The 230,686-nt window shown below is 59.0% G+C and carries 179 protein-coding genes, 2 tRNA genes, 3 rRNA genes and 3 pseudogenes (2 of these 187 running past the window's edge); 103 read left to right on the forward strand and 84 right to left on the reverse strand.

Annotation, left to right across the window (positions count from 1 at the left end; translation table 11 throughout):
* The 3 genes from AB4N44_RS17995 to rrf (AB4N44_RS18005) form a co-directional block, all read left to right on the forward strand.
* Positions 1–1,714: ribosomal RNA gene (locus AB4N44_RS17995) — 23S ribosomal RNA — on the forward strand; it begins 1,180 nt to the left of the window's first position.
* 153 nt (positions 1,715–1,867) lie between these two features.
* Positions 1,868–1,983 (forward strand): 5S ribosomal RNA (gene rrf, locus AB4N44_RS18000).
* Positions 1,984–2,090: 107 nt separating this feature from the next.
* Positions 2,091–2,206 (forward strand): 5S ribosomal RNA (rrf, locus tag AB4N44_RS18005).
* 72 nt (positions 2,207–2,278) lie between these two features.
* Here rrf (AB4N44_RS18005) and AB4N44_RS18010 read toward each other — a convergent pair.
* The 4 genes and pseudogenes from AB4N44_RS18010 to AB4N44_RS18025 form a co-directional block, all read right to left on the reverse strand.
* Complete coding sequence (locus AB4N44_RS18010) at positions 2,279–3,457, reverse strand: PepSY-associated TM helix domain-containing protein (RefSeq protein ID WP_127925352.1); 1,179 nt, start codon at positions 3,455–3,457, stop codon at positions 2,279–2,281.
* A gap of 77 nt (positions 3,458–3,534) precedes the next feature.
* The gene (locus AB4N44_RS18015; protein WP_460108187.1) at positions 3,535–6,039 is read right to left on the reverse strand and encodes a TonB-dependent siderophore receptor; all 2,505 of its coding nucleotides are present in this window, start codon (positions 6,037–6,039) and stop codon (positions 3,535–3,537) included.
* A gap of 88 nt (positions 6,040–6,127) precedes the next feature.
* Positions 6,128–7,130: pseudogene (locus AB4N44_RS18020) on the reverse strand (FecR domain-containing protein).
* Positions 7,130–7,630, reverse strand: a complete 501-nt coding sequence (locus tag AB4N44_RS18025; protein ID WP_316917405.1) for a sigma-70 family RNA polymerase sigma factor — start codon at positions 7,628–7,630, stop codon at positions 7,130–7,132. The pseudogene AB4N44_RS18020 and the gene AB4N44_RS18025 overlap by 1 nt, the downstream one beginning before the upstream one ends.
* 304 nt (positions 7,631–7,934) lie before the next feature.
* Between AB4N44_RS18025 and AB4N44_RS18030 the strand changes: the two genes are divergently transcribed.
* Complete coding sequence (locus AB4N44_RS18030) at positions 7,935–9,815, forward strand: methyl-accepting chemotaxis protein (RefSeq protein ID WP_122597676.1); 1,881 nt, start codon at positions 7,935–7,937, stop codon at positions 9,813–9,815.
* Between the two features lie 123 nt (positions 9,816–9,938).
* Here the strand turns inward: AB4N44_RS18030 and AB4N44_RS18035 are convergent, their stop codons facing one another.
* The 5 genes from AB4N44_RS18035 to AB4N44_RS18055 all read right to left on the reverse strand — a co-directional run bounded on the left by AB4N44_RS18035 (position 9,939) and on the right by AB4N44_RS18055 (position 16,995).
* Positions 9,939–10,406, reverse strand: coding sequence for an SRPBCC family protein (locus AB4N44_RS18035; protein ID WP_127925356.1), 468 nt, complete (start codon positions 10,404–10,406; stop codon positions 9,939–9,941).
* A gap of 22 nt (positions 10,407–10,428) precedes the next feature.
* A complete protein-coding gene (locus AB4N44_RS18040) occupies positions 10,429–13,821 on the reverse strand; it encodes a non-ribosomal peptide synthetase (protein WP_460158118.1) in 3,393 nt (1,130 codons plus the stop codon).
* Between the two features lie 13 nt (positions 13,822–13,834).
* Positions 13,835–14,764: a diiron oxygenase gene (locus tag AB4N44_RS18045; RefSeq protein ID WP_460108184.1), complete on the reverse strand. Its 930-nt coding sequence runs from the start codon at positions 14,762–14,764 to the stop codon at positions 13,835–13,837.
* Entirely contained in the window at positions 14,761–15,537 is a 777-nt protein-coding gene (locus tag AB4N44_RS18050; RefSeq protein WP_460108183.1) for a DUF3050 domain-containing protein, read from the reverse strand. The genes AB4N44_RS18045 and AB4N44_RS18050 overlap by 4 nt, the downstream gene beginning before the upstream one ends.
* A 747-nt stretch (positions 15,538–16,284) precedes the next feature.
* A complete protein-coding gene (locus AB4N44_RS18055; RefSeq protein WP_150776562.1) occupies positions 16,285–16,995 on the reverse strand; it encodes a GntR family transcriptional regulator in 711 nt (236 codons plus the stop codon).
* Positions 16,996–17,192: 197 nt separating this feature from the next.
* On the opposite strand from AB4N44_RS18055, the gene lapG reads away from it, so the two are divergent.
* Both lapG and lapD read left to right on the forward strand, forming a co-directional pair.
* Positions 17,193–17,885, forward strand: coding sequence for a cysteine protease LapG (gene lapG, locus AB4N44_RS18060; protein WP_095122342.1), 693 nt, complete (start codon positions 17,193–17,195; stop codon positions 17,883–17,885).
* Between the two features lie 14 nt (positions 17,886–17,899).
* Complete coding sequence (lapD, locus tag AB4N44_RS18065) at positions 17,900–19,846, forward strand: cyclic di-GMP receptor LapD (RefSeq protein ID WP_095122340.1); 1,947 nt, start codon at positions 17,900–17,902, stop codon at positions 19,844–19,846.
* Between the two features lie 341 nt (positions 19,847–20,187).
* On the opposite strand, the gene AB4N44_RS18070 is transcribed toward lapD, so the two are convergent.
* Complete coding sequence (locus AB4N44_RS18070) at positions 20,188–20,526, reverse strand: hypothetical protein (RefSeq protein WP_007918987.1); 339 nt, start codon at positions 20,524–20,526, stop codon at positions 20,188–20,190.
* 149 nt (positions 20,527–20,675) lie between these two features.
* A complete protein-coding gene (locus AB4N44_RS18075) occupies positions 20,676–39,314 on the reverse strand; it encodes a LapA family giant adhesin (protein ID WP_460108180.1) in 18,639 nt (6,212 codons plus the stop codon).
* Positions 39,315–39,672: 358 nt separating this feature from the next.
* Between AB4N44_RS18075 and AB4N44_RS18080 the strand changes: the two genes are divergently transcribed.
* From AB4N44_RS18080 to AB4N44_RS18130, 11 genes are all read left to right on the forward strand, one after another.
* Positions 39,673–41,022, forward strand: a complete 1,350-nt coding sequence (locus AB4N44_RS18080; protein ID WP_460108177.1) for a TolC family outer membrane protein — start codon at positions 39,673–39,675, stop codon at positions 41,020–41,022.
* Positions 41,023–41,056: 34 nt separating this feature from the next.
* Positions 41,057–43,213: a type I secretion system permease/ATPase gene (locus tag AB4N44_RS18085; RefSeq protein ID WP_127925365.1), complete on the forward strand. Its 2,157-nt coding sequence runs from the start codon at positions 41,057–41,059 to the stop codon at positions 43,211–43,213.
* Entirely contained in the window at positions 43,203–44,570 is a 1,368-nt protein-coding gene (locus tag AB4N44_RS18090; RefSeq protein ID WP_007918311.1) for an HlyD family type I secretion periplasmic adaptor subunit, read from the forward strand. Before AB4N44_RS18085 ends, AB4N44_RS18090 begins: the two co-directional genes overlap by 11 nt.
* A 374-nt stretch (positions 44,571–44,944) precedes the next feature.
* The gene (locus AB4N44_RS18095) at positions 44,945–45,841 is read left to right on the forward strand and encodes a TauD/TfdA dioxygenase family protein (RefSeq protein ID WP_137219079.1); all 897 of its coding nucleotides are present in this window, start codon (positions 44,945–44,947) and stop codon (positions 45,839–45,841) included.
* 22 nt (positions 45,842–45,863) lie between these two features.
* On the forward strand, positions 45,864–46,724 hold the full coding sequence (locus AB4N44_RS18100; protein ID WP_127925367.1) for an ABC transporter ATP-binding protein: 861 nt from the start codon (positions 45,864–45,866) through the stop codon (positions 46,722–46,724).
* A gap of 20 nt (positions 46,725–46,744) precedes the next feature.
* The gene (locus AB4N44_RS18105; protein WP_122844384.1) at positions 46,745–47,611 is read left to right on the forward strand and encodes an ABC transporter permease; all 867 of its coding nucleotides are present in this window, start codon (positions 46,745–46,747) and stop codon (positions 47,609–47,611) included.
* 201 nt (positions 47,612–47,812) lie between these two features.
* A complete protein-coding gene (locus tag AB4N44_RS18110) occupies positions 47,813–48,730 on the forward strand; it encodes a LysR family transcriptional regulator (RefSeq protein WP_025113444.1) in 918 nt (305 codons plus the stop codon).
* A 225-nt stretch (positions 48,731–48,955) separates the two neighbouring features.
* Positions 48,956–50,494, forward strand: coding sequence for an MFS transporter (locus AB4N44_RS18115; RefSeq protein ID WP_150750269.1), 1,539 nt, complete (start codon positions 48,956–48,958; stop codon positions 50,492–50,494).
* A 27-nt stretch (positions 50,495–50,521) separates the two neighbouring features.
* Positions 50,522–51,592 carry an HlyD family secretion protein gene (locus AB4N44_RS18120; RefSeq protein WP_460108172.1) on the forward strand — a complete coding sequence of 357 codons (1,071 nt, stop codon included), beginning with the start codon at positions 50,522–50,524 and terminating at the stop codon, positions 51,590–51,592.
* On the forward strand, positions 51,589–53,196 hold the full coding sequence (locus AB4N44_RS18125; RefSeq protein WP_460108169.1) for an efflux transporter outer membrane subunit: 1,608 nt from the start codon (positions 51,589–51,591) through the stop codon (positions 53,194–53,196). The genes AB4N44_RS18120 and AB4N44_RS18125 overlap by 4 nt, the downstream gene beginning before the upstream one ends.
* 55 nt (positions 53,197–53,251) lie before the next feature.
* Positions 53,252–54,832 carry a glycosyltransferase family 39 protein gene (locus AB4N44_RS18130; protein ID WP_460108166.1) on the forward strand — a complete coding sequence of 527 codons (1,581 nt, stop codon included), beginning with the start codon at positions 53,252–53,254 and terminating at the stop codon, positions 54,830–54,832.
* A gap of 5 nt (positions 54,833–54,837) precedes the next feature.
* Here the strand turns inward: AB4N44_RS18130 and AB4N44_RS18135 are convergent, their stop codons facing one another.
* Together AB4N44_RS18135 and AB4N44_RS18140 are read right to left on the reverse strand one after the other, a co-directional pair.
* A complete protein-coding gene (locus AB4N44_RS18135; protein ID WP_077570069.1) occupies positions 54,838–55,596 on the reverse strand; it encodes a slipin family protein in 759 nt (252 codons plus the stop codon).
* A gap of 2 nt (positions 55,597–55,598) precedes the next feature.
* Positions 55,599–56,129, reverse strand: a complete 531-nt coding sequence (locus AB4N44_RS18140) for an NfeD family protein (protein WP_174245034.1) — start codon at positions 56,127–56,129, stop codon at positions 55,599–55,601.
* 173 nt (positions 56,130–56,302) lie between these two features.
* Between AB4N44_RS18140 and AB4N44_RS18145 the strand changes: the two genes are divergently transcribed.
* The 14 genes from AB4N44_RS18145 to pgaD all read left to right on the forward strand — a co-directional run bounded on the left by AB4N44_RS18145 (position 56,303) and on the right by pgaD (position 73,011).
* The gene (locus AB4N44_RS18145; RefSeq protein ID WP_127925372.1) at positions 56,303–56,764 is read left to right on the forward strand and encodes an aminoacyl-tRNA deacylase; all 462 of its coding nucleotides are present in this window, start codon (positions 56,303–56,305) and stop codon (positions 56,762–56,764) included.
* 128 nt (positions 56,765–56,892) lie between these two features.
* The gene (locus AB4N44_RS18150) at positions 56,893–57,138 is read left to right on the forward strand and encodes a DUF2789 domain-containing protein (protein ID WP_127925373.1); all 246 of its coding nucleotides are present in this window, start codon (positions 56,893–56,895) and stop codon (positions 57,136–57,138) included.
* A 101-nt stretch (positions 57,139–57,239) separates the two neighbouring features.
* Positions 57,240–58,715 (forward strand): Fic family protein, encoded by a 1,476-nt coding sequence (locus AB4N44_RS18155; protein WP_460158119.1) that lies wholly within the window; start codon positions 57,240–57,242, stop codon positions 58,713–58,715.
* A 117-nt stretch (positions 58,716–58,832) separates the two neighbouring features.
* Positions 58,833–59,261: a MarR family winged helix-turn-helix transcriptional regulator gene (locus AB4N44_RS18160; protein WP_038367319.1), complete on the forward strand. Its 429-nt coding sequence runs from the start codon at positions 58,833–58,835 to the stop codon at positions 59,259–59,261.
* A complete protein-coding gene (locus AB4N44_RS18165) occupies positions 59,258–61,321 on the forward strand; it encodes an FUSC family protein (RefSeq protein WP_460108162.1) in 2,064 nt (687 codons plus the stop codon). The genes AB4N44_RS18160 and AB4N44_RS18165 overlap by 4 nt, the downstream gene beginning before the upstream one ends.
* Positions 61,318–61,527, forward strand: coding sequence for a DUF1656 domain-containing protein (locus AB4N44_RS18170; RefSeq protein WP_007917703.1), 210 nt, complete (start codon positions 61,318–61,320; stop codon positions 61,525–61,527). The genes AB4N44_RS18165 and AB4N44_RS18170 overlap by 4 nt, the downstream gene beginning before the upstream one ends.
* Positions 61,524–62,426, forward strand: coding sequence for an efflux RND transporter periplasmic adaptor subunit (locus AB4N44_RS18175; protein ID WP_127925377.1), 903 nt, complete (start codon positions 61,524–61,526; stop codon positions 62,424–62,426). Before AB4N44_RS18170 ends, AB4N44_RS18175 begins: the two co-directional genes overlap by 4 nt.
* A complete protein-coding gene (locus AB4N44_RS18180) occupies positions 62,423–63,865 on the forward strand; it encodes an efflux transporter outer membrane subunit (protein WP_460108158.1) in 1,443 nt (480 codons plus the stop codon). The genes AB4N44_RS18175 and AB4N44_RS18180 overlap by 4 nt, the downstream gene beginning before the upstream one ends.
* Before the next feature lie 93 nt (positions 63,866–63,958).
* Positions 63,959–64,594 (forward strand): NADH:ubiquinone oxidoreductase subunit N, encoded by a 636-nt coding sequence (locus tag AB4N44_RS18185; RefSeq protein ID WP_095113887.1) that lies wholly within the window; start codon positions 63,959–63,961, stop codon positions 64,592–64,594.
* Between the two features lie 289 nt (positions 64,595–64,883).
* A complete protein-coding gene (locus AB4N44_RS18190) occupies positions 64,884–66,389 on the forward strand; it encodes a YdgA family protein (RefSeq protein ID WP_460108156.1) in 1,506 nt (501 codons plus the stop codon).
* A 250-nt stretch (positions 66,390–66,639) separates the two neighbouring features.
* Positions 66,640–69,120, forward strand: a complete 2,481-nt coding sequence (pgaA, locus tag AB4N44_RS18195) for a poly-beta-1,6 N-acetyl-D-glucosamine export porin PgaA (protein WP_460108153.1) — start codon at positions 66,640–66,642, stop codon at positions 69,118–69,120.
* Positions 69,121–69,132: 12 nt separating this feature from the next.
* Complete coding sequence (gene pgaB, locus AB4N44_RS18200; RefSeq protein WP_460108150.1) at positions 69,133–71,130, forward strand: poly-beta-1,6-N-acetyl-D-glucosamine N-deacetylase PgaB; 1,998 nt, start codon at positions 69,133–69,135, stop codon at positions 71,128–71,130.
* A gap of 1 nt (position 71,131) precedes the next feature.
* On the forward strand, positions 71,132–72,487 hold the full coding sequence (gene pgaC, locus AB4N44_RS18205; protein WP_150750259.1) for a poly-beta-1,6-N-acetyl-D-glucosamine synthase: 1,356 nt from the start codon (positions 71,132–71,134) through the stop codon (positions 72,485–72,487).
* Positions 72,484–73,011: a poly-beta-1,6-N-acetyl-D-glucosamine biosynthesis protein PgaD gene (gene pgaD / locus AB4N44_RS18210; protein WP_150750258.1), complete on the forward strand. Its 528-nt coding sequence runs from the start codon at positions 72,484–72,486 to the stop codon at positions 73,009–73,011. Before pgaC ends, pgaD begins: the two co-directional genes overlap by 4 nt.
* A 114-nt stretch (positions 73,012–73,125) precedes the next feature.
* Here the strand turns inward: pgaD and AB4N44_RS18215 are convergent, their stop codons facing one another.
* Complete coding sequence (locus AB4N44_RS18215; RefSeq protein ID WP_460108146.1) at positions 73,126–74,649, reverse strand: FAD-dependent oxidoreductase; 1,524 nt, start codon at positions 74,647–74,649, stop codon at positions 73,126–73,128.
* A 139-nt stretch (positions 74,650–74,788) separates the two neighbouring features.
* Between AB4N44_RS18215 and AB4N44_RS18220 the strand changes: the two genes are divergently transcribed.
* The 5 genes from AB4N44_RS18220 (at position 74,789) to AB4N44_RS18240 (ending at position 78,610) form a co-directional block, all read left to right on the forward strand.
* Positions 74,789–75,349 carry a YbhB/YbcL family Raf kinase inhibitor-like protein gene (locus AB4N44_RS18220; protein WP_127925385.1) on the forward strand — a complete coding sequence of 187 codons (561 nt, stop codon included), beginning with the start codon at positions 74,789–74,791 and terminating at the stop codon, positions 75,347–75,349.
* An 86-nt stretch (positions 75,350–75,435) separates the two neighbouring features.
* Entirely contained in the window at positions 75,436–77,115 is a 1,680-nt protein-coding gene (locus tag AB4N44_RS18225; RefSeq protein ID WP_460108144.1) for a vWA domain-containing protein, read from the forward strand.
* 30 nt (positions 77,116–77,145) lie between these two features.
* The gene (locus tag AB4N44_RS18230) at positions 77,146–77,727 is read left to right on the forward strand and encodes an RNA polymerase sigma factor (protein WP_455806427.1); all 582 of its coding nucleotides are present in this window, start codon (positions 77,146–77,148) and stop codon (positions 77,725–77,727) included.
* Positions 77,724–78,320, forward strand: a complete 597-nt coding sequence (locus AB4N44_RS18235) for a hypothetical protein (protein WP_460108142.1) — start codon at positions 77,724–77,726, stop codon at positions 78,318–78,320. The genes AB4N44_RS18230 and AB4N44_RS18235 overlap by 4 nt, the downstream gene beginning before the upstream one ends.
* A 20-nt stretch (positions 78,321–78,340) precedes the next feature.
* Positions 78,341–78,610: a hypothetical protein gene (locus AB4N44_RS18240; RefSeq protein ID WP_316917419.1), complete on the forward strand. Its 270-nt coding sequence runs from the start codon at positions 78,341–78,343 to the stop codon at positions 78,608–78,610.
* A gap of 120 nt (positions 78,611–78,730) precedes the next feature.
* Here AB4N44_RS18240 and AB4N44_RS18245 read toward each other — a convergent pair.
* Positions 78,731–78,807 (reverse strand) — tRNA-Arg (locus AB4N44_RS18245).
* A gap of 441 nt (positions 78,808–79,248) precedes the next feature.
* Here AB4N44_RS18245 and gabD point away from each other — a divergent pair.
* The 3 genes from gabD to AB4N44_RS18260 all read left to right on the forward strand — a co-directional run bounded on the left by gabD (position 79,249) and on the right by AB4N44_RS18260 (position 83,501).
* Positions 79,249–80,691, forward strand: a complete 1,443-nt coding sequence (gabD, locus tag AB4N44_RS18250; RefSeq protein ID WP_007917688.1) for an NADP-dependent succinate-semialdehyde dehydrogenase — start codon at positions 79,249–79,251, stop codon at positions 80,689–80,691.
* Positions 80,692–80,876: 185 nt separating this feature from the next.
* Positions 80,877–82,154: a 4-aminobutyrate--2-oxoglutarate transaminase gene (gene gabT / locus AB4N44_RS18255; protein WP_007917687.1), complete on the forward strand. Its 1,278-nt coding sequence runs from the start codon at positions 80,877–80,879 to the stop codon at positions 82,152–82,154.
* A gap of 135 nt (positions 82,155–82,289) precedes the next feature.
* Positions 82,290–83,501, forward strand: a complete 1,212-nt coding sequence (locus AB4N44_RS18260; protein WP_460108139.1) for an HDOD domain-containing protein — start codon at positions 82,290–82,292, stop codon at positions 83,499–83,501.
* 142 nt (positions 83,502–83,643) lie between these two features.
* Here AB4N44_RS18260 and AB4N44_RS18265 read toward each other — a convergent pair whose 3' ends face one another.
* Together AB4N44_RS18265 and desA are read right to left on the reverse strand one after the other, a co-directional pair.
* Positions 83,644–84,633, reverse strand: coding sequence for a GGDEF domain-containing protein (locus tag AB4N44_RS18265; protein ID WP_460108138.1), 990 nt, complete (start codon positions 84,631–84,633; stop codon positions 83,644–83,646).
* 142 nt (positions 84,634–84,775) lie between these two features.
* Positions 84,776–85,960 (reverse strand): delta-9 fatty acid desaturase DesA, encoded by a 1,185-nt coding sequence (desA, locus tag AB4N44_RS18270; RefSeq protein WP_460158120.1) that lies wholly within the window; start codon positions 85,958–85,960, stop codon positions 84,776–84,778.
* Between the two features lie 146 nt (positions 85,961–86,106).
* Here desA and dibA point away from each other — a divergent pair, with 146 nt between their 5' ends.
* From dibA to AB4N44_RS18300, 6 genes are all read left to right on the forward strand, one after another.
* Positions 86,107–88,026 (forward strand): phosphodiesterase DibA, encoded by a 1,920-nt coding sequence (gene dibA, locus AB4N44_RS18275; RefSeq protein WP_460108135.1) that lies wholly within the window; start codon positions 86,107–86,109, stop codon positions 88,024–88,026.
* 238 nt (positions 88,027–88,264) lie between these two features.
* Positions 88,265–88,447 (forward strand): sulfur starvation response protein OscA, encoded by a 183-nt coding sequence (gene oscA / locus AB4N44_RS18280; RefSeq protein WP_007917682.1) that lies wholly within the window; start codon positions 88,265–88,267, stop codon positions 88,445–88,447.
* 135 nt (positions 88,448–88,582) lie between these two features.
* Positions 88,583–89,596 (forward strand): sulfate ABC transporter substrate-binding protein, encoded by a 1,014-nt coding sequence (locus AB4N44_RS18285; RefSeq protein WP_460108133.1) that lies wholly within the window; start codon positions 88,583–88,585, stop codon positions 89,594–89,596.
* Between the two features lie 173 nt (positions 89,597–89,769).
* Positions 89,770–90,588 (forward strand): sulfate ABC transporter permease subunit CysT, encoded by an 819-nt coding sequence (cysT, locus tag AB4N44_RS18290; protein WP_007917680.1) that lies wholly within the window; start codon positions 89,770–89,772, stop codon positions 90,586–90,588.
* A 13-nt stretch (positions 90,589–90,601) separates the two neighbouring features.
* Positions 90,602–91,474: a sulfate ABC transporter permease subunit CysW gene (gene cysW, locus AB4N44_RS18295; protein WP_038367233.1), complete on the forward strand. Its 873-nt coding sequence runs from the start codon at positions 90,602–90,604 to the stop codon at positions 91,472–91,474.
* A gap of 3 nt (positions 91,475–91,477) precedes the next feature.
* Positions 91,478–92,467 carry a sulfate/molybdate ABC transporter ATP-binding protein gene (locus tag AB4N44_RS18300; RefSeq protein WP_095113898.1) on the forward strand — a complete coding sequence of 330 codons (990 nt, stop codon included), beginning with the start codon at positions 91,478–91,480 and terminating at the stop codon, positions 92,465–92,467.
* 117 nt (positions 92,468–92,584) lie between these two features.
* On the opposite strand, the gene AB4N44_RS18305 is transcribed toward AB4N44_RS18300, so the two are convergent.
* Positions 92,585–93,109: an Mpo1 family 2-hydroxy fatty acid dioxygenase gene (locus tag AB4N44_RS18305; RefSeq protein ID WP_150750248.1), complete on the reverse strand. Its 525-nt coding sequence runs from the start codon at positions 93,107–93,109 to the stop codon at positions 92,585–92,587.
* 84 nt (positions 93,110–93,193) lie between these two features.
* Between AB4N44_RS18305 and AB4N44_RS18310 the strand changes: the two genes are divergently transcribed.
* Positions 93,194–93,871 (forward strand): Crp/Fnr family transcriptional regulator, encoded by a 678-nt coding sequence (locus AB4N44_RS18310; RefSeq protein WP_150775434.1) that lies wholly within the window; start codon positions 93,194–93,196, stop codon positions 93,869–93,871.
* 126 nt (positions 93,872–93,997) lie between these two features.
* On the opposite strand, the gene uraH is transcribed toward AB4N44_RS18310, so the two are convergent.
* Positions 93,998–94,408 (reverse strand): hydroxyisourate hydrolase, encoded by a 411-nt coding sequence (gene uraH / locus AB4N44_RS18315; protein WP_460108128.1) that lies wholly within the window; start codon positions 94,406–94,408, stop codon positions 93,998–94,000.
* A 12-nt stretch (positions 94,409–94,420) separates the two neighbouring features.
* Entirely contained in the window at positions 94,421–94,906 is a 486-nt protein-coding gene (locus tag AB4N44_RS18320) for a GlcG/HbpS family heme-binding protein (protein ID WP_460108126.1), read from the reverse strand.
* Positions 94,907–95,042: 136 nt separating this feature from the next.
* On the opposite strand from AB4N44_RS18320, the gene AB4N44_RS18325 reads away from it, so the two are divergent.
* Together AB4N44_RS18325 and AB4N44_RS18330 are read left to right on the forward strand one after the other, a co-directional pair.
* A complete protein-coding gene (locus tag AB4N44_RS18325) occupies positions 95,043–95,723 on the forward strand; it encodes a heavy metal response regulator transcription factor (protein ID WP_460108123.1) in 681 nt (226 codons plus the stop codon).
* The gene (locus AB4N44_RS18330; protein ID WP_460108121.1) at positions 95,713–97,098 is read left to right on the forward strand and encodes a heavy metal sensor histidine kinase; all 1,386 of its coding nucleotides are present in this window, start codon (positions 95,713–95,715) and stop codon (positions 97,096–97,098) included. Before AB4N44_RS18325 ends, AB4N44_RS18330 begins: the two co-directional genes overlap by 11 nt.
* 108 nt (positions 97,099–97,206) lie before the next feature.
* Here AB4N44_RS18330 and AB4N44_RS18335 read toward each other — a convergent pair whose 3' ends face one another.
* Positions 97,207–98,211, reverse strand: coding sequence for an AraC family transcriptional regulator (locus AB4N44_RS18335; protein WP_316917428.1), 1,005 nt, complete (start codon positions 98,209–98,211; stop codon positions 97,207–97,209).
* Positions 98,212–98,311: 100 nt separating this feature from the next.
* On the opposite strand from AB4N44_RS18335, the gene AB4N44_RS18340 reads away from it, so the two are divergent.
* Positions 98,312–99,382, forward strand: a complete 1,071-nt coding sequence (locus AB4N44_RS18340; RefSeq protein ID WP_460108118.1) for a fatty acid desaturase — start codon at positions 98,312–98,314, stop codon at positions 99,380–99,382.
* A 215-nt stretch (positions 99,383–99,597) separates the two neighbouring features.
* On the opposite strand, the gene AB4N44_RS18345 is transcribed toward AB4N44_RS18340, so the two are convergent.
* Genes AB4N44_RS18345 through AB4N44_RS18355 form a run of 3 tightly spaced genes read right to left on the reverse strand, consistent with a single transcriptional unit; the run spans position 99,598 to position 103,633 of the window.
* On the reverse strand, positions 99,598–101,208 hold the full coding sequence (locus AB4N44_RS18345; protein WP_460108115.1) for an arylsulfatase: 1,611 nt from the start codon (positions 101,206–101,208) through the stop codon (positions 99,598–99,600).
* Positions 101,209–101,222: 14 nt separating this feature from the next.
* A complete protein-coding gene (locus AB4N44_RS18350; RefSeq protein WP_150750241.1) occupies positions 101,223–102,038 on the reverse strand; it encodes an ABC transporter ATP-binding protein in 816 nt (271 codons plus the stop codon).
* Entirely contained in the window at positions 102,035–103,633 is a 1,599-nt protein-coding gene (locus tag AB4N44_RS18355) for an ABC transporter permease (protein ID WP_460108112.1), read from the reverse strand. Before AB4N44_RS18355 ends, AB4N44_RS18350 begins: the two co-directional genes overlap by 4 nt.
* 308 nt (positions 103,634–103,941) lie before the next feature.
* Between AB4N44_RS18355 and AB4N44_RS18360 the strand changes: the two genes are divergently transcribed.
* Complete coding sequence (locus tag AB4N44_RS18360) at positions 103,942–104,955, forward strand: ABC transporter substrate-binding protein (protein WP_150750239.1); 1,014 nt, start codon at positions 103,942–103,944, stop codon at positions 104,953–104,955.
* Positions 104,956–105,050: 95 nt separating this feature from the next.
* Here the strand turns inward: AB4N44_RS18360 and AB4N44_RS18365 are convergent, their stop codons facing one another.
* Positions 105,051–105,971, reverse strand: coding sequence for a LysR family transcriptional regulator (locus AB4N44_RS18365; RefSeq protein WP_007917649.1), 921 nt, complete (start codon positions 105,969–105,971; stop codon positions 105,051–105,053).
* A 182-nt stretch (positions 105,972–106,153) separates the two neighbouring features.
* Here AB4N44_RS18365 and AB4N44_RS18370 point away from each other — a divergent pair, with 182 nt between their 5' ends.
* Entirely contained in the window at positions 106,154–107,062 is a 909-nt protein-coding gene (locus AB4N44_RS18370) for a TauD/TfdA dioxygenase family protein (RefSeq protein WP_127925406.1), read from the forward strand.
* A 168-nt stretch (positions 107,063–107,230) separates the two neighbouring features.
* On the opposite strand, the gene AB4N44_RS18375 is transcribed toward AB4N44_RS18370, so the two are convergent.
* Together AB4N44_RS18375 and AB4N44_RS18380 are read right to left on the reverse strand one after the other, a co-directional pair.
* Positions 107,231–108,847, reverse strand: a complete 1,617-nt coding sequence (locus AB4N44_RS18375) for an alkaline phosphatase family protein (RefSeq protein WP_460108110.1) — start codon at positions 108,845–108,847, stop codon at positions 107,231–107,233.
* 190 nt (positions 108,848–109,037) lie between these two features.
* Positions 109,038–109,982 carry a LysR family transcriptional regulator gene (locus AB4N44_RS18380; RefSeq protein ID WP_127925408.1) on the reverse strand — a complete coding sequence of 315 codons (945 nt, stop codon included), beginning with the start codon at positions 109,980–109,982 and terminating at the stop codon, positions 109,038–109,040.
* Between the two features lie 165 nt (positions 109,983–110,147).
* Between AB4N44_RS18380 and AB4N44_RS18385 the strand changes: the two genes are divergently transcribed.
* From AB4N44_RS18385 to AB4N44_RS18445, 13 genes are all read left to right on the forward strand, one after another.
* Positions 110,148–112,508: a TonB-dependent receptor gene (locus tag AB4N44_RS18385; RefSeq protein ID WP_316917432.1), complete on the forward strand. Its 2,361-nt coding sequence runs from the start codon at positions 110,148–110,150 to the stop codon at positions 112,506–112,508.
* 23 nt (positions 112,509–112,531) lie between these two features.
* A complete protein-coding gene (locus AB4N44_RS18390; RefSeq protein ID WP_460108106.1) occupies positions 112,532–113,875 on the forward strand; it encodes an aryl-sulfate sulfotransferase in 1,344 nt (447 codons plus the stop codon).
* 190 nt (positions 113,876–114,065) lie between these two features.
* Positions 114,066–114,392: a hypothetical protein gene (locus AB4N44_RS18395; protein ID WP_150776598.1), complete on the forward strand. Its 327-nt coding sequence runs from the start codon at positions 114,066–114,068 to the stop codon at positions 114,390–114,392.
* A 383-nt stretch (positions 114,393–114,775) separates the two neighbouring features.
* Positions 114,776–115,585: an energy transducer TonB gene (locus tag AB4N44_RS18400; RefSeq protein WP_007919146.1), complete on the forward strand. Its 810-nt coding sequence runs from the start codon at positions 114,776–114,778 to the stop codon at positions 115,583–115,585.
* Positions 115,586–115,630: 45 nt separating this feature from the next.
* Positions 115,631–116,356, forward strand: a complete 726-nt coding sequence (locus tag AB4N44_RS18405) for a MotA/TolQ/ExbB proton channel family protein (RefSeq protein ID WP_150750232.1) — start codon at positions 115,631–115,633, stop codon at positions 116,354–116,356.
* Between the two features lies 1 nt (position 116,357).
* Positions 116,358–116,759 carry an ExbD/TolR family protein gene (locus AB4N44_RS18410; protein ID WP_003220570.1) on the forward strand — a complete coding sequence of 134 codons (402 nt, stop codon included), beginning with the start codon at positions 116,358–116,360 and terminating at the stop codon, positions 116,757–116,759.
* A gap of 370 nt (positions 116,760–117,129) precedes the next feature.
* Positions 117,130–117,711, forward strand: a complete 582-nt coding sequence (locus AB4N44_RS18415; RefSeq protein WP_077570156.1) for an alpha/beta hydrolase — start codon at positions 117,130–117,132, stop codon at positions 117,709–117,711.
* A gap of 53 nt (positions 117,712–117,764) precedes the next feature.
* Positions 117,765–118,697, forward strand: coding sequence for a sigma 54-interacting transcriptional regulator (locus AB4N44_RS18420; protein ID WP_127925414.1), 933 nt, complete (start codon positions 117,765–117,767; stop codon positions 118,695–118,697).
* A gap of 166 nt (positions 118,698–118,863) precedes the next feature.
* Complete coding sequence (locus tag AB4N44_RS18425) at positions 118,864–119,661, forward strand: MetQ/NlpA family ABC transporter substrate-binding protein (protein ID WP_127925415.1); 798 nt, start codon at positions 118,864–118,866, stop codon at positions 119,659–119,661.
* A gap of 923 nt (positions 119,662–120,584) precedes the next feature.
* On the forward strand, positions 120,585–121,250 hold the full coding sequence (locus AB4N44_RS18430) for an amino acid ABC transporter permease (protein ID WP_127925416.1): 666 nt from the start codon (positions 120,585–120,587) through the stop codon (positions 121,248–121,250).
* Complete coding sequence (locus AB4N44_RS18435; RefSeq protein WP_007918714.1) at positions 121,231–121,890, forward strand: amino acid ABC transporter permease; 660 nt, start codon at positions 121,231–121,233, stop codon at positions 121,888–121,890. The genes AB4N44_RS18430 and AB4N44_RS18435 overlap by 20 nt, the downstream gene beginning before the upstream one ends.
* A complete protein-coding gene (locus AB4N44_RS18440; protein ID WP_460108098.1) occupies positions 121,887–122,669 on the forward strand; it encodes an amino acid ABC transporter ATP-binding protein in 783 nt (260 codons plus the stop codon). The genes AB4N44_RS18435 and AB4N44_RS18440 overlap by 4 nt, the downstream gene beginning before the upstream one ends.
* Positions 122,666–123,538, forward strand: coding sequence for a transporter substrate-binding domain-containing protein (locus AB4N44_RS18445; protein WP_150649908.1), 873 nt, complete (start codon positions 122,666–122,668; stop codon positions 123,536–123,538). Before AB4N44_RS18440 ends, AB4N44_RS18445 begins: the two co-directional genes overlap by 4 nt.
* Before the next feature lie 221 nt (positions 123,539–123,759).
* Here the strand turns inward: AB4N44_RS18445 and AB4N44_RS18450 are convergent, their stop codons facing one another.
* Positions 123,760–124,956, reverse strand: coding sequence for an AAA family ATPase (locus AB4N44_RS18450; RefSeq protein ID WP_127925419.1), 1,197 nt, complete (start codon positions 124,954–124,956; stop codon positions 123,760–123,762).
* 201 nt (positions 124,957–125,157) lie between these two features.
* On the opposite strand from AB4N44_RS18450, the gene AB4N44_RS18455 reads away from it, so the two are divergent.
* The 3 genes from AB4N44_RS18455 to AB4N44_RS18465 are packed head-to-tail and all read left to right on the forward strand — an operon-like array spanning position 125,158 to position 130,372.
* Positions 125,158–126,261, forward strand: a complete 1,104-nt coding sequence (locus AB4N44_RS18455) for an efflux RND transporter periplasmic adaptor subunit (protein ID WP_007918719.1) — start codon at positions 125,158–125,160, stop codon at positions 126,259–126,261.
* Positions 126,258–127,322, forward strand: coding sequence for an efflux RND transporter periplasmic adaptor subunit (locus AB4N44_RS18460; RefSeq protein ID WP_127925420.1), 1,065 nt, complete (start codon positions 126,258–126,260; stop codon positions 127,320–127,322). The genes AB4N44_RS18455 and AB4N44_RS18460 overlap by 4 nt, the downstream gene beginning before the upstream one ends.
* Positions 127,319–130,372 carry an efflux RND transporter permease subunit gene (locus tag AB4N44_RS18465; protein WP_460108095.1) on the forward strand — a complete coding sequence of 1,018 codons (3,054 nt, stop codon included), beginning with the start codon at positions 127,319–127,321 and terminating at the stop codon, positions 130,370–130,372. Before AB4N44_RS18460 ends, AB4N44_RS18465 begins: the two co-directional genes overlap by 4 nt.
* A 117-nt stretch (positions 130,373–130,489) precedes the next feature.
* Here AB4N44_RS18465 and AB4N44_RS18470 read toward each other — a convergent pair whose 3' ends face one another.
* The 12 genes from AB4N44_RS18470 to AB4N44_RS18525 form a co-directional block, all read right to left on the reverse strand.
* Positions 130,490–131,119, reverse strand: coding sequence for a class I SAM-dependent methyltransferase (locus AB4N44_RS18470; RefSeq protein ID WP_460108092.1), 630 nt, complete (start codon positions 131,117–131,119; stop codon positions 130,490–130,492).
* 170 nt (positions 131,120–131,289) lie between these two features.
* Positions 131,290–131,934 carry a methionine ABC transporter permease gene (locus AB4N44_RS18475; protein ID WP_034151854.1) on the reverse strand — a complete coding sequence of 215 codons (645 nt, stop codon included), beginning with the start codon at positions 131,932–131,934 and terminating at the stop codon, positions 131,290–131,292.
* Positions 131,924–133,045: a methionine ABC transporter ATP-binding protein gene (locus tag AB4N44_RS18480; RefSeq protein WP_460158121.1), complete on the reverse strand. Its 1,122-nt coding sequence runs from the start codon at positions 133,043–133,045 to the stop codon at positions 131,924–131,926. Before AB4N44_RS18480 ends, AB4N44_RS18475 begins: the two co-directional genes overlap by 11 nt.
* Positions 133,046–133,047: 2 nt before the next feature.
* Positions 133,048–133,857 carry a MetQ/NlpA family ABC transporter substrate-binding protein gene (locus AB4N44_RS18485; RefSeq protein WP_007918730.1) on the reverse strand — a complete coding sequence of 270 codons (810 nt, stop codon included), beginning with the start codon at positions 133,855–133,857 and terminating at the stop codon, positions 133,048–133,050.
* Positions 133,858–133,976: 119 nt separating this feature from the next.
* Positions 133,977–135,335 carry an LLM class flavin-dependent oxidoreductase gene (locus tag AB4N44_RS18490; protein ID WP_150775765.1) on the reverse strand — a complete coding sequence of 453 codons (1,359 nt, stop codon included), beginning with the start codon at positions 135,333–135,335 and terminating at the stop codon, positions 133,977–133,979.
* Positions 135,335–136,528: an SfnB family sulfur acquisition oxidoreductase gene (locus tag AB4N44_RS18495; RefSeq protein ID WP_460108089.1), complete on the reverse strand. Its 1,194-nt coding sequence runs from the start codon at positions 136,526–136,528 to the stop codon at positions 135,335–135,337. Before AB4N44_RS18495 ends, AB4N44_RS18490 begins: the two co-directional genes overlap by 1 nt.
* A 25-nt stretch (positions 136,529–136,553) precedes the next feature.
* Positions 136,554–137,795: an SfnB family sulfur acquisition oxidoreductase gene (locus AB4N44_RS18500; protein ID WP_160037816.1), complete on the reverse strand. Its 1,242-nt coding sequence runs from the start codon at positions 137,793–137,795 to the stop codon at positions 136,554–136,556.
* 268 nt (positions 137,796–138,063) lie between these two features.
* The gene (locus tag AB4N44_RS18505; RefSeq protein WP_160037818.1) at positions 138,064–138,828 is read right to left on the reverse strand and encodes a hypothetical protein; all 765 of its coding nucleotides are present in this window, start codon (positions 138,826–138,828) and stop codon (positions 138,064–138,066) included.
* A gap of 467 nt (positions 138,829–139,295) precedes the next feature.
* Positions 139,296–140,045, reverse strand: a complete 750-nt coding sequence (gene tcyN / locus AB4N44_RS18510; protein ID WP_150750219.1) for an L-cystine ABC transporter ATP-binding protein TcyN — start codon at positions 140,043–140,045, stop codon at positions 139,296–139,298.
* 2 nt (positions 140,046–140,047) lie between these two features.
* Positions 140,048–140,764 carry a cystine ABC transporter permease gene (gene tcyL, locus AB4N44_RS18515; RefSeq protein WP_224790092.1) on the reverse strand — a complete coding sequence of 239 codons (717 nt, stop codon included), beginning with the start codon at positions 140,762–140,764 and terminating at the stop codon, positions 140,048–140,050.
* The gene (gene tcyJ / locus AB4N44_RS18520) at positions 140,764–141,564 is read right to left on the reverse strand and encodes a cystine ABC transporter substrate-binding protein (RefSeq protein ID WP_127925431.1); all 801 of its coding nucleotides are present in this window, start codon (positions 141,562–141,564) and stop codon (positions 140,764–140,766) included. The genes tcyL and tcyJ overlap by 1 nt, the downstream gene beginning before the upstream one ends.
* A 310-nt stretch (positions 141,565–141,874) precedes the next feature.
* Positions 141,875–142,867: a D-cysteine desulfhydrase gene (locus AB4N44_RS18525; RefSeq protein WP_127925432.1), complete on the reverse strand. Its 993-nt coding sequence runs from the start codon at positions 142,865–142,867 to the stop codon at positions 141,875–141,877.
* Positions 142,868–143,057: 190 nt separating this feature from the next.
* On the opposite strand from AB4N44_RS18525, the gene epsC reads away from it, so the two are divergent.
* Positions 143,058–143,984, forward strand: coding sequence for a serine O-acetyltransferase EpsC (epsC, locus tag AB4N44_RS18530; protein ID WP_016983653.1), 927 nt, complete (start codon positions 143,058–143,060; stop codon positions 143,982–143,984).
* Between the two features lie 440 nt (positions 143,985–144,424).
* On the forward strand, positions 144,425–146,386 hold the full coding sequence (betT, locus tag AB4N44_RS18535; protein ID WP_174245095.1) for a choline transporter BetT: 1,962 nt from the start codon (positions 144,425–144,427) through the stop codon (positions 146,384–146,386).
* A 23-nt stretch (positions 146,387–146,409) separates the two neighbouring features.
* Here the strand turns inward: betT and AB4N44_RS18540 are convergent, their stop codons facing one another.
* Positions 146,410–146,670 (reverse strand): hypothetical protein, encoded by a 261-nt coding sequence (locus AB4N44_RS18540; protein WP_127925434.1) that lies wholly within the window; start codon positions 146,668–146,670, stop codon positions 146,410–146,412.
* A gap of 388 nt (positions 146,671–147,058) precedes the next feature.
* Between AB4N44_RS18540 and AB4N44_RS18545 the strand changes: the two genes are divergently transcribed.
* On the forward strand, positions 147,059–147,241 hold the full coding sequence (locus tag AB4N44_RS18545) for a type II toxin-antitoxin system HicA family toxin (RefSeq protein WP_026000492.1): 183 nt from the start codon (positions 147,059–147,061) through the stop codon (positions 147,239–147,241).
* Positions 147,238–147,702: a type II toxin-antitoxin system HicB family antitoxin gene (locus AB4N44_RS18550; RefSeq protein WP_401042953.1), complete on the forward strand. Its 465-nt coding sequence runs from the start codon at positions 147,238–147,240 to the stop codon at positions 147,700–147,702. Before AB4N44_RS18545 ends, AB4N44_RS18550 begins: the two co-directional genes overlap by 4 nt.
* A 5-nt stretch (positions 147,703–147,707) precedes the next feature.
* Here AB4N44_RS18550 and AB4N44_RS18555 read toward each other — a convergent pair whose 3' ends face one another.
* Positions 147,708–148,745 carry a LacI family DNA-binding transcriptional regulator gene (locus AB4N44_RS18555; RefSeq protein WP_460108084.1) on the reverse strand — a complete coding sequence of 346 codons (1,038 nt, stop codon included), beginning with the start codon at positions 148,743–148,745 and terminating at the stop codon, positions 147,708–147,710.
* Positions 148,746–148,950: 205 nt separating this feature from the next.
* Here AB4N44_RS18555 and AB4N44_RS18560 point away from each other — a divergent pair, with 205 nt between their 5' ends.
* From AB4N44_RS18560 to mgrA, 3 genes are all read left to right on the forward strand, one after another.
* Positions 148,951–151,176 (forward strand): TonB-dependent receptor, encoded by a 2,226-nt coding sequence (locus AB4N44_RS18560; protein ID WP_460108082.1) that lies wholly within the window; start codon positions 148,951–148,953, stop codon positions 151,174–151,176.
* Between the two features lie 2 nt (positions 151,177–151,178).
* A complete protein-coding gene (locus AB4N44_RS18565; protein ID WP_460108081.1) occupies positions 151,179–152,498 on the forward strand; it encodes an LLM class flavin-dependent oxidoreductase in 1,320 nt (439 codons plus the stop codon).
* 110 nt (positions 152,499–152,608) lie between these two features.
* Positions 152,609–153,646, forward strand: a complete 1,038-nt coding sequence (gene mgrA, locus AB4N44_RS18570; RefSeq protein WP_460108079.1) for an L-glyceraldehyde 3-phosphate reductase — start codon at positions 152,609–152,611, stop codon at positions 153,644–153,646.
* Positions 153,647–153,872: 226 nt separating this feature from the next.
* On the opposite strand, the gene tauD is transcribed toward mgrA, so the two are convergent.
* From tauD to AB4N44_RS18605, 7 genes are all read right to left on the reverse strand, one after another.
* Positions 153,873–154,715, reverse strand: coding sequence for a taurine dioxygenase (tauD, locus tag AB4N44_RS18575; RefSeq protein WP_038359808.1), 843 nt, complete (start codon positions 154,713–154,715; stop codon positions 153,873–153,875).
* Between the two features lie 144 nt (positions 154,716–154,859).
* The gene (gene tauC / locus AB4N44_RS18580; protein ID WP_316917449.1) at positions 154,860–155,699 is read right to left on the reverse strand and encodes a taurine ABC transporter permease TauC; all 840 of its coding nucleotides are present in this window, start codon (positions 155,697–155,699) and stop codon (positions 154,860–154,862) included.
* A complete protein-coding gene (tauB, locus tag AB4N44_RS18585) occupies positions 155,696–156,490 on the reverse strand; it encodes a taurine ABC transporter ATP-binding subunit (protein WP_316917450.1) in 795 nt (264 codons plus the stop codon). Before tauB ends, tauC begins: the two co-directional genes overlap by 4 nt.
* Before the next feature lie 15 nt (positions 156,491–156,505).
* Positions 156,506–157,483, reverse strand: a complete 978-nt coding sequence (gene tauA / locus AB4N44_RS18590; RefSeq protein ID WP_460108075.1) for a taurine ABC transporter substrate-binding protein — start codon at positions 157,481–157,483, stop codon at positions 156,506–156,508.
* A gap of 444 nt (positions 157,484–157,927) precedes the next feature.
* Positions 157,928–159,511: a glutamate--cysteine ligase gene (gene gshA / locus AB4N44_RS18595; protein WP_150775777.1), complete on the reverse strand. Its 1,584-nt coding sequence runs from the start codon at positions 159,509–159,511 to the stop codon at positions 157,928–157,930.
* A gap of 208 nt (positions 159,512–159,719) precedes the next feature.
* Positions 159,720–160,103, reverse strand: a complete 384-nt coding sequence (locus AB4N44_RS18600) for a PaaI family thioesterase (protein ID WP_053116527.1) — start codon at positions 160,101–160,103, stop codon at positions 159,720–159,722.
* A complete protein-coding gene (locus AB4N44_RS18605; protein WP_150750210.1) occupies positions 160,103–162,427 on the reverse strand; it encodes a Tex family protein in 2,325 nt (774 codons plus the stop codon). Before AB4N44_RS18605 ends, AB4N44_RS18600 begins: the two co-directional genes overlap by 1 nt.
* A 358-nt stretch (positions 162,428–162,785) precedes the next feature.
* On the opposite strand from AB4N44_RS18605, the gene ompR reads away from it, so the two are divergent.
* Positions 162,786–163,526: an osmolarity response regulator transcription factor OmpR gene (gene ompR, locus AB4N44_RS18610; protein WP_064388985.1), complete on the forward strand. Its 741-nt coding sequence runs from the start codon at positions 162,786–162,788 to the stop codon at positions 163,524–163,526.
* 111 nt (positions 163,527–163,637) lie between these two features.
* A complete protein-coding gene (locus AB4N44_RS18615) occupies positions 163,638–164,951 on the forward strand; it encodes an ATP-binding protein (protein ID WP_007917930.1) in 1,314 nt (437 codons plus the stop codon).
* Positions 164,952–165,149: 198 nt separating this feature from the next.
* Here AB4N44_RS18615 and rimK read toward each other — a convergent pair whose 3' ends face one another.
* From rimK to rimA, 3 genes are read right to left on the reverse strand one after another with little or no spacing between them, the layout of a single operon-like run.
* Complete coding sequence (rimK, locus tag AB4N44_RS18620; RefSeq protein ID WP_007949201.1) at positions 165,150–166,055, reverse strand: 30S ribosomal protein S6--L-glutamate ligase; 906 nt, start codon at positions 166,053–166,055, stop codon at positions 165,150–165,152.
* Positions 166,052–166,531 (reverse strand): retropepsin-like aspartic endopeptidase RimB, encoded by a 480-nt coding sequence (gene rimB, locus AB4N44_RS18625; RefSeq protein ID WP_007917936.1) that lies wholly within the window; start codon positions 166,529–166,531, stop codon positions 166,052–166,054. Before rimB ends, rimK begins: the two co-directional genes overlap by 4 nt.
* A 16-nt stretch (positions 166,532–166,547) precedes the next feature.
* The gene (gene rimA / locus AB4N44_RS18630) at positions 166,548–167,327 is read right to left on the reverse strand and encodes a S6 modification regulatory phosphodiesterase RimA (RefSeq protein ID WP_127930339.1); all 780 of its coding nucleotides are present in this window, start codon (positions 167,325–167,327) and stop codon (positions 166,548–166,550) included.
* A 116-nt stretch (positions 167,328–167,443) separates the two neighbouring features.
* Between rimA and AB4N44_RS18635 the strand changes: the two genes are divergently transcribed.
* Positions 167,444–167,851 carry an RNA-binding S4 domain-containing protein gene (locus tag AB4N44_RS18635; RefSeq protein ID WP_150750209.1) on the forward strand — a complete coding sequence of 136 codons (408 nt, stop codon included), beginning with the start codon at positions 167,444–167,446 and terminating at the stop codon, positions 167,849–167,851.
* 121 nt (positions 167,852–167,972) lie between these two features.
* On the opposite strand, the gene AB4N44_RS18640 is transcribed toward AB4N44_RS18635, so the two are convergent.
* A complete protein-coding gene (locus tag AB4N44_RS18640; protein WP_316917453.1) occupies positions 167,973–168,773 on the reverse strand; it encodes a phosphatase PAP2 family protein in 801 nt (266 codons plus the stop codon).
* A gap of 105 nt (positions 168,774–168,878) precedes the next feature.
* Between AB4N44_RS18640 and hslO the strand changes: the two genes are divergently transcribed.
* Positions 168,879–169,781 (forward strand): Hsp33 family molecular chaperone HslO, encoded by a 903-nt coding sequence (gene hslO, locus AB4N44_RS18645; protein ID WP_127925447.1) that lies wholly within the window; start codon positions 168,879–168,881, stop codon positions 169,779–169,781.
* A gap of 181 nt (positions 169,782–169,962) precedes the next feature.
* A complete protein-coding gene (locus AB4N44_RS18650; RefSeq protein WP_007917942.1) occupies positions 169,963–171,504 on the forward strand; it encodes a phosphoenolpyruvate carboxykinase in 1,542 nt (513 codons plus the stop codon).
* Between the two features lie 62 nt (positions 171,505–171,566).
* Here the strand turns inward: AB4N44_RS18650 and AB4N44_RS18655 are convergent, their stop codons facing one another.
* The 7 genes from AB4N44_RS18655 to AB4N44_RS18685 all read right to left on the reverse strand — a co-directional run bounded on the left by AB4N44_RS18655 (position 171,567) and on the right by AB4N44_RS18685 (position 177,880).
* A complete protein-coding gene (locus tag AB4N44_RS18655; protein ID WP_460108069.1) occupies positions 171,567–173,186 on the reverse strand; it encodes a TIGR04141 family sporadically distributed protein in 1,620 nt (539 codons plus the stop codon).
* Between the two features lie 244 nt (positions 173,187–173,430).
* On the reverse strand, positions 173,431–174,702 hold the full coding sequence (locus AB4N44_RS18660) for a type II toxin-antitoxin system HipA family toxin (RefSeq protein WP_460108066.1): 1,272 nt from the start codon (positions 174,700–174,702) through the stop codon (positions 173,431–173,433).
* Positions 174,699–175,193, reverse strand: a complete 495-nt coding sequence (locus AB4N44_RS18665) for a helix-turn-helix domain-containing protein (RefSeq protein ID WP_460108063.1) — start codon at positions 175,191–175,193, stop codon at positions 174,699–174,701. The genes AB4N44_RS18660 and AB4N44_RS18665 overlap by 4 nt, the downstream gene beginning before the upstream one ends.
* A gap of 168 nt (positions 175,194–175,361) precedes the next feature.
* A complete protein-coding gene (locus AB4N44_RS18670) occupies positions 175,362–175,526 on the reverse strand; it encodes a YhfG family protein (protein WP_460111697.1) in 165 nt (54 codons plus the stop codon).
* Positions 175,527–175,702: 176 nt separating this feature from the next.
* Positions 175,703–176,002: a hypothetical protein gene (locus tag AB4N44_RS18675; RefSeq protein ID WP_108224270.1), complete on the reverse strand. Its 300-nt coding sequence runs from the start codon at positions 176,000–176,002 to the stop codon at positions 175,703–175,705.
* A 365-nt stretch (positions 176,003–176,367) separates the two neighbouring features.
* Entirely contained in the window at positions 176,368–177,510 is a 1,143-nt protein-coding gene (locus AB4N44_RS18680; protein WP_460108059.1) for a hypothetical protein, read from the reverse strand.
* A gap of 94 nt (positions 177,511–177,604) precedes the next feature.
* Positions 177,605–177,880 carry a hypothetical protein gene (locus AB4N44_RS18685; protein ID WP_460108057.1) on the reverse strand — a complete coding sequence of 92 codons (276 nt, stop codon included), beginning with the start codon at positions 177,878–177,880 and terminating at the stop codon, positions 177,605–177,607.
* Between the two features lie 303 nt (positions 177,881–178,183).
* On the opposite strand from AB4N44_RS18685, the gene AB4N44_RS18690 reads away from it, so the two are divergent.
* The 4 genes from AB4N44_RS18690 to AB4N44_RS18705 all read left to right on the forward strand — a co-directional run bounded on the left by AB4N44_RS18690 (position 178,184) and on the right by AB4N44_RS18705 (position 182,736).
* Entirely contained in the window at positions 178,184–178,687 is a 504-nt protein-coding gene (locus tag AB4N44_RS18690; protein WP_460108054.1) for a polysaccharide deacetylase, read from the forward strand.
* Between the two features lie 180 nt (positions 178,688–178,867).
* Positions 178,868–180,802, forward strand: coding sequence for a RecQ family ATP-dependent DNA helicase (locus tag AB4N44_RS18695; protein WP_460108052.1), 1,935 nt, complete (start codon positions 178,868–178,870; stop codon positions 180,800–180,802).
* Positions 180,803–180,934: 132 nt separating this feature from the next.
* Positions 180,935–182,161 carry a 3-hydroxyacyl-CoA dehydrogenase gene (locus AB4N44_RS18700; protein ID WP_316917457.1) on the forward strand — a complete coding sequence of 409 codons (1,227 nt, stop codon included), beginning with the start codon at positions 180,935–180,937 and terminating at the stop codon, positions 182,159–182,161.
* Between the two features lie 143 nt (positions 182,162–182,304).
* Positions 182,305–182,736, forward strand: coding sequence for an acyl-CoA thioesterase (locus AB4N44_RS18705; protein WP_316917458.1), 432 nt, complete (start codon positions 182,305–182,307; stop codon positions 182,734–182,736).
* A gap of 67 nt (positions 182,737–182,803) precedes the next feature.
* Here AB4N44_RS18705 and AB4N44_RS18710 read toward each other — a convergent pair whose 3' ends face one another.
* The 4 genes from AB4N44_RS18710 to AB4N44_RS18725 all read right to left on the reverse strand — a co-directional run bounded on the left by AB4N44_RS18710 (position 182,804) and on the right by AB4N44_RS18725 (position 187,779).
* On the reverse strand, positions 182,804–183,286 hold the full coding sequence (locus AB4N44_RS18710) for a glycine zipper domain-containing protein (RefSeq protein WP_095120808.1): 483 nt from the start codon (positions 183,284–183,286) through the stop codon (positions 182,804–182,806).
* 328 nt (positions 183,287–183,614) lie between these two features.
* The gene (locus tag AB4N44_RS18715; RefSeq protein WP_034151893.1) at positions 183,615–185,963 is read right to left on the reverse strand and encodes an FdhF/YdeP family oxidoreductase; all 2,349 of its coding nucleotides are present in this window, start codon (positions 185,961–185,963) and stop codon (positions 183,615–183,617) included.
* Positions 185,960–186,799 carry a formate dehydrogenase accessory sulfurtransferase FdhD gene (gene fdhD / locus AB4N44_RS18720; RefSeq protein ID WP_460108049.1) on the reverse strand — a complete coding sequence of 280 codons (840 nt, stop codon included), beginning with the start codon at positions 186,797–186,799 and terminating at the stop codon, positions 185,960–185,962. Before fdhD ends, AB4N44_RS18715 begins: the two co-directional genes overlap by 4 nt.
* A gap of 92 nt (positions 186,800–186,891) precedes the next feature.
* Positions 186,892–187,779 (reverse strand): LysR family transcriptional regulator, encoded by an 888-nt coding sequence (locus AB4N44_RS18725; protein ID WP_150750198.1) that lies wholly within the window; start codon positions 187,777–187,779, stop codon positions 186,892–186,894.
* Between the two features lie 138 nt (positions 187,780–187,917).
* On the opposite strand from AB4N44_RS18725, the gene lysM reads away from it, so the two are divergent.
* Positions 187,918–188,358: a peptidoglycan-binding protein LysM gene (lysM, locus tag AB4N44_RS18730; protein WP_064388966.1), complete on the forward strand. Its 441-nt coding sequence runs from the start codon at positions 187,918–187,920 to the stop codon at positions 188,356–188,358.
* Positions 188,359–188,458: 100 nt separating this feature from the next.
* Here lysM and yrfG read toward each other — a convergent pair whose 3' ends face one another.
* On the reverse strand, positions 188,459–189,121 hold the full coding sequence (gene yrfG, locus AB4N44_RS18735; protein ID WP_127925457.1) for a GMP/IMP nucleotidase: 663 nt from the start codon (positions 189,119–189,121) through the stop codon (positions 188,459–188,461).
* 88 nt (positions 189,122–189,209) lie between these two features.
* On the opposite strand from yrfG, the gene nudE reads away from it, so the two are divergent.
* Both nudE and cysQ read left to right on the forward strand, forming a co-directional pair.
* A complete protein-coding gene (gene nudE / locus AB4N44_RS18740; RefSeq protein ID WP_150775478.1) occupies positions 189,210–189,776 on the forward strand; it encodes an ADP compounds hydrolase NudE in 567 nt (188 codons plus the stop codon).
* A gap of 11 nt (positions 189,777–189,787) precedes the next feature.
* The gene (gene cysQ, locus AB4N44_RS18745; protein WP_191630224.1) at positions 189,788–190,615 is read left to right on the forward strand and encodes a 3'(2'),5'-bisphosphate nucleotidase CysQ; all 828 of its coding nucleotides are present in this window, start codon (positions 189,788–189,790) and stop codon (positions 190,613–190,615) included.
* 205 nt (positions 190,616–190,820) lie between these two features.
* Here the strand turns inward: cysQ and AB4N44_RS18750 are convergent, their stop codons facing one another.
* From AB4N44_RS18750 to rfbC, 4 genes are read right to left on the reverse strand one after another with little or no spacing between them, the layout of a single operon-like run.
* Positions 190,821–191,276: a YiiD C-terminal domain-containing protein gene (locus tag AB4N44_RS18750; RefSeq protein WP_127925459.1), complete on the reverse strand. Its 456-nt coding sequence runs from the start codon at positions 191,274–191,276 to the stop codon at positions 190,821–190,823.
* Entirely contained in the window at positions 191,273–192,658 is a 1,386-nt protein-coding gene (locus AB4N44_RS18755; protein WP_127925460.1) for a sigma-54-dependent transcriptional regulator, read from the reverse strand. The genes AB4N44_RS18750 and AB4N44_RS18755 overlap by 4 nt, the downstream gene beginning before the upstream one ends.
* The gene (locus tag AB4N44_RS18760; RefSeq protein WP_127925461.1) at positions 192,655–194,463 is read right to left on the reverse strand and encodes a sensor histidine kinase; all 1,809 of its coding nucleotides are present in this window, start codon (positions 194,461–194,463) and stop codon (positions 192,655–192,657) included. Before AB4N44_RS18760 ends, AB4N44_RS18755 begins: the two co-directional genes overlap by 4 nt.
* Positions 194,464–194,505: 42 nt before the next feature.
* A complete protein-coding gene (gene rfbC / locus AB4N44_RS18765) occupies positions 194,506–195,051 on the reverse strand; it encodes a dTDP-4-dehydrorhamnose 3,5-epimerase (protein WP_127925462.1) in 546 nt (181 codons plus the stop codon).
* A gap of 166 nt (positions 195,052–195,217) precedes the next feature.
* Here rfbC and AB4N44_RS18770 point away from each other — a divergent pair, with 166 nt between their 5' ends.
* The 4 genes from AB4N44_RS18770 to AB4N44_RS18785 all read left to right on the forward strand — a co-directional run bounded on the left by AB4N44_RS18770 (position 195,218) and on the right by AB4N44_RS18785 (position 200,888).
* On the forward strand, positions 195,218–198,130 hold the full coding sequence (locus tag AB4N44_RS18770) for an aminotransferase (RefSeq protein ID WP_460108044.1): 2,913 nt from the start codon (positions 195,218–195,220) through the stop codon (positions 198,128–198,130).
* A gap of 309 nt (positions 198,131–198,439) precedes the next feature.
* Positions 198,440–199,318 carry an N-carbamoylputrescine amidase gene (gene aguB, locus AB4N44_RS18775; RefSeq protein ID WP_460108042.1) on the forward strand — a complete coding sequence of 293 codons (879 nt, stop codon included), beginning with the start codon at positions 198,440–198,442 and terminating at the stop codon, positions 199,316–199,318.
* A gap of 5 nt (positions 199,319–199,323) precedes the next feature.
* Entirely contained in the window at positions 199,324–200,430 is a 1,107-nt protein-coding gene (gene aguA, locus AB4N44_RS18780; protein WP_460108039.1) for an agmatine deiminase, read from the forward strand.
* A 245-nt stretch (positions 200,431–200,675) separates the two neighbouring features.
* Entirely contained in the window at positions 200,676–200,888 is a 213-nt protein-coding gene (locus AB4N44_RS18785; RefSeq protein ID WP_127925466.1) for a hypothetical protein, read from the forward strand.
* 187 nt (positions 200,889–201,075) lie between these two features.
* On the opposite strand, the gene AB4N44_RS18790 is transcribed toward AB4N44_RS18785, so the two are convergent.
* Positions 201,076–203,169 (reverse strand): TonB-dependent receptor, encoded by a 2,094-nt coding sequence (locus AB4N44_RS18790; protein WP_460108036.1) that lies wholly within the window; start codon positions 203,167–203,169, stop codon positions 201,076–201,078.
* 255 nt (positions 203,170–203,424) lie between these two features.
* Here AB4N44_RS18790 and AB4N44_RS18795 point away from each other — a divergent pair, with 255 nt between their 5' ends.
* From AB4N44_RS18795 to AB4N44_RS18820, 6 genes are all read left to right on the forward strand, one after another.
* Positions 203,425–204,093, forward strand: coding sequence for a DsbA family protein (locus tag AB4N44_RS18795; RefSeq protein ID WP_460108034.1), 669 nt, complete (start codon positions 203,425–203,427; stop codon positions 204,091–204,093).
* A 295-nt stretch (positions 204,094–204,388) separates the two neighbouring features.
* Positions 204,389–205,708, forward strand: coding sequence for an OprD family porin (locus tag AB4N44_RS18800; RefSeq protein WP_038359882.1), 1,320 nt, complete (start codon positions 204,389–204,391; stop codon positions 205,706–205,708).
* 232 nt (positions 205,709–205,940) lie between these two features.
* Positions 205,941–206,687, forward strand: coding sequence for a 2OG-Fe dioxygenase family protein (locus AB4N44_RS18805; RefSeq protein WP_116029292.1), 747 nt, complete (start codon positions 205,941–205,943; stop codon positions 206,685–206,687).
* A 79-nt stretch (positions 206,688–206,766) separates the two neighbouring features.
* Positions 206,767–207,144 carry a GNAT family N-acetyltransferase gene (locus AB4N44_RS18810; protein WP_008080517.1) on the forward strand — a complete coding sequence of 126 codons (378 nt, stop codon included), beginning with the start codon at positions 206,767–206,769 and terminating at the stop codon, positions 207,142–207,144.
* Positions 207,141–207,857 carry an AzlC family ABC transporter permease gene (locus tag AB4N44_RS18815; RefSeq protein ID WP_316917464.1) on the forward strand — a complete coding sequence of 239 codons (717 nt, stop codon included), beginning with the start codon at positions 207,141–207,143 and terminating at the stop codon, positions 207,855–207,857. Before AB4N44_RS18810 ends, AB4N44_RS18815 begins: the two co-directional genes overlap by 4 nt.
* Entirely contained in the window at positions 207,836–208,153 is a 318-nt protein-coding gene (locus tag AB4N44_RS18820; RefSeq protein WP_007952614.1) for an AzlD domain-containing protein, read from the forward strand. The genes AB4N44_RS18815 and AB4N44_RS18820 overlap by 22 nt, the downstream gene beginning before the upstream one ends.
* Here the strand turns inward: AB4N44_RS18820 and AB4N44_RS18825 are convergent.
* Positions 208,070–208,996, reverse strand: a complete 927-nt coding sequence (locus AB4N44_RS18825) for a LysR family transcriptional regulator (protein WP_008080520.1) — start codon at positions 208,994–208,996, stop codon at positions 208,070–208,072. The genes AB4N44_RS18820 and AB4N44_RS18825 overlap by 84 nt on opposite strands.
* A gap of 333 nt (positions 208,997–209,329) precedes the next feature.
* Between AB4N44_RS18825 and AB4N44_RS18830 the strand changes: the two genes are divergently transcribed.
* A complete protein-coding gene (locus tag AB4N44_RS18830; protein WP_460108030.1) occupies positions 209,330–209,737 on the forward strand; it encodes an MbcA/ParS/Xre antitoxin family protein in 408 nt (135 codons plus the stop codon).
* Positions 209,738–209,748: 11 nt separating this feature from the next.
* Complete coding sequence (locus AB4N44_RS18835; RefSeq protein ID WP_460111696.1) at positions 209,749–210,414, forward strand: RES family NAD+ phosphorylase; 666 nt, start codon at positions 209,749–209,751, stop codon at positions 210,412–210,414.
* A 42-nt stretch (positions 210,415–210,456) separates the two neighbouring features.
* Here AB4N44_RS18835 and AB4N44_RS18840 read toward each other — a convergent pair whose 3' ends face one another.
* The gene (locus AB4N44_RS18840; protein ID WP_460108029.1) at positions 210,457–210,738 is read right to left on the reverse strand and encodes a DUF3077 domain-containing protein; all 282 of its coding nucleotides are present in this window, start codon (positions 210,736–210,738) and stop codon (positions 210,457–210,459) included.
* A 490-nt stretch (positions 210,739–211,228) separates the two neighbouring features.
* On the opposite strand from AB4N44_RS18840, the pseudogene AB4N44_RS18845 reads away from it, so the two are divergent.
* Positions 211,229–211,339: pseudogene (locus tag AB4N44_RS18845) on the forward strand (helix-turn-helix domain-containing protein); the annotation flags it as partial.
* Positions 211,340–211,888: 549 nt separating this feature from the next.
* On the opposite strand, the gene AB4N44_RS18850 reads toward AB4N44_RS18845, so the two are convergent.
* The 3 genes and pseudogenes from AB4N44_RS18850 to AB4N44_RS18860 all read right to left on the reverse strand — a co-directional run.
* Complete coding sequence (locus tag AB4N44_RS18850; protein WP_460108027.1) at positions 211,889–214,261, reverse strand: TOTE conflict system archaeo-eukaryotic primase domain-containing protein; 2,373 nt, start codon at positions 214,259–214,261, stop codon at positions 211,889–211,891.
* A gap of 196 nt (positions 214,262–214,457) precedes the next feature.
* Positions 214,458–214,730, reverse strand: a complete 273-nt coding sequence (locus AB4N44_RS18855; RefSeq protein ID WP_322270236.1) for a hypothetical protein — start codon at positions 214,728–214,730, stop codon at positions 214,458–214,460.
* Positions 214,727–215,407 (reverse strand): annotated as a pseudogene (locus AB4N44_RS18860) (integrase domain-containing protein); the annotation flags it as partial. The pseudogene AB4N44_RS18860 and the gene AB4N44_RS18855, both read right to left, overlap by 4 nt.
* On the opposite strand from AB4N44_RS18860, the gene AB4N44_RS18865 reads away from it, so the two are divergent.
* Positions 215,407–215,625, forward strand: coding sequence for a DUF6429 family protein (locus tag AB4N44_RS18865; protein ID WP_460108025.1), 219 nt, complete (start codon positions 215,407–215,409; stop codon positions 215,623–215,625). The pseudogene AB4N44_RS18860 and the gene AB4N44_RS18865 sit on opposite strands and share 1 nt — an antisense overlap.
* A gap of 445 nt (positions 215,626–216,070) precedes the next feature.
* On the opposite strand, the gene AB4N44_RS18870 is transcribed toward AB4N44_RS18865, so the two are convergent.
* Both AB4N44_RS18870 and AB4N44_RS18875 read right to left on the reverse strand, forming a co-directional pair.
* Positions 216,071–216,478: a hypothetical protein gene (locus AB4N44_RS18870; RefSeq protein WP_460108024.1), complete on the reverse strand. Its 408-nt coding sequence runs from the start codon at positions 216,476–216,478 to the stop codon at positions 216,071–216,073.
* Between the two features lie 22 nt (positions 216,479–216,500).
* Complete coding sequence (locus AB4N44_RS18875) at positions 216,501–216,713, reverse strand: ribbon-helix-helix protein, CopG family (protein WP_460108022.1); 213 nt, start codon at positions 216,711–216,713, stop codon at positions 216,501–216,503.
* A gap of 1,095 nt (positions 216,714–217,808) precedes the next feature.
* Between AB4N44_RS18875 and AB4N44_RS18880 the strand changes: the two genes are divergently transcribed.
* From AB4N44_RS18880 to AB4N44_RS18890, 3 genes are all read left to right on the forward strand, one after another.
* Positions 217,809–217,997: a hypothetical protein gene (locus AB4N44_RS18880; protein ID WP_460108020.1), complete on the forward strand. Its 189-nt coding sequence runs from the start codon at positions 217,809–217,811 to the stop codon at positions 217,995–217,997.
* A gap of 409 nt (positions 217,998–218,406) precedes the next feature.
* Positions 218,407–218,898 carry a helix-turn-helix domain-containing protein gene (locus tag AB4N44_RS18885; protein WP_095155734.1) on the forward strand — a complete coding sequence of 164 codons (492 nt, stop codon included), beginning with the start codon at positions 218,407–218,409 and terminating at the stop codon, positions 218,896–218,898.
* 49 nt (positions 218,899–218,947) lie between these two features.
* Positions 218,948–219,463 carry a hypothetical protein gene (locus AB4N44_RS18890; protein ID WP_460108017.1) on the forward strand — a complete coding sequence of 172 codons (516 nt, stop codon included), beginning with the start codon at positions 218,948–218,950 and terminating at the stop codon, positions 219,461–219,463.
* 323 nt (positions 219,464–219,786) lie between these two features.
* Here AB4N44_RS18890 and AB4N44_RS18895 read toward each other — a convergent pair whose 3' ends face one another.
* The 7 genes from AB4N44_RS18895 to AB4N44_RS18925 form a co-directional block, all read right to left on the reverse strand.
* The gene (locus AB4N44_RS18895) at positions 219,787–220,062 is read right to left on the reverse strand and encodes a hypothetical protein (RefSeq protein WP_460108015.1); all 276 of its coding nucleotides are present in this window, start codon (positions 220,060–220,062) and stop codon (positions 219,787–219,789) included.
* Entirely contained in the window at positions 220,059–221,039 is a 981-nt protein-coding gene (locus AB4N44_RS18900; protein WP_460108013.1) for an integrase domain-containing protein, read from the reverse strand. The genes AB4N44_RS18895 and AB4N44_RS18900 overlap by 4 nt, the downstream gene beginning before the upstream one ends.
* Before the next feature lie 909 nt (positions 221,040–221,948).
* A complete protein-coding gene (locus tag AB4N44_RS18905) occupies positions 221,949–226,589 on the reverse strand; it encodes an NACHT domain-containing protein (protein ID WP_460158122.1) in 4,641 nt (1,546 codons plus the stop codon).
* Positions 226,590–226,946: 357 nt separating this feature from the next.
* Positions 226,947–228,269, reverse strand: a complete 1,323-nt coding sequence (locus AB4N44_RS18910; RefSeq protein ID WP_460108006.1) for a tyrosine-type recombinase/integrase — start codon at positions 228,267–228,269, stop codon at positions 226,947–226,949.
* 171 nt (positions 228,270–228,440) lie between these two features.
* Positions 228,441–228,516 (reverse strand) — tRNA-Thr (locus AB4N44_RS18915).
* Positions 228,517–228,592: 76 nt separating this feature from the next.
* Complete coding sequence (locus tag AB4N44_RS18920; protein WP_460108004.1) at positions 228,593–229,429, reverse strand: FkbM family methyltransferase; 837 nt, start codon at positions 229,427–229,429, stop codon at positions 228,593–228,595.
* 342 nt (positions 229,430–229,771) lie between these two features.
* A protein-coding gene (locus AB4N44_RS18925; protein WP_460108002.1) for a methyltransferase crosses the window boundary here: on the reverse strand, positions 229,772–230,686 show its 3' portion. Its footprint extends 321 nt past the window's final position; the window shows 915 of its 1,236 coding nt (coding positions 322–1,236); its start codon lies beyond the right edge, outside the window; it ends in the stop codon at positions 229,772–229,774.

Genomic DNA, 230,686 nt, shown 5'->3' on the forward strand with positions numbered 1-230,686 from the left:
AGGAGCGTTCTGTAAGCCTGTGAAGGTGAGTTGAGAAGCTTGCTGGAGGTATCAGAAGTGCGAATGCTGACATGAGTAACGACAATGGGTGTGAAAAACACCCACGCCGAAAGACCAAGGTTTCCTGCGCAACGTTAATCGACGCAGGGTTAGTCGGTCCCTAAGGCGAGGCTGAAAAGCGTAGTCGATGGAAAACAGGTTAATATTCCTGTACTTCTGGTTATTGCGATGGAGGGACGGAGAAGGCTAGGCCAGCTTGGCGTTGGTTGTCCAAGTTTAAGGTGGTAGGCTGGAATCTTAGGTAAATCCGGGATTCTAAGGCCGAGAGCTGATGACGAGTGTTCTTTTAGAACACGAAGTGGTTGATGCCATGCTTCCAAGAAAAGCTTCTAAGCTTCAGGTAACCAGGAACCGTACCCCAAACCGACACAGGTGGTTGGGTAGAGAATACCAAGGCGCTTGAGAGAACTCGGGTGAAGGAACTAGGCAAAATGGCACCGTAACTTCGGGAGAAGGTGCGCCGGTGAGGGTGAAGGACTTGCTCCGTAAGCTCATGCCGGTCGAAGATACCAGGCCGCTGCGACTGTTTATTAAAAACACAGCACTCTGCAAACACGAAAGTGGACGTATAGGGTGTGACGCCTGCCCGGTGCCGGAAGGTTAATTGATGGGGTTAGCTAACGCGAAGCTCTTGATCGAAGCCCCGGTAAACGGCGGCCGTAACTATAACGGTCCTAAGGTAGCGAAATTCCTTGTCGGGTAAGTTCCGACCTGCACGAATGGCGTAACGATGGCGGCGCTGTCTCCACCCGAGACTCAGTGAAATTGAAATCGCTGTGAAGATGCAGTGTATCCGCGGCTAGACGGAAAGACCCCGTGAACCTTTACTATAGCTTTGCACTGGACTTTGAATTTGCTTGTGTAGGATAGGTGGGAGGCTTTGAAGCGTGAACGCCAGTTCGCGTGGAGCCATCCTTGAAATACCACCCTGGCAACTTTGAGGTTCTAACTCAGGTCCGTTATCCGGATCGAGGACAGTGTATGGTGGGTAGTTTGACTGGGGCGGTCTCCTCCTAAAGAGTAACGGAGGAGTACGAAGGTGCGCTCAGACCGGTCGGAAATCGGTCGTAGAGTATAAAGGCAAAAGCGCGCTTGACTGCGAGACAGACACGTCGAGCAGGTACGAAAGTAGGTCTTAGTGATCCGGTGGTTCTGTATGGAAGGGCCATCGCTCAACGGATAAAAGGTACTCCGGGGATAACAGGCTGATACCGCCCAAGAGTTCATATCGACGGCGGTGTTTGGCACCTCGATGTCGGCTCATCACATCCTGGGGCTGAAGCCGGTCCCAAGGGTATGGCTGTTCGCCATTTAAAGTGGTACGCGAGCTGGGTTTAGAACGTCGTGAGACAGTTCGGTCCCTATCTGCCGTGGACGTTTGAGATTTGAGAGGGGCTGCTCCTAGTACGAGAGGACCGGAGTGGACGAACCTCTGGTGTTCCGGTTGTCACGCCAGTGGCATTGCCGGGTAGCTATGTTCGGGAAAGATAACCGCTGAAAGCATCTAAGCGGGAAACTTGCCTCAAGATGAGATCTCACTGGAACCTTGAGTTCCCTGAAGGGCCGTCGAAGACTACGACGTTGATAGGTTGGGTGTGTAAGCGCTGTGAGGCGTTGAGCTAACCAATACTAATTGCCCGTGAGGCTTGACCATATAACACCCAAGCAATTTGTGTCGAAAGGCCAAGTTGCGGTGTGTGAAGACGAAACGAACCGAAAGTTCGAATCTCACAAAAAACACCGAAAGCTGTCACATACCCAATTTGCTGAAGCGAGGCCACAAGGCCACGACTCAGTACCCGAATTTCTTGACGACCATAGAGCGTTGGAACCACCTGATCCCATCCCGAACTCAGCAGTGAAACGATGCATCGCCGATGGTAGTGTGGGGTTTCCCCATGTGAGAGTAGGTCATCGTCAAGATTAAATTCCAAAACCCCTGTCTGCTAACGCAGTCAGGGGTTTTGTTTTAGTAGAAACATCCGTTTTTGCTGGCTTGTTACCGTGTTGACGGGCCAGATACAGAATTTCTTGACGACCATAGAGCGTTGGAACCACCTGATCCCATCCCGAACTCAGCAGTGAAACGATGCATCGCCGATGGTAGTGTGGGGTTTCCCCATGTGAGAGTAGGTCATCGTCAAGATTGAATTCCGAAACCCCTGTCTGCTTACGCAGACAGGGGTTTTGTCATTTCAGGGCCAGGCAACATCAGCGATCAAACCGCTTTGCGTGCCTTGCTGATACGTCGAGCCTGCCATTTACGCCACCAGATGTAGACGCCAGTCCCTGACAACCCTGCAATCAACAGACCTAACACCGCGATCATGACTTGCCCTGTAACGCCAATGATCCGCCCACCATGTATCGGCAATTGCAGCCGATAAAACTGCTCTCCCAACGTTCCCTGCCCTGCAATCTCCTGGCCTAACAAGCGCCCGTCCGTACCATGAAAGAACAACCAGGATTTGCCATGAGCTTCTGTGTCGTGTTGTCCAAATCCTGCGCCGTAAAAGTTGTATTCAAAGCTGTAATACAACTCTCCGATCGCCGCTGTCAGCCCTAGCCTTTTCCCCTCCTGTAATGCCCTCTCGTATGCCTGTTGATAACTCAATCGCGTCACCCCCAAGTCTGCGGGAGGCATTCGTCCTCGTGCCTCATAGACGCTCGGTTCAATCGGCGAAAACAACGAAACCGCTGGTTTGAATACCTGACTCGGCAAGTTCATGGCGACGCTGCTGACCGCGATCGGCAGCAGCAACAACCATAGCCATAAACCCCCGGCGCGATGCAGGTCGAAATTCAGCCGATAGGCATGGCCGCCCTTCACTTTCCAGGCAGTTGACCACTTCTTCCAGAACGGCTTTCCACGCGGCAATGTCAGCCAAAGCGCAATGAAACAATCGATCACCCAGGCAATCGCAACCAAGCCCATCAACAACAATCCCCAGTTCCCCGGCAGCGTCAGGTTGTAATGAAACTCCAAAATGAACGGGACAAAACTCTCCCGCTGAAAACAGCACTCACCCCAGTAGCGCTGGCCCTTTTGCTCAGCATTTACCGGATCCAGATAGAACACCTGATTACGCTCAGCAAATGGTTTGCCGGTCGCCGGATCATTACGCGCGACCGCAGCGAGCAACGCCGTATGCCCCGACTCATCCGGATACTCCATGTACCAGACCTGCAACTGCGGATGCGCAGCCTGCACGGCATCAACCAAATCACCGGGTGGCAGCCGCTCGCCTACGGCAGACGCCGCATAAAATTCCGGGTTCAACCATTCATCCAATTCATGATTGAACGCCAGAATGCTCCCGGTAATACCTGCCAGCAGCAAAAACACTGCCGTGGCCAAGCCGATATAACGGTGCAACAACACCAAAAACGCACGCATGAGAATTTCCCCACAGAAACGACAAAGCCAGCCCCTGAAACATCAGGGGCTGGCTTTTTTATGCACAGGACAAAGGCCTAGAACTGGTAGCTGACCGTCGCCGCCACGTTGCGCTCTTCGCCCATGTAGCAGAAGTTCAGACTGGCGCAGGAGGCGACGTAGGATTCGTTGGTCAGATTGTTCGCATTCAGACGCACGTCGACGCCCTTCAGACCGACCTTGCCCAAGTCATAACCAATCGAGGCATCAAACAACGTGTAGGAGGGCACCTTCATGGTGTTCTCCGCATCCGCCCAGCTATAGCCGACATACCGCACACCGCCGCCCAGGCGCAGGCCATCGAGTGCGGCACTGTCGAATTTGTAGTCCGCCCATAACGACGCCATATGCCGCGGCGCCTGCGTTGGTGAGTTGCCTTTGTTTTCGATCACGTCGGTTGGCGTGCTCAACGTACTGACCATCGACTTCGAGTATTCGATATCGGTGAAGGTGTAGCTGCCGAGGACTTTGAGGTTGTCGGTCAACTGCATGTGCGCTTCCAGTTCCAGACCTTGGGAGCGCACAGCACCGACCGCGCGATAGAAGTTTTCCTGCGGCAGTTTGGTCGCCAGGTTCTCCTGATCGATGCGGAACAGCGACGCGGTGAACAAGTTGTCAGTACCCGGCGGCTGATACTTCAAACCGACTTCCCACTGCGTGCCATCGGTAGGTGCCAACGGATTACCGGCGCTGTCGGCATAGGAGTTCGGGTTAAACGATTCGGAGTAGCTGATGTACGGCGCCAAGCCGTTATCGAACAGGTACAACGCACCGGCCCGGCCAGTGAGTTTGGTGCGTCGGTCATTGATTTCCGTGCCGACCGGACGTCCGGCTTCAGCGATACGGTTTTCATCCGACGTCTCGACCCAGTCCTGGCGCAGACCCAGCGAGAAACGCCACTTGTCCATCTCGATCAGGTCTTGCAGGTAAACCCCGGTCTGCTCCAGGCGCCGCAGGTAGCTGGTCTCGCCATACATGTTGATCGCCGAGTTGCCATACACCGGATTGAACGCGTTGATCGGCGCGAGTCCGCCACTGGTCCAGTCGACCACGGTTTTACGCCGCTGATAATCCGCGCCCATCAGCACCGTGTGTTTGGTCGCACCAGTAAAAAATTCGGCCTGGAGCATGTTGTCGACGATGAACGCATGCAGGCGCTCATCACCGCCAGTGTAGTAGCGGTTCAACTCGTTGCTGGTCGGCGAGGTCCAGCCATAGGCGTAGACCTGATCCATGTTTACTTTGGAATCGAGGTAACGGAAATTCTGCCTTGCGGTGAAGACATCGTTGAAGCGATGTTCAAACTGATAACCGAACGATTGCTGATCACGCGAATAGCCATCGACGCCCGGCTCGCCTTCGAAGAAGTGCGGCGAGATGCGGTTGCCGTTGCGCTGATCAATTGTGCCGTCCGCCGGTACGCCACCGTGGTAACCGCCATCCGGATCGTGTTGCAGATAAGCCTGCAGCGTCAGTGAAGTGTCTTCACTGAAATCGATACTGAGGGTCGGTGCGAGGGCGAAGCGCTTTTCCTTGTTGTGGTCGAACTGCGTGTCGGACTGATCCGTTAAGCCGATCAGACGATAGGCAATACGCTTGTCGTCATCGACCGGGCCGCTGAAGTCAAAACCGACCCCGCGCTGGCCCTGAGTGCCGACCGTCGCTTGAACCTGATGGTAAGCCTCGTACAACGGTTTCTTGCTGGTCAGCGCCACCAGTCCGCCTGGCGAACTGCGGCCGTACAGCACCGACGACGGGCCCTTGAGAATGTCCACGCGCTCAAGGAAATACGGATCGACCTGCATGGTGCTGTAAGTGCCGCTGTCGCCCATCGACTTGAGGCCGTCGAGGTAGATGTTGTCCACCGAGCCGTCGTTGAAACCGCGCATCGCCACATAGTCATAGCGGTGAGTCGCGCCGTACGGGTTGGTCAGCACGCTTGGGGTGTAGCGCATTGTCTGCGAGACAGTCTGCGAGCCCTGGTCATCCATTTGCTCGCGAGTGACCACGGACACACTTTGCGAGGTTTCCAGTAGCGCAGTACTGGTCTTGGTGGCGATCTGGCTGTGAGTGGCGTTGTAGCCGTCCATACTGCCCAATGCGTTACCGAGGGCGAAACCTTTGATATCGGTGGTTGGCAGGGCCAGTGCTTCGGATTCAGCGAGCGGACGCAGGATGTAACTGCTGCCGTCCTGGCTGACCGCTTCCAGGCCGGAGCCGCCGAGCAAATGGCTCAGCGCCTGATCGGTCGAATAATCGCCCTGAACGCCTGGCGATTGCCGGCCTTGAGTTTGCTGCGGAGTCATCGACAACGTGATGCCGGCCTGACGGGCAAACTGATTCAGCGACTCTCCCAGCGGACCCGCGGCAATGTTGTAGCGATGGCTGACTTCACTGGCCGCCGGATTATCCGCCATGCTCAAACCGGGCATCACACTAACGCCCAGCGCCGTGGAAAAAAGCGCTGCCCGAACGGCGTGGCGCAGCAGGCCCGATTCGGCATTTAAATTCAGAGTGTTCTTACAGGTGGCGCGGACAGTCATTGTAGGTTTCCGTAGGAAGTCGCAAACGCTTGAATTGAAGTGCTTACTGACTAAGCCGGACCTGCAGCAAAAACCCGCCAAAATAATTTCAGGCGACGCGCTCCAGCGTCACCCACCAGCGCGTGCGATAGCGCAATTGCACTGGCAACGTCTGCGGCAGGATGGCCAACAGCTTGTCGGTGTCTTCCAGGCGGAATACCCCGGACAAGCGCAGATCTCGCCACCTCCGCCGCGCAGTTCAGAAAGCCCTGACGATAACGCCCGACTTCAGCGATAAAGTCGCCCAGACGCATGTTGCGCGTGACGATCAAGCCGTCGACCCAGGCGCCGGCATCCATAGCCAGCGGCGGCGCCGGGCGAACCCGATGGTGATCGATCAGATAACTTTGACCCGCCAGTGCTTGTACCGAAGTGCTGCCGGAACGGATCGCAACCTGACCATGGGTGACGCTGAGCCGAGTGCAATCCTGTTCCTGACGCAGGATGAATCGGGCGTCGAAAGGTTCGTAAGTGCCGTGACGGTTTTGTATCCGCAACGGCCGATCAGACGACGCCCCCTGATCAGCGCCGCCACAGGTGACGATGATCTCGCCGCGCGTCAGTTTGATCAGCCGCCGCTGCGCGGTGTAATCCAGATCCACTGCACTCGCGGTGTTGAGTTCGATCCGCGTGCCATCCGGCAACTGGAAGCCGCGCCGCTCGCCCGTCGCCGTAGCGTAATCGGCGCTCCACTGTTGCCATGCCGCAGTGTCCTTGGCCAGCCATGCAGCGGAGCCCGTCAGCAAAGCGCCGGACAGCAATTTCAAGGCCTGTCGCCGGCCCAAACCCTGAGCACTGTTTTCCAGAGTGTTGAACGCCACTTGCGCACCAGGCACCGCACGCAGGTTATTGCTCAATTCGGCTTGCAGCGACTGCACCCGTTGCCAGGCCAGTTCATGCTCATGATGTTCGGCGCGCCACTGTTCACACTGGCGGTTCAGGCGCGGATTGCCATGATTGTTGCGCAGGCGCAACAGCCAGTGAATGGCCTGTTTGACCACCTGCTGCTGCGGCTCGGTGCGACGGCCAAGAGAAAGATTATCCACAGGCATCAGTTTTCGTACCGCAGCACGTAGCAGTGATACAGCGCGTCGGCGATGTAACGTTCGACCGAGCGCAACGACAGGCCCATCTGTTCGGCGATCTGCTTGTGGGTCAAACCTTCGCACTGCGCCAGCAGAAACGCCTGACGCACTTTCGGCTTCAGTCCTTCAAGCATCCGCGCGATGCTTTCCAGCAATTCGATCACCAGTGCGCGGGCTTCGGCGCTTGGCGTTTCGGCTTCGGGTAGATGCGCGATGGTTTCCAGATAGGCGCGTTCGATTTCCTCGCGACGCCAATGATCAATCACCAGACCACGCGCGATGGTGCGCAGAAAGGCGCGAGGTGCTTTGAGTTCGAGGCGTTCGGTGCGTTGCAACAGGCGTACGAAAGTATCCTGGGCCAGATCCGCCGCATCCGCCGCGTTGCCCAAACGGGCGCGCAACCACGCGTTAAGCCAGCCGTGATGACTACTGTAAAGCGTCTGTACTGCAAACTCGGGTGAGGACATGAACGCGAACGTCACAAATGATAATTACTCGCATTGTCATCAAGGGTTACGAAATTTGCAACTGTCACCCGAACATCAGCACTGAAAAACATCGGGCAGAACGCTCTGGCGCGCCGTTCGGCGGGAATCCGGCAGAAATGCCATCCATTTCCCACTCAGCCCTAAGATTTCTCCGACACGTGCCGACAGACTGGTGAGACATGCGTGCACCAAAGTAGAGCGGCCAGAAGAACGCTGCCTGCGCTGTACATGGAATGTTGCATCCGGAACGCATCCCCACTTTTGGCATAAGAAGTCCCATGAAATGAATCTCAAGTTCAGCCATAAAATCCTGTTGGCCGCCTCGGGCGTCGTGGTCCTGGCGTTCGCGCTGTTCACCCTCTACAACGACTATCTGCAGCGAAACACCATTCGTCAGAACCTTCAGTCCTCCGTGCAGCAGGCCGGTGATCTGACCGCCAGCAGCGTGCAGAACTGGATGAGCGGGCGGATTCTGGTGCTGGAAAACCTCGCGCAGAACGTTGCCCATCAGGGCAAGGACGCCGACTTCCCGGGTCTGGTCGATCAACCGGCCTTCACCTCGAATTTCCAGTTCACCTACGTCGGTCAGGCCAACGGTGTGTTCACCCAGCGCCCTGACGCGAAGATGCCGGACGGCTACGACCCGCGTCAGCGCCCTTGGTACAAGCAAGCCGTTGTGGCTGACAAAACCATGCTGACGCCGCCCTACATGGCCGCTGTCGGTGGCCTGGTAGTGACCATCGCCATGCCGGTGAAAAAGAACGGCGAGCTGCTCGGCGTGGTCGGTGGTGACCTGAGCCTGGAAACCCTGGTGAAGATCATCAACTCGGTGGACTTCGGTGGCCTCGGCCACGCGTTCCTGGTCAGCGCCGACGGTCAGGTGATCGTCAGCCCGGACAAAGATCAGGTCATGAAAAACCTGAAAGACATCTACCCGAACACCAGCGTGCGCATCGAGAAGGGCAACCAGAACGTGGTGCTCAACGGCCAGGAACGCATTCTGTCGTTCACCCCGGTCAGCGATCTGCCGAATGCGCAGTGGTACATCGGTCTGTCGATTGATCGTGATAAAGCCTACGCCGCACTCAGCCAATTCCGTACTTCGGCACTGATCGCAATGTTCGTTGCGGTGGCCGCCATTGCGCTGCTGCTGAGCCTGTTGATTAACGTGTTGATGCGTCCGCTGACCACCATGGGCCGCGCGATGCAGGACATTGCTCAGGGTGAAGGCGACCTGACTCGCCGTCTGGTTGTGGAAAGCAAAGACGAGTTCGGTGAATTGGGCAGCGCGTTCAACCAGTTCGTTGAGCGGATTCACGCCTCGATTTCCGAAGTCTCCTCGGCGACTCGCCATGTGCATGACCTGTCGCAACGGGTGATGGCTTCGTCCAATGCCTCGATCGTCGGCTCTGACGAGCAAAGTGCACGCACCAACAGCGTCGCCGCGGCGATCAACGAGCTGGGTGCCGCTACGCAGGAAATTGCGCGCAACGCCGCCGATGCTTCGCAGCATGCCAGTGGTGCCAGCGAGCAGGCCGATGACGGTCGTCAGGTGGTCGAGCAGACGATTCTGGCGATGACTGAACTGTCGCAGAAGATCAGCCTGTCGTGCACCCAGATCGAAACCCTGAACGCCAGCACGGACAACATCGGCCACATCCTCGATGTGATCAAAGGCATTTCGCAGCAGACCAACCTGTTGGCGCTCAACGCCGCGATCGAAGCAGCGCGTGCCGGTGAAGCCGGACGTGGTTTTGCCGTGGTGGCGGATGAGGTGCGTAACCTCGCCCATCGCACCCAGGAATCGGCGGAAGAGATCCACAAGATGATCACTTCCCTGCAGGTCGGTTCGCGTGAAGCGGTGACCACGATGAATGCCAGTCAGGCCTCCAGCGAGCAGAGCGTGGAAGTGGCCAACCAGGCCGGTTTGCGTCTGGTCAGCGTGACCCAGCGCATCGGCGAAATCGACGGTATGAACCAGTCGGTGGCAGCGGCCACTGAAGAGCAGACCGCCGTGGTGGAAACTCTCAACGTCGACGTTAACCAGATCAACCTGCTGAACCAGCAGAGCGTGGCCAACCTCAATGAAACATTGAAGGATTGTGATGCGTTGTCGCAGCAGGCCAACCGCCTGAAGCAATTGGTCGACAGCTTCAAGATCTGACCTCAAGTCAGACCGCGTTATCGTTCTTCGCGAGCAGGCTCGCTCCCACATTTGGAATGCATTTCCCTGTGGGAGCGAGCCTGCTCGCGAAAGCGGTGGTGCATTCACCGCAAAGCCGAAGCCTTAAACAAACAGCCTCAGCACATTCCCCATCGCATCATCCGCAAACCCCTGCACAAAATCCTTGAACCCCGGCAGTGCCTCTTCGCCGCCCGAGGCCGGCTCGGCAATGATCGTCCACGTCGCGCGGGACTTGCCTGCGCCCAGCGCTTCCACATTCATCGCCGCCCACAGATTCGCCACCCCCAAGGTGTTGTAAATCGTTGTCCAGGTCATGCTCCGCGCGTGCTCATCGCGGGAGTTGAGTTGCTCGACCACCACGTTGCCATCCTTGAAGCATTTCTTGCGCAGTGAGGACACGCCCTCACCGGTCAATTCGATGTGCGACAGCGCCGGAATGAAACGGTCGAAACCGCCGAAGTTGCCGACCAGCGCCCAGACTTGCGCGGCGTCCGCCGGCACTTCTACCGAAGAGACAACGTGGCAGCCGTGCGGGTTTTTGATCAGGGTATCGGGTTGCAGATTGCTCATGGTGTTGCTCCTTTTTATTGCTTCAGATGAAGTTGATTTGTTTCAGGTAGTCGCAGCCGCGACGTAGCAGCGCTGGGGATTTCTGCGGGTAGTGCGCGCCCATCTGCTGCACGCCGGCTTCAGCGTTGGCGTGGCCGATCAACGAGATGTCGCCGATGTCTTCTTCAAAGCCGTTGAGGTAGAAACCGAGCACGCCGAACAGCGCGTTATCGGCGTCGACCCGAGCCAATTGCTGTTGCCAGTCGGCGACGCTGACCAGCGCGAATTCGCTGCCGGTTTCACGGAACGAAGCGACGTAGGCGTCCCAGCTCAGCGGCTCGGGGTTGTGCAGGTTGAACACCGCCCGCTCGGGTGAATAACGGCTGGCGTGGAAGGCGATGAAACGGGCGAGAAAGTCCACCGGCATCAGGTCGAAGTTCAGCGCGAAGGCCGGCACCTGACCGAGCTGGATCGAGCCCTTGAGCATCAGCATCAAACGGTTTTTGTGCGGCTGACAAACACCGCTCAGGCTGTTGAAACTGATATTGCCGGGGCGATACAGATTGACCCGTACGCCGCGTTCCCGCGCCCGTTCGAGGATGCGCTCGCCGACCCATTTCGACAGGTTGTAGCCGTTGCGAATGTAGATCGGTGGCGTCAGCGCGGCGGGCAGTTCCAGCACCCGTCCCGCATCATCGACCGTGCTTGAAGCCGACAGCGTCGAGACAAAATTGAAGACCTTTTTGCGCTGCCCTTCGCACAGGCGCAGCAGGGCGAAAACCGGCTCGACGTTGTCCGCTGCCAGTGACTCGTAATCGAGTACGTGATTAACGTTGGCAGCGTTGTGCACCAGCGCACCGAACTCGCGATCGAGGCGCTGATAATCTTCGTCGTTCAGGCCCAGTTGCGGGCGCGAAATATCTGCCGCGTAAACCCGCACACGACTCAGATCCAGATGTTCCAGACGGTTTTCCCGCAGCGAATCGGCAAAGCGCTGCGCCGCTGTTTTCCCGTCGCCATCACGCACCAGACACGCCACCTCGCTGGCGCCCCAACCGAGCAGTGCCTCGACGATGTGCACGCCGACAAAGCTGTTGGCGCCGGTGACGATGACCTTGTGCACATTGCCCATGCGGCTGATCGGCAGCGGTTCGATGTCCAGCGCACGTTCGGCGTCGGCCATGGCCTGGGCGCTGAGCACCGCGTTGTCATCGGTGCCGCGCACCAGCGTTGCCAGTTTGATGATGGTCGGCAGTTCGATGAAGCGATTGATCGAAATGCTGCGACCGAATTCCTCACGCAAACGCAGCAACATCCGCGACAGCAAAATCGAGTGACCACCCAGATTGAAGAAACTTTCATCGGTGGAAATATCGCTGTTCGGCAGCTCCAGCAACTCCGCCCAGATCTCCAGCAGCAGTGCTTCATCAGCATTCGCCGGCAGGCATTTCGGCCCGCTGCCCTGCACGCTCACCGGCAGGTCCAGCAGCGCTTTGCGGTCGACCTTGCCGTTGCTGGCGAATGGCATGCTCGACAGCTCAGTCCACGCCACGGGTTGCATGTAGTCGGGCAGAAACTGGCGCGCGTGGGCCTTCAGTGCTTCGCGCGCGGTGTCCGATTGCGGCTGGGCGAGGAACGCCAGAATCCGTCGCTGAGTGTCGATTACTACTGCGATTTGCCGGTACAACTGGCTCTCGCGCAGGCAGCGTTCGATCTCTTCCGGCTCGACCCGAAAACCACGGATCTTCACTTGATTGTCGCGCCGTCCGCACAGCTCGATTCCGTGCTCGCCCCATTTGGCCATGTCGCCGCTGCGGTAGGCGCGCAGCGTCTGCCCGTCCGGCAGATTCAAGGTCAGATAACGCTCGGCGGTCTGCTGTGGATTGTTCAGATAACCGAGGCAGACGCCGGGGCCGACGATGAACAATTCGCCGACGGTGTTCTGTGGTACCGGTTGCAAATCATCATCGAGAATCAGCACCTGGCTGTTGGCGATCGGCGCACCGAGGCTGCGGTTGCTGTCGCCGGGTTTGAGCAGGCGTGCGGTGATCAGCACCGTGGCTTCGGTCGGTCCGTAAAGGTTGTGCAGCGTGCCCTGACGGGTCAGTTGCTCGATGACGAATGGCTCGCAGACATCGCCGCCGGTCATCACTTGCACACCCTCCAACTGCTCCAGCGGCAGGATGCTCAACAGCGCTGGCGGCAGGAATGCGTGGGTCAGTTGCCGTCGGCGGATCAGCGCGACCAGTTGCAGCGGATCGCGCCGTTGCGTGTCGTCGGGCACCACCAGTTCGGCGCCTTCGAGCAGGGTCGGGAAGATGTCGATCAGCGACGAATCGAAGCTCAGCGACGAGAACTGCAAGACTCGACTTTCTGCCTGCAACTGCACGTAATCGGCATACCACACGGTGAAGTGCGCAAGATTGGCCTGACTGAGCAAAACACCCTTCGGATGCCCGGTGGTGCCCGAGGTGTAGAGCGCCATGCACGGTGCGTCGAGTTCAGGGCGGCGGCGCATCAGCGGGTGGCTGAGATCTGCCTCGGCGCTGTCGATACAACTGACATCCAGCCCCGCCATTGTTGCGCTCAGTGGATGCACGCCATCATGCAGCAACAGCACTGCACCGGCGTTTTGCAAAATGTATTGCTGGCGCTGCAATGGATGGCTCGGTTCCAGCGGCAGATACACCGCGCCGCTGCCGAGGATTGCCAGAATCGAGGCGAACAGCGCCGGGCTTTTCGGCAGGCAGATGCCCACCACCCACGGTTGCGGATGTTGCTCGATCAATGGCAGCAAGCGCTGTTGGATCGCGCGGCTGTGGGCGTGCAGTTGGCGATAGCTGATCGACTGTTCGGCGAGGTGCAGCGCCGGTCGTTCGGCATGCCGGATCAGGCTCTGTTGCAGGCGCTCGATCACTGGGAGCTGCGCCTGCTTCAGCAGCGCCGGATTGGCCGTGTCATTGAGGCGATGGACGTACGCCAGGCTGTCGAGAAACAGCAGGTTTTCCATCCGCTCGAAATCCGGCGCAGGCACAGATACGGCCCGCTGAAGATATTCCGCATCGCGCGAGACGCGGCTGACCAGCAACGCCACTTCGTCCACCACCTGCGTCAGCACCCTTTGCCGCAGGGCCTGACCGTTGCCGGACGGCTCATCGGCAATCGGCACGCGGCTGATCAGTGACGAGCCGAGGAAGCACAGCAAATCGAGCGATGGCAAACCGGCAAGGCTCGGCGCGCCAACCCCCAGACGCAGATGCAGGTGCGGGATCGCGCAGAAGTCACCAGCGCCAATGAAGCCATCGTCGATGATCAGATCCACCGTCGATGCCGCAACGCCGCTGCGCTGTAATGAGTGACCGTGTTGTTCAAGTTCCAGCGCCAGGTCGGTCATGGCCTGGCTGGCGCCAATCAGCAAAATGTCGAGACGTTTCATGTCGGCCTCCTTGTCAAACCAGGTAATCGCGCAGGGCGTGCTGCACGCACGGTGTGTCGAGCAGCGAACTGTTGTGGAAGAACTTGACGATGTTGCCCACCAAGGGATGGTGGCGATTGATCGGGAACGCGAGCCCGGCCATTTCATCCCTGAGCGAACGGCGCGTTGTCGCGCTGACCGGCAGCGCATCGATCAGGCGCAGGTCGAAGGATTTCTGGATGTCGTTGGTCAGGTAATGGCCGATGAACACCGGCAGAATCTGCGCGATGGTTTCGCGATCCGCCGCGCTGGCGGTGTGCCAATAGATGCGCACCATTCGCGCCCAGAAACTCGAATGGCGACCCTCATCGAGCAAGTGATCGGCCATCAGGCCTTTGATCGACGGCTTGACCGTGTCGTCGCGGGCGAACGCCGCGACATCGCCGGTCACGGTGTTTTCGGCGATGGCCACGCAAATCAATTCCATCGCGCTGCGCAGGTGTTCCGGTGCCAGCGCGACGGCGGCGGGAATAGCCCGGCTCAGTTCGATTTCATCGGGCAACTGAATCGGTTCGATGCCGGTCATCGCGACCGTTTGCTGCATGAAGTCCATCGCCACCAAGGCGTGGTAATCCTCGTCGACCACCACGGTCATCGCGTCGTAACGGCAGGCAAACGGGAAGGTTACAGCGAAGCGGTTCTTGGCGATGCTGCGCGCAGTCTTGTCGACGATCTCGGTCTCGAAAATCACCACGTCGTTGATGAATTTGTACAGCGTCTGCACCAAGGCGAAATCTCGCTGCTGCGGGCACTCGCGCAGGAAGGTTTCGCTGAGCACCAGTGGCTGGCGGCTGAGCGGATAGATCAGCCGCTCGTCGTCTTCGAGCACGCGCCGCGGGCGGGTGCGGATGGTCGCGCGGTTCTCCCAGGCGTCGGCAAAGGATTGATAGTCGGTGGCGTTCATTGGGCCACCTCCGCCAACGGTTCGCGCATGCTCAGGCGCAGGCCGTCCCACAGGGCGATACGGCTCTCCAAGGCGGCGATGGCGCTGGCGTAGACCTCGGCCTCGCGCTGCGGATCGCCGTCGACCAGACGCTCGAGCAGGTGTTCTGCTGCCGGGCCGTGATCTTCGGAGTCGACCTCGATGTGCCGTTCCAGGTAATAGCGGAAGGTCGGCGCCTGCTCGATACCGATGCCCCAGTCGTCGAGGATGCGCTGGAACATGGTCGGGATCACGCTCTCACGGCCATGCAGAAACGCCGCCGCCACGCTGTGCCCCGGGGCATGCAGGGCGGTGCGCAAGGTGTCGCGGACAAACTGCGCGGCGGCCGGATCAACCTCGATGCTTTGCAGCGCGACGTCATAGCTCACGCCTTCCTGTTGCAGGGCGATAAAGCGCTCCACGGCGGTGGTACTCGCGCCGATTTCGCGCATGGCATCCAGGTACAACTCGAAATGGCTGTAATGCCCTTCGGTCAGACAATCATCCGATTCCTCACCCAGAACGATCTCGTTGATCAACCGGGCGGCGTGAGGATCACGCGGCGGCAACCACGGCAAGCGGGTGCAAGTCAGCTCCTGCTGCAGGCGCTTGGTCAGCGACATGAAATCCCACACGGCAAATACGTGGGTTTCCATGAAACGTCGCAATACCGATAGCGAAGTGATCTCGGAAAAGATCGGGTGAATGCTAAGTTCGGCTTTCTTTAGGGCGAGTTGGTTCTTGGTGGGCATCATGATGTCCTTTATCGTTGATATGTAATGGAACTGCTCGGGTAACTGCGCAATCTGTGAAACTACGACTTACTTGTTTTCTGTCGGCGGACGACAGCCTTCCTTCCTGATAGGTAAGTGCGGACCGGATATATCTGTGACATGGCTTCATGTCTGCCCATAAGGCGCTGCTTTGTACCGCAGGCATTGGGTGGGTGCCGAGGTGAAGGGTGAAGTTCAAACTTGGCGAGGAAAAACTAATACACCGACAAAGTATTTAACAAGTACATTTTTTAATTATTTTAAGTTGGCTGTTTTTTGAAGTTGAGTAGTTCCGATAAAACTTTTGGCTGAAGTTTTATTTGGGCGTAGTTGCTCCTTTCGGCGAATAACTGCCAAAATTGATCGATAAGAGTGAATGCCTCACTCGAAGCAACTTTCCAGTAATAAGAGTTGAATGATTTAAAAGGGGCGGAAGTTGGCCGTGACCCCGCGCCATGACTTCCTTTTTCCCGTGGCAAGGCTCCTTCCGTAGGTTCCTGGTGCGGGGACTGCGCCGTCGGTGCGACGCGTCGCCCGTTCTTTATGGGGTTGGCCGTTCAAGAGTGCGGGTAAATGATCGCCACGGCTATTCCCGTTTCGTCACCGGCAAGGTGCAAATTCCGGACTCAACGGCGCAGGGAGGTCAGAGCGGGCACGCGGATCCGCCCACCCGAGGGGTGGCAGATCGCTTGGGGATTTGTAAGAGAGTGATTCGCGGAGGGTGCGAGCTCAGCGCGCGGCTTTGCGGCTTTGCGCGGCGGGGGTAGCCAGATAGCGGGTAATCACCTCGACGCCCCGATTAAGGTGCTGCTCGAGGAGTTCGATCGACCGTTCAGTGTCGCGATCCTGCACGGCTTGCAGCATCGCCCGGTGATCGTCCTGGGACAATTTGCCCAGGCCCATGGCCTCAAGGTTGAAACGCAGAAAACGTTCTTCTTCGTTGAGTCCGTCTTCGACCAGTCGCAGCAAGCGTTTGTTGGGCGCCTTGCTGTAAAGGGCCATGTGGAACAAACGGTTGAGCCGGCCGATTTCCGTGTAGTCGTGTTGCGCCTCCAGCTCTTCGATGTAAGCCGCTGCCCGTGCGTGATCGGCAGCGGTCAACAGCGGAACCGACTGGCGCATGGCTTCGGATTCGAGGAGGATGCGCAGCTCGTAGGTTTCAGTGGCATCGCCCTGAATCAACGGCGCAACCACTGCGCCTTTATGCGCAGTAACGCTGAGCAGTTCCTGGGCTTCGAGTTGGCGCAAGGCTTCGCGCACCGGCATGCGGCTGACGCCGAACAAATCGGCCAGATCCTGCTGACGCAGCGCCGTGCCGCAGGGCAGACGCCCATCAAGAATTGCCGAGCGCAGGGTTTCTTCGATCACCGAACGGGCCAGATGCGCAGGAATCGGTCCGTCGACTTTAATGCTGTGCAGCGGTTTGGGCTTCTGTGTCACGACTACGCACCCTGTATGTCGGCCTGATTTGGATCCAAATGACACTAGTGATTGCTCTACAGGTTGTCAAACCTTGTAAAACATCGTGGTGCCCAATGAAGTTTAGCGCGCCGAGGATGATCTCATGGTGCCATTGTTTTTTCGCCGGCTAAGCTTCACCATCAAACGCTTTCCTTCCTGCCCCCCGGAATCCTGCTGTGGCGGTATGTTTCGCGATCCCCCGGACACTGCGCTGGCTAGGCTGCGCACTGCTGCTGGCCGGCGTCATGCTGGGCGGTCTGCATGCCGATTGGGATTTTTCCACGATCAGCCGCAAAGCCACGGCACTTTACGGACCGCTGGGTGCCGGGCAGCAGCGCATCGATGCCTGGCAAAATCTGTTGGCCACGCAGAAGCAAGTCAACGAGATGGAAAAGCTCAAAGTAGTGAACCTGTTCTTCAACAAACAGGTGCGCTACGTCGAGGACATCGATCTGTGGCACGAAGTCGATTACTGGGAAACGCCCATCGAGGCGCTGTGGAAAGGCGCCGGCGACTGTGAAGACTACGCGATCGCCAAGTATTTCAGCCTGCGCCACCTCGGGGTTTCCAGTGACAAGCTGCGCATCACCTATGTCAAAGCGTTGCGCCAGAACCGCGCGCACATGGTCCTGACTTACTATGCCACCCCCGATGCCATGCCGCTGGTGCTCGACAGCCTGATCGATCCGATCCAGCCGGCGTCGCAGCGAACCGATTTGCTGCCGGTCTACTCTTTCAATGCGGAAGGGTTGTACCTGCCGGGCGCCAAGGGCAACAAAAAAGTCGGTGACACCAAACGCCTGTCGCGCTGGCAGGATGTGTTGAAGAAAATGCAGGCCGAAGGTTTCCCGGTCGAGACGACTAACTAGGAGCACGCGCTCAGATGTCTTTGTTCAAACAGCTGTTGATCGCAATCTGTCTGTTCCTGGTGGTCGCCTTCACCGGCAGCTTCATGGTCAGCCTGGAAAGCTCGCGCACCCAGTACGTCAACCAGTTGCGTTCCCACGCCCAGGACGCCGCGACGGCGCTGGCTTTGTCACTGACGCCGAATATCGACGACCCGGCGATGGTCGAGTTGCTGGTCAGCTCGATTTTCGACAGCGGTTATTACGCGAGCATCCGCGTGGTCGATCTGAAAACCGATCAGACGATCGTCGAGCGCAACGGCATTCCGGCCGTCACTAACGTGCCGGACTGGTTCGTCAAACTGATTGGCCTGGAACCTGCCGGTGGCGACGCGCTGGTCAGTCGTGGCTGGGAACAGGCGGCTCGGGTCGAGGTGGTCAGTCACCCGATGTTCGCCGTGGCCAAACTCTGGCAGAGCGCGTTGGGCAGCCTCGGCTGGCTGCTGATCTGCGGTGCGATCAGTGCCGTCCTCGGTGCGCTGCTGCTGCGCCGGCAGTTGAAGCCACTGGATTACATGGTCAAGCAATCCCACGCCATCGCCCGGCGCGAATTCCTCAGCCTGCCGGATCTGCCGCGCACGCCTGAATTACGCCGCGTGGTGCAGGCGATGAACCAGATGGTCGAGAAGCTCAAGGCACTGTTTCAGGAGCAGGCCGAGCGCAGTGAAAAACTGCGGGCCGAGTCTTATCAGGACAACCTGACGGGGTTGGCCAACCGGCGTTATTTCGAGATGCAGTTGAACAATCGCGTGAGCAACCCGGAGCAGGCCAGCTCCGGTTATCTGCTGCTGTTGCGGGTCAAGGATCTGGCCGGGCTCAACCAGCGTCTCGGTGGCCAGCGCACCGATGAACTGCTGAAAGCAGTTGGCGAACAATTGTCCCGCGAATGCGCCAAGTACCCGGAAACCCAGAATCTCGTCACCCGTATTCGCGGCGGCGAATTTGCCGTGCTGGCGCCGGGGCTGGTTCGTGAAGAAGCGCTGCAACTGGCGCAGAACCTCGACAATGCCTTGAGCAGTCTGCATGCCACCGGCGCGACCGACGTCGCGGCTGTGGCGTCGATCGGCCTGGCGCCATTCACTCACGGCGATTCGCCGCAACAGGTGCTGACACTTGGCGATCAGGCGCTGGCGCAAGCCGAAGGGCAGGGCGAGCAGAACTGGGCCTGCATCGATCAGAGCCTGACGGCGGATGTCGGCGACGATCACCATGCCTGGCATCGCTTGCTCGATCAGGCCTTGAGTCAGCAGCGTTTCGAGCTGTATTTCCAGCCGGTGGTGGCTGCCGCCGACACGCAACTGGTGCTGCATTACAAAGTGCTCTCGCGCTTGCTCGATGATCAGGGCCAGACCATCCCGGCCGGGCGCTTCCTGCCATGGCTGGAGCGCTTCGGCTGGACCGCGCGGCTGGATCGCCTGATGCTTGAGCGCGTGCTGGAGCAGATGAAAGAACATGAAGATTCGCTGGCGCTGAACCTGTCTTCGGCGACCCTGGCGGATCCGCAGGCGTTGAACAAAGTCTTCGAGATTTTGCGCGCGCATTCCAACCTGGGCGAGCGCCTGACCCTGGAAATCGGCGAGGAGCAATTGCCGGAGCAAGCGGTGCTGGAGCAGTTGACCCGGCGCCTGCGTGAACTCGGCTTCTCCCTGAGCCTGCAGCGCTTTGGTGGGCGCTTCAGCATGATCGGCAACCTGGCGCGGCTGGGGCTGGCGTACTTGAAGATCGATGGCAGTTACATTCGTGCGATCGATCAGGAGAGTGACAAGCGTCTGTTCATCGAAGCGATCCAGCGCGCGGCGCACAGCATCGATCTGCCGCTGATTGCCGAGCGGGTCGAGACGGAGGGGGAGTTGGCGGTGATTCGCGAGATGGGTTTGTATGGGGTTCAAGGGCAGTTGTTGGGTGAGCCGAAGCCTTGGCGGTGAGTCATTGCAAAAGCAACCCTCACCCTAGCCCTCTCCCAGAGGGAGAGGGGACTGACCGTGGGATATTGATGTAATACGCCGACGTGAAAGAGCTCCGCTGAATCCATAATCGACTCGATTTCTCAGGTCGATGTACAGCGCCAGACACCTCGGTCGGCCCCGTCCCTCCGAGAGAGCGGACTGATTGGGGATATTCGGGAAATACGCCGACATCAGCGATTTGCGCTGAATCCATAATCGACCCGGTTTTTCAGGTCGATGTACGGCGCCAGACACCTCGGTCGGCCCCCTCTCCCTCGGGGAGAGGGCTGGGGTGAGGGTAGGCCTTTGATCTGAAGAAATCAGATCAACCCGCCCTCATCCTCATCGATCAACTGACTCAACCCGCCCAACGCTTCCCGCGCCTGTGTCCGGTCCATCAACTTGGCCTGAGCCGCCGGTGGCAGGTCGGTGACGCGGATCACGCCTTTCTGGGTCAGCACCTGAATCAGGTCGTCGAGGACCCGAATCATTTCGAAGTCGCTCTGCTTGAGCTGTTTGAGGCTGGTTTCCACCACTTCGTTGGCGAACCAGGCCTGGATTTCATGGCTGTCGGCCGGCAGGGTTTCCGTGGCCTCGGCGTAGGCCGCGGCTTCCACGCGAATCAACAGACCTTGCGCATCGCGTTGCACGTAAAACATTGAGCATCCCTCGGAAATGAACCAGCGTCATGCTGTCAGCAGCATAGCCAACTGCGCGCGAGTATGCGGTGCGGCGACGTAATCGTCACCGTCGCGGTAAGCGCAAACGTGACGGCCGCCCCAGAAGGGCGGCCGTTTTTGTTCACGTATCAGCTGTTGTTGTGGTCGACTTTGATCGTCGGGTCGCTGCCGGCAATCAGGTTGTGAATGTTGGCGCTCGACCAGTTATTGCCTTCCAGTTTGATCGTCACGTCCGGGGTTGCCGCCGCAGCGTCGCCGGAGTTGAACTTGCCCGCCGAGCTGACTTGCAGCGACGACGTGCCATCGACCGTGGTGATCTTCAGGAAGTTATCGATGGTGCTGCCGGTCTCGCCCTGCAACAGATCGCGCAGATCGATACGGTCACCTTCACTGGCCTTGAAGTCCTTGATCACGTCGTTACCGGTATCGCCCGCCTTCCAGACGAAGGTGTCGGCACCCGAACCACCGATCAGGATGTCGTTGCCCTGACCGCCGATCAGCGTGTCGTTGCCAGTGCCGCCGAGGAGGATGTCATTGCCTTTGCCGCCATCGAGCCAGTCGTTGCCGCCCGAACCGAAGAGGATGTCATTGCCCGCGCCACCCAACAGCGTGTCGTTACCGTCATGCGCGCCGGACACATCGAACGCCTGATAGTGCTCGGTGATGTACTGGTGCACGTTGCTGGTGGTGACTTTGCTGACGTCAACCCCGGTTTCCTTGGCCACGAACGCCTGCATCGCCTGATAACCCTCACCGGCAATGCCGTTGAAGCTGACCAGATCGCCGAACAGGATGTCGTTGCCGTCGCCACCGCTGACGGTGTCGTTGCCCGGCATCGTCGCTTCGGTGTGGCCGATGATCGAGTTGGCCAGGTCCTTCGGATCGATGTTGGTCTGCGGCGTTTTGTCCGAGTCGTAAGGCTTCAGATCGTTGAGGCTGACATCGTTGTTCAGACCGATAGCCTCGACGTTCGACAGACCGCTGAGCAAGGCAAAGCCACTGGTCGAGTTACTGGTCGTTGACGAGTTGGTGCTGTTACCGGTCCCCGCCAGACTCGACAACTCATAGGTGCCGTCGCCCTGCGCGTGGATGGTGCCCAGATTAGAGCTGCTCCAGCCCCACCACGAATTGTAGGTTTGCAGGGTCACGGTGCCGGCGCTGTTGATCGTCAACGCGTGGGTATTGTCGATGTAGGTGCTGAAGGTGTCGCCCGGCTTGTAATTGCTGGTTTTCACCACATCGTCGAGCTTCACGTTGCCGTACAGCGTCGGGTTGGTCTGCTCGCCGCTCTGGTAGTAGGTCGGCTGGCCATCGGTGATGAAGTACGTGAGGTTCTTCGCCCCGGTGTTGGCCACCGCGTCAGCGCTCTGGAACCAGTTGGCCGTGGTCTTGAACACATCCTCGTAGTTGGTGCCGCCACCGGACGCCATCGAATCCAGTACCGCTTTGAGCTGGGTCAGCGCGTTCGGGTCGTTGAGGTTCACCGACACCGACTTGTTGACCTGGGTATCGAAGTCGACGAGGAAAATGTTCACCGTGCCCGAGTTGCTGCCGCCCAGGCTCTGCTTGAGGCTGTTGAACACCGAGGTCAGTGAGTCTTTGGCCGCGTTGAGCGACGAACTGCTCATGCTGCCGGAGCTGTCGACCATGAACGCGATGTTGTAGTTGGTGCCCGGCACCACGGTCAGGCCACCGATGTCGGCGACGATGATGTCGTTGCCATCGGTGCCGGTGACAGTGTCGTCGCCCGAGGTTGCCACGACCGCGTTGTAGACCGCCGGCACCACGGTGACCGGAATGGTCGCGGTGCTGCTGGCCGAGCCGCCGACCATCTCGGTGGAGGTCGAGGTCACGGTCAGGTTGAACTGGCCGTTGTAGTACGGCGGTGGCGTTACGGTCAGGCTGCCGAGGTTCCAGCCGGTGACGTTGGCGTCGCCGCTGCTGGCGGTGACGGTGAAGGTATGACCCGCGCCATCGCTGAGCACCGAGCCGACCGGTGCGCCGCTGATCTTCACGCTCAGGGTTTCCGAGCCGTCGGTGTCGGTCAGGGCGGTGGTGATCGCCGAGAGTTTCACCGTGGTGCCTTCGGCGCCGGTGTTGAGTTTGTAGCCGTCGTAATAGCCTTCGCCGTTGCTGCCGTGCAGATCGGAGACGGTCACGCCCGAATTGATCAGATCCTGCACGCCGGTGTAGATCGGCACGCCGGCGCTGCTCAGGTCGATTGGCGTGCTGCCGTTGACCGACAGGTTGACGTCGTAGCTGCCCGGGCCGCTCTGGTTGTGGTGGTAGATGTCCAGGGTGTAGTAGCCGCTGGTGGTCGGGGTGAACGAGCCATTGATGGCGCCGCCCGCGCCCCAGGTCCCCGAAGCCACACTCTTGCCGCCGATCGTGATCAGCAAACTGTCATCGGCAATACCGCTGAAGGTGTAGGTCTTGCCGGCTTCCAGATAAATCAGGCCTGACGTCTTCGATGCCGTGCCCGCCGCAACGCTACCGTCGGACTGCACATTGGTGACCGAGCCACTGGAGTTCGGTTTCCCGGCGCCGTCGATGACGTTTTTCAACGTGGTCGAATCCGCGCCATTGCCGTTGGTGCCCAGACCCGAGAGACCAGTCCAGACTTCCTTGATCAGGCCGGTGGACTTCACGCTGTTGTCGGCCACGCTCACGGTCGGCGCATCCGCCACTGGCGTGATGTCGATTTTCACGGTGCCGGTGTTGCCCAGCAACTGGCCGTCGGTTGGCTGGAACTTGATCTGCGCGTAGTCCGCTTGGTTGTTGCCCAGACCGCTGCCACCGTAACCATTGACGCCAGACTCGTTGGCATCCGGCAGGAAGCGCAGCTTGCCCGCGTCGATGTCAGCCTTGCTGAAGGTCTGGTTGTTGGCGACATCTTTCCAGGTCGAACCGTCCAGATACTGCAGTTTGCCTTCGCCCGGCAGTTGGGTGATTTTGATGCCGAGACTGCTGGCCGGGCTGTCGACGTCAGTTACACCGAAAGTCGACCAGCCGAGCACCAGCGGGGTGTCTTCGGTGCCGGTGACATTGCTCGGTGCAGCGACCGGTGCGTCGTTGACCGCCACCACGTTGACCGTGGTGGTCGCGGTGTTGGAGTAGTTGCCGCCATCGGTCACGGTCACGGTGATGATCCGTGGCACGGTGCTCGGGTTTTCACTGCCGTTGGTGAAGCTGATGTTCTTGATGGCCTGCATGTAGTCGGCCAGTGTCGCGTTGCCCGACAGCGTCAGGGTCACGGTGCCGTTGGTGCTGTTGGCATTGATGGTGATGCCGTTGACGCTGTTGCCGAGGTTCAGCGCATCGCCGTCCTGACGGTTGGTCAGGACCACGGTGGCACCGGTCAGCAGGGTGCTGTCCGGGTCGGTGATGCTGATGTCGGTGTCGGCAATCGACACGCCGGCGCCCGGGGTGTTTTCGGTGAAGGTCACCTTGTAGTCGGCACCGGTGGCGCCGCTGGAGTTGTTGGCATCCAGATCGAGCACCGGCGGCGCATCGTTGTCGATGATCGAGGTGCTGACGCTGCCGTTGGTGCTGCTGACCGCGAGGTTTTCGAAGTTGCCGCCGGTGGCGGAATCGATCTTGACCACGAAGTTCTCGGTGCCTTCGGTGATCTTGTCATCGATGGTGGCGACGTTGAACTGCGCGCTGCTCGCACCTGCCGGAATCTTCACGGTGTACACGCCGGTGAAATCAGAACCGTCGGCGGCGGTACCGCTGTAGACGATTTTCAGGGTCACTTCGGTTTGCGCCGGGTGGTTCAGGCTGACGGTGTAGCTGGCCGTCTGGCCTTCGGTCACCGAGCTGCTGCCAGTGATGCTGACGGTGGTGGTATCGACCGTGTCGGTGACGTTGGTCACGGCTGGCGTGTTGTTGGTCACCAGATTTTCGAAGCCGCCGCCGCTGGTGCCAGTGATGGTTGCCTGCACGGTGCCGGCGTCTTTGTAGACGTCGTCAGCCGGAGCCGGGACGGTCACGGTGCCGGTGGTTTTGCCAGCGTCGATGGTGATTACCGAGCCGTTGCTCAGGGTTACGGTGACTGGCGAGCCAGCGGCGTTGGTCAGGGTCGCGGTGTAAGTGATCTGGCCACCTTCGGCCACGGTGCCGGTCGCGGACAGCGACAGGTTGGTGGTGTCGACGGTGTCGGTGACGGTAGTCGAAACCGGGGTCTTGTCGGCCACCAGATTCTCGAAGTTGCCGCCCGTGACGTTGGTAATCGAATTGGTCAGCGGCGCGTGACCGGTCAATGCATCGTTCGGCGCAGTGGTGGTCGCGGTGCCCGTGGTCTGGCCGATGCCGATGGTGATGGTCTGACCGTTGGCCAGGGTCACGACGACTGGCGATCCGGTTACCGGTGCGCCAACCGTGGCGGTGTAGACGACGTTGCCGCCTTCAGCCGCTGTACCGGTGGCGGTCAGTTTCACGGTGGTGGTGTCGATGGTGTCGGTGACGCTGGTCACGGCTGGCGTGGTGCTGGTCACCAGGTTCTCGAAGCTGCCCCCAGTGGCGGTTTTGATCGTTGCCTGAACGTTGCCGGCGTCTTTGTAGACGTCATCGGCTGGCGCTGGAACGGTTACGGTGCCAGTGGTTTTACCGGCGTCTATGGTGATCACCGAGCCGTTGCTCAGGGTTACGGTGACTGGCGAGCCAGCGGCGTTGGTCAGGGTCGCGGTGTAAGTGATCTGGCCACCTTCGGCCACTGTGCCGGTCGCGGACAGCGACAGGTTGGTGGTGTCGACGGTGTCGGTGACGGTAGTCGAAACCGGGGTCTTGTCGGCCACCAGATTCTCGTAGTTGCCACCGGTCACGTTGGTGATCGAGTTGGTCAGTGGTGCATGACCAGTCAATGCATCGTTTGGCGCTGCGGTGGTTGCGGTGCCAGTGGTCTGGCCAACACCGATGGTGATGGTCTGACCGTTGGCCAGCGTCACGACAACTGGCGAACCGGTGACCGGCGCACCAACGGTAGCGGTGTAGACGACGTTGCCACCTTCGGCTGCGGTAGCGGTTGCCGTCAGTTTCACGGTGGTGGTGTCGATGGTGTCGGTGACGCTGGTGATGGCCGGCGTCGTACTCGGTACCAGGTTTTCGAAGTTGCCACCGGTGGCGGTGCTGATCGTCGCCTGCACGGTGCCGGCGTCTTTGTAAACGTCATCGGCTGGCGCTGGAACGGTTACGGTGCCAGTGGTTTTACCGGCGTCGATGGTGATCACCGAGCCGTTGCTCAGAGTTACGGTCACTGGCGAGCCAGCGGCGTTGGTCAAGGTTGCGGTGTAGACGATCGAACCGCCCTCGGCTACGGAGCCGGTCGCACTGAGCGACAGGTTGGTGGTGTCGACAGTGTCGGTCACGTTAGTGCTGACTGGGGTTTTGTCGGCCACGAGGTTCTCGTAGTTGCCGCCCGTCACGTTGGTGATCGAGTTGGTCAGCGGCGCATGACCGGTCAACGCATCGTTCGGTGCGGTGGTGGTCGCGGTGCCGGTGGTCTGGCCGACGCCAATAGTGATGGTCTGACCGTTGGCCAGGGTCACGACAACCGGCGAACCGGTGACTGGCGCGCCGACAGTCGCGGTGTAGACAACGTTGCCGCCCTCGGCTGCAGTTGTGGTTGCAGTGAGTTTTACGGTGGTGGTGTCGATCGTGTCGGTGACGCTGGTCACGGCCGGAGTCGTGCTCGGCACGAGGTTTTCGAAGTTGCCACCGGTGGCGGTGCTGATGGTCGCCTGCACGGTACCCGCGTCTTTGTAGACGTCATCGGCTGGCGCTGGAACGGTTACGGTGCCAGTGGTTTTACCGGCGTCGATGGTGATCACCGAGCCGTTGCTCAGAGTTACGGTCACTGGCGAGCCAGCGGCGTTGGTCAAGGTTGCGGTGTAGACGATCGAACCGCCCTCGGCTACGGAGCCGGTCGCACTGAGCGACAGGTTGGTGGTGTCGACAGTGTCGGTCACGTTAGTGCTGACTGGGGTTTTGTCGGCCACGAGGTTCTCGTAGTTGCCGCCCGTCACGTTGGTGATCGAGTTGGTCAGCGGCGCATGACCGGTCAACGCATCGTTCGGTGCGGTGGTGGTCGCGGTGCCGGTGGTCTGGCCGACGCCAATAGTGATGGTCTGACCGTTGGCCAGGGTCACGACAACCGGCGAACCGGTGACTGGCGCGCCGACAGTCGCGGTGTAGACAACGTTGCCGCCCTCGGCTGCAGTTGTGGTTGCAGTGAGTTTTACGGTGGTGGTGTCGATCGTGTCGGTGACGCTGGTCACGGCCGGAGTCGTGCTCGGCACGAGGTTTTCGAAGTTGCCACCGGTGGCGGTGCTGATGGTCGCCTGCACGGTACCCGCGTCTTTGTAGACGTCATCGGCTGGCGCTGGAACGGTTACGGTGCCAGTGGTTTTACCAGCGTCGATGGTGATCACGGCGCCGTTTGACAAGGTGACGGTCACTGGCGAGCCAGCGGCGTTGGTCAACGTCGCGGTGTAAACGATCGAGCCGCCTTCAGCCACAGAACCGGTCGCACTGAGCGACAGGTTGGTGGTGTCGACAGTGTCGGTCACGGTAGTGCTGACCGGCGTTTTGTCAGCCACGAGGTTTTCGAAGTTACCTCCGGTCACGTTGGTGATCGCGTTTGTCAGCGGTGCATGACCGGTCAATACGTCGTTAGGCGCGGTAGTGGTCGCGGTGCCGGTGGTCTGGCCAACACCAATGGTGATGGTCTGACCGTTCGACAGGGTGACCACGACTGGCGAGCCAGTCACTGGCGCGCCGACAGTTGCGGTGTAGACGACGTTACCGCCTTCAGCGGCAGTGGCGGTCGCGGTCAGTTTCACCGTGGTGGTGTCGATGGTGTCGGTGACGCTGGTAATAGCCGGAGCCGTGCTCGGCACCAGATTTTCGAAGTTGCCACCGGTGGCGGTGTTGATCGTCGCCTGCACGGTGCCGGCGTCTTTGTAGACGTCGTCTGCAGGTGCTGGAACGGTCACGGTGCCGGTGATTTTGCCGGCGTCGATGGTGATTACCGCGCCGTTTGACAAGGTTACGGTCACTGGCGAACCAGCGGCGTTGGTCAGCGTGGCGGTGTAAACAATCGAACCGCCTTCAGCCACAGAACCGGTCGCACTGAGCGACAGGTTGGTGGTGTCGACAGTGTCGGTCACGTTGGTGCTGACCGGGGTCTTGTCGGCCACGAGATTTTCGTAGTTGCCGCCGGTCACGTTGGTGATCGCGTTGGTCAGTGGTGCATGACCAGTCAATGCATCATTTGGCGCTGCGGTGGTTGCGGTGCCCGTGGTCTGGCCTACACCGATGGTGATGGTTTGACCATTGGCCAAAGTCACGACAACTGGCGAGCCGGTAACCGGCGCGCCTACGGTAGCGGTGTAGACAACGTTGCCACCCTCAGCCGCCGACTCGGTGGCCGTCAGTTTCACGGTGGTGGTGTCGATGGTGTCGGTAACGCTGGTGACGGCGGGAACAGTGCTCGGCACCAGGTTTTCGAAGTTGCCACCGGAGGCGGTGCTGATGGTCGCTTGCACGGTGCTGGCGTCTTTGTAGACGTCGTCAGCCGGGGCGGGAACGCTTACGGTGCCGCTGGTTTTACCGGCGTCGATGGTGATCACCGCGCCGTTCGACAGGGTGACGGTCACTGGCGAGCCAGCGGCGTTGGTCAGGGTCGCGGTGTAGACGATCGAGCCACCTTCAGCGACCGAATTGGTAGCGCTGAGTGACAGATTGGTCGTGTCGACGGCGTCGGTGACATTGGTCGATACCGGGGTCTTGTCAGCCACCAGGTTCTCGAAGTTGCCACCTGTTACGTCAGTGATCGCGTTGGTCAGCGGAACGTGGCCAGTCAATGCGTCGTTTGGTGCCGTGGTGGTCGCGGTACCGGTGGTCTGGCCGACGCCGATGGTGATCGTCTGACCGTTGGCCAAGGTTACGACAACCGGCGAGCCGGTGACTGGCGCGCCGACAGTCGCGGTGTAGGTGACGTTGCCACCCTCAGCTGTCGACTCGGTGGCGGTGAGTTTTACGGTGGTGGTGTCGATGGTGTCGGTGACATTGGTTACGGCCGGCACGGTGCTTGGCACCAGGTTCTCGAAGTTGCCACCGGTCGCGGTCGAAATGGTTGCTTCGACTTTGCCTGCATCTTTGTAAACGTCATCCGCCGGCGCAGCGACGGTGACGGTGCCAGTGGTTTTACCCGCCTCAATGGTGATCACGGCGCCGTTCGACAGGGTCACGGTGACTGGCGAGCCAGCCGCGTTGGTCAGCGTTGCGGTGTAGATGATCGAACCACCTTCAGCAACCGAACCCGTCGCGCTCAGCGACAGGTTAGTGGTGTCGACGGTATCGGTGACCGTGGTTGAAACCGGGGTCTTGTCGGCCACCAGATTTTCGTAGTTGCCGCCGGTTACACCGGTGATCGAGTTGGTCAGTGGCGCCTGACCGGTCAGCGCATCGTTCGGTGCGGTGGTGGTCACGGTGCCGGTGGTTTTGCCAACTTCGATGGTGATGTTCTGGCCGTTGGCCAAGGTCACGACAACCGGCGAACCGGTTACTGGCGCGCCGACAGTGGCGGTGTAAGTGACGGTGCCGCCTTCAGCGACCGACGTATCAGCCGTGAGTTTGACGGTCGAGGTGTCGATGGTATCGGTGACCTCGGTCACGGCCGGAACAGCGCTCGGCACCAGGTTTTCGAAGTTGCCACCGGTAGCGGTGGAGATCGTCGCTTCAACCTTGCCGGCGTCTTTGTAGACGTCATCGGCCGGGGCTGGAACGGTCACGGTGCCAGTGGTTTTGCCGGCGTCGATGGTGATCACCGCGCCGTTGGACAGGGTCACGGTGACTGGCGAGCCGGCAGCGTTGGTCAATGTCGCGGTGTAGACGATCGAACCACCTTCAGCGACCGATCCCGTCGCACTGAGCGACAGATTGGTGGTGTCGACAGTGTCAGTGACGTTGGTCGAAACCGGGGTCTTGTCGGCCACCAGATTCTCGTAATTACCGCCGGTAACACCGGTAATCGCGTTGGTCAGCGGTGCGTGGCCGGTCAGCGCATCGTTCGGCGCGGTGAAGGTCACGGTGCCAGTGGTTTTACCGACTTCGATGGTGATGTTCTGACCATTGGCCAGCGTCACCACGACAGGCGAGCCGGTCACTGGAGCGCCGACAGTGGCGGTGTAAGTGACGGTGCCGCCTTCAGCCACGGAGGTATCGGCCGTCAGTTTGACGGTCGAGGTGTCGATGGTGTCGGTGATTTCGGTCACGGCCGGAACGGTGCTCGGCACCAGGTTTTCGAAGTTGCCACCGGTAGCGGTGGAGATCGTCGCTTCAACCTTGCCCGCGTCTTTGTAGACGTCATCAGCTGGCGCTGGAACGGACACGGTGCCAGTGGTTTTGCCGGCTTCGATGGTAATCACCGCACCGTTCGACAGGGTCACGGTGACTGGCGAGCCAGCTGCGTTGGTCAATGTCGCGGTGTAGATGATCGAGCCACCCTCAGCCACAGTACCGGTCGCGCTGAGCGACAGGTTGGTGGTGTCGACGGTGTCAGTCACGGTGGTGCTGACCGGTGTCTTGTCGGCCACGAGATTTTCGTAGTTGCCGCCAGTGACACCCGTGATCGCGTTGGTGATCGGCGCGTGCCCGGTCAGCGCATCGTTCGGTGCAGTGAAGGTCACGGTGCCAGTGGTTTTACCGACTTCAATGGTGATGTTCTGGCCGTTGGCCAAGGTCACGGTGACCGGCGAACCGGTGACTGGAGCGCCGACAGTGGCGGTGTAGGTGACGGTGCCACCTTCAGCGGCAGTCTCGGTCGCCGTCAGTTTCACGGTCGAGGTGTCGATGGTGTCAGTCACTTCGGTGACCGCTGGAACAGTGCTCGGCACCAGGTTCTCGAAGTTGCCACCGGTGGCGGTGGAGATCGTCGCTTCAACCTTGCCGGCGTCTTTGTAGACGTCATCTGCCGGAGCTGGAACGGTTACGGTGCCAGTGGTTTTACCGGCTTCGATGGTGATTACCGCACCATTCGACAGGGTCACGGTGACTGGCGAGCCAGCCGCGTTGGTCAGGGTCGCGGTGTAGATGATCGAACCACCTTCCGCAACGGTGCCGGTCGCAGTCAGCGACAGGTCAGTGGTGTCAACAGTGTCGGTGACATTGGTTGAAACCGGCGTCTTGTCCGCCACCAGATTTTCGAAGTTGCCGCCGCTTACCTCGGTGATCGCATTGGTGATCGGCGCGTGGCCGGTCAATGCATCGTTCGGCGCGGTGGTGGTCGCGGTGCCGGTGGTCTGGCCAACACCAATGGTGATGGTCTGACCGTTAGCCAGGGTTACGACCACAGGCGAACCGGTCACTGGCGCGCCGACGGTTGCGGTGTAAGTGACGCTGCCGCCTTCAGCCGCCGACTCGGTCGCGGTGAGTTTGACGGTGGTGGTGTCGAGGGTGTCGGTGACGTTGGTCACGGCCGGCACGGTGCTCGGCACCAGATTCTCGAAGTTGCCGCCGGTTGCATCCTTGATGGTCACTTCGACTTTGCCGGCGTCTTTGTAGACGTCATCGGCAGGCGCTGGAACCGTCACGGTGCCGGTAGTTTTGCCGGCCTCGATGGTGATCACCGAACCGTTGCTCAGGGTCACGGTTACCGGCGTGCCAGCCGGGTTGGTCAGCGTCGCGGTGTAAACAATCGAACCGCCTTCAGCCACCGAATCGGTCGCGGTCAGGTTCAGGTTGGTGGTGTCGTTGGTGTCCGACACTGCGGTGTCGGCGGACTTGCCGTCGACCGCGAGTTTTTCGTAGTTGCCACCGGTAGCGCCGTCGATAGTCACGCTCAGCGAGCTGCCGCCGGCCAACGGGCTATTCGGCGCGACGAAGTTCACCGTGCCGCTGGTTTCACCGACGGCGATGGTGATGGTCTGGCCGTTCGACAGGTTCACGACAACCGGCGAGCCGGTCACAGGCGCGGTCACGGTCGCGGTGTAGACCACGGTTTCGCCTTCGGCGACGTTCGCCGTGGCAGTCAGCGACACGGTGGAGGTGTCGATGGTGTCGTTGACGGTGGTGACGGCTGGAGCCGTGTTGGTGACCAGGTTTTCGAAGTCGCCACCGGTTGCGCCTTTGATGGTCGCTTCAACGGTGCCGGCGTCTTTGTAGACGTCATCTTTCGGTGCGTCGACAGTCACGGTGCCGGTGGTTTTGCCGGCGTCGATGGTGATCACCGAGCCGTTGCTCAGGGTCACGGTGACTGGCGAGCCAGCCGCGTTGGTCAGGGTTGCGGTGTAGGTGATCTGGCCGCCTTCGTTCACCGAACCGGTGGCGCTCAGCGACAGGTTGGTGGTGTCGACGGTATCAGTCACGTTGGTGCTGACCGGAGTTTTGTCGGCTACGAGGTTTTCGTAGTTGCCGCCGGTTACGCCAGTGATCGAGTTGGTCAGCGGCGCATGGCCGGTCAACGCATCGTTTGGTGCGGTGGTGGTCACGGTGCCGGTGGTTTTACCCACTTCGATGGTGATGTTCTGACCGTTGGCCAGGGTCACGACAACTGGCGAACCGGTCACAGGTGCACCGACAGTGGCGGTGTAGGTGACGGTGCCACCTTCAGCCGCTGACTCGGTGGCGGTCAGTTTGACCGTCGAAGTGTCGATGGTATCAGTAACGTCGGTAACGGCTGGCGTGGTGCTCGGAACGAGGTTCTCGAAATCGCCGCCGGTGGCGTCCTTGATGGTCACTTCGACTTTGCCGGCGTCTTTGTAGACGTCATCGGCAGGCGCCGCAACGGTCACGGTGCCAGTGGTTTTGCCCGCTTCGATGGTGATCACCGAACCGTTCGACAGGGTCACAGTGACCGGGGTACCGGCCGGGTTGGTCAGGGTCGCGGTGTAAACAATCGAACCGCCTTCAGCCACGGTGCCAGTCGCGGTCAGCGTCAGATCGGTGGTGTCGACGGTGTCGGTTACGGTGGTGCTGACCGGAGTTTTATCGGCCACGAGGTTTTCGTAATTACCGCCGGAAACGCCAGTGATCGCATTGGTCAGCGGGGTGTGGCCGTTCAACGCGTCGTTCGGCGCGGTGGTGGTCACGGTGCCGGTGGTTTTGCCGATTTCGATGGTGATGTTCTGACCGTTCGCCAAGGTCACGACGACCGGCGAACCGGTGACTGGCGCGCCGACGGTGGCGGTGTAAGTGACGGTGCCACCTTCACCCGCAGACTCGGTGGCGGTCAGTTTGACGGTGCTGGTGTCGATGGTGTCGGTGACTTCGGTGACGGCCGGAACAGTGCTCGGCACCAGATTCTCGAAATTGCCGCCGGTAGCATCCTTGATGGTTACTTCGACCTTGCCGGCGTCTTTGTAGACGTCATCGGCTGGCGCAGCAACGGTCACGGTGCCGGTGGTTTTGCCCGCGTCGATGGTGATCACCGAGCCGTTGCTCAGGGTCACGGTCACCGGCGTACCGGCCGGGTTGGTCAGGGTCGCCGTGTAGATGATCGAACCGCCCTCGGCGACCGAATTGGTGGCACTGAGCGACAGGTCAGTGGTGTCGACGGTGTCGGTGACGGTGGTGGAAACCGGGGTCTTGTCGGCCACCAGGTTTTCGTAGTTGCCGCCGCTGACACCAGTGATCGAATTACCCAGCGACGCCTGACCGGTCAGCGCATCGTTCGGCGCGGTGAACGTCACGGTGCCAGTGGTTTTGCCGACTTCGATGGTGATGCTCTGGCCGTTGGCCAAGGTCACGACGACTGGCGAACCGGTGACCGGCGCGCCAACCGTGGCGGTGTAAGTGACGGTGCCACCTTCAGCCACAGTGGTGTCGGCCGTCAGTTTGACGGTCGAGGCGTCGATGGTATCGGTGACTTCGGTCACGGCTGGCGTGGTGCTCGGAACGAGGTTCTCGAAGTTGCCGCCCGTTGCATCCTTGATGGTGACTTCGACTTTGCCGGCGTCCTTGTAGACGTCATCGGCAGGCGCTGCGACGGTCACGGTACCGGTAGTTTTACCAGCGTCGATGGTGATCACCGAGCCGTTGCTCAATGTCACGGTCACCGGCGTGCCAGCCGGGTTGGTCAGCGTTGCGGTGTAAACAATCGAACCACCTTCCGCCACCGTGCCGGTCGCGCTCAGCGACAGGTTGGTGGTGTCGACGGTGTCAGTCACCGAGGTCACGGCCGGAGTTTTGTCGGCCACAAGGTTTTCGTAATTGCCGCCGCTGGTGCCGTCGATTTTCACACTCAGCGTGTTGCCGCCGGCCAGTGCATCGTTCGGTGCGGTGAAGTTGACGCTACCGCTGCTGGCGCCGACCGGAATGGTGATGGTCTGGCCGTTGGACAGGGTCACGACAACCGGCGCGCCCGTCACTGGCGCGGTGACGGAAGCGGTGTACACCACCACGCCGCCTTCAGTGGTGCTGGCGGTGGCGGTCAGCGACACGGTGCTGTTGTCGATGGTGTCGGTCACGTCGGTGACCGCCGGGGTCTTGTCGACCACCAGGTTCTCGAAGTTGCCGCCGGTGGTCTTGGTGATGCTCGCATCGACCTTGCCAGCGTCCTTGTACACGTCATCGGCCGGTGCTGCGACGGTCGCGGTGCCGGTGGTCGCGCCTTTGGCGATGTTGATCACCGCACCGTTGCTCAGGGTCACGGTCATCGCCGTGCCTGCCGGGTTGGTCAGGCTCGCGGTGTAGACGATCGAGCCGCCCTCGGCAACCGAAGCGGTGGCGCTCAGGCTGATATTGGTGGTGTCGACGGTGTCGGTGACGGTGGTAACCACCGCCGAACGGTCGGCATCGACCTGCTCGAAGTTGCCGCCGCTGTGGCTGGCAATCGCGGTCTGTACCTTGCCGCCGTCGATGTACGGGGTATTGGCAGGCGCAGCGAAGTTCACCGAACCGCTGGTGGCGCCGGCAGCGATGTTGATCACCGCACCGTTGGCCAGGGTCACGGTCATGGCGGTGCCGGCCGGATTGCTCAGGGTCGCGGTGTAGGTGATCTGGCCACCTTCACTGACGGTGTCGCTGGCGCTGAGGGTCAGCGTGGTTTTGTCGACGGTGTCATTGACGGTGGTGCTGACCGGGGTCTTGCTGACGTCGAGTTTCTCGAAGTTGCCGCCAGTGGCATCGGTCATGGTCACGGTGAGCTTGCTGACGTCTTTGTAGACGTCGTCGCTCGGCGCGGCGATGGTCACCGAACCGCTGGTTTTGCCAGCCTCGATGGTGATGGTCTGGCCATTGCTCAGGTTGACGGTGACCGGCGTTTGCGCGGCGTTGGTCAGGGTCGCGGTGTAGGTGATCGACGTGCCTTCAAGCACATAGCTTTCGGCGCTGAGGGTCAGGTGCGTGGTGTTGATCGTGTCGGCAACGTTGGTCACCGCTGGCGTCGGATTGGCCACCAGGTTTTCGAAATTGCCGCCCGAGGTTTCCTTGATGGTCACTTCGAGTTTGCCGGCGTCTTTGTAGACGTCATCGGCTGGCGCCGGAACGGTCACGGTGCCGGTGGTCTTGCCGGCGTCGATGGTGATGGTCGAACCGTTGCTCAGGGTCACGGTTACCGGCGTGCCGGCCGGATTGGTCAGCGTCGCGGTGTAGACGATCGAACCGCCTTCGTTGACGTTGCCGGTGGCGGTCAGCGAAACGGTGGTGGTGTCGACGGTGTCGGTCACGGTGGTGCTGACCGGGGTTTTGTCGGCGACCAGGTTTTCGTAGTTGCCGCCGGAAACGTTAGTGATCGAGTTGGTCAGCGGAGCGTGGCCGGCCAGCACATCGTTCGGTGCCGTGGTGGTGACGGTGCCGGTGGTTTTACCCACTTCGATGGTGATGTTCTGGCCGTTGGCCAACGTCACGACGACAGGCGAACCGGTGACTGGCGCGCCGACTGTCGCGGTGTAGGTGACGGTGCCACCCTCAGCGGCGGTTTCGGTCGCGGTCAGTTTTACCGTCGAGGTGTCGATGGTGTCAGTGACGTCGGTGACGGCGGGAACGGTGCTTGGAACGAGGTTCTCGAAGTTGCCGCCCGTGGCGTCCTTGATAGTGACTTCGACTTTGCCGGCGTCCTTGTAGACGTCATCGGCAGGTGCAGCGACGGTCACGGTGCCAGTGGTCTTGCCCGCTTCGATGGTGATTACCGAACCGTTCGACAGGGTCACGGTTACCGGGGTGCCAGCCGGGTTGGTCAGGGTTGCGGTGTAAACGATCGAGCCGCCTTCAGCCACGGTGCCAGTGGCGCTGAGCGTCAGGCTGGTGGTGTCGGTAGTGTCAGTCACGGTGGTGCTGACCGGGGTTTTGTCGGCGACGAGATTCTCGTAATTGCCGCCGGTCACATTGGTGATCGAGTTGGTCAGCGGCGCGTGGCCGTTCAGCGCGTCGTTTGGCGCGGTGGTGGTCACGGTGCCGGTGGTTTTGCCGACTTCGATGGTGATGTTCTGGCCGTTGGCCAAGGTCACGACCACTGGCGAACCGGTGACCGGCGCACCCACGGTAGCGGTGTAGGTGACGGTACCACCTTCAGCGGCAGTCTCGGTGGCGGTCAGTTTGACCGTCGAGGTGTCGATGGTGTCAGTGACGTCGGTGACGGCGGGAACGGTGCTTGGAACGAGGTTCTCGAAGTTGCCGCCCGTGGCGTCCTTGATGGTGACTTCGACTTTGGCGGCGTCTTTATAGACGTCATCGGCGGGTGCAGCGACGGTCACGGTGCCGGTGGTTTTACCGGCTTCAATGGTGATCACCGAACCGTTCGACAGGGTCACGGTAACAGGCGAGCCTGCGGCGTTGGTCAGGGTCGCGGTGTAAGTGATCTGACCGCCTTCAGCCACGGTGCCTGTTGCGCTGAGCGTCAGGCTGGTGGTGTCGGTGGTGTCAGTCACGGTGGTGCTGACCGGGGTTTTGTCGGCGACGAGGTCTTCGTAATTGCCGCCGCTCACGCCCGTGATCGCGTTGGTGATCGGCGCTTGGCCGGTCAACGCGTCATTCGGTGCAGTGGTGGTCACGGTGCCGGTGGTTTTGCCGACTTCGATGGTGATGTTCTGACCATTGGCCAGGGTCACGACAACAGGCGAACCGGTCACCGGCGCGCCAACAGTGGCGGTATACGTGACAGTGCCACCTTCAGCCGCCGACTCGGTGGCGGTCAGCTTGACCGTGGTGGTGTCGACAGTATCGGTCACGTCGGTGACGGCTGGAACGGTGCTCGGAACGAGGTTCTCGAAATTGCCGCCGGTAGCGTCCTGGATGGTCACTTCGACCTTACCGGCGTCTTTGTAGACGTCATCGGCAGGCGCCGCAACGGTCACGGTGCCAGTGGTTTTGCCGGCTTCGATGGTGATCACCGAACCGTTCGACAGGGTTACGGTAACAGGCGAACCTGCGGCGTTGGTCAGGGTCGCGGTGTAAGTGATCTGGCCGCCTTCAGCCACAGAACCGGTTGCGCTCAGCGACAGGTTGGTGGTGTCGGCGACATCGGTAACGCTGGTCGAAACCGGGGTCTTGTCGGCCACCAGATCTTCGTAATTGCCACCCGAAACGCCAGTGATTGAATTGGTCAGCGGCGCATTGCCGGTCAACGCATCGTTAGGGGCGGTAGTGGTCACGGTGCCGGTGGTTTTACCGACTTCAATGGTGATGCTCTGACCGTTGGCCAGGGTTACCACGACAGGCGAGCCTGTCACCGGCGCACCGACGGTGGCGGTGTAAGTGACGGTGCCACCTTCAGCAACCGAGGTATCAGCCGTCAGTTTCACGGTCGAGGTGTCGATGGTGTCGGTCACTTCGGTCACGGCCGGGACAGTGCTCGGCAGCAGATTCTCGAAGTTGTCGCCCGTCGCATCCTTGATCGTGACTTCGACTTTGCCGGAGTCTTTATAGACATCATCCGCAGGCGCCGGAACGGTCACGGTGCCAGTGGTTTTGCCCGCCTCGATGGTGATCACCGAGCCGTTGCTCAGGGTCACGGTGACTGGTGTGCCGGCAGGATTGGTCAGGGTCGCGGTGTAAACGATCGAGCCGCCTTCAGCAACGCTGCCGGTCGCTGACAACGACAGATTGGTGGTGTCGATCGAATCGGTAATTGTGGTGGTCGCTGGCGTGGTGTTTGGCACCAGGTTTTCGAAGTTGCCACCGGTTGCGCCGGTAATCGTGGTGCTGACCGTGCTGCCATTGTTGTAAACGTCGTTGGCCGCGGTTGGCACGTTGACGGAGCCGGTGGTCTTGCCGGCTTCAATGGTGATGGTCGAGCCGTTCGACAGGGTGATCGTCACCGGGGTTTGCGCGGCGTTGGTCAGCGTCGCGGTGTAAGTGATCTGGCCACCTTCGACGACTGTACCGGTCGCGGTGAGGCTGACGCTGGTGGTGTCGATCGAATCGGTAACGGTGGTGGTCGCGGGTGTGGTGTTTGGCACCAGGCTTTCAAAGTTGCCGCCGGAAGCGCCGGTAATGGTGGTGCTGACGGTGCCGCCATTGTTGTAGACGTCATTGGCCGCCGTCGGCACGTTGACGGTGCCGGTGGTTTGGCCGGCTTCAATGGTAATGGTCGAGCCGTTCGACAGAGTGACGGTCACCGGGGTTTGCGCCGGGTTGGTCAGGGTCGCGGTGTAGGTGATCTGGCCACCTTCAACCACTGTGCCGGTGGCAGTCAGGGTCAGGTTAGTGGTGTCGATCGAATCGGTGATGGTGGTCACCGCTGGCGTGGGGTTTGGCACCAGATTTTCGAAGTTGCCACCGCTGGCACCAGTGATGGTGGTGGTGACGGTACTGCCGTTGTTATAGACGTCGTTGGCCGGGGTCGGCACGTTGACAGTGCCGGTGGTCTGGCCGGCGCCGATGGTGATGGTCGAGCCGTTCGACAGGGTGACGGTCACCGGGGTTTGTGCCGGATTGGTCAGGGTCGCGGTGTAGGTGATCTGCCCGCCTTCGGTGACACTCGGCCCGGCCGTCAGGGTGACGGTGGTGGTGTCGATGGTGTCAGTGACCTGGGTCGTGGCCGGGTTGGTCGGCGTCGTCACAGTGATGCCGTTGCCGCCGGTGGTGCCGGTGACGGTCACGTCGATCTGCGTCGGGTCGTTATAGACGGTGTCGTTCGGCGCCAGCGGCACGTTGACCGTGCCGGTGGTTGCACCTGCCGGAATCACAATCACCGCGCCGTTGGACAGGGTGATGGTCAGGTCGGTCAGCGGCGCCTGGGTCAGGGTCGCGGTGTACACCAGCACGCCGCCGGCTTCGGTGATGCTCGGCGTGGCGCTAAGGCTCAGGGTCGACTCACGCAGAGCATTGGTGGTGGTGTCGGTGGTCTGGCCGCCGGTGATGTTCTGCGCAGCTTGACCGGCAGCGTTGATCCCTGCGGTCGGGAAACCAATGGTTGGGTCAACACGGCCAGCGGTGGCGTCGAGCATGACGAAGCTGTGGCCGCCACCAGCAGCACCGCCCGTACCTGCGGCGCTCGGGCCGGCAGCGGTGGCGTCAAGCGCGGTGGTCGGGTCGACACCGGCGGCAATGGCTTGCTGCAGTTCGGCTACTGACGGCGCAGCCTGCGCGGTGGCTTCTGCCAGGTCAGTGCTGGAGTCGGGGGCGGTGGCGCTCCACTGAGTTTCACGGCCCAGATCGAGGGTGCGACCATCTGCCAATTCAAGCGACACGGCGCCGGAGAGGCCGGTGTCGATCTGGTCGCCGACAAACAGGCGATCGCCTTCAACGAGTACGCGGCGCACGCCCTCTGGGGACACCACGAATACCTGACCGACAATGCTTTTGACGATGGCAACAACACTGCTCATTGAAGACTCTCCGGGGTGTCACGTTCAGTTGACTTCCATGGACCTGAGGGCATGGGCGCCGATTCAGTCTGGACGTACTTTAAAAATTTGCGAAACAAGTTTGACGCATGTTTTCGTCAATATTTTGGCTAGATTCTTTCGCTATTAACTTTATGCCAAACTATTGACCTTCTGGGTGCCATCCTAAACAATCGTCCCACTAATGTCACATTGATATTTCCGCGGCGACCTGTCCTTCAGCGTGTGATCCAGTTCTTGTTTTGAACTTTCCGACATACGGTCAATCTGGTTGCCATCATCCGACGCAGCGCCACGTTTTGCTGTGATTCAAGACAAGAAGTTCTGGGAAATTCCTACCATGCGTTCGCCCCTGTTTCTGGCTGTACCCTTCGCTCTCGCCGCCTCTTTTGTACAAGCACAATCCTTACCAGAAGCCATGCAGCAGGCATTGGATGTCCATCCGGAAATCCAGGCAGGGGTAAATAGTCGTTTGGCCGCGGATTATCAATTAAGAGCGGCGAAAGGTGGATACCTGCCCAAGGTCGATCTGCTCGGCGGTTATGGCCGTGAAGGCACCGACAGCGTCACCACCCGCGCCAATTCCGGTAACCACTACGAAACCCTGAATCGTAGCGAGTCAAGTTTACGTCTCTCGCAAATGGTCTTTGACGGTTTTGCGACGTCCAGCGAAGTCGGGCGTCAACAAGCCACCGTCAACTCCCGCGCTTACTCGCTGCTCGGTACTTCCGAGCGCACCGCGCTGACCGTCTCCCAGGTTTACCTGGACGTGCTGACCCGCCGCGAATTCGTGCGTCTGGCCGAAGAAAACCTCAAGAGCCACCAGCGCATCTACGACCAGATCCAGCTGCGCACCCAGCGTGGCGTCGGCAGCGGTGCCGACCTCGATCAGGCCGAAGCGCGGATGGCCCAGGCCCGCAACAACCTGATCACCGAGCAGACCAATCTGGCCGACTCGGAAACCAACTTCCTCAGCGCCGTCGGCCAGATGCCCGATCAACTCGAGCGTCCGGCGCCGTTCATGGCGATGATGCCGGCCAACCTCAATGAAGCGCGCCAGCAGATGCTGGAAAACAGCCCGATCCTGCGTTCGGCCGAATCCGACATCGCCGCTGCCGAGAAGCAGTACGAAACCGCCAAGTCGACCTTCTACCCACGTTTCGACGCCGAACTGGGCCGCACTGCCGACAACGATCTCGACGGCCAGAACGGTCACAACAACGAGTGGCAGGCGATGCTGCGCATGCGCTTCAACCTCTATTCCGGTGGCAGCAACAAGGCCGATCTGGAATCCAAGTCGTACCTGTCGAACCAGGCGCTGGACATCCGCAACAACGCTTTGCGTCAGTTGAACGAAGAACTCGGTCTGGCCTGGAACGCCTTGAACAACGCCAACGCGCAGGTGCCGATCGCGCAGCAATACGTCGACCACAGCACCTCGGTGCGCACCGCTTACCAACGTCAGTTCAGCCTTGGCGAACGTACCTTGCTGGATTTGCTCGACAGCGAAAACGAGTTGTTCACCGCTTCGCGGCGTCTGGCTGAAATCAAAAACATTCAGTTATTTACTCAGTACCGAATCAAGGCGACCATGGGCGAGTTGCTCAGAAGCCAGGGAGTGGTCGCACCGTTGGCATCCGTTGTGCAAAACGACGTCAAGCCCAAGGTCCAGCTGCCTGGGATGAATTGAGTTATCCCTTTTCAACTGTCAAAGAGTGTCGAGCGTGGAATCAGAAGTCAGTCGAGTTCAACTCAGTCATGATCCACGCGCGTTGCACGACGATCCGTTACTGGACGGCCTGCTCGCCCTTTGCATGCTCCATCAGAAACCCGCCAGCGCGGCGATGCTGACCACCGGCCTGCCGCTGCCCAAACAACGCCTGAGTGTCGAGTTGCTGCCCCGCGCCGCGGCTCGCGCCGGCCTGCAAGGGCGCGTGCTACAGCGCAAGCTGGAAGAGATTCCGGCGATCGCCATGCCGGCCTTGCTGCTGCTCAAGGATGGCCGCAGCGCTGTCCTGCTCGGCTGGCAGGGCGACAATGAAGCACGGGTGCTGCTCAGCGAAACCGACGGCGGCGAGTCCATCGTCAGTCGCGAACTGCTCGCCGACGATTACACCGGCAAAGTTTTCTTCGCTCAGCCGCAACACAAATTCGACGTCAATCACGGCACGCTGATTCCGCGTGCGCGCTCGTGGTTCCGCGACACCCTCAAGCGTTCGCGCTGGCTGTATGCCGATGCGATCGCCGCGAGTTTCCTGATCAACATCATTGCCATGGCTGCGCCGCTGTTCGTGATGAACGTCTACGACCGCGTGGTGCCGAACCAGGCCGAAGCGACCCTGTGGGTGTTGGCGCTGGGCATCACCGGCGCCTACCTCTTTGACCTGATCCTCAAGAGCCTGCGCAGTCTGTGCCTGGATCTGGCCGGGAAGAAAACCGACCTGATCATCTCGGCGACGCTGTTCGAACGCATCGTCGGCATGTCGATGAAATACCGCCCGGCGCGGGTCGGCAGCTTTGCGCAGAACATCCACGAGTTTCAGAGCCTGCGCGACTTCCTTGCCTCGCTGACCCTGACCAGCCTGATCGACCTGCCGTTCACCATCCTCATCTTCATCGTCATCGCCATTCTAGGCGGGCATCTGGTGTGGATTCCGGTGCTGGCGTTCCCGATTGCGTTGCTGATCGGCTACGCCTTGCAGAAGCCGCTGGTGGCCACCATGGAACGCACCATGGCCCTCGGTGCCGAGCGCCAGTCGAGCCTGATCGAAACCCTCGCCGGCCTCGACGCGGTTAAGGTCAACAATGCCGAAAGCGAACGTCAGTACCAGTGGGAGCAGACCATCGGCACCCTCAGCCGTCTCGAACTGCGGGTGAAAATGCTCTCCGGCCTGGCGATGAACATCACCCTGCTGATCCAGCAACTGGCCGGGGTGATCATGATCGTCTTCGGCGTCTACCAGATCATTGCCGGCAACCTGAGCATGGGCGGTCTGATTGCCTGCTACATGCTTAGCGGCCGCGCCCTCAGTCCGCTGGCCTCGCTGTCCGGTCTGTTGACCCGTTATCAGCAGGCACGGGTAACCATGACTTCGGTCGACCAGATGATGGAGCTGCCGCAAGAGCGCAACTTCGAAGAGCGCCCGTTGAGCCGCAAGGTTTTGCAGGGCGCGATCGAATGCCGCCAGCTCAACTTCACCTACCCGGAACAACAGAACCCGGCGCTGAAAAACATCAACCTGGTGATCCGTCCCGGCGAGAAGATTGGCATCATCGGCCGCAGCGGCTCGGGCAAAAGCTCCCTCGCCAAACTGCTGGTCGGCCTGTATCAGCCGGACGATGGTGCGCTGCTGGTCGACGGTGTGGATATCCGCCAGATCGACGTCAGCGAGTTGCGCTACAACATCGGCTACGTGCCGCAGGACATTCAGCTGCTGGCCGGCACCCTGCGTGACAATCTCGTCTCTGGCGCACGCTATGTAGAAGACGAGCTTGTCCTGCAGGCGGCCGAACTGGCCGGCGTCCACGAATTCGCTCGTCTGCATCCGCAAGGCTATGAGCTGCAAGTTGGCGAACGCGGGCAGAACCTCTCCGGTGGCCAACGGCAGAACGTCGCGCTGGCCCGGGCGTTGTTGCTCAATCCACCGATCCTGCTGATGGACGAGCCGACCAGTGCGATGGACAACACCGGTGAAGAACGCCTCAAGCAACGCCTCGCCGCCGTGATTGAAAACAAGACCGTGGTGCTGGTCACGCACCGGGCTTCACTGTTGTCGCTGGTCGATCGTCTGCTGGTGATCGATCGTGGACAAATTCTCGCCGATGGCCCGAAAGCCGCCGTGATGGAAGCGTTGAAGAAGGGGCAGATCAGTGTTGCTTAAGTCGGGTTTCAAGGATTCGATCCGTCGCTACTTCAAGGGCTCTGCCTCACTGCAGGGCCAGCCGCTGCCGGAGGTCAACAAAGCGCTGATCGAAGACGCCCCGCGCGTCGTGCGCCTGACCATCTGGGCGATCATCGGCTTCTTTATCTTTCTGCTGCTGTGGGCCAACTTCGCCGTGATCGACGAAGTGACCAAGGGCGACGGCAAAGCGATTCCGTCGTCGAAGATTCAGAAAATCCAGAACCTTGAGGGCGGGATCATCTCCGAACTGTTCGTCAAGGAAGGCCAGATCGTCGAAGCCGGCGCACCGTTGATTCGTCTCGACGACACGCGATTCGCCTCCAACGTCGGCGAAACCGAGGCCGATCGTCTGTCGATGCTGCTGCGCGTTGAGCGTCTCAGCGCAGAGGTCGACGACCGTCCGCTGAATTTCCCCGAGGACGTGCTCAAGGCTGTTCCGGGTCAGGCGAAAAGCGAAGAGTCGCTGTACATCAGCCGCCGTCAGCAGTTGCACGACGAGATCGGTGGTTTGCAGGAGCAGTTGATTCAGCGTCAGCAAGAGCTGCGCGAATTCGCCTCCAAGCAAGCGCAGTATCGTCAGCAGCTCGGCTTGCAGCGTCAGGAAATCAACATGTCCGAGCCGCTGGTGGCCCAGGGCGCGGTGTCCCCGGTGGAAGTCTTGCGTCTGAAGCGTGCCGAGGTGGAAACCCGTGGTCAGCTGGATGCGACGACGCTGGCCATCCCGCGTGCCGAATCGGCGATCAAGGAAGTGCAGCGCAAGATTGATGAAACCCGTGGCAAATTCCGCAGTGAAGCGCTGACCCAACTCAACGAAGCACGCACCGACCTGAACAAGGCCAGCGCCACCGGCAAAGCGCTGGAAGACCGCGTCAGCCGCACGCTGGTGACATCGCCGGTGCGCGGCATCGTCAACAAGCTGCTGGTCAACACCATCGGCGGCGTGATCCAGCCGGGCAGCGACATGGTCGAAATCGTACCGCTGGACGACACCTTGCTCGTCGAAGCGAAGATCCGTCCGCAGGACATCGCCTTCCTGCACCCGGGGCAGGAAGCGATCGTGAAATTCACTGCCTACGACTACACCATCTACGGCGGGCTCAAAGCCAAGCTTGAGCAGATCGGTGCCGACACCATCACCGACGAAGACAAGAAAACCACGTACTACATCATCAAGGTGCGCACTGAGCGTAGCCACTTGGGTACCGATGAAAAGCCGTTGCTGATCATCCCGGGGATGGTTGCGTCGGTGGATATCATTACCGGCAAGAAGTCGGTGTTGAGCTACCTGCTCAAGCCGATCATCCGCGCGCGAGCCGAGGCGTTGCACGAGCGCTAGATCTTCGTCGCTGCTGACGGCCTCTTCGCGAGCAGGCTCGCTCCCACATTTGGATTTCTTTTGAACACAGAATTTGTGTCCACTGAAAATCGACTGTGGGAGCGAGCCTGCTCGCGAAGGCGTCAGCAAAATCACCACCTTACTGTCAGTAAGTGACAAAAACCGTCACTCACCACTCAGTCCATTCCTCACCAATCGCCATATCGTTATTCAATAACGGTATTTAATCTCCAGTTCTTATAGCTATAAAGTCATCCCCCTGCGTACCTGCCGACCAATCGGCGCGCCGCACGACCTGAACCAACACGCAATCCAGCGTGAGTGTCTGATCGACGAGCGCGCCCGTGAGCGCGCCGTGCGTGGGAGATGGAAAGATGTCCGCAGCTACTGCTTCCCCAAGCGCCGCGACCGCCGCGCCGCAATCCTTTGAAATCCGCCCGTTCAGCGGTGCCGTCGGCGCCGAAATCATCGGCCTCGACCTCACCCGGCCGATCAATGATCAAGACTTCGCGCGCATCCATCGCGCGCACCTGGATCACCACGTCGTGGTGTTCCGCGACCAGCAAATCACCCCGCAGCAACAGATCGACTTCAGCCGCCGCTTCGGCGTGTTGCAGATCCATGTGCTCAAGCAATTCCTGTTGGCCAACCACCCGGAAATCCTCATCGTTTCCAACATCGTCGAAAACGGCCAGAACATCGGCCTCGGCGATGCCGGCAAGTTCTGGCACTCCGACCTCTCCTATAAAGAGCTGCCAAGCCTTGGCTCGATGCTCCACGCGCAAGAACTGCCGTCCGAGGGCGGCGACACGCTGTTCGCCGATATGCACAAAGCCTGGGACAACTTGCCCGAAGCGTTGCGCAAAGCGGTCGAAGGCCGCAGTGCTGCGCACTCCTACACGGCGCGTTACAGCGAAACCAAATTCGAAGGCAACTGGCGCCCGACCTTGACCCCGGAGCAACTGGCTCAGGTCGCCGAAGTGGTGCATCCGGTGGTGCGTACGCACCCGGAGAACGGACGCAAGGCGCTGTTCGTCAGCGAAGGTTTTACCACGCGCATCGTCGGCCTGCCGGAAGACGAGAGCCAGCAACTGCTGAGCGAGCTCTATGCCCACAGCGTGCTGCCGCAAAACATCTACCGCCATGAGTGGCAGCCCCACGACCTGGTGTTCTGGGACAACCGCTCGCTGATCCATCTCGCCGCCGGCTGCCCGGCGCACCTGCGCCGCAAGCTGTATCGCACGACCATTCAGGGCGACGCGCCTTTCTGATTCGCCGGAGATTGATCAAAAAATGAACGCTCCCTTGCCAGGCCACGCGGCCAGCAACCCGATCGCCCGCAGCGACGCGTTGCTGGCGGTCGATCATGTCAGCCTCGAATATCGCACGCCGCAACGCGTAGTGCGCGCCACCCACCAAGTCAGTTTTGAAATCGACCCGGCCGATCGCTACGTGCTGCTCGGCCCGTCCGGTTGCGGCAAATCCACCTTGCTCAAAGCGGTCGCCGGGTTCATTCAGCCGTGCGAAGGTGAAATCCGCCTGCAAGGCCAGCGCGTCGACGCACCGGGGCCAGACCGGATTGTGGTGTTTCAGGAATTCGATCAGCTGCCACCGTGGAAAACCGTCAAACAGAACGTGATGTTTCCGCTGCTCGCGTCGCGAACGCTGAAGAAAAAAGCAGCTGAAGAGCGCGCGCTGCACTATCTGGAAAAAGTCGGGCTGGCGGCGTTCGCCGATGCTTATCCGCACACTTTGTCCGGCGGCATGAAGGCGCGCGTGGCGATTGCCCGGGCGTTAGCGATGCAGCCGAAAATCCTCTTGATGGACGAACCGTTCGCCGCGCTCGATGCACTGACCCGACGCAAGATGCAGGAAGAGTTGCTGCTGCTCTGGGAAGAGGTGCGCTTCACCCTGTTGTTCGTTACCCACTCGATTGAAGAGGCGTTGGTGGTCGGTAATCGCATCCTGCTGCTGTCGCCGCATCCCGGCCGAGTGCGCGCCGAAGTGCACAGCCATCAATACGACTTGCACAGCTTGGGTGGCGTGGCGTTTCAGGAGTCGGCGCGGCGCATTCATCGTCTGCTGTTCGACGAAGGTCAGTCGCCGGAAACCGAGCGTGACCACGACTTCAACGACATTCGCATCGCCTATTGAGCGGCCAGGAGGATTACCCGATGAGCCATTCATCATCTGTGCGTGAAGAATTCGAAGTTGTGCTGGAGCCGCTGACTGAAGTGCCGGTCGAGCGTGAACTGTCGCTCGGCACGCGGCTGTGGCAACAGGGCTGGCTGCGTAAAGGCCTGATCCTGATTGTGCTGGCGGTGCTGTGGGAAGTGGTCGCGCGGATTCAGAACAATGACCTGATGCTGCCGAGTTTCCTGCAGACCAGCCATGCGCTGTTCGAGGGTCTGCTCAGTGGTGAGTTGCTGGCCAAGGTGTGGATATCGCTGGTGGTGCTGATCAAGGGCTACCTCATCGGCATCGTTCTGGCGTTTGCCCTGACCACGCTGGCGGTGTCGACGCAATTGGGCCGCGATCTGCTGAGTACGATGACCTCGATGTTCAACCCGCTGCCGGCGATTGCTCTGTTGCCGCTGGCGTTGCTGTGGTTTGGCCTGGGGCAAAACAGCCTGATTTTCGTGCTGGTGCATTCGGTGTTGTGGGCGTTGGCGCTGAACACCTATGCAGGGTTTCTCGGGGTTTCGGACACCCTGCGCATGGCTGGGCGCAATTATGGTCTGAAGGGGTTGCGACTGGTGCTGTTCATCCTGATTCCGGCGGCGCTGCCGTCGATTCTCGCCGGGTTGAAGATCGGTTGGGCGTTTGCCTGGCGCACGTTAATCGCCGCTGAGCTGGTGTTTGGCGCGACCAGTGGCAAGGGTGGGCTGGGTTGGTACATCTTTCAGAATCGCAATGAGCTGTACACCGACAAGGTGTTTGCCGGGTTGGCGGTGGTGATTCTGATTGGCTTGCTGGTGGAGAATCTGGTGTTCGATACGCTGGAGCGGGTGACCGTCAAGCGTTGGGGGATGCAGCGGTAATTTTTGGCGTGACGGCTGGCTCCTTCGCGAGCAGGCTCGCTCCCACATTTGATCTCCTGTGGGCACAGGTTTTATGAACGACTGAAGTCCATTGTGGGACCGAGCCTGCTCGCGAAGGCGTCTTTGAAGGCGCCGCCAAAGCTGAAGGATGTTTGCTAGCATTGCGCCCAGATCAATCCTGATCAGCCAAGAGTGCTCAGTATGCAACTCCCGGACATGAACCTTCTGGTCGCCCTCGACGCCTTGCTCGACGAGGGCAGTGTGGTCGGCGCCGCACGGCGGATGAACCTCAGTCCGGCGGCGATGAGCCGTACCCTGACGCGAATCCGCGAAGCTATCGGCGATCCGATTCTGGTGCGAGCCGGTCGGGGTCTGGTGCCAACGCCCAAAGCCCTGGAATTACGCGAGCAGGTGCGCGATGTGGTCGAGCAGGCCGCGCTGTTGTTCCGCTCCGCCGACACCGTGGAGCTGGGCACACTGCGCCGCCGTTTCAGCATCCGCGCCAATGATTTTTTCATTGGCGTTTACGGCGGCAAGCTGTTCGACACCCTCGATCAACTGGCGCCGCACTGCGAGTTGCGCTTTGTCCCGGAAGGCGATGGCGATGATGAAGCCCTGCGAGAAGGGCGCATCGATCTGAGCGTCAGCAACACCCGGCCCGTCACCCCTGAAGTCAAAGTGCAGAACCTGTTTTCTACACACTTCGTTGGCTTGGTGCGTGAAGACCATCCCTTGCTCGACGGCGAAATCACTGCCGAGCGCTATGCCGGGTTTTCCCACATCAGCATGTCGCGCCGCGGCATCGCTCGCGGCCCGATTGATACCGCGCTGAATGCGCTGGGTCTGGAGCGGCGCGTCGCGGTGATCGCGCCGAGTTTCCATGCGGCGATGTTTGCGTTGCCTGATTCCGACCTGATCCTGCCGGTGCCCAAGGAAGCGCTGCTGAGTGTGCGCCGGCTGGGTTTGAAACTGCGTTCGTTCGACCTGCCAATCCCTTTGCCGACGCTGATGCTGACTCAAGCCTGGCATCCCCGATTCGACAAGGATCCCGCGCACCGCTGGCTGCGCGAAACCCTCAAGGCCTGTTGCGACGAAACCTGGCTGGCGGCCCAGCCTTAATCCCCGAGAAAACACAAAACCCTGTGGGAGCGAGCCTGCTCGCGAAAGCGCTGGATCAGTCACCCATGATATTGACTGACCCGACGCCTTCGCGAGCAGGCTCGCTCCCACAAGGGATGTTCATTGTTGTGTCTGGCGCACTTATAACCTGCCAATAAGTCAATTTTCGTCATTGCCAAGCCCGACTAAGATGCTCCGGTATTTTTCCCTCCGGAGTGTGAATTCATGACATCCCTGACGGCAGCAGCGCCCATCGCTGCGGCCAGCCCGGCGACGGCGGCCACGCCACCGGTGTTCGGGGCGCGGATCATCATTGGCCTGGTCGGCGTGCTGCTGGCGGTGCTGGTGTCGGGCCTCAACGAGATGGTCACCAAAGTGGCCCTGGCCGACATCCGTGGCGCGCTGAGCATCGGTTACGACGAAGGCACCTGGCTGGTTGCCAGTTACACCGCCACCTCGGTCGCGGCCATGGCCTTCGCGCCTTGGTGTTCGGTGACCTTCTCGCTGCGCCGCTTCACCCTCTGCGCGATCGGTCTGTTCACTCTGCTCGGCGTGCTGTGCCCGTTCGCACCCAATTACGAAAGCCTGTTGCTGATGCGCATCCTGCAAGGCCTCGCCGGCGGTGCGTTGCCGCCGATGTTGATGACCGTGGCCCTGCGGTTTCTGCCCGCCAACATCAAGCTTTATGGTCTGGCTGGTTATGCGCTAACGGCGACATTCGGCCCGGGTCTGGGCACGCCGCTGGCCGGTTTATGGACCGAATACGTCGGTTGGCAATGGACGTTCTGGCAGATCATCGTGCCGTGCCTGATCGCCATGGCGGCTGTGGCGTATGGCTTGCCGCAGGATCCGCTGCGCCTGGAACGCCTCAAGTCATTCAACTGGAAAGGCCTGCTGCTCGGCTTTCCGGCGATCTGCATGCTGGTGATCGGTTTGCTGCAAGGCAATCGACTGGACTGGTTCGAGTCGAGCCTGATCTGTGGATTGCTCGGCGCCGGCTCGTTGCTGCTGGTGGCGTTTTTGATCAACGAGTGGTCGCAGCCGATTCCGTTTTTCAAATTGCAAATGCTCGGTATCCGTAACCTGTCGTTCGCGCTGATGACCCTGGCCGGTGTGCTGATAGTTCTGCAGGCGGTGGTGTTGATTCCGTCGAGTTATCTGGCGCAGGTGCAGGGTTATCGCCCGGCGCAGACCGCACCGATCATGCTGATCGCCGCATTGCCGCAACTGATTGCGCTGCCGTTGGTGGCAGCGTTGTGCAACCTGCGCTGGGTCGATTGCCGCTGGGTGCTTGGCATGGGTTTGAGCATGTTGACGCTGTCCTGCCTGGGCGGATCGCTGCTGACTTCAGAATGGATTCGCGACAATTTCTACGTCCTGCAATGGCTGCAGATCTTCGGTCAGCCGATGTCGGTGTTGCCGCTGTTGATGTTGTCCACCGGCAGTATCCAGCCGCAGGACGGGCCGTTCGCCTCCGCGTGGTTCAACACGGTGAAAGGCTTGGCGGCCGTGGTCGCTACCGGGGTGATCGAAGCGCTGACCACCGCGCGTCTGCATTTCCATTCGACCATGTTGGTCGACAGCCTCGGCAATTCACCGCTGGCCGATCGCAGCGATCCGGGCCTCGCCCATCGCCTGCACGAACAGGCCGTGGTTCTGACTTCTTCCGATCTCTACGTGTGCATGGCTGGCGTCGCAGTGGCGTTGATCCTGCTGATTTTCTGGCTGCCGACGCGGATTTATCCGCCGCGCGCACCGACCTGATTGCTGCACTGAACAATGAAGGTTTTTATGACGACTCAAGCAAAGCAAAAACTTGCGGTGGCCGTAGCGGCCGCGCTGGCTGTCGGCGTGTTGGTGTACCTGGCGCTGCCCGGTATGTTTGGCAAACGCACCCAGCAAAATACCAACGACGCATTCGTCTCCGCCGACTACACCCTGGTGGTGCCGCGTGTGGCCGGTTTCATCAAGGAAGTGCTGGTGGAAGACAACCAGCAGGTCAAAGCCGGGCAGTTGCTGGCGCTGATCGATGATCGCGATTTGCGTGCGTCGGCTGAAGCGGCGGATGCGCAAACTCTGGTGGCGCGGGCGCAGTTGCAGAACGCCAAGGCGACGCTGGAGCGCCAGACTTCGGTGATCGCTCAGGCGCAAGCCTCGGTAGTCTCGGCCAAGGCGGAAATGGCGTTCGCCCAGCAGGAATTGAATCGCTATAACCACTTGGCGGGCGTTGGAGCCGGCACCGTGCAAAACGCGCAACAGGCGCGCACGCGCATCGATCAGGCCACGGCTCATCTCGACACCGCCACGGCGAAACTGGCGGCAGAGCGCAAGCAGGTCGACATTCTCACGGCTCAGCGGGATGCCGCCGAAGGCAGTCTGAAACACGCGCAAGCGGCGTTGGAAATCGCCAGTTTCGAACTGTCTTACACACGCATCACCGCGCCGCAGAACGGCATGGTCGGCGAAAGGGCCGTGCGCGTCGGCGCCTATGTGACGCCGGGCAGCAAGCTGCTGGCCGTTGTGCCGCTGAAACAGGCTTACGTGGTGGCCAATTTTCAGGAAACACAACTGACTGACGTGCAGCCGGGGCAAGAGGTGCAAGTACGTGTCGACAGCCTAGGTGGTGAAGCGCTGACCGGTCGCGTCGAGAGTATCGCCCCGGCGACGGGCGTGACCTTTGCGGCGGTGAAACCGGATAACGCCACGGGTAATTTCACCAAGGTGGTGCAGCGGATTCCGGTGAAGATCATGCTCGAACCGGGTCAGCCGTTGGCCGAGCGCTTGCGCGTGGGGATGTCGGTGGAAGCGAGTATTGATACCACCAGTTCGGCGATGTCGGTGCGTGAGGTGACTCAGCGATGAGCATTATTGACCGAACCGACGCCTTCGCGAGCAGGCTCGCTCCCACAGGGAAAACGCAATCCAAAATGTGGGAGCGAGCCTGCTCGCGAAGAGGTCAGTGGCAGCAAATCAGTTTGAGTGCCTTGCTAACAGTAAGCCTCACCGCCTGCACCGTAGGACCAGACTTCCAGAAGCCCGAAGCCCCACAAATCGCCGACTGGGCCAAACCCGCCAAGTCCGCCCCCAGTCAAGCCGTCAGCGAACCCCTCAACGAACGCTGGTGGGAAGTCTTCCACGACCCGCAACTCTCCGCGCTCACCCAACGTGCGGTGCAGAGCAACCTCGACCTGCAACTGGCCAGCAGCCGTCTGCAACAAAGCCGCGCCGCGCGCCAGGTGATCACCGCTGACCGTTATCCGAGCACCGCCGCCGCGGGCAGTTACGCGCGCAAACGCAACAGCGGCGAGGGTCTGAACGATCCGTCCGGACACAACGGCGATTCAGCTTTCAATCTGTGGGACGCCGGCTTCTCCGCCTCATGGGAACTGGATTTCTGGGGCCGCGTGCGCCGCGAAACCGAAGCCGCCGACGCCAACCTCGAAGTCGCCGAAAACGACCGCCGTGGCGTGTTGCTTACTGTGCTTGCTGATACCGCACAAAACTACATTCAGTTGCGCGGCGTGCAGAACACTCGCGCGGTCACCGAGCAGAACCTCGATGTCGCCCGGCACAGCCTCAAGCTCTCGCAATTGCGTCTGGCCGACGGCGTGGCGACGGACCTCGACGTCGCCGAAGCCGCCGCACAAGTCGCAGCTATCGAGTCGCGGCTGCCCGCGCTGGAACAGCGTCAATCGCAGTTGATCAACGCCATCAGCCTGCTGATGGGCGAACCGCCACAGGCCCTCGCAAAAGAGTTATCCACCGACGCCGCCGTGCCGCAGTCGCCGCTGCAAGTCGCCATCGGCCTGCCGTCGCAACTGGCCGAACGCCGCCCGGACATCCGCCAGGCCGAAGCGCGACTGCACGCGGCCACCGCCAAGATCGGCGTGGCCAAAGGCGACTTCTATCCACGCATCACCCTGTCCGGCAACCTCGGCTCGCAAGCCATGCAACTCAGCGATTTCGGCTCCTGGGGTTCGCGTGCCTTTGGCATCGGCCCGCAATTCAGCCTGCCGCTGTTCGACGGCGGACGCCTGCGCGGCGTGCTGCAATTGCGTGAAGCGCAGCAGCAGGAAGCGGCCATCGCCTACCAGCAGACCGTGTTGCGCGCCTGGCATGAAATCGACGATCAGTTGACCGCTTACAACGCCAGCCAGCGCCGCCGCGACAGCCTTGCAGAAGCCGTACGTCAGAACCAGATCGCCTTGCGCACCGCGCAACAGCAATACGTCGAAGGCGTGGTCGATTTCGTCAACGTTCTCACCGTGCAAGGCGCACTGCTGGCAACGCAGGAGCAATGGGTGGAGAGCTCCACCGGCGTGTCGCTGGCGATGGTCGGGCTGTACAAGGCCTTGGGCGGCGGTTGGCAATCGGTGTATCCAGAGGCGAAAATCGCCGCCGGGTTGCCGGGTGTCGTGAAAGCGCCAACCGGCATCGACGGTTCCGCCGTGGCTGACCTAAAGTGATGGGCAGGTTGGCGCGTCATACTCTCGTGGCGCTGCGGCGCGGCAAGAGGAAGCGATGGCGGTCAACAGAGTCACGCCAATGGGCGACACGCAAGATCCGTTTGCCGCGCCCGGTTCCTGGTTCGGCAGCCTGCGTTGGGTGCGCTGGGTAAAAAATCACTGGCTGTGGCCAATTCTGGCGCTGGCCGCGTTCGTGCGTTTTTATGACCTGACGGCGGCGGCGATCTGGGGCGATGAAGGCTCCAGCCTGCTGCTGGCGCGCTACTCGCTGAGTGAAATCTGGCAACACGCTGCGTTCGATGTGCATCCGCCGCTGTACTTCATGCTCTTGCATGGCTGGATCGGGTTGTTCGGGGACGGCATCTTTGCGCTCCGCTGTCTCAGTGCGCTGGCCGGCATTACGGCGGTCGGACTGGGCATTTGGCTGGTGGACCGTCTGGCCACTCGACGCGCCGCGTTTATCGCCGGATTGTTGCTCGCACTGCTACCGACCGCGGTGCGTTACAGCCAGGAAGTGCGCATGTACGCGCTGCTCGGTGCGCTGCTGCTCGCCGCGAGCCTGGCGCTGGTCTACTGGATCCGGCGCCCGCAACGCCGTGACTATCTCGTGGTTTACGTGGTGTTGATGAGTGCGGCGTTCTACACCCATTATTTCGCCGTGCTGGCCGCACTGTGTCACTGGGTTTATCTGCTCGGCATTCGCGTGCAGCGCGGTTATCGCTTCCGGCATATCCAGCGCGCGGACTGGTGGTTGGCGAATCTGGCAATAGGCGTGCTGTATCTGCCCTGGTTGCCAAAACTGCTCGACTTGATGCAGCACATGCAACAACTCGAAGTCGGCGGCGATGTCGGTTGGGAGCCAGCGGTGACGCTGGGTTCGCTGCCGTCGATGATCTGGTCATGGCTGATTCAGGACGATGGCGAGAGTCTGCCGCTGCTGGTCTTTGGCGCGCTGCCGTTGGCACTGCTGGTGCTGGCAGTTGTCGCCGTCATGCGCGATCGCAGTGTTTCGCGCGGCAGCATTCTGCTGGCGCTGTACACCGGTCTGCCGCTGTTGCTGGTGTATCTGGTGTCGTTCATTACGCCAGTGTTCATCGAGCGTTATCTGACGGCGTACGCCCTCGGCCTGCCGATGCTGACGGCGTTGGCGATCGACCGTTTGTACAACCGCGTGCGGATGTTGGCATTGGCGGTGCTGCTGTCGTTGATCGCTGTGGAACTGGTCGGCGTGAACAACAACGCCACGGTCGACAGTCATGATCAACTCGACACGGTAGTGACGTACGTCAACCAGCATTTCCTGCCCGGTGACCGCATCGTCACCAGCGACATGCTCTGGTATCTGAGCTACGTCTACTACGATCGCACCGGGGCGCAGGTGCGCCTCTTCACGCCACCGAAAGCCGATGGCCGATCGACGCGGCCAAATGAGTACGGGTTCGGCACGCTGGTGACGAGTGATGTCTATTTGAACAGCCTGACGGAGCTGCCAGCCGGAGGCCGGGTCTGGCTGGTCGGAACCGTCGACGAGCCACAAGAGTTCTCACCGCTACCCGCAACCTGGCAGCCCAGCGCTGAAGTCCATGCGGGCGGGATGCAAGCACGCTTGTTCGTGCCCAAACCTGCGGGTGAATAGGCGGGTCAGGATTTCCCCGACAAATCCGCCATACCCTTGAGCAATTCAATCGGCAACGGAAAGACAATCGTCGAACTCTTGTCGCCGGCAATCGAACTCAAGGTCTGCATATAGCGCAACTGCATCGCCCCGGGCTGACGGCCGAGCATTTCCGCCGCTTGCATAAGTTTTTCCGAGGCCTGCAACTCGCCCTCGGCGTGGATCACCTTGGCCCGCCGCTCGCGCTCGGCTTCAGCCTGTTTGGCAATCGCCCGCACCATCGATTCGTTGAGGTCGACATGCTTGATTTCGACGTTGGCGACCTTGATGCCCCAGGCATCGGTCTGCGCATCGAGCACTTGCTGGATATCGATGTTCAACTGCTCGCGTTCGGCCAGCAGTTCATCCAGTTCATGCTTGCCGAGCACCGCACGCAGGGTGGTCTGGGCTAACTGGCTGGTAGCGGAAAGATAGTCCTCGACCTGAATAATCGCCTTTTGCGGGTCGAGTACGCGGAAATACAGCACGGCATTGACCTTGACCGACACGTTGTCGCGGGTGATCACGTCCTGCGGCGGCACATCGAGGACCACGGTGCGCAGGTCGACCCGAACCATTTGCTGCACCACCGGAATCAACAGGATCAGCCCCGGGCCTTTGACTTGCCAGAAACGTCCGAGCTGGAACACCACGCCGCGCTCGTATTCACGCAGGATGCGGAACGTCGAGCCGGCGAGAACAATCACCAACAGCAGCAGCGCAACAAAACCGATTTGCAGACCCATGATCACTCTCCGAGCGGTGCCGCGTCAGTCGCGGCCACTTGCAGCAACAATCCCTTGCGACCCACCACTCGCACCGATTGCCCGGTGTGCAGCGCAGTGGCGCTGAGCACTTGCCAGCGCTCACCTTGCAGTTGCACCCAGCCATTACGGGCATCGCCCGGTTGCACCGTGGTGATCGCGGTGACACTGCCGAGCAGGCCGGCATCGCCACTGACCGCGTGCCGGGGGCGGGTTTTCAGGGCGCGAATCAGCAGCGCAATCAACAACAGAGCGCTGATCAGGCCAAGGCCGATCATCATCGGCACCGGCAACTCGGCGTTGCTCAGAATCAGCGCGCCGATGACGAACATGATGATCCCGCCCAAGCCAATGACGCCGTAATTGGGCAGTGCAGCTTCAGCGATCAGAAATACGATACCCAAGGTGATCAGCCACAAACCGACCGGACTCATCGGCGGCAATGAAGTGTCGGCAGCGAGGGTTGAACCGCTGATCAGCAGGAGCAAGGCAAGCGCACAACATCGGCTGTTCACGTGACCCTCCGTGAGCGTCATGTCTGTAATTACAGTCTAGTTGAGGGTTGCGCTGGCTGAGTTTTGATCAATGAGCGGATGTGTCCAGTGGGCGGAATTCTCTGCACCAACCCCTCGCCGAACTAGACTCAAAGACACGGCAACCACCGTTCAGCGCGACACCGAGGTGCATCATGCGCATGGCAAGAAAAGTACAGAGCAGCCTGAACCGGGCGCACTGCGAATACGACGTCGTCGCTCACCGGCATTCATCGAGCAGCCTGGAAACCGCACGGGTCGCCGGGGTGCCTGCCGAGCGGGTGGCCAAATCGATCATCCTCGACGACCACCATGGGCATTACCTGATGGCCGTGCTCCCGGCCAGCCGTCACCTGGACCTGAGCAAAGTGCGCACCAGCGGCGAATGGCAACTGACCCGCGAAAGCAATCTGGCGCACATTTTCGATGATTGCGAACGCGGCGCGGTGCCGCCGCTGGGTGGCTCTTATGGCCTGGACATGGTCATCGACCCGTTGCTGACGCGGCAGAAGGATATTTATCTGGAGGCGGGCAACCACAACTATCTGCTACACATGAGCATGCCGGAGTTTCTGAAAATGGTGCCGCATGCCGAGGTGCGGGAGTTGAGTGATTAGGTTTCGTGGCGCCGGCACTGACGCCTTCGCGAGCAGGCTCGCTCCCACAGGTTGATCGCATTCCCCTGTGGGAGCGAGCCTGCTCGCGAATAATCTTCCAAACACCCCATTCATCAAGGAATTGCTCAATGGAAAGCCCAACGCACAGCTTGCCATCCCTGTTCAAACAACTCGGCCTTCCCGACGATCCGGTCAACATCGACAAATTCATCGCCACCCATTCCCCGCTCAAACCCAAACTGCATTTGGCTGATGCGTTTTTCTGGACGAAGAGCCAAGCGGATTTTTTGCGTGACGAGATTTTGGATGACGCCGATTGGGCGGAGGTGGTGGATCAGTTGGATGTGTTGTTGCGTAAGGGCAGAAGTGTGTAAAAAAAATTGTAGGAAAAGGCTGTAATGTAAAAAAAACATGCGCGATGTAAAAAAAACTGGGCTTTAATCGTCGCAGTGAATTTTTTATGTGGACGATGACGATGCCAACTGTTGGATATGCCCACCTGCGTGATGCGCTGAAGCTTAATGCATTTGCCCCCAAGCGCATTGCGATGATCAAACCGGTTACCCGGATTACCTTGATCGGTGAGTGTCTAGCGGTTCCAAACGGCGTCGCGCCGGCACAGGGTTCGACACTTGAGCACATCTTGTTTGCTCTGAAGCATGAGGGAATAAACCTGTGCATTCTTGCTCAAGCGCTTGAAACCGTTGAAGCGGACGAGTTGCTAGGTGAGTTGAGCCGATCACCTAACGGGGTATTTATCCGCAAAGCCTGTTTTCTTTGGGAAAGTTTCACGGGCAAACAGCTGGAATATTCCGTACCGGTTCGGGGCAACGTTGTCGCTTTGTTTGATCCCAAGCGTTATGTCACCGGGCCTGCAATTCGAAATAGTCGTTGGCGGGTAGATTTTAACGGGTTGGGGTCAATGCGTTACTGCGCCACAGTCGAGCGTACGACGGAGCTGCAGGCGCTGCTTGATCTGGACATCCTTGGTCGAGCCCAGGCTTTTATGGCTACGTTGCCGCCGGAAATGATGGATCGGGCAATCAATTGGGCCTATCTGCATGAGACCCGCGATTCTTTTGCTATTGAGAAAGAAGAGCCCAACGAAGAAAAGTCGCGTCGTTTTGTTCGGCTTCTCCGCCAAGCCCATGAGCGAACAGAGTTGAGCGAAGACTATTTGGTCGAGTTGCAGAACAGTACGGTTTCCAATCCTTTCGATAAAGCTGTGCTTTTCCGTCATGAACAGAACCATTTACACAACGGCTTGAGAGGCGCAGCTGGCGTCAGCTATGTCCCGCCTCCACCGCAATTGTGCAGGGAGTTGATGGACGAGTTGATGAGTTTTGCCAATCACTCAGCCAAGCAGGTTGAACCGTTGATAGCTGCAGCGGTTGTGGCTTTCGGGTTTGTCTTTCTTCACCCGTTCATGGATGGCAATGGTCGACTTTCACGTTTCCTGATTCACCAGACGCTTTGCCACTCTGGCGCTCTAAAAAATGGTTTGTTGTTACCGGTTTCCGTAGCGATGAAACACGAAGAGTCTGGCTATCTCGAAGCGTTAAAGGAGTTCTCGAAACCAGCAAGAGAGTTCTGGAATGTCACTTGGCTGGACGCTGATCAGATGGCTTTCGATTTTATTGGGCACGACTCGATCTATCGATTCTGGGACGGGACTCAATGTGCAGAATTTACCTTGCAGATGGCCTTGCGAGCATTGGAAGTGGAGCTGCGCGAGGAGACCGAGTTTCTTGAAAAATACGACTACGTCATCAAAGAGGTGAATGGGCGTTTTGACGTACGGGGGAGCGACCTCTCGAAATTGGTAATGATGTGTCTGGACAACGGTGACAAAGTTTCAAAGCATCGACGTAAGCAGTTCCAGTTCAGCGTGCCGGAGGAGGTTTTCGATTTCATTGAGCAGATTGCGGGTGATTTCGATTCGGTAGGCTAACCCTGAACAGGCAATTTGTTTCAAAACTTGACTGAAATTCCCCTCCAATGCGATATTGATAGTTAGCAAACTAACAGTGTGCATTTCCCCGTGCCGAACGATCTCGACGCTCTCCAGATGAACATCAGCAGTGCCATGGTGGTGGCCGCCAGGCATTGGCGGAAGATCTGCCAGACCACGCTGGTCAACTATGGAATCTCCGAAGCCTGCGCCGTCCCGCTGCTAATGATCGGGCGTCTGGGCGAGGGCGTGCGCCAGGTGCAAGTGGCGCAGGCGGCCGGGATGGAGAGTCCGTCGCTGGTGCGTCTGCTCGATCAGCTCTGCCATTCCGGCTACGTCTGCCGCACCGAAGATGCCCAGGATCGCCGCGCCAAATGCCTGAGCCTGACCGACACCGGGCGTGAACTGGTGCAAGCGGTCGAGATCGAACTGGTGCGCTTGCGTCACGAGGTGCTCGAAGGCATCGAGCAAAGCGATCTGGAAGCTACGCTTCGGGTACTCAGAGCTTTTGAGGCGGCCAACCCGCCATGGGTGGTTAATTCTTGAACGGTTTTTTCTCCGGCATTCCGCCAGCCCGCGACTGGTTCTACGGGGTGCGGACTTTTGCAGCGTCGATGATTGCGCTGTACATCGCCTTGCTCATGCAAATGCCGCGTCCGTATTGGGCGATGGCCACGGTGTATATCGTCTCCAGTCCGTTTCTCGGGCCGACCAGTTCCAAGGCGCTGTACCGTGCCATCGGTACTTTTCTCGGTGCGGCAGCGGCGGTTTTTTTCGTGCCGATGTTCGTCCAGAGCCCGTATGTGCTGGTGGTGGTCATTGCGCTGTGGACGGGGATTTTGTTGTTCCTGTCCCTGCAACTGCGCACGGCCAACAACTATGCATTGATGCTCGCCGGTTACACCCTGCCGCTGATTGCCTTGCCGGTGGTGGATAACCCGCTGGCGGTGTGGGACGTGGCGGAAGCGCGGACCGAAGAGATTTTCCTCGGCATCGCCGTTGCCGCCGTGGTCGGTGCGATGTTCTGGCCGCGTCGCTTGGCGCCAGTGTTCAACGACGCTGTGAGCAAGTGGTTCGCCGACGCGACGACCTACAGCCTGAAATTCCTCAGCCGCGACGTGCAGCCCGAGGAAGTCACCGCGCTGCGCATGGCCATGGTCGCCAACTTCAACAGCCTTGAATTGATGATCGGCCAGTTGCCCCACGAAGGCGCGCGACCGCAAACCGTGCGCAACACCAAGGAATTGCGCGGGCGCATGATTCATCTGTTGCCGGTGATCGATGCGCTGGAAGATTCGCTCTACGCCCTCGAACGGCGCACGCCGGAACTGGTGGAAAAATTCGCACCGCTGCTGGCCGCGACCCGCGAATGGCTTGCTCATCAGGACGCCGATCTCGACCGCTGGCAAGCCCTGAAAGGTCAGCTCGAAGCCCAGCAGCCGAGCATCGAGGCACTTGAGGATCGCAGGCAGTTGCTGTTCTCAAATTCGATTTATCGCCTCGGCGAATTCATCGATCTGTGGCAAGACTGTCGCAGTCTGCAGGACGCGATTCTTTGCGAACGCCAGGACAGCTGGCGCGCGGTGTATCGCCACTGGCGCCTGGGTCGGCTCACCCCGTTTATCGATCGTGGGCTGATGCTCTACTCGGCGGCCTCGACCGTTCTGGCGATCATCACTGCCTCGGTGCTGTGGATTCTGCTCGGCTGGCCGGACGGCGGTAGCGCAGTGATTCTCGCCGCGGTGGCCTGTAGCTTTTTCGCCTCGATGGACGACCCGGCACCGCAGATTTACCGGTTCTTTTTCTGGACCGGCATGTCGGTGCTGTTCGCCAGCCTTTATCTGTTTTTGATTCTGCCCAACCTGCATGACTTCCCGATGCTGGTGCTGGCGTTTTCCATCCCGTTCATCTGCGTCGGCACGCTGACGGTGCAGCCGCGTTTTTTCCTCGGCATGCTGCTGACGCTGGTCAACACCTCGTCGTTCATCAGCATTCAGGGCGCTTACGATGCGGATTTTTTCGCCTTCGTGAACTCCAACCTCGCTGGACCGATCGGCCTGCTGTTCGCTTTCATCTGGACGCTGGTGGCGCGTCCGTTCGGCGCCGAGCTGGCGGCCAAGCGCCTGACCCGTTTCAGCTGGAAAGACATCGTCCATATGACCGAACCGGCCAACCTTGCCGAACACCGCAAATTGGGCGTGCAGTTGCTCGATCGACTGATGCAGCACCTGCCGCGTCTGGCCCTCACCGGCCAGGACACCGGCATCGCCATGCGCGAAGTGCGCGTCGGCCTGAACCTGCTCGATTTGCTCGCCTACACCCCACGGGTGACCGGCGCGCCGAACGCGCTGTTGCAGCAAGTGGTCAGTGAAGTCGGCGAGTATTTCCGCGCCTGCCTCAAGGCCGGCGAACGCTTGCCGGCGCCAGCGCCGTTGTTGATGACCCTCGATCGCACTCGTCGCGCACTCAATGGCCACGGCGACGATGAAACCCGTCTGAATCTGTTGCACGCCTTGAGCGGTTTGCGTCTGGCGCTGTTGCCCGGCGTCGAATTCGTCTCCAGTGCCGACTCCGAAGAACCGCTGCCCGATGGAGCGCCCCTATGATCGGTGATCTGGACATCAGCGGCATTTTCCTGCCGACCCTGCTGGTGTTGATGGGCATCACTTATGTGCTGTTTTTGCTGGTGCATGCCGTGCTTACGCGCGTGCACTTTTACCGTCTGGTCTGGCACCGGGCATTGTTCAACGTGGCCCTCTACGCCGTGCTTCTGTACGGCGTGGACTCACTCAGTCGATACCTGATGACATGAAAAAACCGTTCTTGACCATCGGTCGCGTGGTACTGACCCTGCTGATCGTGACTTTTGCCGTTGTCCTCGTCTGGCGCATGGTGATGTATTACATGTTTGCGCCGTGGACCCGTGACGGCCACATTCGCGCCGACATCATCCAGATCGCCCCGGACGTGTCCGGATTGATCCAGCAGGTTGAAGTGAAAGACAACCAGTTGATCAAGCGTGGCCAGGTACTGTTCAGCATCGATCAGGATCGCTTCAAACTGGCGCTGCGTCAGGCCAAAGCGGCTGTCGCCGACCGCGAAGAAACCCTCGCTCAGGCCCAGCGCGAAGCCAAGCGTAACCGTGGTCTCGGCAACCTGGTGCCCGCCGAGCAACTGGAAGAAAGCCAATCGAAGGTTGCCCGCGCGCAATCGGCACTGGCCGAAGCCATGGTCACCGTGGACAGCGCCCAGCTCAACCTCGACCGCTCGGTGATCCGCAGCCCAGTCGACGGTTACGTCAACGACCGCGCGCCGCGTCCGCAGGAGTTCGTCACCGCCGGGCGTCCGGTATTGTCGGTGGTCGACAGCAATTCGTTCCACATCGACGGCTATTTCGAAGAGACCAAACTCGACGGAATTCATGTCGGCCAGTCGGTGGATATCCGCGTGATCGGCGACCGCGCCAAACTGCGTGGGCATGTCGAAAGCATCGTCGCCGGCATCGAAGACCGCGACCGCAGCAGCGGCAGCAACTTGCTGCCGAACGTTAACCCGGCATTCAGCTGGGTGCGGCTGGCGCAGCGGATTCCGGTGCGGATTGCCTTTGATGATGTGCCGGCAGATTTCCGCATGATCGCCGGGCGCACTGCCACCGTTTCGATCATCGACGATCAGAAAGCCGACGACCGCAAGCAGGAGCCCGTGCAATGAACCGGGCGCTGATGATCGCCGGGTTGGGCGTGATGCTCTCGGCCTGTCAGATGGTCGGGCCGGACTATCAGGTGCCTGAGGATGCGGCGGTGCAGCGCAAGGATTTTCAGGGTGAACTGGCCGTGGCCGGCAAACCGGTAGTCTCGGCGCCGGTGCCGGCCGATTGGTGGCGTCTTTATAAGGATGCGCGGCTGGATCAACTGGTGCAGCAGGCCATGGCCTCCAACACCGATTTACGCGTCGCGGCGGCGAACCTGCAGCGGGCTCGCGCTCAGGTCGATGAGGCCGAAGCCGCGGGCGGCTGGAGCGCAGGCGTGAAGATGGGCGCGCAGCGTTTGCAAGAGTCTGGTCAGGCATTCTTGCTGCCGGAAAAAGTCCCGGTCGATAACGTCGGCGACATCGGCATCAGCGCTTCTTATCAGTTCGATCTGTGGGGCACTTTGCAGCGTGGCATCGAAGGCGCAAAGGCCAATGCCGACGCGACCCAGGCCGCGGCAGACACGGCGCGGATCACCTTGGTGGCAGACGTCGTGCGTGCTTACACCCAAGTCTGCGCGGCCAACGAAGAACGGGAAATCGCCGAGCATTCCCTCGACCTGCAATCGCAAAGCACCACGCTGATCCAGCGACTGCGTGACGCCGGTCGTGGTGACGAAACGCAGGTCACCCGTTCGCAAACCCAGTTCAAATCTCTGCGCGCCGACTTGCCGCGCTATGAAGCCGCGCGTCAGGCAGGGCTGTTCCGTCTGTCGATGCTGTTGGCGAAACCGGTCGATCAATTGCCGGCCGGTACCGCTACCTGCGCAGAACTGCCGAAAATCGCCCAACTGCTGCCAGTCGGCGATGGCGCTGCGCTGCTCAAACGTCGCCCGGACATTCGCCAGGCCGAACGTCGTCTGGCCGCTTCGACCGCCGGGATCGGCGTCGCCACTGGCGAGTTGTATCCGGACATCAGTATCGGCGCGACCATCGGCACTGTTGGTCTCATCGATGACTTGGGTGATCCGTCGACCAACCGCTGGGGCTTTGGCCCGTCGCTGAGCTGGAAAGTGCCGACCAACGGCGCCCGCGCGCGTATTCGTGAAGCTGAAGCGACCACCCAGGGCGCCTTGGCACACTTCGACGGCGTGGTGCTCAACGCCATTCGCGAAACCCAGACCGGCCTCGCTCAGTACACCGCACTACTTCAGCGGCGCGACGCACTGGCCGATGCCGAGCAATCGGCGAAACTGGCCGCCGACCAGACCCACCGCTTCTTCCAGGCCGGCCGCGAGTCGTTCCTGGCTGACCTGCAAGCAACGCGCACCTACACCGACGTCACCGCGCAACTGGCCGCCGCCAACACCCAGGTCGCCATGAGCCAGATCGATTTGTTCCTCGCCTTGGGCGGCGGCTGGGAAAGCGGACGAACGCACGCGACAAGCGCCAGCAAACCCTGAGGCCGTTGCTATGCTTTGAAGTGTTGAAGGGGCGCCCCGTGCACAGCGCCCCTTCAGCGCACATTGCTAGCGCTGGTCTAGGGGAAACCAATAATGAAAAACCCTTACGCTCTCGGCTTCTGGTGCGCCCTGGTAGCGTTGGTGCTGCTCTCGGCCACTTATTTCTACGGCATCATGCTGGCTCACCAGATCGACAAGGCCATGGTCTTCCTCGACAGCGCCGTCGCGCTGATCGCGGTCATGGCAATCGTCGTCGTGGCGTGGGCGTCGGTTCAGGTGCAACGGGTCAAGAAACGGCAGCTTGAACAAGGCAAGACTCTGGTGCTGATCTGGGACACCAAAGTCGCTCTGCGCCGGGTCGAAACCGTGTTCGACCGGTATTTCTGGGGTAGCTACTGGCAACCCGGGCGGACCTTCGCCGAGGTCATGGGCGAGCTCACCGGCACGCCACTGGAAAAAAGCCTCGAAGCGCTGAAAAAGCAGTGTCTGGAACTCGACAAGCAGATTGATGGCGAGGGCTGGCACTGGCTCAACAATGCCCGGGAATTGTCCGACGTCGCCACGGCTATGGCCCGTGAACGCTATCAACTGGATTTTTGCGACCCGCGCGCCGACGGGCCGGGCGGGGCGGTGATTGATCGGGACTTTGAAGTGCTGGTGTACACCTGGACCGCGCGGCTGAAAAGCTTTGATCATCAGCTGGATGAGATCGAGGTTCAGTATTCCTGATTCTCTGCTGAATCATCTGGCCCCTTCGCGAGCAGGCTCGCTCCCACAGGTACAGTGTTGTCCTTGTGGGAGCGAGCCTGCTCGCGAAGGCGGACTGAAAAACACCGAAACTCTTCCCGCCTGTCGACTGTCCACAATTCCCATAGACACTCTTTAACCTTTAAACATTGGGCCAGCTCACGCGCCCGGTGCTAATCTCCACCGCTGAATTCAGCGCAGTCGAGCCGCGACCCGGTCACGGGTTCAGGGAAGACGACACTCACAGCCACGGAAATCGATCAGGTCATTCATGAATAAATCAGCAGGCGTGCTCCTCGGAATTGTTGTTGCCATCGGCGCGATCAGCGCAGGCGGGGCCTGGTACACCGGGACCAAGATCGAAGGCGTGCTGAACGACGCCGTCACCAACGCCAACCAAGAGCTGCAAACCGCGATGGCCGGCTCCAACGGCACCGCATCGCTGGAGCTGGTGTCGCTGGAACGCCACACCTTCACCAGCACCGCGCACTACCGCCTCAAAGGCGAAGGCGAGATGTTTGGTGATGCGCCGGTCGAACTGCTGTTCGTAGACCACATCGAACATGGCCCGCTGCCGTTCTCGCGTCTGGTTTCGCTGAAATGGCTGCCGGTCATGGCCACCAGCAACTACGAGCTGGAAAAGAACCCAGCCACCGAGAAGTGGTTCGCCGCCACCAAGGGCGCCGCGCCGCTCAAAGGCGTGACCAGCATCGGCTACGACGAATCCACCACCAGCACCCTCGACCTGCTGCCGTTCGAAACTGCGCTGGATGAGCAGTCGAGCCTGAAGTTCTCCGGCCTGACCATGAATATCTCTGCTAATGCCAAAGCGCAGAAGGTCAAGGCGGACGGCTACATGGACAACCTGAAACTGGTCACCGTGGCTGAAGACCAAGCGCCGGTGCAGGTCGAACTCAACGGTCTGACCCTGGCCAGCAACCTCGCCAAGAGCAGCTATGGCTACTACACCGGGGAAAACACCCTGGTGCTGACCAACAGCAAAACCACCTTCGGCACCAAGCAATCGGTGCTTGGCGTGAAGAACTTCGAAATGAAGAACCTCACCGAAGAAAACGGCAGCAATGCCTCGGGTCGTGCTGACTACAAGATTGGCGAAGTCAGCCTCAATGACAAGAAAGTCGGCTCGGCGAACATGGCCATGAGCCTGAAAAACCTCGACATCCCGTCGACGATGTCACTGATGCAGATCTACCAGACCAAACTGCAGCCTTATGAAAAAGCCGCCGCCGAGGCAGCAGCCCAGGGCTTGCCAGCGCCAGAGCTGAACCTGACCGAAGCGGAAAATGCGCAGGTCAAAGCCGATCTGCAAAAACTGCTGGCCGCCGGCCCACAGTTTGCGCTGGAAAACCTCTCGTTCAATACCGCCAACGGCGAGAGCAAGGCCAATCTGGTGATCGACCTGACCAAACCGCAATCGATGGATCTGCCGCCGGATCAGTTGGGCAAACAACTTATCGCGTTGCTGGATCTGAATATCCAGGTGTCCAAGCCGATGCTGGTCGATCTGCTCAGCGTGCAGGCGCAGCTGGACGGTCAGACCGATGCCAAAGCCATCGTCGATCAATCCAAGGAAGCGGCCGATATGTTCGCCGGCATGGCGGTTGGTTCGCAGTTGGCCGTCGTCGACGGTACCAACGTGGTGACCAAGCTGCATTACGCCGCCAATCAGGTCGAATTCAACGGCCAGAAGATGACCGTCGAGCAGTTCGTCGGCTTCCTGATGAGCAAGTTCGCCGGCGTCACGCAAGTGCAGTAATCCTGCGTTCTTGATAGCAACGCCCGGCCTCTGTATCGCACAGACGCCGGGCGTTTTGCTGTCTGGCGTTCGGGTTTTCGGCTGAACCGCCAGCACGATTCTGAACAATTATTGTGTTCTGGATATTGCTCTGCGCTTGCGTGCAAAACTGCCTGACTAAGCTTGGCCGTTGCATGTGCATTGGCGGCCACCGTTACGAAAGGGCAAGGAGGGCATTGCGACCCGGCTGGCCATGTAAGGATGCTGACGAATGCCGCGGATTGATGTTCCCGTATTACATCGTGGTTTACGCCCTTTGTTTCGAGTCGCGCTGTGCAGCCAGTTGCTCTGGCCGGCGCTCGCGTTTGCCGACACACCCTATGATCAGATGGTGCGTGACGCCCGTGCCGGGCAAACCACACCTGCGCTAACGGTTTTGCGTCAGGTGCCGCCCGGCCAGTCGACCACCGGGCAGATCAGCGATCACCTGCAGATCGCCAGTTGGGCCGGACTCGACGCCGAAGTGGTGCAGGTCTATGAAACCCAGGGCCGCGACCGCGTCCTGCCGGTTCAGGCGCTGACCGCCACTGCGCGCGCCTACCGCAACCTCAAGCGCTGGGATCAGGCGACTCAGGTCTACAACAAGGCTTTGGCGTTGGAGCCGGATAACGCCGACCTGCAACTGGGCCTGGCCCTGACTCAGGCTGACGCCGGTAAACCCGACGAAGCGGTGAGCCGCGCCAAAGCGCTGGTGGCGGCCAAACCTGATGATCCGTCGCGCCGCCTCGCCTTGGGCTACGCCCTGACCCGTGACAACAAACCTTACGACGCCCTGTTCGAATACGATCAGGCCTTCAAACGCTCCGGCAGCAAACCGGAAGTCGCCCGTGAATACGTGATCGCCCTGCAAAAGGCGCGTCTGCCGGAGCCAGCGCTGCGTCTGGCCAATCAGCGTCCGGGCCTGATCGATCCGGTCACGTTGCGTCGCCTCGAAGGTGATCTGGCCGCCGAGCGCGTGCGCCTCGCCGAACTTGCTACGCGCAGCGAAAAAGAACGCTACGTCATCGCCGATCGCGCGCTGGCCGACTACGACAAATTGCTCGCCACCTGGACACCCGACGCGACCGCTCACGACGACGTGATTCGCTGGCGCATCGACCGCATGGGCGCGCTCAAGGCCCGGGCGCGCACCGCCGACGTCATCACTGAATCCCAAAAGCTGCAAGCCGAAGGCGTGAAGATTCCGACCTACGCACTGCGCTGGGTGGCGGCGTCGTATCTGGATCAACGCCAGCCGGAAATCGCCACCGACCTCTATCGCCAAGTGCTGGCGGCGCCGGATGCCGATGTCGGCGACCGACTCGTAGACACCACTGCGCTGTACTACTCGCTGCTGGAAAGCGACCGCGCTGATGAGGCGCGCCAAGTCGCCGAGGACGCCGCCAAATCCCAGCGCCCGCGTGTCGAACTCAAGGGCTTGCCGATCGGCAACCCCAATGATGAATGGATGGACGCCCAGCAACTCGCCGCTCAGGCCGGCACTTACAGCGCTGACTTGCCCCATGGCGAGGAGCGCTTGCAGACGCTGGTCGATCAGGCGCCGGGTAACGTCGGTTTGCGTCTGGCTCAGGCCGATTTATACCTGGCCCGTAACTGGCCGCGCCGCGCAGAAATGCAGCTCAAGGAAACCGAGAGCATGGTGCCACGCGCCATGGGCCTGGAAATTGGCCAGGCCCACACCGCGATGGAATTGCAGGAATGGCGGCAAATGGATGCGCTGACCGACGACGTCGTCGCACGTTATCCGGATAACCGCCAGGTGCAGCGTCTGGCCCGCGAACGCGAAGTGCATGACATGTCCGAGCTGCGCGTCGAAGCCTACGGCGGCAAGGCCAATGGTGGCGGCAGTGGCGATGCCGGAGCCGTCAGCGGCAGCCGCGATTTTGGCATCCAGACCACCCTGTACAGCCCGCCGATCGATGAAGACTGGCGCGTGTTCGCCGGCGTCGGTTATGCCACCGGCGACTTCGCCGAAGGCACCGGGCACCACCGCTTTCAGCGAGTCGGCCTGGAACGCCGCACTCGTGACATGACCCTTGAAGCCGAAGTGTCCAATCACGATTACGGTTTCGGCGACAAACAGGGTGCGCGGCTGGCGATCGCCCGTGACATCAACGATCACTGGCAGTACGGCGGCAGCCTTGAATACCTCTCGGCAGAGACCCCGCTGCGCGCGCTCAACAGTGACATCAAGGCCAACGGCGGCAGCGGTTTCATTCGCTGGCGCGCCAATGAAAGTCGCGAGTGGCGCCTGTCGGTGAGCCCGTCGCACTTCAGTGACGGCAACAACCGCGTCGAAGCCTTGCTCACCGGCCGCGAGGGCGTTTACAGCGCGCCGAACGTGCAGGTCGATGCGGGACTGGAAGTCGGCACCAGCCACAACTCCAAGTCCGATGACGTGCCGTACTTCAACCCCAAATCCGACTTCAGCGTGATGCCGCTGGTCAACGTCAATCACGTGCTCTACCACCGCTACGAAACGGCCTGGAGCCAACAATTCCAGGCCGGCGCGGGGACGTACAGCCAGCGTGAGCACGGCACCGGCGGCATGGCTTTGCTCGGTTACGGCCAGCGCTATGCCTGGAACGACGTGTTCGAGGTGGGCGGTTTGCTCAGTGTGATCAACCGGCCCTACGACGGTGATCGGGAGACCGATCTGCGTCTGCTCGTCGACCTCACTTTCCGCTTCTAGAAGAGTTTGAAGATGCCTTTGATTTCGCGTTTCATCCTTCTGCTGGGAGCGCTGCTGGTCAGCGCCTGCGCCCAGCAAGCTCCGGCATTCGCGCCGCCGTCCGAGCGTCCGCTGGCGGCCAGCGAAAAACCCTGGCCGAAAAACCACGTGCTCGGCATTGCCTATCACGACGTTGAAGACCGCGATCCTGATCAGGCCGTAGTTGCGGTGCGCACCGAGCGCCTGATCGAGCAACTCGCTTGGCTGCGCGAGAACGGCTACAAACCGGTCACCGTCGACCAGATCATGGCTGCGCGCAAGGGCGGCCCGGAGCTGCCGGCGAAAGCGATTCTGCTCAGTTTCGACGACGGTTATTCGAGCTTCTACACTCGCGTGCTACCGGTGCTGCGTGCCTATAACTGGCACGCGCTGCTGGCGCCGGTCGGCAGCTGGATCGACACGCCGCTCAATCAGCCAGTGGATTTCGCCGGTGCTCCGCGTGCGCGTTCCGACTTTCTGACCTGGGATCAGATTCGCGAAATCTCACACTCCGGGCTGGTGGAAATCGCTGCTCACACCGACGCCAATCACAAAGGTATTTTGGCCAACCCGCAGGGCAACCTGCAGCCTGCGGCGGCCACCCGGCGTTATGACCCAGTGACCAGACGCTATGAATCCGAGGCTGATTTCCAGGCGCGGATCCGCACTGACGTGAACAGCATCTCGGAAAAAATCCGCAAGGTCACCGGCAAGAAACCACGCGTCTGGGTCTGGCCGTATGGCGCGGCGGACGGCACATCGCTGACGGTGGTCGGCGAGGAGGGCTACGAAATGGCCCTGACCCTCGAAGACGGTCTCGACGCCCTCGACAACCTGATGAGCAGCCCGCGCTTTCTTGTCGCTTCGGATCCTGACGGCGAGCGTTTCGCCAACAGTATCGTCGACGTGCAGTCGGATTTCGTCATGCGCGTTGTGCATGTTGATCTGGACAACGTTTACGACCCGGATCCGGCGCAGCAGGACATCAACCTCGGAAAACTGGTGCAGCGCATCGCTGACTTGGGCGCCAACACGGTGTTCCTGCAAGCCTTCGCCGATCCCAAGGGCGATGGCCTGGTGCATTCGCTGTACTTCCCCAACCGTCACTTGCCGGTGCGTGCGGATATTTTTAACCGCGTCGCCTGGCAACTGCGTACCCGCGCTAACGTGAAGGTCTTCGCGTGGATGCCGGTGCTGAGTTTTGGTCTCGACTCGAAACTGCCGCGCGTGACCCGTTGGGACCCGCAAACCGGCATCACCTCGGTGGATCCGGATCAGTACCAACGCTTGTCGCCGTTCGATCCTGAAGTGCGACGGATCATCGGTGAAATCTACGAAGACGTGGCGCGCCTGACCTCGGTCAACGGCATTCTTTACCACGACGACGCGGTACTGTCGGATTTCGAAGATGCCGGCCCTGAAGCCTTGAAAGCCTACGCTGCCCACGGCTTGCCGGGTTCGATTGCCGCATTGCGCGACGATCCGGCAGCGATGCAGCGCTGGACGCGCTTGAAGAGCCAATACCTCATCGACTTCACCAACGAGCTGACCGCCAAAGTCCGTGCGATTCGCGGCCCGCAGGTGCTGACCGCACGCAACATCTTCGCCGAACCGATGCTCAACCCCGAGAGCGAAGCCTGGTACGCACAGAACCTCGACGACTTCCTCGTGACCTACGACTGGACGGCGCCGATGGCCATGCCGCTGATGGAAAAGCAGACCCAGGCAGAGTCCGGCCCGTGGCTGGAAGCGCTGGTGGCCACGGTCAAAAAGCGCCCCGGCGCGCTGAATCGCACGGTGTTCGAATTGCAGGCGCGGGACTGGACCAAGAAGGATCAGGCCGACATCGATGGCGCGCATCTGGCGGACTGGATGGGTCGCCTCAAACGTCAGGGCGCGACCAGTTTCGGTTACTACCCGGACAACTTCCTCGACAACCTGCCGGACCTGAAAACCGTAAGGCCTGCGCTCTCCAATAAATGGAATCCATAACATGCTGGATAGACTGTTAGCCCTGCTTGTTCTGGCGCTCGTCCTCGGCGTGCCGCTGGGCCTGATCTTCCTTGTCACCGGGCAGTTCCTGATGGACTTCGTGTTCTTCTACCCACTGTTCATGTCCGGGTTGTGGATTTCCGGTGGCCTGTATTTCTGGCTGCACTGGGAACGTCACTGGCCGTGGCAGGACGACACCCTGCCGCCACCACTGGAAGGCGAGCCGCTGATCTCGATCCTGATCCCTTGCTACAACGAAGGTGACAACGCCGCCGACACCATCCACGCGGCGCTGGCCCAGCATTACCCGAACATCGAAGTCATCGCGATCAACGACGGCTCCAAGGACAACACTGCCGAAGTGCTCGACGCGCTGGCCAAGGAAGATCCTCGTCTGCGCGTGCTGCATCTGGCGGAAAACCAGGGCAAAGCCGTCGCATTGCGCATGGGCGCCATCGCGGCGCGCAGTGAGTATCTGGTGTGCATCGACGGTGACGCGCTACTGGCGCCGAACACGGCAGCCTATCTGGTCGCGCCGATGCTGGATAACGCACGCCTTGGCGCGGTGACCGGCAACCCACGGATTCGTACGCGCTCGACGCTGGTCGGGCGGGTTCAGGTGGGCGAGTTCTCGTCGATTATCGGTCTGATCAAACGAACGCAACGGGTGTTCGGGCGGATCTTCACGGTCTCTGGGGTGATCGTCGCGTTTCGCCGCACGGCGTTAAACCGGGTTGGCTACTGGAGCCCGGACATGATCACCGAAGACATCGACATCAGTTGGAAGCTGCAACTCGATCACTGGAGCATCTTCTACGAGCCGCGCGCGCTGTGCTGGATCCTCATGCCGGAAACCCTCGGCGGCCTGTGGAAGCAGCGTCTGCGCTGGGCCCAGGGTGGCGCCGAAGTGCTGTTCAAGAACATTCGCGGCATCTGGCAGTACCGTCATCGTTACCTGTGGCCGCTGCTGTTTGAATACTGCCTGTCGACCGGTTGGGCGTTTACTTTCCTGTTGTCGGTGATTTTCTGGGGCGTGGGCAAGTTCGTGGTCATGCCAGAGGCTATTGCGGTGGATCACCTGATGCCACCGGCGTTCACCGGACTGCTGCTGGCGTTTGTCTGCCTGGTGCAGTTCGCGGTCAGCATCGTCATCGACCGACGCTATGAGCCGGGGTTGGGCAAGACCATGTTCTGGGTGGTGTGGTACCCGATCGCGTTCTGGTTTGTCAGTCTGCTGACCACGCTGGTCAGCTTCCCGAAAGTGCTGTTCGGCCAACATCAGAAACGTGCGCGTTGGGTCAGTCCCGACCGGGGTATCAAGCCGATTGGTGACGACGAAGAGGAGGTCATCAAATGAAAATCATCCGGACTCGCCAGCGGCCTTTTCTGGTCGTGGTCGATGTGGTGCTTACCGTGGTGGCGTGGGTGGGGCTGCTGTTTCTGCTGATCCGTGGCTTGTGGCCGCTGGTCGAAACTCACGCGGGCGGCCCGCTGATCGATAAATCTGCGTTCGACGCGCTGGGCACCCTGCAGATTTATCTTTGGATTGCCTTGGTCAACGCGGTGATTCTGATTTCCTGGGCACGTTATCAACAGCGCAAGAGTCGCAGTTTCGCGCAACGCCGGTTGCCTTCGCCGGTGATCGACGATGAAGGGTTGAGCAAGAGTTTCAAACTCTGCGATGACCGCTTTCAGAAACTGCGCACGCCCGGGGTGATGACCATTCACAACGATCAGGAAGGCGATATCAGTCACGTGGTGACGCATTTCTGGCCGGTGAAACAGGAGGAATTGCCACCGCCGCTGGCACCGCTGGAGCATCCGCGGGTGATTTTTCTGCATGCTGAAGATGATGACAATCGCGAGCCCTTGCTTCGTTAATTGATCGTTCCCACGCTCTGCGTGGGAATGCCTCTTGGGACGCTCCGCGTCCAGTGACGCGGAGCGTAACGGGCTGCATTCCCACGCAGGAGCGTGGGAACGATCAATCGGCCGCTAATCGCGGATCAGTTCCCAAGCCTCTTCCATCGGCAGCGGTTGCTTCATGCGCTCGGTGAGTAACGCCATCGCTCTTTCTTTCTCGCAAGCCACGGCGGCAACTACCATACCGTTTCTACCGAACAGACCAATAAATGGCGGATGTTCAGGCTCGCCGAGAAACTCCACCTCATCCCAGTGCTCAGCGTGGCCGAGGTAGTCGTAGTTCTTGCCGAAATGCCAAGTCCAGAAGAACGGCACGTCGAGGTAATGTTCGTCGCCACCGAGCATATTGGCAGCAGCAATTCGCGCATGTTGTTGAGCCAGGCGCCAGTGCTCGATGCGTTGTAACTGGCCGTTCAACGGGAACGTGGCGATGTCGCCGATGGCCCACAGATTTTCGCTCACACGCAGGCCATCATCGACGCGCAATGACTGATCTTTTTCCCTCGGCAATGACGCGAAAGCTTCGGTGGCCGGGTGCACACCGATCCCCGCCAGAACCAGATCCGCAGAAAGCCGCAGGCCATTGTCCAGCAGCACGGCCTCTACCTTGTCGTCGCCGATGATCTCGGTGGCTTCGTGTTCGGTGATGAATTTCACCCCGTTCTGTTCGTGCAGCGCGCGGATCGCCTTGCCCACGGCTTCACCGAATTGCGCAGCGAAGGGAGTCGCGTGGCGAGCCAGCACTGTTACGTCGAGGCCATACTGGCGCAGGGCCGAGGCGCATTCGAGAGCGATGAAACTGTCGCCGATGATCACCGCGCGTTGCTCGGGTTTGGCGGCATTCATTATTTGCTCTGCCTGGGCTTTTGAGCGCAGGACGAAGACCTGCGGCAGGTCGGCGCCTGGCAATTCCAATGGATTGGGTTCACCGCCGGTGGCGAGCACGGCCGCGTCATAACGCAGGGACTGACCGTCGTTCAGATGCAACGTCTGGTTTGCAGCATCCAGCGAGGTGATTTGTTTTTCCAGTCGCTCGATGCGCTGCTCTTTATAGAAAGTTTCATCTCGCAGCGGCGGCGCTTCCTCGGGTGGCATGTCCCCGGCGAGGACAAATTTGCTCAGCACCGTGCGGTCGTAACCGGCATCGGTCTCGCGGTCGATCATGACGATGCGGCCACCGAACCCCTTTTCCCGCAGCGCCACTGCACATGCCGTACCAGCGGCGCCCGCGCCGACAATCACGAACGTACGCGAATCATCCGCCGGAGGAGTATGCGCATCGGGCAACGGTTGTTCATCGACCCAAACGTCATCGCCGCGCAGCTCCAGTGGATACCGCTTGAGGCTGTCGAGCGCTGGCGGCTCACATAGTGCGCCGTCTTCTGCGCGAAACGCAGCCTTGTGCCACGGGCAGATCAGACGTCCCTGACACAACGCACCGTCAGCCAGCGGCGCCCCGGCATGTGGGCATTCGCCCTGAAAGGCGCGTAGCTGCTCACCGACGCGCAACAGCACAATCTTGCACTCGCCGATTTCAACTTGCAGGCCACGGTCTTCAGGGACATCGGCGATACGGGCGACACGGTGCAGGGACATGATCGGCTTCCTCGCGGGCATTTCTCTTGTGAGTTTGCGCCGCAGGGCGAGGTTCAGCCATTTGCCACTGCCACGGCACGAACGGTACGGCTATAGTTTGCAGGCCGACGACGGCCCAACTGCACAAGGTGCTCCCGGAATGACCCGATTGACCTCTCTCAACCCCTGGCTGGCGGCCATTGCCGTCACCCTTTGCGTGCAGTTTCCAGCGCAGGCCCAGGAGCGTTTCACCCTGAGCATTCCGGGTGTTTCCGATAACCGCCTGTTTACCTCGGCAGCGGCCAGCGATGCCGCCGGTTGTGGCGGCAAGAACCAGTCGCCAGCGCTGAGCTGGAACGCAGGTCCTGCCGGCACCCAGAGTTACGCGATCGTCATGCACGACCCGGACGGCCAGAAAGGCCTGGGCGTCGATCACTGGATTCACTACGGCATCAAGTCCACCACGCGGCAGATTGCGGCAGGTGTCGGCGCCAAATCCGCATTCGAAGGTGTCGGCGGCACCAACAGCAAGGGCAACACGCATTACATGGGGCCGTGTCCGCCAGTGGGCGACAGTGCGCACCACTACATCATCCAGATTTACGCGCTGGATCTGGCCCCGGATGCCTTGCCGGCCGGTCTGACTCGTGCCGAGCTGATGGAAAAAATCAAAGGCCATGTGCTGCGTAACAGCAGTGCGGTGCGGCGTTATCACCGCTGAAATTTTTTTAGCGGCGTTTAACCCGAACTGAAAGGGCTGCCCGTCTCAGTGGATGAATGATCAATTTCATCCCGAGGTCAGCCCCCATGTCTCATCCTCTCTTGCGTCCTGTTGCGGTTGCTGTGCTGCTGGCGCTCGCCGGTTGCGGTGCTTCGTCCACACCCGATTCCGCTGCTGTGCCAGCGCCGGCGCAGCCTGAGGTGCTGGTTCAGCATGAAGCGGTCATGGCTGACACCTCAATGGCCAAGCGCGCGCTGTACAAGATGCCCAATGCGGGCAGCGCGCCGATGCCGTTGGGTGAAAGTTATCCACAGGTCTATCGCGACGAGCAGCGCGAGCAGTATCAGACGTTGGCCGATAACCCGATACACAGCGTCGCCGAGACACCGGTTTCTACTTTCAGTGCCGACGTCGACACGGGCGCTTATGCCAACGTCCGCCGCTTGCTCAATCAAGGTCGACTGCCGCCAGAAGGCGCGGTGCGGCTGGAGGAAATGGTCAATTACTTCCCCTATGACTACGCGCTGCCCAGCGACGGCTCGCCGTTTGGCGTGACCACTGAACTGGCGGCCTCACCGTGGAACCCGCACACCCGCTTGCTGCGTATCGGCATCAAGGCATCCGACCGCGCTGTGGCGGAACTGGCCCCGGCCAATCTGGTGTTTCTGGTCGATGTCTCCGGCTCGATGGATCGTCGCGAAGGCCTGCCAATGGTGAAAAGTACGCTGAAATTGCTGGTTGATCAGTTGCGCGATCAGGATCGCGTTTCGTTGGTGGTCTATGCCGGTGAATCGAGAGTGGTACTGGAGCCTACTTCCGGACGGGAGAAAGCGAAAATTCGTACAGCCATTGAGCAATTGACTGCGGGCGGTTCGACCGCCGGCGCTTCAGGTATTGAACTGGCTTACCAAATGGCGCAGCAGGCTTTCATTCCCAAAGGCATCAACCGCATCCTCCTGGCTACCGATGGTGACTTCAATGTCGGCGTGAGTGACTTCGACAGCCTCAAACAAATGGCTGTGGATAAACGCAAAAGCGGGATTTCGCTGACGACGCTGGGTTTTGGTGTAGATAACTACAATGAACACTTGATGGAACAACTGGCCGATGCCGGCGACGGTAACTACGCCTACATCGACAACCTGCGCGAGGCGCGCAAAGTGTTAGTGGATCAGTTGAGTTCGACCCTCGCCGTGGTGGCGAAAAACGTCAAACTGCAGGTGGAGTTCAACCCGGCGCAAGTCAGCGAATATCGCCTGCTCGGCTACGAGAACCGTGCGTTGAAACGTGAGGATTTCAGCAATGACAAAGTCGATGCCGGCGAAATCGGCGCAGGACACACGGTGACCGCGCTGTACGAAATTGTTCCGGCGGGTGAGAAGGGTTGGTTGGAGCCACTGCGTTACGGTAAATCGGAGCCGGTTGTTACCGTGAAGAACGGAGAATTGGCGATGCTGCGTGTGCGTTATCAACAGCCTGAAGGTGGGAAAAGTCTGCTGATCGAGCGGCCGATTGCCAACCAGGTCGCAACCGCCAGCGAAGATCTGCGTTTTTCCGCCGCCGTCGCCGCGTTCTCCCAGCAGCTCAAGGACGGTCGTTACACCGGCGATTTCAGTCTGAAAGATACGGAAGCACTGGCCCGTGGCGCGCGCGGCGATGACCGCTTTGGCCTGCGCAACGAGTTCGTGCAACTGGTCGAATTGGCGCAAAGTCTGCGCACTTCGAGCGCTTCGAACGCGCTGGCCACTGAACGACGGATTGAATAAGTGAGTCGTCTGAAAGGCTTCATCAGTCAGCTGTTTGCCTCGGCAGACAGCTCAACCGCCAGCAGCGATGAGTCGCTGCTGGCGCGTTATCGCGAGGGCGACGGTGCCGCGTTCGAGATCTTGTATGCCCGCCATCGCCAAGGCTTGTACCGGTTTCTGCTCGGCTTGAGCGGCAAACCGGAACTGGCCGACGAAGTATTTCAGGAGGCCTGGCTGAGCCTGATCCGCAGCAGCAGTCAGCCACAAGGTCGGGCGACATTTCGTACATGGCTATTCCAGATCGCCCGCAATCGCCTGATCGATCACTGGCGTAAACACGGCGCCCGACAACCGCTGCACGACAGCTACGACGAGCAGGCACATGCCGTCAGCGATGAAGCGAATGATCCCGAACAACTGCTCAGCCTCAGCCGTGACAGCCAGCGCCTGGAAAACGCCCTGCAAAGCTTGCCCGTCGATCAGCGCGAAGTGTTCCTGCTGCGGGCCCACGGCGATCTCGATCTGGCGCAAATCGCCAGCCTCACCGAAACACCGCTGGAAACCGTCAAAAGCCGCTTGCGCTACGCCCAGCAAAAACTGCGTCGGCTGCTGGCCGAGGAGGTACTGACATGACTGACGCCCGCCAGACACCCGAAGAGCCGCTGATCAAGCATGTGCGTGAACAGCACAATGCCGAACCGCCAGCGCATCTCGATGCGTTCATCCTCAACGCTGCGCAGCGTCAAACCCCTGCGCCGAAACCAAGCCTGTGGCAACGCTGGCTGGGTATATGCCGCAAACCACGCTGGCAAGTCGCGTTCGCCAGCCTCGTTGGCGTGGCATTGATGTTGTCACTGGTACAGCGCGCGCCTGAACCGTTGCGTCAGTACGACTACGCCCCAGCCCCCAAGCTTGCTATACCCATGACCGAAACGGACTCAGCGCAACTGCACCGATTGTCTGCCCCGGCCGGCGCCATGCCGGCACCTGTGCCGATGATGGAAATGGCCGCGCCGATGCAAGATCAAGCCATCAGCGCCGACGAAGCCAAATTCAGTAAGCGCGCCGCCGCCCCGGCCAACGGCCTCGACGCACAACTGCGCGAAGTCCTGCGCCTGCGCGAATCAGGCCAATCGCAAGCCGCCGACAGCCTGTTCAACAACCTGCACAAACGCTACCCGAACGCCGATCTCGACGCCCGACTGGAACAGTTGCAGAAAAAATGACCGCCTGATCCCTCAGCCATTTGGCATTGCCCCGCAAAAACGCGCACTATCGGGGCATTGCCAATACGCTGGAGGACAACGTGGCAGCAAAAATTGACCGCATCGCCCAACTGCTCAACTGCCCGGAGAAGGGCGAGGAGATGAGGCGAGCGATTACCGAGACGCGTAAGGAGTTTCTGCTGAATCAGCCGGAAGAAGATGTCGTTGATGAAGACGAGGTTTTCGAAGAGGAGGTTGAGGAGGAAGAGGATGACGATGATTACGACGAGTTTGATTGGACGACGGAGTAACGGGCTTTTATCCAGTTGTTCGGTAAAACCGAATAACTGACACGCTCAACTTCAATTGAAACCGTTTTCCACAAAAAAGCCCCGGACCGTCACAGTCCGGGGCTTTCTCGTTTAAATCAATGGTGCACCAGGCGGGATTCGAACCCACGACCCCTGCCTTCGGAGGGCAGTACTCTATCCAGCTGAGCTACTGGTGCAGCGGGCGACATCATACCTAGGTCGGCTCGGGGCGTCCATGCTGGGTTTGAGCAGGTATTGTCAGTGCGCGTGTCGGCTGAAAGCGCTGCATTCCATAAAGCTGTAACGTCCTGCAAAACCCTCGCTTGGCGCTTTGGCAGGGTTGATCTAAGGTTTTCCTGCGGCGGGACCTTTGGCTCGTTGATCTGAAAAATTCCACAAACACGCCGTTTTTGTTCTTTTTTTCGAACGACCTATTGTCCTTTAACCCCTTTGATCCTACGATCCGTTTGAGATTTCAAACGCTCGTTGACCGGGCGTTGAAGCGCCGGTGTTTCGAATCGTGCACTGTTGATGCGCCACACCCGGTCACTGATTTCCCTGACGGCAGCCTTGCGAGGCGCCTTTCTACAATCATAATTTGCTCCGCGCAGGCCGCGGTGCTGTTAAGGAAAGCCGACATGCAGCTTAAAGACACCCTGTTGTTCCGCCAGCAAGCCTTCATTGATGGCGCTTGGGTCGATGCGGACAACGGTCAGACGATCAAGGTCAATAACCCGGCCACCGGCGAAATCCTCGGTACCGTACCAAAAATGGGCGCCGCCGAAACCCGCCGTGCCATCGAAGCCGCAGACAAAGCGCTGCCGGCCTGGCGTGCACTGACCGCCAAAGAACGTGCCGGCAAGCTGCGTCGCTGGTTCGAACTGATGATCGAGAACCAGGACGACCTCGCGCGCCTGATGACCCTCGAGCAGGGCAAGCCGCTGGCCGAAGCCAAGGGCGAAATCGTTTACGCCGCTTCGTTTATCGAGTGGTTCGCCGAAGAAGCCAAGCGCATCTACGGTGACGTGATTCCGGGTCACCAGCCAGACAAGCGCCTGATCGTGATCAAGCAGCCAATCGGCGTGACCGCGGCGATCACCCCGTGGAACTTCCCGGCGGCGATGATCACCCGTAAAGCCGGCCCGGCACTGGCCGCCGGTTGCACCATGGTGCTCAAGCCTGCTTCGCAAACTCCATTCTCCGCATTCGCACTGGCCGAACTGGCTCAGCGCGCGGGCATTCCTGCGGGCGTGTTCAGTGTCGTTTCCGGCAGCGCCGGCGACATCGGCAGCGAGCTGACCAGCAACCCGATCGTGCGCAAACTGTCCTTCACCGGTTCGACCGAAATCGGTCGTCAACTGATGTCGGAATGTGCCAAGGACATCAAGAAAGTCTCGCTGGAACTGGGCGGCAACGCGCCGTTCATCGTGTTCGACGACGCGGATCTGGATAAGGCCGTCGAAGGCGCGATCATTTCCAAGTACCGCAACAACGGCCAGACCTGCGTCTGCGCCAACCGTCTGTACATTCAGGATTCGGTCTACGACGCGTTCGCCGAGAAGCTGAAAGTGGCCGTGGCCAAACTGAAGATCGGTAACGGTCTGGAAGACGGCACCACCACTGGCCCGCTGATCGACGAAAAAGCCGTGGCCAAGGTGCAAGAGCACATCGCTGACGCCGTAGCCAAAGGCGCCACCGTGCTGGCTGGCGGCAAGGCGATGGAAGGCAACTTCTTCGAGCCGACCATCCTCACCAACGTGCCGAAAAATGCCGCCGTGGCCAAGGAAGAAACCTTCGGTCCACTGGCGCCGCTGTTCCGCTTCAAAGACGAGGCCGAAGTGATCGCGATGTCCAACGACACCGAGTTCGGTCTGGCTTCGTACTTCTACGCTCGTGACCTCGGTCGTGTGTTCCGTGTCGCTGAAGCGCTGGAATACGGCATGGTCGGCGTCAACACCGGGCTGATCTCCAACGAAGTCGCGCCATTCGGCGGCATCAAGGCTTCGGGCCTGGGCCGTGAAGGCTCCAAGTACGGCATCGAAGATTACCTGGAAATCAAATACCTCTGCCTGGGCATCTAAGCTCGGACAAGGATCGCTGCAAACGCAAAGGGCACGAGAGCGCTGTCCCTTTGCGTGGTTTCAAACCGGAATTTTCTCTGCGGCCAGGAACGCCGTGGCAGTCGATCATCGCATGCTGCCACCGTCGATTTCTCCCGCTTAATCCTTGAGCCACGCCGCCCGATGAGCGGCGAATGAGGACTGTAATGAGCAAGACTAACGCTGAACTGATGGCCCGTCGTACCGCAGCTGTTCCACGTGGTGTTGGCCAGATTCACCCGATCTTCGCTGAATCGGCAAAAAACGCTACCGTGACTGACGTTGAAGGTCGTGAGTTCATCGACTTCGCTGGCGGCATCGCTGTACTGAACACCGGCCACGTGCACCCGAAAATCATCGCCGCCGTGACCGAACAGCTGAACAAGCTGACCCACACTTGCTTCCAGGTGCTGGCTTACGAGCCGTACGTTGAGCTGTGCGAAAAAATCAACGCCAAGGTCCCAGGTGATTTCGCCAAGAAAACCCTGCTGGTCACCACTGGTTCCGAAGCCGTGGAAAACGCCGTGAAAATCGCCCGTGCCGCCACTGGCCGTGCCGGCGTGATCGCCTTCACCGGCGCCTACCACGGTCGCACCATGATGACCCTGGGTCTGACCGGTAAAGTCGTGCCTTACTCGGCCGGCATGGGCCTGATGCCAGGCGGCATCTTCCGCGCGCTGTACCCGAACGAACTGCATGGCGTGAGCATCGACGATTCGATCGCTTCCATCGAGCGCATCTTCAAGAACGACGCCGAGCCGAAAGACATCGCCGCGATCATCATTGAGCCGGTTCAGGGCGAAGGTGGTTTCTACGTTGCGCCGAAGGAATTCATGAAGCGTCTGCGCGCGCTGTGCGACCAACACGGCATCCTGCTGATCGCTGACGAAGTACAGACCGGCGCTGGCCGTACCGGTACGTTCTTCGCCATGGAGCAGATGGGCGTTGCTGCCGACCTGACCACTTTCGCCAAATCCATCGCTGGCGGCTTCCCGCTGGCCGGCGTGTGCGGCAAGGCCGAATACATGGACGCCATCGCGCCAGGCGGTCTGGGCGGTACCTATGCTGGTAGCCCGATCGCTTGCGCCGCTGCACTGGCAGTGATGGAAGTGTTCGAAGAAGAGCAACTGCTGGATCGCTGCAAGGCTGTCGGCGAGCGTTTGGTCACTGGTCTGAAAGCTATCCAGGCCAAGTACCCGGTGATCGGTGAAGTCCGTGCCCTGGGCGCGATGATCGCGGTCGAGCTGTTCGAAAACGGCGACAGCCACAAGCCGAACGCTGCAGCAGTAGCGTCCGTTGTGGCCAAGGCGCGCGACAAGGGTCTGATCCTGCTGTCCTGCGGCACTTACGGCAACGTTCTGCGCGTTCTTGTACCGCTGACTTCGCCGGACGAGCAACTGGACAAAGGTCTGGCGATCATCGAAGAGTGCTTCTCCGAGCTCTGATCTGCCTGTGATCTGATCGACAAAAAACCCGCTTCGGCGGGTTTTTTTACGCCCTTTGAAACACATCGAGCGCTTTAGCGCTGTATCGAATGGCCAGCATTGGCTAAGGTTCAGGCATTGCAAGGGAGAGCGCGCATGACTGCCGTTGATTTACCCGCCGTACCGCGAGTACTGATTGCCGAGGCTGATCCGTGGTCTCGCGACCTGCTCAAACAAGTGCTGCTGAACGTGCGTTGCGATGCACGGCTGGACCTGTGTGCCGATGGCCAGCAAGCCATGTCGATGCTCAGCGAAATTCCTTATGACCTGGCCATCGTCGATTGGGAGCTACCCGGCGTCGATGGCTTGAGCGTGTTGCGCAGCGTGCGGCAGCGCAAACGCAATCCGCTGCTGCCGTTTATTCTGATGAGCAGCCGCAATGACAGTGCCAGCGTGCGCGAAGCGATTCCGCTGGCGCCAACCGCGTATCTGACCAAGCCGCTGAATATGGAAAATCTAACCGAGCGTTTGCAGGGTTTACTGCTCGATGCTGGTGAAGAGGTGTTCTGTGAGGTGCCGACGTTGGCACCGGGCATGACCTTGTCAGTGTTTCTTGAGCGTCGACGTGAGCAGGCCGACGGCGCGCCGTTGATGACCGATGTGCAGGTGGCGGTGAAGCGCAGCCTCAATCCCAATGGCCTCGATCTGAAACTGCTGGAAGATGAGATCAAAACCGATCCACAGATCACTGCCGTGTTGATCGCTGCGGCCAACAGCGCGGCGCAGCACCACGGCGCGCCGGTGCAAACATTGGCGCAAGCCCTGCATCGCCTGGGCACCGGACAGAGCATGAACCTGATTCTGGGGCTGGCACTCAAGCGCAGCGCCAGGCTCAGTGATCCGTGTCTGGCGGACTATGCCGAACGTTATTGGGGACTGTCGCTGCACACTGCGGAATATGCGCGCACGTTGGCGCGCTTGCTAGATCTCGATCAGGAGCGCTGTTACTGCGCGGGCATGCTGCATCGGCTGGGTGATCTGGCGTTGCTGCGTTGTCTGCAGGAATGGCAGCAGGCGGGTGGTGAGCTGGATGAACTGGAGGAAGTCGGCGAGGCGCTGGCCGAGTTCGGTGCCGCTTATGGTTCGGCCCTGCGCACCCGCTGGCGTTTGCCGCTGGAATTGCGTGAGCTGATTGCGTCGGTCTACCAACTCGGCGGAGGGGTGTATTCCCGCGAGGCGCTGGTCATGAACATGGCGGCGCAGATGGCGCATCTGACCGAGCATGAGGGCGTTGAGGAACTGGCGAAGAGCCGCACGGCACGGTTGTTGAAGATCGGCTTGCCGGAATTGATGCGGATGCGTAAATAACCTGGATTCACCCACATTCCAAATGTGGGAGCGAGCCTGCTCGCGAAGACGGATTGTCATTCAGCACATCATTGTCTGATACAACGCTTTCGCGAGCAGGCTCGCTCCCACAGTGGGTTTGTGTTGAGGCGGGAGGACGGGGTCAGGCAGAGATAATCCGGTTCTTGCCCTGCCGTTTGGCCTCATACATGGCCGCATCCGCGCGGGCGAACAGGCTGTCGAGGCTTTCGTCTGCCTCGGTCAGACTGGTCAATCCTTGGCTGACAGTGATGCCGTACGTCTGGCCGTCATGGTTGAAACTCAAGCGCTGAATCTCCTGCTGCAGTCGCTCGGCCACTTGCATGGCCATGTCCGGTGCGCACCCTGGAAACACCGCCGCAAACTCTTCCCCGCCAATTCGTCCGAACAGATCACCGCGACGTAACGAACCGCGCCCGCACTCGGCAATCCGCTGCAACACGTTGTCACCCTCCGGGTGGCCGTAGCTGTCGTTGATCATTTTGAAGTCATCGATATCCAGCAGCAAAAACGCCAGTGGTGAACCTTGCTGCCGCGCCTCTTCGAACTCGCGGTTGGCGCATTCGAAGAAGTGGCGGCGATTGCTGCTTTGCGTGAGTACGTCGGTGGTCGCCAAACGGTGCAGTTCGGTTTCCATCTGCTTCTTGTCGGTGATGTCCTCGGCGATGCCGACGATGATCACCGGTTGCCCCGGCTCGTCCTGACGGTTGATGAAGCACTTATCGCTGAGCCAGCGCACCTGACCGTCGGCGGCGATGATCCGGTATTCGCGATCTTCCACCGCGCCTCTGTGCAGGACTTCGGCGAGGCTGCGTTCGGCGTATTCCAGATCGTCGGGGTAGATGCTGTCGCGCCATTGGTTGTAGTCGGCGAGCAGCAAGCCGGCGGAGCGGCCGAAAATCCGTTCATAGGCGGGGCTGACATACAGCACCTGACGGGTTTCCCAGTTGAAGGCCCAGAGCACAGCGTTGACGCTGACCAATAAGGAGCTGAACAGCTGTTCGCGTTCGCTCAAACGGGCGACTTCGCCTTGGGCATGCATCAACGCCATGAGCGTTTGCGCGGCCTCGGGCCACTTCGGTAAGGATGAGTCTTTTTGATTGTTATTGACCATCGGCACAGATCTCAAAGGCGTGCCGCAATTCGACAACGGCCACAGTACAGCCCGCCGGGATGGCGAAGTGTCTTTGAGATAGGGGATTTTTAGCGAAGTTCCGAAGGGTGCACCCGGGAGCCGGGTGCACCGATCAACGGTCTCAGACCGCTGCAGGACGCAGCGAGTAGGTTTTCAACTGGTCGGCGAATTCACGCAGGGACTGGATACCGCTGGCCTCGGCCTCGTGAATCCACTCTTTGATGGCGGCGAGCATGTCGTGGCCGTTTGCGCTGGTCTTGACCCAGATCTGCTGCAGGGCCAGGCGTTTCTCGTAAATTACCTTCAGCGCCTGGCTGTGCTCGAGCATGGTCTGGATGCGCAAGTGATGACGATCTTCCAGCAGGCTGGTTTCCCGCGACAGCAGACGCTTGGCGCGGTGGAACTGGTGGCGCACCGAATGATCGACCTTGGCCAGCTCTTGCTTGACCAGCGGGCCGATCACCAATTTGCGGTACTGGGCCATGATCTGGAAGCGGTTGTTGAGGATCGCCATGGCGGTGTCCATGTCCAGATTGCCCTTGCCTTCGACGCGGTGGGCGATCGGCGCCACGCGCTGAACCTTGGCCAGACGCAGGAAGCTGAAGACTTTGATCCACGCCCAGCCGAGGTCGAACTCCCACTTCTTCACCGACAGCTTGGCCGAGTTAGGGTAGGTGTGATGGTTGTTGTGCAGTTCTTCGCCGCCGATCAGGATGCCCCATGGCACCAGATTGGTCGCTGCGTCGCGGCATTCGAAGTTGCGATAGCCGACGGCGTGGCCGAGGCCGTTGATCACGCCGGCGGCCCACACCGGGATCCACATCATCTGGATCGCCCAGATGGTGATGCCGATGGTGCCGAACAGCAGCAGGTCGATGACGCCCATGATCGCCACGCCCAGCAGCGGGTAGCGGCTGTAGAGGTTGCGTTCGATCCAGTCTTCGGGGCAGTTCTTGCCGTAGATGCGCAGGGTTTCCGGGTTCTGCGCTTCGGCACGGTACAGCTCGGCGCCGGTGCGCAATACGGTGGAGAGGCCTTTGATGACCGGGCTGTGCGGGTCGTCTTCGGTTTCGCACTTGGCGTGGTGTTTACGGTGGATGGCGGTCCACTCGCGGGTATTCTGCGCCGTGGTCAGCCACAGCCAGAAACGGAAAAAGTGTTTCAGGCCAGCATTCAGCTCCAGCGAGCGATGGGCCGAGTAACGGTGCAGATAGACCGTGACGCCGACAATCGTCACGTGGGTCATCAGCAGGGTGACTGCGACCAGAGACCAGGCCGACAAGCCAAGAAAACCTTCGTACCACATAGGCTATAGGGCCCTCGATAAAGATAAAAACAGCCGTTGCATTATCACCAAGCACACAGATAAAACCAGTCGCCCTTTCAGATAAGAGTCGCTGAATGTTTCTTGACCTATAATTCCAACCTTTTTGTAGGGACATGGACAGCCGAATGCCTGCCACTTACCGCGATGCATTGCGTGCAGCGCTGCTCTATCTCGTGCTTGCCGCTGTCTGGCTGCAAGGTACTGATCATTTATTAAACAATTTCTTCGATAACTCGGTCGATCTTGCCCGATGGCAACTGATCAACGGTTACGTCTTTGCGGCGCTCAGCGCCGGGCTGATTTTCCTGGCGCGGGCGCGCTTGTGTGAGTTTCTCGGGATTGGCGCACGGTTGCGCGAGCGCCACGCTGATCGCGAACGCCTGCGTCAGGCCGCGGCGGTCTTTGACTGCACCCGTGAAGGGGTGTTGGTCAGCAACCACCAAGGGCTGATCGTGCACGTCAATCGCGCGTTCATCGAGATCACCGGTTATCAGCGTGAAGAAGTCATTGGGCAGCAGCCGAGCCTGTTCAAATCCGGCCATCATCCGCCAGGGTTCTATCAGGCGATGTTCGCTACCCTTGAGTCGCAGGGCGAATGGAGCGGCGAGATCTGGAACCGGCGCAAAAGCGGCGAGATTTATCCACAGTGGCAGACCATCCGGGTCATTCACGATGATCAGGGCCGGCTCAGCCATTACGTCGCGGTGTTTTCCGACATCAGCGCGATCAAGGATTCCGAGCATGAGCTCAAACACCTCGCACACCACGATCCGCTGACCGATCTGCCCAATCGTCTGCTGTTCAGCGATCGCGCCGAGCAGGCTCTGGCCTCGGCGCAAAACCACAAGCGCGGCTGTGCATTGCTGATGCTCGATCTCGATCACTTCAAGATGATCAACGACAGCCTCGGCCATAACGTCGGCGATCGCTTGCTCAAGGCCGTGGCGGCGCGTTTGCAAGCGCTGTTCGGCCCCGGCATTTCCCTGGCGCGGCTCGGCGGCGATGAGTTCGCGGTACTGGCGGAAAGTTGTCCACAGCCGGTGCAGGCGGCGGCGCTGGCGCAACGGATTCTCGATGCGCTGAAGGAGCCGTTCAGCATTGATGGCAATCAGTTGTTCATCAACGCCAGCCTCGGCATCAGCCTGTTCCCCAGCGATGCGCTAAGCGCCGAGCAACTGTTGCGCAATGCCGATGCGGCGCTGTTCAAGGCCAAGAGCAGCGGCCGTAACGGTTATGCCTTGTATACCGAAGAACTTACCGCCCACGCCCAGCAACGTGTGGAGATCGCATTCGAGCTGCGCCGCGCGCTGGAGCAGCAGGAACTGCGGGTTTACTACCAACCCGTGCATGATTTGAAAACCAGTCGCCTGATTGGCGTCGAAGCCTTGGTGCGTTGGCAGCATCCGCAACGCGGCCTGGTCTCGCCGGCGGAATTCATCCCTATTGCCGAGCGCACCGGGCTGATCGCCGAAATCGACGCTTGGGTCATGCAGCAGGCGTGTCGACAAATGTGCCAGTGGCAGCAGGCCGGGCTGGTGCTGTCGTTTGTCGCGGTGAATGTTTCGTCACGATTGTTCGCTCGTCGTGAGTTGTATCAACAGGTTGCGCAGGTGCTGCACGACACCGGGCTGGATCCGGCGTATCTGGAGCTGGAAGTCACTGAAAGCGCGGTGATGGATGATCCGGAAGTGGCGCTGGAGCAGATGCACCGTTTGCGCGAGTTGGGTATTCGCCTGGCCATCGATGATTTCGGCACGGGCTATTCGTCGCTGTTACGGCTCAAGCGCTTGCCGGTGCAGAAACTGAAGATCGATCAGGGTTTCGTCGCCGGGTTGCCGTGGGATGAGGATGATGCGGCGATTGTCCGGGTGATCATCGCGCTGGCCCGGAGCATGGGCATGCAGGTGCATGCCGAGGGTATCGAGCAGGTTGAGCAGGCGGCGTTTTTGCTTGAGCAGGAATGTGATCTAGGGCAGGGGTACTGGTTTGGGCGGCCGGTTCCGGCACAGGAGATTGACTGGGCGAGAATTCCGGTGATTGGTTAAAAGATCAAATGATCGCAGCCTTCGGCAGCTCCTACACCGATCCCTGTAGGAGCTGCCGAAGGCTGCGATCATTTGCTTCAACAGGCTGCAAACCCTTGCTCCGCCACATAATGTTTTTCAGTTATATAAACATTCTTAAATAGTCTTTTTAAGAATATCCGCGCCTCTCTTATATTGCTCCCACGCCGAACGCAGTGCCGCCCACTGCCAGGCAAATCCCATTCAAAGGAGCAGCACCATGAGCGCATCCCTTCGCAGCGTTGACGGTCAGGACGAAAGCACCATCTTGCGTGAAATCCAGAGCGCCCTGCGCGATCTGCGTTTCGGCGCGGTGGAAATCACTGTGCACAACGCGCAGGTCGTACAGATCGAACGCAAAGAGAAATTCCGTTTGCAGCAACCCGGTAAACAACCGGGCTAAAAGATCGCAGCCTGCGGCAGCTCCTACAGGGGGCTGTGCGTAGGAGCTGTCGAAGGCTGCGATCTTTGAACCGGCAACACGATTTCCGAAATACATAAGAAAAAGCCACCACCAAGAATTCCAGGAGCTTTCACCATGTCGTCGATTCGCCGTTACGCTTTGGCCGCCCTGGCCAGCGCTGTGTTTGCCGGTTCCGCGGTTGCCAAGGATTACGAACTGCTCAATGTGTCGTATGACCCGACACGCGAGCTGTATCAGGACTACAACGCTGAATTCATCAAGTTCTGGCAGAAAGATCATGCTGGCGACACCGTGAAAATCCAGCAATCCCACGGTGGTTCGGGCAAGCAGGGTCGTGCGGTGATCGACGGCCTGCGTGCTGACGTGGTGACCCTGGCACTGGCCGGTGACATCGACGAAATCGCCAAACTCGGCAAGACCCTGCCCGCCGACTGGCAGAAGCGTCTGCCAGAAGCGAGCACGCCGTACACCTCGACCATCGTCTTCCTGGTGCGCAAGGGCAACCCGAAAGGCATCAAGGACTGGGGCGATCTGGTCAAGAACGACGTCTCGGTGATCACGCCGAACCCGAAAACCTCCGGCGGCGCACGCTGGAACTTTCTCGCCGCGTGGGCCTACGGCCTGAAAGCCAGCGGCGGTGACGAAGCCAAAGCCAAAGAATATGTGCAGACCCTGTTCAAGCACGTGCCGATCCTCGACACCGGTGCACGCGGTTCGACCATCACTTTCGTCAACAACGGTCAGGGTGACGTGTTGCTGGCCTGGGAAAACGAAGCGTTCCTGGCGCTGAAAGAAGATGGCGGCGCCGACAAGTTCGACATCGTCGTGCCTTCGCTGTCGATCCTCGCTGAACCGCCAGTGGCGGTGGTCGACAAGAACGCCGAGAAGAAGGGCAACGAGCAGATCGCCGAAGCCTATCTGAAGCACCTGTACAGCCCGGCCGGTCAGGAGATCGCCGCGAAGAACTTCTATCGTCCGCGTGACAAGGACGTGGCCGCGAAGTACGCCCAGCAGTTCCCGAAACTGGACCTGGTGACCATCGACAAGGACTTCGGCGGCTGGAAAACCGCGCAGCCGAAATTCTTCAATGACGGTGGTGTGTTCGACCAGATTTATCAGGCGCAGTAATCTGACTCCAGCCACACATCAAGCCTGAAGCCAGGCGCGGAAAATGTGGGAGCGAGCTTGCTCGCGAAAGCGGAGTGTCAGACGACGTAGAGTTGGCTGATACTCCCTCTTCGCGAGCAAGCTCGCTCCCACATTGGTGCGTTCAGCGGAATGCTTTTTAACCAAGGACTTTTATGTCGCGTCGTATCTCCCCCGTCATACCCGGCTTCGGGCTGACGCTGGGTTACACCTTGGTGTACCTCAGCCTGATTGTGCTTATCCCGCTGGCGGCGATGTTCGTCCACGCCGCGCAACTCACCTGGGATCAGTTCTGGACGATCATTTCCGCGCCGCGGGTGCTGGCGGCCCTGAAGCTGAGCTTCGGCACCGCGCTGTGTGCCGCAATCATCAACGGCATCATCGGCACGCTGCTGGCCTGGGTGCTGGTGCGCTACACGTTCCCGGGGCGCAAGGTGATCGACGCGATGATCGATCTGCCGTTCGCCCTGCCGACCGCGGTGGCCGGTATCGCGTTGACCGCGCTGTATGCTCCCGCCGGTCTGGTCGGGCAATTCGCCGCTGATCTCGGTTTCAAGATTGCCTATACCCCGCTGGGTATCACCCTCGCGTTGACCTTCGTCACCCTGCCGTTCGTGGTGCGCACGGTGCAACCAGTGCTGGCCGACATTCCCCGTGAAGTCGAAGAAGCCGCCGCGTGCCTCGGTGCGAAGCCATGGCAGGTGTTCCGCCACATTCTTGTGCCAGCATTGTTGCCCGCGTGGCTGACCGGTTTTGCCCTGGCCTTTGCCCGTGGTGTCGGCGAGTACGGTTCGGTGATTTTCATCGCCGGCAACATGCCGATGAAAACCGAGATTCTGCCGCTGCTGATCATGGTCAAACTCGACCAATACGATTACACCGGCGCCACCGCTATCGGCGTGTTGATGCTGGTGGTTTCCTTCGTCCTGTTGCTGCTGATCAACTTGCTGCAGCGGCGCATCGAAACCCCATAAGGAGGCGCGAACCATGTCCCAATCGTCTATTGCGGCCGCCTCTTCGGCCAACGCCGCGCGTCGTGGCAGTGCCACTTCGCGCAGAATCCTGATCGGCCTTGGCTGGCTGGTCTTTTTCCTGTTTCTGCTGCTGCCGTTGTTCATCGTCGTATCGCAGGGTTTGAAGAATGGCCTCGGCGCATTTTTCACCGCGATCTTTGAACCGGATGCACTGTCGGCACTGAAACTCACCGTGTTCGCCGTGCTGATTTCGGTGCCGCTGAACCTGGTGTTCGGCGTCAGCGCTGCCTGGTGCGTGAGCAAGTACTCGTTCCGCGGCAAGAGCATGCTGGTGACGCTGATCGACTTGCCGTTCTCGGTGTCGCCGGTGATCGCCGGTCTGGTCTATGTGTTGATGTTCGGTGCGCAGGGCCTGTTCGGGCCGTGGTTGCAGGATCACGACATCCAGATCGTCTTCGCCTTGCCGGGCATCGTGCTGGCGACGATCTTCGTCACCGTGCCGTTCGTGGCCCGTGAGCTGATCCCGTTGATGCAAGAACAAGGCACGCAGGAAGAAGAAGCCGCGCGACTGCTCGGCGCCAATGGCTGGCAGATGTTCTGGCACGTCACCGTGCCGAACATCAAGTGGGGGCTGATCTATGGCGTGGTGCTGTGTACCGCGCGGGCCATGGGTGAGTTCGGTGCGGTGTCGGTGGTCTCCGGGCACATTCGCGGGGTGACCAACACCTTGCCGCTGCACGTCGAGATCCTCTACAACGAATACAACCACGTGGCCGCGTTCGCCGTGGCGAGCCTGTTGCTGATCCTGGCGCTCTTCATCCTGCTGCTCAAGCAGTGGAGCGAAAACCGTATCAACCGCCTGCGCGCCAGCGCCGCGGAGGAATAATTCATGTCGATCGAAGTGCGTAACGTCAGCAAGAATTTCAATGCCTTCAAGGCGCTGGACAACATCAGCCTGGACATCCACAGCGGTGAGCTGGTCGCGCTGCTCGGCCCGTCGGGCTGCGGCAAAACCACGTTGCTGCGGATTATCGCCGGTCTGGAAACCCCGGATAACGGCAATATTGTCTTCCACGGCGAAGACGTATCCGGCCACGACGTGCGTGATCGCAACGTCGGTTTCGTGTTCCAGCACTACGCGTTGTTCCGCCACATGACCGTGTTCGACAACGTCGCCTTCGGCCTGCGCATGAAACCGAAAAACCAGCGCCCGAGTGAAAGCCAGATCGCGACCAAGGTGCATGAACTGCTGAACATGGTGCAGCTGGATTGGCTGTCGGATCGTTATCCGGAGCAGTTGTCCGGTGGTCAGCGTCAGCGTATCGCCCTGGCCCGTGCCTTGGCGGTCGAGCCGAAAGTACTGTTGCTGGATGAGCCGTTCGGTGCGCTCGATGCCAAGGTGCGTAAAGAACTGCGCCGCTGGTTGGCGCGTCTGCACGAAGACATCAACCTGACCTCGGTGTTCGTGACCCACGACCAGGAGGAGGCGATGGAAGTTGCTGACCGCATTGTGGTGATGAACAAGGGCGTGATCGAACAGATTGGCTCACCGGGCGACGTCTACGAAAACCCGGCCAGCGATTTCGTTTATCACTTCCTCGGTGATTCGAACCGCTTGTTGCTGAGCGACGACAATCACGTGCTGTTCCGCCCGCATGAAGTGTCGTTGTCCAGACATGAGCTGGAGGATCACCATGCGGCTGAAGTGCGTGATATTCGGCCGTTGGGTGCGACCACGCGGGTGACGTTGAAGGTTGAGGGGCAGACGGATTTGATCGAGGCCGAAGTGGTGAAAGACCATGACAGCCTGATCGGGCTGGCCAAGGGTGAAACCCTGTTCTTCAAACCCAAGGTCTGGCAGAAAGTCGCCAGCCTTTAACTGATCGTTCCCACGCTCTGCGTGGGAATGCATCCCGTGACGCTCCGCGTCACAGTGGACGCGGAGCGTCCATGGCGGCGTTCCCACGCAGAGCGTGGGAACGAGCAGGGTTGAAGTCTAGATAGCCGCACGATTCGGATTGACCCGCACCACCCCCGCCCGCGCCTCGATCTGCTCTTTCAATTCATGCCGCATCCCGAGCATGAATGCCAACTCGGCCACGACAAACAACGGCCCGACAATCAGCCCCGACACGTCATCGACAAACGCCGGTTTGCGCCCTTCATAGTGATGCCCGACAAACTGGATCACCCAGCCAACGACAAACATCGCCAGCCCGCTGCTCAACCAGACCATGGTGCTCTGCTGCGCCAATACATGCCCGGCCCAGACTGACAGGCCCATCAGCACCGTCATCAACACCCCGAGCTTCACTTCCAGGCGCAAGTAAAACCACGCCGAAGCCAGCGCCACGATAACGGCCGGAGATATCCACAACCCGCCCAGCGACCATTCCGGGCGTGACAACAACACCGCCACGGCCACCACGATCAGCGGAATGCCGATAAAGTGGCTGGCGATGTTGCGCGGATCGCGGTGGTAGGCGGCGTATTGACTGAGATGGTCGACGAGGCTTTTCATTGTTGTTCCTCCGGTAGGGTTGATCGCATCATCCCTCGGGATCGGGGTTCGCTCTGTCAGGCAGGCGACAATCCAGGAGTGTTTATGCAAATTCGTTCGCGATTGATGACCGGCCAGTGGTTCAGTCATCTACCGGTGTCCTTTCAGGATAGTCTGCTCGCGGCGGCCCGGGAGCGGCGGCTGACGGCAGGGCAGCGCTTGTTTCAGCGTGGTGATGCGCCGTGCGGCTTATACGCAGTACTCGACGGCGCGGTGCGCATCGGTGCGGTGAGTGAGCAGGGCAAGGAGGCGTTGTTGAGTCTGGTCGAGGCGCCGCACTGGTTCGGCGAAATCTGCCTGTTCGATGGCCAGCCGCGAACCCATGACGCTTATGCGGTCGGGCCGTGCACGCTGCTCAATATCCCGCAGGCACCGTTACTGAAGCTGCTTGATGAAAATCCAGTGTACTGGCGACATCTGGCGCTGCTGATGAGCCACAAACTACGCCTGACCTTCATCAACCTCGAACAACTGAGCCTGCTGCCAGCGCCGGCGCGTCTGGCTCATCGCTTGCTGATGATTGCCGAAGGCTACGGCGAACTCGACGCGCCGCGTCGTGTACTGCAACTGCCGCAGGAGCAGTTGGCGTCGATGCTGTCGCTGTCGCGGCAGACCACTAACCAGATCCTCAAGGATTTGCAGGGGCAGGGGATTATCGGGCTTGGGTACGGCGAGATCGAAATCCTTGATGCCGCGCGATTGCGTGCCCTGGCCACGATCTAACGGGCACCTGAGATCCCCTGTGGGAGCGAGCCTGCTCGCGAAAGCGGTGGGTCATTCAGCCGAGATGTCGACTGAACCGACGCCTTCGCGAGCAGGCTCGCTCCCACATTTTTGATCTGTGTTGATTTAGGAACCGCGATAGGTCGAGAAGCCGTACGGGCTGAGCAGCAGCGGGATGTGGTAATGCTGATCGGTCTGCTTCACTTCAAAAATCACCGGAATCTCCGGGAAGAAGGTGTCGTGCTTGATCTTCTTGTAGTACTCGCCGGTCTTGAACACCACCCGATATTCACCCGCTTCAAAAGGCTGTTTGGCCGGGAACAATTCGGCAATCCGCCCTTGTTCATTGGTCGTGCCCTGCGCCAACGGCTGCCAGTTCTGGCCAACGTGTTTTTCCAGGGTCACGTCGATGCCCGGCGACGGCAGGCCATTTTCCAGATTGAGCACGTGCACGCTCAACGGATTACCGGCGGCGAGTGCAAGGCTTGAAAACGCGCTCAGGCCGAGCGCGGCGAGGGTCATGCGCATAGTCGTCATGGATGAGTCTCCTTATTGGGAACGGGTAGTGGCCAGACCGGTTTTTCCGGCAGCCTTGATCGCACAGTTTTCGTCTTGCTCACCGCCACCGGAACCGGCCACGCCCATGGCGCCCACCAGTTCAGAACCGAGGAACAGCGGAATTCCGCCGCCAAGCAGCAGCAATTCATCGAGGGTGTTGAGGTTGGCGGTTTCCGGATTGCTGCGAGCACGTTCGGCGAACAACCGGGTGGCGGTTTTGGTCGACAGCGCGGTATACGCCTTGCGTTGGCTGGCGGCGGTGTTGTGCGGACCGACACCGTCGCCGCGCAGGGCCACCAACAGATTGCCGCCCCGATCGAGCACCGACACCGTGCCGGTGCAGTTGGCCATTGCCATGTCGGCGAGCAGCCGTGCAGTTTTCAGGTCGAGATCAGCGTGACGCGGCAGCTCAGGACTGGCGACAGCGACGCCACTGAGGCCGATCATCAGACTTGCAACGAAGTATTTGACGGTCATGGACAGGCTCCAAAAGCGAAGGTCGCCACCTTAATCGGTGGTCTTCGTCAGAACCTCGTCAGTCTGATTACAAGTTTGTAATGGGCAACGCCGCCGAAGGCGCCTAGCCTGTGTGTCTGAATAATCGAGGTGTGCCATGCGTTTGCTGGTCGTAGAAGATGAAGCCAAAACCGCGAATTTCCTCGCCAAGGGCCTGGGCGAGTCGGGTTTTGCCGTGGACGTGGCGCTCAATGGCCTCGATGGGCGCTACTTTATCGAGCAGCAGGCATACGACCTGATCATCCTCGACGTGATGTTGCCTGGCCTTAATGGCTGGCAATTGCTGCAACTGATCCGTCAGCGCGGCGCCACGCCGGTATTGTTCCTGACCGCCAAGGACGCCATCGAAGACCGCGTGCGCGGGCTCGAACTGGGCGCCGACGATTACTTGCTGAAACCCTTCGCCTTCGCCGAACTGCTCGCGCGGGTACGCACGTTGCTGCGGCGCGGGCCAATGCGCGAAGCGGAGTCGTACACCATTGCCGATCTGGAAATCGATGTGCTGCGCCGCCGCGTCAGTCGCGGTGGTCAGCGCATTACCCTGACCAACAAGGAGTTCGCCCTGCTGCAACTGCTCGCCAGTCGCCAGGGCGAAGTGCTGTCGCGCACACTGATCGCCTCGCAGGTGTGGAACCTGAATTTCGACAGCGACACCAACATGGTCGAGGTTGCAGTGCGTCGTTTGCGCTCCAAAGTCGATGATCCCTACATGCCGAAACTGATCCACACCGTGCGCGGTGTCGGTTATCAACTGGAAGCGCCCGACGATGCGCTCTAGGTCGATCGCCTGGCGCCTGGCGCTGGCGTTCGCATTGGTCTGCGCCTTGGTGTTGAGTGCTATCGGCGTATTTCTCTACCGCTCGCTGGCCTCGGAAATCGCCTACCGCGACGACCTCGCATTGCTTGGACGACTGGAGCAAGTGCGCGCCTTGCTCGCCGACAGCGACAGCCTCGATGCCTTGCAGGCACGGCCGCGGCTGTATCAGAACATGCTCGGCAATCTCGACAGCCTGCTATTGGTGCGCCGCGCCGATGGCTCCAGTGTGATCGCCATCAACCCACGTCAACGCGATCTACCGAGGCTGAACGCGATCCCCCGCGAGCAGGCGCCGCAGCGCCGCGATGTGCTGACCTGGCAGGCTGCGGATGGTGCCGAACTGGCCCTGTTATCCGGCGATGCACAAGGACCGGACGGTGAGCCGCTGACGGTTATCGCCGGCAAAGTGCTGAGTGAACGCGAGCAGATGCTCGGTAGCTATCGCTTGCGCTTGTACCTTTCCGTTGGACTAGGCGCGTTGCTCGCCTTTGCCCTGGGCTTGCTGTTGTTGCGCCGGGGTCTGCAACCGTTACGGCAGTTGAGCGAAGCGGTACGCGGCATCGATCTGCGCAGCCTCGATCAACGCTTGCCCGCCAACGGCACGCCTGCCGAACTGCTCGAACCGGTGCAGGCGCTCAACGGCATGCTGGCGCGGCTGGACGACAGCGTGCAGCGCCTGTCGCAGTTCTCCGCCGACCTCGCCCACGAGATTCGTACGCCGCTGCACACCTTGTTGGCGAGCAACGGTCAGGCGCTGAATCATCCGCGCAGTACCGAGGAGTATCAGGAAGTGCTGGCGTCGAACATGGAAGAATTCGAACGGCTCAAGCGCATGGCGGAAAACCTGATGTTCCTTGCCCGCGCAGAACAGGCCGAGAGGGCGCTGAATCTGCAAATCCTGGATTTGCACAGCGTTGGCGGTGAGCTGTGTGATTACTTTGAAGCCTTGGCGGATGACCGCGATCTGCGGCTGGACAATCGACTGCATGGCGAACTGCTTGCCGATCAGCAACTGTTGCAACGTGCGCTGGGCAACTTGCTGGCGAATGCCGTGCGCCACGCTGACTCCGGAACCGTGATCAGCCTGCGTCGCCGCGATGAGGCGGGTTGGTGCTGGTTGCAGGTGCACAACCTCGGGCCGACAATTGCGTCGGAGCATCTGGGCAAGCTGTTCGACCGGTTCTACCGCGTTGATCCTTCGCGCGCGGAGCCGGGGGATTCGGGTGGGTTGGGATTGGCGATCGTGCAATCGATCATGCTGTTGCATGGAGGGCAGGTGTGGGTGAACAGTGATGCGGCGGGTACGGTTTTTGAGCTGGGTTTTGTGGTGAATTGAAGGACGTCTTCGCGAGCAGGCTCGCTCCCACATTTGGAATGCGTTTCACATGTGGGAGCGAGCCTGCTCGCGAAGGCGTGGGAGCTGACGACCCAACCCTGGAATCAGTCAGCGCAACCCATCACGAAACTGCCCAGGCGTCAGCCCCGTCCAGCGCTTGAACGCGCGGCTGAAGCTGCTGGTGTCGGCAAACCCGAGCAAATAACTCACCTCACTCAACGAGCACTGCGGATCGCGCAGATGCAGCAACGCCAGATTCTCGCGGCTCTCATTGAGCAACGTGTCGAAGCGACAACCCTCATCCGCCAGATGCCTTTGCAGGCTGCGCAAACTCAGGTGCAACGCCTGGGCTATCCGCTCTGCGCTTGGCTCGCCTTCCGGCAATTGCTCTTCAATGGCATCGCGCACCTTGCGCTCCCAGGTCAGCGGTTTGAGCTGGGCCATGGTGCGTTTGAGCACGGCTTCATTGTGTTCAGCGAGTTCCGGGTTGGCGTCGTCGAGGTGGCTGTCGAAGTCGGCGAGGGCGAACTCCAGGCGATCCTCGGCACAGCCGAAATGCACTGGGGCGCGGAAGACCTTGTGCCATTGGTGCGCATCGCTCGGTTCCGGGCGGCGCAGATAAACCGCCAGTGGCGCGTAATCGCGACCAAGACGATTGCGGCAGGTGCGCACGTAGATCGCGGTAAACGCATCGATGGCTTCGAAGGCCGGCGCCGGATTGCCTGACGGAATTTTCAGACGGAATTGATAGCGGTCGTCGCTGCGGCTCAGCTCCAGTTCCAGCGCGTCGCTGACCACCGGGTGATAGCGCACGATGCGCTCGAACACCTCGCGCAAACTGCCGCTGGCGACCAGCGCATAACCGAGGGCATGGAACGTGGTCGGGCTGACAAAACGTGACACACGCAAGCCAATCGCCGGATCGCCGCTGACCTGCACGGCAATTTCCCACAGGCGCGTGGTGCCGGACAGCGCATAACGCGCGTTGGGGTCGTCCATCAAATTCGGGTCGAGCCCGGCCTGCTGGCACAGGGCAATGCTGTCCAGCCCCAGCGCATCGAGTTGCTTGCGCAAGGCACGGGTCCAGCTGGCGAGGGAGGTCGGTTCCTTCATGCTGATTGGCGCTTCCGGTCAACAGGTTGGCGTTCTCGGCTACCGCAATTGAAGCCTTGGCGAGGCACGATGCGAACATCATAAACCCGAGGATGGAAGCATGGACGGTACTTCTGCAAGTCCCCAGCGACACAATGCGGCCCAGCGATCAGCGCATATTCGCCAAGTGGTGCTGGCCAAAGGCGTCGAATTGCGCGAGCGCTACCCGATTCTCAAGCATCAGGATGCGCTGGGTGCGGGGATTCTGGCCTTTGCCCTGATCGGGATGATTGGTTCGGCGGCACTGTACATCAGCGGCCACATGGCGTGGTGGGCGTGCCTGTTGCTCAATGCGTTTTTCGCGTCGCTGACCCATGAACTGGAACACGACCTGATCCACAGCATGTATTTCCGCAAGCAGCGCGTGCCGCACAATCTGATGATGGGCTTGGTGTGGCTGGCGCGGCCGAGCACGATCAATCCATGGATTCGTCGGCATCTGCACCTCAATCATCACAAGGTTTCTGGCACAGAAACCGACATGGAAGAACGCGCGATCACCAACGGCGAGCCGTGGGGCTTCGCGCGCTTGCTGATGGTTGGCGACAACGTCATGTCAGCGTTCATCCGCATGCTGCGGGCCAAGACCTGGGCGCACAAGTTCAGCATCATCAAGCGCACGTTGAAGGTGTATGCGCCGCTGGCGCTGGTGCATTGGGGCGCGTGGTATGTGTTTCTCGGTTTTCACGCGGCCAATGGCATCGCCTATCTGCTGGGCTCGCCGATCGAATGGTCAGCGACGACGTTGTCGGTGATGCAGGTGATCGATATCGCCGCCGTGGTGATCATCGGCCCGAACGTGTTGCGCACCTTTTGCCTGCACTTCATCAGCTCGAACATGCATTACTACGGCGATGTCGAGCCGGGCAATGTGTTGCAGCAGTGTCAGGTGCTCAACCCTTGGTGGCTGTGGCCGTTGCAGGCGTTCTGCTTCAATTTTGGCAGCAGTCACGGGATCCATCATTTTGTCGTGAAGGAGCCGTTTTACATTCGCCAGATGACCCTGCCGGTGGCGCATAAGGTGATGCGTGAGATGGGGGTTCGGTTTAATGATTTTGGGACGTTCGGGCGGGCGAACCGGTTTGTTCGTCGGGATGAAGTTGCGGTGTCTGGGGAGGCGGTGGAGGCCTGACAGAAGGCGCCCTCACCCTAGCCCTCTCCCGGAGGGAGAGGGGACCGATTGGGGGATATTGGGGAAGTACGCCGACCTGAATGTTCCTCAGTGAATCCATAATCGACCCGATTTTTCAGGTCGATGTATAACGAAAGACACCTCGGTCGACCCCCTCTCCCTCCGGGAGAGGGGTGGGCGGGCGGCGTTCCGATGAGGGGCTTTTGATCTTCGCCTCAATCCGGCTGAAACGGCGACTCACTGAGAATAACCCCGGTTTCCTCGACATACTGCTGCCAATGCCCGATCAACGCGCTGAGCTTCTCCGGCTGACTAACCGCCTGATCATGAATCTCTCCCGGATCGCTGGCCAAATCATAAAGCTGCCAAGTCGCCGGCCCGACCGGTCCCGGGATCCACACCGCTTTCCAAGACCCCTGCCGAATCGCCCTTCGGCCAAACAATTCCCAACCCGTGACCGTGTGCTCGTCATGCACCTGCGCAGTCTCACCCGACAAGAATCCCAACCAGGATTTGCCACGCAGCGGTGCCACCGGTTTACCGTGCCACAACTTGCCCGGATGACGCACACCGGCCAGATCGAGAATCGTCGGCGTGATGTCCATCACCGTGCCGAAACCATGGCTGATCTGCCCTTTGATCGCCAGCTGCGGATAGTGCAACAGCGCCGGCACGCGAATCCCGCCTTCAGTGGTAAACGCCTTGAACAACCGCGATGGCGCGGTCGCCACCTGCGCCCAGTTCGGCCCGTACCAGACATATGAGTTGGCCCGGCCAATGTTGTCGAGGCTGTTGTCGTAATGCTGGCTGAGATACGTCACCAGTTCCGGACCGAATTTGGGGAACGCTTCCAGCAGCGCGCCTTCGGCACCGTTGTCAGACATGAACAGGATGAAGGTGTTATCGAGCTGCCCTTGCTGGCGCAGGTAATCGACGACCCGACCGATGTTCCAGTCCATGCGTTCGACCATCGCCGCGTAGACCTCCATGGCCCGTGCGGAAATCTGTTTTTGCTCCTCGCTCAATGCGTCCCACTGTTGGGTCAACTGAATTAGCGGATGCGGCTCGACGTCCTGTTCGATCAGACCGAGGGATTTGAGTTTTTCCAAGCGCTCCAGACGCAGCACTTCAGGGCCGGCGTCATAGCGGCCACGGTATTTTTCGACGATCTCGGCCGGTGCCTGCAACGGCCAGTGTGGCGCGGAGAACGGCAGATAAGCGAAGAACGGCCGGGTCTGGTCACGTTCCTTGAGGTACTGCAGCAACTTGTCGCCAAAGGCATCGGAGGAATAAAAGTCCTTCGGCAATTCATCAAGGAAAGTATCGTCCTCGATGTACAGCGCCGGAGTGGATTTCAGCAGACCGGGTGTTTGCTCATCGTAGGTCGGCTCGAAACCGTAGTGGTTGGCCGCGCCCGGCAGCAGCGAAAACGAGCGCTCGAAACCCCGCGCATGGGGCGCCAGTTCAGCCTTCAAACCGAGGTGCCATTTGCCGCTCATCAATGTTTGATAACCGGCCTCGCGCAGCAACTCCGGCAGCGCCACCACGCGATCGTTGAGATAGCCCTCATAACCCGGTTTACCGATCAGTTCCGGCGTCAGCGTTTCGGCCATGGTGCCGATGCCGGCGATGTGGTGATCGGTGCCGGTGAGCAGCATCGAGCGGGTCGGCGAGCAGGTCGGTGCGGTATGAAAATCGGTGAGGCGCAGGCCATTGTTGGCCAGGGCATCAAGGTGCGGCGTGGCGATTTCGCCGCCGAACGCGCCGATATCGGAGAAGCCTAAATCGTCGGCCAGAATCACCAGAAAATTGGGACGTTGCGGCATCGCAAAACTCCTGTTCAGCAGGCAATGAACGTCAGCGGCAGATCGCGGATCTGCACCGGCACGCTCGGTTGGTAATGGTCGTCACTGGTCAGCTCGTGCAGCAGCTCTTCACGCAGCTGATGGAAGTCGAAACTGCTGCGCTGGCGCGGGTGCGGCAGGGCGATGTCGACCACTTGCTTGATCCGCCCCGGACGCGGCTCCATCACCACCACGCGGTCGGCGAGGAAGATCGCTTCTTCGACGTCATGGGTGACGAGGATCGTGGTGATTTTCGCGCGGTCACGGATCGCCAACAGCTCGTCCTGCATCTGCTGACGGGTGAGTGCATCGAGCGCGCCGAACGGTTCGTCGAGCAGCAGAATGCGCGGACTGGCAACCAGGCCGCGAGCAATCGCCACACGCTGCGCCATGCCGCCGGAGAGCTGGTGCGGATAGGCGCGAGTGAAGTCGCGCAGGCCGACCAGCTCGATGAAGTCGTTGATCCGTTGTTGCTTCTGCGCAGCGCTCAGCGGCTCGTTGACCAGGCCCAGGCCGATGTTGTCGGCGACGGTCAGCCACGGAAACAAACGGTGCTCCTGAAAGACGATGCCGCGCTCGCCGCCGATGCCGCTGACGGCTTTGCCGTCGACTGTGATCTGCCCGCGAAACTGCGTATCAAGACCCACCAGTAAACGCAGCAAGGTAGATTTGCCGCAGCCGCTGGAACCGACAATGGCGACGAATTCGCCTTCGGCAATGTCCAGGTTGAATTCGCGAATCGCCTCCAGTTCGAAACCGTCGACGTCGAAGGATTTGCCTACGTGTTTAAAGCTGACAATCGGTGCGTTCATGCGTGTCTCCAGCGGGTCGCGCGAATTTCCAGGCGTTGGCCAATGAGGTTGAGCAGGGCGCCGGTGAGACCGACGAAAAGCATGCCGGCCATGATCAGATCCATGCGCAACAACTGTTGTGCGCCGATCATCTGGCTGCCGATGCCGCCATTGGACGGCATGAAATATTCCGCACCGATGGTGCCGAGCCAGGCGTAGATCAGGCTCAATCTGAGGCCTGCGAAAATCCCCGGCGCAGCGCCCGGCAACACCAGTCGACGCAGGCGTTGGCCGAGGCTCAGGCGCAACACTTGTGCGGCTTCGTTGAGTTGTGGCGACAGGTTGGCGACGCTGCGTTGCGTGGCGATAAACAGCGGAAAGAACGCGGCGAGGGCGACGAACACCCACTTCGCCAGTTCGCCCAGACCGAACCACGCGGTGAGCAGCGGCACCCAGGCGAAAATGGCGATCTGGCGAAGGGCGGCGAGGGTCGGACCGAGCAGTCGTTCGCTGGTGCGCGACAAGCCCAGCAGCAAACCGAGGGCGAAACCGAGTCCGCCGCCCAACAGCAAACCGCCGAGGGTGCGACCGAGGCTGAGGGCCATACCGCTGATCAACGTGCCATCAAGCAGGCCGTCCCATGCCGTGCTCAAAACGGCCAGCGGGCTGACCAGAATGTTGGCATCGACCCACTGCAGTTCATTCGCCAATTGCCACAGCGCCAACAAGCCCAGCGGCAGCAGCCACGGCTGCAGACGCTGCCAGCCGTCATAACGCGGGCCGCGACGAATTTCGGCGGTGGCCGGATGCGGCCAGTGCACCAGTTTTTTGTCCAGCAGACCGATGCCGCGATCCATTGCCACGCCAATCAACCCGATCACCACGATGCAGACGAAAACGATATCGAGCATGAACAGCTGTCGCGCCCAGACCATCAGGTAACCAATGCCTTCACTGGAGGCCAGCAGTTCGACCGCCAGTAATGAGGTCCACCCGGCGGCCAGTGCCAGACGCACGCCAGCCATAAACGCGGGAAGAGCAGCGGGCAACACCAGGCGGCGCACCAGCAAGTGCGGCGGCAGACGCAGAACCGCGGCGGCTTCACGCAATTTCGGTTGGGCGTCACGCACGCCGACCAGCGTATGCAGGGTCACCGGCACCACAACCGCTTTGATCAGCACCACCAGTTTCAGCACCTCGCCGATACCGAAAAACACCATGAACAGTGGAATCCACGCCAGCGTCGGTATTTGCGAAAGCCCGGCGAAGGTCGGGAAGATCAAGCGTTCAAGACGACGACTGAATCCCAGCGCTGCACCGAGCAATGCCCCCGCAGAAACCCCCGCGAGCAGGCCCCAGAACAAACGTTGCAGACTGATCCACAAATGGCTCCACAGCTCGCCCTGCGACAACTCGACAGCACTGTTCCACACCAGTGAGGGCGCGGGCAGGATCTGTTCGCTCATCCACTCATTGCGCGCGGCCAGCCACCACAGCGCGAACAGGCTGAGGGGCAACAGCCACGGCAACAGACGTTGGTTCAGGCTTGGCCAGGTACGGCGGCTTTTCAGCGGCGGCGCGGGGAGCGGGAGACTGAGCAAGGATTGGCGGGCCATGGGTGACCTCCGTTGTCGGGTTGGCTCAAGATCTTTAGCGGAATTAGCTAAAAACAAAAAGTTATAACAATATCGATATGAATTCTTTTAAGAGATAAGCGAGGCCATTTAAGGCTTCCAGCCCACACGCATCCAATGCATTCGAAGAATATTTTCGATGCTGTTAATGCATACGCCGCTGCAAGCCCCGTTGTTGCTTGCTTAGCGTTAAAAGCTATAAAAATGTGCATTTATAGTATTTAAGCGAAGGTATTCATTCGGCCTACTTTCGGCTCCTCAACGCCTGTCGTGATCAAGGAGCTGCACCCATGAACCTCCCCTTCAAACGTGTTTTCAGTCTGTTTGCCGTTCCTGCTCTGGCGGGCCTGCTGGCGTTCACCGCCCACGCTGACGAACTCAAGGAAATCAGAATCGCCGTGCCCGACCTGAGTGCCGGCACCCAGCACAGCGGCGGCGGGGTGGTCGACGTATTGCGTGATCAGCAGATCCTCGAAAAAGCCTTTGCCGATCAGGGCATCAAGATTCAGTGGAGTTTCTTCAAAGGTGCGGGGCCGGTGATCAACGAGGCATTTGCCAATGGCCAGGTTGATCTGGCGTATCTGGGCGATCTGGCGGCAATCATCGGCAAGTCCAATGGCCTCGACACCCGCTTGCTCAGTGCCACGGCGCGTGGGGTGAAGCAGTATCTGGGCGTGGTGCCGGGCTCCGGAATCAAGACCCTGCAGGATTTGAAAGGCAAGCGCGTGGCGATCTTTCGGGGCACCGCAACGCAGTTGTCGTTTGATGCGGCACTGGCCAGCCAGGGCTTGAGCGAGAAGGATCTGAAAGTCATCAACCTCGACTTCACTGGCGCGACCGCTGCGCTGGCAGCGAAGCAGATCGATGCATCGTGGGGCAGTTCCGGGTTGGCAGCATTGCAGATCAAGGGTTTGGCCGAGTTGCCGCTCAACACCAAAGATCTCGGCGGTGCTGGCAGCGTCCAATCGGTTCTGGTCGGCACCGGCAAGTTTGTCGATGCACATCCGGAGGCGGTGGCTAAATTGCTCAAGGCGCAGCAGCAGGCAGTGGAGTGGCTGACCCAGGACAGCAACAAGGCTGCCTATGTGCAGTTGGTTTCGGGGCTGGCGAGTTATCCGCCGGTAATCCTCACCGAAGATCTGAAGGATCAGAAATTGAGCGAAGTGTTCCCGTCGACGCTGGATCCGGTGTTCCTTGGCAGCTTGCAGGACAAAGTCGATCTGGCGGCGCAGCAGAAGCTGATTCGCAAGCCGTTCAAGGTGAATGATTGGGTGGCGCCTGAGCTGGCCGCGGCCAAGCTCTGAATCTTTAGCGCCTGCTCTGGCCTCTTCGCGAGCAGGCTCGCTCCCACAGGGAAATGCATTCTTATTGTGGGAGCGAGCCTGCTCGCGAAAGGGCCCTAAACGGCGACGCTGACCTCCTGCCGATCCACCGCGACCAACGTCTCGATCATCGCCCGCGCCGCCGGCGACAGCCGAAATCCGGTGCGACTGACAATCCCGCACCGCGCATTCATGCTCTCCAGGTTCTGCGGCAAATTTCGCCAGTGCAGCAACACCAGCGAACCCTTGGCAATGTCCTCGACAAACGCCTCTTCCGTACCGACGCCAATCGCATTCGATTGCAGCACCACTTTTACCAGCGCCGGAAAATGCTCGGTCTCGATGGTCGGGGAAAAATCGATGCGGCCACTGAGGTTCGCCAGCAATTTTCGAATGCCCGGTGGGATCAGCGTCGTCGCCAACGGGTAGTCGAACATGTCGTTGGTCGACAGGCTTTCCTTGGCCAATAGCGGATGCCCCGGCCGGCAGAAAAACACGCCGCGTTTGGGCGTCAGTGCCTGGGTCTGGAAGTTGGGATCGGACTCGAAATGGCGGATGTCGGCGATGAAGAATTCGATCTCTTCACGGCTCAGTGCGCGGCTGAGTTTTTCCCAGTTATCCACCTGAAAACAGGTGCGCACTTTCGGGTGCGCATTGATGAATTGCGCCACGGCGTCCGGTACCAGTTTCACCGCCGGCGCCGGGCCGCAACCGAAGTGCACTTCACCGGCATCGAGCTTGGTCATCTGCGTCACTTCAGCGCTGAGCAAGGCTGCGCCCTGCACCAGGCTCAGGGCGTGTTGCAGCACCACCTGGCCTTCGGGCGTGGGGCGCAGATCCTTGTTGCCGCGATCTACCAACACGCAGCCGAACTCCTGCTCGAGCCCCTGAATACTGCGGCTGAACGCTGGTTGAGTGATGCCCATCGCGTCCGCCGCACGGACAAAACTGCGGTGTTCGTTGAGGGCGATGAAGTAACGCAACTGGCGAAGATCCATATGCTTTTCCGGCATCCTAAAAATAGCTCGAAGGCATTTGCGACGAGGGTTGCTAGAGGTTTTAAATGCAAGCTCTTATTCCGTCAACGAAGCATGTGAATATCTATTAGATGTAAATGGAATATAGATAGAGCGTTGTTTCGCTGCCGTCCAAACCGTAAGCAGTCGATGAGGGTCTACCCATGAGCAATGCCGCACTCGCAGTTAAACCCGCTGTCCACGCGCTGGAAATCCATCCGGTGGCCGGCCGTATCGGCGCCGAGATCCGTGGCGTGCATTTGTCCGGTGAGCTGGACGCCGCCACCGTCGAAGCGATTCAGCAGGCGTTGGTTGAGTACAAAGTCGTGTTCTTCCGTGAGCAGACCCAGCTTGATGATCAGCGCCAGGAAGCCTTCGCCCATTTGCTCGGCGAACCCGTGGCGCACCCGACCGTGCCGTCTCGCGAAGGCACGCGTTATCTACTGGAGCTGGACGGTGCCGAGGGCCAGCGCGCCAACTCCTGGCACACCGACGTGACCTTCGTCGACGCCTACCCGAAAGCCTCGATCCTGCGCTCGGTGGTGGCCCCGGCATTCGGCGGCGACACCCTGTGGGCCAACACCGCGACGGCGTACAACGGCTTGCCAACCGAGCTGCGTGAGCTGGCCGACAAACTGGTCGCCGTGCACAGCAACGAATACGACTACGCCAGCGCCAAGCCGGACGTCTCTGCCGAGAAGCTGGAGCGCTATCGCAAGGTCTTCACCTCTACCGTCTACGAGACCGAGCACCCGGTGGTGCGGGTACACCCGATCAGCGGTGAGAAGAGCTTGTTGTTGGGGCATTTCGTCAAACGCATCAAGGGTTATTCGCAGGCGGATTCGGCGCACTTGTTCGGCTTGCTGCAGAGCCATGTCATCCGCCAGGAAAACACCGTGCGCTGGCGCTGGAAGGCCGGTGATGTGGCGATCTGGGATAACCGCTCGACGCAGCATTATGCGATTGATGATTACGGTACGCAGGATCGGGTGGTGCGTCGGGTGACGCTCAAGGGTGAAGTCCCGGTGGGCGCGAATGGGCAGCGCAGTCAAACCATCAAAGGTCGTGACTGAAGATCAACAGCCCCTCACCCCAGCCCTCTCCCAGAGGGAGAGGGAGCCGATTGGGGGCTTTTCGAGCCTGAGTTCAACCTTGATATTTCAGGTCGGCGTATAGCTAAAAAACAACTCGGTCAGTCCCCTCTCCCTCTGGGAGAGGGTTAGGGTGAGGGGCTCTTAAAGCTACCAAACCCCAATCTGAACAACCTTCTCGGCTTCCGGCTCTCCATAACGAAACCGCTGCCCGCGCAAGTCGACCTCCTGATGACTGATGGTCGTACGCCGCTTCAACCCGCGCACCCACTCAAACAAATACCCCGCATGCTCTTCGCGCACCGCCGCATACGCCGGGTCATCCCCCAGATCACGCAGCTCCTGCGGATCATTCAACAGATCAAACAACTGCGGTCGAAAGCCGTCGTAAGCCAGGTATTTCCAACGCTCGCTGCGCACCATGGTCATGCGGCAACGGTCGATCGGCTGACCCAGACGCTCCCGCGCCGGCGCTTGAAAGGCATAGTCGTATTCGCTGATTGCATAGCGGCGCCAGTCCGGATTTTCACCGTGTAGAAGCGGGATCAAGGAACGCCCTTCAAGCCGATGCTCTGCCCCCGGCAATCCCAGTGCCTGAAGAAACGTCGGCAACGCATCAATGGTTTCCGCCAGCCGATCATCCACCGTTCCGCGCGTGACATCTGCCGCCACCCGAGGGTCGCGCACGATCAACGGCACCCCCACCGCCTGCTCCAGCAAAAACTCCTTCTCGCCTAACCAGTGATCGCCGAGGAAGTCGCCGTGATCGCTGGTAAACACGATCAGCGTGTCATCCCAGCGTCCGTTGCTTTGCAGAAAATCGAACAGCCGTCCGAGTTGATCATCCACCTGCTTGATCAGGCCCATGTACGTAGGGATTACAGTCAATCGTACTGAATCGCGGGAAAAGTTGAGGCTTTCCTCATGCTGGCGAAAAGCAGTGTATACGGGGTGTTTGCTGGCTTCGGAGGGCGTCGCGCGGACCGCTTCGAGAATCGATTTCGTACTGTACAAGGCGTGGTACGGCGTTGGTACGATGTAGGGCCAGTGCGGTTTGATATAGGAGAGATGTAAAAACCACGATTTCTCGCCTTGCTCGGTGATGAAGTCGATGGCTCGATTTGTAGTGTAGACAGTCTCTGAGTGTTGCTCGGGAATTCGTGCTGGCAAATTCGCATGACGCATTTGCCAGCCGCTGAGGATTTCACCGTTTTCGCCTTCGGCGGCGTTTGCCCAGTCGTGCCAGGGGTTTTTGCCGTCGAAACCGTGTTCGCGCAGGTAATGGGTGTAGGGTGCGGATTCACGTTTGTCGTCGAACAGCGGGTCGTCGGGGTAGATGCCGTCGTGGCGCATGTAGGGTTCGAAGCCGACTTCGTTGAGGATTTCGGCTTGTTCGCTATCGGGATTGATCGCCAGACGTTGCAAGGCATCGACATTCGCCGTCGCGTGGGTCTTGCCGACTAGTGCAGTACGAATGCCGTGCGGGCGCAGATAGTCGCCGATGGTCAGTTCTTCCAGCGGCAACGGCACGGCGTTCCACGCGACTTGATGGCTGCTCACATAGCGCCCGGTATAAGCCGACATCCGCGACGGGCCGCAGATCGTGCCTTGTGTGTAGGCGCGGCTGAAACGTACGCCGGCAGCAGCGAGTCGATCGATGTTTGGGGTGTGCAAATGCGGATGACCGTAGCAGGACAGGTAATCGCGGCGCAGTTGGTCGCACATGATGTACAGCACGTTGCGCACGGGGTTTGGCGGGGTGGGCATGGGGTTCACCGGTCTATGGGACAGGCGAGGTATTTCGCTAGGCGTGAGGGTGTTCGGCAAGTGCATTTGGAGAATGGGTTTTATGCAGGAAATGCATCGGTGCCTGCACTGACGCCATCGCGAGCAGGCTCACTCCTACAGGTGAGCGCATTTCAAATGTAGGAGTGAGCCTGCTCGCGATAGCGGTAGATCAGACAGCGAGTCCGTCCAGTGAACAGACCTCCTCATCCACCGCATCAATCGTCTTGATCTGCTCAATCATCGCCTCGGCCAACGGCGACAACCGATACCCCGCGCGGCTGACAATCCCATAGCGGGTGTACAACTCCTCAAGATCATCGGCCAATCCTTCAATGCGCAAACACACCAACTCTCCCTTGGCTTGATGCAGCGCATCGGAATACGCCCCGACAATCCCGATTGCATCCGAGCGCAGCACCACGCTGAGCAGGCTGGAGCTGTTTTCACACTCGACATTCGGGGTGAAATCCGGCCGTCCACTGAGATCGACAATGACTTTTCGCAAGTTCGGCGGACGAATGCTCACCGCCAGTGGATAGCTCATCAACTGCTCGGCGCTGACCTTATCGAAAGCCGCCAGCGGATGCCCCGCACGGCAACAGAAATGCCATTTACGCGGCCGCAACCGGTGCGTCAGATAATCCGGATCCGCCTCGAAGTAGCGTGTGTCCGCGACAAAGAACTCGAATTCCTCGCTCATCAGTCGCTTGCTCAGACTCTGCCAATCATCCACCTGAAACTGCACCCGCGCTTTCGGATAGCGCCCGATGAAGCTGCCAATCGCCCGAGGGATCAAACCCGCTGCCGGCGCCGGCCCACAACCGAAGCGCAATTCCCCCGCCTCCAGGCCATTGAACTGGCTGATCTCGTTGGCCATCTGCTGCGCGCCGCTGACCAGTCGCCGCGCGTGTTCGAGCAGCACCTGGCCCTGTTTGGTCGGCGGTAATTCCTTGCGCCCGCGATCAACCAACTGACAGCCGACACTGTGTTCCAGCGCCTGAATGCTGCGGCTGAACGCTGACTGCGACAGATTCACCGCCTGCGCGCCGGCGACGAAGCTGCGTTGTTCAGCCAGGGCGATGAAGTGACGAAGTTGGCGCAAGTCGATATGCATTTTTCACATAAAAAATATCCGGGAAATGCATTGGATATGCATTAGGTCGACTCCTTATAAAGGCAATCTCTTATGCAGTAAATATCTGTAAATACATAAATAAATAACTTAAAAGAATATGCAGCGCTGAAGATGTCTGTGTGTTTTTTGACCAGGAGCCGCGCCATGAGTCCGTTGAACCTTGCGTCACCCTTAACGCCACGACGGCTCAAACGCCTGCCTCTGGCCCTGTTGCTGGCAGGGAGCGCGAGCTGGACTCACGGCTACGCCGCCGATTCTGAAACCCCGGCGCCAGTGCCGGCCGGCAAGCCTGCCGCCAACAGTTCGCAACTCGAAACCGTGACCGTCACCACCCGCCGCCGCGAAGAAAGTTCGCAGGACGTACCGACGCCAATGAGCGTGGTCAGCGGGCAGAATCTGGAGACGCAACGGGTCTACCGGATTCAGGATTTGCAGCAATTGGTGCCCAGCGTCAACGTCGCCTACATGCACGCACGCCAGTCCAGCGTGTCGATCCGAGGCCTTGGCAACAACCCTGCGAGCGATGGTCTTGAAGGCAGCGTTGGTCTGTACATCGACAACGTCTACCTGGGTCGTCCGGGGATGGCGGTGTTTGACTTGATGGACATCGAACAGCTCGAAGTCTTGCGTGGTCCGCAGGGCACGCTGTTCGGCAAAAACACCACCGCCGGGGTGATCAACATCAGCACCCGCGCGCCAACCTTCACCCCTGAGCGCAGCATCGAAACCTCGGTGGGCGAGGACGGTTATTTCCAGACCAAGGGCACCATTTCCGGCCCGCTCAACGATCAACTGGCCGGGCGTTTTTCGGCGTACCGCACGCGCAGTGACGGCGACATCAAAAACGAATACGACGGCCATGATTTGAATGGCGGCTCGCGCGAGGGCTTCCGCGCGCAACTGCTGTTCAAGCCCAATGAAGATTTCAACCTGCGCTGGATCGGCGACTACAACGAAGAGGATTCCAGCGCCGGCACCCGTGTGCTCTACAACACCGGGCCGACCATCAACGGCGTCAACCTGTACCAGTCGCGCGCCAACGCGGCCGGCGCAACATTGGTCAACGGCTCACACCGCAAGGTCAATCTGGACAACGACCAGCATGTCACCGTGCATCAGGGCGGCACTTCGGTGGAGGCTAACTGGACGCTTCCGAGCGATTTCACGCTGACTTCGATCAGCTCCTATCGCTTCTGGAATTTCACCCCGCGCAACGACGATGGTCTCAACGTGCCGGCGAGCTACAACGCTGGGGTGTCAGTGGAGGACAAACAGTATTCGCAGGAATTTCGCCTGGCCTCGCCCAAGGGCGAGTTCTTCGATTACGTCGTCGGCGCCTACTACTTCGGCTCGGATCTGGACAACAAATCCTTCGCCTATTACGGCCCGCAAGCCGATATCTGGAATGGCACGCCGGCCGGTGCGCTGGCCAACGTCACCAGTGTTGGCAACGGTCATATCAAGACCGACAGCTTTGCGCTGTTCGCCCAGGGCACATGGCACCTCACCGAGCGGCTGGATTTCACCGCCGGGGTGCGTGGCACTTATGAAGAAAAATCCGCTTGGGTCACGCGCGATGCCCCGGTCGGCGGCGCGACGGTCACGGGGGCGGCGGCCACGGCGCGACGCGGGCGTGCCGGCGCTTACGATTCCGGTGATTTGAACCAGTACAGCTCCAGCCCCTCCGGGCTGCTCAACCTCAGCTATCGCATCACCGATGATGTGCTCGGTTACGCCACGCTGTCCCACGGCGAGAAATCCGGCGGGGTCAACCTCGCCGTCGGTTCCGCACCGGTGGCCGGCGCCGATTCGTTGCTGATCGGCACCGAACGTGCGAACAACGCCGAACTGGGTTTCAAAAGCACGCTGTGGGATCACCGTCTGCAACTCAATGCCAACGTGTTCTGGACGCAGGTCAACGCTTACCAGACCAACGCCTACGACGCCGAAAACCGCGTGCAATACCTGACCAACGCCGGCTCCGTGCGCTCGCGCGGTGTCGAGTTCGAAAGCACGGTGATCCCGCTGCGCGGCCTGACCCTGAACATCAACGGCTCCTACAACGACGTCAGCTACCTCTCGTACAAAGATGCCCCTTGCCCGCCGGAAGTCAGCCAGGCGCCGGGCGCTCCAGCGTCTTGCGACCTCAGCGGCCATCAAGTGGTCGGCGCCTCGAAGTGGATCGGTAACGCTAACGGCGAATACAAATGGAATCTGGATAACGGCTTCGAACCTTACGTCACCGCGAGCTATGCATTCCGTTCGAAAGCCGTCGGTACGGTCGAGGATTCCGACTACGGGCAGATCCCGAGTTACGCCGTGGTCAACTTTTCCACCGGCCTGCGCGGCGACTTCAACCAAGGTCAGTGGGACGTCTCGCTGTGGCTGAAAAACGCCTTCGACAAAACCTACTACACGACCCTGTGGACGGGCGGCAACGGCGGCTATGAAGGCCTGCTCGGCACACCGCGCACCCTCGGCGTCACCGGTCGCTACGACTTCTGATTCGTCACTCAAGGAGCTGCATCATGTTGCGTATCAAAACCGCTTTGCCGGTGTTGCTGTCCGGCGCAGTGCTCAGTGCCGGCGCCTTCGCCGCACCGAGTGTTTACCCGACGGGCGTCACTCGTTACGACCCGAACAAGGCGTTCAACCAGTACGTGATTTTCAGCGGCGCCGACAAACAGACACACCTGATCGACATGAACGGTAACGAGGTGAAAACCTGGCCGCAGGCAGGTTTCCCGTCAGCGATCATCGATCCGAAACTGGTCGGCGGCGAGCGCGGTCACGTGCTGCTGCAACTGAGTGAAAAGGATCCCGGCAAACTCGGTTCGGCCGGCAATGGTTTGGGCAATCAGAGCGTCGGCGAGCTGGACTGGAATGGCAAAGTCGTCTGGCAGTGGGGCGACAAGGCGCCCGGTGGAGCGGCGCAACAGCACCATGATCAGCGCCGTTTGAGCAACGGCAACACCGTGGTGCTGGCGAACAAGGTGCACAAGGTCAAAGGCTTCAAAGTCCCTGAGGTGATCGACGATGCAATCTATGAAGTCAGTCCCGACGGTGCGGTGAAATGGCAGTGGCTGGCCTCGGAACATCTCAATGAATTCGGCTTCACCGCCGAGCAGTTGAAACTGGTGCGTGCCAGTGAAAATCCGGATTACCTGCACATCAACAACCTCAGTCTGGTCGGGCCGAACAAGTGGTTCGATGCCGGTGACAAACGCTTCAATCCGGACAACCTGCTGATTGATTCACGCAACGCCAACTTCATCGCGATCATCGATAAGAGCAGCGGCAAAGTGGTCTGGCGTCTCGGACCGAATTTGCCGCTGATCAACCCGAAGACTGCACAGAAACTACCGCGTCCGGTGGATCAGTTTGTCGGCCAGCATGATGCGCACATCATTCCAGCCGGATTGCCCGGTGCCGGTAACGTGCTGGTATTCGATAACCAGGGTTCGGCGGGTTATCCGAACGTCACCCTCGGGCTGATTTCCGGTTCGCGGGTATTGGAAATCGATCCGGTGAAAAATGAAATCGTCTGGCAGTACAGCGCGGCGAATTCGAAGCAGCCGGGCTGGGCGTTCTACAGTTCGTTTATCAGCAGTGCTCGGCGCTTGCCCAACGGCAACACGCTGATCGACGAAGGCATGAACGGGCGGTTTTTCCAGGTGACGAGCAGCGGTGAAAACGTCTGGGAATACGTCAGCCCCTATCTCGGCAAAGCGCCGGGCAGCGACGCGATCAGCAACTGGGTGTATCGGGCGCTGCCTGTGAGTTATGACTGGGTGCCAACGGGCACGCCACGCTCCGAGACGGCGGTTAATGCCCCGGTTCTCGGTGTGCAGCAAACCAATGCCAGTCGTTAGTTGAATTGGAATTAGTGCTCGAACGAACGGCGATAAGTTATGACCGGGTTGAACAGTGCATATTGCAATTTAGTTAGTTGCCCGCGTGGACAATAATTGAATGTCCAACCATCCTGACTGTCGTGAGTTTCCAGGAGGAAACTTGCTCTCATCGGAAGACACTTATCCCAACGATAAAGGAAATCGAATCATGTCGAGCATTAATGGCACTTATGTCAATTCCAACTCTGGCGCCAAGCTGGTGATTACCGATGGTAATGATTCCAACGGCTCGTTCAGCGGAACGTTGAGTCAGGGTGGTGTGAATTACGACATCCGTTATGGAAACTACCATTTCCAGAACAGTACCGGTAACCCGACCACCATTGCAGTACTTGCTCAGAATGGTAATAGCGGTTATCAGGCATGGGCACTGTTTTCGCCGGATCATAACTATGCAAAATTGCGCGCTGCCGGCTCCCGTACAAACTTCGATGGTGATGTGGTGACCCTGGGCGGGGAATTCGTCAAACAGTAGTCTTGTTTAAAAGTTTAAAAGGCCGGTGCACGAAAGTGCTCCGGCCTTTTTTGTTATTCAGGAAAAATTATCATCAGTTATCTACTTGGTATTAGTCGTCCTGCAAAACCGTGTGAGTCGTAGTTGATGCGTTGCATGAATACTTTTAATGCCTGAAAAGCATGCACTTTTTCACCTATCGCTGCAGCCCCCGTGGCACGTGGCTTTGGCGAAATTGATCAATTCATATATTCCATAAAAGCCTATGCATAACGTTAAAGATTACTTTCGGAGATAAGCGTCAAGCCCAATGATTCACCCATCGATTCGCCGTGGGGGATTCAACAAAACGGTTGATCGGCAGTTTTTGTAGAGAACGCAAAAAGACCGCAGGGAGTGAATCAATGGGCAATGTCCAGACCGCCGCCAGCGCAGAGGAATTGCTGTGGCGTCAGACGCCGGGTGGCGAGTTGGTCGATCTCGGCCGGCCGCATCGTGTGCCGTTGGGGCAGTTGCGTTTGCAGCGTGCGCCCAAGGGCATTCTGAGTCGGCGCGAAACAATTCTGCTCGGCGTGCTCGCGCTGGTGGTGCATGGCGCGGTGATCTATTGGATCAGCCAGAAGCCGACGCCGGTGCTGCCGATCGTGCCGCCGGAAATTCCGCCGATGACCATCGAGTTCTCGCGCCCGGCACCGCCAGCGCCACCGGTTGTCGAGCCGCCGCCACCTGCGCCAGTGGTTGAACCGCCACCGCCGGTAGAAGACGAACTGGCGGTAAAACCGCCGCCGCCAAAACCCGTTCCGAAACCCAAACCGGTGGTTAAACAGGCACCCAAACCAGCACCGAAAGCGGTCGAGCAACCACCGGCGCCGCCACAACCGGCCGCTCCGGTTGCAGCGCCAGCGCCACCTGCGCCTCCCGCGCCGGCACCGGTAACCCCGGCATCAGCGAATGCCGCGTACCTGAAAAACCCGGCGCCGGAATACCCGTCGCTGGCCCAGCGTCGCGGTTGGGAGGGCACGGTGTTGCTGCGCGTACATGTGCTTGCCAGCGGTAAACCGGGCGAGATCCAGATAGCCAAAAGCAGTGGCCGGCAACAGCTCGACGACGCGGCGCTGAATGCCGTGAAACGTTGGAGTTTTGTCCCGGCCAAGCAGGGTGATGTCGCCCAGGACGGCTGGGTCAGCGTGCCCATCGATTTCAAGATTCATTAAACCGAAACCAAATTCGCGCGAAACGTTTACACGAGGGAATACATCATGACGTTACTGGCATCTCCACTGGAATCCATCGAAAGCGCGGTGATCTGGCTGCTGGTGGTTTTTTCCGTCGCCACTTGGGGCCTGGCATTACTCAAGGCTTGGCAGTTCGGGCGTCTGAAGGCGCAGGACCGGCGTTTTCATAAACGTTTCTGGGCGGCGTCGAGTCTGGATTCCGCCGCTGAATTGAGCGAGACCCAACCCGGCGCAGCCGCGCGGGTGGCACAGGCCGGTTACGCGGCGATTCAGGTGGGCGAGGCGCCGCAGACCAATGATTTGAGCCAGGCGATCAACCATCAGGATCGACTGGAGCGCGCCTTGCGTCAGCAGATCGTTCGCGAACGGCGTTCGCTGGAAACCGGTCTGGCAGTGGTCGCCAGTATTGGCAGTACGTCGCCGTTCATTGGTTTGTTCGGCACGGTGTGGGGAATCATGGAAGCGTTGAAGGGAATCAGCGCGGCCGGTTCGGCGAGCCTGGAAACGGTGGCTGGGCCGATCGGTGCGGCACTGGTCGCAACGGGCGTGGGTATCGCCGTCGCGGTGCCGGCGGTGCTGGTTTACAACTACTTTTTGCGTCGGTTGAAACTGACGGCGGCGGATCTGGACGACTTCGCCCACGACTTCTACAGCCTGGCGCAGAAGAGTGCGTTCCGTGTGCTGATTCATCCGACCGCGCACAAGGTTGCAGCAACCGGCAATTCGGCAAAAGTGAAGGAGGCGTCCTGATATGGCCTTCTCCACGCAAGACAGTGACGAGGTGCTCAGCGAGATCAACGTGACCCCGCTGGTGGATGTGATGCTGGTGCTGCTGGTGGTGTTTATCGTCACCGCGCCGCTGCTGACCAATGCGATCCCGATCAACCTGCCGAAGACCGAAGCGGTGGCGCCGGTCGAGCAGAAGGATCCGCTGGTGGTGAGCATTGATGGTGCCGGCAAACTGTTTATCAACAAGGATGAGATTCAACCGGACTTGCTGGAATTCAACCTCAAGTCGGCCAAGGCCAAGGACCCGGAAGTGCGCGTGCAATTGCAGGCCGATGACGGGGTGAATTACGGCGAAGTGGCGCGAGCGATGGCTTCGATTGAGCGGGCGGGGATTACCAAGTTGTCGGTGATTACTGCGCGGTAACAGGATTTACGTTTTTCCGGGGCCGTCTCCTTGGCAGGGTGCGGCCCTTTTTTTTATTTCTGGCATTAGAAGCAAAGCCCCTCACCCTAGCCCTCTCCCGGAGGGAGAGGGGACTGATCGCGTTGTTCTTACGAGTTACACCGACCTGAAATATCCAGTCGAACTCCAAATCTGAAAACCGCATAGATCGGCTCCCTTTCCCCCTCGCCCCCTTGGGGGAGAGGGCTGGGGTGAGGGGGAAAAAGATTTCAAGCCATGCATAAATCTCATATTCAATTCAGATCTTAATAAATAGCTTCTTATTCCTTAACGAATATAAATCCCCTCCCTATACTCGTTCAGGAACAGACACGACGCAGGAGAGCTCCCCATGCGCAACGAATCAATCCGCTACCTGATTGTGCCGGGCTGGCAAGGATCGCCAGAAGATCATTGGCAAAGCCACTGGCAGAACAGCCTGCCCAACAGTGCGCGGGTCGAACAGGCCGATTGGCTGACGCCGCGTCGTGAAGACTGGGTTGCGGCACTGGCCGAGGCGATTGCCGCCGACAGTACGCCGGTGATCCTTATTGCTCACAGCCTTGGCTGCGTCACGGTTGCCCACTGGGCAGCCACTGCGCCGCTGCAATACCTGCGTCAGGTACGCGGCGCCTTGCTGGTTGCGCCGGCCGATGTCGAGCGCCCGGCCTGCGCGCCGGCGCTGCGTAACTTCGCACCGATTCCGACTGATCTGCTGCCGTTCCCAAGCCAGGTCGTCAGCTCCGACAACGACGCCGCCGTCAGCGCACCGCGCGCTCTGGAGTTGGCGCGCAATTGGGGCGCCGAGGCGGGGATTCTCGCCGGTGCCGGGCACATCAACGTCAAGTCCGGGCATCAGCGTTGGGAGCAGGGTTTTGCCTATCTCTATCGTCTGCAAAACCGCATGGAACACCACGCTCGCCGTCGCGCCTGATTTTTTATCTTTCAACGCCCCCGTCTCCCGGCGGTTTTGGGCGGGAGTCTGCCATGAGTTTTGAAACCTTCGGTCAGCCATTGCTGACCTTTCCCGATGCGGAAAAAAGCCCCCTGAGCATTCGCGCCAAAGCGCTGGTGTTTGTCGACCCACGCTCGCGTCAGTTGCGTGAAGAGCTGGAGCAATTGGCGCCGCGTTCGACCTCGGTATTGATCCGTGGCGAGACCGGCACGGGTAAAGAATTGCTCGCCCGGCACATCCATCGCGCCAGTGACCGCAGCGGGCTGTTCGTTTCGGTCAATTGCGGTGCGATCAGCCCGACCTACGCCGATGCCGAACTGTTCGGCTACGCCGCCGGCAGTTACAGCGGCTCGGCCAGCAGCCGTGCAGGCTGGTTCGGTTCGGCCAACGGCGGCACGCTGTACCTCGATGAAATCGGCGATTTGCCGCTGCCGATCCAGATCAAACTGCTCGCCGCCCTGGAGAACCACGAAGTCACCCGTGTCGGTGCACATCAACCGAGTCCGGTGGATGTGCGCCTGGTCGCGGCGACCAGCATCGATCTGGCGCAAGCAGTGGACGCTGGCAAATTTCATGAGCGGCTCTATCACTACTTGAGCGAAGGGCAACTGGAACTGCCCGCCTTGCGCGCGCGTATTGGCGACATTCTTTCGTTGGCCGAGTATTTCCTCGGCATTTATAGCCAGCGTCTGGATCTACCGGTGCCGCTGATCAGCGAGGCGGCACAACACGTGCTCGAACAACACAGCTGGCCGGGCAACACCCGCGAGCTGGAAAACGTCATTCACTTTGCGTTGTTGGTGAGTACCGGTGACGAGATTCTGCCGGAGCACCTGAATCTGCCCGAGGTGTCTGGGCCGCAGCTTCAGATCGAGCGACTGGTTGCACAAATCAACATCGGCGGCAGCGTCGATGAACGTAAGGCATTGAAAGATTTGCTGATTCGTCTGAGTGCGGCGTTGTAACCGTTTCGTTCAACATGAACAAAATGGAATATGAAGCTGAATAAACGTTATTGTCCGGGAATAAAAAATCCCGGTATTGTCCGACCCACGCCAGCGATATCACTTCACTGGCACACGTATTAATGCCGTCGTCGATGACGACCGTGATTTTCGATAAGGACACTGCATGAAAAAGGTTCTGTTGTTTACCGCATTGGCGGCTGCTCTGACTGCTTCCCTGGCCAATGCCGGTGAGAAACTGGTGGTTGCCGCGACCCCGGTGCCGCACGCTGAAATCCTCGAGCTGATCAAGCCGACCCTGGCCAAAGAAGGCGTGGATCTGGAAATCAAAGTCTTCACCGACTACATTCAACCGAACGTACAGGTTGGCGAGAAGCGTCTGGACGCCAACTACTTCCAGACCCTGCCGTACCTGAACAGCTTCAACCTGGGCAAATACAAGGACGACAAGTCCAAGTACCTGGTGACCGTGCAGGGCGTGCACGTTGAACCGTTCGGCGGCTACTCGAGCAAATACAAGACCCTGGCTGAACTGCCGGACGGCGCCACTATCGCCATCCCGAACGAAGGCAGCAACAGCGGCCGCGCTCTGATCCTGCTGCAGAAGGCTGGCCTGATCGAGCTGAAAGATCCGAAAAACGCCCTGGCAACGCCGAAAGACATCGCCAAGAACCCGCACAACTTCAAGTTCAAGGAACTGGAATCGGCCCTGCTGCCACGCGTTCTGAAGGAAGTTGATCTGGACATGATCAACACCAACTACGCGCTGGAAGCCAAGTTGAACCCGCAGAAAGATGCGCTGGTGATTGAAGGCGCTGACTCGCCGTACGTAAACTTCCTGGTGGCCCGTGAGGACAACAAGAACAGCGACGCGATCCAGAAACTGGCCAAAGCCCTGACCAGCCCGGAAGTCAAAGCGTTCATCGAGAAGAAGTACAACGGCGCGGTACTGCCGGCGTTCTGATCTGACGCTTGAGTGAACCCCTTCAAGGTGTGAAAACGCCGATGGCCAGTGATGGGCATCGGCGTTTTTGTGTGTGCGTTGGAAAAGCCCCTCACCCTGACCCTCCCGAAACGTCGGACCGCCCAGAGGGAGAGGGGACTGATCGGGGGATGCTGTAGAAGTACGCCGACGTGAAAGATTTCTGCTGAATCCATAATCGACTCGATCTTTCAGGTCGATGTTTGACGTAAGACACCTCGGTAGGCTCCCTCTCCCAGAGGGAGAGGGGACTGATCGGGGGATGCTGTAGAGGTACGCCGACGTGAAAGATCTCTGCTGAATCCATAATCGACTCGATCTTTCAGGTCGATGTTTGACGTAAGACACCTCGGTAGGCTCCCTCTCCTGGAGGGAGAGGGGACTGATCGGGGGGATGTCGTAGAGGTACGCCGATGTGAAAGATCTCTGCCGAATCCATAATCGACTCGGTCTTTCAGGTCGATGTATGACGCAAGACACCTCGGACGGCTCCCTCTCCCTCCGGGAGAGGGCTGGGGTGAGGGGCTTTTGATTTACGCTGTGGCCTTCAGCGCCCGCCTCAACGCCACCAACAATTTCACAATTTCCTGCGGATCCAGTCGCTGCGGCACTTTTACGTCCATGTTCTCTTCCTTGTTATGGGTTTGGCCGGGGGAGTCTGGCCAAAAGCTGTTCATCCTTGGAGGGCTTTCGTGAAAAAAAGATCCGTCCTACAGCGCAAAGGAAAATAGCCTTCTTATTCCTTCCCGGCAAACCCACAAGATAGTTTTTTGGGTGATATCAATATGCTTTAACGGTATTTAAATTCTTGTTTTTATACCTATAAAGTCGGTGTCTGCCGGACAGCCATCCGCTGCCCATGGACTGCACCACCGTCGCTTACCGAGCGGCGTCCAGGACGTTTCATGACTTTCGATTACGCATTTATCCTCAGCACCCTGCCGGCGTTTCTCAAAGCCGTGGGCGTGACGCTGCAGGTCGGTTTTATCGCCATTGGCACCTCGTTGTCGGTGGCACTGCTCAACGCGACGATTCTGGTGTTCCGCACGCCTTACCTGCAAAAACTCGTGGGCCTGTACGTGGAGCTTGCGCGCAACACACCGCTGCTGATCCAGTTGTTCTTCGTCTACTTCGCCTTGCCGGCGCTGGGGATCAAGGTCTCCGGATTCACCGCCGCGATCATCACCATGACCTTCCTCGGCGGCGCCTACCTTACCGAAGTGCTGCGCGCCGGAGTCGATGCGGTGCCGCAGGCGCAACTGGAATCGGGGCGTTCCATCGGCCTGTCCCACGGCCAGTTGCTGCGCTACGTGATCCTGCCGCAAGCGGGGATCCTCAGCCTGCCGTCGCTGTTCGCCAATTTCATTTTCCTGCTCAAGGAAACCACCGTGGTCTCGGCGGTGGCGGTGCCGGAAATTCTCTACACCACCAAGAGCTACATCGCGCTTTATTACAAAACCTACGAAATGCTCGCCGTGCTGACACTGATCTGCGTGCTGTTGTTCTTGCCGCTGTCGCTGCTTCTCAGCCGTCTGGAAAGGAGGCTCCAGCATGGCCAGTTCGGGTCTTGAACTGCTCTGGGTGTCGTTGCCGCAATTGGCCAAAGGCGCCGGGCAAACCCTGTCGATCTCGTTTCTGAGCATCGCCATCAGCACCGTTGGCGGCGTGCTCTACGGTGTGCTGCGAACGCTCAACGTGACGTGGCTGAACGCGATCCTGCGGGTGTATCTGGAGCTGTTCCGGGCGATCCCGGTGCTGGTCTGGCTGTATCTGTTGTTCTTCGGTCTGCCGATTTTCTTTGGTCTGAGCATTCCGAGTTTCTGGTGCGCGGTGCTGGTGCTGTCGCTGTGGGGCGCCAGCGAGGTCGGCGAAGTGGCACGCGGCGCATTGCATTCGTTGCCGCGCGGGCAGCGTGAAGCGGGGCTGTCGATTGGTCTGAACGCTGCGCAACTCTACGGCTACGTGCTGCTGCCGCAAGCGCTGAAACGCATGACACCGCCGACCATCAACGTCTATACGCGAATCATCAAGACCAGTTCGCTGGCGGTGCTGATTGGAGTCGTCGACGTGATCAAGGTCGGCCAGCAGATTATCGAGCGCACCTACGAATCGGTGCTGATCTACGGCGCGCTGTTCCTGTTTTTCTTTTTCATCTGCTACCCGCTCTCGGCCGCTTCGCGTGTGCTGGAGCGGCGCTGGACGCAAGCATGAGCGCATTGATCGAGTTTCACGGTTTCAACAAGTTCTATGGTGAGCAGCAGGTGCTCAACGGCATCGATCTGCAGGTGCAGAGCGGCGAAGTGATCGTCATCCTCGGCCCCAGCGGTTGCGGCAAAAGCACTCTGCTGCGTTGCCTCAATGGCCTCGAAGTCGCCCACAGCGGCAGCCTGAAATTTCTCGACCGTGAGCTGCTGGACAAGGCCACTGACTGGCGCGAGATCCGTCAGCAGATCGGCATGGTGTTCCAGAGTTATCACCTGTTTCCGCACATGAGCGTGCTCGACAACCTGCTGCTCGGCCCGCTCAAAGTGCAGAAGCGTCAGCGCCGCGAAGCGCAACAACAAGCCGAAGCTTTGCTCGAACGCGTGGGTCTGGCCGACAAGCGCGACGCCTTCCCGCGTCAGCTGTCCGGCGGTCAGCAGCAACGCATCGCCATCGTCCGTTCGCTGTGCATGAACCCACGGGTGATGCTCTTCGACGAAGTCACCGCCGCCCTCGACCCGGAGATGGTCAAGGAAGTTTTGCAGGTCATTCAGGGCCTGGCCCGCGAAGGCATGACCCTGTTGATCGTTACTCATGAAATGGCCTTCGCCCGCGCGGTGGCCGATCGCATCGTGTTCATGGATGCCGGGCGCATCCTTGAACAGACCCCGCCCGAGATTTTCTTTATGAACCCGCAAACCGCACGCGCGCAGCAGTTTCTGGAGAAGTTCTCCTTCGTTGCAACACTGCCAGAAACGAATCCGACAAAGGAACTGGAACTGTTATGAAAACTGCCGCTTTTTTACTGCCCTTGCTGAGCCTCGCGTTGCTTGCCGGTTGCAGCAAAACCGAAGAACCGCCGAAGCCAAAAGTCGCCAGCGAGAGTGCCGCGCCGGCCGGTTACCTGGACAAGATCAAGGCTCGCGACAAACTGATCGTTGGTGTTTTTACCGATAAACCGCCATTCGGTTTTGTCGATGAGGCCGGGCGCTACGTCGGCTTCGATACCGACATCGGTCGGCGTTTCGCCAAGGATCTGCTCGGCGATGAAAACAAGGTCGAGTTCGTTGCCGTCGAGCCGGCGAGTCGCATCCCTTTCCTGCAAAGCGACAAGGTCGACCTGATCCTCGCCAACATGACCGTGACGCCTGAGCGCAAGGAAGCGGTGGAATTTACCAACCCGAACCTCAAGGTCGCGGTGCAGGCGCTGGTGCCGCAGAGCAGCTCGGTGAAAAAACTTGATGATCTGGCGACCCGCACCACTATCGTCACCACCGGTACGACGGCGGATATCTGGCTGACCAAGAATCATCCGGACTGGAAACTGCTGAAGTTCGAGAAAAACTCCGAATCGCTGCAAGCTTTGGCCAATGGTCGTGGCGATGCTTATGCACAGGACAATCTGGTGTTGTTCAGCTGGGCCAAGCAGAACCCGGGCTATCGTGTGCTCGATGAAAAGCTGGGGGCTGAAGCGCCGATTGCGCCGGCGGTGAAGAAGGGCAATATCGAGCTGCGCGACTGGGTGAATACCGAGCTGACCAAGCTGGGTGAGGAGAAGTATCTGCTCAAGCTGTACGACCAATATGTGCGTAAGGAACTTAGCGATGACACCAAGCCTGAGAGCGTGATTGTCGAGGGTGGCAAGTGGCAGGGGTGATTGTCTGTTGAGTCGGTGGTGAGGCTTGCCCCTCACCCCAGCCCTCTCCCGAGGGAGAGGGAGCCGACCGAGGTGTCTTGCATCAGACATCGACCTGACAAACCGAGTCGATTATGGATTCACATAGTCATTTTCACGTCGGCGTCACTCTTGAGCATCCGCCAATCAGTCCCCTCTCCCTCTGGGAGAGGGTTAGGGTGAGGGGCTTTTGGCTGGAACGCTCAATCCGGCCAGTTCCACGCCGGCTCATCCAGTACCCGCTGGCCGACAATCCCGGTCTGCCCCAGGTTTTTTTCCAGCACAATGCAATTGCACTCGGGATCTTCCTGCAACGCCGAAATCAACCGCCGCGCATGCGACACCACCCACACCTGACATTGCTCCGAGGCACGGATAATCAACCGCGCCAACGCTGGCAACAGATCCGGGTGCAAACTGGTTTCCGGTTCGTTCAGTACCATCAATGACGGTGGCCGTGGCGTCAGTAATGCCGCGACCAACAGCAGATAGCGCAACGTCCCGTCCGACAGCTCCGCCGCCGATAACGGCCGCAACAAACCTTCCTGATAAAACTCGATGGCAAACCTGCCACCGGCCTGCGCTTCGATATGCACCCGTGCGCCCGGAAACGCATCAGTAATCGCCGCACGCATGGCGTCGCCGTCACCAATCTCGATGATGGTCTGCAAAGCTGCCGCCAAATCCCGCCCATCGTGATGCAGCACTGGCGTGCGCGTGCCCAATTGCGGTTGGCGTACGGGCGCATCGGCATCGCTACGAAAGTGATCGTAAAAGCGCCAGCGGCGAATGAACTCGCGCATCTGAAACACTTCCGGCGAGCTGCGCAGGCTACCGACCTGATCAAACAAACTGTCGAAATTCGGCGTGTGTTGCGCCAGCACGTCCCATTGGCGCTCGTTGCGTGCGCGGATCATCGGGCCGTCGCGATCCACCAGCAGGCTGGCGGGACGGTAAAGCGCGCCGGCCCAGATGCATTCGCGCTTGATCTGCGGGTCGAGGCTGAACCGCGAGGGGATCGGCCGTGAATGTTCGGGCAACATGAAGTGCCCGTTGGAATCGGGCAGGCCGAGGCTGATCGAATAACTGAAATCCTCCCCGGCAAATCCCAGACGCAGGCGCTTCACACCTTGGCGCACCGTCGACTGGATCGGCACTTCGCCGTTGCGCATGCGCCGGCTGATAGTTTCCGGCCCGGCCCAGAAGGTCGACTCCAGCCCACCCTCACGGGCCAGCGCATTGACTACGCCGCCCTGAGCGGTTTCCGCCAGCAGGCGCAAGGCCCGGTAGAGGTTGGACTTGCCGCTGCCGTTGGGGCCGGTGATCAGGTTCAGCCGGCCGAGCGGGATCACCAGTTTGTTGATCGAACGGTAATTGGCCACTGCCAGAGTGTTGAGCATGGAATTCCTTCTCTTGATACGCCTATTGTAGGAGCTGCCGCAGGCTGCGATCTTTTGATGTTGTTTTTAAAAGATCAAAAGATCGCAGCCTGCGGCAGCTCCTACAGGAAAACATGGGGGACGAACGGGCGAACGTTGAACCCTGTTCTAAGCTCACAGTCGTATCGTCACTTGCACGTTCGTACACAGGAAGGAGTCTGCATGGCGAGTCCCGGTTTGAAAACAGCGGTCATGCTGAGTCTGTTCACCTTGGTGACCGCATGCGGCGAGAAAAAAGCCCCTGAGGAATACCTGCCCAGGGTCTTTGTACAGGAAGTGAAACCCACGGATTACGCGGCTTCGGTGACATTGACCGGTGACGTGCAGGCGCGCGTGCAGACCGAATTGTCGTTCCGCGTCGGCGGCAAGATCATCCAGCGTATGGTCGACGTCGGTGACCGGGTCACGGCCAAACAGGTGCTGGCCAAGCTCGACCCCAAGGATTTGCAGACTAACGTCGATTCGGCTCAAGCCCAGGTCGTCGCTGAACAAGCCCGGGTGAAACAAAGTGCGGCCGCCTTCGTGCGCCAGCAAAAACTCCTGCCCAAGGGCTACACCAGCCAGAGCGAATACGATTCCGCCCAAGCGGCGTTGCGCAGCAGCCAGAGCGCCTTGAGCGCGGCGCAGGCGCAATTGGCCAACGCCAAGGACCAGCTCAGCTATACCGCGCTGATCGCCGATGCCCCGGGGGTGATCACCGAGCGCCAAGCCGAAGTCGGCCAGGTCGTGCAGGCCACGGCGCCGATTTTTTCGTTGGCCCGCGATGGCGACCGTGACGCGGTGTTCAACGTCTACGAATCGCTGCTGGCCGAGCGTCCTGCGGATCCCTCGATCGTCGTCAGCCTGCTCGATAACCCTGCCATCAAAACCACCGGCACGGTGCGTGAAATCACCCCGGCGGTGTCGGCGCAGTCCGGCACGGTGCAAGTCAAAGTCAGCCTCGACAGCCTGCCACAAGGGATGCAGCTGGGCTCGGTGGTCAGCGCCACGGCCAAGGGCAGCGGCAAGTCGGCAGTCGAATTGCCATGGTCGGCGCTGACCAAAAACATCAGTGATCCGGCGGTGTGGATGGTCGACGATAAAGGTGAAGCGCAGTTGCACAACGTGACCGTCGGCCGCTACCTGATCGGCAAGGTCATCATCAGCGAAGGCCTCAAGGGCGGGGAGAAAGTCATTGTCGCCGGTGGGCAGTTGTTGCATCCCGGCATGAAAGTCGAAATCGCTGAAAACACCTACAAGGATCTGCAGCCGGGAGCGCAGCCATGAAGCGTCTGGGACTGTTATCCGTGGGTGTGTTGCTGGCGGCGTGCTCGAAAAGCGAGCCACCTCCGGAGCCGGTACGTCCGGTGTTATCGGTCAAGGTTCAGGCGTTGAGCGAGGAAAGCCTCGGGCGGTTCGCCGGCAGCATCCAGGCGCGCTATGAAAGCAACACCGGTTTCCGCGTCGGTGGCCGCATCGCCAGCCGCAACGTCGATGTCGGAACCGAAGTGCAAAAGGGCACGCTGCTCGCCACCCTCGATCCGTCTGATCAGCAGAACCAATTGCGTTCGGCCCAGGGCGACCTTGCCAAGGTTCAGGCGCAACTGATCAATGCCCAGGCCAATGCCCGCCGTCAGCAGGCACTGTTCGATCGTGGCGTAGGGGCGCAGGCACAACTGGACATCGCCACCACGGACTTGAAAACCACCCAGGCCTCGCTGGACCAGGCTCGGGCGGCGGTCAATCAAAGCAAGGACCAGCTCGGCTACACCGAACTGCGTTCCGACCATAAAGCCGTGGTCACCGCGTGGAACGCCGAAGCCGGGCAAGTGGTGACGGCGGGCCAGCAGGTCGTGACTCTGGCGCAACCGGACATCAAGGAAGCGGTGATCGATCTGCCCGACACCCTGGTCGATCAGATTCCCTCCGACGTGGTGTTTCTGGTGGCCGGGCAACTCGACCCGAGCATCAACACCACGGCAACCCTTCGCGAGATCGAGCCGCAGGCGCAAAGCGCCACGCGTACTCGTCGCGCACGCCTGACGCTGGCCGAGACACCGGACGGTTTCCGCCTCGGCACGGCGATCAGCGTAACCCTCAGTTCAGCGATCAAACCACGCATCGAATTGCCGGCTACCGCTGTGCAGGAGGTCGACGGCAAACCACGGATCTGGGTCATCGACACCCAGAGCAAAACCGTCAGCCCTCGCGACGTCAGCGTGATCAGCCGCACCGACAGCAGCGTGGTGCTCGCGGGCGGCGTGAAGAACGGCGAGCGCGTGGTCAGCGCCGGCGTCAACAGCCTCAAACCCGGACAATCGGTAAAACTTGACGAGGACAGTCAATGAAAGGCTCTTTCAACCTCTCCGAATGGGCCCTCAAGCATCAGTCATTCGTCTGGTACCTGATGTTCGTCGCGTTGCTGATGGGCGTGTTTTCGTACTTCAATCTGGGCCGCGAAGAAGACCCGTCGTTCACCATCAAAACCATGGTGATCCAGACCAAATGGCCGGGCGCGACCCAGGAAGAAACCCTCGCGCAGGTCACCGACCGCATCGAGAAAAAACTCGAAGAACTCGACTCCCTCGACTACGTGAAAAGTTACACGCGCCCCGGTGAATCGACGGTGTACGTGTACCTGCGCGACACCACCAGCGCCAAGGACATCCCGGAAATCTGGTACCAGGTGCGCAAGAAGATCGACGACATTCGCGGGCAGTTCCCCCAAGGTATTCAAGGGCCCGGGTTCAACGACGAGTTCGGTGATGTGTTCGGCTCGGTCTACGCCTTCACCGCCGACGGCCTGACCATGCGCCAGTTGCGCGATTACGTGGAACAGGCGCGGGCCGAGATCCGCAATGTACCGGGGCTGGGCAAGATCGAAATGATCGGCCAGCAGGACGAAGTCATTTATCTGAACTTCTCTACCCGCAAACTGGCGGCGTTGGGTATCGATCAGCGTCAGGTAGTGCAGAGCCTGCAATCGCAGAACGCCGTGACCCCGGCCGGTGTGATCGAGGCGGGCCCTGAGCGGATTTCCGTGCGCACTTCGGGGCAGTTCGCCTCGGAAAAAGACCTGGCCGAGGTCAATCTCAAGCTCAACGACCGTTTCTATCGTCTGGCTGACATCGCCGACATCACTCGCGGTTACACCGATCCGGCTACCCCGGAATTCCGCTTCGACGGCAAACCGGCCATCGGTCTGGCGATTGCCATGCAGAAGGGCGGCAACGTTCAGGAATTCGGCAAGGCGTTGCACCAGCGCATCGATGAACTGACCGCAGACTTGCCGGTTGGCGTGGGTGTACACACCGTGTCCGATCAGGCGGTGGTGGTGGAGGAGGCCGTTGGCGGCTTTACCAGCGCGCTTTTCGAAGCCGTGATCATCGTGCTGGTGGTGAGTTTTATCAGCCTCGGCGTGCGCGCCGGCCTGGTGGTGGCGTGCTCGATTCCGCTGGTGCTGGCGATGGTGTTTGTGTTCATGGAATACAGTGGCATCACCATGCAGCGGATTTCTCTCGGTGCCTTGATCATCGCCCTCGGCCTGTTGGTGGACGACGCGATGATTACCGTGGAGATGATGGTCACGCGCCTGGAAATGGGCGAGAGCAAGGAGGAGGCCGCGACGTACGCGTACACCTCGACGGCGTTCCCGATGCTAACGGGGACGCTGGTGACGGTCGCCGGTTTCGTGCCCATCGGCCTCAACGCCAGTTCCGCCGGTGAGTACACCTACACGCTGTTTGCGGTGATTGCCGTGGCCATGATTGTGTCGTGGATTGTCGCGGTGTTCTTCGCTCCGGTGATCGGCGTGCACATTCTCAGCGCCAACGTGAAACCCCATGACGCCGAGCCGGGCCGCGTCGGGCGTGCGTTCAATGGCGGTCTGTTGTGGGCGATGCGCAATCGCTGGTGGGCGATCGGCATCACCGTGCTGCTGTTTGTCCTGTCGATTTTTTGCATGCGCTTTGTGCAGAACCAGTTCTTTCCGGCATCGGACCGCCCGGAAATTCTCGTCGACCTGAACCTGCCGCAGAACGCCTCCATCGACGAAACACGCAAGGCCGTCGACAAGCTGGAAGCAACCCTCAAAGGCGACCCGGACATTGTGCGCTGGAGCACCTACATCGGTCAGGGCGCGATCCGTTTCTATCTGCCGCTCGACCAGCAATTGCAAAACCCGTACTACGCACAACTGGTGATCGTCAGCAAAGACTTCGAGGCCCGTGAGGCACTGAGTCAGCGTCTGCGCGAGCGCTTGCACAAGGACTTCGTCGGCATCGGCAGTTACGTCCAGGCGCTGGAAATGGGCCCGCCGGTGGGGCGGCCGATCCAGTACCGGGTCAGCGGCAAGGACATCGATCAAGTGCGCAAACACGCCATCGACCTCGCGACCGAGCTGGACAAGAACCCGCACATTGGCGAGATCATTTACGACTGGAACGAGCCGGGCAAAGTCCTGCGCATCGACATCGCCCAGGACAAGGCACGGCAGCTCGGGCTGTCCTCCGAAGACGTGGCGAACCTGATGAACAGCATCGTTAGCGGCGCGCCTCTGACCCAGGTCAACGACGACATCTACCTGATCAATGTGGTCGGCCGGGCGGTGAATTCGGAGCGCGGTACGCCGGAGACCCTGCAGAATCTGCAGATCGTTACGCCCAACGGCACATCGATTCCGTTACTGGCATTCGCCACTGTGCGCTATGAGCTGGAACAGCCGCTGGTGTGGCGTCGCGACCGTTTGCCGACCATCACCATCAAGGCTTCGGTGCGCGACGAGATCCAGCCGACCGATCTGGTGAAACTGCTCAAGCCGTCGATTGATGCCTTCGCTGACAAACTGCCAGTGGGCTACAAAGTCGCCACCGGCGGTACGGTCGAGGAAAGCGGCAAGGCGCAGGGGCCGATCGCCAAGGTCTTGCCGTTGATGCTGTTTTTGATGGCGACCTTTCTGATGATCCAGTTGCACAGCGTGCAGAAGATGTTCCTGGTGGCGAGTGTCGCTCCGCTGGGGCTGATCGGCGTGGTGTTGGCGCTGGTGCCGACCGGCACGCCGATGGGTTTCGTGGCGATTCTGGGGATTTTGGCGCTGATCGGCATCATCATCCGCAACTCGGTGATTCTGGTGACGCAGATCGATGAGTTCGAGAAGAAGGGCTATGCGCCGTGGGACGCGGTGGTCGAGGCGACCGAACATCGGCGTCGGCCGATCCTGCTGACCGCAGCGGCGGCGAGCATGGGCATGATCCCCATCGCCAGGGAAGTGTTCTGGGGGCCGATGGCGTACGCGATGATTGGTGGGATTGTCGTCGCGACGTTGTTGACGTTGTTGTTCCTGCCGGCGCTGTATGTGGCCTGGTACAAGATTCGCGAGCCGCAAAAGGGTGCCGCTTAAAAGCGAGTGCTGCGCACTCTATTCGCGAGCAGGCTCGCTCCCACAGTTGACCGAGTTGTCCAGGCGGACGCGGTCAACATGTGGGAGCGAGCCTGCTCGCGAAGGCGTCAGAACTGGCTATGCAGATTTACGCCAGACACTCGCCAACCAGGGCTGCTGCTCACGCGGCAGGCCCGCCGGGCGGTAGTAATGCTCAAGTTCGACAAACCCCGCGTCCGTCAGCAACCCTTGCCACGCCGCCAGATCGTGATACGAGCCATAACGCGGCCCGTTCCAGCCCTCACGATTATCCCCACGTGGATTGGAGCTGAACAACACTCCACCGGGTTTCAACGCGCCGTGCAATTGCTTCAATACCCGTGGCAATTCCTGCAACGGCACATGAAACAGCACCGCATTGGCAAAGATCCCGTCGAAACGTTCGGCCGGCAGATCCAGCTTCAGAAAGTCCTGCTGCAACACTTCACAGCCACTGTCTTCGCGGGCCATTCGCGCAAACTCTTGCGAACCATCCAGCCCGACGGCGATGTGACCCATGCGGGTAAACGTCTGCAAATCCCGTCCCGGCCCGCAGCCGAAATCCAGAATCGTCAACGGCGCCACACCTTGAATATGCCGCAGCAGCGCATCGATGTTCTGGCTGACATCGTGGTCGCGGGTGCCTTCACGGAAGTCTTCGGCCACCGAGTTGTAGTGGCCGAGGGTGGTCGCGGTGATCTGTTCGAGATCGTTGGGGGTCTGCTTCATGGTCGAGATACGCGGGCAGTTGGGATTCGCCGAATATACGCCATCGAGTTCGGGGCTGCTGCGCAGCCATTCGCGAGCAGGCTCGCTCCCACAGGGGAACACATTCCAAATGTGGGAGCGAGCCTGCTCGCGAAAGCGGTTTCAAGGGCGTGGCATGAATCCGGATGAGCTCAGCGCTTGTTCAAACCCCGCGCCAACCGATCCCCACCCAACTGAATCACCGCCACCAACGCCACCAGCAACACAATCACCGTCAACATGATCTGGCTGTCAAAGCGCTGATAGCCGTAGCGATAAGCGATATCCCCCAACCCACCGGCCCCAATCGCCCCGGCCATCGCCGAAGAGTTGATCATCGTCACCAGCGTAATCGTGAAACCGCCGACAATCCCCGGCAGCGCCTCCGGCAACAACACATGCCAGACAATGTGCCAACGCCGGCAACCCATCGCCTGCGCCGCCTCGATCAAGCCATGATCAACCTCGCGCAGACTCACTTCGGCAATCCGCGCAAAGAACGGCGTCGCCGCAATCGTCAGCGGCACAACCGCAGCCCACACACCGTACGTAGTGCCGACAATCAACCGGGTAAACGGAATCAGCGCGACCATCAGAATCAGAAACGGGATTGAGCGAAACAGATTCACAAAAGCGCCCAAGGCACGGTTCAACACCGGCGCTTCATAGATCCCGCCCTTGTCGCTGGTGACCAGAATCACTGCCATGGGAATCCCCACCAGCAAGGCGATCAGCGACGACACGCCAACCATCAGAAACGTGTCGATAAAACCCTGCAACAAGCGATCAAACCACATAACCCACCACCTCCACTCGTTGCGCCCATGGTGCGGCGCGTTCGCGCAATTGCTCGGCTCCGAACGCTGAACCACTGACGGCCAGCAACAGTTGCCCCAACGCATGCCCCTGAATCCGCTCTACACCACCCTGCAGTAGCTTCACCCGCCCACCCAGTGCGGCGAACAGTGCGGCCAGATCCGGCTCATCACTGGCGCTGCCGGTGAACTGCAAGCGCAGCACCACAGCGGCGTCGGAGGAGGGCGGCTGCTTCTGCAAACGGCTTTGCAACTTCTCCGGCAGCGCGTGTTGCAGAGGCGCGAGCAAGGTCTGGCTGACCTCGTGCTGCGGATTGCCGAACACTTCCCAGACCGGGCCTTGTTCGACCACCCGCCCGTGCTCAAGCACGACGACGCGATCGCAGATTTCGCGGATCACTGCCATCTCATGAGTAATCAGAACGATGGTCAGACCCAAGCGTTTATTGATCTCGCGCAGCAGGCCGAGGATCGACTGGGTGGTCTCTGGATCGAGCGCCGAAGTGGCTTCGTCACAGAGCAAAATATCCGGGTCATGTACCAGCGCGCGGGCGATGCCGACGCGCTGTTTCTGCCCACCGGAAAGCTGCGCCGGATAAGCCTTGTGCTTCTCTTGCAGGCCGACCAGTTCGAGCAGTTCGCGAACCTTTTTTTCGCGTTGTTCCTTCGGTACTCCAGCCACTTTCAGCGGCAGTTCAACGTTCTGCCAAACGGTCTTGGCCGACATCAGATTGAAATGCTGAAAGATCATGCCGATACGCCGGCGCAAAGCAACAAGACGGTCTTCATCGAACTCGCCAATGTCGATCTGATCGATCAGCACCCGCCCCGAGGTTGGTTGTTCCAGACGATTGATCGTACGGATCAGCGATGACTTGCCAGCGCCGCTGCGGCCGATGATGCCGAACACTTCGCCGCGCTGAATGGCCAGATCGATGCCCTGCAACGCGGCGACCGGGCCTTGACGGCCGTTGTAGGTTTTACCCAGGCCGATGAAGCGTACGTGGGCGCGATTCAACTCGGGGTGCAGCTCGGTTTTTTCAGCATTGTGTGGCTCTGGAATTTCCAGTCGCCGTTGGATCGCGGCCGTCATGCTCAGCTTTCCCAACCGGCTTGATACAGCTTGCCGTGAGCCTTATCCAGTGCCGCGCGAACGACCGGCGAATGCTGGTAGATGTCGACGAATTTGATCAGGCGCGGGTCGGTTTTGCTCTTCGGCTGGATGACGAACTGGATCACGTATTCCTTGTGGTCGAGACCGTCGAACAGCAGCGCCGAACCGGCATCGAAGGTCTTCGCCAGACGAATGTAGGCCGGGTAGCCCTGGACCAGATCGGCGTCGTCGTAGGCGCGCACCAATTGCACGGCTTCGACCTGGAGGATTTTGATTTTCTTCGGGTTGGCAACGATGTCGTCTTCGGTAGCCTTGTAGCCGACGCCCGGTTTCAGCGTGATCAAGCCAGCCTTGGCCAGCAGCTGCAAACCACGGCCACTGTTGATCGGGTCGTTGGCGATGGCGACGCTGGCGCCTTCTGGCAGCTCATCGAAGCTTTTGTATTTTTTCGAGTAGAGGCCGACGTTGTTGATGATCCCCGGGGCGAACGGCACCAGATCAAAACCCGACGCGGCTTTGGCGTTTTCGAGGAACGGAATGTGCTGGAAGTAGTTCACGTCGATGTCGCCGGCGGCGAGGCTGACGTTAGGCGCGATCCAGTCGGTGAACTCCACCAGCTCGACTTTCAGGCCTTGTTTTGAGGCCTCTTCGACGGCAGCTTCCAGAGGAATGGCGAAGGCGGCGGTGGTGCCGATTTTCAGAGGAGCATCGGCGGCGAACACGGCCGAGCTGAACAGGCCGAGGGCCAGGGCCAGTGCTTTGACTGGGTGGGACAGGCGTTTTTTGGTCATGATGGTTTTTCCAGTCAGTGCATAAATTTGTGGTGTATTGGATGGCCTCTTCGCGAGCAGGCTCGCTCCCACAGGGGAAATGCATTCCAAATGTGGGAGCGAGCCTGCTCGCGAAGCTTTTAATGCCGGTACGACGATCCGGTGTGTTGTTCGGGCAACTGCGCCGCACCGTGAAACAGCTTCTCGCGCAAGCTGCCGTTGTCGTACGCGGTCTTGTACGACCCACGCCGCTGCAACTCGGGAATCACCAGCTCAATGAAGTCGACGTAACTTTCCGGCGTAACAATCCGGGTCAGGTTGAAACCGTCGAGGCCGGTCTCGGCGATCCACGATTCCAGCTCATCCGCGACGTGCTCAGGCGAGCCGACCACGGTGATGTAGCGACCACCGAGGGCGTGCTGGTCGAGCAATTTGCGTCGGGTCCAGTCGTTGTTCTGCAGGTTCTTGGTAGCCGACTGGATCGCATTGCTCTTCACGTACTGGATCGGTTCGTCGATTTCGTACTGGGAAAAGTCGATGCCGGTCGACGCGGAAAAATGCGCCACGCCAGCCTCGGCGCTGGCGTAGCTCAGATACTCAGCGTGCTTGGCCCACGCGGCTTCTTCCGTCGCGCCGACGATGACGTTGAGGCCCATGAACACCTTGATGTCCTCAGGGTTGCGCCCCGCTTCAACCGCGCTGGCGCGGACCTTGTCGACTTGAACTTTGGTCGACGGCTTGTTCTGGCCGCTGATGAACACGCATTCGGCATGACGACCGGCGAAGAGCAATCCGCGATCGGAACTGCCGGCCTGAAACAGCACCGGCGTCCGCTGTGGCGAAGGCTCGCAGAGGTGATAACCCTCGACCTGATAGAACTCGCCCTTGTGCTCGACCTTGTGCACTTTCTGCGGCTGCGCATAGATGCGCTGTTCGCGATCATTGAGCACCGCGCCGTTTTCCCAACTGCCTTCCCAGAGCTTGTAGAGCACTTCCAGGTACTCGTCGGCCTGATCGTAGCGACGGTCGTGTTCGACTTGTTCGCTGAGGCCCATGGCTTTGGCGGCGCTGTCGAGGTAGCCGGTGACGATGTTCCAGCCCACGCGACCACGGCTCAGATGATCGAGCGTGGACATGCGTCGGGCGAACAGATAGGGCGGCTCGTAGGTGAGATTGGCAGTCAGGCCGAAACCAAGGTTTTTGGTTACGGCGGCCATGGCTGAAACCAGCAGCAATGGATCGTTGACCGGCAACTGGATCGACTCTTTCAGCGGGACATCGACCGAGTTCTGATAGACGTCGTACACACCAACGATGTCGGCGATGAACAAGCCGTCGAACAGTCCGCGCTCCAGCAACTGCGCCAGTTCCGTCCAGTATTCGAGGGTGTTGTAGCGCGTCGAGGTGTCGCGCGGGTGCGTCCACAGACCATGGTTGATGTGGCCGATGCAGTTCATGTTGAACGCGTTGAGCAGGATCTTCTTTTTCGCGGCGCTCATCAGATCGTCCCTCGCAACGGAGGGTTTTCATCGTTGAGGTAATAGTTGCCCACCGCGTGATATTTCCAGCGCACCGGGTCGTGCAAGGTGTGCACGCGGGCGTTGCGCCAGTGGCGGTCGAGGCCGTGTTCGATCAGGGTCGCCTGGCTGCCGGCCAGTTCGAACAGCGTGCTGCCGGCGGCCAAAGAGATTTCAGTGCTGATCGCCCGTGCTTCGGCAACGGCAATCGACGCGGCGGCAACGGTATCGGCGTTGGTCTCGGCTTGTGCGGCATCGAGGAACTCACCGGCACGCTCAAGCAGGGCTTCGGTAGCGTGCAGGCGAATGCTCAAGTGACCAAAGCTCTTCAACGTCAGCGGATCTTCGGTAGCTTTGTCGTTACCGGAATCGATCCACGGGCGCGTCTTGCTGCGCACAAAATGCAGCGCATCCTCGTAAGCAGCCCGGGCGATGCCGGTGTCGATGGCGGCGTGAAGGATCTGCGCCAGCGGGCCAACGGTAGTCGGACGTTCAAATGCGCTCTGGAAGGGGATGACGTCTTCGGCGGCGACATACACATCTTCGAACACCACCGAACCGCTGCCGGTGGTGCGCTGACCGAAGCCGCTCCAGTCGTCGATCACGGTCAGGCCTTTGCTGTCACGCGGGACGAAGGCAAGTTGCTGCACACCGCTTTCATCAACCACGGAAGTCGGAATGCGCTGGGCGTAAATCGCCCCGGTCGAGTAAAACTTGCGGCCATTGATGCGATAGCCGTCACCGTCGCGTTTGAGGCTGGTAACGCGGTCGTGAGCCGTTTTGGTGCCCAGTTCTGCCAGGGCATTGCCGAAGCGTTGGCCGGCGAGAACCTCGGCGTACAGCCGTTGTTTTTGCGCATGGCTGCCGTTTACGCGCAGCACTTCCAATGCATAAAAATGATTTTGCGGAATCTGTCCGAGCGAGCCGTCGGCCTGGGCGATCAAGGCGATGACTTTGGCCAACGTCACGTTGGACACGCCAGCGCCGCCGTACTCCTTCGGTACGCTGATGCCCCACAAACCGGAGCGGGAAAATACATCGAGTTCCGGCAGCGGCAGGCGACGTTCACGATCGCGCAGAGCGCTGTCGCGTTTGAAATCTTCGGCCAGGTCGCTGGCGACGATCAGGGCTTGCTCATCGCTGGTGATGACCGCGACGTGATGGGAAAGCGTCATGTTTTTCTCCAGATGTCTGGTTGTCTCAGATCCAGGAATGGCGAGCCGGTAAAGTGCCGTTGAGGCGATAGGCGCCGACCGCGTGATATTTCCAGCGCACCGGGTCGTGCAACGTATGCACGCGGGCATTACGCCAATGGCGGTCGAGATTGAATTCGGCGAGGGTCGCGCGGCTGCCGGCCAGTTCGAAAAGCTTCTCGCTGGCGAGCAAAGAAATTTCGGTGGTGAGCACTTTCGCTTCAGCCACAGCAATCGAGGCGCGGGCGGCGGATTCGGCAGTGAGCGGTGCGGCGTGCACTTGATCCAGGACTTTGCCAGCCTTGCGCAACAGCGCTTCGGCGGCGTGCAGTTCGATTTTCAGTTTGCCGATGTCGGCGATCACGTAGAGGTCATCGCTGGCGCGCTCAACCTTGGCGTCGATCCATGGCCGTGCGCGGGTTTTGACAAACTCAATGGCGTCGTCGATGGCGCCACGGGCGATGCCGGCGTCGATCGCGGCTTGAATCAGCTGCGACACCGCGCCTTGGGTATTCGGGACTTCGTTGATCTTCCAGTTGTCGACCACCAGGTTCGACTCGACACGCACGTTGTTCAGCAAAATCGTGCCGCTGGCGGTGGTGCGCTGACCGAAGCCCGACCAGTCATCAACAATACGCAAACCCGGCGTACCGCGACGAACGAAGGCCAGCACTTGCTTGCCGTCATCGTTGAGTGCCTTGACCGCAACCCAATGCGCAAACAGCGCGCCAGTGGAGTAGAACTTCTGGCCGTTGATCACGTAATCATCGCCATCGGCGGTGATTCGCGCTTTCAGTTCCAGGGTGTTTTTGGTGCCGCGTTCCGGGCCGGCATTGCCGATGCGCCAGCCTTCCAGAACACTCTGGAACAACTGCTTTTTCTGCGCTTCGGTGGCGCTGCCAAGCACCAGATTGATGATGCCGAACTGGTTCTGCGGAATTTGTCCCAGTGCCGGATCGGCTGCAGAAATAATCGCAAAAACCTCGGCCAGTGTGACGAACGAAACTTGTGGCCCACCGTATTCGCGCGGGATGGCGATGCTGCCTAATCCGCTGCGGGTGAACTGTTCGATTTCCGACCACGGCAGCTTGCGCTGACGGTCGCGTTTGGCGGCCTGCACGCGGGCGACTTGCGCCAGCTCATGGGCGGCCTTGATGGCTTGGGCGTCGTTGCGCAAGACCTGCGCGGGCAACAACAACGGGGCGATGTCCAGATCCGACTGGACGTTTGCGTCTGCCAGACTGGACATCAGTGCCGCTCCTTGGCTGCACGCAATGCCCTGGCGATCTGCACTGGGGTGATTGTGTTCCGGACCATACTGCCTACCTCACATCTCATGAAAAACGCCGCAAAAGTGCGGCGAACGAATGAATGTCCGGTGGTCCGGTTCATATACCCTAAGCGTGTATAAATATTAAATAAACTAACTTTTAGGAATATGCATAGAAGGGGTGATGGTCGGATTGGTTAAGCGTTTTCAGGTGAGGGGGCTGAACCCCCATCACCGGCAAAGCACATCAGTCCTTGCGCGATTCGGCTGCCTTGAGTTCCTGCCTCAAAGGGACTGTCAGATAAGGATTTACGCAGCCGATCTTCAAGGTGCGTGGCGGCGCCCAGCGTGAGTTGTTGCCGACCCGATCGAGAATGCAATACGTCACGTCCAGGCGCAGATCCTCGCCGGCTTCGACAATCACCGACGGCGGTACCCAGACCTGAATCGGCAACCCGACATCCGCAGCTGTGATCGGCGCCAGATCCATGCGTACATCGCCCCAGCGCAAGGTGATGGCGTCGTCCTCGGCCATGTTCAGGTATGGCTCGATGGTCAGCGGCACGCCGCGTTTGATCTGATTCGGGTTCACGCCCTGGCGGCGAATCGCGTCGGGGATTGTCACGGGAGCCAGTTGCTGGTTTTCATCCGCGCTCAGCGCTGAAGGCTGCCCACCGGGGCAGTCCAGTTTGACTTGCACTCGCGTCGCCGCCGAAAACGCCGGACCCTGACCGACCTGCATCACCCGGTAGTGAATGCGCGCGGTACCGTTGGCGATGAAACTCTCCGGAACCCGCAGGCTGACTGCCGTGCCGACGTCATCGGTCGTCAGCACTCTGGAAGCGACATAGCATTTATTCCAGAACAGCTCGATGAGGTCGCCGCTATCCATTTCGGGATAGGGCGACACCTCGATCTGCAGATGGGCGGCGGCGGCCAGATTGATGCCGGTTTTTTGCGCTGGCGCGAGAATCGGCGCTGCCAGCTCGGGGGTGTGCGAAGTACGGGTCATCGATTTCTCTCCTTGAAGCCTTGCAGCGAAGTCCGTTTCTGAAAGAACAAAAGGCGTGAATAAACTGGCAATAAAACTTTAACTTTTATTCAAGTTGAATACGGGGTTGTTGAACTAAGTGGTGCCGGTCGTCGACTAGATAAGAGTGTGTTGGATGGGGTGTCAATAGACGATATTAGTTAATCGTTGAATTACGAATTAATCAGAAGTTTCCTACGCTGCTGTGGCTGTATGCCTAGGCGCTAGCGCGAAAAAGACCACGGAACTTGCGGCTTTTTGGGGGATTTTTCGCTTATTTATTCGAATGCTGTTATGTCGGGTGATGTGGGGTTCAGGCAGGTATTATCTGTTGCAGAACATATATAGGTAGCGCAGGGAATAAGTTTTTCTGAAGGGGGGCATGTGTGGAAGAGTTTTATAAAAGGTGACTTCCATCCTTGGAAGTTACCCATAACGCAATAAAGTTCTCAGGCGTGATTGAGGAACTTGCTGAGAAACTGTTGAGTGCGTTCTTCTTTCGGGTTGGCAAACAACGCTTTGGCTTCGCCTTGCTCGACGATCACGCCTTTGTCGAAAAACACCACACGGTTGGCCACGTCGCGAGCAAAGCCCATTTCGTGAGTAACGATGACCATGGTGCGTTTTTCTTCGGCGAGACCGCGAATGGTCGCCAGCACTTCGCCGACCAGTTCCGGGTCGAGGGCCGAAGTCGGCTCGTCGAACAGAATCACTTCCGGCTCCATCGCCAGCGCCCGGGCAATCGCCACGCGCTGTTGCTGACCACCAGAGAGACGACGCGGATAAGCGTCTTCCTTACCGGCGAGTCCGACCTTGGCCATCAGCTTTTTGCCCAACGCAATTGCCTCGTCGCGCGGCATCTTCTTGACCACGATCGGGCCTTCGATGACGTTTTCCAGTGCGGTGCGATGCGGGAACAGGTTGAAGTTCTGAAACACGAAGCCAACGTGCTGGCGCAGGTTGCGCACCAGACTCTGCTGCTGGTTCAGCGGGCGGCTGGTATCGATTTCGATATCGCCGACCTTGATCCGGCCGCTGGTGGGTTGTTCAAGGAAATTCAGGCAGCGCAGGAACGTCGTTTTCCCCGAGCCGCTGGGGCCGATGATCGCGACGACTTCGCCTTCCTTGACCTCCAGGTCGATGCCGTCAAGCACGACCTGACCCTTGAATTGCTTGGTCAGTTTTTCCACGACAATCATCTTCAGGACTCCTGGTCGTGCCGATTGACCCGCTCTTCCAGCTTGTTCTGGAAGTGCGAGAGCACCGTGGCCAGAATCCAGTAGATCAGCGCGGCGGCAAGATACATGGTGAAGACTTCGAAAGTCCGGGCGGTAATCAACTGCGCTTGACGGAACAGCTCCGGCACTTGAATGGTGGCGGCCAGCGCCGTGTCCTTGACCAGCGAGATGAAGCTGTTGCCCAGCGGCGGCAACGCCGTGCGCATCGCTTGCGGCAGGATGGCCCGGCGCAAGGTTTGCGCGCGGGTCATGCCGATGCTCGCAGCCGCTTCCCACTGACCACGTTCGATCGAACCGATCGCGGCGCGGAGGATTTCACAGGCGTAGGCGGCCATGTTCAGCGAGAAGCCGATCAGCGCCGCTGGCAGCGGATCCAGTTCGATCCCCAGTTGCGGGAAGCCGTAATAGATCACGAACAGTTGCACCAGCAACGGCGTCCCGCGAAAGAACGACACGTAGACGCGCGCCAGCCAGCTCACCGATTTGAAGCGCGACAAGCGCATCAGCGCCAGGCCAAAGCCGAGCAGCAAGCCGAAGAACATCCCGCCGAGGCTGAGGACTACCGTGTAGTACGCGCCCTTGAGCAGAAAGGGGGCGGAGTCCAGCAACAGCGCCGATGTCTCGGCGATTTGCTGGCTCAACTGCGGGAAGTGCGCTTCGAATTGAAATCCAACTTCCATTATTTAGTGACGTCTGCGTTGAAGTACTTCTCGGACAGCTTCTTCAAAGTGCCGTCTGCACGCAGTTCGTCGATGGCCTTGTTCACGGCAGCCAGCAGTTCCGGCTCACCTTTACGCAGGGCAACACCGGCTTCCTGACGCGAGAAAGCTTCGCCGGCGGCCACGGTTTTCGGGGCTTTCTTGGCGTATTCCAGTGCAGCCAGACGGTCGATCAGGATGGCGTCAGTACGGCCGTTGTTCAGGTCAGCGAACTTGGTCGGATCATCGTCATAAGTACGGACGTCAGCGCCCGGCACGTTGGCGCGAACCCATTGTTCGTAGTTGGTGCCCAGGCCGACACCGACTTTTTTGCCGGACAGGTCAGCGGCGGTCTTGATGTTCAGTGCGGACTCTTTGCTCTTCAGCACCAGCGCCTGAATACCGGAAACGGTGTACGGCTCGGAGAAGTCATACTTCTTTTTGCGCTCGTCGGAGATGGTCACCTGGTTGACCACGACGTCCAGACGCTTGGATTCCAGCGCGGCGAGGATGCCATCCCATTTGGTCGGCTGGATCTTCGCTTTGACGCCAAGTTTCTGCGCCAGTGCTTCTGAGAGCTCGACTTCGAAACCCGACAGCTTGCCGTCGGCATCGACGAAGCTGAACGGTGGGTAAGTGCCTTCCAGGCCGACGTTGATAACGCCTTTGTCCTTGATCTGTTGCAGCTGTTCACCGGCCACTGCCTGGCCGATCAGACCGGCGCTCAGCGCCAGGCCCAGCGAACCCACCAGCAGATTGCGACGTAGTGCGGAAAAATTCATGACGAGCCCCTGTGTTTTCTTATGGAAGACGCTTAAGGAAAGTTGGCGAATTTATGATTTTCGACGACAGCGCTATCCTGCCTTAAAGCAGCTTATGCGTCTCTCGCGAAATTCGCCTGCGGCGAGACTATAAGATGTCTTCTTTAGACTTGAAAATACTTAATAATTGAAATGTTATTCTTAATTAGAATATGAGGTTCGTTCCCATGCTCTGCGTGGGAATGCCTCTAGGGACGCTCCGCGTTCCAGCTCTCGAAGGGACGCAGAGCGTCTCGGGCTGCATTCCCACGCAGAGCGTGGGAACGATCAGTCAGAGGAAATCCTTGTAGGCAAATAGCGCCGGCGCGCCGCCGGTGTGCAGGAAGATGATCGGGCCTTCATTGAAGCGCTGACGGCCGATACCATCGAGTAACCCAGCCATGGCCTTGCCGGTGTACACCGGATCGAGCAACACCGCTTCCTGGCTCGCCAGCAACTTCACCGCCGCCAACGTCCCGGCATTCGGCTCGCCATAACGCGGGCCGAAATATTCATCCCACAACTCGACCTTGAAACTGGCCGGCAGCTCGACGCCGAGCAGATCCGCCGTGCGTTCCGCCAGGCCCTGAACCTTCGGCCGCTGATTTTCTTCACTGCGCGAAACCGTCACGCCAATCACCGGCAATTGCGGCAGCTCTTCAGCCAGGGCCAAGGCCAGACCACTGTGAGTTCCGGCGCTGCCGGAGGCTAGAACCACTGCGGCGAAATCCAGACCGGTGTCCTTGATCTGCTCAGCCAGTTCCAGACCGGCGCGCACGTAGCCCAGCGCACCGAGCGCATTCGAACCACCGATCGGCACGAGATACGGTTTCTTGCCATTGCTGCGCAAACGCACGGCGAGGGCGGCGAGTTGTTCGTCGGCGTTGTCGAGGTTGTCGACCAGTTCCACCTTGGTGTCGAACAGATCCAGCAACAGGCGATTGCCGTTGCCGGTGTAATTGCTGTCCTCGGTGCCCAACGGATTTTCCAGCAGCGCCACGCAGCCGAGGCCGAGTTTGGCGGCCAGTGCAGCGGTCTGGCGAACGTGGTTCGACTGCAGCGCACCGGCGGTGATCAGCGTGTCGGCGCCTTGCGCCAAGGCGTCGGCGGCGAGGTATTCGAGTTTGCGCAATTTGTTGCCGCCCATGGCCAGCGGCGTCAGGTCATCGCGCTTGATGTACACCTCGCGGCCGAGCCAGGTGGACAGCCGTTCGAGTTTTTCCAGCGGCGTCGGGTGGTTGAGCAGGTCGAGGCGGGCAAAGCGGTCCAGCTGTTGTTTAATCATGGGTCCGTACTGGCGGAGAAAGATGAAAGGACTATAGGCACGCGCTTTTGCAGGGGCAACCGCCAATCGCTTATAGCCAAATCGACTGAGCCCAGCACTATCGGTTCTTAATTCGCCTTCGCGAGCATGCCGTAAAGTAGGCGCCGTTAACGCGGCCAGACAGTCCGGCCGCCCGTGAGGAGTCTTTACCGTGAGCGAGCGTTCCAGCCATTGGCAATTGCAGACCATCGTCAGTCAACTGCGCAGCGCGCGGGATCAGTGGCGGGCACAGAACGGCCGGGCGTCCGGCGAGCAGGGTGGTCGCGAGCTACCGTCGCGGGCGGCGATGGCGGAGATTCTCGAAGCACTGTGTGGGGCGTTGTTCCCGATGCGTCTCGGCCCGGTGGATCTGCGTGAAGAGAGTGAGGATTTTTACGTCGGCCACACTCTGGATGTGGCGCTGAATGCGTTATTGGCGCAGACCCGTCTGGAACTGCGTTACGTCGCCCGCCACAGCGCGCAGGCCGACACCGAAGTCGAGGCTCGTGCCATCCAGATCGTGCAGGACTTCGCCTTGGCCTTGCCGGGCTTGCGCACACTGCTCGACACCGATGTACTGGCGGCCTATCACGGTGACCCGGCGGCGCGCAGTGTCGATGAAGTGCTGCTCTGCTATCCGGGGATTCTCGCGGTGATTCACCATCGTCTGGCGCATCATTTGTATCGCGCGGGTTTGCCGCTGCTGGCGCGGATCAGTGCGGAGATCGCCCATTCGGCAACTGGTATCGATATCCATCCGGGGGCGCAGATCGGCCGTAGCTTTTTCATCGATCACGGTACGGGTGTGGTGATCGGCGAGACGGCGATCATTGGTGAGCGCGTGCGGATTTATCAGGCGGTGACCTTGGGCGCCAAGCGTTTCCCGGCAGATGAAGACGGCCAGTTGCAGAAGGGCCATCCGCGTCATCCGATCGTTGAGGACGATGTGGTGATTTATGCCGGGGCGACGATTCTCGGGCGGATCACCATTGGCAAGGGTTCGACCATTGGCGGCAATGTGTGGCTGACGCGCAGTGTGCCGGCGGGGTGCAATTTGACCCAGGCGAATTTGCAGCATGATGACGGGACGCAGAAGTAAGGCTTTAAAAGCTGACCCTCACCCCAGCCCTCTCCCAAAGGGAGAGGGGGCCGACCGAAGTGTCTTGCGTCATGCATCGACCTGAAATACCGAGTCGATTATGGATTCGGTACAGCAGGATCACGTCGGCTTATCTCCCCAATATCCCCCAATCAGTCCCCTCTCCCTTTGGGAGAGGGCTATTGAACGAATACCCTCAAACCCACGTCATACCCATCCTTGAGCTAGCGTAGGAAAACTACCATCTAGCCGTGCGATTAGTCCTTACCACCCCATCCATGTTTAACTTGAACGTTCATTCAAGTTAAACCGGTGGTTCGCTGCCCGCTCACAACAGGAGGCTTGCCTTTGCTGAGTCCGATCATTTCAGCCACGTTTCAACCCCTCGAGGTGCACGTTTCATGAGTGCATCGTCTACCCCCGCCAGCGGTCTGGTACGCATGAATCCGCCGGTGTTCTACTTCGCCGCGACGGTCATTCTGCTGTTTGGTCTCGTTGTTATCGCCATGCCTGAGCAGGCCGGCGCCTGGCTGCTGGAAGCGCAAAACTGGGCGGCCAATACGGTCGGCTGGTACTACATGCTCGCGATGACCCTGTATCTGGTCTTCGTGGTGGTCACCGCCTTATCCGGCTACGGCAAGATAAAACTCGGTGCCGACCACGACGAGCCCGAATTCAGTTACCTGTCCTGGGCCGGCATGCTGTTCGCCGCCGGGATCAGCATCACGCTGTTTTTCTTCTGCGTCTCTGAGCCGCTGACCCACATGCTCCAACCGCCGCAAGGCGAGGCGGGCACGGCGGACGCGGCGCGTCAGGCCATGCAGATTCTGTTTCTGCACTGGGGCCTGCATGGCTGGGGCGTATTTGCCTTCGTCGGCATGGCGCTGGCCTATTTCGCTTACCGCCACAACCTGCCACTGGCCCTGCGCTCGGCGTTGTATCCGCTGATTGGCAAACGCATCAACGGCCCGATCGGTTACGCGGTGGATGGCTTCGGCATCATCGCCACGGTGTTCGGTCTCGGTGCCGATATGGGCTTCGGGGTGCTGCACCTCAACTCCGGTCTCGACTACCTGTTCGGCATCGCGCACACCCAGTGGATTCAGGTCGGCCTGATCACGCTGATGATGGGCGCGGCGATCATCGTGGCCGTCTCTGGCGTCGATAAAGGCGTGCGGGTGATGTCCGACATCAACATGCTGCTGGCTTGTGCGCTGCTGCTGTTCGTGTTGTTCGCCGGGCCTACCCAGCACCTGCTCAACACCTTGATCCAGAACCTTGGCGACTACCTTGGCGCCTTGCCGATGAAGAGTTTTGATCTCTACGCCTACGACAAACCGAGCGACTGGCTCGGTGGCTGGACAGTGTTCTACTGGGCCTGGTGGATTGCATGGTCGCCATTTGTGGGCCTGTTCATCGCACGGATTTCCCGTGGCCGCACCATCCGCGAATTCGTTTTCGGCGTGTTGTTGATTCCGCTCGGTTTCACCCTCGCGTGGATGTCGATTTTCGGCAACAGCGCGCTCGATCAAGTGCTCAATCACGGCATGAGCGCGCTGGGCATGTCGGCCATCGAGAATCCGTCGATGAGCATTTACCTGCTGCTGGAAACTTATCCGTGGAGCAAAACCGTCATCGCTGTGACGGTGTTTATCAGCTTCGTGTTCTTCGTCACGTCTGCCGACTCCGGCACCGTGGTGCTCTCGACGTTGTCGGCCAAGGGTGGCAACCCGGACGAAGACGGGCCGAAATGGCTGCGGGTGTTCTGGGGCGCGATGACCGCGCTGATCACCAGCGCGCTGTTGTTCTCCGGCAGCATCGATGCGCTGAAATCGGCGGTGGTGCTGACTTCGTTGCCGTTCTCGCTGATCTTGCTGCTGATGATGTGGGGCCTGCACAAGGCGTTCTATCTGGAGTCGCAGAAGCAGATCGCGCAGTTGCATTCGCTGGCGCCGGTCTCCGGTTCGCGGCGCGGCACCGGTGGCTGGCGTCAGCGTCTGAGCCAGGCTGTGCACTTCCCGTCGCGTGACGAGGTGTACCGCTTCATGGACACCACGGTGCGCCCGGCGATTGAAGAAGTGACGGCGGTGTTCGTCGAGAAAGGCCTCAACGTGGTCACCCAGCCGGATCCGGCGAATGACAGCGTCAGCCTCGAAATCGGCCATGGTGATGCGCATCCGTTCATCTATCAGGTGCAGATGCGCGGCTACTTCACGCCATCGTTCGCGCGCGGCGGCATGGGTTCCAAGCAGCTCAACAATCGTCGCTACTACCGCGCCGAAGTGCATTTGAGCGAGGGCAGTCAGGACTACGATCTGGTCGGTTACACCAAAGAGCAGATCATCAACGACATCCTCGACCAGTACGAACGCCACATGCAGTTCCTGCATCTGGTGCGTTGATCGGCGGCTGGGCGCCGGGACGTTTACGACTCGGCGCTCAGCACCATGAACAACACCATCGCCGCCACCGGCGCGCCGAATACCGCACTGCCAATGGCTATTTCCGATCCCACGGACTGGCCGGCATGCACCACCCCCACCGCACCATTGATCACCGTCAACGCCAGCCACAGCGCGGCGAAGCCGTAGGCCATGGTCTGGCGGCTGAAGCCGATGCGCTCGCCGATGTAGAGCATCAGGGCGAGCAGGATCAGGCCGAAGAAAATGATGATGGCGGTGTGCATGGCGGGTTCTGCCTGGTGGATGGGTATCGCCTGAAAGACCGCTATCGCGAGCAGGCTCGCTCCCACAATGGATCCCGGCTGGACATAAATTTCATGTACACAGGAAATCCCTGTGGGAGCGAGCCTGCTCGCGAAGGGGCCACCTCGGTGTTCTTTAGAGCATAGCCAATCCAGTCCCGCCACATCTCCACTGGACATATTTTGCGACCCTTACAGAGAGTCTGGCCGGCGACGTGTTTTTCTTGCTGGCCCAAGCCTGCCGTTGATCTGCCCCATAACCGAGCGATTGTTCAGTGAGCTAATATTTATCTGAGTGTGTATCGTGTGTATCAAAGGCTCCTGCGCCCTCTAGAGTAAATGGCTCTAGCTGTCGAACAGGGCAAAGGAAATGCGCAGTCGGGAAATGATCAGGATGATCGAAGACGATGGTTGGTATCTCGTGGCGGTGAAAGGCAGCCACCACCAATACAAGCATCCGCACAAGCCAGGAAGGGTGACGATCAAGCACCCTGATTCGGATCTGCCCAAGGGCACGATCAACAGCATTTTGAAACAGGCGGGCTTGAAATGAGGCCCGTTATTGGAAACGAAGGCCGTTTTATGGGCCTGTCAGAGGAAGGACTCACTCATATGAAATTCCCGGTCGTTCTGCACAAGGATGCCGACTCAGACTACGGAGTGATCATCCCGGATGTCCCGGGTTGTTTCTCCGCAGGCACTACGGTCGCTGAGGCGTTTGAAAATACTCAGGAGGCATTGGCGCTTCACTATGAGGGGTTGGTCGCCGACAGCGCGCCGTTACCGCAAGTGCGGGACATTGATGCTCATCTCGATAACCCGGATTACGCGGGAGGGATCTGGGGCGTGGTCGATTTTGATATCACCCCGTATTTCGGCAAGTCAGTGCGTTTTAACGCCACGCTGCCGGAGCAGTTGCTTGAGCGTATTGACCAGACAGTCCGCCGTGACCAGCGCTATCGATCCCGTTCCGGATTTCTCGCGGCGGCCGCCTTGCGCGAACTGTCGGTATAGCGAAGTCAGGTGCTTTCCCGTTCGATCACTTGGCACTGCAGCAGGTTCAGCCGCTGCACCTCGTCGCTCGGCAACACGCCAAGGCTTTCCAGCACGCGTGTTGCGGCGAGCACACCGATCTCCAGCGCCGGTGGTTTGATCGTGCTCAGGCTCGGCAAAAGCATCTCGGCGAACGGGTAGTCGCCAAAGCCAAGAACGGCGCAGTCTTCGGGGATTTTCAAACCCGCGCGTTGCCCGGCAAGCAGGCCGCCGGCGGCGAGGTTGTCGTTGGCGAAGATGATCGCGTCGGGGCGCGGTGAGGCGTTCATCAGGGCGTCCATCGCCTGTTTGCCGGCCTCGAATGGTGCGCGATCAGCGTCAGGGGCGTAGACCCAAGGTTCCAGGCCGGATTCGCGCAAGGTCGCCGCGTAACCATCGCGGCGTTCCAATGCGCTGAAGTCGCCCGCAGCGCTGTTCTGCACGAAAGCGATACGTTGGTAGCCTTTTTCCAGCAGATCTCTGGCGGCTGTCACGCCCACCTCGAAATGCGAAAAACCGATCTGCATCGGCTCACGATCCGGTTGGTAATCCCACGTCTCGATCACCGGCACATCGGCCTCGGCGATCATCTTTTCCGTGCCGGCACTGTGAAAGTGACTGGTGAGCACCAGCGCCGCCGGCGACCAGCCGAGAAACGCGCGCACCGCATTTTCTTCCTGCTCGGTGCTGAAGTAACTCGACGCCAGCAACAGTTGATAACCGTGACGGCTGAGCGTGTCGCTGAAGCCTTGAATGGTATTGGCGAAGATCGGCCCGGAGATGTTCGGGATGACCATACCAACGATTTTTCCCCGCGCCGAGGCCAGCCCGCCGGCCACCAGATTCGGTACATAGCCCAACTCGGCTACTACCGCTGCAATCCGCTCGCGACGCTCGGGCGAAACCTGCTCCGGCTGGTTGAAGTAGCGCGACACGGTGATCGCTGAAACTCCGGCCTCTCGCGCGACGGCATTCAGGGTCACGCGTCCGGCGCCACGGCGTTTGCGGGGTTTTTCTTCGCTCAAGGTTCGATCCTTCTTAAAAACCAAATCGCATATAAAAGTAATTTTTCAGTATTGGACGCTCTATGTGTGGCTTGCCAATACTGTTGATGGTAGCGCTAACAAAGCGCACTGTCTGCTACTCGCTCGAGCGAATGCCCAAGACACCGATTCAGGCGCTGTCGTCGCAGAACGGCAGCGGTTAAGGGCCAATTTCGAGTGGGCAAACATGCACAACATTCCTGGGGCGACACACAAACTGGCGCAGTCGATTCGCGCCGCTGGATGGTTATTCACGGGGCTGGCAGCGCTGCCGTTGCCCAACGCATTTGCTGCCGAGAGCAGTGATCAGGAGCCGACACTGAAATCCGTGACCGTCACGGCCACGCGCCGCGAAGAGTCGCTGCAAAAAGTGCCGGTCGCGGTGTCCGTCATCGATGGCGAACAGCTTGAGCGCGACAACCGCAACGGCGTGGCCAGTATCGTCCAGCAAGTGCCGTCGCTGAATTTCCGTACCGGCGCGTCGAACAAGGACACCTCGTTGTTCGTGCGCGGCGTCGGTACGATTTCCACCTCGCCGGGCGTCGAGCCGACCGTGGCGACGGTGATCGACGGCGTGGTCTATGCGCGTCCTGGGCAATCCACGCTCGATCTGCTGGATCTGGAGCGCGTCGAAGTCTTGCGCGGCCCACAAGGCACGCTGTTCGGCAAAAACGCTTCGGCCGGTGTACTCAACATCACCAGCAAGGCACCCACCGCCGAGACCCACGGTTACATCGATCAGTCGTATTACAGCGGCAACGAAAGCCGCACCCGATTCGGCATCGGCGGCAGCCTGATTCCGGACACGTTGAAAGGCTCGATCAGCACACTGTTCGGCACCTACGACGGCAACGTCGACAACCAACACAACGGTCAGGAGGTCAACGGCTACAACCATCGCGGCGTGCGCGGCAAACTCGAATTCACGCCCAACGACGATGTCACCTTCACCCTGATCGCCGACTACATGCAGTCCCACGACGATGGCCCCAACGGCGTGGTCAGCAAGTCGCTGACGCCGGCTTTCGCCAATGCGCTGAGCCCGGTCAATGCGACTAGCCACAATCGCGATATCAACACCGACACCCGCTCACACGTTGAGGACACCAACAAAGGCCTGTCCGGCCAGCTCGACTGGCAGCTGGGCGATTACACCCTGACGTCGATTACCGCGTGGCGTGGTTGGGACAATACTCAGTATCAGGATGGCGACCGTCTCGGCACCGTGACCGCAGCGTTTCCCGGCACCGCGGACAAGGGCGATCTGGCCTTCGATCAATACTCGCAAGAGCTGCGTCTGGCCTCGCCGAAGGGCGAATTTCTCGAATACGTCGGTGGCTTGTTCTACATGCATGGCAAGGACGACGAGACCTATCAGCGCACGCTGACCACCACCACGCGCACCGATCGCGGCGTCGCCGATTACAGCACCACCAGCGACAGTTACGCGGCGTTCGGTGAGAGCACGCTGAACTTCACGTCCGACTTTCGCGGCATCGCCGGCCTGCGCTACACCCACGATGATCTCGAATACGATCACCGCCGCGTCTCGACCTCGGCGACCACCGTCAGTGGCATTCAACCGGCGACCAGCAGTTCCGGTTCAGTGGACGAAGACGGCTGGTCCGGTCGCCTCGGTGTGCAGTACGACCTGAGCGATACGGTCACTACTTACCTGACCTACTCGCGTGGCTACAAAGGCCCGGCCTATAACGTGTTCTTCAACATGCAGCCGCGCGATACCGAAGCGCTGAAACCGGAAACCTCCAACACCTGGGAGGCGGGGATCAAAGCGACGAGCTGGAACAATCGCCTGACCACCAACCTCGCGGTGTTCCACAGCGAGTACGACAACTATCAGGCGAACTTCTTCGACACCGTCGCCGGCCAGGTTGTGACTCGTTTGATCAACGCCGGCAGCGTCAGCACCGAAGGCGTCGAACTCGACTACGCCTTGCAGGCCACCCAGCAATTGAAACTGTCCGGCGCACTCGCCTACACCCGCGCCCGCATCGACGAGTTCGCCTGCCCGGCGGGCGCGGCGGCGTCGTGCAACGTCAACGGCAAACCGCTGCCGTTCAGTCCGGACTGGAAAAGCTACGTGCGCGCCGACTACACCATCCCGCTGGATAACGGTCTGGATATCGAACTTGGCACCGATTACAGCTGGCAGAGCGAAGTGCAGTACGACATCAGCCAGAACGCCGACACCAAGCAGGGCGCCTACGGTCTGTGGAACGCCAGTGTTGCGCTGGCCGATTACAGCAATGGCTGGCGCGTCGCGCTGCTGGGCAAGAACCTCACCGACAAGTCTTACTCGCCATTGCTCGCCAGCGGTGGCAATTACATTTATCGCGCCGTGCCACGGGATGACGAGCGCTACTTCGGCGTGCAACTGCGCAAGGATTTCTGACGATGAGCAGACAGTTGAAACTCGGTGCATTCCTCATGGCCACCGGGCACCACGTGGCGGCTTGGCGTCATCCTGATGTGCCGGCGAATGCGGGTCTGGATTTCGCCCATTACAAGCGGCTGGCGCAGATCGCCGAGGCGGCGAAATTCGATGCGTTGTTTGTCGCCGACAGCGTCGCCGCGCCGACCCAGGACATCGCCAGTCGCATGGCACGCTCCGATCACTTCGAACCGCTGACGTTGCTCTCGGCCCTGAGTGCGGTGACCGAGCACATCGGCCTGATCGCCACGGCGACCACCAGTTACAACGAGCCGTACCACGTGGCGCGCAAATTCGCTTCGCTCGATCACCTCTCGGGTGGGCGCGCGGGATGGAATCTGGTGACCTCGGACAACGCCGCTGAGGCGCTGAATTTCGGGCGAGACGAACACATCGGTCACGCCGAACGCTACAGCCGCGCTCGGGAATTTCATCAGGTGGTCACCGGGCTTTGGGACAGTTGGGAGGACGATGCGTTTGCGCGCGACAAGGCCAGTGGGGCGTATTACGACCCTGCGAAACTGCACGTGCTGGATCACGTCGGTGAACACTTTCGGGTAAAAGGCCCGCTGAACGTCGCGCGCTCGCCGCAGGGGCAACCGGTAATTGTCCAGGCCGGCTCTTCGGAAACCGGGCGCGAATTGGCGGCGCAGACGGCTGAAGTAGTGTTCACCGCGCAGACTTCGTTGGCCGGTGCTCAGGGGTTCTACGCCGACCTCAAAGGACGTTTGCCCAAGTACGGGCGCAGTGCCGATTCGCTGAAAATCATGCCCGGGGTTTTTGTCGTGGTCGGCCGCACCGAAGCCGAAGCGCAGGAAAAGTATGAAACGTTTCAGCAATTAGTCGAACCCGAGGTTGGCGTCGCCTTGCTTGGGCGTATGCTGGGCAACTTCGATTTGTCGAAGTACCCGCTGCACGGGCCGTTACCCGAGTTGCCACTGACGGAAAGCGGTCAGCAGAGCCGGCAGAAACTGCTGACTGAACTGGCGGGTCGGGACAGCCTGAGCCTTGCCGAACTCGGTCGCAAGATTGCCGGCGGGCGAGGGCATTACAGCCTGGTCGGTACGCCGGAGCAGATCGCTGATCGCTTGCAGGAATGGTTCGAACAGGGCGCGGCGGACGGTTTCAACGTGCTAGTGCCGCACTTGCCCGGCGGGCTCGAAGACTTCGCCAATGGCGTGGTCCCGGAACTGCAACGGCGTGGGTTGTTCAGAACTGAGTATGAGGGCCGGACATTGCGCGAGAACCTTGGTCTCGGCCGACCCGGCAATCGATTTGTGTAACACCCAATCGCTAGCAGGCTAGCTCCCACAGGAGACTGCATTCCAATGTGGGAGCTAGCCTGCTAGCGATGAAGTCGACACCCATTTCAAGACAGACAAGAGAGGATTCGATGACTTATACCGCTGCCGAAAACCGCTACGACTCCATCCCTTACCGCCGCGTCGGGCGCAGCGGTCTGGTGCTGCCGGCGCTGTCGCTGGGCCTGTGGCACAATTTCGGTGACAGCACGCCGATCGACACCCAGCGCGCCTTGCTGCGCACCGCGTTCGATCTGGGCATCAACCACTTCGACCTGGCCAACAACTACGGCCCGCCGTACGGCAGCGCCGAGATCAATTTCGGCCGTCTGCTGCGCGAAGACTTCCAGCAATACCGCGATGAGCTGATCATCTCCAGCAAGGCTGGTTGGGACATGTGGCCCGGCCCTTACGGTCAGGGCGGTGGCTCGCGCAAATACGTGCTGGCCAGCCTCGACCAGAGCCTGCAACGCCTGGGGCTCGACTATGTGGATATCTTCTATTCGCACCGCTTCGACCCGGACACCCCGCTGGAAGAAACCGCCAGCGCCCTCGCCACTGCAGTGCAGCAGGGCAAGGCGTTGTACATCGGTATCTCGTCGTACTCCGGGGTGAAAACCCGTGAGATGGCGGCGCTGTTGAAAGAGTGGAAAGTGCCGTTGTTGATTCATCAGCCGGCCTACAACCTGCTTAATCGTTGGGTGGAAAAAGATCTGCTTGATACCACCGATGAACTCGGTACTGGCGTGATCGCCTTCACTCCGCTGGCACAAGGTCTGCTCACCGACAAATACCTCAACGGCGTGCCGGCGGATGCACGGGTCAATCGTCCGGGCGGTGGTTCGCTGCAGGCTTCGCATTTGTCCGAGGCCAACATTGCTCATGTGCGGGCGTTGAATGAGATTGCCAAGCGTCGCGGTCAGAGCCTGGCGCAACTGGCGCTGGCGTGGACGCTGCGCGATCCGCGGGTGACTTCGGCGCTGATTGGTGCGAGCCGGCCGGAGCAGATTATCGAGAACGTTGGGGCGTTGAAGAATTTGAGCTTCAGTGCTGAAGAGCTGGCGGAGATTGACCGGTTTGCCCAGGAGGGCGGGATCAATCTTTGGGAGAGGCCTTCGACGGCGGAGTGATGAAGATTGGGTTGGGTCAGCAAGATCCAACCCCCTCACCCCAGCCCTCTCCCCCAGGGGGGCGAGGGGGAAAGGGAGCAGATCTTCATGCTTTTCAAAACTTGAATTCAACCCGACATTTCAGGTCGATGTAGCTCGTACAAACACCTCGGTCAGTCCCCTCTCCCTCGGGGCGGTCCGACGTTTCGGGAGGGTTAGGGTGAGGGGCTTTTGGCTTTAAAACGTCTCAACGAAAAAACGGCACATCCCCCAACACCGTCGCCCGCTGCATCACCCGCCGCGCCGGCCGGTAGTCATCCACCGCGTAATGCTGTGTCACGCGGTTATCCCAGAACGCAATATCGTCCTGCTGCCAGCGCCAGCGAATGGTGAATTCCGGCCGCGTTGCGTGGGCGAACAGAAACTTCAGAATCGCCTCGCTCTCGGTTTCCGACAGCTCATTGATCTTCGAGGTGAAGCCTTCATTGACGAACAACGAACGCCGCCCGCTGACCGGGTGCGTACGAATCACCGGGTGCGACAGCGGCGGATTCTTGCGTCGCGCCTCTTCCCACTGCGCCAGCGCCTCAGGCGTGTTGCCATAACGCTCCAGTGGAAACGAGCGTGTGAAATCGTGAGTCGCGGTCAGCCCTTCGAGCAAGCCTTTCAGCGGCGCCGACAGCGCTTCATACGCGGCAATGCCGCTGGCCCACAGCGTGTCGCCACCAAACTCTGGCAGCAACTTGGCGCTGAGCACCGCGCCCATCGCCGGCGTCGGCAGGAAGGTCACGTCGGTGTGCCAGATCGCGTTGTCACGCACGTCGGTGACGGCGGTATCGAGGATCAGCACTTCCGGTTGCTCTGGTACGTTCGGGTAGATCGGGTGGATATGCAGGTCACCGAAATACGCAGCGAAGCGCGCCTGTTGTGGCGGCTCGATTGGCTGGTTGCGGAAGAACAACACCTGATATTTGAGCAGCGCCTGCTCGATGGCGTCGCGGTGTTCCAGGCTCAGCGGCTGGCTGATGTCGACGCCGCTGATCTGTGCGCCGAGGGCTGAGCTTAATGGGGTGATGTTGAGGCTGCTCATGGTCTTTCTCTTCGAATTCGGGGTGTCATGCTTTTGTGGGAGCGAGCCTGCTCGCGAATGCGGAGTGTCAGGCTAAAGTGCAGTGACTGACCCGACGCTTTCGCGAGCAGGCTCGCTCCCACAAGGGAAGTTTCACAAGGCGATTTAGTGGGCCTGGCCGTGCCACGGCACCAGTTTGCGCTGCAGGGCGCGCAGGCCCATTTCCATGGCGAAGGCGATCAGGGCGATGACCAGAATCCCCAGCACCACCACGTCGGTGACGAGGAACTGCGCGGCCGACTGCACCATGAAGCCCAAGCCACTGGTGGCGGCGATCAATTCTGCCGCGACCAATGTCGACCAACCCACCCCCAGACCAATGCGCACGCCCGTCAAAATGTCCGGCAACGCGCTCGGCAAAATCACATGACGAATCAGTTGCACTCGAGTCGCGCCCAACGACTGCGCCGCGCGCAATTTCGCTGGATCAACTGTACGAACACCAGTAGCGGTAGCAATCGCAATCGGCGCAAAAATCGCCAGATAAATCAGCAGCACTTTCGACAACTCGCCGATGCCGCACCAGATCACGATCAGCGGCAGATAAGCCAGCGGTGGGATAGGGCGGTAGAACTCGATCAGCGGATCGAGCACGCCACGGGCGATGCGGTTGGCACCAATGGCGATGCCCACCGGCACAGCGGTCAGAATCGCAAAACCGAGGCCCAGACCGATGCGGCTCAGGCTCGCGCCGAGGTGCTGCCACAAGGTCGAATCCATGTAACCCGTGGTCGCCAGTAACCAGCCCTTTTGCAGCACGGCGGACGGTGGCGGCAGGAACAGCGGCTCGATCAATCCAGTGGCGGTCACCGCCCACCAGATCGCCAACAAGGCAAGCAGCGTCAGCAGGCTGATCCAGCGCGTGCTGAGGCTGCGGCGAACGGGAATCGCCACCGATGGGGTCGCGGTTTTTACCGCAGCCGAGGAAACGTCGTAACTGCTCATGCGCGCTCCTGCCGTTGCCCGGCACTGCGTTGCGAGAACACTTTGCTCAGCACGTGTTCACGGGTTTCGATAAAACGCGGATCGGATTTGATCGCACGGGCGGACTCGCCAGCGGCGTAACGCTGACCGAAATCCAGATGCAGACGCTCAACGATCTGCCCCGGATTCGGCGCGAGCAGAATCAGGTCAGTAGCGAGAAACACCGCTTCTTCAATGTCGTGGGTAATCAGGAAAACCGGTTTGGCCGTGCGCTGCCAGACTTGCAGCAACAGCTCTTGCATCTGCTCGCGGGTAAACGCGTCGAGGGCGCCGAAGGGTTCGTCCATCAGCAATACGCGCGGGTCAGCGGCGAGGGCGCGGGCGAGGCCGACGCGTTGTTTCTGACCACCGGACAGTTGCCAGATACGGCGGCTTTCGAAACCGCAAAGATCAACCAGCGCGAGCATTTCACGGGCGATCTGTTCGCGCTTGTCCCTGGCGACACCGGCCAGTTCCAGACCGAATGCGACGTTGGCCAACACATCCTGCCAGGGCAACAATGCGTCGTCCTGGAACACCACGCCACGTTCGGCGCTCGGGCCTTTGACCGGCACGCCGTCGAGGGTGATGCGCCCGGCGCTCGGTTCGACGAAACCGGCAATCAGGTTCAATAGCGAAGTCTTGCCACTGCCGGACGGGCCGAGGGCGACCAGCAATTGCTGAGGCCCCAGGGTCAGAGAAATATCCGCCAGCACCGGCTCGGGGCTGCCCGGGTACTGTGCGCTGATGCGCTCCAGCTGTAGCAAGGCCATCGCAGTTAACTCCGATCAGTTGGTGATGTATTTGGCGCTGACGTACGGCGCGTAGTCCGGCAGAACGGCTTCGACCTTGCCTTGCTCCTTGAGGAACGCGGCGGTGTCGGTGATGGCTTTGGTGGTCGGCGCACCGAGGGTGACAACCTGATCCGCCGCCAGCGGGTAGACGTTGCCTTGCAGCAGCAGTGGAATGTCGCTGGCCTTGGCACCGGAGAGTTTCACCAGTTTGTCGACGTTGGACTGATTGGCGAGCCAGGCTTTCGGGTCTTTGCGGTAGTCGGCGTAGGCGTCGAGGGTGACCTTGGCGAACGCGGTGACGATTTCCGGGTGCTTCTCGGCGAAGTCTTTGCGCACGATCCACGCATCGAAGGTCGGTGCACCGAACTTGGCCAGTTCGCCGGAGGTGATCAGCACTTTGCCGTTTTCCTTGGCCACGCCCAGCGCCGGATCCCACACGTAAGTGGCATCGATGTCACCGCGTTTCCATGCGGCAATGATCGCTGGTGGGGCGAGGTTGAGCACGGTGACTTTCGAAGGGTCGATGTTCCAGTGCTTCAGTGCAGCGAGCAGGCTGTAGTGACCGGTCGATACGAACGGCACGGCGATTTTCTTGCCGATCAGATCTTGCGGAGTCTTGATGCCGGAACCGTCGCGGGCGACGAGTGCTTCGGCGGCGCCGATCTGGGTGGCGATGAGGAAAGTTTCGACCGGGACTTTGCGGGTAATCGCGGCGGTCAGCGGACTCGAACCGAGGTAGCCGATCTGCACGTCACCGGAGGCGATGGCGGCAATGATGTCGGCGCCGTTGTCGAACTTGCGCCAGGCGATATCGGCTTTGGTGGCTTTTTCGTAAGCGCCGTCAGCCTGGGCGACTTTCGCCGGGTCAACGGTGGTTTGGTAGGCGACGGTGAGGTCGGCGGCCTGAGCCAGAAAACTTGCGGCAGCCAAGGAGGCTACGGCGAGCAGGCGAAGCGGGACATTCAGTTTCATTGAAGAGCTCCATATCAGGCGACCGAGCGTCGGCGTGAAAGGAGACTAAATGATCTAAGAATCGGTAAATAAATAACTTTTTCGAATGAGCTTATGAGCGGAAAAATCTAAGAGCGGGGGAGTTTGTGGGCGTTTCGGATTTATTCGTTCGACGTTAGATCTTTGCCCCCTCACCCCAGCCCTCTCCCCCAAGGGGGCGAGGGGGAAAGGGAGCCGATCTCTGTGCTTTTCAAGGCCTGAGCTCGGCTCGGTATTTCACGTCAGCGTACTTCGCACCAACAACCCGGTCAGTCCCCTCTCCCCCAGGGGGGGCGAGGGGAAAGGGAGCCGATCTCTGTGCTTTTCGAGCCTGAGTTCGACTCGGTATTTCAGGTCGGCGTAACTTTCATGAGCACCTAAATCAGTCCCCTCTCCCTCCGGGAGAGGGCTAGGGTGAGGGGCTCTTCAGTTGCTGATCGCAAGAATACTCGCCTGATACGACCCGACAAACACATCGAAATCCCCAACCTCGTTCTGCTCCAGCTCAGCTTGCGCGGCCAGAGAAGTACGTGCCAACTCCTCAAACTTCGCCTGTTCATCCGCCGCCAAAGGCTCGCTGCGGAAAAACTCGGCATGCGCCTGGCTCTGACGCAGGGAGAACTGCGCAAAGCTTTCCTTGTGCTCAGCCATCGCCGCCAGGACCTGCGCAGAAGGCGTCAGAGACGGATCGCTGACCTTGGCCAGTTGCGCATCCAACGCCTTGCTGTGCGCATCGCCGCCATGGCTCTGATCCAGCAACGCCGCCAGCGGGGCAATTTGTTCCAGCAGTTCGGCCGCCCAGGTCTTCATCTCCACCGACTCACCGTCACGCTGCAATTGCAGGCCCGGACGACGGCCTTCCTTGACCACGCTGAGGAAGTTCGATGTGGCGTTGCCGCACGAGGTGTTGGTCAGCAACGGGCTGTCGTTCAGCGCGCAATACAGCAGGAAGGCGTCGAGGAAGCGCGACTCGGTCAGGTCGATGCCCATCGGCAGGAACGGGTTGATGTCCAGGCAACGCACTTCAACGTACTGAATGCCACGCGCCACCAGCGCCTGAATCGGCCGTTCGCCGGTATAGGTCACGCGTTTCGGGCGGATGTTGGAGTAGTACTCGTTTTCGATCTGCAGGATGTTGGTGTTGAGCTGCACCCACTCGCCATCCTTGTGCGTGCCGACTTCAACGTACGGCGCGTACGGCGTGGCCACGGCTTTGCGCAGGCTGTCGGTGTAACTCGCCAGATCGTTGTAGCACGGCGTCAGGCCGGCCTGGGCGTTGCTCTGGTAACCGAGGTCGCTCATGCGCAGGCTGGTGGCGTATGGCAGATACAAGGTGTCCGGGTCGAGCTGTTCCAACTGATGCGAACGACCCCGCAGGAAACCGGCATCCAGCGCTGGCGAAGCACCGAACAGGTACATCAGCAGCCAGCTGTAACGACGGAAGTTGCGGATCAGCGCGATGTAGGAAAACGACTGGTAATCGCGGTCAGTGCCGACAAACCCTTCGGTTTCGCGCAGCAGCGGCCAGAGCTTTTCCGGCAGGGAGAAGTTGTAGTGAATCCCGGCAATGCACTGCATGGTCTTGCCATACCGCAGGGCCAGGCCCTTGCGATAAACGTACTTGAGCTGACCGATGTTGGAGGTGCCGTAATAAGCGATCGGGATATCTTCCTCGGCCGGCAACGGGCACGGCATCGATGGACTCCACAGGTACTCGTTGCCGAGCTTGCTGTAGGCAAAACGGTGAATCTTGTCCAGGCTCGCCAGTGTGTCGGCCGGATCCGGCAGGGCGGGCGTGATGAATTCCAGCAGCGACTCGGAGTAGTCGGTGGTGATCTGTTCGTTGGTCAGCGCGGAACCCAAGGCTTCGGGGTGCGGCGTTTGCGCCAAGCGACCTTCGCTGGTCACGCGCAGGCATTCACGTTCGATACCGTGCAGGCACTGCTCGAGCAGAGAGAGGTTAGCGCGCTCGCCGAGCAGAGCCAGGCGGCGGTTGAGAAGTTCGCTCAATTTGGATTCCTTCACGCGTCAGTCGCCCCAATATGGGGGTGGGCAGGACGGTCTACAAGGGTGAAGTTGAAACTGGCGTTTTCGCCTGGTTTTGTAGCGGCAGGCCATTTGCCGGTCAGTCAGGAACTGCACAATCCCTGTGGGAGCGAGCAGGCTCGCTCCCACAGGATTCGTTGCGCCGAAATTAACTCAAATTGATGGCGTCTAGCTACAGGACAGCGAACGTGCCTTGTGCTTTTGCGACCAGTTTGTCGCCCTGCATCACGTCGGCTTCGACCACCAGCGTGCGCCGGCCCGGGTGGATAACCCGCGCCGTGCACATCACCTCGCCATCGGAAACGGCGCGGATATAGTTGATCTTGCACTCGATGGTCGCGCTCTGCTGATCGAAGCCGTGGGTGCTGGAACAGGCCAGCCCCATGGCGATGTCGACCAGACTGAACAGCGCGCCACCGTGCAATTTGCCGCCGCGATTGCGCAGTTCCGGTTCCAGCACCAGGGCGACTTGCGCCACCCCGGTTTCCAGGCTGTGCAGGCGGCAGCCCAACAGCTTGAAAAACGCGCTCTCGACGAGCCCGGCTGGAATTTCCATCAGCGTTTCTTCAATTGCTTGGCGTTGGCGAACAGCGAAGCCATCGCGTTGTTCGCCGGCGCGGCGGTCGCGGTTTCCTTGCGCGGCGCGTTGTTCGAAGGCTGGCGCTGAGCCGAGCCCGGACGCGAGCCACGGGCACCGTCGATTTTCTCGCCCGGAGTGTCACCCATGCGCATCGACAGGCCGACGCGTTTGCGCGGGATGTCGACTTCCATGACCTTCACTTTCACCACGTCGCCGGCCTTCACCGCTTCGCGCGGATCCTTGATGAACTTCTCCGACAGCGCCGAGATGTGCACCAGACCGTCCTGATGCACGCCGATATCGACGAATGCGCCGAACGCGGTCACGTTGGTCACCACGCCTTCAAGGATCATCCCCAGTTGCAGGTCTTTCAGATCTTCGACGCCTTCCTGGAACTCGGCGGTCTTGAACTCAGGGCGCGGGTCGCGGCCCGGTTTTTCCAGTTCCTGGATGATGTCGGTCACGGTCGGCAGGCCGAAGGTTTCGTCGGTGAATTTCTTCGGATCCAGACGCTTGAGGAAACTGGCGTCGCCGATCAGCGAACGGATATCACGGTCGGTTTCAGCGGCAATGCGCTGCACCAGCGGATAGGCTTCCGGGTGAACAGCCGAGGAATCCAGCGGGTTGTCGCCGTTCATCACGCGCAAGAAACCGGCGGCCTGTTCGAAGGTTTTTTCGCCCAGACGTGCGACTTTCTTCAGCGCTGCACGGGTTTTGAACGCGCCGTGCTCGTCGCGGTGCGCGACGATGTTTTGCGCGAGCGTTGCGTTGAGGCCGGAGATCCGCGCCAGCAGGGCCACGGAGGCAGTGTTCACGTCGACGCCGACGGCGTTCACGCAGTCCTCGACCACAGCGTCCAGACCACGCGCCAGTTTCAGCTGCGAGACGTCGTGCTGGTACTGGCCGACACCGATGGATTTCGGATCGATTTTCACCAACTCGGCCAGCGGATCCTGCAGACGACGGGCGATGGACACCGCGCCACGGATCGACACGTCGAGATCCGGGAATTCCTTGGCCGCCAGTTCCGATGCCGAGTACACCGATGCACCGGCCTCGGAAACCATGACCTTGGTCATTTTCATCGCTGGATATTTTTTGATCAGTTCGATCGCCAGTTTGTCGGTTTCGCGGCTGGCGGTGCCGTTGCCTATGGCGATCAGGTCAACCGAGTGCTTGGCGCACAGGGCGGCCAGAATGGCGATGGTCTGATCCCACTTGTTGTGTGGCACGTGCGGGTAAACCGTGGCGTGATCAAGCAGTTTGCCGGTCGAGTCGACCACGGCGACCTTGCAGCCGGTACGCAGGCCCGGGTCGAGGCCCAACGTTGCGCGCGGGCCTGCCGGCGCGGCCAGCAGCAAGTCGTGCAGGTTGTGCGCGAACACGTTGATCGCCTCGGTTTCGGCGCCGTCACGCAGCTCGCCGAGCAGGTCGGTTTCCAGGTGCGTGTAGAGCTTGACCTTCCACGTCCAGCGCACCACTTCGCCGAGCCATTTGTCGGCGGGGCGGTTCTGGTTCTGGATGTTGAATTGCTGACCGATCATGCCTTCGCATGGGTGCATGGTGCCCGGCAGCTCGTCGCCGACTTTCAGCGCGGAGCTGAGGATGCCTTCGTTGCGGCCACGGAAAATCGCCAGTGCGCGGTGCGACGGCATGCTTTTCAGCGGTTCGTCGTGTTCGAAGTAATCGCGGAACTTGGCGCCTTCCTCTTCCTTGCCAGCGATGACGCGGGCACTGAGGGTGGCTTCCTGTTTCAGGTAGTTACGCAGTTTTTCCAGCAGGCTGGCGTCTTCGGCGAAGCGCTCCATGAGGATGTACTTGGCGCCTTCCAGCGCTGCTTTCACATCGGCCACGCCTTTTTCGGCATCGACGAAGCGCGCGGCTTCGGTTTCCGGGGCCAGATTCGGGTCGTTGAACAGGCCATCCGCTAGGTCGCCGAGGCCGGCTTCCAGGGCAATCTGGCCCTTGGTGCGGCGCTTCTGCTTGTACGGCAGGTACAAGTCTTCGAGGCGGGTCTTGGTGTCGGCGAGTTTGATGTCGCGCTCGAGGGCAGGGGTGAGTTTGCCTTGCTCTTCGATGCTGGCGAGGATGCTGATGCGCCGTTCGTCGAGTTCTCGCAGGTAGCGCAGACGTTCTTCCAGATGACGCAACTGGGTGTCATCAAGGCTGCCGGTGACTTCTTTCCGGTAACGGGCGATGAAGGGAACGGTAGAGCCTTCATCGAGTAGCGCGACGGCCGCTTCGACCTGTTGTGGGCGTACACCGAGTTCCTCGGCAATGCGGCTGTTGATGCTGTCCATAAAACCACCTGACATATTGTGAAAGCAGGCTCTCAGGCGCGCAAATAAAGGCCCGGAGTCTGGTTGAGCGGCTAGAAAATTGCCGCTGCCTGGGTCAAAAGGCAGCCCATTGACCCGTGAAATCGAACAATTACTGCGCGCGACAGGAAAAAAAGCCTGCCACCTGCGGTAACGATTCAGACGTTGCCTGGCACAAAACGCCGCGCATTATAACCAGCGTTCTGTCATTCGGGGGCGTTGCAGTCTGTAGGCATAAACCCCGGTTTTCTGGCAGTGAAGGAAAAATCTGCTAACAATGCACACGGTGCGTATAACGGCAGCTACGCCATAATGCGCGCCGAGCTAAAAGGAGCATCCAATGAGCAGCACTGCACAAACTGCTGAAGGCGAAAAAATTCTCATCGTTGACGACGATCCGGGCCTTAGCAGCCTGCTGGAACGTTTTTTCGTCAGCAAGGGCTACCGCGCCCGTACCGTACCGAACACCGAACAGATGGATCGTCTGTTGTCGCGTGAAGTTTTCAATCTGGTCGTCCTCGACCTGATGCTGCCCGGCGAAGACGGTCTGACCGCTTGCCGCCGCCTGCGTGGCGCGAACAACCAGATTCCGATCATCATGCTTACCGCCAAAGGCGACGAGCTGAGCCGCATCAAGGGCCTGGAACTGGGCGCCGACGACTATCTGGCCAAGCCGTTCAACCCGGACGAGCTGATGGCCCGGGTCAAAGCCGTCCTGCGTCGTCAGGCTGCACCTGTACCAGGCGCACCGGGCAGCGAAGACGAAAACGTCACCTTTGGTGATTACGTGTTGTCGCTGGCGACCCGCGAACTGAAACGCGGCGACGAAGTGCACATGCTCACCACCGGTGAGTTTGCGGTACTCAAGGCCCTGGTGATGAACGCGCGTCAGCCGCTGACCCGCGACAAACTGATGAACCTGGCTCGTGGCCGCGAGTGGGATGCCCTCGAGCGTTCCATCGACGTGCAGATTTCCCGTCTGCGCCGCATGATCGAGCCGGATCCATCGAAGCCGCGCTACATCCAGACCGTCTGGGGCGTGGGCTATGTGTTTGTACCCGATGGTGCCGCCACCAAGTGATCGGTGATTTGTAGGAGCGGGTCTGCAGGTTTGGTCGAACGGCCAGCCCGCAGACTCGCAATCCGCAATATGCGAGCATTGCTCGCTCCTGCAAGTGTGTAGCGGTTATAGATGAAAACCCCCGTCTGGTTCCCCCAAAGCTTTTTCTCCCGCACCCTCTGGCTGGTGCTTATCGTCGTGCTGTTTTCCAAGGCACTGACCCTGGTTTATCTGTTGATGAACGAGGATGTGCTGGTCGATCGTCAGTACAGCCACGGCGTCGCCCTGACGCTGCGTGCCTATTGGGCCGCCGATGAAGAAAACCGCGCGAAGATTGCTGATGCCGCGACCCTGATCCGGGTGGTTGGCGCCGGTGTGCCGGAAGGCGAGCAGCACTGGCCGTACAGCGAAATCTACCAGCGGCAGATGCAGGCGGAGTTGGGCGCCGACACTGAAGTGCGTTTGCGCATGCACTCGCCGCCGGCGTTGTGGGTGCGTGCGCCGAGCCTCGGTGATGGCTGGCTGAAGGTGCCGCTGTACCCGCATCCGTTGCGCGGTCAGAAAATCTGGAACGTGCTTGGCTGGTTCCTTGCGATTGGCTTGTTGTCGACGGCGTCGGCGTGGATTTTCGTCAGTCAGCTCAATCAACCCTTGAAGCGTCTGGTGTATGCCGCCCGGCAACTGGGTCAGGGCCGCAGCGTGCGGCTGCCGATCAGCGACACACCGAGCGAAATGACCGAGGTGTATCGCGCTTTCAATCAGATGGCCGAAGACGTCGAGCAGGCCGGCCGCGAGCGCGAGTTGATGCTGGCCGGCGTGTCCCACGACCTGCGCACACCGTTGACGCGGCTGCGTCTGTCGCTGGAGTTGATGGGCGATCGCAACGACCTGACTGACGACATGGTGCGCGACATCGAAGACATGGACGCGATTCTCGACCAGTTCCTCGCGTTCATCCGCGACGGTCGTGACGAGTCGGTAGAAGAGGTGGATCTGACTGATCTGGTGCGTGAGGTCGCGGCGCCGTACAACCAGAATGAAGAGAAGGTGCGTTTGCGTCTGGAGCCGATCCAGCCGTTTCCGTTGCGTCGGGTATCGATGAAACGCTTGCTGAACAACCTGATCGGCAACGCCTTGAACCATGCCGGCGGTCACGTTGAAGTCGCCGCTTATGTGTCCGGCGACGTCAGTGCGCCGTATGTGGTGCTAAGCGTGATGGACCGAGGGGCGGGGATCGATCCTTCGGAGCTGGAGGCGATTTTCAACCCGTTTACCCGTGGCGATCGTGCGCGGGGCGGGAAGGGTACTGGCTTGGGTTTGGCGATCGTGAAGCGGATTGCTTCGATGCATGGCGGCAATGTTGAGCTGCGCAATCGGTCTGGTGGAGGACTGGAGGCGCGGGTGAGGTTGCCGTTGGGATTGATGTTGCCGCGAGACGCGGTGTAATCCCCAGCAACCCCTCACCCCAACCCTCTCCCAGAGGGAGCTGACCGAGGTGTCTGGGGTCATACGTCGACCTGAAAGACTGGGACGATTGTGGATTCGGCACAGCAGGATCAGGTCGGCGTATCTCTTCTGCATCCCCCCAATCAGTCCCCTCTCCCTATGGGAGAGGGTTAGGGTGAGGGGCTTTTGCTCTTGGCTCTAGCCCTTGCCTTTGGTCCGGGTCATATTCGGCCCGCCATTCTTCTCAAGATGCTCAATGATGATCCCCGCCACATTCTTCCCCGTGGTGGTCTCGATCCCTTCCAGTCCCGGCGACGAATTCACTTCCATCACCAGCGGCCCATGATTGGAGCGCAAAATATCCACACCAGCCACCGCCAGGCCCATGACCTTGGCCGCGCGCAACGCCGTCATGCGTTCCTCCGGGGTGATCTTGATCAGGCTGGCGCTGCCGCCGCGATGCAGGTTGGAGCGGAACTCACCCGGTTTTGCCTGACGCTTCATTGCCGCGATGACTTTGTCACCGACCACGAAACAACGAATATCCGCGCCGCCCGCTTCCTTGATGTATTCCTGAACCATGATGTTCTGCTTCAGACCCATGAAGGCCTCGATCACCGACTCTGCCGCCGTAGCGGTTTCGCACAACACCACACCGATGCCTTGGGTGCCTTCCAGCACTTTGATCACCAGCGGCGCGCCGTTGACCATGTCGATCAGGTCAGGAATGTCATCCGGTGAGTGAGCAAACCCGGTTACCGGCAAACCGATGCCACGACGCGACAGCAATTGCAGCGAACGCAACTTGTCCCGCGAACGGGCGATGGCCACCGACTCGTTGAGCGGGAACACCCCCATCATTTCGAACTGGCGCAACACCGCGCAACCATAAAACGTCACCGACGCACCGATACGCGGAATCACCGCATCGAAGCCCTCCAGCGGTTTGCCGCGATAGTGGATCTGCGGCTTGTGACTGGCGATGTTCATGTAGGCGCGCAAGGTGTCGATCACTACCATTTCATGCCCGCGCTCGGTTCCGGCTTCGACCAGACGGCGGGTGGAATACAGACGCGGATTCCGCGACAGCACAGCGATCTTCATGCAACACCTGTGGAGGAGGTAGATACCGGGAACACCGGCTTGTCTTGTACATATTTAATGCCCGGATTGACCACCAACTGGCCATCGATCAGGGCTTTGGATCCGAGCAACAGGCGATAGCGCATCGACTTGCGGCAGGCGAGGGTGAACTCGACCGGCCACACTCGATCACCCAAGGCCAGAGTAGTGCTGATCACGTAGCGCACCTGCGCATGGCCGTTGGAGCTTTTGATGGTCTTGCGCGTCACCAGTGGTGCTTCGCACCGGCGGTGACGCAACTGCACCACCGTGCCCAGGTGCGCGGTGAAGCGCACCCACTTCTCGCCGTCGCGTTCGAACGGCTCGATGTCGGTAGCATGCAGGCTGGAGGTGCTGGCACCGGTGTCGATCTTCGCCCGCAGGCCCGCGACCCCCAAATCCGGGAGCGCCACCCACTCGCGCAGACCGACAACGGTCAAATGGTCAAATGTCTTCAATAGAAAAAACCAACGATTAACGCGTAAAGGCCTCAGGTGAAACCTGAGCCAACGCTTTGAATGCAGGTTTGGCGAACCAGTAGCCCTGCATCAGAAATATTCCACAGTCCGCCAGGAAATCCCGTTCACCGACGCTCTCAATGCCTTCGGCAATGACTGTAACGTCCAACTCCGCACAGATTGTGACAATCCCCCGGACGATCGCCTGACGAACACGGTCTTGATCGACATCGCGGATCAGCGCCATGTCGAGTTTGATCAGGTCCGGTTGGAAATCAGCCAGCAGATTGAGCCCCGAATAACCGGCACCGAAATCATCGATGGCGGTCTTGAAGCCGAATTCGCGGTATTCACGCAGAATATTGGTCAAATGGCGATAGTTATCTACGTGCTCGCTTTCCAGGGTTTCGAAAATCAGCCGGTCGATAGGAAAACGGTGTTTTTTTGCTGCCTCGAGCGTACTGCGAATGCACAGCTCTGGACGATAGACCGCGTTGGGCATGAAGTTGATCGACAAGTGTGTCTGCATATTTAGATTGGCCGCGCCTTCGATGGCGCGGGTCCGGCAGAGCTGGTCGAAACGGTAGCGGTTGTCTTCTGTAACCTGATCCAACACCGTGAAGGCACCTTCACCGGCCACACCTCGAACCAGCGCTTCGTGGGCAAAAACCGACTGGTCGCGCAGATCGACGATGGGTTGGTAGGCGAAAGAAAAGTCGAAGCCCAGCGGCTCGCTTTGCTGGCAGCCCTGGCAACCGGCCTTGGGCGAGATTAATGAAGACGGAAATTTAGTCACTCGATCACTCCATGCCGATGCACCGGCCAAGATCACAGTCTATCTGGAGGGCCGAGTTCTTGCGCCCGACAGAAACGGTAGTACAGTTCCGACTACTGGCTGAACGAGGAATTCAAATGGCACAAAAAAGCGAAGTGGACGACAAGGTCCGTCTCGACAAGTGGCTGTGGGCCGCGCGTTTTTACAAAACCCGGGCGCTGGCCAAAGCCGCCATTGAAAGTGGCAAGGTGCATTGTCGCGGCGAACGCTGCAAGCCTGGCAAAGAGCCACGGATTGGCGATGAGTTCGAGATTCGTACCGGGTTTGAAGTGCGCACGGTGAAGGTCGAGGCGTTGTCGATTGTGCGGCGCGGCGCACCGGAGGCGCAGACGTTGTACGCGGAGACCGAGGCGAGTATTGCCAAACGTGAAGCGGCTGCGGCAATGCGCAAGGCGGGCGCGCTGGGCGTTACCACGGATGGCAAACCGAGCAAAAAACAGCGACGGGATTTGTTCAAGTTTCGAGGCGGCAGTAACGACGAATAATCGCGTTGTTGGTGCTGGCCTCTTCGCGAGCAAGCTCGCTCCCACAGGAGATTGCATTCCAATGTGGGAGCGAGCCTGCTCGCGAATCGAGGGCACAGCCCTCGCCGAAGACAGCTCGGTATCAGGCGCTACGCACCACACTCATCCGCGCAACCAGCGGCAGCTTGCCTAGCAACGCAAACATTGGCGCCGTCACCTTCAGCCAGAAGTTCGAGGCGTGATACGCAAACGGCGTGTAGTAACCCCAGCCCAATGCCCACACCGCCAGCAACACGCCACCGATGTAATCGTCCTGACCCCAATGCGCACCGGCCACCAGGCGCGGCAGCATGAACAGCAGCGCCAGGCCCCAGATCGTCACAAACTGGCCGACGGTGCGACTGAACACGCCCATGAACAACGCCCAGATCAGCAATACTGAAGCGTGGTCGCCAGGGAAACTCTGGCCCGAGCGATCCTTCAGCTCCCAGGTTTTTTCCAGGTGCGGGAAGTAATCGCTGATATGCACCGCGCCTTCCAGCACCATCGACGGGCTACTGTGTTGCCAGTCCATATGGTCGGCGAACTTGGAAAACAGCGCGCGGATCACCACCATCAACAGCAGGATCGAGAAAAAACCGAAAAACGCGCGACGCACGTCAATGGCCTTGAACACCCAGTCGCCCTTGATCAGCAGCGTCAACAGAATCAGGCCGACGACGATGTCGAACGGGCGCAGACTTGCAATTGCCCAGATGTGGAGCCATATCGGGTTGCTGGCCAGCGGTGCATTGAGCGAGCGGAACAGCCACTCGTCGAAAATCACACACAGCGAGTTGCCCGTAGGCCATAACCAGAAAGCCAGTAGCGCCAACGGCACTACGTTACACAGAACCAGCCGGCCGAGGTTCCACCTAGATTGGAACAAACCCGGATTGTTCATAAAATGCCTCCCATGGCAGAGCAGTCGGCACCAAAAAGAGTGCCAAGAAGCGCAAATTTTCACGTCTTGTAACCATTTTGTCACCACATTCAGATACCCAAAATTATGACCGACCTAGCGGATACCGATTTCACCCAACGTTTCATCTTCGATGACAGCGATACACGCGGCGAACTGGTTGCGCTTGAGCGCAGCTACGCCGAAGTCCTTGCCAAGCACCCGTACCCGGAGCCGGTCGCGCAACTGCTCGGCGAATTGATGGCGGCCGCCTCGTTGCTGGTGGGCACCCTGAAGTTCGATGGTTTGCTGATTCTGCAGGCACGTTCCGAAGGGCCGATCCCGCTGCTGATGATCGAATGCTCCAGCGAGCGCGAGATCCGAGGCCTGGCGCGTTACAACGCCGAGCAGATCGCGCCGGATGCGACCCTTGCCGATCTGATGCCGGGCGGTGACCTGACCCTGACCGTCGACCCGACTGTCGGCCAGCGCTACCAGGGCATCGTCGATCTCGACGGCGAAACCCTGTCGGAATGCTTCACCAACTATTTCGTCATGTCGCAACAGGTTGGCACGCGTTTCAAATTGTTCGCCGACGGCCGTCGCGCCCGTGGAATGCTCTTGCAGCAACTACCGGCCGACCGTCTGAAAGACGAAGAAGAGCGCGCTGACAGCTGGCAGCACATCACTGCGCTGGCCAGCACCCTGACCGCCGATGAACTGTTGAGCCTGGACAACGAAACCGTGCTGCACCGCCTCTACCATGAAGAGCAGGTGCGCCTGTTCGATGTGCAGAACCTGCGTTTCCGTTGCACTTGCTCACGCGAGCGTTCGGGCAACGCGCTGGTCAGTCTGGGTCTGGAGGATGCGCAGGCACTGGTGGCCGAACAAGGTGGCAAAGTCGAGATCGATTGCCAGTTCTGCAACGAGCGTTATGAGTTCGACGCCGCCGATATTGCTCAATTGTTCGCTGGTGCAGGCGTCGACACGCCGTCAGATACCCGGCACTAAAACGGTTCAGCGCAGGTAAATTCACTGCGTAACGACGGAATTTCGCCGTTACGACGGGAGGACCCTACTCTTTTTGGGCTTTTCTGGCATAATCCGGCCCACTTTTTTCGCGGTAGTAGTGCACGACTTTCTACTACAAAACGTTTGGAGCACACTCGGCCACTGGCCGACGGGGAACCTCATGACGCAAGCCAATAACGCCGTGTACACCGATCTGAGTGTTGATGATCTGGTAAAAGAAGCCCTGAACCGCGGTGAGGGCGAGCTTGCCGATACCGGCGCTCTGGTTGTTCGCACTGGTCACCGCACCGGTCGTTCGCCTGTTGACCGTTTCATCGTTGAAGAGCCTTCCACCCAGGCCGCTATCGCCTGGGGCCCGATCAACCGCAAGTTCCCGGCCGACAAGTTCGACGCGCTGTGGGCTCGCGTAGAAGCATTCAACAACGCGCAAGAGCACTTTGTGTCCCACGTGCATGTAGGCGCGGCGGAAGATCACTACCTGGCCGTGAAAATGACCACCCAGACTGCCTGGCAGAACCTGTTCGGTCGTTGCCTGTTCATCAACCCGGCCCAGTACAACCCGGCCGGTCGTGAAGAGTGGCAAGTGCTCAACGTGGCCAACTTCGAGTGCGTGCCTGAGCGTGACGGCACCAACTCCGACGGTTGCGTGATCCTTAACTTCGCACAGAAAAAAGTGCTGATCGCTGGCATGCGTTACGCCGGTGAGATGAAGAAAGCCATGTTCTCCGTGCAGAACTTCCTGCTGCCGGCCGCTGACGTGCTGCCAATGCACTGCGCTGCCAACATCGGCGAAGAAGGCGACGTGACCCTGTTCTTCGGTCTGTCGGGCACCGGTAAAACCACTCTGTCGGCCGACGAAAGCCGTTACCTGATCGGTGACGACGAACACGGCTGGGGCGAAGGCGTGGTGTTCAACATCGAAGGCGGTTGCTATGCCAAGTGCATCGACCTCTCCGAGAAGAACGAGCCGGTTATCTGGAAAGCCATCAAGCACGGCGCCGTGCTGGAAAACGTCGTCATCGACGACGCCAAGCACGCCGACTACGCCGATGTCAGCCTGACCCAGAACAGCCGCGCCGCGTACCCGCTGGAGCACGTTGCCAAGCGTTCCGAGCACAACCTCGGTGGCGAGCCAAACGCGGTGATCTTCCTGACCTGCGACCTGACCGGCGTACTGCCGCCAGTGTCGATCCTCAACGAAGAACAAGCGGCCTACCACTTCCTGTCCGGCTACACCGCTTTGGTGGGCTCGACTGAAATGGGTTCCGGCAGCGGCATCAAGTCGACCTTCTCCACCTGCTTCGGCGCACCGTTCTTCCCGCGCCCGGCTGGCGAATACGCCGAGCTGCTGATCAAGCGCATCCGCGGCTTCGGCTCCAAGGTCTACCTGGTCAACACCGGTTGGACCGGCGGCGGCTACGGCGTCGGCAAACGCTTCAACATCCCGACCACCCGCGCGGTGATCGCAGCGATCCAGAGCGGCGCGCTGATCGGTGCAGCCACCGAACACCTCGACACCATCAACCTCGACGTGCCACTGGCCGTACCGGGCGTTGAAACCAACCTGCTCAACCCACGCAACACCTGGGCTGACAAGGCTGCGTACGACGAGGCTGCGAAAGCACTGGCCGGTCTGTTCATCGAGAACTTCAAGAAGTTCGAAGTGAGCGACGCGATCAAGGCTGCAGGGCCGAAGTTGTAAGATTGGTTTGTTCTGAATGAAAAAGCCGCCTTTAGGGGCGGCTTTTTTGTGGATGAAGGAATCTATTTGTTCTTTCTATGATTTTTCTTACAGGCTAGAACCGGATCTACTTCAATCCTTGCTAGATTTACTTCAAAGTCTAATGCTCGCAAAGTTTTGAAAGCATTTTTGAGGGTTACTTTTGAAAAGAAAGGTAGCTTGATTGGTATGTCTCGGTTTATAGCAATGGCGTAAACGACACGGAACTGTTTTGACTCAGGACGACAGCCTGTATCGACTAACTTCATTTCAACTGGAAGTTTTTTGTTTAATCTATCTCGAAACTCTTTATCGCTCACAAATGCTTCTGCGGCTACACAGCCTTGAGAAAATAAATGGCTGAGAGTGCTGGAGCTCCGGTAATACTTAACATGAATTAGATCTCGAAAATTTCGTACAATATCGCAGAATTCTATTTTGTCTTGTTTTCCACCCAAGCCAATAGTTTTTTTATCAAAAAGCACATAGTTCGAATCATTCGCAACGACGTGATTGTTGTAGTCATCCTCTCTGTCATGGTTGTAGATCGGCAATGTATGTTTGTAGTTGGTCAGTTCGCTAAGGTAGCTATCGATGCGCCGCACAAAATCTTGGTTGACTTTATACCAAATGCCATTTCTAAGGATGTATTGGTCGTTGCTGTATGTTATTTCTGCATAAAGGCAGCGATATGCTGACCAAGATTTGGTACCTTGGCGTTCTTCATTGGTTATATATATATCTTGTTTCTTCAAAGCTTCGGTGCAGATGCTCTCGCCACTATTAGTTTGCATATATGCAGCAAGTTCTTTGATTTCGAGCGTTGGGTGTATCGCGGTTTTGTAGCGCTGGTCAAAGGAATATCCCGATTGGTACTCCCAGTCTACAATCTCTGGCTCTCCTAACCAAAAATGGTCAAAATCTTTGTCGGTTAATAATTTTTCATCTAACTCCATATCCAGTATTGATGCGATATCCGTATCTTTTATTTTGTTTACATTATCAACCCATTCGAAATTTTCTGGAAGCTTCATATTGAAGCGTGTCAATGCCTCTAATAAAATATCCGTCAACGTTTCTAGGCTAACTTCTGGGCAGATTACAAGTGCGTCTCTTCCCGTTATTTGAGCTCCGAAGATATCAACCATAGACTCGCCAGTTATCGCGTAAAGCATATCCGTTTCGGAGTCTATCTCTAGCTCAAAAATGCCTACGTTTTTAGGGCTCTGATTCCTAGAGTTTAGTGGGTTGTCTTCATAATTGGATTTATCTAAGCTTCTTAGCTTTTCCGGGCTCACTGAGTTTAAAGTTACGCGAAGCCCAAAGTCTCTTTCGATACTGTCTGTTATCAGTAAGTGGTAGCCTGAACCAAATGCTAAAGAAAATATTTTTCCGTGATCTCGAATTACGAGGAGCGCACCGATGGTATTGCTGTTTCCAAATATATCGGGTGAGAAATCCTGATCTTTGCAAAGAAATCTCGCCCATTTTGGAGGATGCGGTATGGCTTCCTTTTTTATATATAGTGTTGCTGTGCCGGAAGGAAGTACAACAGTTTTAGGCGTTGTTGAGTTTTCAACCTTTACGAATTCAATGTCAGATGCGAGATCGTTTTTTGCCAAGTATATAGAAAGTTTTTCTTTGTACTTTTTTGTTCTTGGCATTCTGAAACTCCCTGTCCATCGCTTATCCGATTACTCAGGTTTAGATTTTTTAGATCTGCAATTTATTATTGGGTGCATGCATCGCTACGCCACAATTTGAAGTTAATAGGAATATAGATCATGGCCATCAAATGGCCAGTGAAGGTCGTGTGATTAATTACCTTTCGATGTTCTGGAAGGCGCTAGGGGGGCAACCTTAGCTGTCGAGAATCTGAGTCGGTGGTGGCTGTCCGGGTTTGTGACGCTATTGCCCAGAGTTCCGAAACGCCGTGGTCATACTGTCCTGCTCTCGCGTCGATAGCCTCAAAGCTCCAGCCAAAGCTGGCCATTGGCTAATTACAGATTTAAAATGTTGAAAGATGTTTTCAGCATCTGAGCGGCTAACCCGAAAATACTCCGCCACTTCCCTCGCCAGCTCCAAATCCAAAGCATTGTCAGAATCAGTGATGTTCAGCTTCAACCCATCCGCATGCGCTACCGGATTCATGTCATACGCTGCCGACAAGCGCCATCCCCGACCAGCATCCAGAATAAAGCCATGGTTTCGCAGGTGGTCGTCGGTGTTGGAGACCAGGATGTTGAAGACGATTCGTGACCAGAGTTCACGGAGGTCGGTGTTGGGTTCCGAGCCGTGTTCCATGATTACTTCCGCCAATTCCAGATAGCTGGCGCCGGTTGATGCGTCGTCGCCGTCGACGCGGTTGGTCATGGTCATGGCTGATGCGAAGTGATGTCGGCCGCCGCGCGCGGTTCGGTCGAAACGCTTCACCAGGAAGCAGTGGTGATCGCTTGCGTAGCGTCGGGCCATGCCGGTCGCAACACGCAGACCACAGTTGACCGCCAAAGCGTTTACTACAAATTCCCAACCACCAACATCGTAGTCATCCCTCGTACTTGGGAATTTGGCGATCCACAGTTGGCCGAACTCGTCGACGACGCTGGCTTTCGGTCTGGCGCCGCCCAGCGAGCCGCCAGGTGCGATGAGCATTCTTAGCCATTCGCGGCCCTCGGTGGCTGTGTTGTCCCTATCGTTTTCCAGGGCGAGACTTGCCTGCTCTAACGCGCGTAGCTCGACAAAGGGTGGGGCGGCAACGCCGTCGCGGTCGTCGAGGAAGTTGCCTTCGTCATTGAGTTTGTAGCGAAGGGCGCCGACACGGAACAGGTCGTGGGCGCCAAGCAGGTAATCGGATTCAAACAACTTGCTGTTGCTGGGGAGCAAGCCGTCGCGAATGTCCCTTTCCAATCGGCGTTTCATCAACAGTTGGCCCCAACGATCGGGGCTTGAGTCTGCAAAGACGCCAAAGCGGCTCTGATGTTCGCCGGGGAATTGGCGGCCTTCGAAGGGGCCGATGCGCGGGTCTAGAGTTATGGAACTCAACTCGGGATCGGCCAGCGCTTTTGGGTCGTACTCAAATTCGAACACGTTGGTGTTGCGTGTTTTCCTTGCGTGTAGAAACCCGAGGCGTCTGGCGCCTTTCAAGGATTCCCAGTCTGCATAAACAGCAATCAGCGTCATTCTTCACCTGTCGGGGGGCCGGCCTTTTTCTTCTTGTTCAAAAGGCTGGAGAGTGAGTGTGTGTTGAATGGGAAATCAGCCGGAATTTTCGTGGTAGTGGCGGCATCGATAACGTTTGAAGTTCCGGCGTGTTCAGATGCGCCCTTTTTTGCCGCACTGACTGCTCGTGCTCTCTGGGGCTTTTTCGCTGCGGATCGTGTTGCAGGCATTAACTGCGCATCCTGCAATTGGCGACCCATTTCATCTGCTGCAGCCAGTTTGTTCAGATCCTTTTCCAGCCCCAGCACTTGCATGACCGACAGGTAGGCCCCGATGGTTACGCCTGATCCACCTGACTCCAGATGGCGCAAGGTTGTTAGCGACATGCCAGATCGTTCAGCGACTTGCTTGGCCGTCAATTTTCGGCGCAGGCGAGCCAGCTTCAGGCGTTCACCAAAGTCGACCAGAAGTCGAGCAGTGGAGGGCAAAAGCGGCGCTGTTTTCTTGGCCATGTGGCAGTATTCCTTCATTTTTAAACCTTAACTGCCAGAATAATAGCACTTAAGCTGAAGGACGCTGTTTGCCGCAAGATCCCTGAAAAAACGAAGTTAAGTGGCATTATTCCATCTGTTTTTGGTTCTTATAGCTAGAATACTGCCACTTAAACGTTAGCGCTTCCTCTAGTCAGCCGGTTTTTGCCGGTACTTTTCGAGAACCTCCATGCGTGAGGAAAGTGGCTTTTCAGCATCGGCAGGGGTGGTTTCAAAACCTTCAATGCGTAGGCTGGCCAAATAGTTTGACCGGCGAACCTTGTCGTAATGGGCCTGCTTTTGCTGAAACGTCAAAACGCTCGTATCAGCATTCGAGTCTGAATCGCGATGCTTTTTGCGTAAGATCTCCTCCATTTCGATAACGCTTTCCATCAGCTCATCAAAGAATTTGCTCATGGTTGCTCCCATGTTTGATTACCGTTTTTTTGATCGCTCTCACAGAGTGCATAAGAGCGATACGATCACTCGATTCAGGCTGGAGCCTTCCAGTTGAGCATCTGCTGCTGCGCGACTTGCAGCAGGTCACAGCCATCCTGCGTCAGCAGATAGAGGGCGTGGGTGATGTGGGGGATGTCTTCGACGTCGGCTTGTTTGAAGCTGAGGCAGTAGAGGGTTTTCAGCAGGTCGCTGGAGGCGCGCAGGCGCTGGACGGCGCATTCGAGGATGTCTTGTGGATTGGCCGTTGTGTCGATGATCAGGGGCTTGGTGTCGGTGAGGTTGGATTCGAGTGGACGGTAGCGATCAGGGGTAAGCGGATTCCATGCTTTCATTGTTCTTCTCTCTATAGGCGTTCCAATAGCTGCCGCCATCATGACCAAACGATGGGAGGCGACTGTGTTCGGGTTGGTCAACCAGAGAGAGAGAACTCCGTGTACGCCGAAGCGTCCCAAACACAGCCGCCATAAAGCATGCCGCACAATAGATGGCGGCAAGCATACAAGGGCATGCGTAGTTTCTCTCTCTCAATTTCAGGTGACCAAACCCGAGTCGCTGATTTGGCAGCGACAGGCACGACTATAGATTTGGCTTACCAAGCTGCGATAGGCGGCAAGGGAGTCTGGGTTTGTAGGAATGGGACGAATACCAGATAGGCCATTGCTGTAGGTTTTTTCGTCCGTTCACGCGCCCACGGCCTTCAACCAATAACCCGATACGCCGCCACATCCAGCACACTCGTCGTCAGCCCCGTCGCAGGCGCGTAGATCGGGCCTTTCACCGCCGAGAACGGCACGCCTTTGCTGCCCAGAGACACGTAGCGTTCGCCTTTATCCAGTTCGGTGAAGTAGGTGTAGGAGATGTTGTGCATCCGTTTGTACCGGTCTTCATCGCGGACGATGCCGTTGGTGAGGTTTTGCAGGTCGGTCTGGGTCAGGTTGAGAGTTTTGTTCAGTTGTACGCCCCAGCGCTTGAGGCACGTTTCGGCGTAGTGACGGACCACGCGGCCAGGTTCCACCAGGGTTTTCAGGTCGCTTGCGCTGGCAGGCACGCCACCGTCAGCTGTGGCGTTGCCCGCCATGGTCGCGTGGCGGCCGGCCATGGGGTAGACGCTGGTTTTGGTGCCGGTGGCTGTCTGCGGGATCACGCAACTGAAACCCTTGGAGCGTTCATCGCGGGCATAGAAAGCGACATATTCTTTGACGTTGGCGCCGAGTTTTACCCGGTTTTCCTGGAAGTTTCCGATACCCGGAACAGGGTCCAATGCAAAGATGTTCACCGGAATGTTTTTAAGTTGGCTGTCCTTTAACATCGCATTGGCCAGCATGTGGCAACTTATGCCGCCTCGGCTCCAACCCACCAGATTGACGCGGGTGGGAATAATGCCATCTTTGCGGAACGTTCTGATGATCCCTTCCTGTAACTTCTGTTGAGTAATGCTGCGGTCGCCGTAGTTGTACTTTCGCCACATCCACGAGCCTTCGACTTTGACATCGTCAATAGGAATGCCGGCGGCTTTGAGGCGGTTGTATTCGGCCTCGGTCAGTTGCTGGCGCTGCCAGTCACATTTGCCCTTGATGACGTTGAGGGCGTGCTGAACGTTTTCCTCCCAGCCTTTGCCGAACAGTGTGCCGGTAAGGCCGTACTCCTTGGTTTTGGTAAACAGGTCATCGGCCTGCAGGTTGCCGCTGCCGGGCCCGTCAACGACGATCCATTCGGCGAACTCGCGGCCGGTATGGTTGGAAGCCAGTGTGGAAACCAGTTCGCCGTCCCAGAAGTTTTCATGGTTAGTGTCAAACTTGTTGGAACCGGTGCCGCAAAAAAATATGGTTAAAACTGTCATGGTGTTGCTCTCGTTTAGTTGTAAGAGCGAACAAGTTAGTGTCAGTCGCATGTATAAATAAAGCGTGGTGGTGTTTCCGCATTTGTAATGTGGTTTAGTTGTATGTTGTTTGCGGTGGTTTTTGTTTGGCAACTTCAAGTAAGTCGCAGCCATCCTGTACCAGCAGATAAAGTGCATGGACGATGTTGGGAATATCTTTCACGTCAGCCTGTTTGAAACATAAGCAGTAGAGTGTTTCCAGCAAATCACCGGCCGCGCGCAGGCGCTGATCGGCGGCATTGATCAGGTCAGTCTGGCTGGAGTGGCTGTCGATAAGCAGCACCGGGTTTTCGCTGTAGCAAGTCTTGAGTGGGCGATAGCGGTTGATCATGGTGAGGCGTGTCCTGTTCGAAGGCGCTGGGGCGGGCCGGCAGAGTGTTTGCAGCCGCGCCGGCCACTATAGAAGGGCGTTTCTCTGTGGGACAAGACAGCCGCAATGGACAGTATTCGTAGGGGTTTTTCCGTGTTTTGAGGAAATGCCCTACGTGTTTTCGCAGCTTTTTCAGGCCAAAACCCTTAGGCGTAATAATTCCTACTTGTTTGTCAGGCGATTCGCGCTAAAGCGCTGTATCGTGCGCGCCAGAATCTGTAGGGCGTTTCCAAACGTCTGACACGCGCTTAAAGGGAATTAGGTATGCACTGGCTACGAATGGCCGCGATTTTATTGCTCGGGCTGAGCACCTGTCGTTTAACGATGGCCTCTGACGTTGGCAATGCATGGGTGCTGGATCGTCTCGATCGCACTGATTGGCCGGAAGCACTCATCAGCCAGGCGAGCATGGACACGGCGTCGCGCGGTGAAGTGTTGATGTTCGCCAAAGCGCTGTTGGCCAGCGAAGCGCTGGATGAAGAGGGGCTTGAGCAGCGACTCGGTGTGCCGCACGTGCAACTGAAGTCCATTCGCCATGTGCGCGATGGGCTCTGGGAGGGGCTGCTGAGCACCTATCGCAATGCCAGTCAGAACTGTGATGAACAGCCGTTCTGCCCGCGCGTGTGCAGTGTCGCTGACCTGCGCCAGTTGGCGGCAGCGTTCACTGGCGACATCAGCCCGGCCCATGCGCTGTGGGCCAGCAAAAGCCAGGACGTGCATGAGCAGATGCTGAACGAGCAGTTGCGAGTGGCGGTTTTGCGTCCCTGAACTTCAGGATTTTGCGTTGTTCTGAGCGGCCTCTTCGCGAGCATGCTCGCTCCCACAGGGACCGTGGTGTTCAAGTAATCGCTGTATCATTCCGAATCGATTTGGCCCCGACCTTTTCTCGACTCGCTGCGATCGCCCGCTAGGCTGTTGGCATGGCAGCAGTCAATGGAGTGACAGCGAATGCACAACACCCTGGAACAGGTTTTTGGTTTTCAACAGTTTCGACCCGGTCAAGAAACCGCGATCAGCGCGGTACTGGCCGGGCGTTCGGCGGCGGCGATTTTTCCCACCGGTTCCGGCAAGTCGATTTGTTATCAATTGCCGGCGCTGATGCTGCCGCACCTGACGCTGGTAGTCTCGCCGTTGCTGGCGCTGATGCAGGATCAGTTGGCCTTCTTGCAGCGACACGGTATCTCGGCAGGTAGCATCGACTCGGCGCAGAGCCGCGATGACGCCAATGATGTGATGGCCCGCGCCCGTTCGGGTGAGTTGAAGATTCTGATGATCTCGGTTGAGCGTTTGAAGAACGAGCGCTTCCGCAACTTTTTGCAGCAGGTGCCGATCTCGCTGCTGGTGGTGGACGAGGCGCATTGCATCTCGGAATGGGGCCACAACTTCCGCCCCGATTACCTCAAGCTGCCGGACTATCAGCGCCAGTTCAACATCCCGCAAACTTTGCTGCTGACGGCCACCGCCACGCCGAAAGTCATCGCCGACATGCAGGCCAAATTCGCTATCGCCGCTGATGATGTGGTGACCACCGGCTTCTACCGGCCCAATCTCAATCTGCTGGTGGAACCGGTGCGTGGTCAGGACAAGCGTCGGCGTCTGGTGGAGTGGATGAGCGAGCGTGCGGGGCAGCCGAGTATCGTTTACGTGACCTTGCAGAAAACCGCCGAGCACATCGCCGAACACCTTGAGCGCAACGGCATTCAGGCTGAGGCGTATCACGCTGGCTTAGCCCATGACAAACGTGAAGCGATCCAGAAACGTTTCATGGCCGGGCAGTCCAATTGCATCGTCGCGACCATCGCTTTCGGCATGGGCATCGACAAGAGTGACATCCGCAATGTGGTGCACTTCGACCTGCCCAAATCCATCGAGAACTACAGTCAGGAAATCGGCCGCGCCGGGCGTGACGGGCAGTCGTCGGACTGTCTGGTTCTGGCCAATCGCGACAGCCTCAATGTGCTGGAAAACTTCGTCTACGGTGATACGCCGGAGCGCGATGGCATTCGCTATGTACTCGATGAACTGAAGGCCTCGGCGCCGGAAGAGCAGTGGGAGTTTCTGCTCGGGCCATTGGCGGATCAGAGCAATATTCGCTCACTGCCGCTGAAAACATTGCTGGTGCAACTGGAGCTGCGCGGTTTGATCGCGCCGCGCTATGCCTACTACGCCGAATACCGTTTCAAATACCTGTTGGAACCCGAAGCGCTGCTTGAGCGTTTCGACGGTGAGCGCAGGGATTTCGTTGCAGCGATCATTCAGACCTCGGCGCGCGCGCGCACTTGGGCCACGGTGAATTTCGAGGCGATGTACTCGCAGTATTCCGCCGAGCGCAATCGAGTGGTGAAGGCGCTCGATTACTTTCAGGAAAAGGGCTGGGTCGAGCTGGAAAGCAAGCAGATGACCGAGGTCTACAGTCTGCTGCAAAGCGACTTTGACAGCGATGCCCTGAGCGTCGAGCTGCATGAATATTTCACCCGGCATGAGCAGGCGGAAGTGGCGCGCATCCACACGATGCTTGAAGTGTTCGCCACCGAACGCTGCCTGGGGTATCGCCTGGCGGAGTATTTCGGTGATCACAATGCACCTCAGCAGTGTGGGCATTGTTCGGTGTGTCATGGCCAGGTGGCGCGATTGCCGGCGCCGCCGGAGTTGCCAGCGCTTGTGGATAAAAATTTTGCGGCGTTGTGTGGTGACTTTATCCACAGGCATGAGCAGCACACTGGGGTGATTCCGACGGCGGAGCGGCTGACACGGTTTCTGTGCGGGATCAGCGTGCCGTTGTTCACCAAGCTCAAGGCGCGGGCGATTCCCGGGTTTGCCGCATTGGAAGAGTATCCCTATGCCGAAGTCCGGAGCTGGGCTGACGATCATTTGCTCGGTTGAACATAAATCCTGTGGGAGTCAGGGCGCCTGTATCCATCCGCTGAATGTCGATCATCACGGTAATAAACTTCAAAAACCGTCGTTGGCTGACTATCGTGAGACCAGTCTTTGGATCGCCAACAAGAGAACAACATGAGCCAGACATCCTTCAATATTCAGCAGGCCGCCGTGATCGGTGCGGGGACCATGGGCCGTGGCATTGTCATGTGCCTGGCCAATGCCGGTGTGAGCGTGCAGTGGGTGGATAACAATCCACAGATGCTTGAGCAAGCGCTCGCCACCGTGGCCGAGACTTATGCACACAACGTGCGCCAGGGCCGGATTGATCAGGCCGAGGCGGATGCACGTATCGCGCGGGTCTGTGCGGCGGCGGATTACGCGGCGATTCGCAATGTCGATCTGGTGATCGAGGCGGTGTACGAAAATCTTGAGCTGAAGCAGAAGATCTTTCGTGAACTCGATGGCTTGCTCAAGCCCGAGGCGCTGTTGGCGAGTAATACCTCGGCGCTGGATATCGATGCGATTGCCGCGGCGACCCGGCGCCCGGAGCAAGTGCTGGGCCTGCATTTCTTCAGCCCGGCGCACATCATGAAACTGCTGGAGATCGTGCGCGGCGCGCAGACTTCACCATCAGCGCTGGACGCCGCACTGGCGCTGGGCCAACGCATGGGCAAGGTCAGCGTGGTGTCGGGCAATTGCCACGGGTTTATCGGCAATCGGATGTTGCATCCGTATGTGCTGGAGGCGCGCAAGATGTTGCTTGAAGGCGCTTATCCACAGCAGGTCGACGCGGCGCTGCAAGGTTTTGGTTTTGCCATGGGGCCGTTTCGCATGTACGACGTGGTCGGCATCGATCTGGAGTGGCGTGCACGCGAGCTGGCCGGCAAGGGCCAGGATGCGCCGGAGGTTCAGGTGGATAACCGCTTGTGCGAGATGGGCCGGTTTGGCCAGAAGTCCGGCAATGGCTATTACCATTACGAGCCGGGCAGTCGACAGGCGGAACACGATCCTGAGGTCGATGCGCTGGTGTTGCAGGTCAGCGAAGGGTTGGGTTTCCAGCGCCGTGAGATCGGTCCAGAGGAGATTCTGGAGCGTTGCCTGCTGGCATTGGTCAACGAGGGTGCGAAGATTTTGCAGGAGGGCATTGCCGAGTCGGCACACGACATCGATCTGGTGTATCTGAACGGCTACGGCTTCCCGGCGGACAAGGGCGGGCCGATGGCGTGGGCGGATCAGCAAGGGCTGGCGGACATTCATAAGCGTTTGCTGGCGCTGGAGACGCGCCAGGGCGATCAGTGGAAACCGGCGCGGTTGATTGGTGAGTTGGCGGCGCAGGGTAAGGGGTTTGCAGATCGTTAAGTTTGGCGGCGGTGCTGACGCCTTCGCGAGCAGGCTCGCTCCCACAGGAGAGCGCATTTCAAATGTGGGAGCGAGCCTGCTCGCGAAGGGTGCGGCGCGATTTTGAATTAGACTCGCCCATTAACTTCAGGGATTGTTGAGCAATGTCCAACCCGATGCCACAACGCGCCGACTATCCGCACTTCCAGCCCATCACCACGCGCTGGCACGACAACGACGCCTACGGTCACGTCAACAACGTCACCTACTACAGCTTCTTCGACACGGCGGTGAACACTTACCTGATTCAGGTCGGTGGTCTGGATATCCATGACGGTGAGGTGGTGGGGTTTGTGGTCAGTTCGGCGTGTGATTACTTTGCCTCGATCGCCTTTCCGGATCTGATCGAGATCGGTCTGCGGGTCGGCAAGCTGGGCAACAGTTCGGTGCAGTACGAATTGGCAGTGTTCAAGGTCGGCGAAAGCGAGGCGTGTGCGGCCGGGCGCTTCGTTCACGTATTCGTCGATCGGGCGAGCAATCAGCCAGTGCCGATTCCTGCCGAACTGCGGCAGGCACTGGAATACCTGGTGGTGTAAACGGCAAAAAAAATCGCAGCCCTTGGGCTGCGATTTTGCTTTACCGGCCAGCGAGGTGTTTGAGGCCTCAGTCGCGATGGTACTTGTGATGTTTGCGGTGGCCGTAAGCGTGGCCGCGGCCTGGATGACGGTCGCGGTAATAACCACGGTCACGGTCACGACCGCGATCATAATGACGATCATCGTCATCGCTTTTGTTACCCATGTAGTTACCCAGCGCGCCACCGGCGCCGCCACCTGCTGCGGAGCCGATCAGGCTGCCGGTGGTGCCGCCCATGCTGCGGCCAACCACGTTACCGCCGGCTGCGCCCAGCGCACCACCGATGGCGGCTTCGCCACGGCTGCGCTTGTCGGCGCCGACCGCACTACCACCCGCGCCGCCCAGGGCTGCGCCGATGGTGGAACCTGTATTGCCGCCTAAGGACTGACCGACGACCGAGCCAAGAACCCCGCCCAATGCGCCGCCCACACCTGCTTCGGTGGTGCCGCCTGCGGAAGCAAAACCACTGACCAGGCCAAGGGACAACAAGAGAATCGAGGAGAACTTCATAGATGAGCCTCAAAGGGATGACGGCGCCGATCCTGAGGCTCTGAACTGGGCGTGACAATCGAAATCCGACGAATAACACGACTTGTATACAATTTTGCAAGTTGCTGTTTTTTCACCGGAACTTAACCGGTTTTCGCCGGTCTTTAGCTACTTCGGACAGGCCGTTTTTGTGAAAAAGCGGCCTTTTTTGTGGGCGGTTGAAAAGTGCTAGCCGGAAGAAGTGTATTGAATGTCTCACCGCCTTCGCGAGCAAGCTCGCTCCCACATTTGAACTGTATTCCAATGTGGGAGCGAGCTTGCTCGCGAATAGGCCGGTACTGACACCGCTTTAAGCGGACTTGGCCATGATCAACCCAGTCTCACTCGCCGCTTCCAGCCGAATCGCAATGAACTTCGACGTCGGCGTATGGCTGCCATCCCCGGTGCTCTCCAGCGGCACCAGTGGATTCACTTCCGGGTAATAAGCAGCCGCTTGCCCGGCCGGAATATCAAACGCCAACAAAGTGAAGCCCTTCACCCGGCGCTCACGACCATCGTCCCACAGCGAAACGATGTCGGCCTTCTGCCCCGGCCGGAAGCCCAGACGAATGATGTCGGCCTCATTGGCAAACAGCACATCACGCTGGCCTTTCACCCCGCGATAACGGTCGTCGAGGCCATAAATCGTCGTGTTGTACTGATCGTGAGAGCGCATCGATTGCAGGATCAGATCCGGTAGCTGCCCGGTGGCGCGGGTGCGTTCGTGCACCAGATCCTTGGGCAGCATGTTCGCGCGGAAGTTGGCCCGGCCCGACGGCGTGTTCCACTTGCGTGCGCCGGCGCTGTTGCCGAGATAGAACCCGCCCGGGTTCTTGATCTTCTCGTTGAACTCTTTGAAGTTGGGAATGGTGTCGGCGATCAGTTCGCGGATGCGCCCGTAGTCAGCCACCAACCAGTTCCAGTCCACCGGTTTACTGCCCAATGTGGCAGCGGCGATGCCGGCGATGATCGACGGCTCGGAGCGCATCTGGTTCGACAGCGGCTGCAACTGACCGTTGGAGGCGTGAACCATGCTGAACGAGTCTTCCACGGTGACCGCTTGCGGGCCTTCGGTCTGGATATCGATGTCGGTACGACCCAGGCACGGCAGGATCAGCGCATCTTTACCGTGAGCGAGGTGGCTGCGGTTGAGTTTGGTGCTGATCTGCACGGTCAGGTCGCAATTGCTCAGGGCTTCGAACGTACGCGGGCTGTCCGGCGTGGCTTGGGCGAAGTTGCCGCCCAGACCGATGAAGACTTTGGCGCGCCCTTCGGCCATCGCATGGATCGCTTCGACCACATTGTGGCCGTTGTGGCGCGGCACCTTGAACTGGAAGCGTCGCTCCAGCGAATCGAGAAACGCCACCGGCGGACGCTCGTTGATGCCCATCGTGCGGTCGCCCTGCACGTTACTGTGTCCGCGCACCGGGCACAGACCAGCACCGGGTTTACCGATGTTGCCGCGCAGCAGCATCAGGTTGGCGATTTCCTGGATGGTCGGCACCGAATGGCGATGCTGGGTGATGCCCATCGCCCAGCACATGATCACGTTCTTGCCTTTGGCGTACATGCGCGCGGCTTGTTCGATCTCGACCAGGGTCAGGCCGGATTGCTCGACGATCTGTTCCCACGGCGTGTCATCGACCACGCCGAGATACTCCAGCACGTTGGCGCTGTGGGCATTGAGGAAGTCATGATCGAACACAGCAGGTTCGCCAGCCTTCTGCGCATCGCGCTCCCATTGCAGAAGGAACTTGGCCATGCCGCGCAGCAGCGCCATGTCGCCACCGAGGGCCGGACGGAAATACGCGGTGTTGGTCGGTTTGTCGCCGTTGGTGAGCATTTCGATCGGGTGTTGCGGGTGCTGGAAACGTTCCAGGCCGCGCTCTTTCAACGGGTTGATGCACACCACTTGCGCGCCGCGTTTCACCGCTTCACGCAACGGTTCGAGCATGCGTGGGTGGTTGGTCCCGGGGTTTTGGCCCCAGACGAAAATCGCATCGGCGTGTTCGAAATCGTCGAAGGTCACGGTGCCTTTACCGACGCCGACACTCTGCGCCAACGCCACACCGCTGGCCTCGTGGCACATGTTCGAGCAGTCAGGGAAGTTGTTGGTGCCGTAGGCGCGCACGAACAGCTGATACAGATACGCCGCCTCGTTGCTGGCGCGACCCGAGGTGTAGAACTCGGCCAGATCCGGGCTCGGCAGACTTTGCAGGTGCTTGGCGATCAGGGTGTAGGCGTCGTCCCAACTGATCGGCTTGTAGCGATCGGTTTCGGCGTCGTAAACCATCGGCTCGGTCAGGCGACCCTGATACTCGAGCCAGTAGTCGCTCTGCTCCAGCAGCGAAGTGACGCTGTGTTTGGCGAAAAACTTGGCGTCGACACGGCGCTTGGTGGCTTCCCAGTTCACCGCTTTGGCGCCGTTCTCGCAGAACTTGACCATGCCGCTTTCCGGCGAATCGCCCCAGGCGCAACCGGGGCAGTCGAAACCGCCGTTCTGGTTGGTCTTGAGCATCATGCGCAGGTTTTTCAGGGCGTTGTCGCTGGTCAACCAGGCTTGGGCCACACTGATCAGGGCACCCCAGCCGCCGGCGGCACCTTTGTAAGGCTTGTAGCGCGGAACAGGTTTCTGGTCGGCTTGATGATGTTGGCTCACGCTTGATTCTCCATCGCGGGGCTATACACCCGCGGCGCACTTTTCTGCGGCAGGTGGATGAGATTGAGGTTGTGACGACGGGCCCATTGCACGGCAAGGCCGGTGGGTGCGGACAGGCTGACCAGGGTCTGGATGCCGGCACGCAGGACTTTCTGGATCAATTCGAGACTGCAACGACTGGTGACAATCGCCAGGCCGCCTTCTGTGGATATCTTCTGGCGGATCAGTCCACCGATCAGCTTGTCGAGGGCGTTGTGCCGGCCGATGTCTTCGCGACCGAGCAGCAATTCGCCGCTGCCATTCATGAACACCGCCGCGTGCACCGCGCCGCAGTGCTGGCCGAGCGGCTGAAAAGCACCGATACGTTGACGCAGACCGTCGAGCCATTCGATCGGTGGCAGCGGCGCGCCGGGCAGTACTTTCAAATCGGGCAATGCCTGCTCCACCGCTTCAACCCCGCACAATCCGCAACCGCTGGTGCCCGCCATTTGCCGGCGCTGTTGCTTGAGATTCCAGAACGCACGGTTGGCGATGGTCACTTGCGCGTATTGCGCAGATCCGGCCCCTGTCAGTTGCAGGTCATAGATGTCGGTGGCGTCTTCGATGATGCCGCTGCCGAGGCTGAAGCCGACGATGAAGTCTTCCAGGTCGGTCGGCGTCACCAGCATCACTGCCTGACTGATGCCGTTGTAGGTGATCGCCAACGCGACTTCCTCGGCCAGCGCAGTGCTGGTCGATTCCTCGCGGGGCAAATCGCTGTAACTGTACGTCTGGCTGGCGGCGGGCGCGGGCGTTTCGATTGCTGGCGCCGCGCAGGCTGGGCGCTTGGCGTTCATGGCATCACCGACGGTTTGATCAACGTTAAGACTAGGCGCGGCAACTTGTCGCGTCTAATCGCTACTGTCGATCTATCGATAGATGCCGTCGATCAAGCGTCGCCTGGCGATTGCTGATACAGCGCGAAACAGGCCTCGGCCAGCGCCGAGCGCGGGGCGCCGCGGCGCATGATCAGGCCCAGCGGGGCGAGGGTCTGCGCGTTTTCGATGGGTTGCAGGCGCAGGTGGTCGGTGAGTTTTTCCAGACCGCCGTCGAGCGGCATGATCGCGCAGCAAAAGCCGCCGTGTACTGCTTGTAACAATTGATGCACGGCGTCGGTTTGCAGCAACGGTTGCGGGGTCAGGCCACGGCTGTGAAAGTTGTGGTCGATGGACTGGCGAAAGTGCATGCCGCTGGTGAGCATGCCCAGCGGCAGTTCGATCAGCGATTCCCAGCTCAAGGGGGCGTCGCCAAAGGTGAAAGAGCGTTGGTCGTAGAGCAGGCCCATGCGCGTTTCGCTAAAGGCCAGGGACTCGAAGCGTTCGTTGTCCAGACGATCGAGATACGACACGCCGAGGTCGATGCGGTTGTTCGCCAGGTGTTCGAGGATCTGTTCAGAACTCAGCGCCGACATTTCGAAACGCAGGTTCGGGTGTGCGGCATGCAGGCGTTGCATCAACGGCAACGGATCGAAACTCGACAGCGGCACCACGCCCAGTCGCAGCGTGCCGATGAGGTTGCCGCGACAGGCCGCCGCTTCCGCGTGCAAACCGTCATAAGCCGCCATCACCGAGCGCGCCCACGCCAGCACCCGCTCGCCCGGCGCGGTGAAGCCTTCGAAGCGCTGGCCACGGTTGACCAGCGGCAGGTCGAGCTCTTCTTCGAGGCTGCGCAGGCGCATCGACAGGGTGGGTTGGGTGATGTGGCACCGCGCGGCGGCCTGGCCGAAGTGGCGGGTTTCGTCGAGGGCGATGAGGAATTTCAGCTGCTTGATGTCCATCTTCGCTCCGGGCGCTGACAAGGATGGCAGATTCTACCGCTTGCGTGATCGCAGGGTCATTGGTCGGCTTGGAACCGGGTTTGTCTGCGGTGGTCTAGGCTTGGACGACTGACCCTTTATTCCATGGAGAGAACCACGATGAGTCTTTTAAGTTTTGTAAAAGAAGCCGGTGAAAAGCTGCTCGATCTGCTGACCCCGGGTAACGCCAATGCCAGTGAGCAGTTGAAGGAACACATCAGCAAGGTCGGTCTGGGCAATCCGAATGTGCAGGCGACGGTGGACGGCGACAAAGTGACCGTTACCGGTGAAGTCGCGAGTCAGGAAGAGAAAGAGAAGATTTTGCTGGCGGTGGGCAATATTGCCGGGGTTGGCAGCGTGGATGATCAGATTACGGTGAGTGGCCCGGTTGTCACTGCCGCACAATTTGTCGTGGTCAAGTCGGGTGACACCCTCAGCGCTATTTCTCTGCGTGTGTACGGGGATGCCAACAAGTATCAGAAAATTTTCGATGCCAACAAACCGATGCTCAAGGATGTGAACAAAATCTATCCGGGGCAGACTCTGCGTATTCCTGAGTAACACAAAACACCTGTAGGAGCTGCCGCAGGCTGCGATCTTTTGACGTTGATTTTTAAAAACCAGATCAAAAGATCGCAGCCTTCGGCAGCTCCTACAAAGATCAAAGACCAGCAATCAAACTGCGGTAATCCTCAACCGCCGCAAACTCAGCCGTGTCCTTCGGCCCCTTGCGGCTGTCCGGCTCTTTCACCGCCAGCAAATGCGCGACCCCAAAATCCCGCGCACTGCGCAGAATCGGCAAGGTATCGTCGATAAACAGACTGCGCGCCGGATCAAAGCCGATGTCCGCTTGCAATGCATCCCAAAACTGCGGGTTCTCCTTGGGATAACCATAATCGTGGGAGCTGATCAGCCGTTCGAAATACGGCGCCAGTTCGATCCGCTCAAGCTTCAGCGACAGTGAGTCGCGGTGCGCGTTGGTGATCATGATCACCCGTTTGCCGGCGCGTTTGATCGCCGCCAGAAAGGTATCGGCATCCGGTCGCAAGGCAATCAGATGCGCAGTTTCCAGCTTCAATTCCCGCACCGACAACTTCAGCTCGGCACTCCAGAAATCCAGGCAATACCACTGCAACTGACCGGCATGGCGTTCGAACAGCGGCTGCAATTCCATCTCGGCCATGGCCCGGCTGACCCCGTGCAGTTCGGCGTAGCGCTGGGGCAGGTGTTCCAGCCAGAAGTGATTGTCGAAGTGCAGATCCAGCAGCGTGCCGTCCATGTCGAGCAGAACGGTATCGATGTCGGACCACGGTAATGAAGGCATGGCAACGTCTCGAGCGGTAGAAAGATATCCGACATAAACAATCGGGAAAGCCGCGTTATAGTAGCGCGTTCACGCCAAGGAGCTTTGCATGCGCCAGAAACCCACCGTACTTGCCCGCGAGATCGTCGCCACCAGTCGCCTGTTTTGCGTTGAAGAACTCAAACTGCGTTTTTCCAACGGCGTGGAACGCACGTATGAGCGTCTGGTCGGCAAAGGTGCGGGTTACGGCGCGGTCATGATTGTGGCGATGCTGGATGCCGAGCACGCGGTGTTGGTCGAAGAGTATTGCGGCGGCACTGATGAATATGAGCTTTCTCTGCCAAAAGGGCTGATCGAGCCTGGTGAAGATGTGTTGGCGGCTGCCGAGCGGGAGCTCAAGGAAGAGGCCGGTTTTGGCGCGCGACAACTGGAACATCTGACCGAGCTGTCGCTGTCGCCCGGTTACATGAGCCAGAAGATTCAGGTGGTCCTGGCGACTGATTTGTACGAGGAACGTCTCGAAGGCGACGAGCCTGAGCCGATGCGTGTCGACAAAGTGAACCTGCGCGAACTGTCGTCGCTGGCGCTCAATCCGCAATTTTCCGAAGGTCGTGCCCTGGCCGCCCTGTATTTGGCCCGCGATCTGCTGACCCAGCGCGGATTCTTCCCAGCATGAGTGAAGTGTCGATGAATTTTCCCCACCCGTTGATGGCGCCGGTCGTTGAGCTGGCATTGCAGGCCGGCGAGGCGATCTTGCCATTCTGGCGCGTTGGCGTTGAAGTCACGGCCAAGTCCGATGACTCGCCCGTGACGGCGGCGGATCTGGCCGCGCACCACCTGATCCTCGCCGGGCTGACGGCGCTGGATCCGAGCATTCCGGTGTTGTCGGAAGAAGACGCCAACATCCCCCAGAGCGTGCGCGCTGGCTGGCAGCGTTGGTGGTTGGTGGATCCGCTGGATGGCACCAAGGAGTTCATCAGCGGCAGCGAAGAGTTCACCGTCAACATCGCGCTGATCGAAAATGGTCGGGTGGTGTTTGGCGTGGTGTCGATGCCGACCAACGGTCGTTTCTACGTCGGCGGCGCCGGGCTTGGGGCGTGGCGTTGCGACAAGGGCGGTACGCCGGTTGCGATTCAGGTGCGTGATGTGCCGGGGCCGGGAGAGGCGTTTACCGTGGTAGCCAGTCGTCGCCATTCGAGTCCCGAGCAGGAGCGCTTGCTGGCGGGGTTGAGTGCGAGCCTGGGTGAGTTGCAATTGGCGAACATTGGCAGCTCGCTGAAATTTTGTCTGCTGGCTGAGGGCACGGCGGATTGCTATCCGCGCCTGGCGCCGACCTCGCAGTGGGACACGGCGGCGGCGCAGGGTGTGCTCGAAGGGGCTGGCGGTGAAGTGCTGGATCTGCGCGGGGAAGCGTTCTGCTATCCGGCGCGGGAATCGCTGTTGAACGAGTTCTTTTTGGCGCTGCCGGCGAAGGCGGCGTGGCGGGAAAGGTTGTTGGCGTTGGCCCGGGGTTAAGTGGGCTGATCGGCAATCGCCCTCACCCCAGCCCTCTCCCCCAGGAGAGGGGGCCGACCGAGTTGTCTTGCATCACACATCGACCTGAAAGATTGGGTCGATTATGGATTCAGTGAAGCGCCTTCAGGTCGATGTACCTCTGAAGCATCCCCCAATCAGTCCCCTCTCCCTCTGGGAGAGGGCTAGGGTGAGGGGCTTTTGATCTTCAGCGGTGCAAAACGTACTGGCCGGTAAACCTCACGGCATCCTCATCGCTACCCGCATTGACGATCCGCGTATCGAGCGTCAACCGCGCCCGCCCATAACGCTGATACATCGCCAGAAACCTCTTCCACGCCTTCGCGTCAGGCGCCGGGCAAATCGCCGTGGCATCTCCGGTGACCGGAAGCGGATAACTGATCTGCCCTTCCTGAATCACAATGTGCCCGTCGGTGATTCCTTCCTCTTTCAGACGCAAATGCAACCAGCCCCAACCGGCCAGCACCGCGCCGCAGTAAAGACTGCCGCCGAACATGGTGCTTTTGTGATTGACGTTCGGATCGAGTGGCAGGTGCAGACTCAACTGCTGCTCATGCCAGTCGAGCACCTTCAGCCCCATGTCCCGTGTCAGCGGGATGTCGTGATGCAGGACCGACTCCAGATAGCGAGTGTCTGTGCTCATTCGTTCTCGTCCCCATGGCTGCTGTCGCCAAAGTTGAGGCCATGCTTGCGCAACTTGTCATGCAGGGTCTTGCGCGGAATGCCCAAGGCTTCGGCGAGGCTGCGTACGGAACTGTGAGCGCGTGCCAGTTCGGCAGCGATCAGTGATTTTTCGAAGTTTTCCACTTGCTCGCTGAGACCTCCGTTGATGACTTCGACCGTGGTGCTGCCACCGCTTTCGGCGCCAGCGTTATCCAGCGCCAGTTCCAGGCCGAGGGCGAAACGTTCGGCGGCATTCTGCAGTTCGCGCACGTTGCCCGGCCAGGTGTGACGCAGCAGCAAGGCGCGTTGTGCTGGTTGCAGCTCGTGGGGCGGCAGGCCGTGGCGGGCGCTGGCTTCATCGGCGTAATGCTGGAACAGCACCAATGCATCTTCGCCACGTTCGCGCAGCGGCGGAATGCGCAATGGCGCGACGTTGAGGCGGTAGTACAAGTCGGCGCGGAAGCGCCCCTGATCAGCGGCCTGACGCAGGTCTTCCTTGGTTGCGGCGATGACGCGGATGTCCAGCGGGATCAGTTGATTGCCGCCAAGACGTTCGACCACGCGCTCCTGCAACATGCGCAGCAACTTCACCTGCACGTCCATGCTCATGCTTTCGATTTCATCGAGAAACAGCGTGCCGCCATTGGCGAATTCGAACTTGCCGATCCGGCGCTTCTGCGCGCCGGTAAACGCGCCGGGTTCGTGGCCGAACAGTTCGCTTTCCACCACCGACTCGGCCAGTGCGCCGGCGTTGATCGCCACGAACGGGCCGTTACGGCGGCTGGATAAATCGTGCAGTGCGCGGGCGACCACTTCTTTGCCGGCGCCGGTTTCGCCGAGGATCAGCACATCAGCCTTGGTCGCGGCCAGCGCGCCGATCTGCTCACGCAGACGCAGCATCGGCGTTGAGTGGCCGACCAGCCGCGCACTCAATTCATTGCGGTCGCTGAGGGCCAGACGCAGGCTGCGGTTGTCCAGCACCAGTCGGCGCAGGGCCAGCGCGCGACGCACACTGTCGAGCAGCGCGTCGCTGGCGAAGGGTTTTTCCAGAAAGTCATAAGCGCCAGCGCGCATGGCCTGCACTGCCAGCGGTACGTCGCCGTGGCCGGTGATCAGCAGCACGGGCAGCTCGGGGTCTTGCGCGTGCAATTCGCTGAGCAATTCCAGGCCATCCATGCCCGGCATGCGAATGTCGCTGACCACCACGCCCGGCCAGTCACGCTCAAGCTGTGCGGCCAGACCCTTGGCTTCGGACAGCGGCAGAATTTTCAGGCCGGCCAGATCCAGGGTCTGACCGAGGGCCTGACGCAGGTGCGGATCGTCGTCGATCAACACCACCTGAATGCGATTGTCGATGGTCATGCACTTCGGTCCTCGGACGGTTGCAGGCTGACCCCGGGCGCACCGGCGCGCAGCCGCAGGGTAATCAAGGCGCCGCCTTGCTTGTGGTTGGCGAACGACAGTTCTCCTCCGAAGGCGCGCATCAGCGTTTCGCAAATGGCCAGCCCCAGGCCAAGGCCCTGCGTACGAGTCTTGGTGGTGTAGAAGGGCTCGCTGGCGCGGCCGAGGGCTTCCATGCAAAAGCCCGGGCCGTTGTCGCGAATGTACAGATTGACGCCCTCGGCGGTGGATTCGGCACTCAGCCACAGTTTGCGTGGCGGGCCTTTTTCGGTAAGGGCATCGAGAGCGTTGGCGAGCAGGTTGCCGAGCACTTGGCGCAGACGCGTTTCCCCGGCCTCGACCCACAGGGTGGCGGCGGGCAGGTCGCGGATCAGCTCGACTTCCATGCTCCGGCGCCGTTTGGCCAGCAGTGCCAAGGCATCGTCGAGCGCCGGTTGCAGGGCAACGCTTTCCGGCGCGTGGCGATCACGGCGGGCAAAGGCGCGCAGGTGGGCGATGATCGAGGCCATGCGTCCGGTCAGTTCGCTGATCAGTTTGAGGTTGCCGCGAGCGTCGTCGGTGCGCTGATGATCGAGCAGCACTTCGGCGTTTTCCGCGTAGCTGCGGATCGCTGCCAGCGGCTGATTGAGTTCGTGGCTGATGCTCGCTGACATGGTCCCCAGCGCCGACAGCTTGCCGGCCTGGACCAGATCATCCTGGGCGCGCACCAGTTCTTGCTGGGCTTGCTCACGCTCCAGAACTTCTTCCTTCAAACGCCGGTTGAGGCCTTCGAGGTCGCTGGTGCGTTCCGCCACGCGACCTTCCAGTTCACGGCGTGCCTTGGCCTCGAACGCTATACGTTCCAGATAATGGCGGCGGCGCTGCATCATCAGGCCGAGCAGTAACATCACCACCAACAGCGTGGCGCCGCCGATGGCGACCACGGTGCGCACCGGGCGGTCGATCAGCGTGCGCGGGGCGAGAATGCTCACGCTCCAGCCGGTTTCGGCGATGTCGTGGGTCTGGATCAACCACGCAGTCGGGCTAAGATTCAGCGGCCGCGGCTCGCGAGTCGGGTAAGGCTGGATAGCGGTGATCGCTGAACGCTCACTGTCGCTCAAATCACGGGTCGAGCGAAAGCGCCATTCCGGGCGCGAGGTGAGGATGACCACGCCGTTGTGGTCGGTGACCAGCAGTTGTTCCGGAGTTTTGCCCCACAGGCTTTCGGTGTGGTCGAGGTCGACCTTGATCACCAGCACGCCGATGATTTTTTCGCCGTTGCGCACGGCGGCGGCGAAGAAATAACCACGCTTGGCCGACGTCGTGCCGAGACCGAAGAAGCGTCCTAGGCGTCCGGCCATGGCTTCGCTGAAATACGGCCGGAACGAGAAATTGCGGCCGACGAAGCTGTCGTGTTTGTCCCAGTTCGACGCCGCCAGTGTCTGGCCGCTGGTGTCCATCAGGTACATGACTTCGGCGCCAGTCTGCGCGGCAATGTTCTTCAGCAGGCGATTGGCATTGCCTTGGGTGACGCCGTCGTCAGGCGCACCAAGTACCGCGCGCAGCGCCGGCAGGTCGCCGAGGATTTGCGGCAACACTTCATAGCGGTGCAGGGTGCCCAGCAGGTTGGCGACGTACAGGTCGAGGGTCTGGCGGTTCTGCCCGGCCAATTCGCTGCGGTAATAGCGTTCGGCGAGATGTTCCAGCGGCCACAACAGCGGCGCCAGACACAGGGCCAGCAGGGCAAGACTGCGCCAGCGAGGTCTGGGGGGAAGGGTTGGTTTCATGAGCCGGATGCGCCTGAGGTGACAGGCGCATTATGCCCGGCCTCAGGCGAAGACGTCAGCGTCCTTGAGCAGCGCTGCGGCTTGGTCCTTGGCGGACAGCTTCGGCGCTTCGTCCAGCTGCCAGTCGATACCCAGAGCCGGGTCATCCCAGCGAATGCTGCGCTCGGACGATGGGTCGTAGTAGTTGGTGGTCTTGTAGAGGAATTCGGCGAACTCGCTCAGCACCACAAAACCATGGGCGAAACCTTCCGGCACCCACAGTTGACGATGGTTTTCAGCCGACAGACGCACCGCCACCGATTTGCCGAAGTGCGGCGAACTGCGGCGGATGTCCACGGCGACATCCAGTACTTCACCAACGGTCACGCGGACCAGTTTGCCCTGGGTGTTTTGCAGTTGGTAATGCAGGCCACGCAACACGCCTTTTTGCGAGCGCGAGTGGTTGTCCTGCACGAATTGCGTGTCCAGACCGGTGGCGTCCTGGAACGACTTGGCATTGAAGCTCTCGTAGAAAAAACCGCGCTCGTCACCAAACACCTTCGGTTCGATGATCAGGACACCGGGCAGGTCGGTGGTGATTACATTCATGAGGATTTCCATAGGCAGGTGTGAATGGCCGACATTCTTGCGCAAAGTGTCGGAGGGTGCGAGTGCTGCAAGACAAATAGCCCGTATACCTTTGCGCGGTTGGGGGTTGCGGATCCCGTCCAGCAATGGCGATATAGGCGCCTAATAACATTTCAGGGGTCGTTTCATGCCGCTCGCCACGTTGATTCATCGCGCCAGTTTGCCCAGCCCGCAGGTGTCTGCCGAGCAGGCCCGGCAATGGCTGGCGGAACACTACGGACTCAGCGGCACGTTGCAGGCCCTTGGCAGTCAGCAGGATCTGAATTTTCGCGTCGACAGTCCACGCGGGCGGTTCGTGCTGAAAATCTGCCGTGGCGATTACGCCTTGGTGGAGCTGCAAGCCCAGCATGCGGGCCTCAAGTATCTGGCCGAGCACGCGGTGGTGACGGTGCCGCGGGTGATTGCGGCCAATAATGGCGAGGATCTGCTGTCGCTGGAGGTCGGCGGCGAAGCGGTTCATGTGCGGTTGCTGGATTACATCGAGGGCCAGCCGCTCACGCATCTCGATCACTTGGGTTCTGATGTAGTGGCGGGATTTGGCCGGCTCTGCGGTGAGATGGATCTGGCACTTGCCGGGTTCGACCATCCGGGCCTTGAGCGCACGTTGCAGTGGGATGCCCGCCACGCCAGTGCACTGATCCGCCATCTGCTGCCAGTGATCGAGGACGAGCAGCAGCGCACATTGATTGCCGATGCGGCCGAACAGGCCGAGCGCCGTTTGCAGCCGTTGCAGGACAAGCTGCCGGTGCAGGCGATCCACATGGACATCACAGACGACAACGCAGTTTGGGCGCGCGATACCCAGCGTCACTGGCAGTTGCAGGGGGTAATCGATTTTGGCGATCTGGTGCGTACCTGGCGTATCACCGATCTGTCGGTGACCTGTGCGGCGATGCTGCATCACGCTGGCGGCGATCCGTTTGTCATCTTGCCGGCGGTTCAGGCGTATCACTCGGTCAACCCGCTGCAGAACGAAGAACTGCAAGCGCTGTGGCCATTGATCGTCGCGCGTGCGGCGGTGCTGGTACTCAGTGGCGAGCAACAGGTCAGCATTGACCCAGCGAATACCTACAGCCGTGACAACCTCAGCCACGAGTGGGAGATTTTTCGGGTGGCAACTTCGGTGCCCTTGGCGCTGATGGAAGCAGCGATCCTCTCGGCGGTCGGCCACGCCTTGCCGGCGATCGACAGCGAAGGTTTTGCGCCATTGTTGCCGGGTCTGGTCGGGCGTGAATTCGCGCTGATCGATCTGGGTGTTCTGAGTCCGCATTTCGAGGCCGGTAACTGGGAGCAGGAGGGCATCGATCAGCGCCTGTTGAACGAGGCGGCGGCTGCCCATGGTTTAGCCGCAAGCCGTTATGGTCAGTACCGTTTGTCGCGCACGCGTCCCGACAGCTCCGTTGAACCGGAGACCTTCGCGCTGCATGTCGAGTTGCGTGTGCCGAATGGCACTGTTGTGGAGTCGCCGTTCGCGGGCGTGCTGCATCAAGTGGCCGACGGCGCGCTGCAACTCGATGGCCCGCAACTCAGTGTTCGTCTGTGGGGCGTGACACCTTCGCTGCACAGCGGCGCGGCGCTGGTCAAAGGGCAAGTACTGGGCGCGGTCAACGGCCCGCTGCGGGTGCAGTTGTGCCGAGGCGCGCAGCTCAATGCGCCGTTGTTTTGCACACCGACGCATGCTCCGGCGTGGCAGGCGCTGTGCCCATCGCCCGCTGCGTTGTTGGGGCTTGCCTGTGATGCCGAGCCGGAGCTGGACGCGAAAACCCTGCTCGAACGCCGCGATGCCAGTTTCGCCCGCACGCAAAAACACTATTACATCGACCCGCCGCGTATCGAACGCGGCTGGCGCAATCATCTGATCGACATGCAGGGCCGCTCCTATCTGGACATGCTCAACAACGTTGCGGTGCTCGGTCACGGTCACCCGCGCATGGCAGCGGTCGCGGCTCGTCAGTGGTCGTTGCTCAACACCAACTCGCGCTTCAATTATGCGGCGGTCGCCGAATTCTCCGAGCGCTTGCTGAAACTGGCACCGGAAGGCATGGATCGAGTGTTTCTGGTCAACAGCGGTAGCGAGGCCAATGACCTGGCGATTCGTCTGGCGTGGGCCTACAGCGGCGGGCGCGACATGCTCAGCGTACTCGAGGCGTATCACGGCTGGACGGTCGGCGCTGATGCGGTTTCGACCTCGATAGCCGACAACCCGCGAGCCCTGGAAAGTCGCCCGGACTGGGTGCATCCCGTGACGGCGCCAAACACCTATCGCGGTGAGTTCCGTGGCCTCGATTCGGCGCCAGAGTATGTGCGCAGCGTTGAGCGTCATTTGGAAAAGCTTGCCGAGCAGAAGCGCCAATTGGCCGGATTCATCTGCGAACCGGTTTATGGCAATGCTGGCGGTATTTCGCTGCCGCCGGGATATTTGAAACAGGTGTACGCGCTGGTCCGTGCGCAGGGCGGTGTGTGCATCGCCGACGAAGTGCAGGTCGGTTACGGGCGCATGGGCCACTTCTTCTGGGGGTTTGAAGAGCAGGGCGTGGTGCCGGACATCATCTGCATGGCCAAGGGCATGGGCAATGGTCAACCGCTGGGCGCGGTCATCACTCGCCGGGAAATTGCCGAAGCGCTGGAGGCTGAGGGTTACTTCTTCTCGTCAGCGGGTGGCAGCCCGGTCAGTTGCCAGATCGGCATGGCGGTGCTCGATGTCATGGAAGAAGAAAAACTCTGGGAGAACGCGCAAGTGGTCGGTGGCCACTTCAAGGTGCGGCTCGAAGCGTTGATCGATAAACATCCGCTGGTGGGGGCGGTGCACGGTTCCGGGTTCTATCTGGGGCTGGAGCTGATCCGCAATCGCGAGACGCTGGAGCCGGCGAGCGAGGAAACCGCGTTGCTGTGCGATCGCCTGCGCGAGTTGGGGATTTTCATGCAGCCGACCGGCGATGATCTGAACATTCTCAAGATCAAACCGCCGATGGTGACGTCGCGCCAGAGTGTGGATTTCTTTGTCGACATGCTCGACCGAGTCCTCACCGAGGGCCTGTAAGCCCTCACGCTGACCTCCTGTGGGAGCGAGCCTGCTCGCGAAAGCGGTTTCTCATTCAACAACTGTGTTGATTGATCAATCCCCTTCGCGAGCAGGCTCGCTCCCACACTTATTTTTCGCTTTCTAATTCGATTTGTATCGGCTTTTATTGAATTTATTTAGACGAAAGGCATTTAACAAGCTTCTAAAGCCGATATTTATCGGTTATAAAGTCGCCATTGCTCCGGCATGGCGATCTCATGTCCGGTGCGCGCGTTTTTCTTTTCGGTCGAATTGTCGGCCGTCGAAGCACCTGCCCGGAGATGATTCATGAGCCGTATCGTTACCGTCGCCGCCACTCAGATGGCCTGTTCCTGGGATCTGCAAGCCAACCTCGAAATCGCTGAAAGGCTGGTGCGTGAAGCCGCCGCCAAAGGCGCGCAGATCATCCTGATTCAGGAGCTGTTCGAGGCGCCGTATTTCTGCCAGAAGCCGAACCCGGACTACCTGCAACTGGCGACGACGGTGGAAGACAACGTCGCGATCAAGCACTTCCAGAAAATCGCCAAAGAGCTGCAAGTGGTGCTGCCGATCAGCTTCTATGAACTGGCCGGCCGCGCGCGTTTCAACAGCATCGCGATCATCGACGCCGACGGCAGCAATCTCGGGATTTATCGTAAAAGTCACATCCCGGACGGCCCGGGCTACCACGAGAAGTATTACTTCAACCCGGGCGACACCGGTTTCAAAGTGTGGAACACCCGATACGCGAAGATTGGTGTGGGCATCTGCTGGGATCAGTGGTTCCCGGAAGCCGCACGCAGCATGGCGCTGCAAGGCGCAGAAATACTCTTCTACCCAACTGCAATCGGCAGCGAGCCGCACGACAAGACCATCTCGTCGCGCGATCACTGGCAGCGTGTGCAGCAGGGCCATGCCGGCGCCAACCTGATGCCGCTGATTGCCAGCAACCGCATCGGCAACGAAGAACAGGACGGCTACGACATAACGTTCTATGGCTCTTCGTTCATCGCCAACCAGTTCGGCGAAAAAGTGCAGGAGCTGAATAAAACCGAAGAAGGTATTCTTGTGCACACTTTCAACCTCGACGAGCTCGAACACATTCGCAGCGCGTGGGGTTCATTCCGTGACCGCCGTCCGAACCTGTACGGCGCGTTGAAAACCCTCGACGGTTCCCTGGAGTCCTGATCCCGATGACCACCTTGAAAAGTACCCCGCGCGCCGACGGCTTTCACATGCCGGCCGAGTGGGCGCCGCAGACGCAGACCTGGATGATCTGGCCCGAGCGCCCGGACAACTGGCGTCTGGGCGGCAAACCGGCGCAAGCCGCACACGCCGCGGTGGCCAAAGCCATCGCGCGTTTTGAACCGGTAACCGTGGCCGTGTCCGCCGGCCAATACGAAAACGCCCGCGCGCGCCTCGACGTGCCGAATATCCGCGTGATCGAAATGTCCAGCGATGACGCCTGGGTACGTGACAGCGGCCCGACCTTCGTCATCAACAACAGCGGCGAAGTGCGCGGTGTGAACTGGGACTTCAATGCCTGGGGCGGTTTCGACGGCGGCCTGTACTCGCCGTGGAATCGCGACTCGCAGGTCGGCGGCAAGATCCTCGAGATCGAGCGCAGCCCGCGTTACCGCACAGAAGGTTTCGTGCTCGAAGGCGGTTCGATTCACGTCGACGGCGAAGGCACGCTGATCACCACCGAAGAGTGCTTGCTGAACCGCAATCGCAACCCGCATCTGGGTCGCGAAGAGATTGAAGCGGTGCTCAGCGCCAATCTGGCTGTGGATAAAATCATCTGGCTGCCGGACGGTTTGTTCAACGACGAAACCGACGGCCATGTGGATAACTTCTGCTGCTACGTGCGTCCCGGCGAAGTGCTGCTGGCGTGGACCGACGATCCGCAGGATCCGAACTACCCGCGCTGCCAGGCTGCGATGAAAGTCCTGCAAAGCAGCACCGACGCCAAGGGTCGCCCGTTCACGGTGCACAAAATGCCGATTCCGGGGCCGCTCTACGCGACTGAAGAAGAGTGCGCCGGCGTTGATCCGGTGGATGGCACACAGGAGCGTAATCCTTCCGTACGCCTGGCCGGTTCTTACGTGAACTTCCTGATCGTCAACGGCGGCATCATCGCGCCGAGCTTCGACGATCCGATGGACGCCCCGGCAAAAGAGATTCTGCAGAAGCTGTTCCCGCAGCACGAAGTGGTGATGGTGCCGGGCCGTGAACTGTTACTGGGTGGCGGCAATATTCACTGCCTTACCCAACAGCAACCCGCGCCGCACAAAGAGTGAGTTGAGTTGTAACAGCTTGAGTTGATTAACAAATCAGCCGGGCAGTGATTAGCTCGCTATGCATCAACTGAGGCCCGCAGCCCGACAGGACTGCGGGCTTCTTTGTATCCGCTTGTCGACAAATGAGAAACCTTGGCATAGGTCTTGTATCCGACAAAGGGCACTAGGGAGGGGGAAGAACTTCAACAGTTCTGTCATAAACCTTGGATAACGTAGCCGCTCACGAACGGGGAGAGAGCGCTGAAATGAACGCCGAAGTGAACGTAGTCAGCGAGCGGACGTTGCATCCCATGGCCGTTAACGGCGAATCGCTCCAGATTGTCGCGCACTGGTTGAAGTCCAATGGAACGCGTCAGATCAGGCAACCTGATCCGCGCCGGATGATGATCGAGCGTTACCCCGCTGGCCTGTTCAGCGAGGCCGAACTGGATGCGTTGTGGGCTGTGATGGAGGGATAAGAAGAACAACAGGGATTGGTCAAAGCGCTGCCGGGATGGCGGCGCTTTTTTATGCACGATTATTTTGTACGCACCCACTCAATGTGGGAGCGAGCCTGCTCGCGAATGCGGTGGATCAGTTAACAACGATGTCGACTGACCCGACGCTTTCGCGAGCAGGCTCGCTCCCACAGGGATGTGTGTGAAATCAGAAACTGTAGGTGCCGGTCATCACGACGCTGCGCGGTGCGCCCGGTTGGATTTGATACTGGCTGGTCGCCGATGCGTAGTACTCGCGATCAGTGATGTTGTTCAGCGCCCCACGCAAATCCCAATCCTTGAAGCGGTAACCGACCAGCGCATCCCAGCGGCCATAACCTGGCAACACAGTGGTGTTGGCGTTGTCGGCATAACGTTGGCCAACCAGGGTCAGACCGGTTTCGCCATACCAGCCCATTTCCGGTTTCCAGGTCAGGAACAGGCTGCCGTTGTGCTTGGCGACGTTGTAGATGCGTTTGCCTTCCAGGCCGTTGTTGTCCTTCTCGATGGTCGCATCCTGCACACCGACACCACCGCGCATGTACCAGTTGCCGACGATGTTGCCAGTGGCCGTCAACTCGATCCCGCGCGAGCGCTGCAGACCGGACATTACGGTCAGGGTCGGGTCGTTTGGATCGGTGGTACGGCGGTTGTAGAGTTCCAGGTCATAGATCGCCAGCGTGGTGCTCAAGCGATCGTCGAACCAGTCACTTTTCACGCCGATCTCTTTCTGCTTGGTCAGCTCGGGACTGAGATCGTTGGTGTTGCCGGCCGCACCCGGGGTGATGCCGATCAAGCCACCGCCCACTGGCGAAAACGTCTTCGACCACGAAGCGTAGAACGAATGGTTCTGCAACGGCGTCCAGACCAGGCCCACACGCGGGCTGGTGCTGTGGCTGTCGCGATCTTCAGAAATGTTGCGCAGCTTGTTGGTCGACTCGATATCGAAGGTGTCGTAGCGCAGGCCGCCGAGCAGTTGCCACTGATCGTTCAGGCGCAGTTGATCCTGCACGTACACCGCACGGCTTTCGACTTCGGTGTGGCTACTGCTGGAAACCTGCATGGCACCGGTGTGGCGCAGATCGCGATTCGGGTTGTACAAGTCGAGCGACGGCACCGGCTGCGCGCCGGGCGTTCTGCCGGTGGCGGCGTTGTACAGCGTCGGATCGCGGCGCTGGCTGCCGATCTCGATGCCGGTCAGCAGACGATGTTCAAGGCCGAAGGTATCGAATCCGCCCTCGAGTTCAACGTTGTTATAGACGTTGCGAGTGGTCAAATCCTGCTGCCAGTGCTGGCGCGTGACCTTATTGGTCGCCGGCGTGTAACCAGTGAGGTAGGTGTTGTCGAAATCGCTGTCGAGCTTGAACACGCCGAAGGTCTGGCGCAGTTGCCAGTTGTCGTTGATTTCGTAGGTGAGTTTCGAGCGCAGCGATTGCGACTTGTCGTCAATGAAGTCGTGATCGTTGCCGTAGGTGGTGTCGCGCCCGACATCCGCCGGGCGTCCGTTGACGCCGGGGATGCCACGATCCGGGGTGCGGTTGTAGCGGCTGTATTCGTACTGCACCAGCCAGTTCAGGTCCGGCGTCAGTTGCCAGCTCATCGACGGCGCGAACAGTTGGCGGTTGCCACTGACGCCGTCGCGGAAGCTGTTTTCATCCATGTTGCCCATGTTCAGGCGCAGGCTGATGTTTTCGCTCGGATCAGTGCTGAGGTCGGCGTAAAGGCTGCGCAAATCTTCGCTGCCAGCCTGGGCCTCGATGGTCGAGCGACGGCCGAATTCCGGCATCTTGCTCACGCGGTTGACGATCCCGCCCTGACTGCCACGGCCGTACAGCACGGCGGCCGGGCCTTTGAGCACTTCGACGCGTTCGATGTTGTGCAGGTCGCGCTTGTATTGGCTGTCGTCGCGGATGCCGTCCAGATAGAAATCGTTGCTGGCATCAAAGCCGCGAATACGCAGGCTGTCGAAGCGGGTGTCGGCGCTGCTGCTGACGTTGGGCATGCCGCTCAAGGCGTCGGCGATGTCATTGGTGCCGTAGTTGGCGACGTTCGAAGTCTTGATCGAATCGATCGCCTGCGGCACATAGCGCACGGGCGTCGAGGTGCGGGTCGCGGTGCTGCTGAGCTTTACCCGCGGGTCATCGGCTTGCGCTTCGGCGCTGATCGCGGTGGCGGGTAACTCGGTCGCCGAATAGGCAAAACCACTGGACAGAAAAGCGGAAAGCCCAAGGGTGACGGGCGTAAGACGGAACGGGGCAGGCATTGAAAAGCGCATCCGAGAGGGTGGAGGAATTCGATCGCGCGAATGGTAATGCTTTGCATTTACTTCCGTTAATTATTCCTTATAAGTTCCCTGGTCTGATTGTTTCAATTTGTGTCCAGTTCGACACAATCTGACCGACCAGACAATTCGACCGATTCGCGAAACAGACTGAAAGCCATTCCGGCGTTTTTCTGCACGGGTGCGAGGACTAATCTGCCGCCATCGATTTTCCTGACTTGCTGCCGGAGCTTTCCCATGATTCTTCATTACATCTACGACCCGCTGTGTGGCTGGTGTTATGGCGCCAAGCCGCTGGTTGAAGCCGCGCAACAGGTGTTGCCGGTGATTGCCCATGCCGGGGGCATGATGAGTGGCGCCAATCGCCAGCGCGTTTCTCCACAACTGCGCGATTACGTCATGCCCCACGACCGACGCATTGCCGAATACACCGGCCAGCCTTTTGGCGAGGCGTATTTCGACGGTTTACTGCGCGATCACTCAGCGGTGTTCGATTCGACGCCACCGATTGCGGCGGTCATGGCGGCCGAAGCCATCGACCGAGGCGGTCTGCGCATGCTGGGGCGCTTGCAGACCGCGCACTATGTGGAAGGGCGACGCATTGCTGATTCAGCCATGCTGTTGGAATTGGCGATGCAGATTGGCTATGCGCAGGAAGATTTCCACATTGCGTTTGAGTCCGTTGATAGCGAGGGGCACATAAAAGCCAGTCGCCAGTTTTTGGCTCAATTGAGCGGCCAGGGTTTTCCAACGATTGCTCTGGAGCAGAAAGGCACAATCCAATTGGTCGACATCAGTCCCTGGCTGGGCAAGCCGCAGGCATTTGCCGATTGGTTGAAACAGGCAATCGTCCTCGATGAGCCAGGCGAAGTCTCTGCACTGTGTGCGATCGATGGGTGTGCGTGACGCACCGGATTCACTGGCTGTGTGCATTTCCCAGCAAGGAGTCAGCGCAAAATTTACGTTTCTTAGACGATTTTTACCTATTTAAAGACGATTCTTGAAATTGACACATTGTTCAGGGCGCGGCTACGATTCGGCCCAACGCCTGTGGCCAACCGCCATGACTCAAAATAAGGAGCAGGCCCGCCATCACGTTCTCGTGGGCGGGCCTTTTTGTTTCGGGGTGAATAAAAGAGTGCAAAAGCGCCGTTTCCGCCGTTCGACACAGCGCGTTTCAACCCGTAATAAGGAAAACAAAATGTTGAACAAGCGAATCAGTCTGATCGCACTGGGGATGTTGAGCGCCACTCAGGCCATGGCTAACGACCAGGCCGAGTCCAAGGGTTTTGTTGAAGACAGCAGCCTCAAAGTGCTGCTGCGCAATGCTTACATCAATCGTGATTACAAAGATGGTCGTCCGGACAAAGCCGAGTGGGGCCAAGCGGCCATCGGTACGTTCTCGTCCGGTTTCACTCAAGGCACCGTGGGTGTCGGTGTTGACGCTTTCGGTCTGTACGCACTGCGTCTGGACGGTGGTGAAGGTCGCACCGGCGCGCAAGGTATCGACTTTTTCAAGCAAGCTGATCATGCGCCTGGCGGCAGTGATAAAGCGGCCAATGACCTGTCCAAGGGCGGTGCAGCCGTCAAATTCCGTATTTCCAATACGGTGCTGACCTATGGCGACCAAATGCCGGCCTTGCCGGTACTCAGCTACGACAACTCGCGTCTGTTGCCGGAAAGCTACACCGGTACGTTGATCACTTCCAAAGAGATCAAAGGCCTGGAGCTGAACGCCGGTCGTTTCACCGCTGAATCGCGCAAGAGCGCTGAAGGCCGTGACAGCGGTGGTCTGAAGTCGATCAACGTATTGGGCGGTAGCTACCAGTTCACCGAGAACTTCAAAGGCGCGTTGTACGCTTCCGACGTCGAAGACGTATTGAAGAAACAATACGTTAATGCCAACTACGTGCTGCCGTTCAACAAGGATCAGTCGCTGACCCTGGACTTCAACGGCTACCGCACCAAGCTGGATAGCTCGTACGTTCGCGAAAACACCGTTCCGGGCGAAAGCATCGTGACCGGTCGCGACAACAAGATCTGGAGCCTGGCTGCAACGTTCGCCACTGGCCCGCACTCGTTCACCGTGGCGCACCAGCGCTCCACCGGCGACAGCAACCTGGGCTACGCCTACGGCGGCTACCAGAAAGAACAGGGTCGTGTCGGCGACGGCGGCAACACGATTTACCTGGCCAACTCCTACTGGTCCGACTTCAACGCTGAAGACGAACGCAGCTGGCAGTTGGGCTATGGCCTCGACTTCGGCGCTTTCGGCGTACCGGGTCTGAGCTACAACTTTGCCTACGTGCGTGGCGACAACATCACCACGTCTACCAGCGAAGGCGGCACCGAGCGGGAAATCTTCAACCAGTTCAAGTACGTCGTGCAAAGCGGCCCGGCCAAAGACCTGAGCGTGAAGTTGCGCAGCTCGATCCTGCGCGTGTCGCAGAAATCCAGCGAGTACAACGTCAGCGGCAACGAGCTGCGTGTGTTCGTGGATTACCCGATCAATATCTTCTGATGCCTGATCAAGTGTAAGAAACATGAGAAAAACCCCGACTGGTTCGGGGTTTTTTTTCGACGGTTTTTCGATGAAAACCGGAAAAAAACCGTGTTTTTGTCATGTAAAAGTTGTTTTCAGGTGACTGCAAACGCCGTTTCAAACAGGGCTTTAAATGCCTGAAATTCTTTCTCATGGACGCAAATTCTCCACCTAATAGATTAGGCCGCTCAACGCAGCGGAGAATTTGGTAATGATCGTTTTGAACAGAGAAGTGGGCGAATCGCTACGGCGCGACAAATATGTCAACGTCCAGGGTGGTGACTTCAATCTCTACGGTCATTTTGCCGACTTCGTCAGACTGACCAAAAGTTGGGAAAACATGGAGCCTGACAGCTACTACGGTCAGGCCGAAGCCGGCATGCGTTACCGTCGTTACAGCGACTTTGAGTACAACCCCAAGACGCGCGAGTTGAAGCAGCTCGAGCATCGCGCCTACGTGCAGTCGAAAGAGAACAACGCCTATGTCGGCGGCCTGGTGCGGCACTTCCAGGATTTCTCCGATGAAGTGATTACTTCGCCGGTGATGCGCAGCCTGATCGACACCGATTTTGAAGTGTACAAAAGCGTACTGCCGGAAGAGCTGCACGATGAAATCTGGCAGTGCCAGATCCACCAGATCCGCATCGAGATCAAACCCGGCAAACAACTGGAAATCACCCCTGAAGGCATTCACTGCGACGGCTATCCATTCAGTGGTGTGCACTTCTGGGGCCGCAACAATGTCGAGGGCGCGGAGAGTCGTCTGTACGACATCCACGAGCATCAACTGGCGTCGACCACCTACCAGGAAATTCTCGACACCACTTACTTCCTTGACCGCGACATGCGCCACTACGTGACACCAGCGCGCAACAATCACACCCATGCCATGGCGTATCGGCAGATTCTGGCGATTTCCTTCTCGCGGCCCGGGACCGCTTTCGACATTGTTCGCTAATCAGATCACCCCAATCGACGGCGTCGAGTGCTCGACGCCGGTGGTGCTGCGACGCGCCACGGCCAAGGATGCGCAGCGCATGGAGCGCTTCTTCCGCCAGTTCGATGAAGTGTCCTTCTGCGAATGGCAGGACGCCAAGTGCCTGCGCGGCGTGCTGATCCAGAAAACCACCACGGCCTATCTTGCCTTCGACGTCGCTGGCGAAATCGTCGGCGCGGTGCTCGGTGGCATGCTCGGCAGTCGCGGCACCATCAACCACCTGGCCGTCAGCCCGCGCTATCGCAGCCAAGGCGTCGGTCAACGACTGGTTGAAGCGGCGTCGTCGGACATGAAACGCGTCGGTGTGTTACGGATGTTTCTGTTCGTCGACGATGCTAACCTCGCGGGCAAGCGTTTTTGGACTGCCCAGGGTTTTTGCGAGCCCCATGGCGAACGGACATTTGAGAGGGATCTATGAATGAAACGTCCGGCAGTGCGCCGTTGATGGTCAACCATCATCCGTCGCGCACGTTTGCCGAAGCCAGCCCGGTGGTCGCCGGTTATTTCACGGTGTCATTCGTGTTCGGGTTGATGGCCGTCAACGCCGGGTTGCCGATGTGGCTGCCAGTGGCGATGTGTTTGTTCGTATATGCCGGCGCTTCGCAATTCGCCGCGCTGGCGCTGATCTCCAGCGGCGCCTCGCTGACGACTATCGTACTGACCACTTTCCTGATCAACGCGCGGCACATGTTGATGTCGGTTTACATGGCCAAGGCTCTGCGCGCACTCGGCTTGAGCCGCATGGAGCGCTGGGCTTACGCCGGTGGCCTGACGGACGAATCCTTCGCGTTCCATAGCGTCAAACTCGGCACTGGCGCACCGGTCAACGTGCGTTATCTGATCGGCTTCAACTTGTTCTGCCACACCTCGTGGGTGCTTGGCGGTTTGCTCGGCGCGGTCTGTGCGCAGTACGCGGCGCACCTGATCAAGTATCAGCTCGACTACGCCCTGACGGCGATGATGCTCTACGTGCTGGTGTCGCTGTGCAACACCCGCAACAAACTCATCGCCGCTGCGGCCGCTGTGCTGTGCATGGGCGCGTTGAGTCTGGTCGGCAGCTCGCCGTTCAATGTGTTTATCGCCACGTTTGTGGGCTGCGGAGTGGGTGTATGCCTGACCAAACGTTCCTGATTCTGGTGGTCGCGCTGATGATGGCCGTGACCTTCCTGCCACGCGCCCTGCCACTGCAAGTCAATACCGAGCACTGGCCGCCGTTCGTTGCGCGCGCGCTGGAATACCTGCCGGTGGCGATCGTCGCTGCGATCAGCCTGACTCCCTTGTTGATCAAGGATCAGCACATACAGCTCGATCGCCCGGAATTCTATGCCGCAATTCCGACGTTGTTATGTGCGTATTTCAGCAAAAACCTCTTTCTCAGTGTGGCGGTTGGGACGGCTGCGTACATTGCGCTCGGCTCGTTCATGTAGCGGCAGATCGACGACGTCGCTCAGCGCCTGGCTCGACAACTCCGGATTGTTCACCGCCAGGCGAACTTCGAGGAAATCCTCGAACCCGGGGAAAATCGTCAGACCGTTCTTCTGCGCGGCCTCACGGGAGACCATGCCGACCGCGTCCATCTGCGTGATCAGCGACAGCGTCAACGTTTCACTGCACGAATAGACCATGCGCTGGCCGTTCTCGTGATTGCCCAGCCCGGCGTCGAGAAAACGCAAAAAGCTGTGGGAATACGGACAATCTTCCGCAGGACGTACCTGAAACTTGTTGCCCAGCAAGGTCAGTGGATCATTCTCCTGACCGCAATGCGCGCCGACCACCTGCACCTGCACATCGGGCAAGACAATGCTCGGCAAACCCGGCCGCTGCGGGCCGATCAGCACCGCGAGGTCAAAGTCTTCGTTCTTCAGCTTGCTGAGGTTTTCCATCGACTCGGCGTAGCTGAATTCCATCTGATAATCGGGAAACACCTCGATCAGGCGTCCGATCATTCGCCGGTTGAAGTCCGGCGACAGGGTGTTGTTCAACGCAACCTTCAACGTGCGCTGGCCCGGCACTTTCAATGCCTCGACTTTCTCTTCCATCTGTCGCGTGGCAATCAGCACTTTGTCCATATACGGCGTCAGCTCAGTGCCTTGCGGCGTCAGCGTCAGCCCTTTGTTGGAACGTCGAAACAAGCGGAAACCGAACTGCTCTTCGACCTTGTTCAACTGCGCGGCCAACGCCTGCACAGTCAGGCACGAATGCTCGGCTGCGGCCGACAGCGAGCCGGTCTGCACGATGCGCATGAGGTTGCGTAAGGTTCTGCTATCCATGGGTAATGCCCTCTGAAGTGGGCTGGGTATTGTTGTTTACGAGACTGCCGGTCAGGCGCCATATGCTGGCTATATTCCTGTACCTGAGCATAGTTGTCGCGGGTTTAGTAGCGAATCGATGTCCCCGCCGATGGCTGGAGGCTGACACAGGATCGGGGTTTTTGGTGACGTGGGGGTGATGGGGGTCAAAAAAAGTGCGTGGTTTTGGTGCGTGAAATGGATTTTTGTCGACGGTTTCTGGCGAAACTCTCATTCGTTTATGTATTGAAGATTAATTTGTATCCGTATCTGTACTAGGCTCATATTCAGGTACCTAATCAAGGAGGCGGCCACATGACCACTTCATCGCAGGCCGTAACCCCTCGCGAACAGCTCGACGCCCCCGAAGCCGGCCGCGTCGCGCTGAAGTTCTTCTTCAACCTTATGGAGCGCTGGGGCTGCAGCGCCGAGCAGCAACGCACATTGCTGGGTGGCATCGGCAACACCACGTTCTACAAATACAAACACCTGCCGAACGTACGTCTGCCCAATGACACGCTTGAGCGCATCTCTTACCTGATGGGTATTCACAAGGCGCTGAGCATCATCTTCAGCAATAGCCGCGAGCGCGCCTATACGTGGGTCAGCAGTCCAAACACCGCGGCGCCGTTCAACGGGCAAACTGCATTGGATTACATGCTGGCGGGGAGAGTGATCGACATCGCCGATGTGCGTCGCTATCTCGATGGGGTACGCGGTTGAAGGCGCCCGATTTGGTTGATGTGGCGTGGACGCGAGCCTATCGGATCGTCAACAGCAGCTTCCCGCCGATTGCGCTGTTCGAAGATGTGCTCGATCCCGAAGACCTGGAAGTTGCCTACACGCTGGAAGCGCTGACCAATGATCGCCTGATCGAACAGGCCGGGGTTCTCGCCCGTGTGAGAACCGAAGACCGACTCTCCGGCCCCGGCTCGACTCCGGTGATGGCTGCGTTTACCCACATCGGCAAACGCAGTCGTTTCTGCGATGGCACCTTCGGCGTTTACTATGCTGCGAGCAGCCAAGCCGCGGCCATCTCCGAAACCTGTTATCACCAGGAACGATTTCTTGCGGCGACTCAGGAAGCGGATCTTGAGTTGACCATGCGGACTTACGTTAATCGGGTGGTTAAACCGTTACACGACATTCGTCACGATCACCCCGAGCTGCACAATCCGGATCCGGAGGCCTATGGGCCGTCTCAGCTATTCGCCCGTCAACTGCGCGAAACCGAGTCGTGGGGACTGCTCTACAACAGCGTTCGCCTGCCGGGCCATGAATGTGTCGCCGCGTTTCGACCTCCAGCGGTATCGATTCCGAAGCAGGGCAAGCATTTGCGGTATGTGTGGAGTGCGAGTCAGCAGAAGATTTCGTTTGTGCTTGAGATCAGTCAGGTCTGAAACGCAAAAGCCCTCGCATCGGCGAGGGCCTGACACCGGCGTTCACATCAACGGCTTGTCCGGCGGCGGATCCATCACTTTCACTACATCATCGATCAGCGCTTTGCTCAATTCCTGCAAATACTGCGAGGCATAAGCGTGAAGATCAGGATCGCGCGAGACTGAAGTGTCCGCAGCGAGTAGTCGAGAGTTGTGACGCAAGTGTGAGGCGTGGGAAAGGGCGGCGATTACCGGCACACCACGATTGGTGTGGAACATTGCTTGATTGGAGTGGAAGGAAAAGTGGGTGAGGCCGAGGGTTTTCAGATCTTGAGAGTTGGTCATTTCGCTTCACCTGCCGTTGAGATGAGCGGGCGTGAAGTGACCGGTGTTGCTGACGGGCGGATTACGGATGGATCAATGGCTTTCATTTTTGAACTCCCTGTATCAAATGAGAGCTGCCATTTCGTTCTCAGGCGAAAGGGTGGCAGCTATGCGCAGGCTGAGAAACCGGAGATACAGGAACCCGGCAGACCCGAAGGTCTCCCACGCACAGCCGCCATTGCACGTGAATGCGGACACTAAAACAGCGTCGGCAATCGTGGTTTGGGGCGCTGGTGCGCCTGCATCTTACGCGGGTTCTCAGGCCCGGTCGCTGAATTGGCAGCGACGGGTTTGACGTTAGCTTGGGGAGTGTCAGGCGTGCAATCGTGGCCAGTAGTGGCTCTGCTTGGCTTCTCGTTACAGCAGATTTCTCAGGATTTCGCGCCATGCGTTTTTGTCGATCACGACTTATCCTTAGCCTTTCTTAAACAACAGAACGAGGAGATCAGCGTTGGTCGATGAACTGCAGGAATTCCAGCAGGACTTACTGGCGTCTGTACGTCAGATGAAGGCCGGTGAGGCCGCGCGCGTAACGCAGATGTTGCTCTCTGCGGCGGAGGAACAAAGCGTCGAGGCATCAAGCACTCTTGGATTGGGAAACCGGGTTGCCATTGACTCCGCCGGTTCAGTGCGCTGAGAACGCCGCTCATGCAATTCCACTTTTTATGGGCGCACCCTAATTATTGCCATTTCATAGTTTGGCATAAACGCGGAAATTTGAGCGTTTTGCGCAAAAGCCGTGCTTTGTGGGAGAAGGGCGTCTGGCGATTAAATCGACTTGTGTGGAGGAGAGGCACTATTTCTACTGAAGTTGAAACGCTGCAAAAAATGTAAACCATCCAGAAACAACAAAGCCCCTGCATTTCTGCAGGGGCTTTGTTTTGTATGGTGCGGCACCAGGAGTCGAACGATCTAATAAGTTATTGAGTTAGCTGATTAATACTTAAAGACCTGTGCGATTCTACCTCTAAAACTACCTCAAGGACCTCGCGCGCCTGAGGATCTTGCTTGACGTGACTAACGGCGAAGGGCCGGAGTGCCCCCACAGCGGCCGGTCATTCGTCTATGACGAGTTGCGCCGTTGATGTGTCAACTGTCAACCACGTTAGAGTTAGAGTAGGTCCATGGTGGCCATGGAATCAGCCATGCGGTAGCCCATCGCTTTGTAACCCGCCTGGCGCTTATCCCACATCCTCATCAGCGCGACATTACCCTCGTCAACGAAGTCGATCACTCTCACGTCGGCCTTTTCGGCATGCGATCGATGCAATCGTCCCGCATATTGCTGAAGGATACCCTTCCATGAGATGGGCATTGCCAGCACCAGCGTGTCCAACGGCGGATGATCGAAGCCTTCACCTACTAGTTTTCCTGTTGCCAGCAGCACTCGTGGAGCATCAGGGGGAAGGGACTCAAGATCATGCATACGGGAAGTTCGCTGTTTCTTAGGCACTCGCCCATGAAGCGTGAAAAGGTTATGCACGCGCTGCTTCAATTCTAATTCAAGGGCATCCACATGTTCCGTCCGCTCCGTTAACACTAGAATTTTTCTACCCTCGTTGTACGCCAGCTCAATCTCCGAGACGATTTTGGCTGTCCGCTCAGAGTCGTCGGCTAGACGCCGAAAAACGTCCTGAATCCCAAAGCCGTCGGGGACCACTATTGGTTTGGGCAGCAATCGAGGCACGACAGATAGGTCATGGGGCGCACTCGCAGGTCGAGCAGCAGAATGTCGGATCGGTCCGCACTGCATGAAAATAATGGGCTGCTGCCCATCTCGGCGCACAGGGGTTGCAGTGAGTCCCAGTACGTACCGCGCTGTAGCACTTCTCAGTAGTGCCTCGAATGACACTGCTGATAGGTGATGACACTCATCAACGATGATCTGGCCGTAATTTTTTACCTGATCGCTGATCTCGCCTTTTCGCGATAACGACTGCATTACGGCAATGTCGATGATGCCTGTAAGTTTCGCTTTTCCGCCCCCAAGAGTACCAACGACACCATTCCCGACTCTCAAGAACGCCTGCAAGCGCTCTTGCCACTGCCTTAATAGTTCTGTCCGATGCACAAGCACCAACGTGTTAATGCCACGTGCGGCAATCAACGCAGCAGCACTCACTGTTTTACCGAAAGCCGTCGGGGCGCAGAGGATACCGGTGTCATGACTTAGCATTGCGCTGACAGCAGCCTCTTGGTCAGAACGCAGGGTCCCGAGAAAGCTCACGTCGATGGGGTCGCCCGCGAAGCGTTCGTCTTTAAGAATAGGGGTAACCCCGTTTTCCTCTAAAAGCTCCAGCGCAGCATCCAAACATCCACGTGGTAACGCAATATGTTTGGGGAAGTTCTGGGCACAGCCGATAATCCTTGGCTTGTTCCACACTGACATGCGCATGGCCTGAGCTTTGTAGAACTCAGGATTTTGAAAGGCAGCGAGCCGGACAAGCTGGTTTGCCAATGGCTGTGGCAATTCCGACTTTTCAAAGTAAATTAAATTAGCCCGCGTGATGTTGACAGCAGCAGGCAACGGGCATGTCAATTTACGTGATCTCGATTCACGATCTTTCCAAGGTTCTGCATCACCTTCGTCATCGACATAGGCGACCCCTAGAGGGTCCCGATTACCCATCGCCTGAATAATAACGGGCTGGATATCTTCTGGACTCATGCGCTGAATCGATGCCAGGAAGGCCCATTGATCAGGATGAGGCTCAAGCGAGTCGTCTACAAAAACGCTATTGTTTTGGGCCCTGGCCCGCTTTTGTAAAGGGAGCGCGATGAGATTTCCAAAACCGCCTTTGGGCATATAGTCCTGGTTTGGAAACAGTCGATCATAGGAGCTGAGCCCCAACTGGCGGGTGCGCTCACAGGCATGACTGATGATTGCGGCACCGAGGCGGCGCGCATCGCAGGCAGGAACATTACGCTCAAAGAAAATCCAGCCATGAGCCCCTTGGCCTGAGCGCGAGATTTCCAGCGCCACCGGGACGTTCAACTCATGGCATGACTGTACAAAAGCCTTGGAATCATCACGCCATTCGGCCTCATCGAAGTCGACTGCCAAAAAATAACAAGTGTCATCAGAGAGTAGGGGGTAGATACCAACGACCACTTCGCCCGCCAGATGGCGATAGACCACCTCATCGGTCAGCGGAAGCAGCTGGCGGTTACCGCAGTCGCCACATTTAATTCGGGGCTTCTCACAAACACCAGGCTTCCATTCGTTTGCGCAAGCGGGTGCGTATCCTGATTTGCCTGCCTTGCTTTCCCAGCGGATGGGATAAACGTCCGTCCTACCACGAAACAAGCTTCGGAATAGGGCAAGCTTTCCATCAGTATCGAGTTGCTGTGATTGTTCTGCTTGGACAATCGCTATCTTGACTGGCTCAGCAGGCGGGCGCCATTCGATGCCATGAGCATCCAGCAAGGCAACCAATCTTGCATTCTCAGCCCTTAGCTTCGCCACCAGACTAGTGTCTATCACCGCCTTCAGCCTCTACGTCTCAGGTGAAGCCTGTAGCCTCGAGCTACAACCCTCAGTCCATCAGTAAAACATAGAGGTTATCAAACAACAGAGGTTAGGTTCAGGGGCTCAAGAGGTCTGCCCTAATCCCAATCAATTTGTTGGCTGGCTCAATCTGCCAGTTAGGGATACAGAGCGCGCAGTTGCTGGCATTCGGCTAACGTTGAAAATTCCAGGATTTTCCTAGGCGCAGAGTGATCAGGCTTGTGGTCAGCAGGTAGTAGCGCGTCGATTTCGAGTTTGAGTTCATGTGGTGGTTCAAAAACCAAACGAGATGCTTTCTTTGCCATGTCCATGGATTATCTCGGTTCCAGCGTTCAGAAATGGCTGCTTGAATAGTCTTGGCCTGGCGGATGTGACGTTCTCGTGTGGCATGTGCTCCAGTCAGTGCCCCAGCCAAGAAGATCTCCATATCGAATGGTTTATTCATACCCGACTACCGATGTACGCCGATACCACGTCGATTCGACCGTGTCCCAGCTCATAGCTGATTTGAAAGCGTGCCTCTCGATCAAGGCGTGGATCGAGGCGCCTGCACCTGCCACCGTTGATCGGCGCTAGGTGATGGGTGATCTGCTCATAGCGTTCGCATGCATAAGCCGCGCGCAATTCGTGGAAGCCTTTGAGGTTGTGCTGATGGAGGATGTTCCGTGCGGGGCGGACGATTCCCTGTTGGAAATCAAGGTAGCTTTCGTTCGGAGCAAGCAGGTTGCGGCTACCGTCGGGCGAGGCCTGTTCGGCAAACCTCAGCGCGTTACGAATATGATCATCTACCGTAATCCAACGAGGTCCCGATGCACCTGAGCGGCCAACTTTGGTGCCATCCTGGATGTTAATTCTGCCAAGTTGCTCTGCTTCACGTTGCAATCGAGGCAGGTCGGCCAAAATGGCCTCGCGCATGCGCATGCCGGTGGCTCGCGCCAACTGCGCGATGGCCGCGGCGCGAGGCATTTGGTGTTCGCAGAGCGCGTCGACGATCCGCTTCACGTGTTCGGGGTCTTGGCTTTGTGGCAGCGAGCGACGAACTCTGGTGCGCCGCATTCCCAGCGCCTTGCTCGGGCTAGGCACTTTCACATACTGATCACCGCGAAGCGCCGCCAATAGCCGTGTTGGCAACCTTCAGTTCGGATAGCGGCAATGCCTGGAAAGGGTTCGACTTCGAGACAATGAATCGATTGCATGAACATGGTTTCATCAGAAATCCGGCGAACAAGAACAAATTGATTTGGTTGACTGAGGAAGGGCTGGAGCGGGGTCGACAAATAGCCGACCGGTTATTTGGGGTGAGAGCTCATGTGGGGCATGCATCCAACCCTGATACCTGACTTAGCACTACGGCCACGTTGGGTGCCCCTGAGTATCGTCTAGTTGAGCTCGCCAACCTTAGACTCGGCGGGGTTTATGGAGCGCTTACAAATCATCGGGGTGTTTCACACGCGGCAACGCCCTCGTATCAAATGGTGAGAGCGATCCCCCTACAAAACAAAGCCTCGTAAAAATACGAGAGCTTTGTTTCGTAGGGGGGCGGAGGCAGGAATCGATCTTAATTGAAAGGGGAAACGGCTTTATTTTTTATCACTGGAAATAAATCTGTCCCCATTTTTTACGCGCGGGGCACTAAGAGCAGCTTTTTCAAACTGCCGAAACAACAAAGGCCTCGTATCAAGGCTTTATCGTGGGCACATCAATTTATTTTGACCATGCTGTCAAATATAAATTTGTACCGTAAATATAAGAGTCCACCTGATGGGTGGACTCTTATAACTATCGCTACCGTTTCGTCGCGAAATAAAAACCGGTTGCGGCTGAAACCAGTGCTACCAATGGCCCAAGAATAAGATTCAAAAGGTTTTTAAGTGCCTCCTGATCTGTACCTGGAATAATAAAGAGAATCATGGCGCCAACAGTGACGATAGACAACAGCAGCAACAGACTGTATGCGACGCGGCGCCTAGCACCATCTTCTTGCGGACGCGGATCATATACGCGGGTAACGATTTCGGTATCTCTTGCATCAGCCGTCAACTCGGTTGACCAGTCAGTCACCTTGTTGTCAGCCTGCACTGCCTGAGACCGAAAATTAACTAGTTGCACTTCCCCCATTGGAAATAATGGTTTGTCGCATTCCTCAATTGACAGATCAATGTGAGGTGTTTCGTGATGTGAATCAGTTTGCATGGTTTAAATCTCCTGGAAATGGTCATAGCATTACAACCTCCATAGTTGTGTCATTCTTCTCGTCCCTAAGAAGTATTTTCTTCCCTGCCCCTTTTTCTTTAAGCAGGAATAGTTCGATTTTCAACGCTCTTCTAATCGCGTCTGTTCTTGAGATGCTTAAAATTTTTGCTATTTCTTCAATGTGAGCGATAGCTTCGTCGGGAAGCTGAACAGTTAACTTTGTTTTACCAGACATTAGTACTCTCCTAAAAATTTAATGAATGCACTAAAATGCATTACGTTTTTAAATTTCGAGACATGTCATATCTAAATGCCCTATTAGAAAATAAATTTCTACGAGCAACGGAGTTTTCAGTTTTATTTTTTAAACTTCTTAGCTGATTTTTTGAGATTTGCATTTTGCTTTCCTTCTTTTTTGGTTAGTCATCTTAAATTTTCTATAATTTGGGAGTTTGTGGCTCGGCGAGTACTTTAATACGGCAAAAAGCCGTACGCAAGGAGTTTTTTTAGGCGATTTTGGTGGTCATTTATGGTGGTAAAATGCCAGTATTGTGAGAGGGTGCGGAGCGAGTAGCTAAATTCAGCGACATGTTGAAGGTGCGCATGTTCGGGACGTAGGGAGGCAGCGGCTTAGAGACAAATCCGAGGTGTTGGGTTGTTGAGCCATAACGTTGGTCAATGCGTGCAAATATGTGACCCCGTAAAAATTGCCCCCAGGAGCTTTTTGGCAGTCGCAGGTCAGGTCCTTGGAAATAATGGCGGTCATTGCCAGCGCGTCCCTGGCAGGATGTGTTGAGATGATTTGGAGGCGTGACGAAGAGTTTCAAAGGATGCAGCCGAGAGATGGCTACAGGCGGTGTGAAATAATCGTGGACGCTTGAATGGCATCAAAAATGCCAAGTCAAAGTATATGGTCATCCCAGAAACAACAAAGCCCTCACATTTCTGCGAGGGCTTCGTTTTGTATGGTGCCGGCACCAGACGAACGGTATGTTTCGGGGAGGCGAGGTTTCCGGGCGTCTGGATTTCGGTGGAAAATTCGGCGTACCTCAACCAGTAACTATATATAAATCAGCTAGTTATGGCTTTCTGTGGAATCGAACCCGGAATGCGGGATGCTGAGTAAATTTCGCGCCGGTGTTCTGGGCCGGCCGCTGGCGATCCTTTCCACTGCCGGAGGCTTGTCTCTGGTCCACTTCTTACCCTTTGTGCACAGGCCCAGCTAACGAGGAGTTGAACTATCGCCGCGCCAAGATAAATCCTGCTGATCAGATTTGATCCGAAGTCTGTCGTGACGGCATATTGGTCCAAACCGACGGAGGCCTTGGTCATGAGCGCAGCAAAACAGTTTCACGCCCAAATCGATGGCAAACAGATTCAGGGCTGGGTGGTGAAGGACGGACGCTCATACCTAGCTTATGCGGATTTTCGCGCAAAACAGATCGTTGTCCGTGGAAGTTCCGAACCAAATGCCATTAGCAAATGGCGTGAGGAAGCCAACTACGCAGCTAACGAATAGGACATTCAGTTCCAGGCGAGCACCCAATGACCCCTACGACCAGAAAAAACAAGCCGATGATTGCGAAATATGAGGGCTTGAGTCAGTCGTAAAGCGCGCCTATGAGACGCCTTTTGAAAAAAACTCAGAAAAATCAGTTTTTTTTTCACGATAGGGGAGGCTTTTATGACCCCCACTGAAGGCGTGGATGTCTTCCTCCTTAGAGGCGTAGCTTTCTCCCTCCAGGAGACATTGTCGACTCCCAAAACATACTCATCGCTAAACACATCCAACTTTGAAACACATTTAGCCAATCGAGACACAGTAAACTTAACTTAGGGGGCTGACACAGGCGCCTCCCCCCCACCGTTGCCAGCCCTGTTTAGAGCCACCATACTCCAGCCAACGGTAAATTAAGGGGGATCAGGGGATGACTAAGTTAACGACAACGGTGAAGGCGAAAAAGCCGGCGCCGGTAGAAAGCAAGGAAATCGAGAAACGGTGGGGAAAGGATTTGGTAGCGGCGGGATGGACAGCCATTCCCAATGTGCTTTTCGACTGCTCACAACAACTGGGGCTGAAACACCTGCATATCGTGATCATTCTGCATCTGGCCGGCTACTGGTGGCAGGCGGGCAATGATCCTTATCCGACCAAAGAGACCCTTGCTAAGAAAATTGGGGTAACGGCCCGGACAATCCAGCGGTCAATCGCCGAGCTTGAGGAAATGAAATTCATCACTCGACACGCCCGAAAGTCGAAGTTGGGCGGTAACCTCGCGAATCGCTATTCCTTCGATGGGATCATCGAGGCCGCTACCCCGTACGCTAAAGCCATCGTGGACGCGCGCGAGAAGCAAAAAGCTACTGGTGACGGCCGTGCTACACGTAAAAAGCCAGCCACTTTGGAATTGGTCAAATAAGAGGACAGCGGTGGACGATTCAGTCGTCGAACCCAAAGGAAGTACGACGATGAACAAAACCGCCACACAACTGGGTGATGAAAGCCTGGCAGATGCCTTCCGTGAGTTGATGAGCGTCGTCATCAGCATGCGCGAGGCAGGTGTCGAATTGAGCCAGGTGCAGCATGCGCCTGAATTCACCTACTTGCTGACTCCCAAGCAGTTTGACCGGATAAAGCGTATTTGCCGTGAAAAGGGCTGGTCGGAGCCAAACCGGAGGGGCATTTTGATTGACCTTCAAGCCATCGCTCATCCATTGGATTCTCGCGAGAGCAAAGACAACTGCACCCCAGAAGAAGCTTTGCAGATCCTGGTGAACGCGTATTGCGCTTACAGCCAGATAGGCTTGAACAAGCCCAAGCATGCTCAGGGTATTCTCTTTAACACCGGCAGAAAGGTCAGCGTAGGCAACGGCAGCTATTACGCCTTGGCGGTCGTAAAAGTATGCGAGGACGGGGCTATAAGGTACTTGGCCCCGGTTACTGCGTATCACGCAACCGAGGCCAAGATCCGAAACATTAAGTGACTACGAGGAAGGACGGCCTCGAAGGCAAGTCTCCTGCACTGAAGCAGAACAACCCATATGCCTGCGATTTCCCTTCATATGACCCTGGCTAGCCAGGCCTCCGCAGCTCCGCCGACAAATTTTCTGCTGTCTGCGTAGTCGAGATCAATGTTAAGCAAGCGCTAAGTAAATTGCAAACATTTCTCCCCCTCCAGTCCCCTACGCCTCCCCCCTAGATCCCCAGAATGTCATCATTTGGCTCGCTCGATGCCGCCGGTTTGACTCTCATTCAAGCACATCAGGCGATGCTTGGGTCGGATAGCCGGCTCTCAGCGTGGTTCCGCTTAGCGGTTGAATTGCCAGAGTTTTCCTAGTCGATGAGTGAGCAATTGTATAGTCAGCAAATAGTAATAGCGCGTCGATTCAGTGTGCTGGTTTAAGTGGTGATTCAAAAACCACGCAAGATGTTTTCTCTGCCAAGTCCATGGATTGTCGCGTTGCCAGCGTTCAGCGATAGCTGCTTGGATAGTCTTCGCCTGACGAAGGTGGCGCTGGCGTGTGGTATGTGACCCGGTCAAGATGCCCGCCAAGAACAGCTCAATATCGAATGGCTTGCTCATACTCGGCCACCGATGTATGCCGACACCACGTCGATACGACTATGTCCTAGCTCATAGCTGATTTGCAGTCGGGCCTCCTGATCAAGGTGTCGGTCGACTTGGTAGCAGTTGCCGCCGTAGATGGGCGCAAAATGTCGAGTGATTTGCTCATAGCGTTCGCACGCATAGGCTGCCCGCAATTCGTGGAAGCCTTTGAGGTTGTGCTGATGGAGGATGTTCCGTGCGGGACGGACGATTCCCTGTTGGAAATCGAGGTAGCGTTCGTTCGGTGCAAGCAGGTTGTGGCTACCCTCGGGTGAGACTTGTGCGGCATATATTAGTGCGTCGCGAACATGATCATTTACCGTAATCCAGCGAGGTGCCGACGCGCCTGAGCGGCCACCTTTGGTGCCGTCCTGAATGTTGATCTTGCCGTAGTACTCAGCCTCACGTTTTAAACGCGGTAGGTCCGCCAAAATGGCCTCGCGTAAGCGCATGCCGGTGGCTCGCGCCAACTGAGCGATCGCCGCCGCGCGCTGCATTTGGTGTTCGCAGAGCACGTCGACGATCCGCTTCACTTGTTCGCGGTCTTGGCCTTGCGGCACCGAGTGACGGACACTGGTGCGCCGCATTCCCAGCGCCTTGCTCGGACTCGACACCTTCACCGACTGATCAGCGCGTAGCGCAGCCATGGTTCGGTTCACGCTGGACAACCGATTTTGCGCAGTGACGATGCAGATAGCACCTTGTTCAACTTGCTGCCGCAGATGTCCGGCATAGTCCAACAAGGTCTGCCGATCTATTTGCCGCGCATCGTTAAACCCTGGCCCATCCTCTGACCGACACCACCGAACAAACGCCTGCCATCGATCACTGTGCGCTTTGACCGTGCCGTAATGTCCACCTCCAAACAGATCTTTCAGCGCTTGCGACCCGGCGTAGCTCAGTTGCCGACCATAGCCAAAATTCCGCCCGTCCCGTCTACCTACCAGTGCCATGATAAAACTCCTCTCGAAGCCAAACCTTTGAGACTTTCCCCACGTCATCCCGCCAAGAATGTTGAGTGTTATCAGGGATCAAGGCCCCTGCGACCTGTGAGGGTTGTCCACTAACGCGGGACTGGCGGCTCTTTACGACCGGGAGCTTGGGCATCTCATGATCTGGCCTCCTGAGCACTTCCGAGGAAGTGGGCGGGTGGAGGCTGCGCTGGCTGACGAGACCGGCACCGCGAGATCCTGAGTCGGGTGAAGGCAGTGATGTGATGACCGGGGCATGCCTGACTGTCAGTCAGGTGCAGTCCATTCCGTAGGCTGCGGCACCATCATCTGCATCGCTGTTGCTGGTGACTTCGGTGTTTGTCACGCCGATTGTCACGAGGGGAAATGCCGCAAAGCCTCGTACGAGTTGGGCTGCAGCAGCGGTAGGAGCGCCCGTCTCTTTCCGGAAGAAAGAGACGGGCGCAGGTTGGCGCAAGGAAATGGCCAAGCGGATAGGTTGCTGCAGGGCAGCTATGAAAGGGGATGAGTTGCCGCAGTGGGCACACTGATAAAAGTAGGCATCCATCACATCGCTGTGACCGTGCGAGCCGCCGGACGCTAATCGCACTTTGGGAGAACCACCACGGTGTGGCGTAGCCTTAAAGGTTCTGGCTACCTGGGTTGCTGTCAACGACAGCGCTTTGCCCGATCTTTTCTACGCCTGTGGATAATTCGGTTCAAGGCTCCAATTTTCGGGAATTCTGCGGCTGTGGATGAAATTATCCACCGGTGGAAATCTGTGGTTTTCCACAGACAGTTTGCGTGGGCTTTAGATTTTTTAAGTGAGGTCCATCCAAGCGGGGCGGCTTTGCAGCCCTGCTTGGATGGACCCGCGTGGCCTAGCTGATCACCGCGAATTTGACGGCTGCGTTATTGCATATCGGTCGATTGAATCAACACCTGATAGAGCGCATTAGTCGGCTTCTTGTGCCCAAACAGCGTGTCCTTTCGTTTTTTTGTTCGTTTCTCCGCCGTCTTACGAATGCGTTTGAAAAGCTCACTCCCAAATCTCTGCATCATTGGTGTATCAAGATCAGGATCAAACCAATGTAATGCACGAACGTCGGCAATTCCTGACATCAGCACCCCGTATCTCCAGAAATCTATAGGTTCGGTAGTGCCGATTGCTTGGGCGTACCAAAATTTTGACCAGATGTTACGGTTGTAAGCAAAGCGGGCTCGTTCGGCAACATGCCCCAGAAATCCGCTCCCCCAACTGCGAGCAAGAAGCGATGATGGTTCATCATCATTACGCATTCCCTCAACGATTAGCGCTCGAGCGATACGTCCCGGAATCCCCGACTCAATTTCATGCTGTATCCAGCTATAAAGCCAAGGCGTATGCCCAGCAGAATTTGCTGCAAAGACCAATGTCTCAAGATCGGCATCGGTCGGCGCATTATCGAGGGCTCTTCCCCGTAGATCTGATAAAATCTCAATGTTGGGGCCAGCAAACAAAGTTACGATCTGTTGTGGAATACGAGCATCTCCTAATACGATTTCGACAGGACTCCGAAGATTGCTAACATGAGTTAGCAACGCGGCGGTAGAATTGTGATTTGTATGAGCCAATGCCTCCGAAAGAACCAATGCAATATTACGCACATTTGACAGGCGCACTGGATCGGTCTCTCCGAGAATACGCTCTACCCAAACAGAGATCTTTTCTGGAGCTATCGCCACCACTCTCTTCAGAGCAATGAGATCCGGCTCACGTGCTAAGACCTGAGCTTTTTCGTTACTTAGCCTGAAAAGATATGTATCCGACTCATCTCTAAGGGCTTTTTGTCGATCAAGGAATTGATCAATACCCAGTCTGGATCCTTCTGTTTGTGTCGCCAAGGCTTTCAGCGAATCAGTATCCTTTTCGTCACTCTCATCTGCTCGATCCTGCACAGAACGACAAGTTTCTTGACCGCTACGACCCACTTCAAGACGCAATCGCCCAAGCTCTGGCTCTGGGGTTTGAATAGGAAGGAGGAGTCGTTCAATTACTAGATCCATTTCCAAAATCAATCGCTCATCCAGATCACCCCCTAGCTGTTCCGCTACGTAGCCAAGAAGATTGGGAGCGATCAATGCTGCATCTTCGTGACGCCGAAGCGAAACGACGGCAGCAGCTACTGCCCTTGCGCGCCAAAAAGCCTCGTCGTCCAAGTCAGCTAGAGGGCCACGGTTTTGTGCCGCAGAGATGACCCGCTTGTCGAGCTCGGAGTCATGCGCCACATACGCAACCTCTGACGCGTAAGTTACAACGTCCCGGTCATCGTGTTTCAGCGCGAGATCTAGAGCTTCTCGGCTTGGATCAGTCAAAGCGACACGATGAGCTGAAGCGAAGAACAGGACCCGACGAAGACGACGCGAATTGGACTCTGCATCTACTAAGGCCGCCTCGAACTCAATAGAACTCAAAGGTTGGAACACATCGCGAAATGCATACCAGTCTGCAACCTCCCGCGGAAGGTCAAGATAAAGTTGAAGCTGCTCTATCGCTGAAAAATGTGGGAGAAGGCTAAGGAGAACAGAACCTGGCACATGGGTTTTATCAGAGTCAGCCAAAAGCTCCGGTTGCTGCACCAACCGCTTGTAACCGTTGAGCACCGACTCAAGCGTCTCCGCGTCAAATAGAGGACTAATACACTGCAATTGCCAGCTGAGCTGTCTGAGAGAAAGTTGGCTTCTGGTCTGCGTCTGGCTAGCGATCGCACGCAGCAATGGAGTAATCGAATTGGCGTCGAATCTAGCCAATCCTGGAGTAATAGACTCCAACTCATGATCATCTCCCCCTCCAGTGTAAAAACACCACAAGTTGGAGGGATCCATTTCGCTGACTACCTGAATTCCATTACCAAGGTTCTCAGGACGTACTGACGCAGGGTCAAAGGGGTCAGTAGCACAGAGGCTCTCGACCCTACTCCAACGTTCACCTGGCCTACGAGGATTCAGTTGTTCAGCGTCATCTGAGGATGCCACGGTTCCAAGCATACGGAGAGCTATCGCTGCAGCCTTTCGGCTTGAGTCCGAATGAGGTGAATTGAAAAGGACCTCAATTGCAGCTCGCAAATTGTGCTCAAAAGTGGAAAAGTCTCTTGTGTTTAGTCGAATTACCCAAGCTAACTCAGCATCAGCGCGTTGGTGGTCACCTGTGATCGACCAGGCGAAAGCCCAGGCCAAGAAGCTTTCGGCATACGATGCTTGTGGTCGCGCAGCCATCAAGAATGCCGCTACCAAATCCAGATGCGTGGACTCAGGGGACGCAACTTCATTACTAAGTCTCGCAAGAAAGTTCTGCTCTTCTAACGTTAAGCCATCGAGCCTTTCTGAGATCCTCGCAGCTTGCTGAGCAAGACGAGCCGCCTCTCCATCGTCACGCCCCCCCATTCGTCGAGGAGTTCGAGACCAGCGCGCGAGCCATCTTCCAATACGTGGTTCAATGGCAAACTCTACGCGCGGCCGATCTATAGTGCTAAGTAACGCCCCAAGTAACCATTGGCGGCGGCGGGCGTTGGTGTACTCATCGAACGCGGATTCAGTGGCATCCAAAACCGCTTCAGGGTTTGCGTTGGTGTAAGCCACTAGGCATTCATATGCAGAGTCAGGAATGTTTTGAAGCTCCAGCCACGCTGAGATCAGCGCGGCGCGCGCTGTGGGCGGGTAGTTCTCTTCAAAGCAGGCAATTCCAGCAGCTGAACGAAGCGCCTCACCTACGAGGTCAAACCCTTGAACTTCCTCAATGATGCCATCGATCACCTCGGCCGGACTGCGACCAGACTTTCGGAGTTCGTCTTGCAATTCGCGAGCGACCAGTAGTCCTAGAGCAAATGGAACAGTTTCTGGCTTGAACTCGTAAAAGCCTTCCTCATGTTCAACAATCCTCAGAAACGCACCTTCTTCAATGTCTGTCAGGTCATGCTCGACCGAACGTCCATCGCTACGTTTAGCGGCTCCTGAATGTTCACGCCAATCATCTCGGTCAAATTGAATTCTTGGGTTTTTGCGCAGAGCGTCAGCGTGAGACCTGAGCAGCTTCTCGAAATCTCGAATGTTATGAGCTGTCAGATCGCCACGTTCTTCAAGACGCCGTCTCCAATACTCTAGTAGCAATCGCTCTACAGTGAGCTCATCTACTTTTGCTGATAGACGGTCCAGCAAATCCAGTGCGACTGAGCAAATTCTCGGATTACGTATGAAATCGCGTACCTGCGCCGGAACACTATCAATGGAAATACCGCGCCGTAAGAGGAGCTTATCTAGCTCTTCAGGCTCATAATCTCCGACACTGACTTTGGACACCTTGATCCCAGCCAAACGTGGCGCAATTTCGCGGTCCCAGAACCGCTCACGACAGGTCAGTATCAATCGCCCACCAAGCTTGCCTACCTCGGTCACTAGTCTCACGATGGTGTCAGCCCATGGCATGCCACTCCGCTCGTTGAGCCCATCAATAACAACCAAAAATCTTAGCTCGTCACTTGTTTGGGGAGCTGCGCGCTCCTGCCAGCGGCGCAGACGTCGCAACCATCTCTCAGAAGCCTCCTCAAAATCCGCCTCCCCCTGCGCGGAAATTAGCCTTGCCAGAGTCCTCAATGGATCCTTGGGCTCTATTAAGTCAGCAACCTGAGAACCGCCGAAAATTAAGATGGGTTTATATTTTGATGTAAACCACCATTGCGCGGCCAACCAAGACTTTCCGGCGCCTTCTGGACCAAGAATAGCGACACATCCCAAAGCTTGTTGCGGGGAAGAAATTGCGGTGTCTAGTAAAGACTCAATAGAGGGGCGAGCAATAGCGGGAAAAGCACGATCTTGCACCGTCAGATATTGACCAAATGCATGCTGTGAAGAGAGGCGCTCCGAAAATACTCGACCGCACCAGATACGGTTAACCTCAGCAAGTGTTGCGAGACCTGAATGACCAGCACTAGCATCCTGCTTTAGCTGACTACGAGCCGACAAGAAGGCTTGATCATCTTCCACGTCCGCAAGCGCAGCATCTATCTTTAATGCAACTCCATTAGACGCATACTGCTCGTACCATTGCCTGACCTTTCTTCGAGCGCTTGCTAGAAGAACGGCCAATCGCGGGAGCGGGGCTTCGGTCCAGTCCAGCATCAGAAGACTGATACCGCGCTCTTCCAACATATCTTCCAGCTTTGCGAGATTTCCATCCCCCATTTCGGACGTTGCGCACAGCACCCACACATCAATGTCGGAGGCAAGCTCATGCCCCGCAATCCAAATTTTCCCCGCTATATCCTCAAGCCGGAGTGAGTCCCTGTAGCGTTTAGCCTCCATAGCAATCGCGAAGTGATCACGAGGGGTGCTAGCGTCGCGCCCGAACTGAGAGCCACTCTTCGCCAGCCTAAAGGTTAGCCCAGTCAAATCAGCTAGGGCGGTAGCGATAAGCCCCTCAAACCCTTCTGCGCCTGCTGGTTGCAGGTCTAGGAGTTGAGCTCGTAAATAAACCAAAGACTTCTGGAGAACCTTGCCGTCGGTTAGAGCCTGTTTCACAAATCGTCCCGTCCTTGAGGCTGGAAATCCAATCATTATGGAAGGTCGATAAGCGAGTTGCCATCATAGACTGCGTAGATGCCTTGGCCGTCGAGCAATACTTCTGGGGGCTCTTGAGCAGTCACGCCGGCATTGGACTCAAGTAAGTGCGGCAAACCACATAAATATGCGGCATCCTTCGGGAGTTCTGCGGCTGTGGATGAAATTATCCACCGGTGGAAATCAGTGGTTTTCCACAGACAATTGCGTGGGCTTTAGATTTTTTAAGTGAGGTCGATCCAAGCAGGGCGGCTTTGCAGCCCTGTTTGGATGGACCCGCGTGGACAAGCGGATCACTGAGATATAAAGACCGAGCGCTTACTCAGTTGCGCCACGTTTTGCTTTTAAGCGAGTGACGTTCGGTCCGGTCTGGTTCGCGAATTCGTGGGGGGTGACATGCTCCTGTCGATTCGTCTCAAGGTACCGGCTCCACCAGTTCATGATCAGCCTCCGCTCTTCGATGAACTCCGCTTTGTGGATGTAGGCCGCTCGGACGTTGTTCCGTTCTTTGTGGCTCATCTGTCTTTCGATGGCGGTCTCGGACCACAGTCCTGATTCAATCAGTGCGCTACAGGCCATTGAGCGAAAGCCATGGCCGCAGATTTCGGTTTTGGTGTCGTAGCCCATCTTTCGAAGTGCGCTGTTTACCGTGTTTTCTGACATGGGCTTCCAGGGCTTGGCATCGCCTGCAAACACTAGGTCGAATTTGCCGGTGAGGGCGTGGATCTGTTCAAGCAGGGCCACGGCTTGCGGCGATAAGGGTACAAGGTGGATGTCCCCGGCCATCTTCGTACCCCTAGTAGAAAAGGGTACTCCGTCCAGCGCGGGTCGAGTGTCGGGTATCTCCCAGGTGCCGCGCTTGAGGTCGAATTCGCTCCAGCGGGCGAAGCGCAGTTCGCTGGAGCGTACGAACACATGCAGCGAGAGCATGACCGTCAGCCGGGTAAGTGCGCGGCCTTTGTAGGTGTCGATACGCTCCTGCAATTCAGGCAGACGCGATAAGGGTAACGCAGGGCGGTGAATCACCCTCGGAGCTTTGATCAAGCCTTCAAGGTCGTAGGCAGGGTTTGCCGTGATCTGCCGAGAACGCTTCGCCTCGCGCATGATGCTTTGCAGGTAGTTTTGTACCCTTAACGCGACGTCAATCGTGCCGCGCTTCTGGATCGCTTCCAGAGGTTGCATCAGGTCATGGGTGTCCAGATCGACAATGGAGCGAGCGCCGATCAGCGGGAAGACATGGGTTTTGAGGCGGCTCAGGACGGTCTTGGCATGGCCCGGAGCCCATTTGGCAGACATCGCTTTGTGCCAGTCCAGTGCGGCGCTTTCAAAGGTTCGGCCTTTGATTGCGGCCTGCGTCTTGGCTTGGTGTTTGGTCTCTATGGGGTCGATGCCTTTCGCCAGCATCCGCTTGACCTCCAGGCGCTTGTTGCGAGCATCGGCGAGGCCGACCACGGGGTAGCTGCCGAACGAGGTCAGTCCTTCGCGGCCATCAGGTTTTACATACCTGAGACGCCAGCCTTTACGGCCATTGGGTTGGACTAGAAGGTAGAGGCCGTCGCCGTCGAAAAGCTTGTAAGCGCGGTCGGTGGGCTTGGCTGAGCGACAAGCCGAATCGGAGAGTGGAGCAGTGGTGCGCGACATAAGGGTACTCCCCCTTTATCGAATTACCTTACCCCTAACACTACCCCTAAAACGGTTGGAATCCACCAGTTTCTGACGGAAACCGATGGAACGCTAAAACGAAAAAACCCGCCAGAAGGCGGGTTTTTCGGGGGTTCCAGAGATTTTGAAAGCCTTCTCTGGAACCTTGTATGGTGCCGGCACCAGGAATCGAACCCGGGACCTACTGATTACAAGTCAGTTGCTCTACCATCTGAGCTATACCGGCGTTGTGGGCGACGATTATAGCGATTGGGTGGTTTCTGTAAACCCCTGAATTCAGACTATTTTTGCGGGAGGCCGGATCATGCCCGGCGCAGCACGTTGTGCAGTTTCTGCAGAGCACGCCAGGCGCGATTGTTCTGCATGGCGTGGAGTTGCGCTTCGGCGCGTTCAGCGCGTTGTGTGGCGGCGCTGATTTGGGCCAGGGCGTCGGCTTCGCTGGGGCTGACGGGGTGGGCGAAAGGGTGCCCCAGGCACAGCTGGAAGTTGTCGAGCTGGCAGGGCGGCATGTCGAAGGCCGTTTTGAGGTTCAGGTGTTCGTCGGCGAGAAAATAGCTATTGAGGCCGTCGAAGCAGACGTTCTGGTAGCCGGCGTCGGTGACCAGGTGTTCCCAGGTGTGGTCACGTTCGAACGGGGTTTCGATAAGGATAAGCCACGGGCGGAAGCGACTGAAGTCCATGCCGCGCAGCACGGTTTCTTCGTGGCCTTCGACGTCTATTTTGAGGAAATGGATGGGGCGGTCGGCGGCGTGTTCTTCGCAGATCGAGGTCAACGTGCGGGCCTTTACGGTCAGGCTCTGCACCTCCAGGCCACGCTCCTTGCGCTCTTGAGCGATCACCGGGTCGGCGGTGGACAGGCCGGTACCGGGAATGCCGTAGAAGGTGATTTCCCCGGGCGCATCGCTGGCGATGCATTGCAGAATGGTATCGCGTGGGCGTTGCTGGACCAGGGCGTCGTGGAAGCTTTGCATCGGTTCGATGTTGATGCCGCTCCAGCCGCGATCATAAAAGGCCTTCGTCACTGAATCATGGATTGGATCGTTGGCGCCGACGTCGATGTAGAAGCCGTTTTCAAAGAATTTGAGTGCGCGCCACAGGCGGATGTCTTCGAAATTCTGTGCATATGAAATGAACGTCACGGTCGCTCCCTGTCAGTGGTTTGTTCTTATTGGTTGCAGTGCTGCCTGCCCGGTGTGAGCTTGTATAGCAAGGGCGGAGGGTGGGCGCAATTTACTCCTGAAACAGTCCGTCATTCGGCGGTTATGTCATTTCGATCTGAAGCTTATGCACAACGGGAAGCTGCACCGGGGCGCCTGCGGGGGATTTTGTGGACGCGTTCTCGTTTTGTTCGCAAATCCCTGTTTTACAGGTTTTTTATTGATATGAACAAAAAATGACCAGCGCTGTTAATGGCTCGTAACAGGCGTGGATATTGGATCCATGAGAAATTCATCAACAGAGTTATCCACAGGTTTGAGCGTTTAAGCGCGTTCGGCCAATAGCAGCAAATTACGGGGTGTGAGTGAGGCTGCGCAAAAAGTGCCGAGACGTACAGCGTAGCCTTGTTCTTCCAGAAAAACGGCTCGGTCCAGATTCAGCCAAAGCTCCAGTGGCCGTCGGAACAATCCTCGGAGCAACTCCAGGTTGCGAACTTCGGCCAACCGCTGCCAACCGGCCGCTTCCAATGCTGACCAATCTGGCGAGCCGATTGTGGATAACTCTTTGAGCGCGGCCAGATCGCGACAGTAATCGGCGAACGGTTTATCCAGCCAGGCACTGGGCAGAGATGGCGTCGGCAGGTATTCGTCGGCGCCGCGCACTTGGCGTTGCAGCAGATCGAATGCCAAACGACGGGCCATCGAGGTGTCACGCTGGCGTCGGACGCGCGTACCGGCGGTGACGGTTTCGCTCATCGGCAGCGCCAGATCCTCCAACGAGAGTTGTAGGAGCGATCGTGATCCGGCGCGGGACAATGCCTGATATTCGCTGCGTTCGATGCGGTTGTAGCAGCAGGGTGCGATAGCCATTTGCTGGCAACCGGCAGCGCTGGCCAGTTGCATCAGACGTACATGCAAATCGCCGCAGGCGTGGAGAGCGACGGGCGTGTGAGTTGAGCTCAATACGGCAGAGGCAGCAGTCGCCAGTACGTCTTGCTCCACATGCAAAGCGTGCAAGTGATGACGCTGACTTAACGCCTGACCGCTGGCGACCAATAAAGGATCGTATTCAACGCAAGTCAGTTGCTGCCCCGCGCCCAACAAGCGTCGCCCCAAATGCCCCTTGCCCGAACACCAGTCCAGCCAATGCGTCGGCTGCGAGGCGAAAGACAAACGACTGGCAAACGCCTCGATCTGCAGCCACTTGCGTCCCGGCACATCGACATTCAATCGATGGCC

The sequence above is a fragment of the Pseudomonas sp. S3_C06 genome, assembly GCF_054667675.1.

Bases quoted from the DNA above. Each gene is read 5' to 3' on its own strand.
- AB4N44_RS18795 (WP_460108034.1), top strand. From the start codon at position 203,425: ATGATTCTTCATTACATCTACGACCCGCTGTGTGGCTGGTGTTATGGC.
- AB4N44_RS18355 (WP_460108112.1), bottom strand. From the start codon at position 103,633: ATGGCCCGCCAATCCTTGCTCAGTCTCCCGCTCCCCGCGCCGCCGCTG.
- AB4N44_RS18910 (WP_460108006.1), bottom strand. From the start codon at position 228,269: ATGTCGCGCACCACTGCTCCACTCTCCGATTCGGCTTGTCGCTCAGCC.
- nudE (WP_150775478.1), top strand. From the start codon at position 189,210: ATGCGCCAGAAACCCACCGTACTTGCCCGCGAGATCGTCGCCACCAGT.
- AB4N44_RS18080 (WP_460108177.1), top strand. From the start codon at position 39,673: ATGCGTTCGCCCCTGTTTCTGGCTGTACCCTTCGCTCTCGCCGCCTCT.
- AB4N44_RS18305 (WP_150750248.1), bottom strand. From the start codon at position 93,109: ATGAAAAGCCTCGTCGACCATCTCAGTCAATACGCCGCCTACCACCGC.
- lysM (WP_064388966.1), top strand. From the start codon at position 187,918: ATGAGTCTTTTAAGTTTTGTAAAAGAAGCCGGTGAAAAGCTGCTCGAT.
- AB4N44_RS18155 (WP_460158119.1), top strand. From the start codon at position 57,240: ATGCCAACTGTTGGATATGCCCACCTGCGTGATGCGCTGAAGCTTAAT.
- AB4N44_RS18615 (WP_007917930.1), top strand. From the start codon at position 163,638: ATGAAAACCCCCGTCTGGTTCCCCCAAAGCTTTTTCTCCCGCACCCTC.
- gabD (WP_007917688.1), top strand. From the start codon at position 79,249: ATGCAGCTTAAAGACACCCTGTTGTTCCGCCAGCAAGCCTTCATTGAT.
- AB4N44_RS18045 (WP_460108184.1), bottom strand. From the start codon at position 14,764: ATGAACGCCACCGACTATCAATCCTTTGCCGACGCCTGGGAGAACCGC.
- hslO (WP_127925447.1), top strand. From the start codon at position 168,879: ATGACCGACCTAGCGGATACCGATTTCACCCAACGTTTCATCTTCGAT.
- AB4N44_RS18265 (WP_460108138.1), bottom strand. From the start codon at position 84,633: ATGGTCAATAACAATCAAAAAGACTCATCCTTACCGAAGTGGCCCGAG.
- AB4N44_RS18505 (WP_160037818.1), bottom strand. From the start codon at position 138,828: ATGACCCGTACTTCGCACACCCCCGAGCTGGCAGCGCCGATTCTCGCG.
- AB4N44_RS18675 (WP_108224270.1), bottom strand. From the start codon at position 176,002: ATGAAAGCATGGAATCCGCTTACCCCTGATCGCTACCGTCCACTCGAA.
- AB4N44_RS18480 (WP_460158121.1), bottom strand. From the start codon at position 133,045: ATGACGGCCGCGATCCAACGGCGACTGGAAATTCCAGAGCCACACAAT.
- pgaD (WP_150750258.1), top strand. From the start codon at position 72,484: ATGAAAATCATCCGGACTCGCCAGCGGCCTTTTCTGGTCGTGGTCGAT.
- AB4N44_RS18565 (WP_460108081.1), top strand. From the start codon at position 151,179: ATGAGCAGACAGTTGAAACTCGGTGCATTCCTCATGGCCACCGGGCAC.
- AB4N44_RS18310 (WP_150775434.1), top strand. From the start codon at position 93,194: ATGCAAATTCGTTCGCGATTGATGACCGGCCAGTGGTTCAGTCATCTA.
- AB4N44_RS18105 (WP_122844384.1), top strand. From the start codon at position 46,745: ATGAGCCATTCATCATCTGTGCGTGAAGAATTCGAAGTTGTGCTGGAG.
- AB4N44_RS18495 (WP_460108089.1), bottom strand. From the start codon at position 136,528: ATGACGCTTTCCCATCACGTCGCGGTCATCACCAGCGATGAGCAAGCC.
- AB4N44_RS18710 (WP_095120808.1), bottom strand. From the start codon at position 183,286: ATGAAGTTCTCCTCGATTCTCTTGTTGTCCCTTGGCCTGGTCAGTGGT.
- AB4N44_RS18475 (WP_034151854.1), bottom strand. From the start codon at position 131,934: ATGTGGTTTGATCGCTTGTTGCAGGGTTTTATCGACACGTTTCTGATG.
- aguA (WP_460108039.1), top strand. From the start codon at position 199,324: ATGACCACCTTGAAAAGTACCCCGCGCGCCGACGGCTTTCACATGCCG.
- tauA (WP_460108075.1), bottom strand. From the start codon at position 157,483: ATGAAACTGAATGTCCCGCTTCGCCTGCTCGCCGTAGCCTCCTTGGCT.
- AB4N44_RS18500 (WP_160037816.1), bottom strand. From the start codon at position 137,795: ATGTCCAGTCTGGCAGACGCAAACGTCCAGTCGGATCTGGACATCGCC.
- AB4N44_RS18380 (WP_127925408.1), bottom strand. From the start codon at position 109,982: ATGCATATCGACTTGCGCCAACTTCGTCACTTCATCGCCCTGGCTGAA.
- AB4N44_RS18770 (WP_460108044.1), top strand. From the start codon at position 195,218: ATGCCGCTCGCCACGTTGATTCATCGCGCCAGTTTGCCCAGCCCGCAG.
- yrfG (WP_127925457.1), bottom strand. From the start codon at position 189,121: ATGCCTTCATTACCGTGGTCCGACATCGATACCGTTCTGCTCGACATG.
- AB4N44_RS18120 (WP_460108172.1), top strand. From the start codon at position 50,522: ATGACGACTCAAGCAAAGCAAAAACTTGCGGTGGCCGTAGCGGCCGCG.
- AB4N44_RS18695 (WP_460108052.1), top strand. From the start codon at position 178,868: ATGCACAACACCCTGGAACAGGTTTTTGGTTTTCAACAGTTTCGACCC.
- AB4N44_RS18890 (WP_460108017.1), top strand. From the start codon at position 218,948: ATGAACAAAACCGCCACACAACTGGGTGATGAAAGCCTGGCAGATGCC.
- betT (WP_174245095.1), top strand. From the start codon at position 144,425: ATGAATCCGCCGGTGTTCTACTTCGCCGCGACGGTCATTCTGCTGTTT.
- AB4N44_RS18050 (WP_460108183.1), bottom strand. From the start codon at position 15,537: ATGATGCCCACCAAGAACCAACTCGCCCTAAAGAAAGCCGAACTTAGC.
- AB4N44_RS18750 (WP_127925459.1), bottom strand. From the start codon at position 191,276: ATGAGCACAGACACTCGCTATCTGGAGTCGGTCCTGCATCACGACATC.
- AB4N44_RS18885 (WP_095155734.1), top strand. From the start codon at position 218,407: ATGACTAAGTTAACGACAACGGTGAAGGCGAAAAAGCCGGCGCCGGTA.
- AB4N44_RS18015 (WP_460108187.1), bottom strand. From the start codon at position 6,039: ATGACTGTCCGCGCCACCTGTAAGAACACTCTGAATTTAAATGCCGAA.
- AB4N44_RS18225 (WP_460108144.1), top strand. From the start codon at position 75,436: ATGTCTCATCCTCTCTTGCGTCCTGTTGCGGTTGCTGTGCTGCTGGCG.
- AB4N44_RS18760 (WP_127925461.1), bottom strand. From the start codon at position 194,463: ATGAAACCAACCCTTCCCCCCAGACCTCGCTGGCGCAGTCTTGCCCTG.
- AB4N44_RS18880 (WP_460108020.1), top strand. From the start codon at position 217,809: ATGAGCGCAGCAAAACAGTTTCACGCCCAAATCGATGGCAAACAGATT.
- AB4N44_RS18175 (WP_127925377.1), top strand. From the start codon at position 61,524: ATGAAAAAACCGTTCTTGACCATCGGTCGCGTGGTACTGACCCTGCTG.
- AB4N44_RS18220 (WP_127925385.1), top strand. From the start codon at position 74,789: ATGACCCGATTGACCTCTCTCAACCCCTGGCTGGCGGCCATTGCCGTC.
- AB4N44_RS18395 (WP_150776598.1), top strand. From the start codon at position 114,066: ATGTCGAGCATTAATGGCACTTATGTCAATTCCAACTCTGGCGCCAAG.
- AB4N44_RS18070 (WP_007918987.1), bottom strand. From the start codon at position 20,526: ATGTTTTACGTGCAACGCGATGCGCAAGGTCTGTTGATTCGCGTGGAA.
- AB4N44_RS18350 (WP_150750241.1), bottom strand. From the start codon at position 102,038: ATGAACGCACCGATTGTCAGCTTTAAACACGTAGGCAAATCCTTCGAC.
- AB4N44_RS18490 (WP_150775765.1), bottom strand. From the start codon at position 135,335: ATGAGCGCCGCGAAAAAGAAGATCCTGCTCAACGCGTTCAACATGAAC.
- AB4N44_RS18285 (WP_460108133.1), top strand. From the start codon at position 88,583: ATGTCGTCGATTCGCCGTTACGCTTTGGCCGCCCTGGCCAGCGCTGTG.
- AB4N44_RS18440 (WP_460108098.1), top strand. From the start codon at position 121,887: ATGAGCGCATTGATCGAGTTTCACGGTTTCAACAAGTTCTATGGTGAG.
- AB4N44_RS18325 (WP_460108123.1), top strand. From the start codon at position 95,043: ATGCGTTTGCTGGTCGTAGAAGATGAAGCCAAAACCGCGAATTTCCTC.
- AB4N44_RS18135 (WP_077570069.1), bottom strand. From the start codon at position 55,596: ATGGGTCTGCAAATCGGTTTTGTTGCGCTGCTGCTGTTGGTGATTGTT.
- rimK (WP_007949201.1), bottom strand. From the start codon at position 166,055: ATGAAGATCGCTGTGCTGTCGCGGAATCCGCGTCTGTATTCCACCCGC.
- AB4N44_RS18335 (WP_316917428.1), bottom strand. From the start codon at position 98,211: ATGAAGGAACCGACCTCCCTCGCCAGCTGGACCCGTGCCTTGCGCAAG.
- ompR (WP_064388985.1), top strand. From the start codon at position 162,786: ATGAGCAGCACTGCACAAACTGCTGAAGGCGAAAAAATTCTCATCGTT.
- AB4N44_RS18875 (WP_460108022.1), bottom strand. From the start codon at position 216,713: ATGTCTGGTAAAACAAAGTTAACTGTTCAGCTTCCCGACGAAGCTATC.
- AB4N44_RS18700 (WP_316917457.1), top strand. From the start codon at position 180,935: ATGAGCCAGACATCCTTCAATATTCAGCAGGCCGCCGTGATCGGTGCG.
- AB4N44_RS18190 (WP_460108156.1), top strand. From the start codon at position 64,884: ATGAATAAATCAGCAGGCGTGCTCCTCGGAATTGTTGTTGCCATCGGC.
- AB4N44_RS18705 (WP_316917458.1), top strand. From the start codon at position 182,305: ATGTCCAACCCGATGCCACAACGCGCCGACTATCCGCACTTCCAGCCC.
- AB4N44_RS18215 (WP_460108146.1), bottom strand. From the start codon at position 74,649: ATGTCCCTGCACCGTGTCGCCCGTATCGCCGATGTCCCTGAAGACCGT.
- uraH (WP_460108128.1), bottom strand. From the start codon at position 94,408: ATGACGACTATGCGCATGACCCTCGCCGCGCTCGGCCTGAGCGCGTTT.
- lapD (WP_095122340.1), top strand. From the start codon at position 17,900: ATGTCTTTGTTCAAACAGCTGTTGATCGCAATCTGTCTGTTCCTGGTG.
- AB4N44_RS18420 (WP_127925414.1), top strand. From the start codon at position 117,765: ATGAGTTTTGAAACCTTCGGTCAGCCATTGCTGACCTTTCCCGATGCG.
- AB4N44_RS18360 (WP_150750239.1), top strand. From the start codon at position 103,942: ATGAACCTCCCCTTCAAACGTGTTTTCAGTCTGTTTGCCGTTCCTGCT.
- AB4N44_RS18895 (WP_460108015.1), bottom strand. From the start codon at position 220,062: ATGAGCAAGCCATTCGATATTGAGCTGTTCTTGGCGGGCATCTTGACC.
- AB4N44_RS18635 (WP_150750209.1), top strand. From the start codon at position 167,444: ATGGCACAAAAAAGCGAAGTGGACGACAAGGTCCGTCTCGACAAGTGG.
- AB4N44_RS18525 (WP_127925432.1), bottom strand. From the start codon at position 142,867: ATGATTAAACAACAGCTGGACCGCTTTGCCCGCCTCGACCTGCTCAAC.
- AB4N44_RS18665 (WP_460108063.1), bottom strand. From the start codon at position 175,193: ATGGCCAAGAAAACAGCGCCGCTTTTGCCCTCCACTGCTCGACTTCTG.
- AB4N44_RS18345 (WP_460108115.1), bottom strand. From the start codon at position 101,208: ATGCCGCAACGTCCCAATTTTCTGGTGATTCTGGCCGACGATTTAGGC.
- AB4N44_RS18820 (WP_007952614.1), top strand. From the start codon at position 207,836: ATGCCTGACCAAACGTTCCTGATTCTGGTGGTCGCGCTGATGATGGCC.
- AB4N44_RS18445 (WP_150649908.1), top strand. From the start codon at position 122,666: ATGAAAACTGCCGCTTTTTTACTGCCCTTGCTGAGCCTCGCGTTGCTT.
- AB4N44_RS18725 (WP_150750198.1), bottom strand. From the start codon at position 187,779: ATGGACATCAAGCAGCTGAAATTCCTCATCGCCCTCGACGAAACCCGC.
- AB4N44_RS18075 (WP_460108180.1), bottom strand. From the start codon at position 39,314: ATGAGCAGTGTTGTTGCCATCGTCAAAAGCATTGTCGGTCAGGTATTC.
- AB4N44_RS18095 (WP_137219079.1), top strand. From the start codon at position 44,945: ATGTCCGCAGCTACTGCTTCCCCAAGCGCCGCGACCGCCGCGCCGCAA.
- AB4N44_RS18815 (WP_316917464.1), top strand. From the start codon at position 207,141: ATGAATGAAACGTCCGGCAGTGCGCCGTTGATGGTCAACCATCATCCG.
- AB4N44_RS18025 (WP_316917405.1), bottom strand. From the start codon at position 7,630: ATGTCCTCACCCGAGTTTGCAGTACAGACGCTTTACAGTAGTCATCAC.
- AB4N44_RS18425 (WP_127925415.1), top strand. From the start codon at position 118,864: ATGAAAAAGGTTCTGTTGTTTACCGCATTGGCGGCTGCTCTGACTGCT.
- mgrA (WP_460108079.1), top strand. From the start codon at position 152,609: ATGACTTATACCGCTGCCGAAAACCGCTACGACTCCATCCCTTACCGC.
- AB4N44_RS18110 (WP_025113444.1), top strand. From the start codon at position 47,813: ATGCAACTCCCGGACATGAACCTTCTGGTCGCCCTCGACGCCTTGCTC.
- AB4N44_RS18160 (WP_038367319.1), top strand. From the start codon at position 58,833: ATGAACATCAGCAGTGCCATGGTGGTGGCCGCCAGGCATTGGCGGAAG.
- cysQ (WP_191630224.1), top strand. From the start codon at position 189,788: ATGAATTTTCCCCACCCGTTGATGGCGCCGGTCGTTGAGCTGGCATTG.
- AB4N44_RS18655 (WP_460108069.1), bottom strand. From the start codon at position 173,186: ATGCCAAGAACAAAAAAGTACAAAGAAAAACTTTCTATATACTTGGCA.
- AB4N44_RS18145 (WP_127925372.1), top strand. From the start codon at position 56,303: ATGCGCATGGCAAGAAAAGTACAGAGCAGCCTGAACCGGGCGCACTGC.
- AB4N44_RS18560 (WP_460108082.1), top strand. From the start codon at position 148,951: ATGCACAACATTCCTGGGGCGACACACAAACTGGCGCAGTCGATTCGC.
- AB4N44_RS18235 (WP_460108142.1), top strand. From the start codon at position 77,724: ATGACTGACGCCCGCCAGACACCCGAAGAGCCGCTGATCAAGCATGTG.
- AB4N44_RS18545 (WP_026000492.1), top strand. From the start codon at position 147,059: ATGCGCAGTCGGGAAATGATCAGGATGATCGAAGACGATGGTTGGTAT.
- fdhD (WP_460108049.1), bottom strand. From the start codon at position 186,799: ATGAACGCCAAGCGCCCAGCCTGCGCGGCGCCAGCAATCGAAACGCCC.
- AB4N44_RS18130 (WP_460108166.1), top strand. From the start codon at position 53,252: ATGGCGGTCAACAGAGTCACGCCAATGGGCGACACGCAAGATCCGTTT.
- pgaC (WP_150750259.1), top strand. From the start codon at position 71,132: ATGCTGGATAGACTGTTAGCCCTGCTTGTTCTGGCGCTCGTCCTCGGC.
- AB4N44_RS18810 (WP_008080517.1), top strand. From the start codon at position 206,767: ATGGAGCGCTTCTTCCGCCAGTTCGATGAAGTGTCCTTCTGCGAATGG.
- AB4N44_RS18010 (WP_127925352.1), bottom strand. From the start codon at position 3,457: ATGCGTGCGTTTTTGGTGTTGTTGCACCGTTATATCGGCTTGGCCACG.
- AB4N44_RS18375 (WP_460108110.1), bottom strand. From the start codon at position 108,847: ATGCCCACCCCGCCAAACCCCGTGCGCAACGTGCTGTACATCATGTGC.
- AB4N44_RS18605 (WP_150750210.1), bottom strand. From the start codon at position 162,427: ATGGACAGCATCAACAGCCGCATTGCCGAGGAACTCGGTGTACGCCCA.
- AB4N44_RS18100 (WP_127925367.1), top strand. From the start codon at position 45,864: ATGAACGCTCCCTTGCCAGGCCACGCGGCCAGCAACCCGATCGCCCGC.
- AB4N44_RS18405 (WP_150750232.1), top strand. From the start codon at position 115,631: ATGACGTTACTGGCATCTCCACTGGAATCCATCGAAAGCGCGGTGATC.
- AB4N44_RS18855 (WP_322270236.1), bottom strand. From the start codon at position 214,730: ATGAATAAACCATTCGATATGGAGATCTTCTTGGCTGGGGCACTGACT.
- AB4N44_RS18805 (WP_116029292.1), top strand. From the start codon at position 205,941: ATGATCGTTTTGAACAGAGAAGTGGGCGAATCGCTACGGCGCGACAAA.
- AB4N44_RS18900 (WP_460108013.1), bottom strand. From the start codon at position 221,039: ATGGCACTGGTAGGTAGACGGGACGGGCGGAATTTTGGCTATGGTCGG.
- tauD (WP_038359808.1), bottom strand. From the start codon at position 154,715: ATGAGCAGCCTCAACATCACCCCATTAAGCTCAGCCCTCGGCGCACAG.
- AB4N44_RS18840 (WP_460108029.1), bottom strand. From the start codon at position 210,738: ATGACCAACTCTCAAGATCTGAAAACCCTCGGCCTCACCCACTTTTCC.
- aguB (WP_460108042.1), top strand. From the start codon at position 198,440: ATGAGCCGTATCGTTACCGTCGCCGCCACTCAGATGGCCTGTTCCTGG.
- AB4N44_RS18485 (WP_007918730.1), bottom strand. From the start codon at position 133,857: ATGACCAAAAAACGCCTGTCCCACCCAGTCAAAGCACTGGCCCTGGCC.
- cysW (WP_038367233.1), top strand. From the start codon at position 90,602: ATGTCCCAATCGTCTATTGCGGCCGCCTCTTCGGCCAACGCCGCGCGT.
- AB4N44_RS18170 (WP_007917703.1), top strand. From the start codon at position 61,318: ATGATCGGTGATCTGGACATCAGCGGCATTTTCCTGCCGACCCTGCTG.
- AB4N44_RS18825 (WP_008080520.1), bottom strand. From the start codon at position 208,996: ATGGATAGCAGAACCTTACGCAACCTCATGCGCATCGTGCAGACCGGC.
- AB4N44_RS18030 (WP_122597676.1), top strand. From the start codon at position 7,935: ATGAATCTCAAGTTCAGCCATAAAATCCTGTTGGCCGCCTCGGGCGTC.
- AB4N44_RS18460 (WP_127925420.1), top strand. From the start codon at position 126,258: ATGAAGCGTCTGGGACTGTTATCCGTGGGTGTGTTGCTGGCGGCGTGC.
- AB4N44_RS18260 (WP_460108139.1), top strand. From the start codon at position 82,290: ATGACTGCCGTTGATTTACCCGCCGTACCGCGAGTACTGATTGCCGAG.
- AB4N44_RS18785 (WP_127925466.1), top strand. From the start codon at position 200,676: ATGAACGCCGAAGTGAACGTAGTCAGCGAGCGGACGTTGCATCCCATG.
- AB4N44_RS18685 (WP_460108057.1), bottom strand. From the start codon at position 177,880: ATGATCAACCGCTATCGCCCACTCAAGACTTGCTACAGCGAAAACCCG.
- AB4N44_RS18650 (WP_007917942.1), top strand. From the start codon at position 169,963: ATGACGCAAGCCAATAACGCCGTGTACACCGATCTGAGTGTTGATGAT.
- AB4N44_RS18660 (WP_460108066.1), bottom strand. From the start codon at position 174,702: ATGACGCTGATTGCTGTTTATGCAGACTGGGAATCCTTGAAAGGCGCC.
- gabT (WP_007917687.1), top strand. From the start codon at position 80,877: ATGAGCAAGACTAACGCTGAACTGATGGCCCGTCGTACCGCAGCTGTT.
- tauC (WP_316917449.1), bottom strand. From the start codon at position 155,699: ATGAGCAGTTACGACGTTTCCTCGGCTGCGGTAAAAACCGCGACCCCA.
- AB4N44_RS18125 (WP_460108169.1), top strand. From the start codon at position 51,589: ATGAGCATTATTGACCGAACCGACGCCTTCGCGAGCAGGCTCGCTCCC.
- AB4N44_RS18800 (WP_038359882.1), top strand. From the start codon at position 204,389: ATGTTGAACAAGCGAATCAGTCTGATCGCACTGGGGATGTTGAGCGCC.
- AB4N44_RS18455 (WP_007918719.1), top strand. From the start codon at position 125,158: ATGGCGAGTCCCGGTTTGAAAACAGCGGTCATGCTGAGTCTGTTCACC.
- AB4N44_RS18115 (WP_150750269.1), top strand. From the start codon at position 48,956: ATGACATCCCTGACGGCAGCAGCGCCCATCGCTGCGGCCAGCCCGGCG.
- tcyJ (WP_127925431.1), bottom strand. From the start codon at position 141,564: ATGAATTTTTCCGCACTACGTCGCAATCTGCTGGTGGGTTCGCTGGGC.
- AB4N44_RS18755 (WP_127925460.1), bottom strand. From the start codon at position 192,658: ATGACCATCGACAATCGCATTCAGGTGGTGTTGATCGACGACGATCCG.
- AB4N44_RS18600 (WP_053116527.1), bottom strand. From the start codon at position 160,103: ATGGAAATTCCAGCCGGGCTCGTCGAGAGCGCGTTTTTCAAGCTGTTG.
- AB4N44_RS18465 (WP_460108095.1), top strand. From the start codon at position 127,319: ATGAAAGGCTCTTTCAACCTCTCCGAATGGGCCCTCAAGCATCAGTCA.
- AB4N44_RS18330 (WP_460108121.1), top strand. From the start codon at position 95,713: ATGCGCTCTAGGTCGATCGCCTGGCGCCTGGCGCTGGCGTTCGCATTG.
- pgaB (WP_460108150.1), top strand. From the start codon at position 69,133: ATGCCTTTGATTTCGCGTTTCATCCTTCTGCTGGGAGCGCTGCTGGTC.
- AB4N44_RS18300 (WP_095113898.1), top strand. From the start codon at position 91,478: ATGTCGATCGAAGTGCGTAACGTCAGCAAGAATTTCAATGCCTTCAAG.
- cysT (WP_007917680.1), top strand. From the start codon at position 89,770: ATGTCGCGTCGTATCTCCCCCGTCATACCCGGCTTCGGGCTGACGCTG.
- AB4N44_RS18410 (WP_003220570.1), top strand. From the start codon at position 116,358: ATGGCCTTCTCCACGCAAGACAGTGACGAGGTGCTCAGCGAGATCAAC.
- AB4N44_RS18680 (WP_460108059.1), bottom strand. From the start codon at position 177,510: ATGACAGTTTTAACCATATTTTTTTGCGGCACCGGTTCCAACAAGTTT.
- AB4N44_RS18550 (WP_401042953.1), top strand. From the start codon at position 147,238: ATGAGGCCCGTTATTGGAAACGAAGGCCGTTTTATGGGCCTGTCAGAG.
- AB4N44_RS18430 (WP_127925416.1), top strand. From the start codon at position 120,585: ATGACTTTCGATTACGCATTTATCCTCAGCACCCTGCCGGCGTTTCTC.
- pgaA (WP_460108153.1), top strand. From the start codon at position 66,640: ATGCCGCGGATTGATGTTCCCGTATTACATCGTGGTTTACGCCCTTTG.
- AB4N44_RS18390 (WP_460108106.1), top strand. From the start codon at position 112,532: ATGTTGCGTATCAAAACCGCTTTGCCGGTGTTGCTGTCCGGCGCAGTG.
- AB4N44_RS18790 (WP_460108036.1), bottom strand. From the start codon at position 203,169: ATGCCTGCCCCGTTCCGTCTTACGCCCGTCACCCTTGGGCTTTCCGCT.
- AB4N44_RS18870 (WP_460108024.1), bottom strand. From the start codon at position 216,478: ATGCAAACTGATTCACATCACGAAACACCTCACATTGATCTGTCAATT.
- AB4N44_RS18470 (WP_460108092.1), bottom strand. From the start codon at position 131,119: ATGAAGCAGACCCCCAACGATCTCGAACAGATCACCGCGACCACCCTC.
- AB4N44_RS18415 (WP_077570156.1), top strand. From the start codon at position 117,130: ATGCGCAACGAATCAATCCGCTACCTGATTGTGCCGGGCTGGCAAGGA.
- AB4N44_RS18340 (WP_460108118.1), top strand. From the start codon at position 98,312: ATGGACGGTACTTCTGCAAGTCCCCAGCGACACAATGCGGCCCAGCGA.
- AB4N44_RS18435 (WP_007918714.1), top strand. From the start codon at position 121,231: ATGGCCAGTTCGGGTCTTGAACTGCTCTGGGTGTCGTTGCCGCAATTG.
- AB4N44_RS18370 (WP_127925406.1), top strand. From the start codon at position 106,154: ATGAGCAATGCCGCACTCGCAGTTAAACCCGCTGTCCACGCGCTGGAA.
- AB4N44_RS18365 (WP_007917649.1), bottom strand. From the start codon at position 105,971: ATGGATCTTCGCCAGTTGCGTTACTTCATCGCCCTCAACGAACACCGC.
- dibA (WP_460108135.1), top strand. From the start codon at position 86,107: ATGCCTGCCACTTACCGCGATGCATTGCGTGCAGCGCTGCTCTATCTC.
- AB4N44_RS18540 (WP_127925434.1), bottom strand. From the start codon at position 146,670: ATGCACACCGCCATCATCATTTTCTTCGGCCTGATCCTGCTCGCCCTG.
- tauB (WP_316917450.1), bottom strand. From the start codon at position 156,490: ATGGCCTTGCTACAGCTGGAGCGCATCAGCGCACAGTACCCGGGCAGC.
- tcyN (WP_150750219.1), bottom strand. From the start codon at position 140,045: ATGATTGTCGTGGAAAAACTGACCAAGCAATTCAAGGGTCAGGTCGTG.
- AB4N44_RS18640 (WP_316917453.1), bottom strand. From the start codon at position 168,773: ATGAACAATCCGGGTTTGTTCCAATCTAGGTGGAACCTCGGCCGGCTG.
- AB4N44_RS18830 (WP_460108030.1), top strand. From the start codon at position 209,330: ATGACCACTTCATCGCAGGCCGTAACCCCTCGCGAACAGCTCGACGCC.
- AB4N44_RS18180 (WP_460108158.1), top strand. From the start codon at position 62,423: ATGAACCGGGCGCTGATGATCGCCGGGTTGGGCGTGATGCTCTCGGCC.
- desA (WP_460158120.1), bottom strand. From the start codon at position 85,960: ATGTGGTACGAAGGTTTTCTTGGCTTGTCGGCCTGGTCTCTGGTCGCA.
- rfbC (WP_127925462.1), bottom strand. From the start codon at position 195,051: ATGAATGTAATCACCACCGACCTGCCCGGTGTCCTGATCATCGAACCG.
- AB4N44_RS18320 (WP_460108126.1), bottom strand. From the start codon at position 94,906: ATGACCGTCAAATACTTCGTTGCAAGTCTGATGATCGGCCTCAGTGGC.
- AB4N44_RS18040 (WP_460158118.1), bottom strand. From the start codon at position 13,821: ATGAAACGTCTCGACATTTTGCTGATTGGCGCCAGCCAGGCCATGACC.
- AB4N44_RS18185 (WP_095113887.1), top strand. From the start codon at position 63,959: ATGAAAAACCCTTACGCTCTCGGCTTCTGGTGCGCCCTGGTAGCGTTG.
- AB4N44_RS18150 (WP_127925373.1), top strand. From the start codon at position 56,893: ATGGAAAGCCCAACGCACAGCTTGCCATCCCTGTTCAAACAACTCGGC.
- tcyL (WP_224790092.1), bottom strand. From the start codon at position 140,764: ATGGAAGTTGGATTTCAATTCGAAGCGCACTTCCCGCAGTTGAGCCAG.
- AB4N44_RS18385 (WP_316917432.1), top strand. From the start codon at position 110,148: ATGAGTCCGTTGAACCTTGCGTCACCCTTAACGCCACGACGGCTCAAA.
- AB4N44_RS18450 (WP_127925419.1), bottom strand. From the start codon at position 124,956: ATGCTCAACACTCTGGCAGTGGCCAATTACCGTTCGATCAACAAACTG.
- AB4N44_RS18400 (WP_007919146.1), top strand. From the start codon at position 114,776: ATGGGCAATGTCCAGACCGCCGCCAGCGCAGAGGAATTGCTGTGGCGT.
- AB4N44_RS18690 (WP_460108054.1), top strand. From the start codon at position 178,184: ATGCACTGGCTACGAATGGCCGCGATTTTATTGCTCGGGCTGAGCACC.
- oscA (WP_007917682.1), top strand. From the start codon at position 88,265: ATGAGCGCATCCCTTCGCAGCGTTGACGGTCAGGACGAAAGCACCATC.
- AB4N44_RS18035 (WP_127925356.1), bottom strand. From the start codon at position 10,406: ATGAGCAATCTGCAACCCGATACCCTGATCAAAAACCCGCACGGCTGC.